Below are 224,447 nucleotides of genomic sequence, written 5' to 3' on the forward strand. Positions count from 1 at the left end.
CGCCCAACAGCGGCTGGGACCACAAGCTGTGGGCGATCGGGGAGCAGGTCTTCGCGGCCTTGCGCCGCTCCGAGCTGTCGCCGGGCGGGCGCGGACCCGACCGGCCGGGGCCCCCCGCCCGGCCGGCCCCCCGGGGGGGCGGGGGGGGGGGGGGGGGGGGGGGGGGGGGGGGGGGGGGGCGGCGCCCCCCCCCCCCCCCCCCCCCCCCCCCCCCCCGGCGGGGGTGCCTCGGCTAGTTGCCGGGGGACGTCAGTTCGGCGTCGGCCCCGGCCCGGCGGCTGCCGGGAACCGGCACCGGCGCGCCGTAGGGCCCGGCCAGGTTACGCCCGCGCGTTTCCCGGGCGACGAGGACGGTCGCGCTCGTGACGAGCGCCGCCGCCGCGAGGTAGATCGAGATCGGCAGTGAGGAGTCGTAGTCGTCGAGCAGGGCCACCGCGATGATCGGGGCGAGGGCGCCGCCGATGATGGAGGCGAGCTGGGATCCCATCGAGGCGCCCGAGTAGCGGACCCTGGTGTCGAACATCTCGGAGATGAAGGCCGCCTGGGGTCCGTACATCGCGCCGTGGAAGAGCAGCCCGATCGTGACGGCGGCGGCGATGGCCGGGAAGGACTTGGAGTCGAGCATCGCGAAGAAGGCGAACGCCCAGCCGGTCATGCCGAGCGAGCCGATGAGCGTGACCGGGCGGCGGCCGATCCGGTCCGACAGCGCGCCCCACGCCGGGATGGTGACGAAGTGGACGGCGGAGCCGATCAGCACGGCGTTCAGGCCGTCGCTCTTGGACAGGCCCAGGTGAGTGGTCACGTAGACGAGCAGGAACGCCGTGATGACGTAGTACGAGATGTTCTCGCCGAGGCGGGTGCCGATCGCGGTGAGGACACCGCGCCAGTTCGTCCGGAACACCTCCACCACGGGCGGCTTCTCGTCGCCGCCGGTGCCCGAGGCGGCCTGTTCGGCAGCCTTGGCCTGCGCTTCGAGGAAGAGCGGGGACTCGGAGACCGACACCCGGATCCACAGGCCGATCACCACGAGCACGCCGGAGAGCAGGAACGGGATGCGCCAGCCCCAGGCGAGGAAGGTCTCGTCGGACTGGACGGCGGCCAGCAGGGCGAGGACGCCGGTGGCCAGCAGGTTGCCGCCGGGGGCGCCGGCCTGGGGCCAGGAGGCCCAGAAGCCGCGGTTCTTGTCGTCACCGTGCTCGGAGACCAGCAGCACCGCGCCGCCCCACTCCCCGCCGAGCGCGAAGCCCTGGATCAGGCGCAGCAGGGTCAGCAGGATCGGCGCGCCGACGCCGATGGTCGCGTGGGTGGGCAGCAGGCCCATGGCGAAGGTGGCGCCGCCCATCATGAGGAGGCTGAGCACGAGGAGCTTCTTGCGGCCGATCTTGTCCCCGTAGTGGCCGAAGACCAGGCCGCCCAGCGGGCGGGCCGCGAACCCGATCGCGTAGGTGAGGAACGCGAGGAGGGTGCCGACGAGCGGCTCACTGCTGGGGAAGAACAGCTTGTTGAAGACGAGCGCGGCGGCGGAGCCGTAGAGGAAGAAGTCGTACCACTCGATGGTGGTGCCGATGAGGCTGGCGCTGATGATTCGCGCGATGCCCGACCGGGCCGGCGCAGCCGTTGCGGGGGAGACCATGTGCACCACTTCCAGGTGGTCGCGGGGACGTTCCGTGTCGGCACAACGTAGAAGTCCGCAGGTCAGCGGCATATGTGGGTGACCATCACAATCAGGCAACCATCTATGTGCCAGGCGACCACACCACGGAGGCGAAGCCCTCCGCAACCTGGCTGGTCACCGCCGGCCTGCGCCCCGCTTCAGTCGGACGAGGAGCTGCTGTCCCGCTTTTCGTATATGGCGCACCACAGGTTTGTGTACGCGCCGTTTTCGCCCGCAGGGTCGTTGGTCTCGCGGAAGAGTTCGACCGCCTTCCGGCAGGCATCGATCGCCTCGTCGAATCTGCGCAATTCGATCAGGGCCCTGCCGATGTGCGCGTACGCCAAGGCCACGCCGTGCGGGTCCCCGACCGCCTCGAAGATCTCCACAGCGTGGCGGCCGGCGGCGACCGCTTCCTCGTACCGCGCCATTCCGATCAGCGCGGCTGCGAGATTGCCCGACGCTCTTCCTTCACCGGGGCGCTCGGCGATCTCCCGGTAGACGTCGGCGGCTCCGGTGTGGGCGGCGACCGCTTCTTCGAACTGGCTCAGCTCTATGCGGGCGGCGCCGATGTTGTTCAGGGCGTCGGCTTCCGACAGCCGGTCGGAAGTCCGGCGGAAGAGCGCGGCGGCCTTGTCGTGGTCTTCGATGGCGGCCGTCAATTGACCGGCTCTCCGGCGGGCGCAGCCCAGGTTGTTCAGTGCGATGCCCTCGCCGTGGGGATCGCCGGTCCGATGGAGGATCTCGGCGGCGCGGATGTGTTTGTCCACGGCTTCGTCGGTGCGGCCGAGCTGGACCAGGACCATGCCGATGTTGGTCAGGGCGACGCCCTCGCCGTGGGTGTCGTAGGAATCGCGAAAGGCTTCGGCGGCTGCCGTGTGCGCTTCGACGGCCTCTTCGAGCCGTCGGGTGCGGAGCAGGCACAGACCGAGACTGTTGCGCGCCGTCGCCTCGCCATGTCGGTCGCCCATCCCGTGCAGGAGTTCGGCGGCCCGGGTGTGGACCGTGATGGCCTCCTCGATACGCCACTCCGCCATCAGGGTGTTGCCGAGGTGGGTCAGTGCGGCTGCCTCACCATGCGGGTCGGCGATCTGCCGCGAGACGTCGACCGCTTGGTTGAAGGCTTCGACGGCGCCCTCGAACTGCCTCATCCCGGCCAGGGCGGCGCCGAATTGCACCCAGGTGCCCCGAAGGCTGTGGGCGTCGCCGGGATCTCCGTGGGTCTGCGCAACCCCCGCGAGGATGGAGAGCGCCTCCTCGAACCGGCGCAGGTCGATCAACACGCCGGCGAGGTGCCGGAGCATGACGGCCTGCCCCCCGCTCTCGCCGAGCTCGCCGAACATGTCCGCTGCCCGCGTGAAGTCGCGGATGGCCTCATCGAACCGGCGCATCTGAAAACGTACGCTGCCGAGGCTTCCGACCGATGCGGCCTGGCCGAGACGGTCGTCGGCCTGCTCTCGAACCTCCAGGGCAAGGGTGTGCGCCCTGAGGGCCTTGTCGAAGCGCCGTGCTGCGGCGAGTGCGTCCCCGTGGTTGGCCAGGGCCAGGGCCATACCGGCGAGGGAGTCCGTCGTCCGCATGAGGACGAGTGCGATCGCGCTGACAGTGATCCAGTCATCGAGGTGGCGCCCGTGGTCGAGGTAACGGGCGAGAGCGAAGGCGAGATTCATGCTGGTGTCCGGGCGGCCCAGAGCAGCGCCGGCCCGAACCGTCGCGATGAGATTGGCGCGTTCGACGTCCAGCCAGGCCAGGGCCGCCTCTAGTTCGGCGCGTCGGTCTGGGTCCCGGTAGCCGGAATCCAGGGCGGTGTCGGCAGCATCGGTGGTCGAGCGGTAGTGGTCCAGGAGACGGTCGAGGGCGTCTTTCCGCCCGTCGGCCTGGGCCTCGGCCTGGCCGTGATCGTCGGCGAACAGCCGGACCAGGTCGTGCATCGACCATCGGTCACCGCTCGACTGCTGCACGAGGTGGGCGCGGACGAGGCCCGCCAGCAGGCGACGGGTGTCGGGCCGGTCGAGCAGGACGGTGGCCGCGGCGGTGGAGATGTCCGTGCCCGGGGCCGCGGCCACCAGGCGGAAGGCCTTCGCCTGCGGGCCGGTCAGGTACCGGTACGACAGCTCGAAGCAGGCCCGGACCGCCAGCGGACGGCCCTGTTCGTCGACACCGTCGTACGCCAGGACGTCGAGGTCCTCCGCCAGGCCGGACAGATCGTCCGCCAGGCCCGCCAGGGCCCGGTGCGGCTCGTCCCGCAGCAGGGCGGCGGTGATCCGCAGGGCGAGGGGCAGATACCCGCACAGCCTGGCCAGGCGCTGGGCGTCGGATTGCTGGGTGCTGACCCGCTCATCGCCCGTGCCGCCGACGCGTAATGCCTTCTCAAGAAGTGCGACGGCCTCGCGGGAGGTGAGGGGATCGAGGTCGACGCGGTGGGCGGGCAGATCGGACAGGGTCTGGCGAGAGGTGATCAGGACCCGGTGCGGGGGCGGCGGTGCCAGCGCGGTGATCTGTTCCGGGCTGCGGATGTTGTCCAGTACCGCCAGCAAGGGCCGTCCCCGCTCGGCCAGGTGCTCCAGCGCCAGGTGCCAGGCGTCCCGCTTCCCGTCCGCGGTGGGCGGCACCTTGATGCCCAGTGCGCGCAGGAAACGGTCGGTGACCGCGGCGGCGTCGAGTTCGGAGTCGGGACTGAAGCCGCGCAGGTCGGCGAAGAGGATCCCCCCGGGGAACCACCCTCGCTGCCGGGCCTGGTGTGCCGCCTGGAGCACGAGCGCGGTCTTGCCGACACCGCCCATGCCGGACACCACCACCGGGGCCCCGCCCCCCTCACGGCCCGGGTCGAGCCAGTCCATCACCTCGTCCACCACCACGTCCCGGCCGGTGAACTCGGACGGCGGCGAGAGCAGTGTCACGGGGCCCGTCGGCGGTGCGGTACGGCCGGTGGCGCGGGGACGCCCTCCGCGAGCCCGGGCCCGCTCGTCCTGCGCCTGCGACAGCACCTGCTGCCACCACGCCTCCGGCCGAGCCGCGTACCCGCTCCCCGCCTCGACCGCCCGCCCCTGGAGGAACAGCGCGACCACCAGGAAGAACCGGGTCTTGCTCGGGCCGGGCACCGCGGCGCCGGTCAGCCATGCGCTGATCGAGGTGTCCGAGGCCGGGGCGACCGGCGGCCTCTGTTCACCTCCCAAGGCCACCAGTCTCGCCAGCTTGGGCGATCCCGCCGCCTCGTGCACCGCTCTCAGCTCGTCCCGGAACCGCTCTGCGTGTTCTCCCACCCCGCCTGCCCCAGCCTTCCGCTTCCGGACAGCGCATCCCCCGGAATGACCGCTATCTGCAGGCTGGCCAGGCTAGTTGCTCCCTGCCGGTGTCGTACCGGTTCGCCGGAAACTCCCCGCGGCCCGCTCCATGGCGCTACCGAGCAGCCGAACCTCTACCCGGGGAGCCGCACCATGACCAGCGTCACGAAGCCCAACGCCGACCGCACCCGCCGCACGGAGATCCTCGCCCTCATCGGCAGCATCGTCGCCGGAGCCGTCAGCGGCGCGGTACGCGCCCTCACCACCTGGCTCCTCGACCGCTGAGCCCCCGCGGGTGAGGCATGCGCGGCCTCGGCGTGGACCGGGCTCCCAGGGGACTGCACGACGTTGCCCGGAACGCTTCAGCGTCCCGGGCAGGAGGTGCGGGCGGCAGCCGCGAAGCCGCTGGGGTGGTTGCGGGTCCCCGCCATCTCAGCCGGAGTCCGACGGAGCGGCCGAGTCGGCGGCCCGGCGGTATTCGGCGTTGATGCGCTGGGCTTCCTCGAGCTGGTCCTCGAGGATGACGATGCGGCAGGCGGCCTCGATCGGGGTCCCGCGGTCGACGAGTTCCCGGGCGCGGGCGGCGATGCGCAGCTGGTAGCGGGAGTAGCGGCGGTGTCCGCCCGCAGAGCGGAGCGGGGTGATGAGGCGGGCTTCGCCGATGGCGCGGAGGAAGCCTTGGGTGGTGCCGAGCATGTCGGCGGCCCGGCCCATGGTGTAGGCGGGGTAGTCGTCGTCGTCGAGACGGCCGAGCGGGTCGTCTGCTGTCATCTGCACCTCTCTGTGGAACACGCTGGAGGGGCCCTGGTGCCATATGGCACCAGGGCCCCGAAGGAACTGCTACACCATCTGCCGGCCCTGGTACTTCGCCGGCGTTCTGTTTCCGCAGACCCGACCGAGACGCTGTCGGGGGTGCGGGGATCGCGGTTGCTCGACCGGAGACCACCTCACTATCGATGTCCTGCGGTACCCGGGCTCAGACTTCCGCCCGGGCGATCCTGATGGCGGGGCTCCTCCGTTCTTCCCTCGGTGATCAACTGCTTGCCAAACGGGGCACTGCGTACTGCTGGTACTGCCTACTGCTGGTACTGCGTCCTGCTCACGGCAGCCCCTGATCACTGCGGGCCACCCGGTCCGGTCGCCAGTCCCGTCGCCGTCCGTCAACCACCATGGCTTCGAAACTCCGCCACCGCACCGTCATGCCAACTGCACTTGCGGATGCTGCCGCCCGGCAGTTCGTCTCTGCCGGGCCCTGCTGTCTCTCTGGGTTACGAGCGAAACCATAACCAGGCCACAGCCCAATGTCTACTCTGGCCACCATAGATTTTCGCATGTTCCACGAGGAGGTAATCGACCCGCCGGCCGCCCTGATGTCAGTGCGGGGCGGGTGGGGGCGTCGAGCGGCCGGTGAGGGTGTCGAGCTGGGCGGCGAGATCGGGGTGGGTGCCGGTCAGGTGGGGGCGCGTGGCGTTGAGGGGAGGGATGAGGTCGGCCGCGTCATCGTGGGCGAGGGCCGTGTGGAGCCGGCTGAGCGAGGGGCCGGCGGCGGTGGGGAGGTCGGTGAGGGCGGTGATCCGGCCGGCGATGCGGCGCAGGTCGGCCGCGTTGCGGCGCGCCCAGGTGGCGGCGGTGCGTTCGGCGGCGCGGCGTTCGCGGGTGGCCTGGACGCGCTGCTCGCCGGTGGTTCCGGCGGCGCCGGGCCTGTTGCGCAGGTAGCGGCGTTCGGCGGCCTGCCGGCTGGCAACGCCGAGGGGATGGGCGAGGTCCGCCCAGCTGGCTCCCGCGTGGCGGGCCGTTTCGATCAGCCCCGTCTCCCATTCGGCCAGGTGCTCGCGAACGTGCCGCAGCAGCAGGAGGGAGGCCAGGGCCTGCTCCGCTCCGGGGCCGGCATCAGCGGCGTCGGAGGTCTCCTGCCGGGCGGTGCGCAGAGCGTCGTCTATGGCCTGCAGGGCTGCCGCGGCGGCAAGGAACGAGGCGGGATTTCGGCCGTCGGCGCTTGACGGCGTCGGCTGTTCGGGCGCTGTCACGGGCACCTCCCTCGACGTGTCATCGATCGGACGACACCACGTTTGTCATCCATTGGATGACATGTTACAACGGTTTCAGTGAAGCGCATTGGCAGCCACTGCCCCAACCTGCCGGAGGTGTTTTCCCTGTGTTGATGCGCACTGACCCCTTCCGCGATCTCGACCGGCTTGCTCAGCAGTTGACAGGCCCTGGCACCTGGTCACGGCCGTCCCCGATGCCGATGGACGCCTACCGTGAGGGCGACGCGTACGTGGTGGCCTTCGACCTCCCCGGCGTCGGCTCTGACGCGATCGACATCGACGTCGAACGGAACATGCTGACCGTCAGGGCCGAGCGTCGGCCCGCGGCGAAGGCCGACGACGTCCAGATGGACCTGTCGGAGCGGCCGCTGGGCGTCTTCTCCCGCCAGATCGTGCTGGCCGACACCCTGGACATCGAGCGCATCCGGGCCGACTACGACGCCGGCGTGCTCACCCTGCGGATTCCGATCGCCGAACGTGCCAAGCCCCGCAAGATCTCCATCGGCGTCGGCTCAGGCCGCAAGGAGGTCCCCGGCTGAGCGGGGCGATCCCAGCCCATCCGACGTGAAGGACCGGTACCCCCATCCCGGCGACAGAAAGGCAACCACCGCAGTGATCTCCGACCCGCGTGCACCGTTGCAGCAGCTGCCCGCGATGACGTACGAGCAGATGCTGGAGAAGGTCCGCTACGAAGGCGCCTACCCCACCCCGGAGCGGGCCGAGGAAGCCGTACGGCTGGTCCTCGCGGGACTGGGACGCCAGCTGACGGGCGACGAACGCGTCGAACTCGCCGCCCGTCTCCCCTTCCAAGCAGCACGCGTCCTCACCGCACAGATCCCGGACACCGAGCCCCTGACCGGCTGGGCCTTCGTCAAGGACCTCGCGGCCCGCACCGGCGCCTCCCCGGCCACCACCCGCTGGGACACCGGCACCGTCTTCTCCGCCGTCGCCGCCCTGGCCGGGCCCGACCTCCTCACCCGCATCCTGCACCAGCTGCCCTCGGGCCACGCGCTGCTGTTCGGCCGCGCCGAACTCACCCCTGCCGCGTAGGCGGGCGGGTCCCTCCGGCGCCCTCCTCGCCGGCCGGGTCGGCACGGGCGCTGCCCCGTACGGCCCGGTCGGTGGGGCAGCGGCGCCGGAAGCGCCGAGGCTTCGGCAACCGGGAGGTGCTCGCCCTGTGCATGCGCCTCATCCGCGCAGGGCGGGCAGCACCTTCTCGCGGTAACCCGCGAAGAACGCCTCGTCATCGGGGCCGATCTGCCCGATGTACACCTCTTCGAAGCCCGCGTCCACGTAGGCCCGTACCGCGGCCACGTGCTCCTCGGCGTCGTCGCCGCAGGGGACGTTCTCGGACACCTGGCGACGGGTGACGAGCTCGCTCGCCTGCTCGAAATGGGCCGGGGTCGGCAGGATCTGGTTGAGTTCACCGGGCAGGTGCTCCGTGGGCCACAGCCGGTGCGCGGTGTCCACGGCCCTCTCCCGGTCCGCGCCCCAGCACACCTTGAGCCCTCCGATCACGGGCTTTCCTTCGCCTCCCGCGGCCTGGAACCGCCCGATGGCCTCCTCGTCGGGGCCCATGAGGACGAACCCGTCCCCGATCCGCCCGGCGAGCTCCGCCGCCTTGGGTCCGAAGCCCGACACATGGATGGGCAGCGGGCCCCGGGGGGCGGTGTACAGGCGGGCGTTCTCCACCGTGTAGTGCCGCCCGCGGTGGCTGACCTGGCGGCCGGTGAAGAGCTCGCGCATCACTTCGACGGCTTCCTCCAGCATCTCGGCGCGCTCCGCGAACGGCGGCCAGCGGTCGCCCAGGATGTGCTCGTTGAGCGCCTCGCCGGTCCCCACGCCCAGTGCGAACCTGCCGTCGAGCAGCCTGCTCGAGGTGGCCGCGGCCTGGGCCGTGACCGCGGGATGCAGGCGCATGGTGGGACAGGTGACCAACGTGGTCACCGGCAGGTCCACGGTCTGTGACAGGGCTCCGATCATGGACCAGACCAGCGGGCTGTTGCCCTGTGCGTCGTTCCAGGGGTGGAAGTGATCGGAGATCGCCAGACGGGTGAACCCTGCGTCAGCGGCTCGACGCGCCTGTTCCAGGAGGCGGCTCGGGGTGAATTCCTCGCACGCCAGGAAGTAGCCGTAGGACGTCATGGTCTCGTGCCTCCGAGGACGGGAAGATCGACCCCCTCGTCGGCGCGTGCCCCTGATCGCATCGGACAAACTTCCCGGTCTGGGCCGTGCCAGCCGGGTGCGACGGCTACCGGGTGGTACGTGTGCGGCGCGGCCGCACCTGCGGAGGCCCCTTCGGGAAGGGGCCTCCGCATGTGCCGACGGTCGCTGAGCCCTACCAGCGGTACCAGCGCCCGCCGGAGCCCCGGGCCACGAATCCGAGCAGCCACAGCACCAGCAGTGCGATGGCGACCCACCACAGGACGTCCAAGGCGAAGCCGGCACCGAAGAGCACCAGGATCAACAGCAGAACCAGAAGAAGGGGAACCATGGGCCACCTCCGATGAAAGGAATCCGCGCCGGGCTCGGCGCCGGCACACCGAGCGGCTGCCCCCGCTTGGCCGGTTCATGCGGGGTGCTGCTCTGACCTGCGCAGGACGCACCGGCGGGGTCGGCCGGTCTGCAGGAGCCGTGTGCAAGGCGTGATCCGCAGCATGCGGGGGTCACGGCCGGACGTGGTGGAGGGTGAACAGGGCACCTTGGGGGTCCCGGAGCGTGATCTGGCCACGGACGGTCTCGGAGGAATCCGACACCGCTGTCGCACCGTGTGCGACGGCGGCGGCCTGGGCCCGTTCCACGTCGTGGACCTTGAAGTGGATCAGCCAGCGGGGCCTTTCGTGGGGCTTCTCCGCCCCCGTCTCCACCGGGCCGCTGTTCAGCCGGGCGACCGCTTCCCCCTCCGCACGCAGAACGACCTGGTCCTCTTCGTAGGAGGCCTCACAGCAGCCGAGACCGCCCTCCGACCAGCCCAGGACCTCACCGTAGAAGAGAGCCGCGTCGAACGCGTCGCGGGTCCGCAGTTCCAGCCAGGCCGGCGCGCGGCCCCCGACGCTCCATCCGGACAGCACGTGCCCCTCCCACAGCCCGAAGCCCGCACCGTCAGGATCTGCGACCAGGGCCGCCCTGCCGCGGGGAGCGTACGAGACCGGGCCGACTCCGACGGTTCCGCCGCGCTCGCGGACCCGGGCCACTGCCTGGTCCGCGTCGTCCACGGAGAAGTACGCCGTCCAGGCCACCGGCACCGCCAGCTCCCCCGCGACCGCACTGATGCCCGCGACCGGTACGCCGTCCAGCTCGGCGACCGAGGAGGCGCTCCCGAACCCGCCCGGCCTGAAGGTCCAGCCGAGGACGTCCCCGTAGAACTCCTCCGCCGCGCGCAGGTCGCCGGTCATCAGGCTCAGCCAGCACGGCGCCCCGCGCACCTCTGCCGCCACCAGCATCACGGCACCTCCTCACCGGGTCACAGGTTCAAGGCAATGGCGTAGGCAAGGAAGAACAGGGCGCAGACCAGGACCAGCAGGCAGATCAGCACGAGGGGCCTCTTGGCCCAGCCGCGCGAGAGCGGCCGGTACGGACCGGCCCCGGAACCGGTGCTCGACTCACCAGGCGGTGTCTCCCCCGGCGGTACGCCACCCTGACGGGATCCCGAAGGGGTGGGCCGGTCTGGGTCTGGGTCTGGGATGGGTGTGGACATGGTGTTCTGCCTCCTCAAGACCACCCGGCACGGCTCGTTCGCCGGGCCTGGCACGAGCCCGACCCGGAAGCCGGGGTGCCCGGCCCCTACCCGCCGCCCGGCAACTCACTCCGTCGTCCGAGGGCCGCGCGGATCAGGTGTGGAGGCGGCTGTTGGGGCCGTCCAGGTCGCCGGCGCTTTCGTCGTTGAACCAGTAGTCCCCGGCGGCCAGGTACCGGAACGAGTGGACGCTCTCGCTGGCCAGCGCGACCGTGACCGCGCGCTTGCCGTCCTTGCGGGCCTCGAGGGTGTGGACGCCGGGCCGCCAGTCGTTGAAGTCGCCGACCACGCTGACCGGGCCGGGCGGGCTGTCGACGGGAAGGACGAAGGTGACCTCGGTGCGGTCCTTCTTCAGCATGCGCTCCAGCATGGGCGTGGCTCCTGTCGGCAGGGGGGCTGGGTACCCGCCCATCGTCGGGCGCGGGCCCGCATCGCGCACGCCGGCCCGGCCAACCGGTCCCCCGCCCCCGCACTGCGCGAGCGGGTCCAGCCTGGGCACCTGGCGCGCATGCGAGCCCGCCGAAGCGTCCCGGACGGGCATATGGTGGGGGTGGGCGTGGGGCTGCCGCCGTAGGGCGTGCACGTCCCATCAGGCGAGGTGAGACGGCATGGAATGCGACTTCGGCATCACGGTGAGGCGCTACGGTCCCACCGTGCACGTGACCGTCGACGGTGAACTCGACCTGTACACCCGAGCCGCTCTCGGCGACGTCTCCGCCGCCTTCGACGACGGTGTCGTCGTTCTGGTGTGCGACATGCGGAACCTGATGTTCATGGACGTCGCAGGCCTGCACCGGCTCATCGACCTCGCACGCCGCGCCGACAGGCGAGGCATCGCGTGCTTCGCGTACAACTGGCAGCGCCAGCCCCGCAGGCTCCTGGTCCTGGTCGACAACCTGCCCGACCGGCCCGGCGAGCCCCGCTCCGAACCCACCCGTCTGCTGCGCCGCACCCTGCGGGACGCGGCGGCATCGCATCGCGTCACCGGGGCGGCGGCGGTCCACGCGGCCCTCAGCGGGCGGACGGCATGACGCTCTCGGGGGGAAGGGTGCGTCGTACGAGTTGTCCGGCGACTTCGGTGGGGCGCTGCCCGCGGGCGGTGGCGTAGCTGATGAGGTGCCGGACGGCCTGGGACGGGGTGATGCCGGCGGTGGCGGCGATCATGCCTGCAGCGGTGTCCAGGACGGCCTTGCCCGAAAGGGCGGCCTGAATGCGGGTGACGACGTCAAAGGAGCGCAGCGGGTCCGCCGTCCAGCCGATCACGGCTGTGGTCGCGGTGTCTGCGAGGCCCTGGAGGAGCCGCACCTCGGGTTCGGTCAGGGGTGTGGGGGTGTGGGCGAGGAGGTTGAGGGCTCCGACCCGTTGGTGGCGGATGCGCAGGGGCAGCGCGTGGGCTGCCCCGTATCCGGCGGCGGTGGCGAGCGGGGTGAAGGCCGGCCAGCGCGCCGTCTGATCGGCGAGGGTGTCGGCGTGGACCGGCTCGCCCGTGGTGTACGCGTCCACGCAGGGCCCTTGCGAGATCTGCCCTTGGAACATCTCGGTGACTTCCACCAGGTCCGACGTCGCGCAGACCGGGCGCAGCCGGCCTCGGGCGTTGGCGAGCATCACGCCGGCCGCGTCCATGCCGGTGAGCCGGACGCTGTGGTCTACCAGGCGGCGGAGGAGGACCAGCGGGTCGACGTCGTCGGCGGTGTTGTCGGTGAGGCTCACGAACGCCTCGGTGAGTTGCAGCTCCCGGTTCATGCCGGTGTCACCCGTTTCCCAGCTCCGGTCCTGCCGTGCGGCGGGCCTAGTCATGGAACCTGATCCTCCCGGCGATGACGTCGCGAGCCGTCTCCGTCACGGTCTGTCCGTGGCTGAAGGCGTGAGCCCTCAGGCGGGCCAGTGCGTCCTCGGGGCCGACCCCGAGATGCACCATGATCATCCCAGTCCCGATGTGCACCTCCTCATGATCCGTCTCCGCCGCGTCCAGCCAGCTGCCGGGCCGCTCGCCGTCAGCTCCCTCCCCGGCCTGCAGCGCGAGCAGCGCGATGGTGATCCCGTCCGCGGCGGCGAAGGCGAAGGACTGGTCCCGGTCCGACAGCGGACCGGGAGCGTCCCGGTAGAGGTCGAGGGTTCCGACGGCGAGCCCGCCTCCGCCCAGGGGCAAGGAGAAGAGGGCCTTCACCCCGAGAGCGACGGCCTGCTGCGCGAAGACGGGCCAGCGCCGTGCGTCCTGACCACGCGACAGATCGGCCGCCAGCACCGGCGCCGCCAGCGCGGCAGCCGTGCGGCACGGGCCGTCGCCCAGCGTGTACTGGGCCTCCGCCAGCTCGCCGGCCCGCGCGTCGGAGGACCACCACAGCGCCCGGGCGTCCCCGCCCCCGGCGAGGGAGACGGAAGCTCCGGTGATGTCCAGCAGGTCCACGCAGGCCTGGCACAGCGCAGCCGGCACGTGCCTGCCGGGAACACCGGACACCGCGCCCGCGAACACGTCGGACAGGTGCCGGCCCTCTGTGCCGGACCAGGGGCGTCCGCCTTCGGGAGGAACAGGCTCCACGACGCTTCACCTCCCGCTGCGGGCCAGTGCCCCCATCCTCTCACCGGCCTGCCTCCGGTCCGAGCCGATCGGCCTCTCACCTCGGCCCGATGCCGGTCCTTCCGTTTCGTCCCGGTTCAGTTCTCCGCGCACGGGTGGACGCCTCGGCGGGCACGCCGGATGCCCAGCGCCCACTGTGCGACCACTCGCTCCCCCATCTCGCGCCGGAGGGCAAGCGATCGGGCGGAGGTCCCGCCGTCGCCTCCCGGCCGCACCGAACGGACAGACGGGGCGGCAGCGCCCGCTGCTGCTCCGCCGAGCACCGTGAGGAAGGCGCCGTGTACGCGAGCCCAGTCGCGCACGGCGATCAGCCCGTCGGCGGCCGTCCCGTCGGCATGGTCGAGATCGAGCACGAGCGAGTCGGTCTGCGCCGGCAGCGCGGCGAGCGCCGCGGCGAGGACCGGGTTTCCACGGCGCGGGTTACGGTCCCGGGCAGCACAGAGCGTGACCACGGCGAGCGTCCCGTAGAGCTGGTAGTGCACGGTGTACGGCTTCATCGGGCTTCCCCATGCCGGGGCGGCAGCCCTGGACTCCCCGGCCGGCGGCCAGGATTTCCGGAACACGGCCGGGAGGCCGTGCACGAGTCCGGCGTTCAAAGCAGCGCAGGCACGATCCGCATGCCCCGGCCCGCCCGGAGAAGGGCGACGGGTCAACGAAGCCTCAAAGCGACGGAACCAGGCTGGTCCATCAGTTCCACGATCCCACACCGGTGGAGGAAAAGAGCCGGCCCGAGCCGGGCCCGCCCGGCGATCCCCACCGGAAACCACCGAGAGGGGAGGGTGCGCCGACCGGAGCGCGGGTAGGCGACCAGCATGAACGAGACAAACCAGTGGAAGCCGGGTGAGATCGTGCCGCAGAGCGGCATATACGCCTGCGACTGCGGCAAGGAACATCTGTGGAGCAAGAGCACCGACGTCCGCGGCCACCGGTTCCCTCCCCTGCCCTACGACTGCTCGGGGCGGGCGTGGTCACTGCGCACGCAAGCCCACCCTGACACGGACTGACGGCTGCCGTGCGGCTGAGGACCAGCGATCCGCACGCGCCGGGGTGGCGCCGGCTGTGCAAGGGGCGCGGCTTCCGCTACCTGGACGCGGACGGCGCGCCGCTGTCCGCGGTGGACCGGGAGCGGGTCCGTGCGCTCGTGATACCCCCGGCCTGGCGGGACGTCTGGATCTGCCCGTGGCCGAACGGCCACATCCAGGCGGTGGGGACCGACGCCGCCGGGCGGCGCCAGTACCTCTACCACCCGGCGTTCCGTGAACAGCAGGACGCCGCCAAGCACGAGCACGTCCGGGCCGTGGCCCGCGCTCTGCCACGACTGCGCGAGCAGGTGACGCGGGACCTCACCGGGCGGGGCCTGACCCGCGTCCGGGTGCTGGCCTGCATGACCCGGCTGCTCGACCTGGGCTTCCTGCGGATCGGCGGCGAACGCTACGCCCGGGACAACGGGAGTTTCGGACTCACCACGCTGCTGCGGGAGCACGCCGCCTGCCGGGGCGGGGAGATCCGCCTGCACTTCCCCGCCAAGTCCGGCAGGACGGTCACCCGCACACTGGTGGACGAACAGGCCCACGCGGTGGTCCGCGCGCTGCTCCGGCGCAAGGACCCCGGGCCGAGACTCTTCGCGTACTGGGAGCAGCGGGCGTGGCACGAGGCCCACGCCGAGGACCTGAACGACTACCTGCGTGAGCTCGCCGGGCAGGACGTGACGGCGAAGGACTTCAGGACCTGGTACGCCACCGTCCTGACCGCGGTCGCCCTGGCCGTCTCCGAAGGCACCTCCGATGCCTCACGCGCCCGGCGCGGCAAGGTCGTCGCACGCGCCGTACGCGAGGTGAGCGGCTACCTGGGCAACACTCCCGCCGTGTGCCGGGCGTCGTACATCGACCCCCGCGTCATCGAGTGCTACGAGGAGGGAAGGACCATCGCCCCGGCCCTCGGCGATCTGGGCGAGGACGCCCTGTTCGGCGAGCCGGCCACCCACGGCGCCGTCGAGCGCGCCGTCCTGGACCTCCTTCGCGCCGGGAGCGGGTCCGCACCCGACAGGAAGGGAACGAGGTCCCGGTCCCGTCAGGCGGCTGTCCAGCCGCCGTCCAGGGGGATCGAGGCGCCGGTGAGGTAACCGGCGTGGGGTCCGCAGAGCCATACCGCGACGGCGGCGACCTCCTCCGGTTCGATCAGCCGCTTGACCGCGGAGCGGCTGAGCATCACCTCGCCGACCACCTGGCCGGCGTCTATGCCGTGCGCGGCGGCCTGCGCCGCGATCTGCCGTTCCACCAGAGGCGTGCGCACGTAGCCGGGGCTGACGCAGTTGCTGGTGATGCCGTGCGGAGCGCCCTCGAGGGCGGCGACCTTGCTCAGTCCCTCCAGGGCGTGCTTCGCGGTCACGTATCCGGCTTTGAACGCGCTGGCCCGCAGGCCGTGGACGCTGGAGATGTTGACGATCCGGCCCCAGCCCCGTTCCCGCATGTGCGGCATCGTCCGGCGGAGCAGCAGGAACGGGGCGTGGACCATCACCTTCTGGATGAGTTCGAACCGGTCCGGGGGGAACTCGGTCAGCGGCGCCACGTGCTGGAGCCCCGCGTTGTTGACGAGGATGTCGACGTCGGCCGGCAGCCCTTCCACGAGGCCGCCCCGGGCCAGGTCCACGACGTGGGGGGCGCCTCCGATCTGCTCGGCGACGGCCGCGGCCGCCCGGGCGTCGATGTCCACGACGTGGACGCGGGCTCCGGCCGCGGCGAGGGCCGCGGCGCAGGCGCGCCCGATACCGCTGCCGGCCCCGGTCACCATGGCGGTGCGGCCCGCCAGGTCGACACCTGCTGTCCCGTCGAACGCGGGAGTGATTCCGCTTGTCATGGCCGGAATCATGCGCGACGTTCCCGCAGCGCTCCCATGTGTGTACCCACCACACTCGCCCGCGCGCCTGTGTCTGTCTTCGCCAGTGGCCGGGGCCGGCGGCCGCCTCCTGGTGGCCGGATCGTGCGCTCGTGGGCCGGGCCGTGCCCGGCGATGATGGGCCGATGGACATACGGGTGGACGCACGAGGGGTGGACGCACGAGGGGTGGACGCGCGGCCCGTGGAACACACCGGGGCGTATGCCGCGTCGGCCGAGTTCTACGACCTGCTGCACGCCCGGTCGTACCACCGGCACGCGCAGGCGCTCGCCGCTCCGGCCTCGGCGGCCCGGGTCGGGATCGTCGAGGTGGGCGCGGGCACCGGTCTGGTCACCCAGGTGCTGATCAACGCGTCGATCGTGCCGGTCCACGCCGTCGAACCGGCGCCCGCGATGCGGGCGTTGCTGCTCTCCCGCCTGCACCCCCCGGTCGGCGGGTCGGCCGCCGACCGGGTGACGGTGCACGCCTGTTCCGCGCTCGAGCTGTCGCTCACCGGGCAGGCGGATCTCGTGGTGTGCCTGCGGATGATCCCCTGCCTGCCGCCCGACGAGCGGCGCGCGCTGTGGCGGACGATGGCCGATCTGCTGGTGCCCGGCGGCCTGCTCCTCCTGGACCGCCCGCCGGCCCGGCTGCCGGCCCGGCCCACCCGGCGCTCGCTGGGCGAGGTGCGCCTGGGCACCGACAGCTACCGCGGGCACGTCACGGCACGCGCCGACGACGAGGGCCGGATCCGGTGCGACTACACCTATCTGGTGTGCCGTCGGGGCCGGGTCCTGCGGCGGGCCGAGGAGACCTTCCTGCTCCGGCCGATGACCGCTCGGCAGCTGGCCGAGGAGCTCGCGCGGGCCGGTCTCGCCCTGGAGGACGACCTGACGGCCGACGTGCTGCGCGTACGGCGGAGGGGCTGACCACAGGTCAGCCGGCGTCCGCCCGCGCGGCCGCCTCCGCCCAGGCCAGAGCGAACAGTTCGTGCGGCGGGACCGGTGGCAGCAGGCGGATGAAGGGGCCGCGGAGCTCCGAGGCGTCGCCGCACACCCCGTGGGCGGAGAGTTTGGCGGTCTCCAGCGGGAGGTGGGGGGCCTTGAACTCGGTCCACCCGCCCGGGGCGAAGGCCGTCCGTCCGGCGCGGGCCCGCTTTCCGGTGTCGATCACGCCCGCCGCCTCGAGCTCCGCCCGGGCCGCCTTGTGACGGCCGGGCGTCCAGCCGTTCCAGCGGCGGACGTTACGGTCCGTGGGGCGGGCCAGGGACAGCAGCTGGAGGTGGAGGGCGGCGGCGTCCTCGCCGACCCCGAGGGCGCGTGCGGCCTCGGCAACCAGCTCCGGGGCGCTCAGCGCCGGGTTCAGCTCGTAGCCGCCCGGCGGCACCGGCGTCGCGGTCGCGCGGGCGACCATCCGGGCGAGTCCCCCGCCGCACACGGCCTGGATCCGCCGGACGGCCTCCAGCACCTCGGGCAGGCCCAGCTCGCCGCAGAGCCGCACCGCCCGGTCCACCCGCTGCGGATCGGCCAGCGCGGCCGGACGCAGGAACACGTTGCGGCCCGGCACGGCGACCACGAACAGCCCGTCGTCGTACGCCGCGGACGGCTCGGTGTCCTCCCGGTAGGGCGGCTCCGGGCAGGGCAGAACAGTGCCCGCGTACGGGACGAAGGCCGGGTCCTCGGCCGCAGCGCGGCCCAGTGCCCCGTTCCAGCACAGCGGGATCAGCGTCGCCGGGTCCTCCAGCCGCGCCCGCAGGGCGCCGTACAGGGCGACGGCGCCCCGCGCCGCCGGATCACCCGCCGGACGTTCCGCCAGCGCCCAGGCCACGACGGACGCGGGCTCGGCGGGGAAGGGCCGGCCGAGGCCCGCCGGGCGGCCGGCGCTGCCGTCCGCTTCGGCGTGGTGCAGGGTGAGCCCGCCGCTCCGGTTGGCCACCAGGACGTACCCGGCGCCGCCCGGGACCAGGGCACGCGCGGCTGCCGGGCCGGCCGTGAGGGCGCGGGCCCAGCCGTCGCCCAGGCCCAGGTCGGCCTCGAGTGCGGCCGCCAGTTCCTCGTCCACGGACGGGGTGGTGCCCAGCAGCTCCGCCCAGACCGCGGCCATCCGTTCGGCCGCGGCCGTCATCGCGCCCCTCTCCCACAGCTCGGCCGGGTCCTCGGGCACGCCCGCCGCGAGCACCGCACGCCGCCCGGCGTCGCCGAGGCGGTGGCAGAGGTCGTCGTACTCCCGGGCCATCGCCTTGTCGGCTCTGTACGGGGCTGCGCGCAGCAGCTTGAGGTGCTCGTCGTGGTGCGCCCGCCCGGGCAGCCCGCCGAGCACCAGGGCGGCGATCGCGCGCCGGACTCCCGTACGCCGCGAGAACAGCTCCAGCGCCTCGGGCGGCGGCGCGAGCGGGCCCCGTTCGGCCACCAGGTGCAGCAGCAGGGGCAGCCGCGCCGCGTCGTCACGGCCGATGGTGACGCACGCGTACGCGGCCGCGTCGCGGTCCCCGGCGCCGGTGCCGTGCCCGGCTCCGGCAGTGGCTGGGGCTGGGGCTTGTGCTTGGGCTTCGGTTTCCGGCGCCGGTTCGGGCTCGGGCTCGGTGCCCTCCAGACGGGGCCCGAACACCGGGTCGCCCGCGAGGGCCTTGAGGTCGCGCCGCGACCGCTCGCCCCAGAAGTGGATCCGGATCCGCTCGCCCGGGTCCTCCACCGCGAGCCGCTCGGCGAGGCAGAGGTCGAGCAGGTCCGCGTCCAGGCCGGGCCAGCGGTAGCGGTCCTCGTGCAGCCGGACGGGCTGACCGGCCGCGCGCAGCCGGGGCGCGAACCGGGCCACCAGGTCGAGCAGTTCCGGTGGCATGGGCTGCCGGGAGACGCCTCCGTACGGCTGCTTGCGGTGGGAGTACGCGCGGGTGTAGCGCCCCAGCCAGGCCGCGAGGCCGCCCTCCGGGGTGATCCGCCCGGCGGCCACCGCGCCGGCCGCGCCCGAGCGCAGCAGGAGCCGCAGCCAGGCCGCCGCGTCGTTCCTCGACTCCGGGAACACCTCCAGCAGCCGGGCGTTCACCCCGTCGTCCTGCGGGTGGTCGGCCAGCAGTGCGGCGACCGCGTCGAGCAGGGTGTCCGGTACGGCCTTCCCGTGCGCCGCGCCGATCAGCGGGGCCAGTACCCGGGCCTCCTCGGCGGCGTCGAGCCCGGCGGCGCGCACCGACGCCCGGACCCGGCGGGCCAGATCGGCGGGAAGCCCTCCGGGCGAGGCCGCCCACGCGGTGAGCACCCGTACGTACTGCGCGTGCGCGTCGGCCGGGTCCAGCTGCGCGGCCAGCCAGGCCTGGTGGCCGCTCAACTCCTTGGCCGGGAGGGCGCCGGCGCGGGCGAGCAGCAGCACGTTCTCCCTGCGCCAGGCGGGGTCGACGGGCAGGGCGTGCTCCCGCTCCGCGGTGCGGGCCTGGGTGTAGGCGCGCCCGGCGGCCTTCGGGTCCCAGGAGATCAGCCGGTGGGCCACCGTGTCCCAGAACCAGGGCAGATGACGCGGCGGCAGCTGCCGGGCGAGGTGCACCATCCCGTCCAGGGCGCGGCCCGCCTTCGGGTTACGCGCGCGACACGCGGTCGCGCACGTCGGCGAGCAGGGCGACCGCGGCGGTTTCCGCACCCGGGTCGTGGGCGCGCACCCAGTCGGCGTACGCCTCCGACCTGTGGGGTTCCGACGGAAGAGGGACGGGAAGGTTCATGCCTCCGATGCTGCCAGGCCCCACTGACAACTCCGCTGCCACGTCTGATGAGAACGGTTTGTGCGTACTCGCGGGTATCGCGACCCGATAGCGCCGGGATTTGATACTTCTGGACCAGTCCGTGTGCACACTGCCCGCGGGAAGGACGTGACCATGCTCGATTTTCTGCGCCCCAGGACCGTTGTCTGCCCGTACTGCCGGGCCACCGACAAGGAGGGGGTCGCACGGACCCTGAGCGCCGTGGCGGGCTCGCTGTCGGTGACCTGGCACACGGCGTCCTGCCCGCACTACGCCGCCGACCTGATCCTCGCCGACAGCGAGAACAGGACCTAGCCGGCGGCGGGAGCCGGGTCTAGCCGGCGGCGGGAGCCGGGTCTAGCCGGCGGCCGGGTCGGGGACGAGGCCGTCGGCCACCAGGCCGGCCAGGACCGCCTGGCCGAGGGCCTGCACGGCCGACTGGGGCCGGACCATCACGGTGAACTCCTTGACCCGGCCCGCCTCGTCGAGCTGGAGCAGGTCGATCCCGTGGATCTGCTTGCCGTTCACGACGGCCCGGAAGGGCAGGATCGCCGACGGTGCCTCCTCGCCGTCCGCGCCGGTCTCGGCCGCGCCCTCCAGGTACCCGACGTAGCGGATGTCCTCGAACACGCGCAGCAGGACCCCGAAGAGTCCCAGCACCATCTGCTTTCCCTCGAACGGGGTGAATTTCACCGGGCTGTACAACCGGATGTCCTCGGTGAACAGGTCGTCCAGCACGGCGAGATCGCGCTTCTCCACGGCGGCGCGGAAGCGTTCGGCAGTCTCCATGACCCCTCCTGATATTCAAGAATGTGACTAGTCACTTTCTTGAGTATGATGCACCGGACGGACGAGGCAAGGGAAGGGGCTGCGGCGATGGCGTTGCGACATGCCGTGCTGGCGGCACTGCTGGACGGCGAGTACAGCGGATACCAGCTGGCCAAGGTGTTCGACATCAGCGTCGCGAACTTTTGGCACGCGCTCCCCCAGCAGCTGTACGCCGAACTGGCCAAGCTGGAGGCGGAGGGCCTGGTGGCGGGCCGGCAGGTGGTGCAGGAGACCCGGCCCAACAAGCGCCTCTTCCACGTCACCGAAGCCGGCCGCGCCGCGCTGGAGGAGTTCGCGGCGGCCGGGGCGAAGCCCTCGGTCATCCGAGACGACCTCCTGGTCAAGGTCCAGACCGCCGACCGCGTCGGCACCGTGCCGGTGATCGAACAGCTGGAGGCGCGGGCGACCGCCGCCGAGGCCAAGATCGAGCTGCTCGACAGCCTGCTGCGGCGGATGCGCGGCGACGCCGACGAGGAGGAGTTCCTCCTGCACGGCGAACGGGTCGGCGGATACCTGACGTGCCTGCGCGGCGTGGCCTTCGAACAGGGCCACCGCGACTGGTGCCTGCGGACCGCGGCCGTCCTGAAGGCAAGACTGACCGGAGAAAAGGGCGACCACTCGTGACGAACGGTGCGTACCTGCGCTACGTCGCCCTGGGCGACAGCCAGACCGAGGGGATCGGCGACGGCGACGACACCGTCGGACTGCGGGGCTTCGCCGACCGGTTCGCCGAACACCTCGCGGCGGTGGACCCCGGGCTGCGGTACGCCAATCTGGCCGTACGCGGACGCCTGGCCGGCCAGGTCCGCGCCGAGCAGCTGGCGCCCGCCCTGGCCCTGCGCCCCGACCTGGTCACCGTCGTCGCCGGGGTCAACGACCTGCTCCGGCCCCGCTTCGACGCCGTGGCGGTGGCCGGGCACCTGGAGGAGATGTTCGCCGCGCTCACGGCGGCCGGGGCCCACGTGGTGACCGTGACCGTCCCCGATCTGGGGGAGATCGCGCCGCTGGCCCGGCCGCTCGGGTCCCGCCTGGCCGGCCTCAACGACCGCGTCCGCGCCGCGGCCGCCCGGCACGGGGTGACGGTCGCCGAGATCGCCGCGCAACCCGTCGCCACCGACCCGCGGCTGTGGACCGCGGACCGCCTCCACGTCAGTCCCGTCGGCCACGCCCGGATCGCCGCCGCCCTCGCCGAGGCCGTCCGCCTCCCCGGCAGCGACGACTCCTGGACCCTCCCCCTGCCGCCCCGGCCGGCGCCCGGCCGCCTGCAGGCCGCCGGAGCCGAACTGCGCTGGGCGGCCGGGTTCCTCGGCCCCTGGATAGGCCGCCGCCTGCGCGGCCGCTCCTCCGGCGACGGCCGCACCGCGAAACGCCCCGACCTCCTGCCGCTGCGCTAGCGGTCACCACCCGTACAGCAGCCGTCGCGGAGCATCTGGTGCAGGACGGTTCGCCAGTCGCCGGCGGCCGGGCCGGGTGCGGCCGGGTGGATGAAGGCCCGTTCCAGGTCGGCGCGTTCACCGAGGGTTCCGCCGCGCACCGTCGCCCGTACCCGGATCAGGTCGGCGAAGTCGGCGAAGGGGTCGCCGTCCACGAGGGTGAGGTCGGCGATCCTGCCGGGCTCGACCGTGCCGAGGTGGTCGGCCACGCCGAAGACCCGGGCCGGGGTGCGGGTGACGGTGGCCAGCGCCTCCGCCGGGGACAGGCCGTACCGGTGCAGGGCGCGCAGGGCCAGGTGGAGGTGCAGGCCGACCGGCGTGAGCGGGGCGTCGGTGCCCAGCACCAGGCGGCCGCCGCCCGCCAGGAGCCGCCGGTAGGTGGTGACTTCCCGCTCCAGGACCTCGCTCTGCGCCGCGGTCGGCGGCTGGGCCGCGGCGGCCCGGACGGCCTCCACGTCCCAGGGCGGCATCAGGGCGGTGACCCGGGCGTCCGCGGCGAGCTCCGGATCGGCGCCGATCAGCGGCAGGGCCGTGAAGGGGGTGGCGACGAGGTCGAATCCGCCGCGGGTGTAGACCTCCAGGGTGTCCTGGTAGGTGTGGCCCATCGGGGTGGCGCCGTGGCCGTACTCGGCGCGCTCGGTCGCCACCAGGTGCGTGGTCAGGTCCTGGCCCGCCTGGACGCCGGGGGCGCACAGGTGGGAGCCGGCCAGTACGCCGAGCCGCTCGTGGGCGAACCGGGCGGCTTCCTCCATGAGCGCGTACGGGGCGCGGACATAGGTCTTGACGACGTCCCAGTCCAGCGCCTCGGCCCGGGCCAGCGACCGGGCGAACCCCGCGCGGGTGCGGTGGGCCCGGCCCATGCTGTAGGCGACCCGGGAGCCGTCGAGGAGCTCGCCGCCGGCCAGCAGCCGGGGTCCGGCGAGCCGGCGGGCCCGGATGTCCTCGCGCAGCCGGGCCTGTTCGTAGGCGGAGCCGCCGAGGGAGACGGCGGTGGTCACCCCGTAGGCGAGGTGCAGCGTGCCCTGCCGGGCTCCGTAGGTGTACGGATACGGGTGGACGTGGGAGTCCCACAGGCCGGGCAGGACCGTGCCGGCGGAGTGGTCGACCAGGCGTGCCGCGCGGCGGCCCGGACGGTGGGGCTCGACGGCGGTGATCCGGCCGCCGCTGATGAGGATGTCGGCGTCGGCGCGGGGCGGTGCGCCGGTGGCGTCCCACAGCAGCCCGGCGTGCACGACGGTGTCGACGGGGGCGGGGCGGCGGTAGGTCAGGGCGAGCGGCACGGTCCGGGGGCCCCCGGCGGGTGCACCCGCGCCGTCGAGGTTGAGCAGGCGCAGGCGGGCGCAGGACTGGTAGAGGAGGGTGCGGGAGTCGGCGGACCACGAGGGGTGGTCGGCGGGCTCGTCGGTGAGGAGGCGGGCCGGGCCGGTGGGAGTGCCGTCGGGGGCGACGGGCAGCAGCCACAGGGCCGACTCGCCGACGCAGGCCAGGAACCGGCCGTCGGGCGACCAGACGGGACCGGAGGCGTAGCGGTCCGAGAGCGAGGCGTGCGGGGCGAGCGCGTGCAGGCGGGCCGCACCGGTGGTGGTGTCGACGATCCGGATGAGGTTGTAGCCCTCGCGGAAGCGGCGGCTGAGGCGGTTGCGGTCGCAGAGGGCGACGTACCGCCCGTCGGGTGACCAGCTGGGCGGGCCGGGCAGGCCCCCGCCGCCGAGGGCGGCGACCAGGGGGGTCTCGGTGCCGGTCGCGAGTTCGCGGACGAGGAGCCGTCCGGCGAGGTCCAGGGCCGCGAGCCGCGTGCCGTCCGGCGAGAGGGCCCCGTACACGCGGCCGCCCGCGGCGAGGACGCTCTCGCGGCCGCCGGTGAGTTCCCTGCGGCGTACGGTGTTCAGCCCGTCGCGGTCGTCGGTGTAGACCAGGGCCCGGCCGTCCGGGGTCCATACCGGCCCCTGCACGTACGCGGTGGCCGGGGCCTGGAGGACCTTGCGCGGTGCGCCCCCGGTGACGGGCGCGACCCACAGGGCGTTGAGCGCGGCGAAGGCCACGCTGCGGCCGTCGGGCGACAGGCACGGCAGGTGGATGCCGCGCACCGGGCGGCTCCGCTCGGCCTCGAGGACGTACTCCTTGAACCTTCGCCGGGGGCGGGTCACTTCGAGGGTGGCGTCGAGGGGAATCGCACGGCCCGCGGTGTCCCCGTCGGGTTCGATCACCCGGAACCGGCCGTCGAGGGTGATCAGCAGGCGGTCGTCGCCGATCCAGCGCGGGGGCGCGGGCGCGAGGTCCCCGTCGAGGCCGAGCCGGCGGCCGTCCACGTACAGGCTGAGGATCTCGGCCTTGCGGGGGCCTGGGGCGGCGGACAGCCACGCGGTGCGCCCGGCCGGGGAGAGCGCCGGCGTGCGCAGGCTGCCGTCGGTGACGGTGTGTTCGGTCCGTACGGGGCCTCGGGCGTCGGCGGGGACGGAGGCGAGGGTCCGGGCGGTCAGTGTCTCGCCGGCGAGCGTGCCGCGGAGGAACAGCACGCGGGAGCCGTCCGGCGACCAGACGGGGTCGAAGTCCTCCCACACGGCGGCGTCCCGGCCCTCCTGCCCGTGGCCGCCCTGCCCGGCCTGGTCGGGGCCGGACTGCCCCGGCAGGCCCGTCAGGCGGCGCAGGCGGCCGTCCGCGACCGCGACGGTCCAGATCCGGTACGGACTGCCCGTCACCGGATCGCCGCCGCGTTCGGAGCAGAAGGCCAGGGTGCGGCCGTCGGGCGACCAGGCCGGAGCGCGGTGGTCGAACGGGCCGTCGGTGAGCCGCCGCAGGCCCGAGCCGTCGGCGCGCATCACCCAGATGTGGAACGCGCCGCCCCGGTAGGCGCTCATCGCCACCTGTCGGCCGTCCGGGGAGAAGACGGGTCGGCCGGGCTCCAGGTCGGGCGGGGTGAGCGGGGACGCGGGCGATCCGTCCGCGGGGAGGGACCAGAGGATGTTCTGGACCTCCGCGATGACCCGGTCCCCCGTGGCGGTGGCGGTCGCGGCGCCGTTGGTGGCGCGGGTGAAGCGCAGCCGGACCAGGTCCCCGGGCGGCGGCTCGGGCCGGGTGCGCGCCGCCGCGGCCGTCGGGGGGCGGCCGGCCAGCGCCGCCAGGGCGCCGGCCGAAGCCGCCTGCAGAACCGTCCTGCGCGCAATCCGCATGCCGACCACTCGCCTCACGTGTCGATCGATGACCGCCCCGGCCACTCTCAGCCACTCGAACGATCACGGTCCCGTCGCGGCAACGGCCCGTCGGCTATCGTCCGTTACGGCAGTACGGCAGTACGGCAGTGGGCGGCACGGAGGACGGCAGGGAACACGGGGGATGTGACAGGTGAGCGACCACGACCTTCTGGCGCAGCGCTTCGAGGGGCACCGCACCCATCTGCGAGCGGTGGCCTACCGCATGCTGGGCTCGCTGAGCGAGGCGGAGGACGCCGTACAGGAGACGTGGCTCAAGCTGAGCCGCTCCGACGCCGACGCGGTGGAGAACCTGGGCGGCTGGCTGACCACGGTGACCGGCCGGGTGTGCCTGGACATGCTGCGCTCGCGGACCACGCGGAGCGAGGATCCCCTGCACGACCGGGACGGGCAGGTGCGCATCCCCGATCCGGTCGTCAGCAGGGCGGACGGACTCGATCCCGAGCAGGAGGTCCTCCTGGCGGACTCGGTCGGCATCGCGCTGATGGTCGTCCTGGAGACCCTCTCCCCCGCCGAGCGGCTGGCGTTCGTGCTGCACGACATGTTCGCCGTGCCCTTCGACGAGATCGCCCCGGTGCTCGGGCGCAGCGCGGCCACCACCCGGCAGCTCGCCAGCCGCGCCCGCCGCCGCGTCCACGGCGCGGAGCCCGCTCCCGACACGGACCGGGCCCGCCTGCGTACGGTCGTCGACGCCTTCCTGGCCGCCGCGCGCGGCGGGGACTTCGAGGCCCTCGTCGCCGTCCTCGACCCCGAGATCGTGGCGCGTTCCGACGGCGGGACGCTGCTCCCCAGCGTGCTCCGGCGCGGCGCGGCCGAGGTCGCCTCCCAGGCGATCGCCTTCGCCCGGTTCGCCGAAGCCGCACACCCGGTGCTGGTCAACGGCATCCCGGGCGTGGTCTCGCTGTCGCAGGGCCGACCGCTCTCGGTCATGGGGTTCACCGTGCGGGACGGCAGGATCACCGCCCTCGACATCCTCACGGACCCCGAGCGCCTCGCACGCCTCGACCTGAGCGTCATCGACGGCTGAACCGCCGGCCGGACACGCAGGAGGACGCGCCCCGTGACGGCGGTCACTCCGGCAGCGGCGCGCCCTGCTGAGGTAGCGGCGGCGCCGGGGCGGGCAGGAACGCGGCTGCCTTCAGCGCGAGTTGCCCGGCGAAGTACGCGGCAGCGTCGGGGCGCATCCGGGCCAGGGCGACCATGCCCGTGATGACGACGTCGCAGATCTCGTCGTGGACGTCCTCCCAGGTGTGGGAGCGGCCCTTGCGCGGGTTGGTGCCCTTGGCTCCGATCACGGCCTGGGCCGCCTCGCCGAACTCCTCACCGATCTTGAGCACCTGAAGCAGGTGGCTCTCCTCCGGCTCCAGCCCCTGCGCGGCGTCGGAGGCGTCGAAGCGGGCGGCCAGCGCGGTGATCGTGGCCCATGCGGCGAGCGGTTCGGTCCCGGGGTTCATCGTCGTACCTCCGTCGAGCGGGGGCAGCACCCTATCCGCCTGCTGGTGCCGACCCGTGGCCGATTGTCCCGTTGTCGGCGGCTAGCAGGGGGATGCGGACGGTTCCTCACGGGTCGTAACGGAGGCAATTCGACAGGTAGTTATTGGATGAATACCTGACTGAATTCCCGTCAATAAGGCTCCGGTTCATATCTCGATTTGATAACGACTCCCCTTTATTGGCCTGGACCAATCCTATGCGACGCGCGTAACTGCCCTTGTTTTATTGAAAATTGATGGTTCGTCAAATCCGATCAACAGGTAACGGAACGATTTCTCGAACCACCCTCCCCTTTGTCCGAATTCTCCGGCGCATTCGTCTGGCAGGCTTCCGCGCACCCAGTGTTCCGCTCACGATTTGAGGTGCCCATGACAGGACGACGCAGACGGCGCGAACACCGCCGCAAACCCCGGCGGTTGATACTCCTCACCGCCGCCATGGCCACGGCGGCGGTGATAGCCACCGGCATCGCCTACTCCGGACTCGGCGACGGGGCCCAGGCCGCGGCCCCCGCCGAGGCCGCCGCCGCGGAAGCCGCGGCCCCGGCGGCCGCGCCCGCACGCGACCAGGAGCCGGAGCCCATCGCGAGCGCGCCCGCCAACGAGAGCGCGCGCGGCATGGTCTACGACGGCCTCCAGGTCGCCCCGAAGGGCGACAAGTGCGTCGGCGTCTACCGCACCGACGTCGGCCACTGCACCCACGGCCCCGACGCCCCGCCCAAGGGCGTCGACATCACCAAGGAGATCGCACCGGTCGTCAAGGCCTCGGCCCCCGCGGCCGACCCGGCCCGGCCGGCGAGCGACGACCCGGCGAGCACGGAAGGCGGCGGGCGTCCTCAGGACGCGCCCGCCGCCGCCGACGCCGCCTCGGTGGCCTCGAAGACGCCCGCTCCCGCGGCCTCGTCCACCGGCGGCCAGACCGTCGCCGCAGGTCCCGCGGGCCAGACCGTCCAGTGCGACGGCGACGGCAGCACCGGCAACCGCGTCCAGGTGGTCTACGTCCACGCTCCCGGCCGCGACCGCTACTCCGAGTACGTCGCCTCGTTCCGCAAGTGGGCGGCCGACGCCGACCTCATCTACGCGGCGAGCGCCCAGGAGACCGGCGGGATCCGGCACATCCGCTACGTGACGGCCGCCGACTGCACGCCCACGGTGCTCAACATCGAGCTCCCGGCCTCGGCGCTGGCCGAGTTCAGCGCGACCAACGCCGCGCTCGCCGCCAAGGGGCTCGACCGCCGCGACCGCAAGTACATGATCTTTGCCGACAGCCAGGTCTACTGCGGCATCGGCACCTTCAACGGGGACGAGCGGCCCGGCCAGGCCAACCAGAGCAACTTCGGCCCGTCGTACGGGCGTACGGACTCGGGCTGCTGGGGCGGACACACCGCCGCGCACGAACTCGGCCACAACCTGGGCGCGGTCAACAACAGCGCTCCCAACACCAGCCGCGGCGCGCACTGCACGGACGAGTTCGACGTCATGTGCTACTCGGACACCCCGTACTACCCGCAGATGCGCAACATCTGCACCAACCAGGCGTCCGAGAACATCCTGGACTGCAACCACGACGACTACTTCCACACCAGCCCGAAGGCGGGCAGCTACCTCGCCACGCACTGGAACATCGCCGACAACCAGTTCCTGATGCGCACCAAGGGCGGCGGCACCGACCCGGGTCCGAACCCGAACCCGAACCCGACCCCCACCAAGAAGCCCACTCCGTCGCCGACCAAGAAGCCCACTGGCGGTCCGGCCGTGACGGCCGCTCAGATCCAGTCCGACTCCGTCGTGGTGAGCTGGCCCAAGGTCGAAGGCGCCGCCTGGTACCAGGTCATGCTGAACGGCAAGCACCTGACCTGGGTGCAGTCGCAGGCGCTGCGCATCTACAACCTCCAGCCCAACACCGCGTACACGGTCACCGTCTCGGTCCGCGACGGCTCCGGCCGTGACAGCGGACCCGGCAAGGCCGCCTCCTTCCGCACGTCGGGCACGGGCGGCGGGGCGACCACCCCGGGCGCCAAGTACCTGCTCGGCAACGGCAGCACCGGCATGAACGCCGAGGTGTGGGGCGGCCGCAGCGCCGACGGCACCGTACTCGTCGGTGCGCGGGCCAACGGATACGCCCAGCAGCAGTGGTACTTCGACGACGCGGGCAGCGGGCAGGTCCGCATCCGGTCCGCGGTCTCCGGCAAGTGCCTGCAGCCGGGCGGTACCCCCGCCGCGGGCATGTGGGTCGCCCAGCAGCCCTGCGGCGCGAACGGTGCACAGGCCTGGAAGCTGACCTCCCGCGGTGGCGCGGTCACCGTCACGGACCCGAGCGGCGGCTTCGCGCTGACCGTGAGCAACCGCCCCTACTACGGGAACTGGCTGCTCGACCTCCAGCGGGCGGACGGCCGCGCCACGCAGGCGTGGACCGTGCAGAAGGCCGGCTGACCTGCCGGTCCACCCACCGCTGACCGGCTGACGGATGGTCACCGACCGCCCCGGCCGGCCCACCCCCGGCGGACGGCCGCACACGCGGCCGTCCGCCGGTCCCCTCATCCCAGCCACCCGGAGCACCGCCACGATGCGCATACGAACCGCTTTCCCGGCCCTGCTGGCCGCAGTCGGCCTCATGTTCCTGGCCCCCACCGCTGCCCACGCCCACGGCGACACCGTGAAGGTGACCGTGACCGGGCAGCGGGACGGCCACGTCACCGCCGACGTCACCTGGGAGAACGACGGGGACCCCGTCGAGGAGGCCGTCGCCGCCACGGTGAACGCCGTCAGCCCCGACGGCTCCCGCTCACTGGGGCCCTGGCGCCTGATCCGCGATGTCGCCGCCGCCCCCGCGGGCTGGACCACCGCCGAGATACTGCCGCCCGGCAACTGGAAGGTCTCCATCGACGTGGGGTTCCCGGACCTCGGGCACGGCGAACTCGAGCTCTCCGTACCCGTGGTGGACCCGGCACCCGCCACCGGTGCTCCGGCCCCGACGACTCCGGTCCCCGCATCGCCGTCGCCATCCGTATCCGTATCCGTAGCCGCACCGGCGTCCGCCCCTGCCCCCGCCGGCACTCCCTCGGCTCCCGCCACACCGCCCGCCGGGACCGCGGACCACACCGTCTGGTGGACCACGGCGGGCGTGGCGGCGGCGGCCCTGGCCGGCGCGGCCGGCGGCCTGCTGCTGCGCCGCCGGCGGGTGCGGCGGATGCGCGCCGCCGGCCAGGGCTCGGAGCGGACGTCCGGGTAGGGACCCCGGACCCCCCGGCGGCGGCTACGGGGTAGGGAGCAAGGGGTACGGAGTACGGGCAGAACCTCGAACCCCCTTGCGAGCGTCCTCGAGGTCATGAACGTGCACGTAGTCACGCCGACGGCCCCGCGCCGCCGCCGGGTCCTCCCCCGGCTCCCCGGTCTCCCCCGCGTCCGCCGCGTCCTGCGCACCCGCCGCGGCCGGGTGATCGCCGTCCTCGCCGTCCTCGTGACGCTGCCGATGCCGCTGCACGGCTGGATTCCGGACCGCGGTCCCCACCTCGGCAGCCTCGTCGAGACGTTCCTGCCCTGGACCGCCGCGGCGGTCGTGGCGCTGCTCGCCGCCGCGCTGCTGCGCCGCTCCCGGGTGGCACTGGTCGCCGTCCTCCTGCCCGCGGTCACCTGGGCCGGCCTCCACGGCGGCACGTTCCTCGACCGGGGAACCGGCGGCCCGGCGGACCTCACCGTCGTCACCCACAACGTGGACGACGTGAACCCCGATCCGGCGGGCACCGCCCGCTCCCTCGCCGCCTCGGGCGCGCAGCTGATCGCCCTGGAAGAACTGACGTGGCCCGCACTGCGCCAGTACGAGCAGACGCTCGCCGGGACCCACCCGTACCACGCGGTGGCGGGCACGGTCGGCCTGTGGAGCACCTATCCACTGCGCGACACGTCCGCCGTGCCGCTGGTGCCGTGGCGCAGTGCCCTGCGGACCACCGCCGACACGCCCGAGGGCCCGCTCACCGTCTACGTCGCCCATCTGCCTTCCGTACGCGTCCGCCTCGGCTCGGGTTTCACCACCGATCGCCGCAACGAGGCCGCGGGCCGGCTGGCCGCGGAGCTGGACTCCGCCCCGGCCGGGCGCACGCTCCTGCTCGGCGACTTCAACGGCACGACCGACGACCGGGCGCTGGCGCCGGTGACGGGCCGATTCCGCTCGGCCCAGGAGGCGGCGGGCGCGGGCTTCGGCTTCAGCTGGCCCGCTCGGTTCCCGGTCGCCCGCATCGACCAGATCCTGGTCCGCGAGCTCACCGTGGTCTCGGCGTGGACCCTTCCGGCCACCGCCAGCGATCACCTGCCGGTGGCGGCGTCGCTGCAACGGTGACGAGGCTTCGCGGCGTCGGCGGCCGATCGCGTCGGGGGCCCAGCCCGGTCGGGGTACGGACGCGAGCAGCAGCCGGCTGGCGCTGCCCGCCGGAGAGCCGGCGCGGCAGGGCGGCCGCCTCCCGTGCGCCCGGGCCCGGGCCGGTCTCAGGCCCCCGGGGTCAGCCGGTCCCACAGGAAGGTGTGCACGAGCGCCTCGTTGAACGCCGTCTGCTCGTGGTCGGTGGCCCCGGAGTGGCCGCCGCCCAGGTGCTCGTGGAACAGGACGGGGTGCCCGAACTCCCGCAGCCGGGCGGCCATCTTGCGGGCGTGGCCGGGGTGCACGCGGTCGTCGCGGGTCGAGGTCAGCAGCAGCAGGGGCGGGTACGCGGGGCCCTCGGTCCGGATCCGGTGGTAGGGGGAGATCCCCTCCAGGTGGGGCCGGTCGGCGGGGTTGTCGGGGTCCCCGTACTCGGCGGTCCAGCTGGCGCCCGCGAGCAGCCGGTGGAAGCGGAGCATGTCCATCAGCGGCACGTGTGCGACGACGGCGCCGAAGAGTTCCGGGTCGCGGGTGAGCATCGCGCCCATCAGGAGGCCGCCGTTGCTGCCTCCCTCGATGCCCAGCTGGGCGGGGGTGGTGATGCCGCGGCCGGTGAGGTCCCGGGCGACGGCGGCGAAGTCCTCGAACGCCCTGACCCGGTTCGCCCCGAGGGCCGCCCGGTGCCAGTCCGGCCCGTACTCGTGCCCGCCGCGGATCCCCGCGACCACGTACGTACCGCCGCGCGCCAGCCAGGCCCGGCCGGTGACCGCGCTGTACTGCGGGACCATGGAGATCTCGAAGCCGCCGTACCCGTACATCAGGGTGGGCCCGGGACCGGGCCGGTCCTCGGGGCCGACGACGAAGTAGGGGACCCGCGTGCCGTCCGCGGAGACCGCGAAGTGCTGGCGCACGGCGAGACCGGCGGTGTCGAACAGCGCCGGTCCCCGCTTCAGGCTCTCGCCCGCGCCCTCGCCCGCCGTGCCCCGGTAGAGGGTGGACGGCTGGAGGTAGCCTGAGACGTTCAGGAAGTACTCGTCGCCGACGTCCGGGTCGGTGCAGGTGACCGAGGCGGTGGACAGCGGCGGAACCCCGGCCAGCGGGGCGCGGCGCCAGCCGTCGGGGCCGGGTCCCGGAGTCAGGATCTCCATCCGGGAGGAGACGTCGGCGCTGGTGGTGAGGATGAGGTGGTTGCGGGTCCAGCTCCACCCGGCGAGCGCGGTGTGCTCGTCCGGGGTGAACAGCACCGCCGCTTCCCGCTCCCCCGCCCGGAAGGCGTCGAAGTCGAAGGCGAGCAGCGTGCCCGCGTCGTGGCCGAGCCACGGCGACTTGGGGGCGACGATCAGCCATTCGCGGTGCACGGAGGCGGCGGCGTCGTCCGGTACGTCGATCTTCTCCGGCTCCGCGTCCGGTCCGTCCTCCGGGCGCAGGAACATCTCCTGGTGCCAGAAGTCGATCTGCCGGTGGAGGAAGTCCCGTTCGAAGCCCGGTGTGTCGTCGTGCCAGCCGGAGGCCGAGATGTCGGAGGCCCGGCCCTCGTAGACGAGTTCGGCGTCGGTCAGGGGCGTGCCGCGCCGCCAGCGGCGTACCTGGAGCGGGTAGCCGGACCCGGACATCGAGCCGGGGCCGAAGTCCGTCCCGATCCAGACCCGGTCGCGGTCGATCCAGCCGATGGTGGTCCTGGCCTCCGCGACCTCGAACCCGCCCTCGGCGAACTCCAGGGTCTCCAGGTCGAACTCGCGCACCACGCAGGCGTCCGCCCCGTCCCGCGACAGCAGGACCAGGGCGTGCCGGTACTCGGGCCCCAGCACCCTGCTGCCCGCCCAGGCCCACTTCTCCCCCTCGGCCTCGGCCAGGGCGTCCAGGTCCAGGACCGGCTCCCAGACGGGCCGGTCCTTGGCGTACTCCTCCAGCGTGGTGCGCCGCCACAGCCCGCGTACGTGGTCGGCGTCCTGCCAGAAGTTGTACAGGTGGCTGCCGCGGCGGACGACGTAGGGGATCCGGCCGTCGTCGTCGAGGACCTCGCGGATCGCGCTCTGGAGCACCTTGAACCCCGGGGTCCCGGTCAGCGCGGCCACCGTCTCGTCGTTGCGCTCGCGGACCCAGCCGAGGGCGGCCTCGCCGGTGATGTCTTCCAGCCAGAGGTACGGGTCTTCATCGCTCATCCGGCGATTGTGCCCGACGCGCGGCGCCGGTCAGGGCGAGACCTCCGCCCTGGACTCGCGCAGGGCGGTGTGCACCGACCAGGTCACCGAGACCAGCGGGACCGCGACGACCGCGCCCACCACACCGGCGGCGATGGCGCCCGCGATCACCGAGATCGCCACCACGAGCGGGTGCAGCCGCACCGCCCAGCTCATCACCAGCGGATGCAGCAGGTGCCCTTCGATCTGGCCGATGACGACGATCAGCGCGACCACCACGCCCGCGACCAGCGGTCCCTTCGCGGCCAGGGCGACGACCGCGGCGATCGCGAGCGCGACCGGGGAGCCGATCAGGGGGACGAAAGCCGCGAGGAACTCCAGCAGCGCCAGCGGGACGGCCAGCGGCACCCCGAGGAAGTACAGCGCCACCCCGACGAGGACGGCGTTGGTAGCCGCGACCAGCACGATCCCGTGGGTGTAGCCGGTGAACGTGCGCCATGCCGCGCGCCCGGCGACGGCCACCCGCGCGCGGGCCGTCTCGGGCAGCTGCGCGCAGAACCAGGACCACTGGCGGTCGCCGCCGTGCAGGAAGAGGACGGCGGAGAAGACGGCGAGGGCGAGGACGGTGAGCACGTGCACCAGGTGACCGGCTCCGCTGAGCGCCCTGCTGAGCAGGGTCGAGCGGTGGCTCGACAGGTACTGCCCGACGCGGGACTGCACGTCCGACAGCGCCCCGGGGTTGAGCCGGAAGGGCGGCTGCTCCAGCCAGCGTTCGATCCTGCCCAGGCCCGCGCGGAACTCCCGTACCAATGTGGTGCTCTCCCCGGCCACCGCCTCGCCCACCAGCGCCAGCACGCCCAGCAGCAGCGCCGCGCTGCCGAGCAGGCAGACGGCGACCGCGAGGGACCGGGGCATGACGCGTGCCAGCCGGCGGGTGGCGCCGGAGAGCAGGGCCGTGACGACGAGGCCGAGGAAGAGCGCCACGCCGATCTCGTGGAAACGGCCCAGGACGGCGAAGACCGCGTAGACGGCGGCGGCGACGACCAGCAGGCGCCAGGCGTACGACGCGGCCGTACGAAGGAACGCTGACACCGGCGGCATGGCCCATGGGTGCCACCGCGAATCCCCGACGGCACGCGCGCGGCCCCGGATTCGCTCGTCCGGGGCGGATAATCCGTTGCCTGGCCGCAGCCGAGCGCCGACGATGACCCCTCGTGAGTACCTCCCGCTGGGCCGCCGTGCTGCCCGACTTCTCGCCGTGGCGTTCCAGCCGCGATTTCCGGCTGCTGTTCTACCAGGGCACGGTCACGTTCTTCGGCTCGTTCATGGCGATGATCGCGCTGCCGCTCCAGATCAAACACCTGACCGACTCGCCGCTGGCCGTCGGTGCGATGGGCGCGGTGGAACTCGTACCGCTGGTGGTCTGCGGGCTGTACGGGGGCGCGCTCGCCGACGCCGTCGACCGGCGTCGGCTGATCCTGCTCACCGAGGCCGGGCTCGGGCTGCTCGCGCTGGTGCTGCTGGTGAACGCGCTGCTGCCGAGCCCGCTGCTGTGGCCGCTGTACGTGGTGGCGGCCGGTGTGTCGGCGCTGACCGGGCTCCAGCGGCCGGCCCTGGACTCGCTGATGGCGCGCATCGTGCCGCACGACCAGCTGACGGCCGCCGCCGCGCTCAACGGGCTGCGCTACCAGTTCGGCGCCATCGCGGGTCCGGCGCTGGCCGGCCTGGTCGTCGCGTACGCCGGGTACGCCTCGGCCTACTCGGTCACCGTCGCCGGATTCCTGGCCTCGGTACTGCTGTGCCTGCGGCTCGCGCCGGCTCCGGCCGCGGGGGACGCCGAGCGCCCCTCGCTGCGCGGGATCGCCGAGGGCGCGCGCTACGCGTGGAGCCGTCCGGTGCTGCTCGGCACGTACGCCGTCGACCTCGCGGCGATGTTCTTCGCGTTCCCGAACGCGATCTACCCGTTCCTCGCGGACGAGCTCGACGCGGAGTGGGCCCTCGGCCTGATGTACGCGGCGGGCGCGGTGGGCTCCCTGGTCCTGGGGATGACGAGCGGCTGGACCTCGCGGGTACGCCGGCACGGGCTCCTGGTGGTGTGCGGAGCCGCGGTGTGGGGGCTGGCGGTCGCGGCCGCGGGCTGGTTCCCGAGCGTCTGGCTGGTGCTGCTGTGCCTCGCGGTGGCGGGCGCCGGCGACATGCTCAGCGGACTGGGGCGGGCCACGATCTGGAACCAGACGATCCCCGAGGGGCTGCGGGGGCGGCTCGCCGGGATCGAGGTGCTCTCGTACAGCGTCGGCCCGCAGCTCGGCCAGGTACGGGCGGGCACGATGGCCGGCTGGACCGGCACCCGGACGGCCTTCTGGAGCGGCGGTCTGGCCTGCGTGGCGTCGGTGGCCGTGCTCGCGGCGCTGCTGCCGAAGCTGATCTCGTACGACGCGGACACCGACGAGGACGCGCTGCGCCGCCGGGCGTCCGGGAAGGCCGAGCCGGAGGCGGAGACCGCGGCCGCGGCGCCGTAGGGCCGTGCGTCAGCGCGGCGGCTGGAGGTTACTCGCGAGGAACCACGGCCTTTGGCTATGGTGAGCGCCCCCGATCGAGTCCCCCTTCGGATCCATTGATCACAGACGGATTCGCTGCATCGATCGAAGGAAGTCCTGCCAATCCAGGATTCATTGCGCAGCACTAGAGCGACGTGGTGTCGGCAACACCGCCCGGCGTCGGCTCGGTACGAGCCGGCCTGCCCTCGTCCTGTCACCCGGGACCCGATGGCGGCGGCCCTCTCATTCACCTACCTCGCGAAGGCAAGGCAGAGATGGCACGAATCTCCCGACAGTCCCCCCGGCAGTCCTCCCGGCACCGGCCTCATCCCGTCGACGAGCTGCTCCCGGCCCCCAAGCTCGCCCTCTACGGCTTCCAGCACGTCCTCGCCTTCTACGCGGCGGCCGTCATCGTCCCGGTCCTGCTGGGCAACGCCCTGGGCCTTTCCCGCGAGGAACTCGTCCACCTCATCAACGCGGACCTGCTGACCTGCGGCGTGGCCTCGATCATCCAGGCCCTCGGCGTCTGGAAGATCGGCGCGAGGCTGCCGCTGGTCCAGGGCGTCACCTTCACCGCGGTCTCGCCCATGATCGCCATCGGTACGGGGGCGGGCGGCGGCACCGCCGGCCTGCTCGTCGTCTACGGGGCGGTGATCACGGCGGGCATGGCCACGTTCGCCTTCGCACCGCTCTTCAGCAAGCTGGTGAAGTACTTCCCGCCGGTCGTCATAGGCACGATCCTCACCATCATCGGCATCACCCTGATCCCGGTGGCCCTCCAGGACGCGGCCGGCGGCGCGCACCTCATCGGCACGCCCGCGTACGGGGATCCGAAGAACCTCGCGTACGCGCTGGGCACCCTGCTGTTCATCCTGGCCATGGTCCGGATCGGCAAGCCGTTCCTCAGCAGCCTCGCCGTCCTGCTCGGGCTCGTCGTCGGTACGGCGGTGGCCTGGCTCTTCGGGGACGCCGACTTCGCCGCGGTGCGGGAGACCGCCTGGTTCGGCGTCACCACCCCGTTCCACTTCGGCACGCCGCGGTTCGAGCTGCTGCCGATCATCGCGATGCTCGTCGTCATCCTGATCACCATGGTGGAGACCACCGGGGACGTGTACGCCATAGGCGAGATCACCGGCAAGCGGGTCGGCGCGGACACCGTGGCCCGGGCGCTGCGCGCCGACGGCGTGGCGACCGTACTCGGCGGCGTCCTCAACTCCTTCCCGTACGTGGCGTTCGCCGAGAACATCGGGCTCGTGCGCATGTCGAAGGTGATGAGCCGGTACGTGGTCGTCGCGGCCGGTGTGTTCATGGTGGTACTGGGACTGCTGCCGAAGGCGGGCAGCCTGGTCGCCTCGGTTCCGCATCCGGTGCTGGGCGGCGCCGCGCTCTCCATGTTCGGCATCGTCGCCGCGGTCGGCATCCAGATCCTGGGGAAGGCCGATCTGCGCGAGGAGCGCAACACCCTGATCCTGGCGGTGAGTCTGGGCGCCGCCCTGCTGCCCACGACGGTCGCGCCGTTCTTCGACCGGATGCCGGACGACGTCAGGGCGGTGCTCAACAGCGGGATCACGCTGGGCGCTCTGACGGCGATCACGCTGAACCTGCTCTTCAACGTGTTCACCAGCCGCTCCACGATGGAGATCGACTGGGAGGAGCACGGGGACGACTACGGCGAGGACTACGGCCAGGACCCCGGCCACGACTTCGGCCAGGACTCCCGCCACGACTTCGGCCGGGGCCGCGATGCCACGGGTCCGCACCTGGGAACGGCCGCCCGCTGAACCGGCCGCGGGCCGGGCGGAAGATCCGCGGCCTCCCGGCCCGCGTCCCGGTACCGCCGCGTCACCGGCCCCCCGCGGGGAAGGGCGCGGCGTCGCCCTCCTCGCCGATCAACTCCCAGAAGTGGTCCACGAGTCGGCGCAGGTACGCGGCGCGCTCCGCCGCGACCTCCTTGAGCCTGGCGTCCGCGTTGCGGGCGACCAGGTGGCCCATGTACCGCTCGGAGAACGCGGAGAACTCCGCGTGCATGGTCTGCAGGGCATCGCCCACGCTGGTCGCGTCCACCACCACGATCTCCGCGACCGGTTCCACGTGCACCTTCCACCGCCCGTCCACGGCCGATCGCAGGTGCTCCGCCAACTCGTCCACCCGGCCCATGATCCCGATGAGCTTGCGCAGCGACAGCCCGAGGGCTTCCACCAGTGCCCTGGTCTGCCAGGCGTCCCCGTCCCACCGCCGCGCCGCCTCGGCCGCGCGGTACTCGGAGGGGTCCATGCCTATGCGGTACGCCAGCCGCTCCACCGTGAGCCGGCCGGCCAGCCGGTGTTCGGCGAGGGTCCGCGGCTCGACGCCCATGAGCGTCACGACATCGCACCACAGCACGTCGGCCAGGGCGAAGAGCTGCCGGTCGGAGGGGATGTGGGAGCCCTGCTCCCAGGCCACCACCAGGTCGGGGTGGACGGGGGTCCCGCAGGTGGCCATCGAGTGGGCCACCTGGGCCGCGGTCAGGCCCATGCGGGCGCGCGCGGACCTGGCCTGCGCGGGGGAGAACGGAGTGCTGTACACGTACGAGACACCTCGCAACACCCTCGGGCGCTCGGCGCCGGAGGGGAGACGGATTGATGGATGAACACCAAGTGCGGGCACAGTAACAGATGTTCAGCGGGGCGTAACCGCCCCGAACCCTTCAATTCCAAGGCTCCACTTCCCGTGTACCAGGCAATCAAGGTCAGTTGGCGCAGTAGGCATCGCCGGCCGGACGCTCACCGGTGGTGAGGAAGGCGGTGACGGTACGGTCGCCGCAGGCGTTGCCGTTGCCGAGGTACACCCCGTGGCCGCCCTGCTCGACCGTGACCAGGCGGGCCCGCCCGCCCAGCGCCTCGCGCATCTTGAGGCCGCCGGAGTACGGGGTCGCCGGATCCCGGCGGCTCTGGACCATGAGGATGTTGGACGGCCCCTCGTCGGTGATCCGGGTCGGCTGCTCGGCCGGGCCGGTCTTCCAGAAGGAGCAGGGCAGCACGTTCACCGGCAGTCCGGCCGTGAGCGGGTGCCGGACGCGGTCCGCGTCGACCGCGCGCCGGTACGCGGCCATGGGCGTACGGGGCCACGCCACGTCGTTGCAGATGACGCCGACCATGATCGCGGCGTCCTGGTCGCGGATGGGCTGCGCGAGCTCCGGCGGGAGCGCGGGGATCCGCGCCGGGTCCTGGGCCGCCTGGACGAGCCGGGCGAAGGGGGCGAAGGAGGAGTCGCTGTAGAGCGCGTTCTGCAGGGCCTGGCGCAGGCCGTTGCCGGTCAGCGGCACCCCCGGGGCCGTGGACGCGCGCGGCGTCCGGTCCAGCGAGGCCGCGAGCGAGAGCACGAGCGGCTCCACCTCCCGCGGGGTCGCGGCCAGCCGCAGTCCGTCCGTGTCCCGGTCGGGGTGGGCCGCCCAGGCCGCGAAGTCGGGGAAGCGGTCCTCCGCGCCCTGCGCCATGTTGGCCAGCCAGCCGCGGGCGACCCGCTGGGGGTCGGGGTCTCCGCTGCTGTCGAGGACCCAGCGGTCGGTGCGCTGCGGGTACTTCTGCGCGTACACGGCCCCCACGTACGTCCCGTACGAGACTCCCCAGGCGGAGAGCTTGCGCTCGCCGAGCGCCTCCCGGAAGCGGTCGATGTCGCGGGCCTGGTTGACGGTGGTGAAACTGCGCAGCACGGGGCCGCCGTTGCGGGCGCATGCCTCCGCGGTGCGGCGGGAGCGCGCGGCGTTCTCGGTGATCTCGCCGTTCGGGCCCGGCCATGACCGCAGGCTGGTCATGTACCGGTCCCCGGGTTCGAGTCCACAGCTCGCCGTGGTGCTGCCGCCCACTCCGCGCGGATCGAGGGCGACGAGGTCGTACGCCCCGGCCAGTTCCTTCTGCAGTGCGGCGCCCTTCTGCGTGAGCCGCTGGACGCCGGATCCGCCCGGGCCGCCGGGGATCACGACGAGGGAGCCGCGCCGGGCGTGCGGCCGGTCGCTGGGGATGCGGGAGACGGCGACGGTGATCTGCGGGCCGCCGGGGTCGGAGTAGTCGAGCGGGACGGGCAGTTCGGCGCACTCCTGCGCGGCGGGACCGCCCGGCTTGGCACAGGGATGCCAGGTGAGTGCCGGGGCGTCCGGCGCGGTGCGGGCGGCCGCGGGGGCGGCGGTGGTCACGGCCAGGCCGGTGGCCGCGGTGGCGGCGGAGAGCGCGAGCAGCAGCGCCTTGCGCGAGTAAGTGGTCATGGGGGCAAGCCTTGTTGATCCCGCCTCGCGCACCCATCCGGCAAGCAGGCCGTCCCCGGGTGGGGCTATCCCCAGGGTGCCCGCCGCATCGGCCGTAAAATCGCTGTCCGGTTGCCGGAGCACACTGATAGACAACCGGAGTGGAAAACACCCTGGACTTCCCCGACCTGCTGCGGCTGATCGACGAACGGTCGACCACCTTCCGCGCCGCGGTCGCCTCCGCGCCCAGCCTCTACGTGCAGGTGCCGACCTGACCCGAGTGGACGCTGTTCGATCTGGCGCAGCATCTGGGCCAGGGGCGCCGGTTCTGGGCCGCCACCGTCTCCGCGGGGCCTGCCGCCGCTCCCCCTGCCGAGGCAGCTGCCGAGCGCGCCGGGGCGGCGCCCCGGGAGCGCGAGGCCCTGCTGGCCTGGTCGGCCGCATCGACACGACTGCTCCTGGACGCACTGCGGAAGGCCGGCCCGGATCGCGGTTGCTGGACGTGGTGGGGTGACTCGCAGTCGCCGCGGACCTGCGGCGCCGTCGCCCGGCACCAGCTCCAGGAGATCGCGGTGCACACCTACGACGCCCAGGTCGCCCTGGGCGCCCCGCAGGCGCTGGCGGACGAGGCGGCACTCGACGGTGTCGACGAGTTCCTGTCCACCTGCGTCGCGACGACCAGCGCCTGGCCGCACAAGCCCGCTGCCTTCGACTTCCACGCCACCGAGGGCCGCTCCTGGCGCCTCACGGTCGACGGCGACGGCGCACGGTCCGCCCGTCTCCCCGCCACCGCTTCCGGCGAGGGCCCGGACGCAGTCGGCGTCTCTGTCCGTGGCACGGCCGGCGAGCTGGTCCTCTTCATCTACGACCGCGTCCCGGCGGACTCCCTGCGGATCGACGGGGACGCAGGGCTGATCGACCTGCTCCGCGCCTGGGAGCCACGGCTTCCGCCGGCTACGCATCCGGTGGAACGACGCGACGACATTCACGAGGCCTTCCTCGGCCTTGCCATCTGCCTCATCACCCACCGCCCCGTCCAACGCCTTTGTTAGCCCTGAGCAAAATGCGTGCACTCGTCCGACCCTGTCGCAGGTATTCCGAGCGATGGAAGCTGTGAATACTTCAGACGCGGCCTGCTGCTGCCAAATGGGTGGAAGGCCGTGGTGTCACCGGCGCTACGTGCTTGCGGCCTGGGTTGGCTCGGCATCCTTTCGGGTGTGATGCGTTCGAGAAAATTCCGGAAGGATGCCAGGGTGAAGCTCACAAAGAGGATCAGCGCGACGAGTTCAGTTGTCGCGGTGGTCATGGCCTGCCTCGGCGCTGGGAGCGCCCACGCGGACGACGGTTCGCTCTTGTCGCTCCTCGGTACCCCGTCGATCACCCTCGCGTGCTTCCCTTCGGGGCAGGTCGGCCAAGGTCACACCTTCACCGGGACCCAGACCGTCAACTGCAGTCAGAGTGCCACGCAGACGAACAGCGGCGTCGGGCCGGCAGGACCGCCCGGACAGGCAGGACCGCCCGGACCGCCCGGACCGGCAGGCTCCGTCAACATCACTCCGGTAGAGGGGAACCAGGTCACCGTTCCTGCAGGGGGGGTAGGGGAATCCGTGGCTACGTGCCCTGCTGGCCAGCAAGCAGTCAGCGGCGGTTGGTCCAGTAACGGACTCACACCGACCGGCTCTCACCAATTCGGGCCCGGAGCGTGGCGCGTGTTGTTGGAAAACTTCACCGGAGCCACCCTCACTGGTCGGGCCACCGCCTATTGCTCTCCCTGACCGGCTGCGCAACGTTGTGCACGGGCCTCCCAGGTATGGCATGACCCTGATGGCGTAGAAGAGCCTCAAGCGAGGCCCCGGCCCCGACCGACGAGCTCAACCGAACTGGACTCTGCCGTCCCCCTCGCCTATGGGCGAGGGGGACCGGCTTGCTTCGGTGTCAGTTGCAGCCCACATGGTCAGCGCCCCCGCCGCGACCTCCACCCGCCCGACACCAGAGCGTCATCGTGCTCAACCAGGAAATACCGCAGCCTGGGAATACTGCGTCTCCACCAGTGCTGGTCGAGGACGGGCCCCAGGGCGGGCACATCGTGCGTTCCTGGACACGGGAGCGCGGCGAGGGGTTTCCCTGCCTAAAGCGGGATCCTGTTCGTACTGCATACCGGGATCCAGTGGGGAGGCGGCGGAGCCCACCAATGGATTCGAACGGCGCGTGAGTTTCCGCGTGTGGGCGAGCGACCGCCGGTCGCCTTCAGTGGTGCTCACTCCTCCCTGCCAGCGTGGACGGGGGCCCGTGCTGGGGACGAGGTATACGCGCTGCACGTCAACCAACGCGAAGTGTTCGTGGTGAGCCAGATGCAAGTAATTGACGCGGAGCGCCGCGACTGCTGCGGCATAGCCCCCGCCGCCTGGGACGACCCTGCGTATCCCGGGCACGACGACTGGTCGATGCTCGGCGCTGGCGGCTGTGGGGCCCAGGCAGTGCACGTGGACGCGACGCCCGTACGCTTCGATGTCCCCATCTCCGGTGAACTGCTTGCGAGGCTTGCCTGGCGGAACCGCCGAGGGCAGACCCGCGGGCTGAAGTACGTGGTGGATGGTCGTCTCGAAAGATCGATCAGCCTCCAGGGGTTCTACCGTCTGACCCCCGAGGCCGCCGGCGAACTGGCGGAAGTCGTCAGCAGTCCCGCCCCTCGACACTGACCAGCGAGCGAGGCATCAGCACTCGGCGCACTCCCAGCGGCAGCAGCTGTGGAAGGTCGAACAGGACCGGGCGGTCGCCGGCCTGGTCGGACGGCCACGCAACCGACCCGACGCCCTGCTCGGTGACCGCGGATACGGTTCACGAGGCCTTCCTCGGCCTTGCCACCTGCCTCATCACCCACCGCCACGTCCAACGCCTTTGCCAGGACCTCTAAGGCAGCGGGACGCCCCTGGCCGTGACCCACAGCTCGTACCACTCCTCGTGCGTGAGGTCGGGCTCTCGGACCGCCGCGTCGCGGCAGGCGCGGATCCGCTCGGGGCTGGCGGTGCCGATGACCGGGGCGATGCCGGCCGGGTGCCGGCTCAGCCACCACAGCAGCACGGATTCGGGTGTCGTGCCCTTGCCCCGGGCGAGCTCGGCGAGGAGCTCGGCGGTGGCCCGTTCGGCTGCCGTCTGCTGGCGGCCGGTGAAGCGTCCCTGTGCCAGCGCTCCCCAGGCCTGGAGGCGGATGCCGTGGTCGCGGCAGTGCTCCAGCGTCCCGAACGGGAACCCGTTGCGCGCGGATTCGGGGGTGTTGAGCAGGACCCCGGCCTCGACCCAGTCCCGGCTGTGCAGGCTCATCTCCAGCTGGTTCGCCACCAGCGGGACGTCGAGCCGGGCCTGGAGCGAGGCGATCTGCGCGGCCCCCATGTTGGACACCCCGAAGTGCCGTACGAGGCCCTGCCGGTGCAGGGACGTCAGCGCCGAGGCGATCTCGTCGGCGTCCGCCAGGGGGTCGGGGCGGTGCAGGAGCAGCACGTCGATCACATCGGTCCGCAGCCGGGCCAGGCTCTCCTCCACGCGCCGCGTGATGCTCGGCCCGCGCAGGTCGTACAGGCCCGGGCCGTCCTTGCCGGCCAGCCGGATCCCGCACTTGGTCTGGAGGGTGATGCGCTCGCGCAGCCCCGGCGTCCGCGCGAGCACCTCGCCGAAGACGGCCTCGGCCTTGCCGCCGCGATAGATGTCGGCGTGGTCGAAGGCGGTGATCCCGCTGTCGAGGGCCGCACCGATCGCCGCCTCGGCGGCGTCGATGTCCGCGGGTCCGTACGGACCGGGCTCCCAGCTCCCGCCCAGTCCCATGCACCCGTACAGCACCCGGTCACCACTCGCGCCCGCACTCTTGTTCGTCACCACACCCCCACTCTATGGGGTGCCTTCCGCTCGGAAACATGGCTCGGGAGCGCCCGGACCGCCCCCGGGAGGGCCCCCGGCGGGCGCCTGAACACGCGAACGCCCCCACGGGAAGGGGGCCGGTGCACGGCCCTGCCCGAAGGCCGCCAGAAGCCCGCCAGAGGGCCGCGCCGCCCGTCCGAAATCGCCTCTGAGCTGGGCTTTCCCTCTTCTCATGCCTACGATTATCCCCTCGGGAAAGGGGACTTGATGAACCAGAACGCGGGCCGGCACATCCGCACGGTGGAAGACGTACTGGACCTCCTGGACGGCCTGTTCGCGCCGGAGGCCGACCGCTGGACGGCCGAGGCGGCCTCCTGGTGGGACGGCTTCTACGCCGACCGCTCGAAGCCCGTGCCCTTCTTCGTGGCGAAGCCCGACGAAAGCCTGGTCTCGTACCTCGACCGCGGACTGATCGCCCCGGGCCGCGCCCTCGACCTGGGCTGCGGGCCGGGCCGCAACGCACTGCGGCTCGCCTCCCTGGGCTTCGAGGTCGACGCCGTCGACCTGTCACCGGCGGCCATCGCCTGGGCCGAGGACCGGGCCCGTGAGGCGGGGGCCGACGTCCGCTTCCACTGCGGCGACGCCTTCGCCCTCGCCGGGTCCGAGTTGAGCGGCCCCTACGACCTGATCTACGACTCCGGCTGCTTCCACCACCTGCCGCCGCACCGCCGCATCAGCTACCTCGGCCTCCTCGAGCGGTGCCTCGCACCCGGCGGCCACCTCGCCCTCACCTGCTTCGCGGCCGGCGGGATGGGCTCGGAGCTGCCCGACGCGGACTTCTACCGGCAGGCCGGCCTGCACGGCGGCCTCGCCTACACGCCGGAGTCGCTGCGCTGGATCTTCGCCGACCTCACGGAGGTCGAGCTGCGCCGCATGCGGGACGAACCGGACGGGTCCCCGCTCTTCGGCGAGCCCTTCCTGTGGACGGCACTGTTCCGCTCACCCCGATGCACCGCCTGACCGGCCCGTACTCAATGATGGCGGGATGCACAGACACACCGAGACCGGGATACGCCGACGATCGCGCCGCTTCGGCAGCGTGGCGGCGGCCCTCGGTCTGCTGACCGCCGCGGCCTGCACGTCCGCGCCCACCGCCTCGGTGCCGTCGGCGCTCGCTCCCCAGGTCACACCGGACACGCTGTCCGTGGCCACATGGAACATGTGCGGTGTCGAGCAGTGGGGCTGCGAGGACAAGGGCAGCCCCGACGACAAGTTCCAGCAGCTGCGCGCCCTGGCCGAGGGGCGCGGGGTACGCGTCATGCTCCTGCAGGAAGTGTGCTCCGAGGACCTGCAGTCGGCCGCCCGGCGTCTGGGCAGGGACTGGCACAGCGAGTTCGATCCCTACGTCAGCGTGGACGAGGCGGGCCGCAGCACTCCCGTCAGCTGCACGGGTGAGGGCAGGGGGCAGGCCGGCTCCGGCCTGCTGGCGGCGTCCCCGCTCACCGGGGTGCAGGCCGTACCGACGCAGCAGCCGACGGCGGGGGTGCACCGGCGGTTCCTCTGCGCCCAGGTCCCGGCCCAGGGGGTCCGGGTGTGCAACGGGCACGTCGCGCTGCGCGGCACCGATACCGTGCACCCCGACTGGGACTTCCGGGACGAGCAGCTCCGCTCGCTCTTCGCGGCCGCGGCCGAGGGCGACCGTACGATCATCGGCGGTGATTTCAACTCGCCGCCGCCGGTCGGCGGGAGCACCACCGCGTGGCTCTGGCCGGCCGAGGCCTACACCACGTGGCGGGAGTGCGACCAGAAGGGCGACTCCCGGGCGGGACGCCGCACCCACCAGGACGGGGCGAAGATCGACTACCTGTTCACGACGCTGCCGCGGACCGGGTGCCAGGTCGTGGAGACCAAGACCTCCGACCACCGGGCCCTGGTGATGCGGGTGAGCCGTCCCGCCCCCCACGTCACGGCCGCCCCGGAGCTCAGTACCTCGTAGCGGTGTAGCCGCCCTGGGCCGGCACGATGTAGGCGTTCATCACGACGAAGGGGACGGCGGCCCAGGCGGAGGCGTTGCCCGCCGCGTCCACCGCCACGGCCTCGACCACGTGGTCGCCCTCGTTCCAGGCCCAGCCCGGATCCCAGGCCCAGGCACCGTCGGCCGTCACCTCGCACGTGCCCAGGCCCGTGCCGCGCTCCTGGAAGTCCACCCGCACCGCGCCCGGAGCGAACCCCGTGAAGCGCACCGCCGGGCCCTGCACCTGCTGCTGGGGAACCGGGGACGTGACGGACAGGACGGGCGGCCGGGCCGGCGCCTGCGCTCCCGCCCCGGCCGGAGCGGGAGCCTGCGACGGCGCGAAGGGCTCGTCGGTGGCGGTGAACACCACCTCGCTGCGTCCGGAGTGGAAGTTGTTCGCGTCCACTCCGAAGAGCCGCACCACGTGCCGCCCCTTGGCCCAGGGCTTCTCCCGCTCCCAGCTCCAGCTGCCGTCGGGGGCGACCGGTGGGGATCCCTGGAACGTGCCGTTCTCCCAGATGCTGACCCGCACCGCACCCGGAGCGGACCCCACGAACCGGACCGCGCGCGCCGGCAGCCGCTCCTCCGCCGCCGGCATCAGCACCACCGGCGCCGGGAAGTCGTCCCCCCGCACTTGGGACGTCGCCTTGAGGTACCCGTCGATCCCGGACGTGTCGCGCTGCGGCTCCTCGCGGCCGTTGCGGACGGCGCCGATCCGGGGGACGATCCCGTGGGTGACGAGGTTCAACAGCCCGACCATGGAAGGGATGTTCCGCGTCGTCACCTTGTCGTGGCCGGAGATCAGCGGAGAGTCGTTGAAGATGAAGTTGAAGTTCTCGTAGCCCTGGAACAGTCCGAGGAACGGCTCGATGTGGATCGCGAACTGCCGGTCCTGGGGCGAAGAGATCACGTAGATGTTGGCCGAGCGATTGGCACTGCCGCGCACCACCTCGGGAAGGACCGAGTCGAGGAAGCGCACCTTGTCCTCCGTCACCTCCCCCATCATCGCCCGGGCGGAATCCGCCATGGCACTGACGACGAACGTGCCGATCCGGAACTGGGGCACGCTGGCGATGATGTTCTTGTAGCCGTACTTCAGGCCGAAGTGCAGCGCCGCGCTGCCGCCCTTGGAACTGCCGAACATCGTGCACTGGTCGGGTGTCAGCGAGAGCGCGTTCGCCACGCGGGCGATGAGCCCGGCCACCGACTGCTCGACGCCGAAATCCATCCCCTTGCACAGGTAGTAGCTGTTCGCCCCGTCGAAGGAGTCGCGGATCCACAGGATGTTCGCGCGGACGTTGTCGAGGATTCCGCCGCCCATCCCGTAGTCACCGGGCGCGTTGAGGTTGGCGAACACGACGACGAGGTGGCGGCTGCCGTTCTTGGCGTGGGAGAACCGGTACTCGACGGGAACCGGCCCGGAGGCGTCCACGCCCGTGATGACGCGGCGCGCGTTCTTGGCTGTGTTGGACATGCTCGCAATCCATTCTTCTCGACGGCCCGGCACGAAACCGCTCCCGCGGGTCAGTGCCTCACGCCGGAGTAGCCGCCAGGGCCGGGTACGGGGTAGGCGCCGACCACCGTGAAGGGCACGGAGATCCAGGCGGAGGCGTTGCCTCCGGCGCCCACCGCGACGGCCTCCACGAAGTGCGGCCCCTCGTTCCAGGCCCAGTTCGACTCCCAGGACCAGTTGCCGTCCGGCAGCACGGGGCAGGCGCCCAGGCTGACCCCGGCCTCCTGGAACTCGACGCGCACGGCACCGGGGGCGAAGCCCGCGAACCGGGCGACGGGGCCCGGCACCTGCTGGTGGGCGCCCGGCGAGGTCACCGTCAGCGCCAGGGGCCGGCCCGGGGCGGCCACGGGATCCGCCGACTCCACCGGATCCACGACCGTGAAGACCACTTCGCTGCGCCCGGAGTGGAAGTTGTTCGCGTCCACCCCGAAGAGCCGCACCACGTGCCGCCCCTTGCCCCACGGCTTGTCCCGCAGCCAGCTCCAGCTGCCGTCGGGGGCGACCGCCGGGGAGCCCTGGAACGTGCCGTTCTCCCAGATGCTGACCCGCACCGCGCGCGGAGCGGACCCCACGAAGCGGACCGCGTGCGCCGGCAGCCGCTGATCCGCCGCGGGCATCAGCACCACCGGCGCCGGGAAGTCGTCCCCCCGGACCTGGGAGGTCGCGGCCAGGTACGCCTCGATCCCGGACGTGTCGCGCTCCGGCTCCTCGTAGCCGTAGCGGACGCCGCCGATCACGGGGCTGACTCCGTCGACGAGGAGGTTCAACAGCCCCATGATGACCGGGACGTTGCGCGGAACCACGTTCGGATGGCCGGTGACCAGGGAGGAGTCGTTGAAGATGAAGTTGAAGCGCTCGTACCCCTGGAACAGGCCGAGGAAGGGTTCCACCTGGCGCGTGTACTGCTCGTCCTGGGGCGAGGAGATCAGGTAGATGTTTGCGGCCGGGTTCGGCCGGGCGCGCACCAGCTCGGGAAGGACCGAGTCGAGGAAGCGCACCTTCTCCTCGGTGACCTCGCCCATCATCAGCTGCGCGGCGCCCGGGATGCCCTCCCTGACGTACGTTCCGATCAGGAACTGGGGCACGCTGGCCACGATGTTCCGGTAGCCGTACTTCAGACCGAAGTAGAGCGCCGCGCTGCCGCCCTTGGAACTGCCGATCATGGTGCAGTCGTCGGGTGTCAGCGACAGCGCGTTCACCACGCGCGCGATGAGCCCGGCCACCGACTGCTCGACGCCGAAATCCATCCCCTTGCACAGGTAGTAGCTGTTCGCCCCGTCGAAGAGGTCGCGGACCCACAGGATGTTCGCCCGCACCTTGTCGAGGACTCCGCCCGACATCCCGTACTCGTCGGGCGCGGCGAAGTTCGCGAACACGACGACCAGGTGCCGGTTCCCGTTCCTGGCGTGGGAGAACCGGTACTCGACGGGAACCGGCCCGGAAGCATCCACGCCCGTGACGATGCGACGCGCGTTCTGGGCTGCCTTAGACATGCTCGGAATCCATCCTTCTCACCGGCTGCCGCGGCATCTGGCCGAGGCCGCCCGCGTTCCAGGGGCCCGGCTGGGCGGGAATCTGGGCGAGGGCCGCACCGACCGCCGGCGCCTGCGCCCGGGCGGGGTCGAGGTCTCCTCCGGCGATCAGGATCCGGTCGGTCAGCCTGGCCGCCGCGTAGCCGTCGTCGAGGTCGCAGAACTCCTGCTGGAACCAGCGGTAGCGGGCCGCGTAGCCCTGCTGGATCCGGTCGATGTTGCGGATCGCCCCGACCAGTTCCGGGGAGCTGTACAGCAGCGGACCGGGGGCGGACTGCTCGAAGTCGAAGTAGAACCCGCGCAGCGTGTCCCGGTAGTGGTCGAGGTCGTACGTGAAGAACAGGATCGGCCGCCCGGTGTTGACGAAGTCGAACATCAGGGAGGAGTAGTCCGTGATCATCACGTCGGTGATGAGGGAGAGGTCCGCCATGTCCGGGTAGTCGGACACGTCGAACACGAACCCGTCGCCGGCGCCGGGGACCGGGTCCACCACGTTGGGGTGGCGGCGCACCAGCAGGACGTGGTCGTGGCCCAGCTGCGCCCGGGCGTCTTCCAGGTCGATGCGGAAGTCGAGCTTGTACTTGCCGGGTGCGTAGAACTGGTCGTCGCGCCAGGTCGGTGCGTACATGACGACCCGCTTGCCGGGCGGGAGCCCGATGCGGCGGCGCACTTCCGCGGCCCGGTGTCCCGAGTCGGCGCGGCGCAGGATGTCGTTGCGGGGGTAGCCGCTCTCGACCATCTCGCCGGGGAACTGGAAGGCGCGCTTGAGGATGGGGGTGCTGAAGCTGTTCGGGGACACCAGCATGTCCCAGTTCTGCACCTCCTTCTCCACGCGCTCCAGGTACCGCTTGTCCGCGAAGTGCACGGCTTCGATGTCGTGCCCGATCTTCTTGAGCGGCGTTCCGTGCCAGGTCTGTACGACGACCTGCCCGTCGCGCTTCTCGAACCAGTCGGGCAGGTGGTTGTTGGCGACGACGTAGCGGGCCCGGGCCATGGCCTCGTACCAGTCGGGGGACCACATGCGGACGGGGCGGGCGGTCGGGGGAACCGCGACCTGGTCGTCGCGCACGACCCACAGGTGCTCGAGGTCGACGCCGCGGCGGACCATCTCCTCGTGCAGGGCGCGCGGGCTGTCGGAGTACTGGGTGCCCTTGAAGGCGTCGAACAGGACCGCCTGCTTCAGCGGCTTGCGCCGGGCGTCCGGGTAGAACTTGGTGCGCAGCAGCTTCTGGCGGTACGGGCCGCGCGCTTCGTCGGGCATCGCCGAGTGGACCAGGAGGGAGAGCCGGTCGTAGGCCTCGGCCTGCATCTCGTAGCGCCGCTCGTCGGCGGTCATCTCGCTGGGGAACGTGGGGATCAGTTCCTGCGCCATCTTGACCATGAGGTCGTTGGACCGGTTCTCCGCGGTGACCGCGGAGGGGTCCTGGCGGCGCAGGAAGAAGTCCCAGCGGCCGGAGGCCAGCGGGATGTCGCCGGCCAGGGTGCGCATGGCGGCGGGCGTCAGGACGAAGCGGAACTCCTGGCCGTACCAGGTGATGGGGACGACGCGTTCGGCGCCGTGGGCCCGGGAGCGGACGACGATGTGGGCCGCGGCGTACTCGGACGCGCTGAGCATGTCCTCCGCCGCGTAGCCGACGACGACTTCCACGGAGCCGTCCTGGCGCCAGGTGACGGACTTGGCGAGCGGCAGGGTGTCCCGCTCGAACATCACCACGTAGCCGGAGCCGTTGCGGTGCACGACGACCTCGCGGTCCGCGTTCGGCGTCTGCAGTCCGGCCGGCAGGCGGTAGTGGCCGTCGGTGGTCTCCTCCGCCATGACCGGGTAGATGGCCGCCTTGCGGCCCTCTACGTGCAGAGTGGTCTTCCAGCCGTTGGCGCCGGTGTTCCAGGTCTGCGGGACCCCGTCGCCGGAGTTGGTGCGGTGGCCGGGCACGAGCGCCTTGACGGGGATGCGGGTCACGAAGGTGTACCAGCCCTCGCCGCCCGGCTTGAACTGGACCCAGGAGTCGTGACGGCCGGCGCCGCCCATGCTGGTCACCCGGAACTTGCCCCACTCGGGAAGCTTGGGCCCCAGGTAGACACCGCCGAGTTCGAGGTTGTCGCCGACGATCCGGTGCCGCGTGATGCGGCAACGGACGATCTCCACGCGGAGCTTGAGCTTGCCCTGGAGGAAGAGCGGTACGACGCGGGTGTTCTTCTCGACGTACTGGTAGGGCGGGTTGGCGGCGGTGCCCGCGCCGCCGCGCGCAATTCCCTTGTAGCGGAACAGGCCTCGGCTCAGCACACCGGCGGCCACGTCCCAAGTCCCCTCGACCCACTGGCCCTTGCGCTTGAGGCGGGAGGTGTCGAAGCTGACCTGGAACCCCGACCAGTCGTAGCAGTAGCGGTTCTGGTTCGAGTGTTCCGTGGCCTGCGGGTAGTACGTGGTCTTCGCCTTCGCGACGACGACCCGGCTCTGCTTCTTGTTGCGCAGCGCGATGGCCTTCATCGACATGTGCCGCTTGTGCACGTTGATGAAGCGGACGTACGCGGATCCTTCGAGGGCCAGGTGTCCGGAGTCGTCCCAGCGGGCGCTGGTCAGCGAACCGTGCAGCGACAGTTCCTTGTCGAGCCGGTAGGCGCTCTTGTCGAGGCCGATCGACCGGTCGCCGAGATAGGGGTAGTTGAGGTACCGGTGCAGGCGCCGCTGAACGGGCAGCGGTCCGCCCTTGCGCTCGAACTCGACGACGTCGAGCAGTTCCTTCAGCCGGCCCTCGCGCACCAGCAGCCATTTGACGCGGGCATCGGCGGGGAGTTCGTCGATGATGTCCTCGTCGGCCTCGTCCAGGAACTCGTTCGCCCAGTGCATGAAGGCGTTCCGGTATTCCTCGTCGGCGTCCGGCAGCACTTTCAGATGCAGCATCAGGTCGGACTTCAGACAGGCGAGATCGTACTTCCGCTTGTGGTCGCTGTAGGACCTGGCGCGGTGTCCGGCGAGGAACCGGCTGACCGACTGAACGGCGGCGACGCGGTCCTGCAGATTGCTGAATTCGGTGTGCCGCTGGGTGATGGAGGGCGCGGCACCTCCCTCGCGCCGGCGCCAGAAGTAGACGATGTCCGTGAGGATGTCCACCTTGCTCGCACGGAAATGGGCGAACATGTTGACCCAGGAGTCCTCATACATGACTCCCTCGGGGAATGCGATGTAGTGGTAGTCCCAGAAGGAACGCCGGAACAGCTTGTTCCAGACGGTCCGGTCGTAGATGAGCTCCGGCACCTTCGTGATGTGCGTACCGCGCTTGCTGCGCTGCATGGGCGCCTTGTGCAGCGGGGACTGCCACTTCTTGGTGGAGTTCATCATCTGCACGTTGCCCGACACGAAGTCGGAGCCGGAGGCGTCGAGGGTCCGCACGAGCAACTCGTAGGCGTACTCGGGTATGACGTCGTCGCCGTCGACGAACGCGAGGAACTCCGCCTCGGGATGAGCGGCGCGAATACCGACATTACGGGCATGTCCCGGTCCCATCGACTCCTGGCGCAGGAGCCTGAACCTGGGGTCGCGGCGGGCGAAGTCGGCGGCGATCGCGGTCGAGGAGTCGGTCGAACCGTCGTCGACCATGACGACCTCGAGGTCGGGGAACGTCTGCCTGGCTATCGACTCCAGGCACTCCTCGAGGTATATCTCGACGTCCTGAAAGGGAACGACAACACTCAGGCGGGGCGTACCGGCCACTCAGAAAACTCCTCGATTGCCACTCTTCTTACGGCGTGTGGCTCCCTGCCGTGACATGAAGCCGGATCCGCCGCCGACCCCGACCACCGCCGCTCCTCGCCTCGCCCGTCCGGTCCCCGCGCCGGGCCGCACACTTATGCGATCCTCACAGGGCGTGTGCAGCCTAGGCCAATTGTTTGACGCCGAGCAAGTATTCGGAAACGCTCCGGCCCCGCAATGTTTCGCATGTGTTAATGAGCAACTGCATCCCCGGCGTTGCGGGCGCGCGAGCTGCCCAGTTGGTCGGGAGAAAGACCGGAATGGGCAATTCACCCCACGGGGCAAGATGACTCGGTGATGAACCTCACCCCACGCAACGCCAAGCGCCGAAGGCCAGCCCCTCTGCCGCGAGATCCTGGCGGGCGATCCTCAGCCCGCCATCCGTGTCGATCATCGCGATCGTGACCGAGCCTTGGGCGTCGAGGGCCATGGCCGGGAGGCCCGCGCACCGGTCCCCCACGGGGGCCCACCAGGCCCCGTACTGCTCACCCTGCGTGGGATAGGCGGCGATTTCCGGGTACCCCTCGGCCCCGCGCTGGAGGAGGACCGTGCAGTCGTATCCGTTGATGGGCGCACGGACGACGCCGACCGGGCCGACGCCGCCCGCGCCGCCCAGGGACATGAAGCCGCCCGTCGTCACCACGCCGATCCCCTGCGGCCGGCAGGCGACGACGGTTCCGTCCGCCGGAGTGCGCCAGAAGTGGGTGGCGACGCCGGGGCTCGTCTCGACGGAGCTGTACGTCCCCTCGACGGCTTCCGCCTCCACCCGGCCCAGCCAGGCGAAGGCCCCCTCCCCCGGCTTCTCCTGGCCCAACTGCACGGCCCCGCCGCGGAAGGGGGCGAGGAAGCCGACCCGGCCCCCGGTCGGGCCCGTGGGCACGACCGCGCCGCGCACCCACGTGAGCTGATGGTCGGCCCATGCGGTCCACGACCCGTCGGAGCGCTGGGTCCGCGCGCGGACACCCACTCCGAAACGGGTGACGACGTAGTGGAGGGAGCCCGATCCGTCGGCGAGGACGACGGGGGCGCCGGGGGCGGGCGCCGACGCGTCGCCCGGCGGGAACGGATTGCCCACCGCACGCCAGTCGCTCAGCGGCCGACTTGTCTGATATTGGGCGGCTATGACGAATTCGCGGCCTTCCGGCGCCCCGTCCCGGTGGCGGGTGGCGGCGAACCAGACGAAGCCGTTGGAGTCCTGGGTCAGCGTGTACTGCCCGGTCCAGCCCTCCACGGGGAACAGGTCGGGTCCGCGCCAGACGTCCGAGCCGGGCGCCGACTCGGTCCAGCGCACCAGCCCCTCGGCGCAGCTCGCGTAGGCGGTCAGCCGGCCGTCGCGCCCCAGGCGCAGCCAGCCCGGGGCGGCGTGCCCGCCGTCGGCCGCCGCGGCGATCTCGGAGCCCGGGACCGCGGGCTCGCCGGCGGCGTCCCCCCGGTCGGTTTCCGCACGTCCGCGTCGCGCCATGTCCTGCCCACTCCTGCCCGCGATCGTCCCTTATGTCCGGCCTGGCCCGGCGGGCCGTGGGCCAATTTACGGCAGGGCGGCAACCCGCTCCACCACCGGCCACCACGGGCGGTCCGGAGGCGGAGGCGGATAGTCCGGATAGCACGGATCGTCAGGAATGACCCTTGTCCAGGCGCGCGAGCAGCAGGTTCGGGTCGGTCTGGGTCGTGTAGGCCGCACTGGGCACGTAGACCTTGTCGCGGCGCACGGCCACGGACGTGGGGTTGGACAGGCCCGCCTCGGAGTTCAGCAGGATGGAGTGCGTACCGTCGGGGCGGACGAGGGCGACCTGGCTGGTCGGGTGGAGGGCCGCGATGGCGGAGCCGCCGGGGCCGGGGAAGGCGAAGTCGTCGATCCCGGCCACTCCGGTGGCCCGGGTCTCGATCGCTCCGGCGGAGCCGTCCTTGTTCACCGGGATGCGCAGCAGGGTGCCGCGGTCGCTGTTGGACACCCACACGGCGCCCCGGTGGACCTTGATGCCGTTGGCGCCGACGGAGCCTGCCGGTTCCAGGGCGGTGCCGGTGGCCCAGGTGGTCACGGTGGCGTCGTCGAGCGAGATCCGCCACACCTTGCCGAGCACGGAGTCGGCGGCGTAGAGCACGCCGTGCTTCTTGTCGAGGGCGAGGCCGTTGGCGAAGCTGCCGGCCGGCAGCGCGGCGAAGAGTTCGACCGCGCCGTCGGGGGCGATCCGGTAGACACCGGTCGGCACGCCCGTCTGCTCCTCGTGCCCGGTGAGGTAGTTGACGTACAGCGACCCGTCGCCGGTCCGCACGATGCCCATGGCGAGCGCGGCGCCGATCAGCGGTGTGGCCGGGTCCGTGACGGCGGGCAGGGTGGCGACGGGCTGCGTGTCCCCGTTCTCGGCGACCCGGACGACCTTCCCCGCGAAGGCGAACGTCAGATTGGCCGAGCCGTCGGGCTCCAGCGCGATGTTCTCCGGCGTCTCGCCCGCCTGGAAGTCGAAGTGCGCCACGATGCGCGGGTCCGAAAGCGTGAGCGACGACGCGGGCGGCTCGACGGCTGTGAAGGCCGGGGAGGCGGTGGCGGTGGCGGTGGAAGCGGTGGCGGTGGAAGCGAGGACGGTGAGGGCGACTGCGGCCACACCGGTGCAGGCGACGCGCGGGAAGCGGACCAGACGGGGCAAGGGGAATCTCCTTCTCGACCCCGGCGGCGGTGCCGGGGGTACCGGACGCGACGAAGGTCCAGAAGAACATGACGGATCGTCAGCCATGGTCATTCGTGCGGGGAGCGGCGCACAGATCGCCCGGCTGGCCGAGGGGACGACGGGCGTGTGCTGCCTGTCCTTCTCGTCTGCGTACTACCTGGGGAGTACGCCGCGAACGCTACGCCGGGGTGACGCGGGTGACGGCGGGCGCGCACTAGCGTTGCCGTATGGAAGAGCAGCGTGAGCGCCCGGGTCCTCCCTGGCGGCGATGGGTGGAGCGGACCGGGCGGGGCCCGGCCTGGCGCTCGGTGCTGCTCGTCGCCGTCTTCGCACAGGTGGCCTCCGGCTGGGCCGCGCGGGAGCAGACCGGGCGGGTGGGGCTCGACGCGTTCGCGCGGCTCCTGCTGCTGCTCGGGCCGGCCCTGCTGCTGGCCCGGCACCGGCATCCGGTGGCCGTGGCGTACGGGGTCAGCGCCGTCACCCTGGTGTACATCGGCGCGGGATATCCGTACGGCCCCGTGTTCGTCAGCCTGGCACTGGCCTGTTTCGCCGCTGTCGTCGCCGGACACCGCAGAGCCGCCTGGGGAGCCGTGGGGCTGCTGTGGGCCGGGCACCTGCTGATCGTCCACTGGCTGTACCGGTGGCTCCCGCCGGCCGGGGACGGCCCGGCGCCCTGGGGGCAGGAGCTGGCCATCACCGCGTGGGTGCTCGCGATGCTGGCCGTGGCCGAGCTGGTCCGAGTGCGGCGGGAGCAGTGGGCCCGCGAGCGGGCCGAGCGGGCCGCCGCCGAGCGGCGCCGGGTGAACGAGGAGCGGCTGCGCATCGCCCGGGAGCTGCACGACGTCCTGGCCCACAGCATTTCGGTGATCAACGTGCAGGCGGGCGTCGGGCTGGCCCTGCTCGACACCGACCCCGAGCAGGCCCGTACGGCGCTGACCACCATCAAGGCCGCCAGCAAGGAGGCTCTGGGCGAGGTCCGGCAGGTCCTGGACACCCTGCGCACCCCCGGTGACGCGCCCCGCACCCCCGCCCCCGGTCTCGACCGCCTTCCCGAGCTCGTCGAGCAGGCCGCGGCGGCCGGGCTGGCCGTGGAGGTGTCGGCCGGGGGGACTGCGCGGGCCTTGCCGCCCGGCGCGGACCTGGCCGCCTTCAGGATCCTGCAGGAGGCGCTGACGAATGTCGTACGGCACTCGGGGGCGCGCACCGCGCGCGTCGGCCTCATATGGCAGCCGAGCGCGCTGGAGCTGCGCGTGGACGACGACGGCCCGGCCGCGGGCGGCGCCGCGGGCGGCAGTGGGAACGGGCTCGTGGGCATGCGGGAGCGGGCTGCCGCCCTGGGTGGCACGATCGAGGCCGGCCCGCGTCCCGACGGGGGGTTCCGGGTGGTCGCGAGGCTGCCGCTGAAGGCCGCCACGCCCCAGGAGGACCCGTGATCCGTGTGCTGCTCGCCGACGACCAGCTGCTCGTCCGGGCAGGGTTCCGGGCGCTGCTCTCGGCGCAGCCCGACATCGAGGTGGCCGGTGAGGCGGCCGACGGGGACGAGGCCGTCCGGATCGTGCGGGAGCTGCGCCCCGACGTCGTTCTCATGGACATCCGGATGCCGGTGCTGGACGGGCTCGCCGCCACCCGGCGGATCACCGAGGACCCGGAGCTGGGCGGCGTCAGGGTGGTCATGCTCACCACCTTCGAGCTCGACGAGTACGTCTTCGAGGCGATCCGGTCGGGTGCCTCGGGCTTCCTCGTCAAGGACACCGAACCGGAGGAACTGCTGCGAGCGGTCCGGGCGGTGGTGGAGGGCGACGCGCTGCTGTCCCCGGGTGTGACCCGCAGGCTGATCGCGGAGTTCGCGGCCCGCTCGAAGCGGCCCGCGGCCGCGGCGGACCTGGGCCGGCTCACGGACCGGGAACGGGAGGTGATGGCGCTGGTGGGCATGGGCCTGTCCAACGAGGAGATCGCCCGCCGGCTGGTCGTCAGCCCCCTCACCGCCAAGACGCACGTCAGCCGGACGATGGTCAAGCTCGGCGCCCGGGACCGCGCCCAGCTGGTGGTCCTGGCCTACGAGTCGGGGCTCGTACGGCCGGGCTGGCTCGGCTGACGGGGGCCCCGTACTCCCCCGGCGGTACGCAGGGTGCAGCCGGCCGTACGACGACCCGGACCCCCTCCCGGAGCGAGTCTCGGAGTGAGACGAAACGTCCGCACTTCCGAGGAGATGAACCGAGATGAACACCCTCACCACCCTCGCGCACGACGGGCCCGGCCCGTGGATCCTGTTCTTCCCGCTCATCTGGGCGGCGGTCGCGATCGGCGCCGTGGCCGTGCTGCGCCGCACCGTGTGGCGCGGCCGCCGCGGGCCGTGGCAGGCCCGGGGAGCGGCCTACGGCGAGCGGTCGCCGATCGGGATCCTGGGGCGGCGCTTCGCGTCCGGCGAGATCGACGAGGACGAGTACTGGCGGCGGCTGTCCGTGCTGGACGAGCAGTTCGGCCCCGCGTCCAAGGGCGGCGCGGCCTGACCCCCGCCGTCGCCCCCTCCGTCGCCCCCGCCCGGGCCCGCCCGCCGCGCCGGAGACGCCGCGTTGAGTGCTGCTGTACCTGGGTACACCCCTGCCCGGTTGCCAGGTGCAATGGCCCGGGCCGCTCCGCCCGGCATCGTCGTCCGTGCAGTACACGGTCAACGAAGCGGAGCGGAGCGGGACATGGAGACGGTCGAGGACGTCGGGGCGGCGCGGACGCAGCGGACGCAGCGGACGCGACGGACACCGCGGACACCGCGGATAGGGGGAACAGCGGGCGCATTCCTCGCGGTGGCGTTCGTGGCGGCGGGTGCGCTGGGGACGGTGCAGCAGGCCGCCGGGGTACCCGCCGAGGTGATCCAGCTGACGCAGTTCGGACCAGCCGCCGGGGTGGCCGCGCTCGCGCTGGTCCAGCGCGACCGGGTCACCCGGCTGATCCGCGGCGCCGGTCAGCGACAGACCGGGCGCGGCGCGGCGCTGCTCGCCACGGCTCCGCTGATCACCGCGCTGGCGGTCCTGGCCCACCTGCTGACCCGAAACGGCTCGGCTGAGGGCTGGTTCACCCGCCCCGGCTCCCTGCAGCACTCCTTCGCGCTGATCGTCGTGGCGCAGCTGGTCGGGGCGTGCGCCGAGGAGATCGGCTGGCGCTGTCTCCTGCAGCCGCTGCTGCGCACCCGCTTCGGTGTGCTCGCTTCCTCGGTCACGGTGGGCGTGCTGTGGGGGCTGTGGCACGTGCCGGTCTTCGCGCGGCGCCCGGAGTACGCGGCGGCCTTCCTCCTCGCGACCGTGGCCATGTCGGTGGTGCTGGGCCTCGCGCTCGAGGGGACGGGCGGGGCGTACCGGCTGCTGCTCGCGGGCGGCTTCCACACACTGGTCAACCTCGGCATGCTGCTCTTCCTGGACGAGGAGTCCGGAGCCGTCCTGCCGATGGTCTGCTTCGGGGCGGCATGCCTGCTCGCGGCCCTGCCGTGGGTCGCGAGGGCACGCTCCGGGACCGGTTCGGCGGCGACTACCCTGCACGGGACATGAGTTCGACATCCCGTTCCCTGACCGCCGCCTGGCGCTGCCAGCTGGCGAGTCTGTCAGCGGTGGCCGCGGCATTCGCCGGGGCGGGCGTGTTCGGGGCCCTGCTGCTCCTGCCCGCGGGCCTCGGCGGGCGGCTGCTTCCGGCCGCGGCCGGCGCGCTGCGCCGCCGGTCCGACCGCTCCCGTGAGCGGGCCGGGACGTGGTCGGGAGTGCGGATCGGCCCGCCGGAGCCCCTCCCCCGCGCGCCCCGGGCCGTCCTCGCCGAGGAGGGCTTCTGGCGTGACCTGAGGTGGGCCTGGCTGGAGCCGTGGGCCGGAGGGCTGCTGGTCGCCGTCCCGCTCGCCCTCATCGAGTACGGGGCGTTCGGCGCGTTCGTCCAGCCCTTCGTCTGGCGCCGCCTCGGCGAAGGCAACTGGTACGCCTTCGTACGCGTGGACAGCGCTCCCGCGATGCTCGCGGCGCTGGCGCTGGGAGTCGCCTTCATGGTTCTCGGAGTGGCCGTCGCACCCCGCGTCCTGCGCCTGCACGCCCGCTGGAGCCGCCTGCTCCTCGCCGCACCCCGCAGCACCGAACTCGCGCACCGCATCGAGCAGCTGACCGACGGGCGGACGGCCGCCCTGGAGTCGCAGGCGGCCGAACTGCGGCGCATCGAGAGGGATCTGCACGACGGCGCCCAGGCCCGGCTCGTCGCCCTGGGCATGCGGCTCGACTCCGCCACCAGGCTGCTGGATCGGGACCCGGCGGCCGCCCGTACCGAACTGCTGGAAGTACGGGCCCTGTCGGCGCGGGCGCTCGAGGACCTGCGCGACCTGGTCCGGGGCATCCAGCCGCCGGTGCTCACCGACCGCGGACTGGGTGACGCGCTGCGCTCGCTGGCGCTCGACAGCTTCCTCGACGTGCGGGTCGAGGCCGGCCTGCCGGGGCGGCCCGCCGCGCCCGTGGAGTCGGCCGCCTACTTCGCGGTCAACGAGCTGCTGGCCAACGCGGCGAAGCACGCCCGCGCCGACCGCGTCGACATCGTCGTCGAGCACCACGGCGGCCGGGACCCGCGGCTGCGCGTGACCGTCACCGACGACGGCCGCGGCGGCGCGGACCCCGCCGAGGGGACCGGGCTGCTCGGCGTCCGGGGGCGGTTGGCTACCTTCGACGGGACCCTCGCCCTGCACAGCCCGCCGGGCGGGCCGACCACCGTGACGTTGGAGATTCCGTGCGCCTTGTCCTCGCCGAAGACCTCTTCCTCCTGAGGGACGGGCTGGAGCGCACCCTCCGGGAGCACGGCTTCGACATAGTGGCCTCCGTGGACAACGGCCCCTCCCTGCTGCGCGCGCTGCTGGAGGAGGCCCCGGACGTCGCGGTCGTCGACGTGCGCCTGCCGCCGACGCTGACCGACGAGGGCCTCCAGGCCGCGCTGGAAGCCCGCCGGCAGCGTCCCGGGCTGCCCGTCCTCGTGCTCTCGCAGTACGTCGACCAGCTCTATGCCAACGAATTGCTGGCCGGCGACGAGGGAGGCGTCGGATACCTCCTCAAGGACCGGGTCACCGACACCGGTCAGTTCGTCGACGCGGTACGCCGGGTGGCCGCAGGCGGCACCGTCCTGGACCAGCAGGTGGTTTCCAGGCTGCTCTCGCGCGGCGACGCCCGGGGAACCATCGCGAGCCTCACCGCGCGGGAGCGGGACGTGCTGGAGCTGATGGCGGAGGGCCGGTCCAACGCCGCGATCGCGCTCGCCCTGCACGTCAGCGAGAGCGCCGTCGCCAAGCACACGGCGGGCATCTTCGCCAAGCTGCGGATCGCCCCGTGCGCCGAGGACAACCGGCGGGTCCTCGCGGTGCTCGCCTACCTGCGCCGCTGAGGCGCGCAGGGCGTCGGGGGCGTCACGGCAGGTCCCCCGTGGGCGTATCCACGGTGTACACGTGGGGATCGTCGGCATCCCACTCGAGCAGCTCCGAGCCGCCGAGGACCACGTCGTCGGGGTCGGGCATCCCGGCCCGCCGGAGGAACTCGATGACGTCCTCGTCCGAGCGGGCCACTCCGAGGGACTCCTCGCCGCCCGCGGTCCGCAGCGTGACCTGCCGGCCTCCCGACGGGAAGATCCGGTGGACGACGACCGGTGCATGATGCATGTCTCCAGCCTCTCCCCCTCGGCCGGGCGCGGCACCCCGGGGGACCCCGCTCAGGGGGTGCGGACCGCGACGGCGCGCGGGACGCGGACGGCCGAGGGCGCGGGGTAGGTCGCCGCCTCGGCCCGCATCACCTCTTCGATCTCCGCCTTGAAGGCGGGCTCGAAGAGGTCGACGTCCAGCAGCAGCCGCAGCCCCGCCACGGTCGGGTCGAGAAGCGGGCGGGCCATCCGGGAGCCGCCGCCGCAGACGCCCCTGAAGCCCGTCCGGACCGTGTCCCTCCGTACGGCCAGCCGGTCTTCGAGGCCCGCCGTCGTGAGACCGGCGAGCACGGCGAGCTCGGTGAGGAACCTGCGGGCCCCGAGGGCCATCTCCTCGGCACCCTGGAGCGTCTGGACGGAGCCGCCCGCCACCTTGAAGTCGTCGCTGGTCCGCTTGAGGCCGCGGGCCTCGTACACGGCGAGCGACTCCTCGAAGAGGCTGCCCGCCTCGTCGACCGCCTTCATCGCCGCCACCAGCTGGTCGATGCCGATCTCGCGCTCCACGCTGCCTCCTGATCCGGAACTGTGCTGCACAGACCGTAGGAGTCAAAGCCTCCGCTACGGAACACCTGTGCCGGAGAGAGATCGGGAAGTCACCGGACCGTCACCACCCGCCGCCGGCTCCCCAAAGCCGGGCGGCGGGCGGCGTGCTCCGCGAACAGCCCCCCGGGCGGCCCCGGGACGGGGATACTCGGACGCGTGGAACTGCACATCGATCACCGCTGGTTGCTGGAGCGGCAGGAGTCACTGTTCAAGGACGTGGCGGTGGCCGACCACTCCGCGCTGGTCGCCGCCGTGGCCCGGCACCGGGTGAACACGCCCAGCCTGGACGTGGACGACCCCGACGCGTACTGGCGCGCGGCCGCCCTCCTGGAGGCGATCGTCCTGCTCCGCCCGCTCCCCGACTCCAACGAGTTCTTCGGCTACGGGGTCGCCGTCGCCTACATCGAGGCGTCCGGCAAGGCGGTGGAGGCCCCGTACGAGCAGTGGCGCGACCTCATCACCGACATCCGCCTGCTCCGCGCGACCGTCTTCGACGTGGCCGCGCGCCTGCGCTCCTGGCAGCCCGCGCCGTAGCCCCCGGGCCGGTCAGCGCCGGCGCTGGGCGGGGGTGCCCACCAGCAGGGCGTCGGAGACGAGGCGCGCGCCGCGGGCCAGGCGCCCCAGCTGGTCGAGCTCGACGGCGTACATCCGGATCGTGTTCTCGATGACCGACTCGGCGACGCCCAGCGTGGGCAGCTCGGCCCGGCTGGTCTGCAGGGCCACCCGTACCGCCCGCATCTCGTGCTGGAGCTGGAGCTGGACGTGCCGGGCCAGCAGGGCGTGGTGGCGGGTCAGGGTGAGGTAGCTGCCGTAGCGGGCGGGGAGCAGGTCCCGCAGCCAGCGCGTGGCCGTGCGCTCCCAGTCGTGGGTTCCGGGGGCCTTGACCTGCAGGGGCCAGTCCGGGCTGCGCGTGATGGTGGCCGTCAGGGGCATTCTCGTCACTTCCGAGGGGTGTCGAACTCTGATCGAGAGGCAAGGGGGGCGGCCTCGGTCCAGGGGTTGACCGAGGCCGCCGGGGGCGCCCTGCGGGATCCGAAGGCCTGAACTCGACGCGCGGTCGCGGCGTGAGGAGGTCGTCGCGACCGCGCGTCCGTTCAGGAGGGGGTCTTCCTCCTCGGCATCTGATGGATCCGGAGCGCCGCCGTCAGTAAACATATATACCGTCGAGTAGGCAAGAGTATGAAAAATTTCATGCACCTCGAAGGCTGAATATCCCCCTGGTCAGGACCGTGCGAATCCGCCCCGATCAGCCCTTAAAGAAAGAACCCGTGCTGGTCGGCCACCTGCTCGTAATCCTCCAGACGCGCCTGGGTGCGCTCGGGGTCCGCGTCGGCCATCGACTGGAGCAGGGCCGCGGAGAGCATGCCGGGGGCCGCGTACGAATCGAACACCAGACGCGAGCCGGTACCCGCCTTCAGGGTCACGTCCGCCTCGTCCACGAGCGGGCCGAGCGTCGGATCAGTGATCAGGACGACGCGCAGCCCCGTGGTGCGGGCGGCCCGGACGGCGGCCAGGGTCTCCTTGGCGTGCCGCGGCATGGCGAAGGCCAGGACCCAGGTCCCGCCGGCCGCCTTGGACTGGAGCAGCGCGTCGTAGGCCACGCTGCCGCCGCGGGTCACCAGGCGCACGTCGGGGTGGATGCGCCGGGCCGCGTAGGCGAAGTACTCGGCCAGGGACACCGAGATGCGCAGGCCGAGGACGGTCAGCGGCACCGAGGCGGCGAGCTCGCGGCCGATGTCCAGGACCTGGTTGGTGTCGGCGAGCAGCCGGCGGACGTTCTCCAGGTTCTCGATCTCGGCGTCGACGGCGGCCTGCAGCTCGTTGCGGCGGATCTGCTCGCGGGTGTCCGGGGCGCCGGCCACGGCGCTCAGGGCGATGGGCTGGAGCACGTCGCGCAGCGCGGGGTAGCCGCTGAATCCCAGGGAGGCGGCGAAGCGGGTCACGGAGGGCTGGCTGACGCCGACCCGCTCGGCGAGTTCGGTGATCGACAGGAAGGCGGCCTCGGTGAGGTGGTCGATCAGGTACTGGGCGATCCGGCGCTGGCCAGGGGAGAGGCGGCGGCCGTCGAAGAGCGCGAGGAGCCGGTCGGCCGGGGGGCGGAATTCCTCCGGCGCACCCGACGCCTGCCCGCTCGGCTTGATCGCAGCCGCCTGAGCCCGTGCCTGCTGCCCCGATGACACCGGAAGGGCCTCCTTGACTCTGTCACTCACGCTCAAACATAGCTCACGCCCCGTGGCCGGCGAAGATCGGTCCGCGATGCGGGAGCCGCACGCGGCGGGACCCGCACACACCGGTGTGCGGGTCCCGTCCGGGCCGCTCGGGTCAGTTCGCGGCGGGGTTTTCCCAACGGTAGAACTCGTGGGCCATCGCGTCCTTCGGACTGCGCCACGTGTCGGGGTTGTGCGGGCTGACGTAGGCGGTGAGCCGGTCGCTGAGCTGCCGGAACTCGGGGTGGTCGGTGACCTGCGCGATGGCGGGCCCCGGTGGCCGGTCCGCCTCGATCAGGTGCATGTACACATCACCGAACTGGAACAGGCTGCGGCGCGTGACGCCGACCAGGTGCGGCAGTTCGCCGGCGTCCGAGTCGGCGAACAGTTCGGCGATGTCGGGGGCCGAGCCCGGCGCCATGCGGGCGACGATGAGAGCACGGTGCGTCTGGTTCATCGGGGGGTACTCGCCCTTCGTTTCAGAGACGGCTGACGGCGGGAGCGCGGTTCTCGCGTTCGCGCTGCTCGATCTTGTCCCGGATGAGCGCCATCTGGATCGGGGAGTTGCGGTTGATGTTGTCGGTCATCCACGCGTCGTCCACCGGCGCGTCCGGCTTCATCGCGAAGTCCTGGGTCCACTTCATCCGGGTGCCGCCCGGCACCTTGAAGTACTGCCAGTGGATGTCCATGTGCGCGAAGGGGCCGGTTTCCACCCGCCGGGCCCGGACCGTGAGGCTGTCGCGGTCCACGGTCCGCTCCGAGACCCAGCTCCACACCTTGCCGTTCTCGTCGGGGTGCATGGTCAGGCGGAACCGCGTGGTGGCCCCCTTCTGCTCCAGGATCTCCAGCGAGGCGTATTCGCTGAACAGCTGCGGCCAGTTGGGGAGGTCGTTGGTCATCTCCCACACGACGTCCACGGGCGCGTTGACGGTGATCTCGTTCTCGGTGTGTCCTGGCATGTCAGGCTCCTGTCATCAGGCTGTTGTTGACGAGGTCGAGGAACTCGCCGGGGGTCTTGCAGCGGTCGGCGTCGGTCGGCAGCGCCCGTCCGCGCCGGTTCTCCAGCTCGCCGACGATGCCGAGCAGGCCGAGCGAGTCCAGGCCGTACTCCTCGAAGGCGGAGTCCGGACGGCTCGCCAGCTCGGCGGGGTCGACGGTGATGCCGGCGGTCTTCATCAGGGCCGCCAGCTCCTCCAGGGTCAGTCGGTCGGACATGGTGCTTCTCTCTTCCTATGGGGGCCTGCGCGGCTCCTGCCGAACGCCGACCCTGGGGGTGGACTACGCGGCCGCCACAGGGCCTTTGCGCAGGACGAGCGCGGAGTTCGAGCCCATCCGGCCGCGGCTCAGCACGAGCGCGGTGCGCAGGTCCGCGGAGCGGGCACTGCCCGTGACGACGTCGAGGTCGTGGCACACGTCGTAGACGTTCGGGGTCGGCGGGACGATGCCGTGCTCCAGTGCCAGCACCGCGGCGGCGGTGTCGAGGGCGGGCGCCGCGCAGTACGCCCTGCCCGTACCGGTCTTCGGCGCCGTGACCGGCACCTCGCGCCCGTGGGCGCCGAGGGCGCTCGCGATCGCCGCCGCCTCGGCCGCGTCGGCCTGCGGCGTGCCGAGGGCGTCGGCGAAGACCACGTCGACCTCCTCCGGGGCGCAGCCGGCTTCGCGCAGCGCCCCGCGGATCGCGTGGGCCAGCCCTTCGCCGGCCTCGTCCGGCCGCCGGGTCCCGCTGAAGGTGGCGGCGTGGCCGGCCAGTACGGCGCGGACGGTGGCGCCCCGGCCGAGGGCCGCGGACTCGTCCTCGACGAGGAACATCGCGCCGCCCTCGGCGGGGACGTACCCGCAGGCCTTGGCGGTGAACGGCCGGTAGGCGCGCTCCGGGTCGTCGCGCGTGCTCAGGCCCTCGTACTCCAGCTGGCAGACGATGGAGTACGGCGCGAGGGGCGCCTCGGTCGCCCCGACGAGCATCGCCCGGCTGCCCTGGCGGATGGCGCGTGCGGCGTGCGCGAAGGCGTCGAGCCCGCCCGCCTCGTCGCTGGCGACGACCCCGCACGGCCCCTTGAGGCCGCGGCGGATGGAGATCTGGCCGGTGCTCGCGGCGTAGAACCAGGCGATCGACTGGTAGGGGCCGACGTAGCGGGGGCCCTGGTCCCAGAGCCGCTGCAGCTCGCGCTGCCCGAACTCGCCGCCGCCGGACCCGGCGGCCGTGACCACACCGACCGAGAAGGGGTCGTCCTCGTAGTCGGCCCGGCCGAGCCGGGCGTCCGCCAGGGCGAGGTCCGCCGCGGCGAGGGCGTGGTGGGTGAAGCGGTCGGTCTGGACGAGGAAGCGCTCCTCGACCATCGCGCCGGGGTCGAAGCCCCGTACCTCGCCCGCGACGCGCAGCGGAAGGTGCTCGCAGCCCGCCCGGGTGACGCGGTCCAGCACGCTGAGACCGGAGTGGGTGGCCTTCCAGAAGTCGTCGGCGCCGATGCCGTTCGGCGCGACGACCCCGATGCCCGTGATGACCGTACGGCGGGTCACGAGACCTCCTCCTTTGGCCGGGTCATGACCACGGCGGACTGGAATCCGCCGAAGCCGCTGCCGACCGAGAGCACGCTGCGCAGCGTGCGGCCGCGGGCGGTGCGGGGTACGTAGTCCAGGTCGCACTCGGGGTCCGGCGTCTCGTAGTTCGCCGTGGGGGGTACCACCTGGTGGGTCATGGCGAGCACGCAGGCCGCCAGTTCGATCGCCCCGATGGCGCCGAGGGAGTGACCGACCATGGACTTGATGGAGGTCATCGGCGTCTTGTAGGCGTGCTCGCCCAGGACCCGCTTGACGGCCGCCGTCTCGTGGCGGTCGTTCTGCTTGGTGCCGGATCCGTGCGCGTTGACGTAGTCGATGTCCTGGGCGTCGATCCCGGCCTCGTCCAGGGCCGTCTGGATGGCCCGTGCCATCTCCAGGCCCTCGGCGGTCAGCCCGGTCATGTGGTGGGCGTTGCCGAAGGTGGCGTAGCCCCCGATCTCGCAGTAGACGGTCGCACCGCGGGCGCGGGCGTGTTCCAGCTCTTCGAGTACGAGGACGGCGCCGCCCTCGCCGAGGACGAACCCGTCCCGGTCGGCGTCGAACGGCCGGGAGGCGTGGGCCGGGTCGTCGTTGTTCGGCGAGGTCGCCTTGATGGCGTCGAAGCAGGCCACGGTGATCGGCGATATGGGCGAGTCCGAGGCCCCGGCGATGCACACGTCCATCCGGCCCTCCGCGATGGAGTGCACGGCGTACCCGATGGCGTCGAGTCCGGAGGTGCAGCCGGTGGACACCGTCTGCACCGGGCCGCGGGCACCCGTCTGCTCCGCGACGGCCGAGGCGAGGGTGGCCGGCGTGAACGCCCGGTGCAGATGGGGCCCGGCGAACTTATGGTCCACGTCCCACCAGGCTCCCGACTGGCTCACGGCGACGTAGTCGTGCTCCAGACGGGTGGTCCCGCCGACGGCGGTACCCAGGGAGACGCCCGTGCGCCAGGCCTCGTCGGAGGTGAGGTCGAGCCCCGCGTCGAGCAGGGCCTCGCGGGCGGCGACCAGCGCGAACTGGATGTACCGGTCCGCCCGGGCCGCCTCGCCCTCGCCCAGGCCGTGCGCGGCGGGGTCGAAGTCGACCTCGGCGGCTATCCGGGAGCGGAACCCGGCCGGGTCGAAGAGGGTGATGCCGCGGGTCGCCGTACGCCCGTTGGCGAGCAGGTCCCAGAAGGCCGAGACGCCGATCCCGCCGGGAGCGACGACGCCGACCCCGGTGACCGCCACCCGGCGGCGGGTCACGAGACCGCTCCCGTGCGGTCCGGGGGCTGCTCCCAGGCGGTGCCCTCCGGGTGCGGGGCCTCTTCGGTGTCGACGTGGCCCAGTTCGGGGCGCGGGGCGAGCGGTCCCAGGTGGAAGACCATGCGGGCCTCGGTGTCGCCGACGTTGCGGAACCGGTGGCGCACGTTGAGCGGGACCAGCAGGCCCTGGTCGGTGCGCAGGGGGTGGGCCTCGCCGTCGAGGTCGACCTCCAGCCGGCCGGCGACCACGTACACGAACTCCTCGGAGTACGGGTGGTAGTGCTCGGCGATGGACTCCCCGGGGGCCATGACAGCCAGGCCCATGAAGCCGCTGGTGGAACCCACCGAGGTCGGGGTGAGCACGGCCCTCAGGTCGCCACCGCGCCGGCGGTTGGGCGGCGTCTCGCTGAGGTCGACGATGCGTGGGCGCTGTCTGGTCATAGCGGGTTCCTCCTGGCGTGTGGGGAGCCTGGACGGGCTGGGGGTGGGGGGACCGGGGGTCAGGACTGCGCGGAGGCCCGGCGGTCGGTGATCAGGTTCATCGTGTGGCGGGCGGCGCTGGTCCGCTCGCCGGGCGTGGCCGTCAGCCGGTCCAGTACGGCCGCCTTGCGCGGGCCGCGCACCCCCAGGATGCTGTCGGGCTCGGCGTCGAGCGGGCCGCGCACGTCGACGAGGCGGACGACGATGTCGTCGCGCTGGAAGATGCTGCTGCTCCGTACGGGGCTCTCCGGGCGGTGCGCGGCCGCCTCGTCCTGGCGGGCGAGGAAGCGGGCCAGCGCCTGGCCGCAGCCGGGCTTGGCCGGGTAGTACAGCGCGTGGCGCGTGACGTCCTCGGCGTCCGCTTCCCCGGCGGCGATGTGGTGGACGGCGGGGAGCGCCGCCCGCATGAAGAACATGCGGGCCGACTCGGGGTCGTTCAGGTTCCTGTCCTGCTCCAGGTAGGGGTTGATGGCCTCTTCGACGGCCCGCACCTCGGGCTGCTCGGAGACGTGCCGCAGCGCTGCCATCAGGTCGCCCTGGACCTCCACCGTCCGTACGACCCGGTTGCCGTGCATGAAGAGGGAGGTCCGGCAGAGCCGGGTGTGGTCGTCCACGCGGGCGGCCGGGGAGGCGTAGCTGGAGAGGATGGCCGCGACCTGCTTCTCGCTGCCCGGTTTGACGGTGAAGGTGAGGGCGTGGCGGACGATGCCGGCGCCGAGGCGGGGCGCGCTCTGGAGCCGGACGGTGGCGGGCCGGGAGGCCTGGTCGTAGCTCCGGCCGGTCTCGCGCAGGACGGTGAACTTGAGCGGGCGCATGACGCGGGCGCAGGCGCCGAGCGGCTTGACCTGCTCGGCGTGGTGCTCGCTGTTGACCCATGCGAGGTACTGCGGCGCGCTCTCCCACTCGCTGGTGATCAGCCACTGGGAGGGGTTCTCGAAGGACTGGCACAGCTGGTCGCTGATGTGGCCCGGGATCGACGCGATGTCGTGGCGGAGCTGTTCGTACGCCTCGAAGAACCGCTGTTGGGCCCCCTCGTGGAGGTCCATCAGCAGGACGACCCGGAGCATGGAGCCGTCGAAGGCTGACTGCGACACCCGTTCGGACAGGGTGGTTGTCATCTACTCACTCCTTCATGAGGGGGTGGAGATCCATCGCGTACGGACCCCTCGTCCGTCACCGTGGCGTCCGCCCGGGCCGGCGGCCGTCTCGGTCGGGAACGGCGGGCCGGCGCATCTCAGGGGGAGCCGCTGTCGCTCATCGTCATCCGGGTGGGGACGTACCGCTACATGTCCGGATCAAGCGGGTGACAACCGGCGAATCAACCGGGCCTAATCGACGATCGGGGGCATAAAGAGTCCACTCCCCCACACAGAAAACAGGAGCCCGCAGCTGATGGAAGACAACGCCGATGTTCGCGTACCGGTTCTCGTCGTGGGCGGCTCCCTCGTGGGCCTGTCCACCTCGCTTTTCCTGAGCCGCCACGGAGTGAGGCACCTGCTGGTCGAGAAGCACTCCGGTACCTCGCCGCACCCGCGCGGCCGTGGCATCAACGCCCGGACCATGGAGCTCTTCCGCACCGCAGGGGCGGAGCACGCGATCCGCCGGGCGGCGTCCGCGCTGGAGGGGATTCAGGGCATTCTGCAAGCCCGGTCACTGACCGGCGGCGACCACAACTGGCTGATCAAGTCCGTCGACCCGTCCGGAGCCCTGCGCAAGTTCAGCCCGACCGGCTGGTGCCTGTGCAGCCAGAACAACATCGAGCCGGTGCTGGCCGCGCAGAGCCGCGCACAGGGGGCCGACATCCGGTTCTCCAGCGAGCTGATGAGCTTCGACCAGGACGAATCGGGGGTGACCGCCCTGGTGAAGAACCGCAAGACGGGCGAGCACACCACCGTGCGGGCCGATTTCCTGATCGCCGCCGACGGGCCGCGCAGCCCCGTGCGGGAGCAGCTGGCCATCCCCCAGACGGGTAACGGCGAGCTGTTCCACAACGTGAGCGTCACCTTCCGCTCGGAACGGCTCATCGACGTGCTGGGCGATCTCCGCTTCATCGTCTGCTACCTGATGCGGCCGGGGGCGGACGGGGCGCTGCTGCCGGTGGACAACGCGACGCAGTGGGTGTTCCACGCCCCCTGGCACCCGGACCGGGGCGAGACCCTGGAGGACTTCACCGACGAGCGGTGCGTGGAGCAGATCCGCAACGCCATCGGCGTGCCCGACCTGGACGTCGAGATCGGCGGCAAGGCTCCCTGGCACGCCGCCGAACGGGTGGCGGAGCGGTACGCGTCCGGCCGGCGGGTGTTCCTGGCCGGGGACGCGGCGCACGAGATGTCCCCGACCGGGGCCTTCGGCTCCAACACCGGCATCCAGGACGCGCACAACCTGGCCTGGAAGATCGCCGCGGTGCTGGACGGCGCGGCGGGCATCGGCCTCCTGGACAGCTACGAGACCGAGCGGCTGCCGGTGGCCAGGGCCACGAGCGAGCGGGCGTCGGCCCGTTCGGCCGAGCACAGCCACCCGGGCTACGCTCCGCCGCCCACCATGGGCGGCGGGCCGGGCAGCGGGATCCTGCCCACGGCGATGGGCTACTGCTACCCGCGGGGCGCGGTCGTCGGCGGCGATCCGGAACGGCCGATCATCCCCGAGGCGATGCGCCTGATGGGTGACACCGGCACCCGGGCCCCGCACATGTGGCTGCTCAGGGCCGGTGAGCGGATCTCCTCCCTGGACCTGTACGAGCGCTCGTTCGTGCTGCTCAGCGGCGTGGGAACGCCGTGGCGGGAGGCGGCCGAACGGGTGGCCCGGCAGCTGCCGGCCGTCCGGCTGGACGCCTACGCCATCGGCTCCGGGCCGGAAGCGGACCTGCTCCAGGAGATGGGCGCCGACTGGGCCGAGGTCCACGGGATGAACCCCGACGGCGCGGTGCTCGTGCGCCCTGACGGGTTCGTGGCATGGCGCTCGGAGGGCGCCGTCGCGGATCCCGGGGCGATGCTGCTCGAGGTCCTCACGACGGTGCTGCAGCGGAGGTGACCACTTCGCCTCCCTGTCCGCCGGCCCTGCGCCCGGTCGGCGGACGGGGTTCAGCGGCAGGCCCAGCAGCCTGCCCAGCAGCCGGCATCCGGGCGCGCCGTGCGCCGTCGGCCCGTTTCCTGCCCGGCGTCCCGCCCGCCGCCGTGCACCGTGGCGCGGGCATGGGCGGTGCGGCCGGCGTAGCAGGCGACCACGACGGCGATCGCCGCCAGTTCCTCGGGGCCGGCCAGGCCCCTCTCGACACGCAGCAGGCTCGATATAGGCACGTCGTTCGGCATCGGCACGGCCTCTCGTACGGGTGCTGTGCGCACGCCCCGCGACGGCGTGGAAGGCGGGCCGTCCCGGCTCCGGCGCGGGCTGCGCTCGGGCGGCTCGGCGCGCCTCGAGGGCGTGATCCGCATCTGCGTACGCCTCGTACTGTGCGTATCGCGCGGTTGCGCACCGGCCGGCGGAATCCTGTCGGGTCACCAGGACTCCTGACGCGACCGACGCTACAAGCGGGCGGCGGACCCGGCACGTTGGGCCGGCGGGGCCGCCGGGGCCTGCCCGCGGCCGCGGCGCCGTCGGGGGTCCGGCCGTGACCGGCCACGACGCCCTGCTCTGCCGGGGCTGCGCCGGACGGCTGTACGCCGTCTGCACCACCGACGCCGGCGGCGGCCGCAAGAGCCGCGGTGCGGCCGTCGGCGAGTGGGAGGTGGACCACGAGATGCCGGTGCTGTGCCCCCTTTCCGGGCTGTTGCCGCTGACCGGAACGGCGGCCGCCGTCCACGACCTCCCCGGTGCGCGCGAGGTCCTCGGCCCGCCGGTCTGAGGGGGCGCGGCGGGTTGGGCCATACGGGTGCGCTCCCGTCGGCCCGCCCGTCGATCCGGCCCGCCGGGCGAACCGACCGCGTTCGACGAATGAAGCCAGGCGGCCCGCAGGCTCCTTGCCGGTTCGATGTCTTGACGCCCGCAGTGGCGGGGAGCACAGTGTCCAGCGGCGCCGCTTGAGAGCGCTCTCAAGCAGACCGTCTCCCGGTACTTCCCCCGCACCGCGCCGCTTCACGGCGTTTCAGAGAGGGCACCCATGCGTCAGACATCCGACAGGAAACCGCCGGCCGGCCGGCGGGCCGTCTTAGCCGCACTCAGCACGATCGCGGTGGTCGCGGCCGCCTCGGTGGCGGTCGTCATGCCCGCCGGCGCCACGGCGCCCCCCACCCCGGCCGGCTGGTCCCGGGTCTTCCTGGACGACTTCAACGGGCCCGCCGGATCCGGCCTGAACACCACCGACTGGCAGTACACCACCGGTACGAGCTACCCCGGCGGGCCCGAGAGATTCGGCACCGGCGAGATAGAGACGATGACCGCCGACCCCGCCAACGTCTCCCTCGACGGGGCGGGCAACCTGCGCATCACCCCGCGGCGGGACGCGGCCGGCAACTGGACCTCCGGGCGCGTGGAGACCCGGCGTTCGGACTTCCAGCCCCCGGCGGGCGGCATCCTGCGCACCGAGGCCCGCATCCAGATGCCGAACGTCACGGGCCCGGCGGCCAAGGGCTATTGGCCGGCGTTCTGGATGCTCGGGGCTCCGTACCGGGGCAACTGGTGGAACTGGCCGGGAATCGGCGAGATCGACATCATGGAGAACGTCCAGGGCCTCAACAACGTCTGGGCGACCCTGCACTGCGGCACGAGCCCGGGCGGCCCCTGCAACGAGACGTCCGGCATCGGCGGCCAGCGGGTCTGCCCGGGCACCAGCTGCCAGGGCGGGTTCCACACGTACGCCGTCGAGTGGGACCGGTCGAAGGCCGTCGAGGAGATGCGCTTCTCGGTCGACGGGCTCCACTTCCACACCGTGCGCGCGGACCAGGTGGACGCGGCCACATGGACCAGCGCCACGAACCACGGCTACTTCATCATCCTCAACGTCGCCATGGGCGGCGGGTTCCCGGACGCCTTCGGCGGCGGCCCCGACGCGGGCACCGAGCCGGGCCACCCCATGGTCGTCGACTACGTGTCCGTGCTCCGGTCGGCGGCCGGGACGCCCACGACGCCGCCGCCCACCACTCCCCCGCCGACGACCCCTCCGGCGGGCAACCGTGACGCGTACGCCACCATCCAGGCCGAGTCGTACGACGGCCAGGCCGGACTGGTCAAGGAGACCACCTCCGACACCGGCGGCGGCCAGAACCTCGGCGCCATCGCCAACGGCGACTGGGCCGTGTACCGGGGCGTCGACTTCGGGTCCACGGCGGCCCGGCAGTTCTACGGCCGGGTCGCCTCCGGTGCCGCCGGCGCGGTCAGCGGACTCGTCGAAGTCCGGCTGGACAGCCGTACCGGCGCGCCGATCGGGAGCTTCTCGGTGGGCAACACCGGCGGCTGGCAGAGCTGGCGGACGGTGCCGGCGAACATCAGCGCGGTCACGGGCACCCACGACGTGTACGTGACCTTCACCAGCGGCCAGGGCGCCGACTTCGTGAACGTCAACTGGTTCGGCTTCGGCCACTGACCGGCATCCCGGGGGCCGGCGGTCCGGGTTACCCTGCTGCCACGGGCCAGCGCCCGCGGACACCAGGAGGAGCGCCCGTGCCGGAACAGCGTCCCGGGGAGCGCCCCACCCTGGAGGCGGTCGCGGCGCGCGCCGGGGTGTCCCGGGCCACCGCGTCCCGCGTCGTGAACGGCGGCGACGGGGTCCGCGCCCACCTGGTGGAGAAGGTGCGCGAGGCCATCCGGCACCTGGGCTACGTGCCCAACCCCGCCGCCCGGGCCCTGGTCACCCGGCGCACCGGCGCCGTCGCGGTGATCATCGCCGAGCCGGAGGTCCGGATCTTCTCCGACCCGTTCTTCTCCCGGCAGGTGCGCGGCATCAGCAAGGAACTGACGGCGCACGACACGCAGTTGGTGCTCCTGCTGGTGGAGGACCGGACGGACTACGACCGGATCGAGCGCTATCTGGCGGGCGGCCACGTCGACGGAGCGCTCGCCTTCTCGCTGCACACCGACGATCCGCTGCCCGCGATCATCCGGCGCATCGGCATGCCCACGGTGTACGGCGGCAGGCCCGGCTGGACCGCCGGGCCCGGGAAGCCGGGCGAGGCCGACGGCGAGGTCGCGTACGTGGACGCGGACAACCGCGGAGGCGCACGCGCGGCCGTACGGTACCTGCTGGCGCGGGGCCGTGAGCGGATCGCGCACATCGCCGGCCCGCTCGACCAGACATCCGCGGCCGACCGGCTGAGCGGCTACCGGGACGTCCTGCCCCGGGCGGATCCCGCGCTGGTCGCCGAGGGGGACTTCACGGTGGCGGGCGGGGCACGTGCGATGGCCGAACTGCTGGACCGCCGGACCGGGATCGACGCCGTGTTCGCGGCGAACGACCTGATGGCGACGGGCGCGCTGCGGGTGCTGCGGGAGCGGGGCCGCACGGTACCCGGCGATGTGGCGGTGATCGGCTTCGACGACGCCGAGCTGGTGGCGGAGAGCGCCGATCCGCCGCTGACGACCGTACGCCAGGACATCGAGGGGATGGGACGCCTGATGGCGCGGCTGCTACTGGACTCGCTGGGAGGCGCGGAATGCCGGGAGCACCCCGCGTCCGGCCCGGTGATCACTTCCACCGAGCTGGTCCGGCGGGTGTCGGCCTGAGGCCTGAGGCCGGGAGCCGGGAGCCGGAACGCCGGCTGGAACCCTGGGTGGAACGCCGGATGCCGGGACCGCCCGTCGGCGTGCCCCGGCACCGGCTTGCTGCCCGTCAGCGTCCCGGGCACTGCTTCCACGAGAAGTGGTAGACGCTGTTGATGCCGCCGTCGGTCGAGTCGAGCGCCATGAAGCTGGTCTCCGCCGGGTCGGAGGTTCCGACCTCGGCGCGCAGCTCCGTGTTGATGTTGAAGTTGCGCTGCTCCCCGCAGGGTGCGAAGACCAGCGCCTCCACGCCCGTGGTGTCGGTGGCCTGCCAGTTGTCCTCGAACGCGCCGTTGAACCTGTGGGTGCGCTGGGCCGTCTGGCTCATGCCCTGGAAGTAGTAGCTCGCCTTCTGCGTGCCGATCGCCCCCGGCTGGAGGCTGCCGAAGCCCCGGTAGTCGACCTGGGCCACGGCGTAGGTGTAGCCCTGGGGGACGTGGACGACGAGGGAGAGTTGACAGTTCTTGCGGCCTTCGACGGCGGGGGCGCCGCCGCCGGCCTGGGCCACGTACTCGCTGTAGGTGACGGTGAAGGCCGTGTTGTCCGGCGCCACGGCGACGGCGGCGCTGCCTGGACGGCAGCCCGATCCGTTGACGGAGGCGACGTCCACGGTCACCTGGTCGGAGGGAGCCTTGGCTGAGGGTGCCGAGGCGGAGGCCCCGGCCGAGGGGCTGAGCGTGACGAGAGCTGCGGTCACGGCGGCTGCGGTGAATCCGGTACGGAGCGACTTGATCACGTCGACATGGATAGCCGCCCGCGGCGGTCGCGTACGGCCGGCGGGTACGGGGTCTCACCTCCATGGCCGCACCGGTTCACCCCGGAAACGATTCATCCGGCCGAATCCATCGGCCGGATGGCTCCACGTCGCGTCGCATCGACCTGATTGACCCGGTTCCTCCTAATATCTGGCGAATCCACCGGAGATCCAGAGGAGTTCCATGTCCCGCGCGCACCGCTCCGCCGCCGCGTCCGCCTGGGTGATCGCCTCCGCCCTGGTGCTCACGGCGGTGTCTCCCGCTCCGCAGCCGGGCCCCGCCGGGCGGGCCGCGCGAGCCGAGGCAGCAGAGGCAGCCGTGATCGGCGAGGACCACGCCCGGGCTCACGCGCGGCTGCGCGAGGCGGCCAAGGGCACCCAGGGCTATCCGCAGACGAAGCGCACGGCGAGCCTGACCGCGCTGCGGGAATCGCAGATGACGACCAACGCACGGTTTCCGGCAGCGGAGTTCGGCCGGTTCACACAGTTCTTCCCCTCCCCCGACTTCGGCGTGCACGCGGCCCAGCTGCCGACGGGCAAAGTGCTGCTGTTCTCCTTCGAGCGCACGGAGGAGGACCCCACCAAGGAGACCGGGCCCACGAACACGGTGGGCCGGACCAATGCGGGCCGCGCCTACCTCTGGGACCCGGCCAGGGGGACCGGTGCGCAGGCCTTCAAGAAGGTGGCGCCGCCCGTGGTCCTGATGCCCGACGGCCGCTACGCCCCGCGCCCGGCGCCGTTCTTCTGCGCCGGGCACGCGTACCTCCCCAACGGGATGGTCGGCGTCTTCGGCGGCAACGTCGGCGGCAAGGGCGGCAGCGGCGCCAGGCTGTCCTTCGTGTTCGACCCGTGGACCGAGACCTGGTACCGCAACCGGGACATGTCCGTGGGCCGCTGGTACCCCTCGGTCGTCACCGGGGCGGACGGGCGCCAGATCATCATGTCCGGCCAGTCCGAACGCGGTACGGGCACCCCCACCCCGGTGGTCGAGCGCTTCCCGGCGCTGCGCCATCCCGTCCCCCGGAGGCCGTTCGACATCCCGCTGGACCTCGCCTCGCAGCGGCTGCGGTCGGACGCCCCGTTCCGCAACGACTACCCGCACCTCTTCTCGCTGCGGGACGGGATGATCTACGGGCTGGGCCGCGACGCCGACCAGCAGTGGCTGTTCGACCCGGTCAAGGAGGTGCGCACCGACCTGCCGCGGCGGCCCGCCGACTTCCGCGGGTACGGCTCCGCCGTGCCGCTCCCGGCCGGATTCCGGGGGCCGGACTCCGTCCTGGTGCTCGGCGGCGACCCGCGCGACCCGCTCACCTACCGGCTGTCCGGCGGCCGGTGGACCATCGAGGAGCCGCGCGCCTTCGGGCGGACGCAGGACGACACCCTGATCCTGCCGGACGGCACGCTGCTGACCGTCAACGGGGCGCTGGACACCCGGGACTACGGAAACGGGCCCTTCAACCCGAAGGCCGACCTGAAGTACCGGCAGATCGAGCTGCGCGACGCGCGCGGCCGCTGGCGGCTCGGTCCGGCCCAGCGGCTGCCCCGCGGCTACCACTCCAACGCCCTGATCATGCCCGACGGCCGCATGATGGTCACCGGGGACGAGCTCCAGCAGATCGCCAACGACCCCGACATGAAGGACGGGATGGACGGCAGCATCGAGCTCTACGAGCCCGCCTACCTGCACCGCGGCCCCCGGCCGGCCCTCGACCGGGTCCCGGCGGGCGAACTCGCCCACGACGCGGCCTTCGAGGTCGCGAGCTCGACGCCGAAGGACGTGGCGCGCGCCGTACTGCTGGCGCCGACGACCATCACCCACTCGGTGAACACCAGCCAGCGCCACCTGGAGCTGCGGCTCACCGGCGTACGGGGCACCGCGGTCGGGCTGCGGACCCCGCCGACCGCCGCCGACGCGCCGCCCGGGTACTACATGCTGTTCCTGCTCAACGCGAAGGGCGTGCCCAGCACGGCGAAGTGGGTGAAGCTGGGGCTGCGCTGAGCGTCATGTCCCGGGCGGCGGCTCGATCTGGCGGGCGCGGGCGTCGGGGTGGCGGGCGTGTGCCTCATGCTGTTCACCGCGAGCGCTTCGCTCGACCTCCTCGGGGTGCTCGCCTCCGTCGCCGCCATGGCCATGTCCTCGCTCGGCTACGTCCTCGCCAAGCGGTGGAGCGGCGGAGCCGACGTCCTCGCCTCCACCTCCTGGCAGCTGCTGGGCGGCGGACTGGTGCTGCTGCCGCTCGCAGTGGCCGTGGAGGGCGCGCCCCGCCCGCGCTCGACGGCCCGGCCCTGCTGGGGTTCGGCTACGTCACCGTGGTGGCGACGGCGCTCGCCTTCGCCGCCTGGTTCGCGGGCCTGCGGCACCTGCCCGCCGGTACGGTCGGCCTGCTCGGCCTGCTCAATCCGGTGACGGAGTCCTGCTGGGCACGGCGGTCGCGGGCGAGACGCTCAGCTACCGGCAGCTGTGCGGGCTGGCGCTCACCCTGGCGGGCGTGCTCCTCGGCCGCCCGGCCGGCCGGAGGAGGGGAAGCCCGGTCCGGCCTGGTGGAATCGCACCACGGCCGCGCGCCCGGAGGTCCGTACGAGGCCGGTGAAGGGGCCCGGGGCCAGGACCGCGTCGTACGGGTCCAGGGCGACGGCCCGGCCCCGGGCCGCGTCGAGCACCGCCGGTCCCTCCAGGGCGACGACCAGCAGGGTCTCGCCCGCCGGAGCGCCGAGGCGGAGGCGGCCCCGTACGACGGCGGTGTCCGCCGCCGCGGCGCCACGGCGGTACATCACGTTGAAGTTGACCACGGGCCCGCCCAGGAGCCGGCACTCCGTCGGCGCGTCCCCGGCGAAGTCCTGCGGGGCGAACCGCTCGTCCACGAGTCGGTGCGCGCCCGCCACGGTGAGGTCCATGCCCGCGCCTTCGGCGAGGGTCAGGGTGCGGTCGACGCCGGGGAACGCCGAGAACGGTCCGTCGGCGGCGACCTCGGCGAGACTCACCCGCCAGGCGAAGTCCCCGGTACCGGCGCCCTCGGGCCATGCGGCGATCTCGCGGGTGACTCCCCCGCCGTTCTTCCAGGCGGTGGCGGTACGGTCGGCCGCCCGCAGGACGCTGAACCCGTCGGCTCCGCTCACGCCGGCGACCCGGCCAGCCGCTCGCGCAGTTCCGCCGCGTCGGCGAGGAACCACGTGTGGGTCCCGCGGTTGCACTCGCGGACGAAGTCGCGCAGCGCCGAACTGGCCTCCGTGTGGCGGGAGATGTCGCCCAGGACGACGAGGCCGACCCGGTACTGGACGAACTTCTGGATGATCGCGCCGGCGACGCGGGTGCTCAGCCGGAAGAACGCGTCGTCGAACCGCTCGGCGGGAATGACGGCCCACCGGGCGCCCTGGTAGCCGGCGTTGCCGATGCAGTCGAGGGCCTCGCGTTCACCGGCGATGACCTCGCCCTCGGCCTCGCACATCAGCACGGACACGTCGTTGATCGTCTGCAGGGTGCTCATGGAGGCCGAGGCTACTTCAGGCGTCCTTCTCCATGGTGGGGCGCAGTCGCTCCAACAGGCCGTAGAGCGTGGCGCTCTCGGCCTCGTCGAGGGTGTCGAGCGCGCCGTGGGTCACCTGCATCTCCTCCCGGACGCGGCGGATGACCTCGCGGCCCGCTTCCGTGGCCACGACGTTCTTGACGCGGCGGTCGGCGGGGTCCGCCTCGCGGCGCACCAGCTCGCGGGCCTCGAGGCGGTCGACGATGCCGGTCACGTTCGACGCGTCGCAGACCAGCAGCCTGGCGAGCCCGCGCATCGGCACGGGGCCGTCGAGCTGGGCGAGGACCCTGGCCTGGGTGGAGGTGAGGCCGTGGTGGGCGGCGGCCGCCGCGAAGTCGCGCCACTGGGCCGTGCCGATGGCGGCGAGCAGCTCCAGCAGCTGCAGCTTGGCGGGGGCTGTGTGCGGGGCGGTGCCGCTCTTACCGGACATGACTCGAGCCTACCCAGAATGGTTGACATTATCAATTGTTTACTTGACCACCTTAACTATCCGCGTCTACCGTCGACGGAGTTACTTGATGACATCAAACATCTGCGTTCTTAAGCTCTGAAGCCCGAAGAGGTCCAGCCAGCCATGAGCACACCCTCCCCCTCCGCCGCGACGGCAGCCGGGCGACGGAACGAGACGGTCATCGTCTTCGCCCTGAGCCTCGCCGCCATGGTCGTGTCGATGATGCAGACCCTGCCGGTCCCGATCCTCGGCCTGATCCGCGACGACCTCGGCACCTCCACCGCCAACGTGAGCTGGGTGACCACCGCCACCCTGCTGTCCGCGGCCGTCTTCACCCCGCTGCTGGGCCGCTTCGGCGACCAGCGCGGCAAGAAGCCGACCCTGGTGGCCGTGCTCGGCGTCATGGTCATCGGCTCCGTGATCGCCGCGCTGGCGACCTCGCTGCCCCTGCTGATCCTGGGCCGGGTGCTCCAGGGCGCCGCCACCGCGATCTTCCCGCTGGCCCTGTCCGTCCTGCGCGAGGAAGTCCGGCCGCAGAAGCTGCCCGGTGCGATGGCGCTGGTCAGCGGCACGCTCGCGTTCGGCAGCGGCCTCGCGCTCGTCGCCACCGGCCTGCTCACCTCGGGCTCGGACGCCGACTACCGCAACGCCTTCTGGATGGCGACCGGCTTCGCGGCCCTCGCCCTGCTCGCCGTGGTCCTCCTGGTCCCCGCGACCCGCCACAAGACCGGCGGCCGCACCGACTTCCTCGGCGCCCTGACCCTCGGCATCGCCCTGCTGCTGCTCCTGCTGCCGATCTCCCAGGGCCACGAGTGGGGCTGGGCCTCCGCCCGCACGCTCGGCAGCTTCGCCGGCGCGGCCGTCATGACCGCCGTCTGGGTCCTGGTCGAGCGCAAGGTCAGCGAGCCGCTCGTCGACATGCGGATGTTCGTCCACCGCCCGGTGCTCATGGCCAACCTGGCCGGCATCCTCGTCGGCTTCGGCATGTTCGCGAACTTCCTGGGCGTCTCCTACCTCGTCCAGATGCCCGAGGCCCTGGCGGGCTACGGCTTCGACGCGTCGATCCTGCGCGCCTCCGTGCAGTTCCTGCTGCCCGGCGCCATCGTCTCGCTGCTGGCCTCGCCCATCGGCGGCCGGCTCGTCCGCCACCGCGGGCCGCGCGCGGCCCTGGGCCTGGCCGCCGTGCTCGGCGCCGTCGGGTTCGCCTGGCTGGCCCTGGACCACCGGCACAGCGCCTCGGTGATCGGCGCCGGTCTGGTCGTCGGTGCGGCCGTCAGCTTCGGCTACGCGGCCATGCCGGCCGTGATCATGGCCAGCGTCCCGCACCACCAGAGCGGCATCGCCAACGGCATCAACTCGATCTCCCGCTCGACGGGCAGCGCGATCGGAAGCGCCATCGTGACCACGATCCTGGCGTCCAAGACCATCGAACACCTGCCGCCGGGCGTCCCCGCGCTGCCCGCCGAGTCCGGTTTCACCCTCACCTTCGGGATCGGCGCCGCCGCGTTCGCGCTGGTCGCCGTGATCAGCCGGTTCGGCCTGCGCGGCGGCCACGGAACCGTGACCGCGGCCGCCGCGGCTCGGCCGGCGGCGGCGCGGAAGACCGGCAGGGCGGAGACGAGCGAGAAGGCCGACGCCGCCGCCTGAGGCGCGTGTCGCTCGCGCCGGGCGGGCGGGCCTGCCTTGCATGGTGGGTGCATGAAGGCTACGGACGTCATCGCCGACGGATTCGGACGCATCCGGGAGATCGTGCACGAGGTCGTAGAGGGGCTCCCCGCGGAGCAGCTCAACGCGCGCGTCGACCCCGCGGCGAACTCGATCACCTGGCTCGTCTGGCACCTCACCCGGATCCAGGACGACCACGTGGCGGACGCCGCGGACCTGGAGCAGGTCTGGCAGGACCAGGGCTGGGCGGCCCGGTTCGCCCTGTCCCTGCCCGCCGGGTCGACCGGGTACGGGCACACCGCCCGGCAGGCCGGATCGGTCAAGGTCGACGCCGGCGAGCTGCTGCTGGGGTACTTCGACGCGGTCCACGAGCAGAGCGTGCGCTTCGTCCGGGGACTCGCCGCCGCGGATCTCGACCGGGTGGTCGACGAGCGCTGGGACCCGCCGGTCACGCTGGGGGTGCGCCTGGTCAGCGTGCTGGCCGACGATCTGCAGCACGCCGGCCAGGCCGCTTTCGTACGGGGCCTGCTGGAGCGGAGCTAGTGCTGTGCAGGAGATCCGCCCGTCACCCCCGACCGCTCACCCGATCGGAATCGCCCTGAAGGGCGGTACCCGGGCGGCCCTGCCCACGGCCCGGCGTCAGCCCCGGAAGGCCGGCTTGCGTTCCGGGGAGGCTGCGGTGAGTGCCTCGGTGACGCCGTCGAGGCCCTCGCGGAGCCCGTAGACGGGGGTGTCGGGCTGCTGGCGCCAGGACTCGTCGAGGCCGCCCGCGTCGACGGTGTCGAAGCCGAGCTGCTCGATCAGGGCGCGGACGGCCTTCTTCGCCGTCTCGTCGTCGCCCGCGACGGGCAGTGCCATCCGCTCCGGGTCGCCCGCCGGGCGGTGCCGGTCGAGGATGTCCTGGGCGTAGGTGCCGTTGAAGGCCTTGACCACGGGGTGGCCGAGCTGCCGCTCGACCCAGCGGCTCTCGGTCAGGCCCTCGTCCTCGACACCGGCGATCCGGCCGTCGCGCTGCTGGGGGTAGTAGTTGCAGGTGTCGATGACCGCGAAGCCCTCGGCAGCTCCGTCGAAGAGGCCGGAGGGCAGGTCCGGCACCTTCCCGAAGGGGACGGTGACCACGACGATCTCCGCCCCGCGGGCCGCTTCGGAGACGGTGACGGGGGTGGCGCCGGTCTCCTCGGCGAGCGCCGTCAGGGTTTCGGGGCCGCGCGAGTTCGCCACGGACACGTCGTGCCCGAGGGCCGTGAGGCGGCGGGTGAGGTTGCCGCCGATGTTTCCCGCGCCGATGATGCCGATCTTCATGAGCTCTCCAGTGCGTGTGGGATCAGGTCTCGCGCTGGTACGAACTCCCGCGGGCGGCACGGCATTCCGCGCGGGATCCCGCTTCCCCCGGACGAGCGGCGCCGCAGTCGCATTCCGGCCATGTCCCGCTGTCCGTGAACGGCCGAGGACCGCCCCGGTCGGGACTGGCGGGCGTCCACGGACGGAGGCCGGGACCCGCGCGGGTCCCGGCCTCCGCCGCGGTTTCCTAGGCCCCGCTGGCCTCGAGCATCTCGTCGCGCTCGACGATCTTCACGCGCTCGCGTCCCTGGGGCTCGCCGAGCGCCTTCTCGGCCGCGTCCAGCCGGTGCCAGCCCTCCCACGTCGTGTAGCGGACGGCGCGCTCGGCGAGGAAGGCCTCGACGGCCTCCGGCGCGGGCGCGGCCGGGGTGAGCAGGCGGCCTTCGGCGTGGTCGGCCAGCAGGTTCGCGACGGTTTCGTTGGCGTCGCCCTTGGTGTGGCCGATCAGGCCGACCGGACCGCGCCGGATCCACCCGGTCACGTACGTCGACGCCAGGTGGCTGCCGGCCTCCATGACGCGGCCGCCCTCGTCCGGGACCGTGCCCGACTCGACGTCCCAGGGGAGCTTGGGCAGCTCGTCGGAGAGGTAGCCGACGGCCCGGTAGACGGACTGGACGTCCCAGTCCGTGAACCGGCCGGTGCCCTTGACGTTGCCGGTGCCGTCGAGCTCCGTGCGCTCGGTGCGCAGTCCGACCACCCGGCCGTCCGCGCCGAGCACCTCGGTGGGCGACTCGAAGAAGTGCAGGAACAGCTTGTGCGGCCGGTCGCCGATGTCGCGGATCGCCCAGTTCTCCAGGGTCTTGGCGACCATGTCGGCCTGCTTGTTGGACCGGCGGGTCGCGATCGAGCCCTCGTCGTAGTCGATGTCCTCGGGGTTGACGATGACCTCGATGGTGGGCGAGTGGTCCAGCTCGCGCAGCTCCATGGGGCTGAACTTGGCCTGGGCCGGACCGCGGCGGCCGAAGACGTGCACCTCGAGGGCCTTGTTGGCCTTCAGGCCTTCGTAGACGTTCGGGGGTATCTCGGTCGGCAGCAGTTCGTCGGCCGTCTTGGCGAGGATCCGCGCGACGTCGAGGGCGACGTTGCCGACGCCGAGCACGGCGACCTTCTCGGCCTCGAGCGGCCAGGTGCGCGGGACGTCGGGGTGGCCGTCGTACCAGGAGACGAAGTCGGCGGCGCCGTAGGAGCCGTCGAGGTCGACACCGGGGATGGCGAGGGCGCGGTCGGCCGTGGCGCCGGTGGAGAAGATCACGGCGTCGTAGAAGGAGTGCAGCTCGTCCAGGCTGATGTCGTTGGGGTAGTCGACGTTCCCGAAGAGCCGGACCTGCGGCTTGTCGAGCACCTGGTGCAGGGCGGTGACGATGCCCTTGATCCGCGGGTGGTCGGGGGCGACGCCGTAGCGGATCAGCCCGAACGGCGCGGGCATCTTCTCGAAGAGGTCTATGGACACACCGGGCTCCGCTGCCGCCTCGGACTTGAGCAGCGCGTCGGCGGCGTAGATCCCGGCGGGGCCGGCACCGACGATTGCTACCCGCAGAGGTCGAGGCATGGCAGAGGTTCCCTTCGAGTGACAGCACAGTGGATCACTGGTGATCAAAAGGAACCTTAAACTAAGGCAATCCTAACCCAGCACCCGGTATCGCCTTATGACCCCATCACCGGAACTTATGGCTACCCCAAGTGATCCTTGGAGAGGGGTGACCGTGTACCGCGCACCGGCCCCACCGAACTCGCTGGTCAGCGGCCACGGCAGCTGACAGACTGAAACGGCTTGACCATCCCAGGAGGACACATGGCAGACGAAGCAGAGACCCCGCAGGACGAGACTCCGGCCGAGGAGGCCAAGCGGAAGTTCCGGGAGGCGCTGGAGCGCAACGCCGCGAATGCCCAGTCCCAGCAGGCGCACCAGTCTCGCGCGAAGGTCCAGGGCGCCAGCAGCGGTCCCGGCGGCAAGAACAAGAAGGTCCGCCGCAAGACCGGCTGACCCGGGCCCGAGGAGCTCAGTCCCGCCGCCACGGCGGCGGGACCGGGCCGCCCCCCTTTTATTGAGCCACTCGGGTGAGTGGGGATAACCAGCAGCGCCGTGAGCAGTTGATCAGCTCGTCCCGCCGAGGGCAGCTATCTCATGCGACAGTGCGACAGAAGGATCCCCCACATGTTCAAGAAGTTCATGGCCACCGCCGCGGTCACCGCCTCCGTACTGGGAGCGGGCGCCGCCGTAGCCACCCCGGCGATGGCGATCGGCAACGACAACGGCGTCAACACCGTCAACGGCAACGGCTCCGCGCAGATCTACGGCAACCAGGAGACCAAGGGCAAGATGAGCCCGCAGGCGAGCCTGGTCCAGGGCACCGCCAACAAGCTCTGCGTCGGCCTGCCGGCCAAGGTGAACGTCCAGTCGATCCTCGCCCTGGTCAACGTCGGCGTCGAGGACATCAACGTCCTGTCGAACCCGATGAACCAGCAGTGCGCCGAGAACTCCACCCAGGGCAAGGGCGACGAGCCGCTCTCGCACATCCTCAGCAACATCCCGGTCCTCTCCGGCAACCTCTCCAACGGCAGCTGACCTCCGGTCCTCCGGTTTCGCGCCGACGCGGCATGCCCGCGTCGGCGCGTTTCATTTGGTCTAGACCTTGACAGGTTCAGACCATTTTCGCTTCAGTGGGCACTGCTGCCGCCCCCACGGCAACTCCCCCCACTGAAGGAGCAGTTACGTGATACGTGCGCTTCGACGCCGCGCCCTCTCGCTGGCCGCCGCCGCGACCGCCGCCGCAGGCCTCGGTCTCGCCCTCCTCCTCCCCTCCTCCCCCGCCGCCGCGGCCGCCCCGTGCGCCGGCGCCTGGGCCGCGTCCGCCGTCTACACGGGCGGCACGAACGCCTCGTACAACGGGCACAACTGGCAGGCGAAGTGGTGGACCCAGGGCGAGACGCCCGGGACCACCGGGGAGTGGGGCGTGTGGTCCGACCAGGGCGCCTGCGGTGACGGCGGGGGCCAGGACCCGGACCCCGACCCCGGCAACCCGTCCGGATTCGTGGTCTCCGAGGCCCAGTTCCACCAGATGTTCCCGAACCGGAACCCCTTCTACACCTACAACGGCCTGGTCGCGGCGCTGTCCGCGTACCCCGGTTTCGCCCAGACCGGCGACGACACGGTGAAGCGGCGCGAGGCCGCGGCCTTCCTCGCGAACGTCTCGCACGAGACGGGCGGACTCGTCCACATCGTCGAGCAGAACACGGCCAACTACCCGCACTACTGCGACGCGGGCCGGCCCTACGGCTGCCCGGCCGGCCAGGCCGCCTACTACGGGCGCGGCCCGATCCAGCTGAGCTGGAACTTCAATTACAAGGCGGCCGGCGACGCGCTCGGCATCAACCTCCTCGCCAATCCCTACCTCGTGGAGCAGGACCCGGCGATCGCCATGAAGACGGCGCTCTGGTACTGGAACACCCAGAACGGCCCGGGCACGATGACCGCCCACGCCGCCATGGTCAACGGCGCGGGCTTCGGCGAGACCATCCGCTCCATCAACGGCTCGCTGGAGTGCAACGGCGGCAACCCCGCGCAGGTCCAGAGCCGGATCTCGAAGTACCAGAGCTTCACCCAGCTGCTGGGCGTGACTCCGGGCGGCAACCTGAGCTGCTGACCGGCTCCGGCCCCGTACTCGGCGCCACCGCGCTGCGGCCCCGGGCTCAGTGCGGGGCGCGCAGTGCGGTGGCGAGCGCGGTGGCGAGCTGGGCCCGCGAGCGTACGTCGAGCTTCTGGTAGATACGGGTCAGCCGTGCCTCCACCGTCTTGACGCTCAGGAACAGCTTCGCCGCGGCCTCCTGGTTGCTGGCCCCCTGGCTGACGAGCAGCGCGAGCCGGGTCTCGGCCTCGGTCAGGGCGGCGGCCGCCGCCTCCGTACGGCCGCCCTCGCCCGCCGCCGGCTCCCGGGCGAGCTCGGTCCACGGCGTGGCCCCGGCCCGCTCGAACACCTCGGCCGCGGCCAGGAGCGCGACGCGGGCGGGTGCGCGCCGGCGCCGGCGGCGTTCCACCCGGGCGAGCGCGAGCAGCGTGCGGCCCCGTTCCAGCGGCAGCCGCAGGGTCTCGAACCGCTGCGCGGTGGCCTCCAGGAGCTGTACGGCGGCGTCCGCCTCCCCTTGCGCCGACAGGCACAGGCCGCGGGCCCGGTCGAGTGCGGCGACGACCCCGGTGCGGCCGAGGCCGCGGGCGACCGTGCGCACGGAGTCGAGCAGCCGGGCGGCCTCCTCGGGCGCGTCGGCCGCGACGAGGGCCTCGGCCAGCTCACCGTGCCAGCGCAGGATCGAGGGGTCCACCACCTTCTGGGCGGCTTCGAGTTCGGCGACCCGGCGCAGGGTGGCGACGGCCTTCGCCGCCTCGCCGGTGGCCAGTTCGACCAGTCCGAGGGCGTGCAGGCTGCGGGAGAGGAAGACCTGGTCGTGCTCCTCGTACGAGGCCTGGATGCCGCGCCGGGCGTACCCGGCGGCGCGGGCGAAGCTGCCGCCGTTGGCCTCGGCCATCGCGGCGACGTACCAGGCGGGCCCGGGCGAGAGGCCCGCCTCGATCGTCAGCTCCAGGGCCTGGCGGGCGCGGGACGAGGCTGCCGTGCACCGGCCGCTGCGGAGTTCCACCTCCGTGAGGCTGCGCAGGACCTCGAAGACGTCCTCCGCGGAGCCGGTGCGCTGGACGGCGGGCAGCAGGACCATCAGCTGCTTGCGGGCGTCGTCCAGACGGTCGTCGAAGAGCGCGTGCCGTACGGCGAGGTACTGGGGCGCGTTGCGCATGCCGAGCGGTACGTCGGGGGCGGGCAGGGCGAGTGCTTCGGCGAGGATCGCCTCGGCGCCGGGGTCCCCCAGGATGCGGCCCATGCGGGCCCGTACGGTCAGGGCCATGGCCTCGGCGACCTGGTCGCCGCCGAGTGCGGCGAGGGCGCCGGCCCGCGCCGCGGCGTCGCGGGACCGGACGGGGTCGCCGTCGCTGAGGTTGTGCTTCCAGGCGATCCGCAGCTGGACGGCGGCCTCGAGCGCGGGGTCCCCGGCGGCGTCGGCCATCGCGTACGCGAAGGTCTCGTCGAGGGCGCCCAGTGCCTGCCCGGCGGCGTCGATCACGGCGAGCCGGGCCCGGACCCGGCTGGCGGGCGAGGCGTCGCGGGCCAGGACGGCCCGGGTGGCGCGGCGCGCCAGGTCTGCGCGGCCCGCCCAGCCGGCGTCCTCGGCGGCGTTGACGAGACGGGCGAGTTCCTCCCCGGCCAGGTGGGAGGGCGTGCGTTCGGCGGCGAGCAGGCCGAGTTCGGCGGCCAGCGCCCGCTGGCCGCGGCGGCGGCAGACCGCGGCGGCCTCGGTGATCTCCGCGGCGAGCCACTGGTCGGGGGTGTCCACGGCCAGTGCGCGGTGGCGTACGGCCTGGACGGGATCGTCGACGGCCTCGGCGAGCGCGGCGTGCCCGGCGGAGCGCTCGGGCCAGCCCGCGTCGGCGGCGAGCGCGGTGGGCAGGGCGCCGGCCGTGAACTCCACGCTGCCGTCCTCCCCCACCCGGACCAGAGCGGCTCGTTCCGCCTGGGCCAACTCCGCCTCGGCGTCGGGCCGTCCGGCCCGGCGCAGCAGGGCGGTGGTGGGGCGGGCGGCCAGGGCGGCGAGCAGCAGGGTGCGGCGGGCCTGGGCCGGGGCCTCGGCCAGCAGCCTGCGGGCCACCTCGCGGGCCTGCCCGGAGACGGGCAGGGTGTCGGCGTGGTGGGCGCTGCCGTCGCGGGCCACGGCGGCTTCGGCGAGGGAGTGGCCGAGGGCGATGGCCAGGCGCGGGTTGCCGCCGCTTGCCTGGTGGATGCGGCCGGCGAGGCGGGCGGGCAGGCCGTGGCGGACGAGGAGTTCGGCGATCTCGTCGGCGCCGAGCGGGGGCACCCGGATCGCGGGGGTGCCGGTGCCGCAGAGGGATTCGCCGACCGGTGCGCCGCCCTGGACGCATTCGGCGACCAGGACGCGGACCCGGGGCGGGGTCAGGCGCAGCACGAAGCGCAGCAGGTCGGTGCTCTCGGCGTCGAGCCACTGGGCGTTGTCGAGGACGAGCAGGACGGGGTGGCCGGCGGCGAGCGTGCGCAGGACCTCGAGGACGGCGAGGCGCAGTGCGACGTGGTCGCGCCCCGCCCGGGGGGTGTCGGTCTCGCGGCACAGCAGGGCGATGGCGGTGCGCTGGGGACCGGAGAGCCGTTCGAGGGCGGCGCCCGGGACGGTGGCCAGCAGGGCCGCGGCCGAGGCCTCGGGTATCCACTGGTCGGCGGCCTCGGGCGCGAGGCGCAGCACCGTCTCGCGGCGGGACTCCGCGGCCGCCGCGACGGCGCGTACCACCTCGGTCTTGCCCGCGCCCGCGGGGCCGGTCAGCAGGGCCCGGCCGTGCGAGTTCAGCGCACGGTCGACCGCTTCGACCAGTCCGTCCTGTCCGACGCTCGTGTCAGCGTTCCCCGTCGCCGCCACCACGCACAGCCACCAGCCTCTCGGTCCCCAGCTCCTGTGCCATTCCTGTGAGACGCGACAATACGAGGTCGGATGCCGGGTGGACACGGATTGTGACGCAGAAATCAGCCAGGTGACGCGAAAAGCCGTCGGACCCGCCGATACACGTGTATCGGCGGGTCCGCGGAGTGGGCTTGGTCCGTACTATCGGCCTGTCAGGCCGAGTTGGCGGCCGAAGCGGAAGCTGATCAGAAGGTCAGGTTCCAGAAGTCGATCTTGCCGGTGTCGCCGCCGGCGTTGTCGTTGACGCGGAGCTTCCAGGTGCCGTTCGCGACCTCGGAGGAGGCGTTGACGGTGTAGGTCTGGTTGATGTTGTCCGTGCTCGAGCCGGTCCGGTTGTGCAGGTTGTACACCGAGCCGTCGGGGGCGATCAGGTCGACCTTCAGGTCACCGATGTAGGTGTGCACGATGTTCACGCCCACCTTGAGGGTGGCCGGGGCGTTGCCGGTCTTCCCGGTGACGGTGATCGGGCTCTCCACGGTGGTGTTGTCACCGATGGTGTAGTCCGTGCCGTTCTCGAGACCGGCAGGCGTGGTGGTGGTCACCGCGTTGACGGTCGCGGCCGCGTCGGCGAGACCGGTGCCGCAGCCGCCGGAGCAGACGCCGGCCAGCGGGCGGGTGTTGTTCTTGATCGCCGACTCGACCTGGGCCGGGGTCAGCGAGGGCTTGGCGGCGACCACGAGCGCGGCGAGGCCCGCGACGTGCGGGGCGGCCATGCTGGTGCCCTGGTAGGGCTTGTAGTTCTCGGCGCCGGGGGTGGTGGTGCCCGCGTTCAGCGTGGAGAGGATGCCGTTCTCGGGGGTGGTGATGGTGCCGGGGGTGTCGGTACCGCGGCGGGTCTCACCGCCCGGGGCGGCGACGTCGATGCTCGCGCCGTAGTTGGAGTAGAAGGAGCGGTCGCCGGTGCGGTTGCTGGCGGCCACGTTAATCACGTTGTTGCAGCTGGCGGGCGAGAAGCCCGCCGCGTCGGCGTTGCTGTTGCCTGCGGCCACGACGACGGTCGTACCCCGGGCGACGGCGGCGTTGATGGCGTTCTGGTACGTGGCGGTGCAGGCACCCGAGCCGCCGAGGCTCATGTTGATGACCTTGGCGGGGGTGGCGTTCGCCGGGACGCCCGCGACGGAGCCGCCGGAGGCCCAGGTGATCGCGTCGGCGATGTCGGAGGTCGTGCCGCCGCACTTGCCGAGCACGCGCACGGGCTGGATCTTCGCGCTGTACGCGATGCCCGCGATGCCCTTGCTGTTGTTCGTCGCCGCGGCGATGGTGCCCGCCACGTGGGTGCCGTGCCAGGAGGAGTTGCCCGCCCTGGAGCCCACTCCGCACTCGCCGTCGGTGGCGTTCCAGTCGCCCTCGTCGGCGGCGTTGCCGTCCCGGCCGCCGCCGTCACGGGCGTAGGTGGCGTTGCTGATGAAGTCGTAGCCGGCGACCATGTTCGCGGCGAGGTCCGAGTGGGCGACGTAGCCGGTGTCGATCACGGCGACGGTGACGCCGGAGCCGGTGGTCTTGTCCCAGGCGGCAGGAACGTTCATGCCGGCGGTGGGCTCGAAGAGGTCCCACTGCTTGGCGTACTCGGTGTCGTTCGGCGTGGCCATCGGGTAGGCGCGGGTGTCGGCCTCGACGTAGGCGACGTCCGGGTCGGCGCGGAACTGGGCCATCAGCTTGGCGGCGTCGGCGGGGGCGGTGGCCGAGCCGAGGCTGACCAGGGCCGCTCCGGTGCCGAGGCGGCGGTCGAACTTCGCCTTCTTGCCGGCCTTCTTGCCCTTGGCGGCGGCGTCGTCGGCGGCGGCGGTGTTGGAACTGGCCTCGGAGGCAGAGGTCTTGTATCCGACGATGAGGTTCTCGACCGGGGCGGTGGCGGCGGTCTCGGCGGCCGGCGCCGGAACGTCGGCCGCGACGGCCACGGAGGCGGTGGCGGAGCCGGCGAGCAGGGTGACGGACATCGCCACCACGGATATGAGCCTGCGTCTCGATGCGTGCACGAAGTTCCCTTTCGCGGGCCGATTCCGGGCAGGCCGGAGCGGCCGGTCGGTGCAGTGTGGGAGGTGACCGGCGGCCGCGGGACCGGGAGCGAGCTGGTCGAACTCGCCCCGGCCGCCGCCGCGCGCCACGTTGCCCCGGCCTCGACGGCGGGGCAGGGCAACGGCGTACCGAAGATTCCCCCTGATGGGACGGCATCATGCCATGTGGGGTTGGCGTGTCGGCCGTCGGGTCAGGGGAAGATCGCCGATGGGCAGACAGTAGGCAACACGGGGATGAACGCGATACGGGGAAAACCCTTGTCCCCTCCCTGCCCTCCCCCGGCCGGTGCCCGGGGAGGACCCTCAGGGAGCGGCCGCGCCGCCCTCGCCCGCGTCCCCGCGGGGCGGGAAGAGCTTGCGGAAGTACGTCCAGCTGGTCTCGTTCGGTTCGGACCATTTGTCCGGGGAACGGGCGAATTCCGGGTGTTGGGCGGCGATGTAGGCGCGGGTGCGCTCGGGGACCTCCGCGTACGAGCCGAGCTTCCGGCCGCGGCAGTGGAAGGTGAGGCCGCCGGGCCGCTGCCCCTGTTCCATCCAGGGCAGCCAGGGCGACATCCGGGTCCAGGACATCGCGGCCGGGACACTGGGCGCGTCGGTGGACAGTGCCGTGGCGGGCGCGAAGAACTGGAAGAGCTCCAGCGCCCGGTAGGTATCGTCGGCCGAGTGGGCCGGATACTGCGCCACGGGCAGCGGCGAGGGGTAGGCCAGCGGGATCTCCAGGCTGAAGCAGACCTGGTCGCCCAGCTCGGTCACGGGGACCGGGAAGGGCCGCCACTTCTGGTTGGCCGGATCGTTCCAGACGTGGACCACCGGCCGGCCCTGCCAGGTGTCCAGGATCTCCCGGGTCAGGGGGTCCAGGTAGAAGGCGGCTTCCCTGGACAGCAGCTGGTAGCCGCCGGTCTCCCCGTCCCTGACCAGACGGGCGACGTTCAGCCCTTCGAAGCCGAAGAGGCGCTGGTGGGGCTCCCCGGGGGCCCAGGTGTGGACGTCGCCCGACCACCAGTAGGTCACCTCTGCCCCGTCGAGCGAGGCACGGGTGCGGGCGAAGGCGTGCAGCAGCTCGGCGGGCGTCATCTCGGGTGTCATACGCCGTACTCTGCGCGGCCGGTGCCCGGACCGGCAAGGAGGCCCCGGTCCGCGGCGCCGGCGCGCGGCACCGTTCGCCATCCGGATGCCAGGTTGACTCGGGTCGCGCCACCGGCGACCGTGACCGCCATGGGGACAGAACGCCGACTGCTCGCTCTCGTCATCTGCCTGGTCCTGGGCGGCGGGCTGCTCGCCGCCGTCCTGGGGGCCTCGCGGGCGGCCGGTCCGCACCCGGAGACGGCCGGCGCCCGCCCGGCCCCCTCCGACTACGTGGACATACGCGATGTTCCGCGCATATCGGAGCCCAACCCGGTCCCGGGAGCCGACGGTTCGGCCGGCTCGGTGGTGGTGGAATGCGGACGCAATGAAGAAGGCCACTACAACGAGGACAACCTGGTGGTCTCGCCCGGCCTGCCGGCCGGCGCCCACCACACACACGCGTACGTCGGGAACCTGTCCACTGACGCCATGTCCACCGATGCCTCCCTGGACGCGGCCTCGACCAGCTGCCGCGGCGGCGACCGGTCGACGTACTACTGGCCCGTCCTGCGCCGGCCGGACCGACCGGGCACCCGCCCGCACGAGACGTCCGCGGCACACGGCAACACCGGGCAGATCCTGCCGGAGGCCTCGGTCCGCGTGGAGTTCCGCGGCAGTCCGGTGAGCAAGGTGGTGGCGATGCCGCGCTTCCTGCGCGGGATGACCGGGGACGCCGTCGCCCGCACGGCGGACAGCGACGCCGACGTGCGGGCCCGCTGGAGCTGCTCCAGCACCCCGGACCGGTCCGCCACCCGCTATCCGCGCTGCCCCGGGGGCGACCTCGTCACGCGCACCCTGGTCTTTCCGCGCTGCTGGAACGGCCTGGACACGGTCGGCGAGGGGCACCGCTCGCACCTGAGGTTCCCCGCCGCCAACGGCGTCTGCCCGCCGCGCACCTTCCCGGTGCCCGAGCTGCGCGTCTCCCTCTCCTACGAGGTCCCCGCGGGCGCGCCCCTCGCGCTGGACTCCTTCCCCGAGCAGCGGCACAGCCCGAAGACGGACCACGGCATGTTCGTGAACGCGATGACCGACCGGCAGATGGCCGCGGTCGTCGACTGCCTCAACGAGGGCCGCGCCTGCCGCCTGTGAGCGCCCCGGGAGGGACACCCAGGAGCCGCCGGAGTGATGCACGTCACGTGAACCGGATCCGTACGGGCGGCGTGTTCCGACCGCACCACGTAAGCGCGGAAGACGGAGAGGGTGAGATGGCCGGACCACTGTGGCCCCGCAGTCGGCGGGGCTCGACCGATGAAGCACTGATCAGGTCGGTGTACGAGGAGCACGGCCACGCCCTGCTCGCGTACGCCACCCGGCTGACCGGTGACCGGGCCGCCGCCGAGGACATCGTCCAGGAGACGCTGATCCGGGCCTGGCGGCACTCCGAGGTCCTGGTGAACGGGAAGGGCTCCGTGCGCGGCTGGCTGCTCACCGTGGCCCGCAACATCATCACCGACCGCTACCGGGCCAAGGCCGCACGGCCGCCGGAGGTCTCCGGGGTCGCGGCCACTCCCCCGGTGGAGGCGGACCACGCCGATTCCGTGGTGGACACGATGACGGTGCTGGGTGCACTCGACCGGCTGTCGCCGGAACACCGGGACGTGCTGCGGGAGTTGTACTACCGCCAGCTCAGCGTCGCCGAGGCGGCCGACAGCCTCGGCATCCCGGCCGGTACGGTCAAATCGCGTTCGCACTACGCGCTCAAGGCCCTGCGCGACGTCTTCCGCGACAACAGCGCCGGGGACGGCGCTTCCAGACAAGGCAAACGATCGGGCAGGCCGCCCCAGCAGCCCGCCGGACTGCGTGAGGTGGTGGCATGAACCGGCAGCGGCACGAGGAGGAAGAACAGCTCGGCCCGTACGTGCTCGGGGTCCTGGACGGCACGGAGGTCCGCCGGGTCGAGGAGCACATGAGCGGGTGCGTGCAGTGCCGGGAGGAGGTGGCGTCGTTGCGCGAGATGGAGGCGGCGCTGGGTGAGGTTCCCGAGGAGGCGTTCCTCGACGGGCCGCCGCAGGGCGGAGACCTGCTGCTCCAGCGCACCCTGCGGCAGATTCGCGCGGAGCGGGCCGGTGAGCGGCGCCGGCGGGCGGGGCTCGCGGGGCTGGCCGCGGCGGCGTCGCTGGCCGCCGTGTTCTGGGCCGGTGCGCAGCTGGGCGCCGGCGATTCGGGGGCGGTGGCCCTCCCCCCGCCCTCCCCGACGGCGTCGACGGCTCCCCCGACGGCCGTGCCCGGGACCAAGGTGGTCTCCGCGACCGATCCGGTCACGGGCAGCCGGATGACCGTGCAGATGACCCCCGCCGCCCAGTGGGTACGGGTGCACGCGGCCGTCACGGGGGTGCCGCCGGGCGAGCGGTGCCGGCTGGTCGTGGTCGCCAAGGACGGTACGCGCACCACCGCGGGCGGCTGGGTCGTCGGCCGGGAGAACGGCGAGGGCAAGGGCGCCTCGCTGGACGGCTCGGCGGCCGTGGATCCGGCGGACGTGAAGGCGGTCCTGGTCGAGAACGAGGCGGGCAGGACGTTCGTGTCCGTACCGGTGTAGGGCGGTCCGCCCCGGCCATCGGGGCGGGGACGTGACAGGGCCCGGGAGCATGTCCAGCTCCCGGGCCCCTGCTTGCCACCCAATTGCGCACACCGGCGGCGTTTAAGAGCCGCGGATCATATTGAGACCGACGTGTTCTGCCTTTGAACTACCGCGCCACGAGGAGAGGCGCAGGAGGGACTTGAACCCCCATCCGTCGGTGATCGTCCACGCTCGGTCGATCCGGTGTTCGGCGGCGAATACTGAGACTGGAGCGAGAATCTGAGATTTACGGGGCCGCCTCTGCCAGGCTTGGGCCACCCCGGCGCGCAAGGCCGGGGGAGGGATTCGAACCCCCAACTGACACCCCTGTTCAGCTTCAACATCAGTTTCAGCTTGCGCTCTCGCGCACCCCCTGCAGACATACAGGGGGAGATTTCGGGGCTACCCGAACAGGTAGCCGAACACCGCGTCCCCGACCCGCTGGTCGGTGACCTCGGTGCCGTTGGCCTCCTCGCGGGCGAACTTGACGGCCTGCTGGAGCTTCTCCACTCGGTCGAGCAGTTCGTTCACGCGCCGGGCCGGCAGTGCGCCGGAGAACTTCACCGTCGTCCAGTAGCCGACCGGGACGTCCTCGTAGTAGACCTCGACCTGCGCCGGGTGCTTCTCGGTGGCCTCGGCCTTGACGTGGTTGCGCGGCACCTTCTTGGTGCGGATCGTGCGCACCGGGTCCGTCTTCCAGGAGTCCGTGGACGGGTCCAGGTTCCAGGACTCGGACGCGTCCAGCACCGGCAGCTTCCGTACGAAGGTGTGCATGTCGGTGAGCTGCTTCTCGAGGAAGAGCAGATAGGGCACGGGCACCTGGGCCAGCAGGACCCTGCCGTCCACGACGACATCGGCGGCCGCGGTGCGGTTCGCCCAGTCCTTGGTCGCCGTCACGTCGAACAGCCGCGTGAGCGTGCCGGCCGTCGCCCGCAGCACGTCCTCCGCCTTGACCTGGACCCGCGTGGACTCGGGCGGCAGCTGCTCGCCCTCCTCGTCCTTGGGCTGGTAGGTCCGGGAGATGCCGGCCAGCAGGGCGGGCTTCTGGACGTCGTGGTGAGCCTGCGAAAGCTCCTGGAGGGACTTGGACTTGACGCCCTTTTCGACTGCGATGATCTGATTCAGCTTCGGCACGGGATGAACCTAACAGCAGCCGGCGGCGTCCGTACATTCGAATATTCCGCTCCTCCCGGCCGCCCGGACCCGCCCAGGTGGACCGATCATCACATTGCGGTCCATGACATCCTGTGACGTCACAACTCGCCGGACGGGATCGGCGGACGTCCGGGGAATATGGGGAAGGTCCATGAGGCTCTGCTTCCTGGTGGAGGAGCACTACCGCCACGACGGCATGCCGAACGAGGTGATCCGCCAGTTGACCGCGTGGGGGCACCGGGTCGACGTGGTGCGGCCGGGGGGCTCGCTGCTGTCCATGACCGAGGCGGTGCGCGCCGGTTCCCACGACGCCTGGGTGCTCAAGACCGTGTCCGGCGGCCCGGGGCTGACCCTGCTCGAGGCCGCCGCGGCGGCCGGGCTGACCACGGTCAACGACGCCCGCTCGATCCGCGGCGTACGGGACAAGGCGCTGGCCGCCGCCATCGGCCGTGCCCGGGGGCTTCCGCTGCCGCCGACCTACGCGGCGGCCCGCCCGCAGCTGCTGCGGGAGATACCGGCGGCCGAGTACCCCCTCGTCGTCAAGCCGGCCGACGGGAGCTCCGGGCGGGCCGTGCACCTGGTGTCCTCGCCGGAGCGGCTGGAGGCGGTGCTGCCCGTCCTGGCGGGCGAGGGCCTGCTCATCGCCCAGCCGTACGTGCCCAACTCGGGCACCGACATCAAGGTGTACGCGGTCGGCGGGGAGCTGTTCGCGACCGAGCGGTGTTCCCCGCTGCACCCCGATCCCGCGGTGCGGGAGCGCCGCGTACCGCTGTCGGCCGAGGTCGCGGCCATCGCCGCGCAGGTGGGGGCGGTCTACGGGCTCGACCTGTACGGGGTGGACGTGCTGCTGGGTCCCGACGGGCCCGTGGTCGTCGACGTGAACGACTTCCCGAGCTTCCGTCAGGTGCCGGACGCGGCCGCGCGGGTGGCCCGGGCGGTGCTGGACCTGGCGCGCACGGGCGGTTCCCCGCCCCCGCCGGTGCCGTCACCGGCGCTGTCGTACGCCCTGCCGCTGTCGATTCCGGCGCAGGTGTCGGTGGCGGTGGACGGCGCGTGAGGATCGGCCTGATCACTCCGGAACCCGGCCATCCGCTGCTGGCGGCCACGGCCGCCCTGCTGGCGCCCGGGCACGTCGTCGAGGCGCTCGACCCGGGCGCGGCGGGCGGCGTTCCCGGCCCGCCGGCCGATGTGTACCTGCTGAAGTCGCGTACCCCGCAGGCCCTGGAACTGGCCCGGCGCCTGGAGCGGCGGGGCGCACCCGTCGTCAACACCGCGGCGGCGACCGCCCTGTGCCAGGACCGTACGGCGATGGCGGAACTGGCCCTGCGGGCCGGACTGCCGTTCGCCGCGACCCGTACCGTGGGGTCCCTCTCCGCGTGGGCGGCGTCCGGCGTGGCGCTGCCCTCCCCCGTGGTGGTCAAGAGCCGGTACAGCCGCCGGGGCGACCTGGTGGCCCGCGTGGACGACACGGCGGAGCTGCGGGAGTTGGCGGCGCGGTGGCCGCGGGAACCGGTGGTGGTGCAGGATTTCGCGCCCAACAGCGGCTGGGACCACAAGCTGTGGGCGATCGGGGAGCAGGTCTTCGCGGCCTTGCGCCGCTCCGAGCTGTCGCCGGGCGGGCGCGGACCCGACCGGCCGGCCCACCCGGCCGGACTTCCCGCCGGGTGGGCCGATCTGGTGCGGGCGACCGGCGCGGCCTTCGCGCTGGACGTCTACGGCGTGGACATCATCGACGCCGGCGGCGGGAGGCCGCTGATCGTGGACGTGAACGCCTTCCCCGGCATCCGCGGCCAGTCGGGCGCCCCCGAGGCCCTGGCGGCGCTGGCCCTGCGCCGGGCCGGGCACGGGTCCGGGAGTGTCGCGGCGCCTTGAGGGCGCGGGATCGGTGAGGATCGTGGGCATGGGCTTCGTCCTGCCGGTCCTCTTCGCACTGTTCGCGGCGTTCAGCAACGCGCTGGCGACCGTGCTCCAGCGGCGGGCCGCGCTCACCGTGCCGCAGAGCGACGGCTTCCGGTTCGGGCTCGTCCTCGACCTGCTGCGGCGGCCGCTGTGGATCGCCGGGATCCTGGCCCTGATCGCGGCCGGGGTGGGGCAGGCCGTCGCGCTCGCCACGGGCGCGCTGGCCCTCGTACAGCCGCTGTTCGTCCTGGAACTGCCGCTCGCGCTGCTCATCGCCTCGCTGCTGACGCGGACCCGGCTGCCGGGGTCGTTGTGGCTGGCCGTGGCGGGGGTGGTCGCGGGGCTCGGGATCGTACTGGTGGCCGCCTCGCCCGAGGGGAACCGCACGGACGTACCGCTCGACCGGTGGGTGCTGGCCCTGGCCGCGTGCGCGGTGGCGGTGGCCCTGTCGGCCGCGGCCGGACTGCGCCGGCCGCCCGGGCGGATGCGGGCCGGATGCCTGGGCGCGGCCACCGCCGTCTGTTACGCGCTCACCGCCGCCCTGATGAAGTCCGCCATGCACGTCCTCGACGAGGGCGGGATCGGCGCGTTCCTGACCACCTGGGAGACGTACGCCTTCGCCGCGAGCGGGGTCTGTGCGCTGCTCCTGCTCGAACACGCCATGCAGGGCGGCCCGCTGGTCGCCTCCCAGCCCGCGCTGACCCTCGGGGACGCGAGCGTCAGCGTGGCGCTGGGCGTGCTGCTGTACGAGGAACACCTGCGGGCGCACTGGTGGCTGCTGCCCCAGGTGCTGGGCCTGGCCCTGATCTGCGCCGGGGTGCTCGCGCTGGCCCGGGCCGCCGTCCCGGACGAGGCCGGGTAGCCCGCGGGGCATCCGACGCCGTGCCCCTGGCGGGCGGTCCTGTGGCTCCGCCCCGGACCCCGCGCCTCACACTCCGGCGCACGCCTAACCGCTGCGGCTGCCGGCTTCGACCAGGCCCGTCTCGTACGCGGCGATCACCGCCTGGGCGCGGTCGCGGACCGCGAGTTTGCCGAAGAGGCTGGTGATGTGGTTCTTCACGGTGGACACGCTGATGTCCATGGCCCGGGCGATCTCCGCGTTGTCGAGCCCGGTGGCCATCAGCCGCCACACCTCCTGCTCGCGCGGCGTGAGGTCGCCCGGGTTCGCCGCGGGCGGTTGCGGAGGGCGCGGGGCCAGCACGTAGGCGGAGATGAGCCGGGTGAGCAGCCGGGGGGCGACCGCGGCCTCTCCGGTGTGCACCACGCGCACCGCCGCGACCAGTTCCTCCGGGGAGATGTCCTTGGGCAGGAAGCCGTAGGCGCCGGCGCGCAGCGCCGCCACCACGTACTCGTCCATGTCGAAGGTGCTCAGCGCCAGCACCCGGCACTCGGGCAGTGTCCGCGCGAGCCGTTCGGTGGCGCCGACCCCGTCCAGCACGGGCATCCGGATGTCCATCACGACGACGTCGGGCCGCAGCCGGTGGGCGAGGGCCACCGCCTCCTCGCCGTCGGCGGCCTCGCCCACCACCTCGAAGCCCGGGTCGGGGGCGAGGATCAGGGCCAGTCCGCGCCGCACCAGCGGCTGGTCGTCGGCGATCAGCACCCTGATCGGCTCCGTCGTCCGTCCGCTCATCGCAGCGCCCCTTCCCCGGTCTTCAGCGGCAGCCGGGCCGCCACCCGGAACCCGCCCCCGGACAGCGGTCCGGCCTCCAGCGTGCCGCCGTGCAGGGCGACCCGTTCGCGCATCCCCACCAGACCGTAGCCGGACCCGGCGGACGCGGCCGCCGCCCCGGCCCCGTCGTCGGACACCTCCACCGCCAGCCCGTGCGGCCCGTACGTCAGCCGTACGGACGCCCGCGCCTGGCCGGCGTACTTGCGCGCGTTCGTCAGCGCCTCCTGCACGATGCGGAACACGGTCAGGCCCACGCTCGGCGGCAGCGGACGCTCCTCGCCCCGCACGTCGAGTTCGACGGGCAGTCCGGCCCGGCACGCCTCGCCGACGATCCCCGCGAGGTCCCCGACCCCGGGCTGCGGGGCGGTGGGTGCCTCCTCCGCTTCGTCTCCTGCCCGCAGTACGTCCAGCAGTTGGCGCATCTCGCGCAGCGCCATCCGCCCGGATCCCTCCAGGGTGACCAGCGCCTCCCGGGCCACCTCCGGGTCGCTCGCCAGGTTGGCCCGGGCGCCTCCGGCCATCAGCTGCATGGTGGTGATGTGGTGGGCGACGATGTCGTGCAGCTCGCGGGCGATGCGGCGCCGTTCGTCGGCCACCGCCCGGTCGGCCAGCAGGCGGCGGTTGGCCTCGTTCTCACGGTGCCAGCGGTTCATCGCGGCCGCGGTGACGAGCACGAGCAGCGCGTTGGCCGCGCTGCCGATCACGTCCACGATCCCCGGCCGCGGTGACTGGCCCACCAGCGGCATCGCCGCGGAGACGAACGCGGCCAGCGCCACCACGGCCGGGCCCCGCGACCGTGCGACCGTGTAGAGCGCGACCACGGCCGTCGCGGTGAAGTGCTGCGGCACCGGCACGGTCAGGTTGAGGCCCAGGCCGAGCAGCAGAACGGCCGCGAGCGTGGACAGCGGGGCACGGCGCCGGGCCAGCAGCGGCAGCGCGGCCACCACCAGCAGTACGCAGCCGGCCGGCGGGACGTACCCGTGGTCGACCTGGCTGCCGAGCGAGAAGCTGAGCAGGTCCACGGCGGCCGCCCCGACGGTGACCAGCGCGTCGTTGCGCGTCCAGGGCAGGGCGTCGCCGCCCGGCCGGGGGCCGTCGGCAGGGGAACTCCCCCGTGCAGCAGGCGTCTTCGGCATGGTGTCGTCCTCCCCCGCGGGCGCCCCCGCCGACTGCCGGTGCGCACGACCGGCCATCGTTTCGTGATCCATTCTGGCACCGTTCCGCGGCCCCGCCCCGGGACCTGGAGCCGATCGCGACCCAGGACCAGGGTCCTGGTCGGCGCTCCGGCCCGGCCCCCGCTCCCGGGCGCCGTCTCGTCCCGTGCCCGGACGCGGCGCGCGCGGCGCGCTGATGAGCTGGACGTCAGCCGGGAGACCCCGGCGGACATCCGACGCCGAAGGACAACAACGTGATCCGCGCCCTGACCGGGTTCTCCACCCGCCACCCGTGGAAGGTCATCGCCGTCTGGGCGGTCCTGGGCATCTTCCTGAGCGTGCTCGGCCAGGTCCTCGTCTACCGGGTGACCGAGACGCAGAGCGGCGAGTTCCTGCCCCCGCAGTACGACTCGGCGGCCGCGCTGAGGGTCGCCGAGGAGAAGTTCGGGGTGAGGCCCGACGGCAACGCGGTGACCGTGCTCGTCGCCCGCGCCGACGGCGAGCCCCTCACCGAGGCCGATCAGCGGCGCATCGGCGCCGTCGCCGGACAGCTGGGCAGCCGGCGCGTCGAGATGCCCGCGCCGAAGGAGGAGGAGCCGCCCGCCTTCCTGAACGAGGACCACTCCCAGACCCCGGGGGTCGCCCCCGCGATGACCGCGCCGGACCGGAGCTTCGAACTGCTCGCGGTCCGGCTGACCGGCAACTCCATGGACCCCGGCCTCCAGCGCGTCTACCGCGTCTTCCACGACCGGGCCGAGGAGGCGTTCGCGGAGAACGGGATGCGCACCGGCTTCACCGGCGGCCTGGCCGACCTCACGGACACCGCCGACGCGGAGAAGACCACCCAGACCGTCGTCGGCATCGTCATGGTCGGCCTGATCGTGCTGATCAACATCCTGGTGTTCCGCAGTGTCCTGGCCGCCTTCGTCCCGCTGCTCGCGGTGGTCGTCATCGGCGGCGCGGCGGCGGGCACGGTGGTCGGCGGCGCGGCGCTCAGCGGCATCAAGCTGGACCCCTCCACCCCGAGCATGATCAGCGTCGTGCTGATCGGCATCGGCGTCGACTACTTCCTCTTCCTCCTGTTCCGCTTCCGGGAACAGCTCCGCTCCCGACCGGAGCAGCCCGCCCGCGAGGCGGCGGCCGAGGTCAGTGCCCGGGTCGGCACGGCCATCACGTCGGCTGCCCTGACCATCGTGGCCGCCTTCGCCACCCTCGCCATCGCGACCTTCGGACAGTTCCGCGTCCTCGGGCCGGCCATCGCCGTATCGGTCCTGGTCATGCTGTTGGCCAGCCTCACCCTGATGCCCGCGCTGCTCGCGGCCACCGGACGCGCGATGTTCTGGCCCTCCCGGGCACTCAAGCGGCAGCCCGCCGAAGGGGCGGCCACCCGCTTCGGCGCCCTGGTCGCCCGCCGCCCGGTGAGCCTCGTACTCGCCTGCGTCGCCCTGCTGGGCGCCCTCGCGGCCGGACTGGCCGGCATCCGGATGGACTTCGGGCAGGGCGGCGGCAGCCTCGAGACCCCGGCCGCCACCACCGCCGCCGAGATCTCCCGCGCCCTGCCCTCCGGGGTGTCCGACCCGGCCACGGTCTACGTCACCGCGACGGACGGCCGCGCGCTCGGCCCCGAGCGGATCGAGGCCCTGCCCCGGGCCCTCGCCGCGGTCGACGGCGTCGGCGGGGTCGGCCCGACCACCCTCAACGAGGGCCGTACGGCCGCGCGTTTCGATCTCTACCTCACCCCTGGGGCCCAGACCCAGCAGGCCCGCGACCTCGTCTCGGGCCCGGTCCGCGACACGATCGCCGGCACCGCACCGGCAGGGACCGAGGCCCACGTCGGCGGCACGGCCGCGATCTTCGCCGACATCTCCACCGCCGTCGACCACGACCTGCGGATCGTCTTCCCCGTCGCCGCGGTGCTGATCGCCCTCATCCTCCTCGTCCTGCTGCGCAGCCTGCTCGCCCCCGCCATCCTCATGATCGCCGTCGGCCTCGGGTTCGCCGCCACCCTCGGCGCCTCCACGCTCTTCTTCCAGCACCTGCTCGACGAGCCGGGCGTCAACTTCGTTCTTCCTCTGGTGCTGTTCCTCTTCGTCGTCGCCCTCGGCACCGACTACAACATCCTGATCAGCGACCGCATTCGCGAGGAGATGGAACGCCCCGGACCGGCCCGCGCGGCCGTCGCCCGCGCCGTACGGCACACCGCGCCCGCGATCGCCACGGCGGGCGTCGTCCTGGCGGCCTCGTTCGGCAGCCTCGCCGTGAACACGAACCCCTCCACCCGGCAGATCGGCTTCGCGACGGCGCTGGGCATCATGCTCTCCGCGTTCGTCCTGTCCATCGTGCTGGTGCCCGCGCTGGCCGCGCTCCTCGGCCGGAGCACCTGGTGGCCGGTCCGCCCGGGCGGCGCACGGCGCGGCCGGCAGGCCGAACCCCCGTCCTCCCGCCCGGCCCAGGACCGGGTCTCCGCCGGCTAGTGCCGCGACCGGAAAGGAACCATGCCGACCGTCAGGTATTTCCGCCGCCTGACAGAGTCGACTGCCTGCCACAAGGGGCCGGACCACCACGACATCCTCTCCGCCCGCGCCCACCTTGCCTGGTGTCGAGGAGAGGCGGGGGATGCAGCGGGCGCCCCGGACGCGTTCGCCGAGCTGTTGGAGCACGCGCTGCAGGTGCTGGGCCACCCCGGCATCCCGAACACCCGGGCCCATCTCGCCCAGTCCGCCCAGTCCGCCCAGGTCAGGCAGTACTGCAACGACTACGCTGGATGTCAAAGGACACCTCCGGCCGTCAGAGAAGGCGGGCCTTCGCCATCCGTTCGGCCACCGCCGGCTTGTCCAGGTAGCGGCGGACGTCGTGGGCGTTGAGCTTGCCGTTGTTCACCTTGATGTCCGTGACGCCGACGGCGAGGTGGCCAAGGCCCCCGCCCTTGTTGACCGGGTCGTTGGGTGCGTAGAGGTTGGTCCACTCCACCCCCGCCGGAACGGACAGCGGGACGCCGGCCGTGTGGACGCCCTTCCTGACGGCCAGCCAGCTCAGCGGAGACCCGCACGTGATCAGGGACACCACCCCCGGCCCGCCACCCGCCGCGGCCGGAACCTCGCCCCGGCTGAGCATGTCGTAGAACACGACACTGCCCAGCGAATGCGCGATGACCATCCGCGCGCCCGTGGCAGCCAGCGCCGCCCCCACCTCGGCGCGCACGGCGGCCCCCGTCTCCTCCTGGCGCAGATAGCCGTGCGCCTCGCGGACCAGCCACAGCAGGCGGTCCGTCACGCCCTTGCCCGCCACCCGGTCCACGGCGTGGGCCCGCCGCAGGATCCGCGGCGTGAGCCGGCCCGCCCCCAGGGTCTGCCCGCCCATCGGCGAATCGTCCTCCAGCGCCACGGCCGACGGCGCGTACGCGGCCAGGGCCTCCAGGATGAAGGCCTCTTCCTCCTCCTCGACGGGGGCGTCGTCGGCCGTGTCCGGGCCCAGGCGCATGTACCGGGTCGCCGTCTTCGGGTACACGCCCTGGTACGAGGGGACGGTGAGCTGGACTGGGCCGACCGTCGCGTCAAGCCCGGAGGTGGCCAAGGCCCTGGCCACCGAGTCCTGCCACGTCCGGCTCAGGCCCTCCGTCGTGGCCGACGCCCCCTGCTTGATGCCGTGCACCCCGACGACCTGCAGCACGTTCATGGTTCCCCCTACTGGCCCGTCCACCGGACTTCGCCCTGAGCCGATCGTAACCACGGGCAGCCCGCCGTCCGCTCCCGATAGGCTGAGGAAGCCGTGCGCCGCACATCGCGCGCGGAGCAGGGGGAGAGCTGTGGGTGCGGAGGAGCTGGACGGGATCGTCCGGCGGCGGCTGGTCGTGGTCGCGGTGGACGGCTACAAGGACAGCCCTCCCGGGTTCGACAAGGCCATCGCCGGCCAGGTCGAACGCATCACGGGCTGGCTCGCGGACCCGGCGCTGGGCGATGCCCGCCGCTTCGAGGTGAGCCAGGCGCCCCCGGTGCGTTCGGTCGACGAGCTGCGCATGTTCCTGTACGAGGAGAACCTGGCCGCGGCCGAGTACCAGGAAGCCGTCGTGGTCTACATCACCGGCCACGGCGTGCGCCGCGTCGCGCCCCGCCACTTCCTCACGCTCGCGCAGACCGACGAGGAGCGGCCGTTCGCGACCGCGTTCCCGACGAGCGAGCTCATCACCGCGGTCCTGGACAGCGAGTCCGAACACGTGCTGGTCCTCGTCGACTCGTGCTTCTCCGGCACCCTGGACACCGAACTGACCAGCCTCCTCGAAGCCCTGGGCAAGGACCGGCGCGGGCACGACGGAGCGGCCGTGGTCACGGCCGGCGACCACGACGAGCAGCCCCTGGTGGGCTCGTTCACCAAACGCGTGGCCCTGGCCTGCGAGCGGATGCGGGACGAGGCCGCCGGGTACACCGCCCCGTACCTCTCCTTCCAGGAGTGGGAGCAGCTCCTGGACGAGGTCGGCTGGGACGAGCACGGCACCGAGAAGAACCTCGTGGACGCCCGGTGGATCGTCCCGCGCTCGCGTCGGCGCGGCCTGAGCGCCTGCCTGCCCAACCCCCGCTACCGGCCGCCCGCCGGCACGGCCGACCCGGCGCTGCGCCAGCTCGCCCTGACCTCGACGGCGGCGGACGCCGACGCCGACCCCGGCGCCCTGGACGAGTTCTGGCTGGAGCGTGCCTCGGGGCGGGCGGCCGCCGACGACCCGGGCTGGTACTTCAGCGGCCGGGCCGAACCGATGAGGCGTATGACCCGCTTCCTGCGCGATGGCGGGGGCGTGCTCGTGGTCACCGGCGCAGCGGGCTCAGGGAAGTCGGCGCTCCTGGCCCGCCTGGTCACCCTCTCCGACCCGGGATTCACGGCGGATCCGCTGCACGCGGCCATGGTGGCGGCGATCCCCGACGACCTGCGGCCCGAGCCCGGGGCGGTCGACGTCGCCGTGCTGGCCCGCAACAAGTCCGCCGGGGTGGTCGTACAGGACCTGGTCACCGGACTCGGTTCCGGGCGCGGGGACTCCCCGTCCGGGCCGGCGGCGGCGCTGCCCCTCCAGGCTCTGCTGCGGCAGGTGCTGGAACGGACCGACGCCGCCGAGGGGCCGGTCACCGTGGTCATCGACGCGCTGGACGAGGCCGACGACCCGCTCGCCGTCTTCAACGACGTCGTCCTGCCGCTCGCGCGCCTGCGCAAGCCGGGCGGGACCCGCCGCGTCCGGCTCCTCCTCGGGATCCGCAGTTCCCCCGACGTGGCCTACCCGGCCGGCGACGACCTCGTCGACGAACGCGCCGACCAGTTGCTGCTGCGGCTGACCGAGGCCCTGAAGGACGAAGGCCTCGTAGCCGGGATGCTGCGCAGCGACGGCCCCGACTGCGCCGACGACATCGCCGCCTACGCCGCCACCCTCCTGCTCGCACCGGCCGACAGCCCGTACCGCGGCGCACCCGAAGCGGCCGCGGAAGCGGCGGACGTCATCGCGGACGCGGTGGCGCCGTCCTTCCTCGATGCCCGGATCGCCGCCAACCAGCTGCGACGAGCCGAGACCCGCCAGGACCTGACCGAGTACGGGTGGCAGGAGCGTCTCGCCGACGGCACCAGCGGGTTGCTCCGCGAGGACGTCCAGGCCGTCTCTCTCAGCACCGGTGTCCGGGCCGACCTGTTGGTCGCCGCCCTGCGGGCCACGGCCTTCGCACCGGGCGCCGGCCTGCCCTGGGCCGAGGTCTGGCCCGCCGTCACCGCCGCGCTCGCCGCGCCCGGCTCCACGCCCGGCTCCACGCCCGGCTCCACGCCCGGCTCCACGCCCGGTGACGTGTCCGACGACCGCGAGGAGGCCGCCGACCAGGCCATCCGGACGCTCCGCAACAGCCGCCTCACCGGGTACCTGGCCACGGCCGAGGAGGACGCCCGTACCGTCTACCGCCCGGTCCACCAGCGGCTGACCGACCTGCTGCTCGCGAACCCCGAGTGGCTGCTGGTGCAGTCGCCGGTCCAGGCCTCGCACTGGTGGCGTCCGCCCACCGCGGCGCAGGCCCTCGCCGCCGCCCACGCCTCCATAACCGGTGCGCTGGCCGGCCTGGTCGAGCGGTCCCGACCGCACCCCGCCCACCCGTACGTCCGCAGGCACTTCCTCCACCACGCCGCGGCCGGAGAGGTACTGGACGATCAGAGCGTGCCGCTGGAACTGCTGGCCCAGGAGACCTCCGGCACGCTGCGCGCCCGCCTCGGCCTGCCCCTGCCGACGGCGGACCCGCAGCGCCGCACGCTGACGGCGGCGGCACTGATCGAGCCGTACGTCGACGACACCGTGGACCAGGCCTCGCGCACGGGCAGCATCGCCTTCCAGCGGGGTGTACGGGGCGAGCCGTGGGTGGCGCCGGACGAGGTGCCGGCCGCGCTCGCCTGGGGCCTGTGGGCGGCGCGCGTGAACGTCCTCGCACCGACCCGAGGGGAAACGGCGGCCCTGTGCGTGCTGCCCACACTCGATGGGCGGGCCCTGATCGCGGTGCTGTCGGAAAGCGGAACCGTGCGGATCTGGGACGCCTCGACCGGCCGCCTGACGGCCGAGCTCGGTGGCAGGCACCACCGGGTGCGCGGCCTGCGCCCCATCCGTGCCACGGGCGGACGGACGTTCCTGGTCACGTGGGGCTTGAGGAGCGTCACCATCCACGACCCGGGCTCGGGGCAGCCCCTCACCGCCCTGGCGCTGCCGCGCGTCTTCGACGTACACGTCCTCGAGGACGGGGCCGCCCGCTGGAAACTGTTCGTCATCACGGCGGACGGCACATTCGTGTGGAGGCCGACTGCTCGCGGCACCGGCACCGGCACGGGCACGGGCAAGGTCATCAGGCTCGAAGGCTTCCCCGACACGCTCCGTTCCTTCCACAGTCGGACAACCGTGGTGCGTCGGGCGAGTGGACACGCGCTCGTGGCCTTTCCCACTCCGAAGGGCATTCGCCTCTGGGACCCCGTCTCGGGACCGACCGGCCACCCTCCGTTCGGGGGGCCCGGAGCCGGTGTGCTCATGGCTGTGTCGCGGCCCGAGAAGGACGACCTGATCGCCGTCCATGGACCGCGGTCAACCTCCCTTACGCCGCTCTGGGATCCCTTCCGAGGTGAACCGATGCGGCACAACCCGCTCAGGGGCCGCCCCCTGGCGGTACTGCCCGACGGCGAGGCGCTGGTCTACTCCCAGAACAGCCGCATCGTCGTCCACGACATCAACGGCCGCTGGGAGAAGTCGTTCGATGCCGACCATCCGCGCGTCGATTGCCTCGCCGTACTGGACGAACCGACCGGTCCACGGCTTGTTTCGGCAGGTCCGGAGGGGATCAGGCTCTGGGACGTCGGCCGCGAAGCGGCTGCGCACGAGGACGGCCCGGCAGAGACGCTGTACGCGGCGCCGTTCGGTCTGGCCGGACTACGGCCCAGGATGTGGTCCCTGTGCAGGTCGGGCTACCCCGGCGTCGACAGCGCCGGGGACGTCCTCGTGGTCGGAACCCGCCTCGGCCTGGACGTCCACGACGCTGTGACGGGACGGCTGGTGAAGCAGCTGGAAACCGGCCCTGCCCTGACGGTCGAGCCGATCCCCTCACTCCCCGGCAGCGCGTGCGTGGTGGTCGAGGGCCGCAACTCCTGGTCGGTCTGGGATCTGGTGTCCGGCGAAGCCCGATCCGTGCGCGGGGACCTTCCCTTCAACTCGAAGGTGTACGTCACCACGACGGCCTCCGGATTGCCGATGGTCGTCAGCATGGAGAGCGGGCGGGAGATCCGCTGCACGGCATGGGATCCGGCCGACGGCGCGGGGGCCACGGCCACCCCCTCGCCCAGGCCGCCCATCGAGCTCGCGCGGTTCCTCGTGCCCCTTCCCCCACGGCCCGGCGGATCCGAGGTGATCGCTGCAGTGGGCAGGCGGGGCATCGAGCTGGTGGAGCTCGACTCCGGCCGCCTCGTCGCCACACTGGGACGACCTGACCGCGACGCCCATTCCATGCTCCGGCGGGCGTGCGTCCTCCAGTTCCACGGCCGGGTGCTCCTGGCCGCCGCGTCCTCCACGGACATCCAGGTCTGGGACACGGCCGACGGTCGCCCGGTCGCACGTTGGGAGACCCCGGGCACCCTCGCCCTGGCCGGCGTCCCCTTGCCGGACGGCCGCACGCTGCTCGCTTCCGGCGACCCGGGCGGCGTCCGCCTCTGGGACCCGCTGACCGGCGAGCTGCGCCACACCCTGCTCACCGGAGCCCCGGTGCACGCCTTGGCCGTCGGCACCGGCCCGGCGGGAACGGTCCTTCACGTCCTCGGCCCGGCCGGCCTTGCGACGCTGACCCTGGACGAGTCGCTGCTGTGAGTCTTCGCGGTCCTACGGGGAGAACGCGTAGGCCCGGACCGGGTCGAGGTGCCGTACATAGGGCCCGAAGCAGTCGGCTGCGACGGTCGCGACAGGAGCGCCGCAGGGACAGCCTCGATTGGTCCCTCCTCGGGGCGCGCTCAGCGGATCTTGTCGCCGTACACGTGGTCGACCGTCATCGTCATCAGCACCCGCCGATCGGCCACCATCGCCGCCCGGTACTCGTCCCAGTCCGGGTGCTCTCCAGCGGCAGCGCGGTAGTACCGCACCAGCGCCTCGACCTCGGGCCCGTGCGGGTCCGTTCCCGGCCCGGTCAGTGTCACGGTGCCTTCGGCAGTGGCCCAGGCCCAGCCGTCGGAGCTGGTCACCTCCAGTGCGGCGCGGGGATCCCGCCGCAGGTTCGCCGTCTTGGCACGTCCCTCGGTCATCGATACGTAGAGGACATCGGCCTCCGGATCGTAGAAGGGCATGACGGGCGAGAGCTGCGGACGGCCGTCCGATTTGATCGTCGCGAGAATGCCCAGGCGGCTTTTCCCGAGCAGCGTGCGCGGGTCGTACGAGGTGGCGTTCATGTACGGGCCAAGTCGCCACCGGCTGCCGGGTATTCCCGGGGTCACCCGGAGGGCGCATCCCATGCCGCTCAGACGGGTGATGCCGCTTCCCGGCCCGCGCTTGGTGCCCCGCGACGACTCGCCCGACTATTGAGAACAGCATCCCGGCCGCGCCCCTCGACGGCGGCAGGCTGCCGGCTGGGACCGATCCCCGGCGGCCGGCCGCGACCACCTACTAACGCGGCAGGTGGTCGTTCCGGGAGGGGTACTGCCGACCTGCAGTCTCCGGGACGGGTCTGGCAGGGACACCTCGTTCATGCCTGGCTCGGCGTCGATCCAGGAACCTCGGGCAGACTGGCCCCATCGCATGGATTTCTCCGCCGGGAAGGCGTCCGGTCCGTAAGCTTGTGGAATGCGGGACGATGCGGTCGTCGGCCTGGTGCCGGCCTGGACTCGGCAGGAGTCGCTGGCATTCCTGGCACCGGTGACCCAAATTCTGGAACTCCGCGACGCGGACGCACTGGCCGCCGAACTCTCAGATTCGCCGCCCGCCCTCAGGCTGGCCCGGGCCTGCCTGGAACGGCACGCGCTTCCCCTAGGCGACTACCTCCGGCGTGTCCGCAAGGGCCCGAAGCGTCCGAACCGCCTGCTGACCGGGATCGTCTACCGCGACCGCGCGACCAGAGCGGTGATGCGTACGGCCGTGCCTGCCCAGGTGAGACCGGTGGCGGCGGCACTGTCGGCCATGAAGGGCGAGCTGCTGGCCCAGCCCGGCGCGTACGGGCTGATGAGCCTGCTGGCATTCCTCGCCCCCGCGCGGATCGACCTGCGGCTGTTGTTCGGCCACGGCGCGGACCTGGGCTTCCTGCCGCCACCGCTCCGCGACCAGGAGGTGCGCGCCACGGCCAGCGCCGCCCTGGCCGAGTACGGTCTGATCAAGATCGCGCCAGACGGGTCCGAGCTCAGAATGCACTCCGTGGTGCAGGCCGCGGCCCGCACCCTGGTGCTGCGCCCTTACTGGGCCAGTGCGGCCCTGCTCCTGTGCGCCGAGGCACTCGACGAGACAAGCCTCCCCGCCGACGCAGACCGGCTCGCGAGCCACGCCGAGCACGCCGTCGCGCACGTGCGCGAGATGAAACGGCTCCAGCCGCTCTGCGCCCGGGTGCTTCGGGACCTGGGCATGACCGCGGGCAGGCGGGGACGGGCCGAGCAGGCGAAACGGCTGCTGAAGGACTCCCTGGAGATCCATCTCCTGATCCGGCGCGGCGCCCGTGCCGACCTGGCCGAGGCGTACTACCAGTACGGCCATGCCCTTTCGGAGAACGGTGATCCGGCCGGGGGACGTGCCGAGATCGACCGGGCGATCGCGCTGGCGACGGCCGTCCGCGGACCAGACCACCCGGAAGTCGCGCGCTACAGGCACGACCTGTCGACGGTCCTCCGTAAGCTCGGCGAGCCCGCGGCCGCCAAGGCGGAGCTGCTGGCCGCCCTGGAGATCGGGGAGAGGCGCCTCGAAGCGGGCAGCCCGGACCTTGCGGTCGGCCGGCAGTCGCTGGGCGTGTTCCTGCACGAGGAGGGAGATCTGCCGGGTGCCCGGCGCGAAATGAAACAGGCCCTGTCCGATCTGCTGGCCTCGGTGGGGGAGAACGACCACAGGGTGACCGCCTGCCGGTCCACGCTTTCCCGGGTGCTGCGCGATCTAGGTGAGCTCCAGGAGGCACGAAGTCAGCTGGCCGCGGCGGTGGCCGCAGGAGAGATCATCGATGGCTCGGTTCATCCCCACGTGCTCGCGGACCGCGCGGACCTGGAACGGGTCGAGCGCGAGCTCGGCGGGAACGCCGAAGAGGAGGAGCCAGCCGCCGTCGAGGAGGCACCTTCCCCTCCGCTGGATCCGTCCCACCTGATCCTCTCGGCGGACGGCATCTCCGACGCTGCCGCCCCGGTCGAATGGACCTGGAAGCTGACACGGGTCGACGGTACCGTGCTCGCCGAGCACGAGGTGCGGCTCGACCCCGCAGACGCGTCCTTCGCCGCCTTCTCGGACCTGCACACCTGGCTGCGCTGGCGGACCTCACCGGACCGGCGCCGCAGCGACGAGCTCAGGCTGATGGACGAGCTCGGCCGGTGGGCCGGCGCGGAGGTACTCGGCCCCGTCGGCACGATCCTCGGCGAGGGCCGCGCCGAACCCGCCGTCGTACGTGTCCAGGTGCCCGACGGCGCCTCCTGGCTCTTGGACAGACCATGGGAGCTGGCCCATCTTGGCGATGGCGTCCGTCTCGCGGAACGACCGGTGAGCTTGGTCTTCGAGACTGCGGCGACGGCCGGGACGGGCAAGCAGATGCCGTCGACGGCCCTGCGGATCCTGGCGGTATTCAGCCTGCCGTCCGACGCCGACGCGCTGGCGCTGCGCCGCGAGCTGATGGCTGTCGAGCGGATCGTCAAAGAGGTCTCGGACGGCGGCCGTGCCATCGAGCTTCACGTCCTGCATTACGGAGTCACGAGAGACCGCCTGCGCGAACGGCTCCCCGACCCCGAAGGCTGGGACATCGTGCACCTGGCCGGGCACGGACGCCCGGGAGAGCTGTTCACCGACGACGGCCGCGGACGGAGCGAGACCGTAACGGCCGACGAGATAGCCGGGATGCTGAGCCCGTCCGCACGGCGACTGAAGCTGATGGTGCTGTCATGGTGCGGTTCCAGCGGGGGCGCCCCGGTCGGCTGGGACGACGAGGAGGACGTCGGGCCGGCGCCGGCGCTGCCGATCCGGCTGGCCTCGGCGATGAGTTGCGCGGTCCTGGCCATGCGCTACCCCCTCGCCGACGAGTTCGCCGTGGAGTTCACCCGGGAGTTCTATCTGCGCCTGCTGTCCGGCGCCGCGACGTCCACTGCCGTCCGTGAGGCAATGACCGGCGTGAAGCGGCGGAGCGACGCGGCAGGACGGGCCTGGCGTCCGCTGTGGTCGGCGACACCGGTACTGCTCAGCGCGGGTACGGCCGACCGGATGCCGATCACACCGCCGCCCAGCCCGAGGCCGTGCCCGCCGGGCGTCTCAGGAGAACTCCCGGAGCGGCCGGAGGTGTTCGTCGGCAGGGCCGCCCTGATCAGCCGTCTGGCGGAAGCCGGCCCGGTGCTGCTGACCGGGATGCCGGGCATAGGCAAGACCACGATCGCCCTGGAATTCGCACACGCCTACGCGGACATCTACGACCGCATCCTCTGGTGCGAAGGAGCGCTCCCCGAAACAACCGACGACCTCGACGAGCGGACCCTGATCGTCCTGGACGGCGTGGACGGCGTGGACGGCGTCTGGCACGACGACTGGTGGCGGGAGCACGCGGAACGCACCAGCGGGCCCAAGGTCGTGCTCACCTCGCGGCTCCTGCCGGCGGCCCCGCCCCGGAACCTGAGGATCGAGCCGGTCCACCCGCTTTCGCCGGGGGATTCCGCGCTGCTCGCCCGCGAAGTCCCAGGAGCCGACACCTCGCTGGTGCACGGCGGTGAGGGACATCCCCTGCTGCTGGCCGGGCAGGCTGGTCACAGCACCCTGATCGCCGCTTGGGCCAAGGACGCGGTCGCCTCCCTGCCGGAGGAGGCCCGGATCCTGTTCCGGTTCCTGTGTTCGCTGGAAGACGCCGACCGTGAGGCAGGGCCTATCGTCGCCTCCATCTGGGAGGACGTGTGGGAGACGTTCGGCGGGCAGGGCGAGGCGCCCGACCTGGACCCCGCGCTCGATGCCCTGACCCGCTCCGGCCTGGCGGAGGTCGTGCGCGATCCGGCGGTCGAGAACGCCGTCCGCTCCGTCCTGATGCATCGGATCACGGTCGAGGTAGGCAGGGCCCTGCTCACCGCCGAGGAGTACGAAGCGGTGACCGGTGTCGTCGCCGAGTTCTGGTGGTTCTGTATCCAGCAGAGCCGCCGCGAGGAGAACAGCCACATGGTCGTCTTCTACGCCGGCCGTGCCGTCCCGTACCTGCTGGCCCTCGAGCGCCCACGCGAGGCGCTCGAAGTGCTCGACATGATCACCGAACGCGACATCTCGGCCGCGACGGTCAACGCCGTACAAACGTGGCTCGCCGAGCTGAACGAGCTCGCCCGGGGCACCGATGTCGAGCAGGACCTACGCAAGTTGCGGACCGACCTGCTGGTCCGGAACCGGAACGTCTCGATCGAAGCCGAGCTGCGCGCGTCCCTCGACAACGCGATCGAGGCCGGGGACTACCAGGCCGCGGCGCTCGCCGGCCACCACCTGGCCAACGTACTGATCTTGACGGGCCGCGCGGAGGAGGCCCTGGACGTCGCCGAACGGGCGGAGCAGCATGTACGTCGCGCGGGGCGGGATCCGTGGCGGCGGCTGACCGCACAGCTGCAGGTGGTTCAGGCCCTGATGGCCGCGGGACGCCACGAGGATTCCCTTCCGCGCGTACGGCGGCTGTCGCGCCGGCTCAGGAAATTGGGCGAGGACGAGTCCGGGCAGCACGACCGGTGGTACATCTCGGAGGTCTTGCTGAACGCGGGCATGCGGGCGGCGATGAAGCTCCGCCGGTGGGAGGAGGCCCTGGAGTTCGGCGACGCCATCCTCATGAGTATGGCGCGGCGCGGCGCACCCGAGCTGGAGATCGCCCAGGCCGAGTACCACAATGCGTTCTTGTTGCGCGAGTTCGGCCAGCCGGTCCGTGCCCGCGAGGTCCTGCGCCGCTGCCAGGCCGTCTTCGAGCGGGAGCGGGCCCTGGCCCAGCTCGCCGGCGTCCGGCAGTCGCTGGCCGAGCTCGAGGCGCGCGAGGGCCGGTACACCGAGGCGGCCGAGCTGCTCAGGGACGCCCTGCGCCTGCTCTACGGCGTCCGGGACGCCCTCGACCCGGCTGCGATCAGGGACGCCCACGCGACCCTGGCGGCGCATCTGACGAACGGCGGCACGATCGACGCCGAGGCATTCCACCAGCTGCTCGCCGTATCGATCATCGACCGGCTGACCGGCTCGCCCCGGCTCGAGGAGACCATCGACCGGCTGCGCTGGGTGGCGACCCGTTACGACGATCTGCCGGCGTCGCTCGACGACCTCGTCGAGGCGGTCGACGCCGTGCCGGGGGTGCGCTTCACGGCGCTGCTCGCCCTGCTGCCCGGCGGAAGCACAGCAGCCGAGCAGGTCCTCACCGAGCTTGACCCGGTGGTGCGCTACGCGACCGAGACCTTGATGTTCGCCCTGTGGGAAGAGGCCGGCTTGAAAGTGAAGACCATCGACCTGAATGCCGTCCCGGAGGAGCGAAGGCTAGGCGCCCCCGTCGTCGGCCGGTTGGGCTCCCTCGTCGACCGGTTCGGCCCCCTCGTCCGGCGGAGGAGGCGGTGACCGGCGGGCCGGGCGCTTTGGCGGCAGCGGTTTGCGCATCGGTGCTGCCTGCCAGCCGCGGTGGGGGTCGTCGTCCCAGTCGGGCTCCCAGTCCCCGGAAGGATCGTCAGGCCGGGTCATCGGGATCCTCCTCGCCGGTCCTGCCGTCGAAGAACTCGATCGACACGATGGAGCTGCCATTCAACCAAACGCCCCTGCTGCCGGGATACGGCTCGGCGAACCACTCGTCCTCGACCGTCCACTGTTGCTGCAGGTACAGGTCCCGGTGCGCGAGGTCGGACGAGGCGAACGACCGGTCGGCGTACAGCCCGTAAACGACCCGGTCCTCGGTGAGCCTGACCCGGACATAGGCAGGGAACCCCCGGCTGAAAACCCAATCCCAGGCCTCGGAGATCGTGGTAACCGAGGACAGACCGATCCGGACCAGCAGCCGGTGCAGCCAGGCGGGGTGTCGGACGTCAGCGAGGAACGACAGCCCGGCTCCCAGGGCGACCGGGACGACAACCAGGACGATCACCGTCCAGGCCGCGATCTGGCCGACGTACCCTCCTGGACCGTGCTTGACGATGTCGGAGGCGAGCGGGGTCGTCCACCACAACATCATGAGGTGCACCACGATGGATCCGACGGCCACATTGGCGATGAACGCCCGTTCGCTGGTGGCCGGGCCCTGCCGGCCGCGGCCCATGGTCGTACCCAGCAGGTAGCCCGGCATGAGGAACAGGACGGTCGAGCCGATCCCGGTCAGCAGGAAGGTGATCACGTTCTTGGCGAGCTCGGTTGTCTCCGCCGCCATGGGCCTCCTCCGCTTGTGCTCCTGCACGGCGATGATCTCAGCATGGCGGCCTCCGTGGATGGATTTCGGCGACTTGACTCAAGCGCCGAGCTCGGTGGACGGCCGCCCTGCCGGTCCCGCCACAGGCGGTGGCCTTGGCCCGCGAGCGTCGGCCTCGGCGGTTGCTGCGTGATCGCCGAGGCCGACCTCTGATTCTGCGGGGAGGTTTACGGCAGCAGTGCGGAACGGAGCGCCCACGGTCGCGCAGTCAAAGGAACAACGGTGGCGGCCAGCGCCCCGGTTGATTTCAGCGCCGGGCCGTGACCGTCGGCCGGTTGGGCGGTAAGGGTCCACTCGTACGTACGGCCGAAAAACGTCCTTCCGTTCCGGTCCTTGCCGTCCCATGCAACGTCGATCAGCCACGAGAAGGACCGCGGCATCCGCCCGGCCCCCGACTGGACGCTTTTTCACGGCCGGCTGAACCCGCTGCCGCGCAGGCCGAGCTCTTCACCGCCGCCGGCCACTAGAAAGCGGCGGTGACGTGGCTGCGCCGCTCCCTGGAGCGGCAGGAGGTCATGTATGCCCGCAACGAGGCACTGCACCGGGGCCATCTCGCCGGCGCCCTCGCCCGCTTCGGCGAGGCCGACGAGGCGGCGCACCACATCGAGCGGCGAGGCGCTGCCTACCGAAGTGTCGTCCGGCCGGGCGCGGGAGGGACTGGCCGTCGCGCGCCGCGAGCTCGACCGGATCCGCCCCACCCGATGAGGAGACCCGTGGACTACACCCTGATCACCGATCCGGCCGACGCCGGCCGCGCGCTGGACGACATCGCCCCCGTGTACGAGTCCGTGTTCGCGGAACCTCCGTACCTCGAAGGGCCTCGCGACCCCGCCATGTTCGTGGAGACCCACCAGCGCGAACACAAGACGCCCGGCTTCCGGCTGGCCCTAGCCCACGCCACCGACGGCGAGCTCGTCGGCTTCGCCTATGGGCTGCCGCTCACGTCCAGCACCGGATGGTGGGACGGCTTCTTGGACACGACACCGGCTCAGGACTTCTCGCGCGAGGACGGTCAGCGCACCTTCTTCGTGAAGGAGATCGCCGTACTCGCCGACCAGCGCGGGCAGGGAGTCGGCCGGAGGTTGCACTCCACTCTGCTGGACGGGATCACCGCGCAGCGGGCCACGCTCACCGTCCGCCCCGAAGCCCCGTCCGCCGCCTGGTACGAACGGCTCGGGTACGAGCTGGTAGGACACACCCAACCGTGGGGTAGCGCACCGGTCTATCGCAGCCTGGTCAAGCCGCTGCGGACCTGAGCCGAGCGCCCCCCGTCCTTCACGGTCACGCCGCGGCGCTCACGCCGGGTCCGCTGAGCCTCGCTTGTCCTCCACGTGGACGACGTGAAGTTCGGTGCCGTCCCGATGGCGCTTGGAACGTCCGAACAAACCGACGGCGATCTGCGACTCATCGTGAGGCTCATCAGGGAAGACATAGGTCAGGACGTCGTTGTGATGCCCGGTGACGACCCATCCCTCGGCGTCCTTGAGGTCGATCACCCCGAAGTCTCCGGCCGAAGACCCGGAACGCGCCGGGCCGAACTCCTTCAGGATTTCGGTGGCCTGTTCGGCAAGCTCTCCATCAGGAGCGGTCAGCACCACACAAGTACCATGCTCGAACAGCACCCACGACTTGCGAGGGTCGGCGAGAAGCCGCTGCCAGACGTCTATCAGTATCTTGATGTCCACGGCGGTCATCATGCCGCAGAGCACCGACCCCAGGGATGACGATCGGCTGGCGCCTACGGCGAGCACCGGCTCCTGAGCATGCGGACCTACCAGTCTCAACGCCATGGTCGGTGCTGTTGCCGGACCTGTCTCCCAGGGCCAGCTCCGGCGGCGGGATCAGTCGCCGCGGAGGAACTCCTCTGCGTGGCGACGGAGGCACGCGGGGGCTGCGGACGACGCCAGGGTGCGCATCAGCTCGCGCAGCTTGACCTCCTGCACCTCCGGGGAAGCCTCCTCGCGCAGGCCGATCCTCGGGCCACACCCGGTCCAGGCCGTTGTCGGGTAGGTCCCAGGGCGCGCCGAAGGCGGATTCGGGCGCGCGGGACGGCTCTGCGGGCGTGACAAGGACCTCGTCCCCTTCTGCCCTGCGGCGGGGCCCACGTCGCCGGGCAGTCCGGCGCCTCTCAGGGGCGCACAGTCGGGGTCATCCCCGCGTGTGCGGGGAGCAGGCTCGACGACCTGCGACTCTATGCTCGTGATCCCCTATTCTGAAGGGCTTTCACAGAAGTCGACATTCGGGACTTAGCGTCATCATCCTCCCCTGGTGAGCATTGGCGCAGCAAGTTTCGGCCGCGAGGGTGGGAGACGAGCGCGTGCGGGAGGGACGTCCGCCGAGCCGCAGGGTGATAGCCAGTCAGGCGAACTTGGGGCATTCGGCGATGAGCTGGGCACGCGTCTCGATCACCCGCAGGTCATCCGGGTGAGTGGCCGGGCGGGCGTCGCCGCCGCCGAACAAGCGCCGCACGTAGGGAACGCCTTCGCGCCGGTCGGTGTAGATCCAGCGGCCTCCGGCCGGGCCGTCCTCGACCATGTCGCCGATGCGGGCGGCGCTCACCGGGCGCCCTCGGGCATGTCCGGGGAGATCGGCCGTACCGGCTGGAGCTGTTTGGGGTCGGCCGTCCACTCGCGGCCGGAGGCGTCCGCCGGTCTCATGTGGGCCACGGTGCGGATGAGGCTGCCGGTGGTCTTGCTCCAGTACTGGAGGACCAGGTCCACCGTGCCGCGTCTCCCGTCCGTGAGGTGGGCGACCTCGCGGCCCAGAAGCCGGTGATCGGTGACCTCGGTGACATGGATGTCGTCTTTGATCACCGACGATACTCCTGGATCCTCGCGGCGGAGACTTCCATCAGGCGGGCGGGGCGCAGGTACTCCGGGGTGGCGATCCACTCGCGGCCGCCGCCGAGGGGGGCGACGTAGCCGGGGAACGGGTCGGTGGGAGTGCCGTATCGGGCGAGGACGCCTATGGCCAGGTGCTCCGGGGCCTCCATCGCGCGGACGATCGTGCCCGGCGCCGGCCAGAGGTGGCGGGGCAGAGCGACAGCGCGGGGGAACTGGTCTGCGTGGTCCTGTAGCTGCGTCGTGATCGTCATCGCCGCCGCCCTGGTCGTCGGAGTCGGGGGTGCGCGGGCGGGCCGTCGCTCGGCTGTGGGCCGGGAAGGGGAAAGGGTCCGGCCCGGAGGGGTGGTGCTGATGACCAGTCAACGACCGCGAGACGGCGTAAGACAGGAAAGGCTGCCCGGGCCGGGGTCGCCTGGGACCGGAAAACTTTACGGCTGGTTGACTCTTCGCCTGGATCGCGCCGTGATCGTGGGCTTACGGTCGGTGGCGTGGCAGAGAACGCCGTACTGCGCGCGCGGATGGCCGATCTAGGTCTGACTCAGGACGAGTTGGCAGGTCGGATGAACGCCGCCCTGCATTCGATCACCGGCAGACCGGGCAATGTGTCCGCGCGCAGCGTGCGGAACTTGGTGAACGGGACCAGCACGCGGCCGATCGGCCCGACTCGGGCGGCGCTTGAGCAGGTGTTCGGATGTCCTGTCGCCGATCTAGGGTTCGCGTCACCAGCACCGCCAGGACCACCAGCACCGCCGGAGGACCCCGTGCTACGCCGCACCTTCTGCTCCCTGACCGCCGGCGCGGCCGCCGCGGCTGCCATGCCCTCCACCCGCCGGTCAGTCGGCACCTCCGACGTGATCCGGCTCCGGGACGGGATGAGCGCCCTGACCGCGATGGACCAGACCCGGGGCGGGCACGGCGCGTTGGAGAGGGCCGCGCTCGCGGGAGCGGCCGAAGCCATCGGATTGCAGCAGCGCGCCGCATCCCAGACCATCAGGCAGCGCCTGTTCTCTCTGGCCGCGCACTACACGGCGTCGGCCGCCTGGTCGTGCATCGACGCGCGCCACCACGACCGCGCCCAAGCCCACCTTGATCAGGCGTTGCGCCTGGCCGGGATGGCACAGGACCCCATGGCGCAGATGCGCGTGTGGAACTCCACGGCGATGCTCGCGCACCAGCGCGGCCAGTTCGAGGAGGGCATCGCCGCCTCCCAAGCCGCGCAGGCCACCACCACCGCGCGTCGCGACCCCCTGTTCGCATCCCTCGCGCACGCCCGGACCGCGATCGGGCACGCCTCGTGCGGCGACCGGAAACCGGCGCTGCGCTCCCTCGGGTACGCGGAGGATGCCCTGGCCCGGTCCGAGATGAGGCCGCGGCCGCCGTGGATCGGGTTCTACGGGCCGGCGGAGCTCGCGGCGCTCACCGCGATCGTCCGGGACCTGCTGGGCCAGCCCGCACACGCCGAAGCCGCCTCCCACCGCGCCTTGGCCGCGCTCCCCGCAGAACTGCGCCGCAACCGGGCCATGACGACGGTGCGCCTGGCCCACGCCCAGCTCCGCCAAGGTGACACCGAGCAGGCGTGCGCGACGACCGGCGAGGCCTTCGCCCTGATGGCTGGTGACCCGATCCCGGGCCGGATGCGGACCCTGATCGGCGATTTCCACCGCGGCCTGTTCACCCTCGCCCCCACCGACCGGGCCGCCCGTGAATGGGCCGACCGCTACCGCACTGAATGGAGCAAGCGTTGAGTGACATGGCCCTGACCCGCCACGCCCACGACGATCTGCCCGCGATACGGCAAACCCTCCTGGACGTCCACGCCGACGCCTACGCGGACCGCGCGGCGGAGGAGTTCGTGCAGCGGTTCCCGTGGTTCGTGGACCACTGGGGCACAAACCCCGGCTTCACCTGCGTGATCGCGTGGGAGGGAGACGTGCCGGTCGGGTTCTCCTACGGGGCGCCCGCCGCCGAGGGCCGCCAGTGGTGGCAAGGGCATCTCGACACCCCGCCGGCCGACCCGGCCACCTTCCACGTCTCCGAGCTGATGGTCCTCCCGAAGTGGCGTAAGACCGGGTTGGGACCGCGCCTGCACGATGCGCTCCTCGGCGGCCGGCGGGAGGCGTCCGCGGTACTGACGGTGGACACCAAGCGGCCCAGGCTGCAGGCCATGTACGAGGGGTGGGGGTACCGGAAGATCGGGGAGAACCAGCCCTTCGCCGATTCCCCGGTATACGCGGTCATGCTCCTGGACCGAGGTGCCGCGTAGGACGGCCAACTGGCACTGCGGCACACGCATCCGAGGGACTTCTTCAGCCGCACCCGCAGGAACCAGCCGCGGATCCCGCAGACCAGCGCCGGAGGAAGTGGTCGCCGACGTCCCCTGCGCCCGGATCAGTGCCCGCTCGGACTCGGGCACGATCGTGCCGACCGCGGCGAGGCGTTCGGCGACCTTCGGGGTGCACACCGCGATCGTCTCGGCGGGATGTGCAGGCCGGCGAGGGCGGCCGCGTAGTCGGCCAGGGTGCCTGGGTCGGTGTGGAGCCGCCCGCGGTTGCGGCACCGCCACGTAGGCCGCAGTACGCGATTCCCTCGCCCGGCGGGTGTTGTCGGGGGTGGAGGCGAGCGCCCGCCGCAGGGTGTCGGCATCGACGCTGTAGCCGTCCGAGGTGGGCATCCAGCCGTCCGGCAGGGGGGTGTAGGCACCGCCGCCCGACAGCGGAGGAACGTCCGTGGCCGGGAAGGGCGCCATCATCGTGCGCCCCCGGCCCGGATCCGCTCCGCCTCCCGCGCGGCGGTGATCCGTACATACGGGATCGCCGCCGACGCCCACGCCGCGGCGGTGATCTCTTCACGAGCCGCCATGGTGCCGTCTGACATGCCGACCGGGACCCCGGCCCAGAACGCCGCCGAGACGGCGGCGACCGCCCCGCCCACGCCGAGCGCCCTTACTGGCTGCTCCCGTCCGGACTTCCTTCTGGGTATGCGGCCTTGAGTACATCCGCGAGCCGCCTGATCTGTGCGGGGTCTTCTGTTCCCGACACACTGATTCCGGTCGCACCCAGCCTGATTTCGACGCTATTCCCGTCGCTACCACGTGACTTGATCCAGTTGGAGACAATCTGAACGAATCCGGGAAGCCCTATTGTGCTGGAAATGATGATGGCGAGTATGTCTAGGCCGTCGCCCAGCTCTCCGGTCTTGGGAGCCGAATTCTCCCATCGGACTCGGCCCAGCCTCCGGGTTTCGGGATCCCGGACGAGAAAAGTTCTCAGCTCCTCAAGACTGTCGGTGCCGTTCGGGTGACTGATCTCAATCTTTCCGGTCACAGATTTCCCCTCCATCTGTTAGGCATGATCTCGACCCGGTCCCCGTCGCCGCCGATTTGACGCCCGGGGAGGGGCAAGGCGCGGGCCTTGGCGGCACGTTCAATATAGCGGTAAAGCGCCTCGGTGTTGATCACCGAAGGCCCCTCGGGAATTCCGTCTGTGAGTGCTCTGATGAGCAGCCCTGTGAACGTGGTGAACTGCTCTCCGGTCGGTGCAAGGGCGGCGGTCGTGGCGTTGGCGGCTGTCAGGACATACGTTCCGTCGATGGCGGCGGCGCTCGCCAGGTCGTCGGGCCCGAGGATGTCGAGGGCGGCCCCGCTGTAGCAGCTGTCCAGGATGACGACACGACTGCCGATCTGGCTGTCCGCGATCTGAATCCGCAGGTGGTTGAAATCGAGCGCAGACCACTGCCGGGACTGCGAGGAGCCCGCCAGCCCCAGCATCAGACGTCCACGGTGCGTCCAGCCGTGCCCGGCGAAGTAGACGAGTAGGGCACCGCTCGCCGGGTCGGCGGCTTCTGAGGCTTTCTCGATTGTTTCGTGTACTTCGGTGCTTGCTGCGGGGTCGCTGACCACGAAGAGGTTGCCGTCAGGGATCCCGAGACCATCGGCCATGACCTCTTTGAGCGATGTGAGATTATTGGCGATTGACGGGACAGCTTCCATTTCCCTATAAGCGGAAACGCCGATGAGGACTGCCGCGCCGTTCTGCCAGCAGGGCAGGGCCGCCGGTGATGCCGGCGGGGTTTCCGGATTGGGGGTGCGGACAGCTAGCAGCATGATGATCTCTTTTATCATCTCTGCCCGCGGTTGTGCGCGTCCTTGTACCCAGGCCGACACTGCGGCCCGGGTAACCCCCAGCTGATCGGCCACCTCACTTATGCTGAGAGCATGGGTGGTCATGTGGCGTTGGAGCCACTCCGAGAACCAGCCGTCCACGTTGATTGGGGTTGGTGAGGGAAAATGTGCGGCTGGGCGCGTGGTCGGCGGGGGTGCCGGCGGCCCCGGCCGGTGTCCGGCCGGCGGTGGGGCCTGGACCGTGCGATGCCTGGCCGGTGGCGGAAGCGGTACAGCAGTCAAGGTGATGTCGCGTGAGGGAACCAGATCATTCATCTCTCTGCCCAGCTGGGTGATTTCCTCCGCCAGTTGAGGGCGTTCAGAGATTTCCTCCGCGATTCTGGCGTTGAGGAGCTGCTCCTTCTCCGCGATTCCGGCGTTCCGGATCTCCTCTTCCTCCGCCGCTGTGGCGTTGAGGAGCTGCTCTTTCGTTGGCCCGGGCAGCTCGCCGCGACCGGGGTCTCGTTCCGTTGCCCCAGCCGGCGAAACGGAAGGCATCTTGTTGCCTTGGGCGGAGGCGAGAGTAGGCGGCAACCTTGGGTTGTCCAGCGCCCGGACCTCTCCCCACGCGTCCAGGCGAAGGCGCAGCAATTCTTCGATGTCGGGTTCGAAGCCCGCCCAGATGGCCCAGACCGTAGCCAGATTCAGCATCGCCAGCAGCTCACCCGAGGCGGGAACGCGGAACCGGTCCGGATCGTGGTGCCACCAGCTGAACGGCTCTCTGAAAGGGTCCAACGCCGGAAGGCCCCAGGATTCCACGGCCATGCTGACGTCTTTGAGGGATTTGCCGGGGTTCGCCGCCTGTGCCAGACGTTCGTACCGCCGCAGCATGTCGTGCAGCTGCCGGACTGCTTCCACCGTTCCCCTGTCCTTCAGGCCGTCACATCATGTGCCGAGGCCTCACGTTGAGTGTTTACCGACTAGGGGACGGTATCGGGAAGGAAGGCCTTGCGCGGGTGGAAGCGCACTCCTTGGCGCACGGCCCCGGTGACCGGCCGTTGGCTCGGAGTGGATCCGCGAGGACGCCGACGCGCTCGACGCCGACCACGTCGCCGCCGACGTCCTGGACAAGACCTACCGCGAGTACCTGGAGGGCGACGGCACCGAGGGGATCCCGCTGTTGCAGGTCCTTATCTGGGACGGCGCCGTCCCCAGGGCGTCCCCGTTGCCACCTCTTCCACCGGAACCGACAGCCAGTGGCAGGCAACCGGCGACCTCCGGGTGATCGGTAGCCGAGCTCGCGGGATCGGCCACCGGGTTTACAGCTTCGCTTCGGGGCGTGCATGGTCGCGGATGCGCGTCCTCGAGTGAGGCGGATGCCAGCAGGAAGGAATGCCAGCCATGATCCTCCCGAAGGTCAGGGACCCTCGCTTCGTAACGATCCGCCGCGGTGGGACCCTTACGGATTCGGATCACCATCTCCTCGCCCTTTGGGCGGCAGCTTGCGCGGAGCACGTCCTTGGCCTCTTCGAGTCGGCTCGACCTGAGGACGCACGGCCGCGCCAGGCGATCGAACATGCCCGCGCCTGGGTGCGTGGCGAGGTCAAGATGATGCAGGCCCGCGCGGCGGGCGGCCATGCAATGGGCGCGGCTCGAGACCTGCGTGGCGCAGCACGGCATGCCGCGTATGCCGCCGGCCAGGCCGGAGTCGTCGCACACGTCGCCGCGCACGAGCTGGGTGCGGCTGCCTATGCGATCAAGGCCGCACGCGCTGCCGCGCCAAAAGGCGAGAGCGAGGCCGCAGGGCGACTCGAGTGCCAGTGGCAGCGCGACCAGCTCCCGGAGGCGATTCGTGAGCTCGTACTGGACGACCAGCGATTGCGGAACGACATCTGCTGGTCGGTGTTCGACTGCTGAGCGCGCGTCGGGCGCCAGCACAGACCGCAGCACGAAGCTGATCGCCGCCAGCGCCTCTCGGTCTCCGAGCCATCGCAGGCGCGGGAGGTTGCTGATCCACCGGCACCTCGCCGAAGAAGACGACACCTCACCGACAACGGCCCCGCCGGAAGACCAACCGGCGGGGCGTCGCCGTCAGAGTTCGTCGGCATCGTGAACGCCGCCTTCGTCCTTTGACCAGTGATCGTGACCGTTTGCCAGGTGAGTGTGACCGCTGATGTCGGCGTACATGTGGTGAACGTGCCCGACAGCAAGAAGGGCCAGGGGCTTCTTGACCTGAAGTGTGATTGAGCTTCTAGTGTGCTCGCTAGTTGATCACTTGACGACGGGAGAACGCGCTCATGATCCTCGTGACCGGAGCCACCGGAAACATAGGCAGTGCGCTGGTGAAGGAGCTGCAAGCATGCGGTGCCGGGCCGCTGAGGGGGCTCACCCGAAATGCCGCAGAGGCCGCCTTCCCCGACGGGGTCGAGGTCGTGGAGGGCGATTTCGGGAAGCCGGCGTCGTTGAAGCACGCCATGGAGGGGGTGCGCTCGCTGTTCCTCGTGTCTCGCCTCGGTTCGGACGCCGACATCCTCGAAGTCGCCCGGAAGGCGGGTGTGGAGCACGTGGTGCTGGTGTCGTCGATCACCGTCCAGACCCATCCGCACCTTGGCCCCGCCGCCGAGAACTTGACGGTCGAGCAGCTGCTCAAGGAAAGCGGCATGGCCTGGACGATCCTGCGGCCGACGCAGTTCGCGTCGAACGCGCGCATGTGGGCAGCCGCCATCCGGCAACACGAAACCGTCCGCGCGCCGTACGCGGACACCGCGCTGCCAACGATCCACCCCGCGGACATGGCGTCGGTGGCACGGGCGGCGCTGACCGAGCCGGGCCACCAGGGGGCGACGTATGCCTTGACCGGTCCGGAGCCGGTAAGTGCCCGGCAGCAGGTCCAGGCCATCGCGGCTGCACTCGGGCGGGAGATTCCCTTCGCCGAGATCAGCCGCCAGGAGGCCCGCGCACAGATGGCCGCGGTCTTCGGGGCCGAGGCCGCGGACGCGGTGCTCGACGTCACGGGTGGAGACGTCAACGACGAGCTCCTGACGGTGCGCGACACGGTTTCACAGGTCACCGGAATGCCGGCCCGGCCGTTCCGGCAGTGGGCTTCGGAGAACGCCACCGCCTTCCGCTGAACCGCTCGGCCTGAGCACGCTTTTGACCCGGTTCAGCTACTCAGGCTCCGGGCCAGGGTGCGAGGATTTGTTCGTGGTGACAGATGTCGAGTGGGCTCGGATTCGGAGGGGCTTGCGCTTCGGGCAGGTTTCCGAGGCACTGTGGTGCGGGTTCCCCGGCCCGGTACGGTTCGGTCGGGATCTTCGTGGAAATAGGCCTGAACGTCGGAGGCTTTGTCGACGCGCAGTGGCTGCCGGGCGAGATCGAGGACTGGCCGGCGGAAGGCCCGGTTGCCGACTTCGAGATCTGCTGGGCTGACAGCCGCCAACAGATCCGGCTGATGCCGTGCGATCCTGGTATCTGCGGAACGACTTCGCATTGCGCGGACGCATCCGCCGCGACATGGGCAAAGCCCCCAGAGCCGTCGCGACCGTGATCGACTCCCAGAGCGTCAAAGCCGCCGAGACCGTCGGCAAAGCCTCACGCGGCTACGACGCGGCGAAGAAGTCAACGGCAGGAAACGGCACATCGCGGTCGACACCCGCGGCCTCCCGCTGCTGGTCATGGCCACTCCTGCCGACATGACCGACCGCGACGCGGCCAAGGAGGTCCTCTTCCGCCTCCGCCTCATGCACCCCTGAGATCACCATCGTCTGGGCCGACTCTGCCTACGCCGGACAGCTCGTCACCTGGGGTCCTGCCACGGCGTTGGTCGTCGAGCGCACCCTGGCGTGGCTCATGCACGCACGTCGCCACGCCAGGGACTACGAACGACTCGTCCAGCACTCCGAAGCCCTGATCACCTGGGCCGCCATCACCCTCATGACCCGACGTATCACCCAGACGAAGAGGCTCAGCCTTCCTCCCTCGTCAAAGCCGCCTGAACGCAGGAGCTCCGGTCCCGCCAGCCAACGCTAGGCGAGGTCAGCGCAGACGGCCCAGCCAACCAGATCGGCGGCTACCGCACCGGTATTCGTCGCTTGCACGACCCACCCATGATTGGGGGCAGCGGGAACACCCGGACGACTTTGGATAAACGCCCAGGTTGTTTCGGTGCCTAGCGTGATACCTCCGCCTGTGGCGGTCTTCCCCGCGGGGCACGCGACCGGAACGAATGCCGTCCCACCTGGGGGAACGTCCTCCTCTGCCGCAACAGCGATGAACACCCCTGACAAGCCGCCAGCGCCGGTAGCGCCCGTCGCGCCGGTCGCGCCCGTCGCGCCGGTCGCGCCCGTCGCGCCGGTCGCGCCGGTCGCGCCCGCGCCATCGATTCCCGGGGGCCCGGTCGGCCCCGTCGGACCTGTGGCGCCCGTCGGACCAGTGGCGCCGGTTGCTCCAGCGCCGGGACCGGTCGGGCCCGTTGCCCCGGTCGGACCCGGCTCACCCTGTTCGCCGGGCTCGCCCTGAGGGCCGGTGGCACCCGTCGGACCCGTGGGCCCGGTCGGGCCGATCGCGCCCGGCCCGTCTTCACAGTTGTGCCCCCACGGCGGACAGCCGTCGGGGCCGGGGTCTGCCTGGCTCACCGCAGCCGTCGACTCGTACGGAGTCGACGCCAGCGCAGCACTGTTCAAGCCCAGCATCACGAGAAACAGCGATGCCATCGCGCCGCAGGCAACCCATTTCCCCTTTCGGGGGAGAGGACCAAGCGTCGTCGACTTATGCCCGTACTCGGGACCCATAGGTGCTCCTTGAGGAGGAACGAGTGACGTTCCGAACGGAATTTCCGTTTCCTCGGCAACATCGGTCCGCAGATTCACCACCTTGAGTGTCCTGTAAAGAGATCAACCTATTGACGCATTACCATCCGGTAGCAGAACGAACGCAAACGCGCCCCCGGCGGTTCCTACGGATGCCGGTTCCCCGCCATAGCTGCGGGAGTCCCGCCCGACTGTCTCGGCAGCCTTCACCGACTGGTAGTCGATGACGGTCGCGACGGCTCGGGGTCCTTTGCCCATCTCGCGGCGGATCCGCTGGGCGAGGGCATCTCGAATCTGGCCGACGATTCCGGCAGCGGCCCGACGGGCCATGAATCCCCAGACGGTGCGCCAGGGCGGGAAGCCCGCTGGCAGCGCCCGTCATTTGCAGCCGGTGTCGACCACGTAGCGGATGGCGTCGACGATCTCGCGTCGGTGGTGCTTCTCCGGTCGGCCGCCAGCGTGGGTCTCGCAGGCCGGGACGGGCAGCAGGGGTTCGATCAGGGCCCATGCGGCGTTGGTGGTGCCTTTGCGCCCGTCGGGGCGCACGTCTTCCATGGGCGAGATCCTGGACCCTCCAGCCACTGGAGACTCGAGCACCCGGGCGCGCGAGCCTGTGGCTCTCTTCAGAGCCCTGCGCCCTGGCCGCCCGGGGCGACGAACGAGGTCAGGACGGGCCGTCTTAGTCCTTCCACGGGTCCTTCAGCGGCAGGACCCCGAAGCCCCGAAACCGGGTGTCCAGGTCCTTCAGTTCCACGAGGCCCTTGCCGACGTTCCCCCACCCCTGGGCCTCCGCCTCGCGCGCTTCGTCCTCGGGGAGCGGCGAGGCGGCCAGGGAGGAGGCGGCCAGCACGCTCGCCATGCCGCTGCGGATGTGCTGGAGGGCGCTCGCCCACACCTCCTGGCTGGGAGCGTCGGGGATCTGCTGGTACGCCTCGGCGTCGCGGAGCGCCGCGGACAGGTACTGGAAGTCGATGACCGCGCGGCCCTGCTCGTGCAGGCTCTGGGAGCTGCGCGCCTGCCTGACCAGTTCGTTGTATCGCTCGGAGCCGCCCTGCCCGTACCAAAGGACGACGAGCGCACTGGCCGGGGTCGGCGCGGGTGCGGCGGTCGCGGTCGGCGTCTGTTTCGGGGAAGCACTGGGGCTGGGGCTGGAGCTGGGGCTCGGCGCGGAGGCTTCGGGTCCACCGGAACAGCCGGAGAGCAGGACGGCACTGCCCATGGCCAGTAAGAGTGCGAAAGCGCGGGCCCGCATGTTTCCCCCTGGATCGACCGGTCGGCCTTCAACAGGCCTCTCCATAAGGTGCCTTACCGCGTCGATACCGCCTAGTACTCCAGTGCGGTTTCGTGATCTATCCGCTGGCTTCGGGGGCTGAGCGTCGTCGGTAATGACTGCGGCGGGCTGTTGCCTGGTGGCGTCTGCGCCAGTTCGACCACTGCAGCAGTCTGGCTGGGGATACAACTGGTGGGTTGAAGACGGCGGTGAACAGGTGGCGGATCTCCGGAACGGTCAGCGAGATCGGGTTGCTGCCCCGGGTGTGGTGATGTGGGTCGGCTGGCCGGTCGGGGGCTGCATCGGCGGCGACGGTGGCGAGGAAGGCCAGCGCGAGCATGGCGAGCGTGACGTGCCGGTGCCATGAGGTCCAGTTCCTCACCTGGTAGTGGTCCAGGCCGACTTGGCCTTTGGCGGCCTGGAAGCACTCTTCGACGCTCCAGCGGCTGCCGGCCACGCGGACGAGTTCGGCCAGCGGCGCTGCGGTGGGTGACCAGCACAGGTAGAAGGCGAGTTCCCTCGTGGTGGGGTTGCGGCGGATCAGCAGGTGGCGGTATTCGCCGGTGCCGATATGGATCCAGGCCCAGTGGTAATAGCGCAGGCCCTTCGCGCCGGTGCCGGCGCTTTGCCGGTGCCAGGCAGCCTCGGGCAGGCGGTCGGCGACCGTGTCGGCGCGAATCGGTGTGCAGCCGGAGTTGATCCGGACCCGGATAGAGCAGGCGACGGCCAGAACGTAGCCGGTCCCGCGGGCCTGCAGGGCGGCACGAAGCTGCGGGTCCTGTCCGTATGCCTCGTCGCCGGTCACCCACGGTGCTTCCACCCCGGCGTCCAGCGCGGCGGCGATCATCTCCCAGGCCAGGCGGGGTTTGGTCGCGAACTGCACCTCGTCGGGTATCCCGGCCGCCTGGCGGCGCTCGGGATCGGTGCACCAGGAATGCTCAGGCAGGTAGAGCCGGCGGTCGATCAGCGCCCGCCCCCGGCCGGTGGTGTAGGCGAGAAAGACACCGACCCGGCTGTTCTCGATGCGTCCGGCGGTGCCGGTGTACTGCCGCTGCACGCCTGCCGAGGCCCGGCCCTTCTTCATGAAGCCGGTCTCGTCGACGATCAGCACGCCACCATCGCTGCCGAGGTGGTCGACGGCGTAAGCGCGGACTTCGTCGCGGACGGAATCAGCGTCCCAGCGGGCGCTTCGCAGCAGACGCTGCATCGGTCCGGGACGTGCGTGACCAGCCTGTTCGGCCAGCCGCCAGCAGTTCTTGCGCTCGACGCCGGACAGCAGCCCGAGCAGGTACGCGCGGGCGGTCGTCCGCGGTTCCACCCGTCGGAACCGGCCCGCGATCCGGGCCATGGCCTGGTCGAACAATGCCCGCCACCGGATCGGGTCTACGCTCTGGCTCGGGGCCACCGCACGATCTTCAGGAGTCCACACAACCCCCGATGATCAGGCGGTGGCTGCTCTCGCTCCGGGCCGGGTCCCGGGGGCAGTTCCGAACTCCTTGCTGCGGTCCGACGGCGGCCCCTGATCGTCACAATGAGCACATGGACAGCGAACCTCTGCGGATCCCGCTTGATCAGCTTCGGACGGCCTTCGAGCTGGCACTGCAACACATCGAAGCGTCAGCCGGCAGCGCCGTGGCGCTCGAACACGATTACTTCTGGTCTGTTCCGGGCGACGAACTCTACGACGTCCCCAACGAACCGAAAACGATCACAATCGGGCAGCTCTCCGAGTCATGGCAGCACCTTGAGGACCTCCTCGCCGACCCGAACCGGGCCGTAGGCCACCACCTGGTCTGGCTCGCCGATGTCCTCCGCGCGATCGGACAGGACACCGCCCAATAGCCACCACACGTGCGACATGACGTGGAACTACGAAGTCACACTGGAGTACTAGGGGGCGGGAAGTTGATGTTGGCGTGCTTCCTGTCCGCGTACGCACAGGCCGCAGCCGAAATCCTGCCCGTGCCCCCCGGAGAACCCCAAGACGCTCCGGCCGCGTTTCTGGCCTGGCTCGAACCCCGAGCCACCGCGACGGCCCGCCGTCGGCTGATCGTCCTGGACGACGTCGCCGCCCCCGCCGACCTCAAGGGCCTGTGGCCGCCGGCCAGCCCGCACGGCGCCACGCTGGTGACGACCCGCCGCCACGAGCCCGCCCGGCCACCCGCACATATGGCCGCCGACCTCGGGCACCTCCCCCTGGCCCTGTCGCGGTGTCCGGTGCGGTGCATCGCAAGGGGAGGGCCGCGGCTCGTACCGGACGTACTTGCGCGGTCCGACAACGCGGCGAGGTGCCGTGCCGGGGGCCGCGACCGTGAACCTTTCCGGTCGCAGCACTAGGGGCTTTCGGTCAGGCCCGTCACGTCCTGGACGTGGCGCAGGCTCGGTTCCAGCAGCACCGTGTGGAGCTGCTGGAACACCTGGCGGGCGGCGACCGCGTTCCAGTCGGCCGGGAGCAGTTCCGTCGGCAGGCCCGGGTCGAGGTACGGGAGGCGGCGCCACTGGGTGAGCAGCGGCACGTAGTGGCGGAACGCCTGCGCGGGGTCCGGGTCGGGCCCCGCGCCCAGCCGGGCCGCCACGGGCGCGTAGGCGTCGGTGAAGGCCGCGTACTGGGTCTGGATCGCCGGGAAGTCCCACCACGAGCTGACCGTGTCGGGCAGGTCGCTGAAGGCGGCGTACTCGGCGGCGAACAGGTGGACGTAGTCGCTGAGTCCCAGCCGCTCCAGCATGCCGCGCGCGTCGTCGAGCAGCCGGCCGGGCGCCAGCCACACGCCGGGGGCGATGTTGCCGAAGCCGAGCCAGGTCAGCCGCGTGCGCAGCTGGTAGCGGTGGTTGCGTTCGGACTCCGGTACGGAGAAGACCGCCATGGCCCAGCCGTCGGCCAGATCGGCGGGTTCGAGGCTGGCGAAGATGCGGCGGTCGCCCTCGTCGAAGACGGGGTGGGCGGCCGGGCTCAGGCGGTACCCGGTCGCGCCCCGGCGCTCCGGTTCGAGGACTCCGCGCTTCTTGAGGCGCGAGATCGCCGAGCGTACGGCCGGGCCGTCGACGTCCAGTTCCCCCATCAGCGTGATCAGGTCCGCGATGGAGATCCAGCCGCCGAGGCGGCGCAGGAACGCCCCGTAGACCGTGTTGATCAACGAGCTGGGCCGAAGGGGGCTGTCCGACATGATCGCCTTCCGTTGTACGCGGTCGCGATCATATCGAGCCCTCCTCCGGCCCCCTCGGGCTACTGCGGCAGAGGCGCCCGCGCGTACGCGCCGGAGAGCAGGTGTCCGGCTCCCGGGGCGACGGCCTCGAGGTCCAGGGCGCGCAGCATCTGGTGGGCGGTGCAGACGGCCGCGGACACGACCGGCTTGCCCAGGAGCTGTTCGGCCTCCTCGATGGCGGTCAGGGAGGGCATCTGCACGCAGGCGGACAGGACAACCGCGTCGGCCTCCGCGTACTCCAGCGCCCGGGCGAGCCCGGGCAGCCGGGCCGGGTCGTGGGCGGCGACGTCGAGGTTGTCGGGGATCTCCAGGGCCGTGTGGTCCAGGACCTCGATGCCCTCGTGGCCGAGGTAGTCGACGACGGTACGGGTGAGCGGGCGCATGTACGGGGCGAGCAGCACGATCTTCCGGGCGCCGAGCGTGTGCAGCCCGTGGACGAGGGCCCCGGCGCTGGTGACCACGGGCGCCGGGCCGCCGTTCTCCGCGGTGCGCAGGTGCAGGCGTTCCTGCGCGGCGCGGTGGTAGCCGAGGCCCATGCTCATGATGGCGACCAGGCAGGCGTAGCCGAGGACGTCGACGCGGGCGTCGGAGAGTTCCACGGCGCAGCGGTCGGAGTCCGCGTCCATGGCCTTGAGCTGCTCCGGGGTCACATGGGTCATGCGCATCCGGCTGGAGTGGAAGGTGAAGCCCTCGTCGGGTACGAGGCTCTGGCGGGACCGCAGGATCGCCGGGACCTCGGTCTCCATGGTGACGTTGGAGCTCGGCACGATCTGCCCGATGCGGAAGGTGCGGAAGGTGCGGTGGGTCGGGGAGGTCATGGGTACTCCTCAGCGGGCGTCGACGACGGGATTGGTCAGGGTGCCGATCAGCTCGACGGTGGCTTCCACGGTGTCCCCGGGGACGAGGAACTCCGGCGGGACCATCCCGGCTCCGACTCCGGAGGGCGATCCCGTGGCGATGACGTCGCCGGGCTCCAGGGTGATGCCGGAGCTGATGTCGGCGATGAGGCGGGCGATGGGGAAGAGCATGTGCCGGGTGTTGGACTTCTGCTTGGTGACGCCGTTGACGCGCAGCGAGAGGTCGAGGTCCATGGGGTCGGGGATCTCGTCGGCCGTCACGACCACCGGGCCGAAGGGGGCGTAGGAGTCCTGGCCCTTGGAGAAGAACCACTGGCCGGAGCGGCGCTGGTCGCGGGCGCTGATGTCGTTGACGATGCCGTAGCCGAAGATGTGGTCGTACGCGTCCTCCTCGCTGACCCGGTAGGCGGTGCGGCCGATGACGACGGCGAGTTCGCACTCCCAGTCGAGCTGGGTGGTCAGGCCGGCGTTGTGCAGGATGGGCTGCCCCGGTCCGGTGACCGCGGTGGAGGGCTTGGAGAACAGGACGGGGCGCGGGGGGCGTTCCTTGTCGGTGTCCAGGCTGCGGCTGGACTCCTCCACGTGTTCCACGTAGTTGAGGCCGACCCCGATGATCTTGCCGGGGCGGTGCGGGGCGCGCAGGGTGACCTCGCCCGGGCGGTGCACGGCCCCTGTCGGCCGGTCGGCCGGGTCCGCGGCGAGCAGGCGCCGGGCGGTTTCCCGCACCGCGGGGCCGGCCTGGATGAAGGAGAGCAGGTCGTGCGGGAGTTGGACTCCGGCCCGGTCGGCGAGGGCGGCCAGGTCGATGACGAGGCCGTCGGCCTCGACGCCCAGGCGCTCGGCGGAATCGGCGGAATCGGCGGAGTCGGCAGTGGTGAAGGTCAGCAGTCGCATGGGGGTTCCTCGGGTCAGGCGGTGGCGGGCTGGTGGCCGCCGTGGTCGGCGTACGCCTCTTCCCGGTGGAAGCCGAGCGAGCGCATGACGGGGAAGTCGTTGAAGGAGAAGAGGCAGGCGTCCTCGGACGGATCCAGGTTGTGGTGCTCGTGCCAGGCCCAGGACGGGACGCAGAAGATGTCGCCCTCGGTCCACTCGAAGCGCCGTCCGGCGATCACCGAGACTCCCCGGCCCTTGGCGGCGGTGTAGATCACCGAACCGGTGTGGCGGTGCGCGCGGGTGGCCTGGCCGGGTCGCAGCAGCTGCATGTGGGCGCCCATGGTGGGCATCACCGGACCGCCGGTGAGCGGGTTGGTGTACTCGGCGATGACTCCGTCGTACGGGGAGCCCTCGCCGGCCTTGGCGAGACCCCGCAGGGCCTCGTACGTCGGCTCCCAGGGGAAGGCGAGCAGCGGCGAGTAGGGCCGGGTCCATTTCTCCACGCCGTACGGCAGCAGGTTCGCCGCGTACGTCAGGACGGAGGAGTTGATGACCTTCCCCGGCGTCTGGTACAGCTCGGGGTGCACCTCGTAGAACCCCGCGTCCAGGGCGTTGACCAGCGGGATGTCGAGTCCGTCCTGCCAGATGACGGGCGCGTCGGCGGATTCGTTGCCGTGCTCGTGCCAGGTGCCGTTGGGTGTGATGGCGAAGTCGCGGGGGCCGACCTTCAGCTTCTGGCCGTCGACGACCGTCCAGGCTCCGGTGCCCTCGTGGACGAAGCGCAGGGCGGCGGCCTGGTGGCGGTGTGCGGTCATGGCCTCGCCGGGGCCCATGATCTGCAGGCCTGTGTAGAGGAGTCCGGCGGCGGCGCTGACGTCCCGGCGGCCGGGGTTGACGAGCATGACCACGCGGCGGCCGGCGTCGTCGGCCCGGACCAGGCCGAGGGCCTTGTGGACCAGGGGGCGCAGGTCGGCGTAACGCCACAGCACGGGAACGGACTCGGGCTGCGGGAACCAGGGCTCGATGTCGTTGGCGACGGTCCACAGCGCGCCCGCGTCGAGGGCGCCGAGTTCCTCGTAGTAGGCGGTGAGTTCGGGGGTGTCGGTGACCCGGGCGCGGCCGAGGGCGGTGTCGTCGTGCTCGGTGGTCATGCGTCCTCCTCGGAGGTGGCGGTCGGGGGGCCCGGGGGTACGGTGAACGACACGGGCAGGCGGGGGCGGTTGTCGACTTCGAGGCGGAAGACGTCGAAGCGGTTGTAGTGGCCGACGATGTCGTGCATCTGCTTGGGCTGGACGCAGCGGGCCAGGTCGATCTCGCCGTAGACGATGCCCTCGTCGTCGACGAGGGGCTCGCTGACCGGGCGGCCGTCGGGGCCGAAGATGCCGGACAGGGCGCTGCGCGGGCGGGTGAACCGCTCGCGGAGCTCCTCGTCGTCCCCGGCTATGGCGTCGACGATCTCCGGGGAGACGGTGGAACAGGCGACGACGGAGAAGACCTTGCCCTCGAAGCTGTGGGCGGCGGTGCGCACGGCGATGGCGTCGGCCATGTCGTAGTCGGCCGGGGCCACCGGCAGGGCGATGTAGCAGGAGGCGTGGACCAGTTCGCCCTGGGCGAGGAGGGTGAACCGGGCGAGGGTGTTGGTGTTCTCGCCGCAGGCCAGGACGCCGAGCGGTCCGACGGGGGTGGTGTGGACCCGCAGCGAGCTGCCGTCGCCGCCGGTCCAGGTGAGCTTCTCGGCCCAGGTGGGCACCAACTTGCGGTGGGCGCCGAGGAGTTCGCCGTCCGGGCCGATGGTCAGCAGGGTGTTGTGCAGGACGCCGAGACTGTACGGGACCCGCTCGTTGACGCCGATGACGAGGGTGATGCCGTGCTGCCGGGCGGCGGCGCGCAGGGCGTCGACGTGCGGGCCGGGTACGTCGACCGAGGCGGCCCGGAGCCGCTCGAACCAGGGCGAGCCCTGGACCGGGTTCATCGTCCAGTTCCAGTACGGGTATCCGGGGACGAACACCTCGGGGAACACGACGAGTTCGGCGCCGTTGCCGGCCGCCTCGGCGATCAGGGCGACGGCCTTGTCGACGGTGGCGGCGGGGTCGAGGTAGACGGGTGCGGCCTGGACGGCCGCGGCCGTGAAGCGGCGCAGGTTGTCCATGGGGGACCTTTGCTATCGGGGTGCGGGGGCCGCGGCGACGCGCGGCAGCCAGCGGCGGTGGACGGGTTCGGCGGGCGGCCGCAGGAGTTCGAGGCGTGGCGGCACCCGGTCGGTGCGGGCGGCCGGGGGCCGGCGGCGGCCCGCCGCCCAGGAGGGCGCCCAGGGCGCCGCGGGGCCCGTGTAGCCCTGGGCGGCCGCGGCGTGCAGGGTCCACAGGGGGTCGTGGAGCTGGGCGCGGCCCACACCACAGAGGTCGGCCCGGCCGGCCAGGATGATCGAGTTCACGTCGTCGTAGGTGGAGATCGCGCCGACCGCGATGGTGGGGACCCCGGTGGCGTTGCGGATCAGGTCGGCGTACGGGGTCTGGTAGCTGCGGCCGTACCGGGGCCGCTCGTGGGCGACGACCTCTCCGGTGGAGACGTCGATGGCGTCGGCGCCCGCCTCGGCGAGGGCGCGGGCGACGGCCACGGCGTCGGTCTCGGTGAGGCCGCCCTCGGCCCAGTCGGCGGCCGAGATGCGGACGAGCAGGGCCTTGTCGAAGGGCCACACCGCCCGTACGGCGCGCAGCACTTCGAGCGGCAGGCGCAGCCGCCCGGCCAGGTCCCCGCCGTAGGCGTCGGTGCGCCGGTTGGTCAGCGGCGAGAGGAAGCCGGAGATCAGGTGGCCGTGCCCGTACTGGAGTTCCAGCACGTCGAAGCCGGCCCGGTCGGCGCGCCGGGCGGCGGCCGCGAAGTCCCGTACGAGCGCGTCCATGTCGGCCCGGTCGGCCTCGCGCGGGAGGCGGCTGTGCTCGTCCCAGGCCAGGCCCGAGGCGGCGACGGGCGGCCCGTCGCCGGTGGCCGCGCGGCGGCCCGCGTGCGTGAGTTGGATGCCGAGGCGGGTGTCGCACTGGCCGTGGACGAACCCGGCGATCCGCCGCCAGGCCGCTTCCTGCTCGTCGCTCCACAGGCCCGGGCAGCCGGGGGTGGCGCGCCCGTCGGCGCTGACGGCGGTCATCCCGGCGAGTACCAGGCCGGAGCCGCCGAGCGCCTGGGTGCTGAGGTGGACGAGGTCGAAGTCGCCCGGGACTCCCTCGCGGGCGGTGTCCAGCGCGGTCGGCGGTACGACGACCCGGTTGCGCAGCAGCAGCCCGCCGAGCCGGAAGGGCCGGAACATGGGCGGCACGGGCGAGGAGCCGTTGACCGCACTGGTGAAGGCCTCGTCGCGCACGCGCAGGTTGTCGTAGGTGACGCGGCGGCTGCGGGTCAGGAGGTTGAAGGCGAACTGGTGGGGGTCCTGGCCGGTGTACCGGTCGATGTGCTCGAACCACTCCAGACTGGCCTGGGCCGCCCGCTGGGTGGACTCCACCACCGGCTTGCGCTCGTCCTCGTACGCGGTGAGCGCGCGCGGCACGTCCGGGTGTTCGTGCAGGCAGGCGGCCAGCGCGAGGGCGTCCTCCATGGCGAGCTTGGTGCCGGAGCCGATGGAGAAGTGCGCGGTGTGGGCGGCGTCGCCGAGCAGGACGATGTTGCCGCGGCGCCAGGTGCGGTTGCGCACGGTGGTGAAGCGCAGCCACTTGGAGTTGTTGGGCAGGAGCCGGTGGCCGTCGAGGTGGGCCGCGAGGAGTTCCTCGCAGCGCCGGATGCTCTCGGTGTCGCTCGCGCCGGGCGGCAGGTCGCGGGCTGCGGACGCCTCGAAGCCCGCGCGCCGCCAGGCGTCCTCGGCCATCTCCACGATGAAGGTGGAGCGGGTGTCGTCGTACGGGTAGGCGTGCACCTGGAGCGTGCCGAAGTCCTGCTCGTCCACGATGAAGGTGAAGGCCTCGAAGACCTTGTCCGTGCCCAGCCACATGTAGCGTCCGGCCCGTTCGTCGAGGTCGGGGCCGAAGGTGTCGGCGAAGGCGGCGCGGGTGGCCGACCGTACGCCGTCGCAGGCCACCACCAGGTCGTGGGTGGCGGCGAGTTCGGCGGCCGGCGGGGCCTCGGTGCGGTAGCGGACGTCCACCGCCAGGGCGGAGCAGCGCTCCTGGAGGATCCGCAGCAGGTGCCGCCTGCCGAGGGCGGCGAAGCCGTGGCCGCCCGAGGTGAGGGTGCGGCCCCGGTAGCGGACGTCGACGTCGGTCCAGCGGGCGAACCGGGCCGACATGGCCTCGTACGTCTCGCGGTCGGCCTGGGCGATGCCGTCGAGGGTCTCGTCGGAGAACACGACGCCGAAGCCGAAGGTGTCGTCGGGGGCGTTGCGCTCCCAGACGGTGATCTCCCAGTGCGGGGAGAGCTGTTTGGCCAGGGCCGCGAAGTACAGCCCGCCGGGTCCCCCTCCTATGACTGCCACGCGCACGGCGTGCCTCCCAGTGGTTCCGAAGCGATGAGGAGCTCGGCCCGTTGCGGGCCCGCGGTGGTGAGTACGGCCCGTACGTCGTCGGGCCAGGGGGTGGCCCCGGTGGCGCGCGCGGCCGAGTGGGCGACGACCATGTGTCCGGCGGCCGCCTCCGCGCCGTGCTCCCCGTGGACCGTGAAGGCGTAGTGGAGGGAGCTGGCGCCGACCTTGGTGACCCGGAGCTCGGTGCGCACCGCGTCCCCGAACCACAGCCGGGCCCGGTAGTCGGCCTCGAAGTGGACCCGGGGCGTGCTGCCGAACAGGTGCGCCAGGCCCAGGCGGCGCAGCAGCACGGCCTCGGCCGCCTCGACCCAGCGGACGACGGTGGAGTGGTGGTAGTGGCCGGCGGCGTCGGTGTCGGGCCATTCGACGCGGCGTTCGACGACGACGCTCGGCAGCCGCGGGGGCTCGGGCGGCTGCGGCGGATCGACCGGCCCGATGCGTGTTCCGGCGTGTTCGGCGGCCTCGGCGGCCGTCCGGGCCGCCAGGCCGCGCAGTTCGGCGCGCCGGAGCTTTCCGGAGCCGGTGCGCGGGAGTTCCGTCACGAACTCCACGGCGCGCGGGTACTTGTAGGGGGCGATGGTCTGCTTGACGTGGTCCTGGAGTGCGCGGACCGTGGCCGGGGCCGCCGGGACGTCCGCGCGCAGGACCACGTACGCCTTGACGATCATGCCGCGCCGTTCGTCGGGGGCCCCGACGACACCGCACTCCTCGACGTACGGGTGGGCGGCGAGGGCCTTTTCGACCTCGGGGCCCGCGATGTTGTAGCCGGAGGAGACGATCATGTCGTCGCTGCGGGCGACGTACCAGAAGTAGCCGTCGGCATCGCGGACATAGGTGTCGCCGGTGATGTTCCAGCCGTTCCTGACGTACGAGGCCTGGCGCGGGTCCGCGAGGTAGCGGCAGCCGGTGGGACCGGTGACGGCGAGGAGGCCGGGCTGCCCGTCGGGCACGGGATCGCCCTGTTCGTCGACGACGGCGGCGCGGTAGCCGGGCACCGGGCGGCCGGTGGAGCCGGGCCGGATGTCCTCGTCGGCCGCCGAGATGAAGACGTGCAGCATCTCGGTGGCGCCGATGCCGTCGATGATCCGCAGGCCGGTGGCCTCGTGGAACTCGTGCCACACGGCGGCGGGCAGCGGCTCACCGGCGGATACGCAGCGGCGCAGTCCGGCCAGCCGGTCCACCGCCCCGGCCGCCATGATCGCTCGGTAGGCCGTGGGAGCGGTGAACAGGACGGTCACTCCGTGGGCGGCGACGAGGTCCGCCAGCTGCTGCGGGGCCGCCTGCTCGATCAGCAGGGTCGCGGCGCCGGCGTACAGCGGGAAGACCACGAGCCCGCCGAGCCCGAAGGTGAAGGCGAGCGGCGGCGTGCCCGTGAACACGTCGTCCGGGCGGGGTTTGAGGATGTGCCGGGAGAAGGTGTCGGCATTGGCGAGGACGTCGCGGTGGAAGTGCAGGGTCGCCTTGGGGCGGCCCGTCGTGCCGGAGGTGAAGGCGATCAGCGCCACGTCGTCGGCGGCCGTGTCGAGGGTGGCGAAGCGGCCGTCCTTGGCCGCGCACCGCGCGGTCAGGTCCTCGGGACCGGGTCCGCCGTAGCTGAGGACCGGCAGGCCGGGAAGGCCGGCTGCGTCGAGTTCCCCGGTGTGGCGGTGGTCGCAGATCGCGGCCGCGGGCCGGCTGATGTCGTGCAGTTCGGCGAGTTCGGCGGCGCGCAGCAGCGGCATGGTGGTCACGGCGACGCAGCCGGCCTTCAGGACGCCGAACCAGGCGGCGACGAGCCAGGGGTTGTTGGGGCCGCGCAGCAGCACGCGGTTGCCGGGGCGCAGGCCGAGGTCCTCGGTGAGCACTTGGGCGACCTGGTTGGCCCGGCGCTGGAGTTCGCCGTACGTCCAGCGGTCGGTCGGGGTGAGCAGGGCGGGGCGGTCGGGGCCGAGGCGTTCGACGGCGTCGTCGAGCAGTCGCCGGGCGCAGTTGAGCCGGTCCGGATAGGACAACTCCGGTAGGTCGAAGTGGAGTTCGGGCCAGAGCGGGAAGGGCGGCAGCCGGTCACGACAGAAGGAGTCGGCGTGCGCGGAAGGGGAGAGCTCCATGGGGCGGCACCTCAATCAGGGAGCAGCGGGGGAGACGGGAGCAAGGTATGTCGAATATTTGGCGTCCGTCAAGATTTCGCGATATCGCTGCGGCTGCAGCCGCCCCCCGCGACCCCGGACCGCGGCTCAGGCCGCCGGGATGCCCACGCGGACGGACGTGCCGAACTCCTCGGCCACCACGGCGAGTTCGCCGCCCAGCCCGGCCACCAGCAGCTGGACCATCAGCAGGCCGCGCCCGTCTTCGGCCTCCGGGTCGACCGCCGCGCGGGGCGCGGGCAGCCGCGGGAGCGACGCGCCCTGGTCGGCGACCTCCAGCCGGAGCCATCCGCCGTCACAGGCCACCGCCACCCGCATCCGGCCGGCGCCCACGTGCCGGACGACGTTGCCGACGAGCTCACTGACGGCCAGCAGCAGGGCGTCCGAGGCGTCGAGCGGGATCCGCCACCCTTCGAGCACGGCCCGAACCCGGGCCCTGACCTGCGGGACGGCCACCGGGGCGGGGTCGGTGACCCAGTGGGTGACGCTGCGGACCGAGCCGCCGAGGGTGGTGGGCATGACGTGCTCCCGGAGGGGGAAGGCGACGTAACCGCTGGAGTGGCTCGCGTAACCGATTCCAAGAACCTGATAGCCACTGGGCTTGTGGGCAGCGGAAACGCATCGCTAGAGTCGTGATTACACGTGTAACACGTTACGTCCCCCCCGGCGGCCCGCGCAAGCATTTCGGACAAACGTCACGAAGCTGCGCCCGCCCCGGCCGCCCCGCCTTGGAAGGGCCGCAATGACGCAGACTCCCCCGGCATCCCGCCCGGCGTCTCCCCCGGTATCGACCCCGGCCGCGTTCGACACCGCCGATATGACCTGGCCGCCTCCGCCGTACCGGCCCCCGGTGGCGCCCGTGACCGGCCCGGACGGGGTGCGCCGCTTCGACGGGGCCACCTACGCGACCACGCCCGGCTACCGTCCCCGGCTGCTCGACGTCCAGGTGCCCGCCGGCGACGGCCCCTTCCCCGCCGTCGTCTGGATCCACGGCGGCGGCTGGCTCGACGGCGACCGCCGCTACCCGCCGCCGACCGTGCCCGCCGACCTGCTGCACGGCGCGGTCCTCGGGGCCGGGCTCGCGCTGGTCTCCGTCGACTACCGGCACAGCCTCGAAGCGCCCTTCCCGGCCCAGCTGCACGACGTGAAGGCCGCGATCCGCTACGTCCGCGCGTTCGCCGGCGTCCTCGGCATCGACCCCGACCGGATCGGCGTCTGGGGCGAGTCGGCCGGCGGCCACCTGGCCGCGCTCGCCGGCCTCGTCGGCCCCGGCACGGAGGGCGGCGCCGCACTCGAGGGCACGGAGGGCATCGGCTCCGGGGAGACCGGGGTGCTGGCCGTCGTCGACTGGTACGGCTGCTCCGACCTGGTCGCCCTGGCCGCGCACCCCATGCCGCCGATGCCCTCCGAGGTCGCGTTCCCCGACCCGTACGAGGCCCTGCTCGGCGCCCCGGTCGCCGACGACCCGGAGCCGGCGCGGGCGGCCAGCCCGGTGACGTACGCCGGGGGCCCTCCCCTGCCGCCGTTCCTGCTGGTGCACGGGACCCACGACGGCCTGGTCCCGTACAGCCAGAGCGAAGCCCTCGCCGAGGCGCTGCACGGCGCCGGGGGCGAGGCCACCCTGCGGCCCGTCGAGGGCGCGGACCACATCTTCCTCGGTTCCGCGGACATTCCCGGGATCGTCGCGGAGAGCGTGGCCTTCCTCGCCGGGCACCTCGCTCCCGCGGCCGCGAGAGCCGGCCGTGACCAGTAGTCCGGCCGCGATCGAAGCCGCCCGCCCCGACGGGTCCGCCGGCGGGGCGCCCCGCGGCGGGGGCCTGCTCCTCCTGGGCCTGCTGCTCCTGGGGGCCGCCGCGCTGGCGGCCCTCGTGGTCCGCGCCGACGTCGCCGATCCGCCCTTCCAGGCGCTGGACGAGCGCTGGCTGACCTGGATGGGCGGCCCGCACGACGGGGCGTACGCGGCCGCCGCCTCGGCCCTGGACTGGTTCGGCGGCCCGTTCGGCGCGGTCGTCCCGCTCGCCCTGCTTGCTCTGCTGCTCGTGCGGGGGCGCCGGGTGTCGGCCGGGTTCCTGCTGCTCGCCTTCCTGGGCGGCAACCTGCTCGTCGTGCAGGGCCTCAAGCACCTGGTGGACCGGCCGCGCCCGGCGCATCCGCTGGTCCGCGTCGACCACGGCTCCTTCCCGTCCGGGCACGCCGCCACGGCGGCGCTCCTGGTGGTCGTCGTCGGGGCGCTGCTGGTCCCGGCCGCCCGGCGGCGGCTGTGGTGGGCGGCGGGGACGGTCTTCACGCTGGCCATGATGTGGAGCCGCACCTGGCTGCACGCGCACTGGCTCAGCGACACCGCGGCCGGCGCCGCGGCGGGCGCGGGGGCGGGGCTGCTGGTGTGGTGGCTGCTGCGGCCTGCGCTCGAGCGCGAGCGTGAACGCGCAGGCGCACGTGTACGCATACGCGGCCGGGTCCGCGACCGTCGGGAGGTCGCCGCGGTCTCGGCCGGGGGCGGTCCCGGTCGGACCGGCTGACCGGCTGACCGGCTGACCGGCTGACCGGCTGACCGGCTGACCGGCATGCTGCGGGCGACGGCTCGGTCCTGCGACGGCGGGCCGGGCCGGCTGCTCGAGCACGACGGCTTCCCCCACCGGGGCCGTCCCCCGGGTACCGGCGGAGTGCGCAGGAGCAGGGCCGGCCGGAACGGGCGTTCGTCCGCCGCCGTCGTGACGGCGGCGGACGGGTGCTCAGGAGGTCTGGCGGTGGACGAGGACGGCCTCGACGGGCGCTACCGGCGGGGCCGTTCCGGTCTCGATCAGCTCGTGCACGGTGTCCGCGATCCGGGCGGCCGAGGGCAGGTCCAGCCGGACCGTGGTCAGCGCGGGCTGCTGGAGCGCGGACAGGACGAGGTCGTCGGAGCCGACCAGGGCGGCCTCGTCCGGTACCGGGATGCCCTCGGCCCGGAACGCGTGCAGGAGCAGGGCCGCGTACTCGTCGTTGTACGCGAAGACGGAATCCAGGTTCAGGCTCCGCCACCGCCGGGCGAGCGCGGTCGCGGATTCGCGGGTGTAGGCCAGCTCCACCGGGGTCACGGTTGCCATGTGGCGGGCGGCGACCGACTCGGCGCCCGCGAGGCGCGGCTGGGCGAGCGTGCCGAGGCCCCGTTCGAGGGGCATGACGACGCCGATCCGGCTCCGGCCCCGGCCGATGAGGTGCGCGGCCGCGGTGGCGCCGATCCGGGCGTGGTCGAAGCCGACGGTGTGCACGCCCTCGACGGGGCGGGCCGCGAACGCGAGCAGGCCCCGCACCCCGGCGCGGCGCAGCAGCTCGGCCGCCTGGCCGGTGAAGCGGTCCCCGTCCATGGCGACCACGGCGGCGGGACGCAGTTCGGCCCAGGCCCGGGCGGCGTCGAGGGGGTCGGCGAAGCGGCCGGCGTGGAGGACGGCCGTGTAGCCGTGGCGGTCGAGCTCGCTGTGCAGGTCGTCCACCCAGTCGCTGACGAGCCGGCCGATCGCGGAGACCGAGGCGGGCATCAGGACGAGGTTGCTGCGGCCGGCCCGCAGGGACCGGGCGGCGGCGTGCGGGACGTAGCCGAGCTGCCGGGCCGCGTCGCGCACCCGGGCGCGGGTGGTCTCGCTGACGCGGTGGCCGGGGGTGTCGTTCAGCACGAAGGATACGGTGGCGCGCGACACCCCGGCGAGCCGGGCCACGTCGGCGCTGGTGATGGACGCGGGGACGCGTGTGTCTTTGGCCATGACGTCCCTCGGAGCTCCTTCTGCCGGACTCTTGCAGCTCTTGCAGCTCCTTTCAGGTTACACGAGTTAGATGAAGACGCCGGGAGGTGCCGGCGAGGTCGTCGAGGGCGCCGACGACCGAGTCGAAGCGCATCGTGGTGCGCGTCCGGGTGTCGTACGGCTGCCACGGCGGCAGGTCGCAGTGGTTCGGGTCGCCGGTGCGGACGAAGGCGATCCAGGCCTGGTGCATGGCATGGGCGAGGCCGTCGCGGACGGCGGGGGCGAGGCCGGCCAGGAAGGGAGCGCGCGACCACTGGCCGAAGTTGTCGAAGGTGAAGGGGAGTTCGAGGCAGTGCGTGGCGCCGAGCCGGCCCTCGTGCGCGGGGGTGGGCAGGTCGAACTGGTAGGTCCGGACGGGCCGGCCGAGCGCGGCCCTGGCCTCGGCGAGCCGTACGGCGGGGACCCGGAAGAGCTCGTCCGTGATCAGGTCCATGAGGACCTCGTGCGGGCGGGCGCCGGGGCGGGTCCGCTCGTACTCGGCGTACACGGCGGGGGCGCTCGCGTCGCCGAAGGCCTCCGCGATGCGGTCGGTGACCTGCTCCCGGGTGGAGGCGGCGTACCCCTCGTCGAGCGCGAAGCCGAAGGTGGCCTCTTCCCGGGTCCAGCCGATCAGTACGTCGATCCCGGCCGCCGCCCCGCTCAGCAGGGCCTCGGCCGGGTGCTGCGGCAGGGTGGCGTCGTCGATCACGGGCAGGAAGGGGGTCGGCCAGTAGCCCCACCGCGCGGTCCGCGCGAACAGTCCGGCGCTCGCCCCGATCAGCGCGGGCCAGGGCAGGGTGCGCAGTTCCGCCTCGTCCTTGACCCCGGCGAGCTCCAGGTAGGCGGCGGTGCGCTGCAGGGCGGCGTCCGGGCCGGGGAGCTCCAGGCCGAGGGGCGGGCTCTGCAGGATCACCCGCTTGATCAGACCCTGTGTCTGCGGATGCCCGGCGAGCGCGGCGGTGGACACCGCGCCGCCCGACTGCCCGGCGACCGTGACCGATTCCGGGTCGCCGCCGAGGGAGGCGATGTTCTCCCGCACCCAGCGCAGGGCGGCGAGCTGGTCGGTGAGCCAGTGGTTGGCTCCTTCGCCGGGGCCGAGGCAGAGGTAGCCAAGCGGTCCGATGCGGTAGTTGATGCTCACGACCACGAGATCGCCGTTGCGCGCGAAGGTCTCGCCCGAGTACCCCGGCAGTGAACCGGAGCCGGAGACGAAGCCGCCGCCGTGGATCCAGACGAGCACCGGACGGCGGCCTCCGTCGGCGGCGGGGGTCCACACGTCGAGGGTCAGGCAGTCCTCGTCGAACGGGGGCGACCCGTGGCCGCCGAGCACCGGGTCGCCGCCGTCGCGGTACAGCTGCGGTGCGCTCGGGCCGTCGGCGGTGGCGTCCCGGATCCCGCTCCAGCCCGGGTGCGGGCGGGCGGGCCTCCAGCGCAGGTCGCCGACCGGCGGTTCGGCGTACGGCACGCCGCGGAAGACGAGGAGACCGCCTTCGGCCGCGCCGCGGAGCCGCCCTGCGGGCAGGTCCACGACCGTCTGGTCCTCGTCCGGGGAGTGAGCCATGAGCCCGTCCTTCCTGGCCGCGCACCGGATGCGCGACGACCACCACGAGACTATTGCGTAATTTTCTCGACCGTCAACACTTCTCGATAGAAGCGCGCTTTCGGGTCGCCCGGGCTCACAGCCACAGACTGTCCGCGGCCATGCGCTCCGCCTCCGTTCGCAGCAGCGGGGCGAAGACCCGCCACAGCACCAGGCACGCGCCGGCGCCGAGCAGGGCGCCGGCGAAGGTGTCGCTGAGCCACTGGGCGTGCAGCCAGGTCCTGCTCGCCATCATGGCGAGGACGTACCCGGCCCCTACCGCCCACCACCAGCGTCGCGCGCGCGGCGGGAACACCACCAGCCCCGCCACGATCACCAGGGTCACCGCGCTGAACACCTGGCCGGACGGGTACGAGCCCTCGTTGACCAGCACCCACGGATGCGGCGGGCGCGGGCGGTCGGCCAGCTGCTTGAGCGGCAGGACCACGAACAGGTTGGCGGCGACGGCCGCGGCCAAGACGAAGAGCGCCGAGCGCCAGCGCCCGTACACGCAGAGGACGCCGATCAGCACCAGCGGCAGGATCAGCCCGAGCGGGCCGCCGAGCCGGTCGAGGACGAGGGCGAACCCTCCGTCCCCGTCGGCGGACGAACTGTTCACCGCGGCCGCCCACCCGTCGTCGAACCCCTGAAAGAAGGGCCGTTCGACCGCGCGGAGCAGCAGGGCGACGAGGAGCGGTACGAGCAGGAGGGCGATCCCGCAGGCGAGTGCGTTGCGCGGCGGAGCGGCCGGCACCGGGTGCGGCGGCGGCACGCGGGAGGGCGAGGACGGCATGGCGGGCCTTTCACGGTCGTCCCGGAGAGCGGACACGGGAGGGCGAGCGGCAAGCACGGTCGGCGGTTCGAAGCGATGAGGCGGCGAGCGGCGGCGGGGGCACGCGGCGGCACGGAGTATGGCCGAGACCCGGCCTCCGCACAAGCTTTGGTTACACGTCATGGCACAAGGGATCGCTAGGCGGTCACGATCCGGGACACGTCCCCGCACGACCCCTGGCGGTGGCCGGGAATGGGTGCTACACAGTGTCCAGCGCGACAGGTGACACGTGTAACAACATCAGGTGAACCGCGCTCGTCCGCCGCTTCCCCGGCGCCTCCGGCTGCTGCCGCCGCGTGCCCCCGCCGCCGCTCCCCGCGTATGCGGCCCCCCACCCCGCCCCTCACCCGCAACCCTCCCCCGCCACCTCCCCGCTCCGTCCCCCGAGGAGTAATCATGGCCCTGCCCGACGTCGTCGATCCCGTCCCCGCCGTCCCCGAACCGCCGCGCCAGCGCGGCCTGCTGCCGCTGTTGCTGTTCGCCAACTCCGCGATGCTCGCGGTCTACATGGGCGTGGGATCGGTGCTGCTGCCCCTCCAGATCGCCGCGATAGACCCGGTCAACAAGGTCGCCGTGCTGGGCCTGATCGGCGGAGTCAGCTCGATCTTCGCCACCGCCTTCAACCCGATCGCGGGCGCCCTCTCCGACCGCAGCGGCCGCCGCGGCCCCTGGATCCTGGGCGGCGCCCTCGCCTCGCTCGCCGCGCTGGCCTTCCTCGGCAGCGTGAGCACCGCGCTCCTCGTCGGCATCGGCTGGTGCCTGGTGCAGGCGACCATGAACGTCTACCAGGCCGCGGTCACCGCGATCGTGCCCGACCGCATCCCGGCCGCCCGCCGCGGCACCGCGTCCGCGCTGGTCGGACTGGGTCTGCCCATCGGCGGCACGGTCGGCGTCCTCATCGCCTCCCAGACCGCGGACCACCTGCGGACGGGCTACCTGGTCTTCGGCGCCCTCGTCGCCGTGGCGGCGCTGCTGCTCACCACCTTCTGCCGGGACGTCCCGCGCACCGCGGCTGCCACCGCGGCGGCAGCCGCCGCGGCCGCCCGGCCCAAGGGCGCCCGGCTCGCCGCCTTCCTCTCCTCGCTGGGCAACCACGACTTCCGGTGGGCGTTCATCGGCCGGGCCCTGATGGTCCTCGGCTACTTCTCGGTCGTCGGCTACCAGCTGTACATCCTCGACGACCACATCGCGCTGCCCGCCGGACTGACCCCGCCCGCCGCGATGGCCGTCCTCACCCCGGTGTCGATGGTCGCGATGGCCCTCTCGACCGTGCTGGGCGGCCTGCTGTCCGACCGGTGGAACCGCCGCAAGGTGTTCGTCGGCGTCTCGGCCGCTCTCGCCGGACTCGTCATGGCGGTCCCCGTGGTGAGCCCGACGTGGACCGGCATGCTCGTCTTCAGCGCGCTCAACGGCCTCGCCTTCGGCTGCTTCATGGCCGTCGACACCGCGCTGGTCACCCTCGTCCTCCCGCGGGCCGAGGACGCCGCCCGCGACATGGGCGTCCTCAACATCGCCAACGCCGGACCGCAGATCATCGCCCCCTTCGTCGCCTCCGCCATCGTCACGGGGCTGGGCGGCTACACCCCGCTCTTCCTGGCCGGCGGGGCCCTGTCGCTGATCGGGGCGCTCGCCATCCTCCCGATCCGCAGCGTGCGCTGATCCCCCCGAACCCCGCGTCCCCGCCCCGCGTCCCCGGACGCCGCGTCCCCGAACCCCGCGTCACCCACCCTTCGAAGGAGCATCCCCGTGAGACGCAAGCGTGTTCTGCCGCTGGCCGCCCTGCTGCTGTGCACCCCGGCCCTGGCCGGCACCGCACCCGCGGCCGCCTCCCCGCAGCCCTCCTCCCCGCAGCCCGCCGACCCGCTGCGGATCCTGCTGACCAACGACGACGGCTACAACGCACCAGGCATCCGGAAGGCGTTCGAGCGGCTGACCGCGGCCGGTCACGACGTCACGATCGTGGCCCCGCTCACCAACCAGAGCGGCACCGGCACGAAGATGATGAGCGGCCCCACCCTCGCGGTGAAGCACCCCGAGCCCAAGGTGTGGGCCGTCGACGGCACGCCGGGCGACTCCGTCGCCTTCGGGCTGGCCGAGGTCTTCGCGGACCGTGCCCCCGACCTCGTGGTCTCCGGCACCAACTTCGGCCCGAACGTCGCCGGGCTCGCCACCCACTCCGGTACGGTCGGCGGCGCCGTCGCCGCGCTGGAGTCCGGCGTGCCGGCCATCGCCCTGAGCACCGGCGGGCTGGCCGCGCCCGACCCGGTCACCACCGTTAACGCGATGGGCCCGACGGTCGACTTCGCCGTCAAGCTGATCGACCGGCTGCGGGCGCGGGCCCGGTCCGGGCGGCTGCTGCCCGAGGGGGTCGGCCTCAACGTCAACCACCCGGTGGTCGGCGCGGACGGTACGGGGACGGCCGCCGGTGTGGCCTCGACCTTCCAGGATCCGCAGAACTTCCTCCAGCCGGACTTCACCGACTCCGGCGACGGCACCTGGAAGGTGACCGTCAAGGTGGCGCTGCGGCCCGCGGCCAAGGGCGGCGACATCGAGGCCGTCGGCGCGGGCCGGATCGCCGTGAGCCCGATGAACGCCGACTGGAACACCGGCCCGGCCGACCACGCCGTGACCTCCGCCCTGATCGCCGGGCTCCGCCCGTGAAACGCCGGACGGGACCCCTCCTCGGCGCCGTCCTCTGCCTTGCGCTGGCCCTGCTCGCCCCGGCCGTACCGGCGGCCGCACGGTCCGGCGGCTCGCCGCAGCCCGTGGTCGCGCTCGCGCAGGGCGCCCTGCGCGGACAGAACCGGGACGGGGCGCAGGAGTTCCTGGGCGTTCCCTACGCCGCTCCCCCGGTCGGGGACGCACGGCTGCGGGCCCCGCAGCCGCCGGCGCGCTGGAGCGGAGTACGGGACGCCGGCCAACAGGCTCCCGCGTGCCTGCAGTTCTCGCCGTTCGGCCTGCGCGATCCGGCGGCCGTCAGCGAGGACTGCCTGTACCTGGACGTGTACCGGCCGCGGACGGCCCGCCCCGGAGCCCGGCTGCCGGTGGTCGTCTGGATGCACGGGGGCGCGTACAGCCAGGGCACCGGAACCCAGTTCGGCGGGCTGACCATGGCCGAGCTCACCCAGACCGTGGTCGTCAGCATCAACTACCGGCTGGGGCAGCTCGGTTATCTGGACCTTCCCGAGCTGAACGGTCCGCGCGAGGTGCGGTCCGGCTCGTTCGGGCTGATGGACCAGATCGCGGCGCTGCGGTGGACCCGCGAGAACATCGGCGCGTTCGGCGGGAATCCGGACAGCGTGACGGTCTCCGGCCAGTCCGCGGGCAGCGGTTCCGTCTGCGGGCTGCTGGCTGCCCCGTCGGCCGCCGGCCTGTTCCACCGGGCGGTGCTGCAGAGCGGCCCGTGCACCTTGCTGCGGACGCCCGACAGCGCCCGCGCCGAGGCTCTGGCGCGGGAGTTCGCCGCGCGGGCCGGGTGCGGCGATCCGGCCGGGGTGGCCGCGTGCCTGCGCGCAGCCCCGGGGGCGGCGCTGGTCGGGGCCGCCCGTACGCTGCCCACCCCGGGCCCGGCGTCGGGCGACGGCCTGCTGCCGGTCGATCCGGAGCGGGCCGTGCGGAGCGGTACGTGGCACAAGGTGCCGGTCCTGATCGGCAGCACCCGTTCCGAGGGCCGCTTCTTCGTCGCGCTGACGCAGCCCCAGCTGACGCGGGAGCAGTACACGCGCAGGTCCTCGCGAAGTACGGGGACGCGGGGCCCGAGGTGCTCGCACGCTATCCGGTCGAGGCCCACGGCTCGCCCTATCTGGCGTACTCGGCCGTCCTGACCGACTCGGCCTTCGCCTGTCACACCGCGCGGACGGCGGAGCTGTTTGCCGCCCAAGTGCCGACGTACGCGTACGAGTTCGACGATCCGCAGTCGCCGACGCTGGCCGGGGCCCAGGTGCCGGGCCTCGACCAGGCGAACGGGCACAGCGCCGAGCTGGCCTATCTGCACGACTTCACCATGGGTGAGCGCCCGCTGACCCCCGTGCAGGTGGCGCTGGCGACCCGGATGAAGCGCTACTGGGGTGCCTTCGCCCGCTTCGGCGTCCCCGTCGTGCCGGGTCAGGCCACCTGGCCGGCGGCCCTCCCCGGCTCCGGGGCCGCCCCGGTGCTCACCCTCGGCCCGGCGGAGTCGGGGGCGGGCTCGTCGTTCGGGGCGGACCACCAGTGCGCGTTCTGGCGGACCCAGCCGGACCGGCCGCTCTGAGTCACGCGGCCGCGCGGCGGCGCCGGCGCCGCAGCACCACGAAGGCCGGCGCCGCCAGCGCGACGAGGGCGGCGGACACCGTCAGGAGCCAGACCGGGATGCCGTCCCCCACCGTGAGCAGCTCGTTGCGGAAGACGATCCTGCGGTACGAGGTGTCCTTGGCGGTGGCCCGCAGTTCGTGGTCGGCGTCGATGCGGCCCGGTTCCGGGAACTGCTGGTCGATCGCCGTCAGGAACACCGGCTCCCCGCCGGTGAGTTCGGCGAGCGGTCCGCTCTCGGGGGTGACCTTCCCCGCAAAGGTCACCTGGGGCGCGGATCCGCCGATCGCCGAGCGCGGCTCCATGCGGTGGTCGGCCAGTACGTACAGGCCGAGGGACTGGGGGGTCTTCGCCATCCGGGAGAGCCGCATCGGGTAGACCAGCGTCGGGCTCTCGAAGCGGATCTTCAGCGGGTCCAGGTCCCCCCGCAGCGGCTTGCCCTGCTGCCGGGGGGCCAGGCGTACCGCCACGTACTCCCACTTCTGGTCGACGTAGGGCTTGACCTCGGCGGCGAGCCGGTCGGGGAGCTCGAAGCCGTTGGACTCCAGCCAGTTCTTCAGGGCGTCCGGGTCGGTGGCGGTCAGGCGCGCGACGTCGAAGTCGCCGAGCTGCTCGCGGCCGACGACGCCGACTCCCGGGTCCCCGCTGCCGGGCAGCGCGGCGCCCGCGCCGTCCCGGATCCCGGAGGAGAAGGGCCAGTCGCCTCCGCGGGGCCAGAAGTAGCTGCGGGTCTTGCGTTCGGGCCGGGTGAGCCAGGCGAGTTCGCCGAACACCTTCCCGTCGCCCAGTTCCACCGTGGCCCGCCCGGGGACGGGCATGATCCAGGCGGCCCGGTGCGCGTCCCCGCCGACGGTGAAGCGCATGACGATCTGTTCCGTACGGCCGTCCCAGCGCACGACGGACGTCTCGCGGTCGACTCCGATCCGCGACTGCCCGTCGGGGACCATCGCCCCGCATCCGCACGCGTAGGCGGGGTTGACCAGGGCGCCCACCTGGGTCGCGAGCAGGGCTATCAGCAGGGCGGCAATTCTTCTTCTCATCCACACGCGGTCTCAGACGACGGCCGGCCCGATGCGGTTCCGCGGTGTCCGGCGGGATTCCGGTTCCGGTGCCCGCGCCGCGGACCCGGGCTCAGCCGCGCGAGCCGGAGCCGGCGGCGGCATTGCGCCAGACCGTCACGTCCAGCGTCATGTACTTGCTGGGCGAGCCCTCGGGGGAGAAGCCCTGCACGGTCACCAGGCCCATGTGCCCGGTGCCGGTGATGACGCAGACCTGCCGGCCCTTCGCGAGCTTGTTCAGATAGATGTTCTTGGCGAAGCGGGTCTCGGCACGGCAGACGTCGAGGGAGCCCTCCTGCCCCGGATCGAGCAGCACCAGGTTCCCGTCGGAGGTCTCCGCATCGAGGTACGCGCCGGTGTCGTAGGAGAGTTCATACCCGCCGTCCTCACCCTGCTGGGGTCGGACGTCGTCGTCCCCGAGGGTCAGGTGGTATCCGGCGGTGAGGTTGATGCCCTTGTGCTCGGTGGGCTTGGGATCGGCCTTGGCGCTCGGCTTGGCACTCGGCTTGGCCGAGCCGCTCTGGCCTCCCCCGGCCTGCTCCGCGCCCTTGTCCTGCGAGGAGCTGCCGCCCTGCGCCTGCCCGCCCTTGTCCTTGTCCTTGTCCTTGAGCAGCGCGTAGGCCGTTGCGCTGCCCGCCACGGCGAAGACCAGCACGGCCGCCAGCGCGATGAGCACGCCCTTCTTGCCCGACTTCTTCGGGGGCTGGACGGGCTGCGGCACGAACCCGCCGGGGTACGGCCGGGGCGGCTGCGGCTGCATGTGCTGCTGCTGGCCCGGGAACTGCGTCGGGGCGTAGGCGTGCGCGTGGTTCTGCGGCGCGGCGGGGCCGGGAGCGGGCGGGGGCGTGGGGTACGACTGCGGGGGCTGCTGATGCTGCTGGGGCTGCTGTTGGGACTGGTGCGGCTGCGTGGGCTGCTGGTGCGGCGCCGGACCGAAGCCCGGGGGCGGGGTGGCCGGAGCCACCGGCGCGGTGGGCGTGTACGCCGGCACGGCCGGGGCGGCCGCCGGGGGCGGCGGGGTCTGCACCGGGGCGGGGGCGGCCGCGCGCACCGTGATGTCGGCGGCGACCGGGGCCGGGAGCCAGTCCTCGGGACGGCGCAGCACCGTCTCCGCGTTGGCGGCCTGGCAGAGCGCGATGATCTCGGCCAGGGACGGCCGGGCCTCGGGGTCCTTGGCGAGGCACCGGGTGACCAGTTCGGTCAGCCGCTCCGGGACCCCGCTGAGGTCGGGCTCCTCGTGGACGATGCGGTAGAGCACGCCGTGCGAGGTGCCCTCGCCGAAGGCGGGGGTTCCGGTGGCGGCGTACGCGGCCACCTGGCCGAGCGCGAAGATGTCGGTGGCCGGGGTCACCTTGCGTCCCGCGGCCTGCTCCGGGGCCATGAAGGAGGGGGTGCCGATGGTCACTCCGCTGCCGGTGAGGGAGGTCGCGTCGGCGGCGTAGGCGATGCCGAAGTCGATGACGCGGGGCCCGTCCGCGGCGAGCAGCACGTTGGACGGCTTGAGGTCGCGGTGGACGATGCCCGCGCCGTGGATGACGTGCAGGGCCTCGGCCATGCCGGCGATGAGCAGCAGCACCGCCTCGACGGGCAGCGCCCCGTGCGCGGTCACCGCGTCGGCGAGCGAGGGCCCCGGCACGTACGCGGTGGCCAGCCAGGGCTGGGCACCGTCGGTGTCGGCGTCGATGACGGGGGCGGTGAACAGCCCCTGCACCCGCTGCGCGGACTGCACTTCCTGGGTGAACCGGCGGCGGAACTCGGCGTCTTCGCCGAACTCCGGCCGGATCACCTTGATCGCCACGGGCCGGCCGCCGGGGGTGTACGAGAGGTACACCTTGCCCATGCCGCCCGCGCCGAGCTTGGCGGCCAGCCGGTATCCGGCGATGGTGGTCGGGTCGTCTCCGGCTAGCGGCTGGAAGACCTGAGGCGAACTGTCCCGGCCCGACTGCTGACCACTCATCAACTCACGTCTCCCACGCAGATCTCTCCCGACGACCGGCACCCTACCCAACCCGCGCGGCCGGGTCTTACACCGGCGGCCCCGCCCGGCCCCGCAGCAGCGCGGGGGTGACCTCCTCCAAGGAGCGCGCGAAGGTCCGCCGCGGTGTCTGCGGGACCGGTAGCAGCGAGGGGACGACGAGGACCCCGCACCCGGCGGCCTCCGCCGAGGCCGCGCCGTCGGGCGAGTCCTCCACCGCCACGCAGGAGCCCGGTTCGAGGCCGAGGCGCCCGGCGGCCGCCCGGTAGGGGTCCGGGTGCGGCTTGGTGCGCTCGGTGTCGTCGGCGGACATCGTGAAGGCGAAGGGGACGTGGGCCAGCGAGCCGCCGACCACCGAGTCCACGACCAGCCGCGGCGAGGCGCTGACCAGGGCGAAGGGCACGCCCTCCGCCTCCAGGGCGGTCAGCAGCCGCTGGGCGCCGGGCCGCATGGGCGCTCCGGCCTCGACCCGGCGGAAGAACCGCTCGGTGAGCGCGGCCGCGATCTCGGCCGGGTCTGCGCCGCCCGCGGCCCGTACGAGGTGCGCCGCGGTGTCCTCGACGGCGCGGCCGACCACCTCCGGCGCGTCCGCGCCGGTGAGCCGGTGGCCGAGGCCGCCGGCGACCTCCTCGGCGGTCTGCCACCACAGCACCTCGGTGTCGACGAGGGTGCCGTCCATGTCGAAGAGGACCGCGCCGAGTGCGCCGGGGCGCTCGCTCACGCGGTCCTGGCCACGACGAGGACGGGCCGCTCGGCCAGTGCGACGGCCGCCCGCGCGCCCGGCACCAGGGCCCCGGCGTCCCGGGAGGGCAGGTCGGCCTTCACCCGTACGCCGCCGGGCAGTTCCAGGTGCAGGCGGGTCACCGAGCCGAAGAAGGAGGCGGAGACCACGGTGGCCCCGCCCTCGGCGTCGGCGGTCGCGGTCACGTTCTCGGGGCGCACCAGGACCTCCACGTCGGGGGTCGGGGGGACGGGCCCGTCCACCGGCAGCCGGACGCCCGCCACCGCCACCAGGCCGGAGTCGGTGAGCCGTCCGGGCAGCCGGTTCATGGTGCCGACGAACTCCGCGACGAACGGCGTCGCGGGCCGGTCGTACAACTCGGCCGGGGCGGCGCACTGTTCCAGCTTGCCGGCGTTCAGGACGGCGACCCGGTCCGCCATCGACAGCGCCTCCTCCTGGTCGTGCGTGACGAACACGGTGGTGATGCCGAGGGACAGCTGGAGCCGCCGGATCTCCTCGCGCAGGTTCGCCCGCACCTTGGCGTCGAGCGCGGAGAGCGGCTCGTCGAGCAGCAGCACGCGCGGGCGCAGGGCGAGGGCGCGGGCCAGCGCCACGCGCTGCTGCTGGCCGCCGGACATCTGGTGCGGGTAGCGGTCGCCGTGATCGGGGAGGCCCACCAGGTCGAGGAGTTCGGCGGCCCGCTCGCGGCGCTGCGCCGCCCCGACCTTGCGCACGCGCAGGCCGAAGGCCACGTTGTCACGCGCGTTGAGGTTGGGGAAGAGGCTGTACGACTGGAAGACCATCCCCGCGTCGCGGCGGTTGGCCGGGACCCGGGTGATGTCCTGTCCGTCGACCAGGACTTCACCGGAGTCGGGCTGCTCGAAACCGGCGACGACGCGCAGGGCGGTGGTCTTGCCGCAGCCCGACGGGCCGAGCAGGGCCAGGAGTTCGCCGGGCTCGACGGTCAGGTCGAGGCCGTCGAGGGCGACGGTGGAGCCGAACGCCCGGCGCAGGCCCCGGAATTCGACGCGCGCGCCCGCGGGCTGCGCGGAGTCGGCCGTCGGCTTCCCGGCGGCGGCCGCGTCGGCGGCCACGTCGGCGGAAAGAGTGGTGGGCGTGGTGGACATCGGGGTCAGGACTCCTTGCGGGAGGTGGTGGCGGGTGCGGCCGCGGCGGTGGAGGGGGCGGTTCCGGCCCGGGAGAGGGCGAGCAGCAGCAGCCAGGTGATCAGGAGGCTGAGGACGGACACGGCCACGGACATCCGGGCCTGGGCTCCGGAGATCGAGACGATCCACACCGCGAAGGGCTGGAATCCGAGGAGGGAGGCGATGGTGAACTCGCCGAGCACCAGGGCCAGCGTGAGGAAGGCGGCGCCGGCGATCGAGGCCCGCAGGTTCGGCAGCAGCACCCGCAGGACCACGTACGGCCAGCTCGCGCCGCAGCTGCGGGCCGCCTCGACCAGGGTCGGCACGTCGACGGCGCGCAGTCCGGCGTCGAGCGAGCGGTAGACGAAGGGCAGGGCCAGCACGGTGTACGCGAGGACCAGGACGAGGGGGAACTTCTCGTTCTGGACGGCGAGGAAGGTCTGGTACAGCGGGGTCCGCGACAGGTGTTCCGGTCCCCAGCGCAGCACGGTGGTGATCCCGGTGACCAGCGCGATCGGCGGTACCACCAGCGGCAGCATGCACATGATCTCGACGACGGGGCGCAGCCGCGGGGAGCCGATGCGTACGGCGACCAGCGCGGGCACGGCGAGCAGCAGCGACAGCGCGATGGTGGCGGCGGCCAGCCCGAGGGAGAGCAGCAGGCTCTCGGTGAACCCGTCGGCGGAGAGCAGCTCGGTGTACGCCTCGAAGGTGACGCCCTGGCCGGGCACGTGCACGGTGAAGACGAAGGAGGCGACGAGCGGGACGAGGAAGTACGCGCCCGCCAGCGCGAGCACGGTTCCGCGCCGGATGCCGGGCCCGCGGCGGCGCGCGCCGGAGCGCGGGCGGGAGGCGGCCGGGCCCGGCGCCGCGGTCCGCTCCGGGGCCCCGGTGTCCGGGGCGGTCGGGGTCATCGCAGCCATCGGGCGCTCCGTCGCTGGAGGGGCAGGTAGACCGCCATGACCAGGCCGGCGATCAGGATCATGTCGAGGCCGAGGGCGAGCGCCACGTTCTCCTGGCCGGTGAGCACGTTGCCGGACAGCGCGTCCGCGATCTTGAGGGTGACCAGCGGGACGGAGCCGCCGACGAGGGCGGCGGCCGTGGCGTGCGCGGCGAAGGCGGTGCCGAAGAGCAGGACGAAGCCGCCGAGCAGGGAGGGCGCGAGGACCGGCAGGCCGACGTGGCGCCAGAACTGCCGCCCGTTGGCCCCGTTGTTCTGGGCGGCCTCGCGCCACTGCGGGCGGATGCCCTCCAGCGCCGGGGCGATCACCAGCACCATCAGCGGGATCAGGAAGTACAGGTAGACCACGGTGAGGCCGGTGAAGGAGTACAGGCTCCAGCCGAGGCCCGTGAGGTCGGCGAGCTGGGTGACGACTCCGGAGATCCCGACGGTGGCGATGAACGCGAACGCGAGCGGGACCCCGCCGAAGTTGGCGAGCACGCCGGAGGCGGTGAGCGCCGCGTTGCGCAGGACGCTGGAGCGGGAGGTGACCACGGCCTGGGCGATCAGGACGCCGAGGACTCCGCCGAGCAGTGCGGTGAGGGCGGAGAGCTGGACGCTGCCGATGAGCGAGCCGAGGTAGGGGCCCTGGAGCGAGCGCGCGAGGTGCTCGCCGGTGAGCCGGGTGGCGCCGTCCGCCGGGTCGGTGCGGGTGACCGCGCCGAAGGCGATGGCGCCGAGCGGCAGGCCGAAGCAGAGCCCGGTGAAGGCCAGCAGCGGGAGGGCGGCGAGCCAGGTGCGGGGGCCGCGCCGCCGCCGGCGGCTGCTGCCGCCGGCGGTTCGGGAGGGGGTGGTGGTGGACATCAGGAGAGGGCCTTGTCCCACTTCTCGGCGAGGGTGGCCTTGGCCTTGTCGAGCTCGGCGGAGGCCGGGAAGGCTGGGGTGCCCTGGACCTGCGGGAGCTTGGTGACGGCGTCCTTGTCGACGGTGCCGTCCTGGGTCATGACGGGCAGCAGGACCGGGCGGGCGTGCCCCTTCAGCCACAGGTTCTGGCCCTCGGCGCTGTAGAGGAACTCCATCCACAGGCGGGCGGCGGCCGGGTTCGGGGCCTCCTTGTTGATGGCCTGCGAGTAGAACTGGGCGTAGACGCCGTCGGTGGGAACGGCGACCTTCCAGTCGACGCCCTTGCCCTTGAACTGCTCGGCGTAGCCGGCGTTGAGGTAGTCCCAGTCGATGGAGATGGGCGTCTCGCCCTTCTCGACGGTGGCCGGGGTGGACTCGACGGGGATGAAGTTGCCGCTCTTCTTCAGCCGGCCGAAGAAGTCGATTCCGGGCTGGATGTCGGCGAAGGAGCCCTTGTTGGCGAGGGCGGCCGCGTAGACGCCGCCGAAGGCCGAACCGGACTTGGTGGGGTTGCCGTTGAGGGCGACCTTGCCCTTGTACTCGGGCTTCAGCAGGTCGGCGAAGGTCTGCGGGCAGGTGGGGATCTTCGCGGCGTCGCAGCCGATGGAGACGTAGCCGCCGTAGTCGTTGTACCAGCGGCCGTCGGCGTCCTTCTGGCCGGCCGGGATCTTGTCCCAGGCGGTGACCTTGTACGGGGCGAAGAGGTTCTCCGCGGCGCCGCTGCGGGCGAAGGCGATGCCGAGGTCGAGCACGTCGGGGGCGCGGTCCTGGCCCTTGCGGGACTTGACGGCGGCGATCTCGTCGGCGCTGGAGGCGTCCGGGTTCTCGCTGTTCACCTTGATCTTGTACTTGGCCTCGAAGGCCTTGATGATCTCGCCGTAGTTCGCCCAGTCCGGCGGCAGCGCGATCACATTGAGCTTGCCCTCCTTCTGCGCGGCGGCGACGAGGGCCTCCATGGAGCCGAAGTCGGCCGCCGAGGCGGCGGCGCCCGGCTGCACCGCGCTCTTCGCGTCACCGGAGGCGCCGGGCTTGGGGTCGGGTGCGGCGCCGCACGCGCTGAGCGTGGTCAGGACGGCGGCGCTGAGCAGTACGGCCGCACCGCGACGGGCGGAGGAACTGAGCACGGTCTCTCCCGGAGACGAAGGGGGCATTCACTTGTCTGAACAAGTTGGCTCCAGTTCGCCCGGGCCCGCTGTACGGACGGTGAACGGCGCCCGTCCCGGAGAGCACGGCTCGACGAAGAGACGAGAAGGTCGGCGGAAATCCGTGGGAGAACTGCTGGAATGATCATGAGAACCGGAAACGGCACACGCGATCAGGGGGCGAAGGGCATGGGCACGGTCCGGCACATGGAGATCGCCGAGGCGCTGCGCGCGGCGATCGTCTCGGGGGAACTCCCGGTGGGTGCGCAGCTGCCCTCGGAGAGCGATCTGGCGGCGCGCTGGTCCGCCTCGCGCGGGACCGTGCGCCAGGCGGTCGCCGCACTCGCCGCGGAGGGGCTGATCAGCTCCCGGCAGGGCGCGCGGCGGACGGTGCTGCGCCAGGAGCGCCGGCACAGCTTCGGCGAGCTGAACAGCTTCGCCCAGTGGGCCGAGGGGGTCGGGCACCGGGCGGACAGCCGCTTCCTGTCCCGGATCCGCCGGCCCGCCACGGCCGAGGAGGCGCAGCGGCTCGCACTGGAGCCGGGTACGGAGATCCTCGCCGTGCTGCGGCTGCGCCGGCTCGACGGGGAGCCCACGATGGTGGAGCGGACCGCGTTCGCGGACTGGGTCGCGGCGGCCGTCGAGGCGCTGCCAGCGGACTGCCGCTCCGTCATGGACAGCCTGGCCCAGGGGTCCGGGATCGTCGCCCACCACGGCGAGCACCTCATCGACGCCCTCGCCGCGGGCAGCGAGGACGCCCGGCTGCTGGAGATCCGGCGCGGCAGCCCGCTGCTGCGCCAGCGGCACGTGTCCGCGACCGCGACGGGCCGCCCGATCGAGTGGTCCGACGACCGCTACCGGGCGGGCAGTGTCACCTTCAGTGTGAACAACTCGGCGGTAGCAACCCCGTTGGAGCGGCGGACCGGAGACGGTTGACGCCCGCCGCCTCGGCGATCGCCGTCGGCAGCCACTCGGCGACCCGGCCGAAGCCGAAACCCAGGGCGGCGGCGCGACCGTTGTCCATGGCGTAGGCGCGGTCGAAGGAGAACGGCGAGGCGGCGGCGCCCTCCTCGACCAGCCGGTACCGCGGCCGCCGCCCGAGCTGCGCGGCGACCAGCTCGCAGAGCGCGGTCACGTCCACGGCCCCGTGGGAGGCCGCGTTCACCGGACCGGTGAAGCTCTGCCCGGCCGCCCAGTACAGCAGGTCCGCGATCTCCCGGTGATGGATGAACGAGGTGGCGTACGGGGCTTGGTGCACGTCGACCGGACTCCCGGCGGCGATCCGCTCCACGTAGTGCGCCAGCCGCCCGGTGAACTCCTCCCGGCCGCCGCCGAGGACGTGGGCGGTCCGTACGGAGACGAAGGGGAAGGCCGGCTCGCGCAGGAAGACGGCCTCGGCCTGCCGCTTCCCCTCGGCGTAGGCGTGGGCGGGGTCCGCGTGCGGCGCCGTGGGCGCGGTCCGCGCCAGGTCGAGGGAATCCTCGGCGACGGGGACGGGGGCCGGGACCGGGCCGGGGAGCGTGGCGGGGTCGTACACCTCCATCGTGGAGGTCATGACGTACCGGCCGGTCCGCCCGGCGAAGGCGCGCCGCGCGACGGCGGCCTGCCCGGGCGTGTAGCAGACCTGGTCGATGACGGTGTCGAAGCTGCGCGAGCCCAGCGCCGCCCGCAGCCCGTCCTCGTCGTCGCGGTCGGCGACGACGTGGCCGACGCCGGCGGGCGGGGCGCTGGAGCCCCGGTTGAGGACGGTGACCTCGTGCCCCGCGTCCCGCGCCCTGGTGACCAGGGACTTCCCGAAGTACCGGCTTCCGCCGATGACAAGAATCGTGTTCATGCGCCCGACTCTGCCCCGGTAGGGTCCCCAGCGGAACTGGTGATCGACTGAATCCGTATGAAGGAATACTGATGATCGATGTGCAGCGGCTGCGCGTCCTGCGGGCCGTGGCCGAGCACGGCAGCTTCAACAGGGCTGCCGGCGCCCTGCTGCTGACCCCGTCGGCCGTCTCCCAGCACATCGCCGCGCTGGAACGCAGCCTGGGCCACCCGGTGGCCGTGCGCAGCACCCGCGGGGTCACCCTGACGGAACCCGGACGGCTGCTGGTGGAGGCGGCGGAGGCGATCTCCGCCGAACTGGACCAGGTCCGCCACGAGATCGACCGGCTCACCGCGCCGCGGCCGCGGCTCACCGTGGCCACGTTCACCAGCGGCGGCCGCCATCTGCTGCCCGCCGCGCTCGCCCGGTTCGTGGCCGCGCACCCCGAGGTGGAGCTGACGGTGCTGGAGAGCGAGCCGGAGGCCGCCGTACCGATGGTGCGCGGCGGCGCGGCCGATCTCGCCCTCAGCTATCACTTCGACGGGCCGCCCCCCGTGCGGCCGGGTGAGCGCCCGGCACTCGACTGGGTCCCGCTGATGGAGGACCCGCTCCGGCTGGTCCTGCCGCGCGCTCACCGGCTCGCGGACCGGTCCTCGCTGGGCCTGGCCGAGCTTTCCGCCGAACGCTGGGTGATCGGCTGCCTCAAGACCGAGGCGTTCCTGCGCCGTTACGCGGAGCTCGCCGGCTTCGACCTCCGGGTGGGGGCGTCCACCACCGACTACTTCTTCGCGCAGACCCTGGTAGCGGCGGGCGTGGGCGTCTCCCTGGTCCCGCACGTCTCCCTGGCCCCGGCTCCGTCCCCGGAGGTGACGGTGATCCGCGTCGAACCCCCGCGCCCCACCCGTCACATCGGCCTCCTGCTCCCCCGCCGTCGCCGCCCCCACCCGTACGCGAAGGCGCTGACCGAGGCCCTGACGGCGACGGCCGCCGGGCAGCGTGCCCGCCCGTGAACCACCTCCTGTGCTGACTGGCCGGTTACGGCGAGCCCGGAGTGACCAGGCCCGTCTCGTAGGCGAGGACCACGGCCTGGGCGCGGTCGCGCAGGGACAGCTTCGCGAAGATCCGGGCGACGTGGGTCTTCACCGTGGCTTCGCTGAGCGTCAGTTCGGCCGCCAGTTCGGCGTTGGAGCGGCCGTGGCCCAGCAGCGTCAGCACCTCGCGTTCGCGCGGGGTCAGGGCGGCGAGCTCCCGGTGCCCGGCAGTCGGTCGGGCGGCCGCGGGGGCGCAGCGCTCCACCAGGCGGCGGGTGATCGACGGGGAGAGCAGCGCGTCGCCGGTGCCGACCAGGCGGACGGCGGCGGCCAGGTGTGCGGGGGTCACGTCCTTGAGCAGGAAGCCGCTGGCGCCGACGGCCAGGGCGGCGTAGACGTAGCTGTCGAGGTCGAAGGTGGTCAGCATGATCACCCGGCAGTCCGGGACCTCGGCGAGGATCCGCCGGGCGGCTTCCAGGCCGTCCATGTTCGGCATGCGGATGTCGAGCAGGACGACGTCCGGGCGCAGCCGGCGCACCGCGGCCACCGCTTCCACCCCGTCGGCGGCCACGCCGACCACGTCTATGCCGCGAGCGGTCAGGATCATCCGGAAGCCGGTGCGGACCAGGTCCTGGTCGTCGGCGATGACCACCCGCGGACCGGGCCCGGCGGGGGCGGTCACGGCCGGTCCAGGGGAAGGCGGGCCCGTACCCGGTAGCCGCCGCCGAGGCGGCGGCGGGCGTCGAGGTCGCCGCCGTACACGGCGACGCGCTCGCGCAGGCCGAGCAGTCCCCGCCCGGTCCCCTCGGCCTTGGGCGCGCTGCCGCTCCCGCCCCGTGCGCCGTCCCTCAGCACGCTGGGCCCGCTCGTGAGCACCTCCACGCGCAGCGCGTGGTCCGCGTACCGCACCGTCACCTCCGTCTTCCCGCCGTTTCCGTGTTTGAGGGCGTTGGTCAGCGCCTCCTGGATGATCCGGTACGCCGTGACGTCGATCCCGGCGGGCAGCGGGCGCGGATCCCCGGACACGCGCACCTCGACCGGCAGCCCGGCGAAGGCGAACCTGTCGATCAGCGGGCTGAGCCGGTCCAGGCTCGGCTGCGGCGACAGCTCGGTGGCCCCCGCGGCGTACGGCTCGTCCCTGCCGTCCTGCGCGGGCGCCAACAGGCCGAGCAGGTGCCGCAGTTCGGTCATCGTGGTCCGTCCGGCCCGCTCCACGGCGGCCATCGCCGCCGCGGCCTCCGCCGGCATGGTGTCGACCACCTCGCGGGCCGCGCCCGCCTGGACCACCATCAGGCTCACGTTGTGGCTGACGATGTCGTGGAGTTCGGCCGCGATCCTGGCCCGTTCGGCGTCGACGGCGGCACGGGCCGCGCTCTCGCGTTCCCGTTCCAGCAGCCAACCGCGCTCCCCCATGGCCGCCCGGTGCCCGCGCCGGGCGCGCAGCAGCGCCGTGCCCAGCCCTGCGGCCACGGCCGCGGCCAGGCACGCGGCGGCCACCGCGATGATCGACTCCACCTTCACATCCCCCGTCCGCCCCGGTGTCATTCTGCCGGACGGGCCGCGTACATCCCCAGGATGACCTGACAGGACCTTTACATCCGGGGGCTGACGCAGCGTCCGGGGGCTCCGTCTTAGGTTCAGGCCATGACAACAGATCGCGGCATTGTGGTGCGGCTGGACGGCGTGCACAAGGAGTACGGCGACGCGAAGGCCCTGGACGGGCTGTCGCTCGAGATCCGGGCGGGTGACGCGGTCGCGGTGATGGGACCCTCCGGCTGCGGCAAGTCCACGCTCCTGAACATGGTGGCGGGCCTGGACCGGCCGACCGCGGGCCGGGTCGAGGTGCACGGCCAGGACCTGGGCCGGCTGAACGAGACGGGGCTGGCGCTGTTCCGGCGCCGCCACATCGGCATGGTCTTCCAGTTCTTCAACCTGAACGACGATCTGCCCGCCCTCGACAACGTGGCGCTCGCCGCCCAGTTGACCGGGACCCCGGCCCGCCAGGCGCGCCGGCGGGCCCTGGAGCTCCTCGACGAGCTGGGGGTGGCCGACCGGCGGAACAACTACCCGGCAACGCTCAGCGGCGGCGAACGCCAACGGGTGGCCGTGGCCCGGGCGTTGATGAACCGCCCGGCGCTGCTGCTGGCGGACGAGCCGACGGGAGCCCTCGACAGCCGCTCGGGCGAGCAGGTGATGGACCTGCTCATCGACCTCAACCAGATCGGCCAGACACTGCTCATCGTCACGCACGACCGGCGGCTGGCCACCCGCTGCGCGAGTCGGCTGGTGGAGGTCGCCGACGGCCGCGTGGCCGGCGAGAGCGCCCTGGAGGCGACCGCGTGAGCGCCGTGTGGAGGGCCTCGCGCGCGGCCGTGAAGCGCCGCCGGGTCCAGACGTTCGTGATCGGGCTGGTCGTCCTGTGCTCCACCACCACCGTCCTGCTCGCCCTGGGGCTGCTCGGCGCCGCCTCGGGCCCCTTCGACAAGGCGTACGCCGCCCAGCGCGGCGCGCACGTGGTGGCGAGCTTCGACACCGCCAAGGCCACACCGGCGCAGCTCGCACACACCGTCGGGCGGCCGGGTGTGGAAGCGGCGGCCGGGCCCTTCGGCCAGGCCGTCGTCGACATCCCCAGGGGCTGGCTCTGGACGGCGGGCGGGAGCCTCACGGTGGTGGGCCGGGCCGATCCGGCGGGCCCCGTGGACCGGATCGAACTGCTGGAGGGCCGCTGGGCCACCGCGCCCGGCGAGATCGTCGTCAACTGGTCCAGCCAGGGCTCCCCCGGCCCCGAGCTGCTGGGCACCAGGCTGGAGGCGCCCTCGACGACGCTGACCGTCGTGGGCTTCGCCACCAGCATGAGCCGGTCGGCCAGCGCCTGGGTCTCACCGGAGCAGATGGCGGCGCTGCAGCCGTCCTCCGCCCAAATGCTCTACCGCTTCACGGACGCCTCGACGCCGGCGCGGCTGAGCACCGCCCTGGCCGGAGCCACCACCGGGCTGGCGGAGGAATCGGTGACCGGTGTGCAGACCTACTTCGCGCTCGAGCAGGCCTTCTCGGCGCTGGTCGACTCCTATCTCCCGTTCATCACGCTCTTCGGCGTCCTGGGGCTCCTGGTCTCGGTCCTGATCGTCGGCAACGTGGTCAGCGGAGCGGTCGTCTCCGGGTACCGGCACATCGGGGTGCTCAAGGCCCTGGGCTTCACCCCGAACCAGGTGGTCGCCGTCTACCTCACCATGCTCTCCGTACCGGCCGTCGTGGGCTGCGTGCTGGGCACGCTGCTCGGCAACGCACTGTCCGGGCCGATCCTGCAGGTCGCGTTCAGCGGCATCGAGACCGGCCGGGCCTCGGTCGGTGAGGTCAGCCCGTGGATGTCCGTGATCTGCCTGGTGGGCGTTCCCGCCCTGGTCCTGCTGACCGCGCTGGTCCCCGCCCTGCGGGCCCACCGGCTGCCCGCCGCCCGGGCGATCAGCGCGGGCGGTGCGCCGCGGACCGGCCGCGGCCTGCGCGTCCAGCGGGCGCTCTCCCTCACCCGGCTGCCGCGCCCGGTCAGCCTGGGCCTGGGCCAGCCGTTCGCCCGCCCCGGCCGCACCCTGCTGACCGTCGCGGCCATCGTCCTCGGCGTCACCACGGTGACCCTGGCGACCGGGCTGACCAGCACGATGGTGGCCTTCGGCAACATCGGCCGCGGGGACGGGGGCGCCCGGATCCAGGTGGAGGCCGGCGGGCCGGGGACCGACCGGACCCCGCCACTGCTCGGCGACCCGCAGATCGAGGAGCGGCTGCGGTCCCTCCCCGGCGCGACGCGGGTACGGGCCCGCGCGTTCTGCCAGGCGAACGTCATCGGGCAGACGCAGCCCGTCTACGCCGACTTCTACCGGGGGGACGACGCCCTGTACGCCGACACGATCGTCAGGGGCCGCGCACCGGCCGCGGAGGGCGAGGTCGTGGCCGGGCCGTCGTTCCTGAAGGAGCGCGGGCTGAAGGTCGGTGACCGGCTCGCTCTGGAACTGAACGGCAGGAAGGTACCCGCGATCGTGGTGGGTGAACTCATCGAGGGCAACGCCCGGGCGCTGGAGGCCACCTGGCAGACCCTCGCCCGGCTGGCACCGGATGTGCACGCCACCGAGTACACCGTACGGCTCGCTCCCGGAGCCGACGCGCGCGCGTACGCCGAGGCGGTCGAGGCGCTCGACCCGGGACTGCGCGCGTCGGTGGCGGACTCGGGGAACGCCGGCACCACCACCGTCGTCGCGTTCTCGACCGTGTTCACGGTGCTGCTGACCCTCGTCGCCTCCCTCGGCGTCTTCAACACCGTGCTCCTGAACACCCGCGAGCGCCGCCGCGACCTCGGCATGCTCAAGTCGATCGGGATGACCCCCCGGCAGGTGGTGGCCATGACGGTGACCTCGGTCGCCGGGCTGGGGGCGGTCGGCGGGCTGCTGGGCGTCCCGCTCGGGGTCCTGGCCCACCGGCTGGTCGTCGACAACATCGGGGTGATCGAGTTCCCCGAGTCCATGAAGGACGTGTGGCACGCACCGCAGCTGGCCGCGACGCTGCTGGCGGGGGTGGCGATCGCCGTCATCGGGGCCCTGGTCCCGGCCCGGTCGGCGGCCCGGACGACCATCGCCTCGGTGCTGCACACCGAGTAGCGGCAGGCAGGCCGGGGCCGGTGCGGGGCGGGGCGCCCGCGCCGGGCCCGCACGTCAGCCGTCCCCCTCCCCTGGCGTCAAGGCGCGCAGGCGGCGGGCGGCGGTCTCCGCCGTGCGGCGGGCCTTCCTGGCCGCCCGGTCGGCCTCGCGGTGGCGTTCCTCGGTCTCGGCGACGGCCGCGTACGCGTGGTCCCGCGCGGCCCGGGCCCGCTCGAGCTCCGCGTCGGCGGCCGCCGCCTGACCGACCGCCCGCTGCCGGGCCTCCTCGGCCTGCCGCAGTTCGTCCTCCCGCGCCACGGCCGCCCACTGCGCTTCCTGGGCCGCGGCGCGGGCTGCGGCCACCCGGGGACCGGGCTGCCGCTCGGGCGCCGGTTCCGGCGGCGGAGCGGCCTGATCCGGCCGGTCGGGCCGGGCCGGTGGTGCGGGCCGGGCGGGTGGTGCGGGCGGTACGGCATCGGGGTCCACGCCGGGGAACTCCGTCGACAGGGCCGGGGCCTTCGCCAGCCGGCCGGAGGCCCAGGCCTCGGCCGCCTCCGGGTCGGCGAGGGCGGCGTACAGGATCTGCTCGACCTCCCGCAGCACCGTCTCCGAGACGGCCGTCCCGGCCTCCTCCGCCAGCCGGAGCGCCTCGCGGGCCAGGGCCCCGATCACCACGTGCTGCTGATGCGACAGGTCCCGCAACTGCTCGCCGTCCAGGGACCGGTGCGCGGCCCGCAGCGCCTGCCCGAGCTGGCGGAACTGCTCGACCTCGTCCGGTTTCGCCCGGACGAGCGTGTTCGAGGTCCAGGCCGCGAGCGTGGGGCGGCGCAGGCCCGCGATCCGCCGGCCCGCCGCCGGGTCCCCGGCCCGTTTCGCGCGGGCCGCGGCCTCGTCCCGCGCCGCGGTGAACCGCGCCGGGGGCAGTGCGTACAGGGTGTCGATGATCTCTTCCACATCCACGCGGCCCACTGTCCGCCATGGCCGCCCGCGGACGGCGGACCACGACCCCTCCGCGCGCCGCCCGGTCCCTCAGAGGCTCTGCGGCCGGTGCTCGTCCACGATGCGGCCGTCGCGCAGTTCCACCACCCGGTCGGCCAGTTCGATGAGGGCCGGGTCGTGGGTGGCGACCAGCGCGGTGACGCCCTCGCTGCGCACCACCGCGCGCAGCAGCCGCATGATCGAGCGCCCGGTCTCCGAGTCGAGCTGGCCGGTCGGCTCGTCCGCGATGATCAGGTCGGGTTCGTTGGCGAGGGCGCGGGCCACCGCCACGCGCTGCTGCTGGCCGCCGGAGAGTTCGCCGGGGCGCTGGCCCGCGTGGTCGGCCAGGCCCACCAGGGCGAGCAGGGTCCGGGCGCGCTCCTCCCGCTGTTGGGCGGGGATCTTGCGCATCCGCATCGGGAGCCCGACGTTCTCGGCGGCGGTGAGGACGGGGATCAGGCCGAAGGACTGGAACACGAAGCCGATCCGGTCGCGGCGCAGCGCCAGCAGCCCCGGCTCGTCGAGGCCGCCCAGCGGGGTGCCGTCGAGCACGACGGCCCCCGTGGTCGGGGTGTCCAGGCCGCCGACCAGGTTCAGCAGGGTGGTCTTGCCGGAGCCGGAGCGGCCCTTGAGCGCGGTGAGTTCGCCGCGGCGCACCTCGAACGAGACGCCGCGCAGGGCGTGCACGGTCCGCGGGCCGCTGCCGAAGCTCCGGTGGACTTCGTCCACCACGACCATGGGTCCGGCCGTGCCGTCCTGATGCTGCGTCATGGTGTCGGTTCCCCCTGGGACTCGGATCGGCCGATGGAGACGCCGCCCGCGACCCCTCCTGTCCGAATTTGCTCATCCGTCACATCCTTCGCGCAAGTCCCTTCCGCTGTGCGTTCACATCTGACAGCATCGTCCGCTATCCGGTGCCAGTGGTCCGGACGGGGGAGGGACAGGCACATGCTCGGCTTCGCCGTGCGCCGGCTGCGCGGGCGACTGCCGCTCGCCGCCGCCGTACTGCTCACCGTGTTGATCACCACGACCGTCCTGACGGCGCTGTTCGCCTTCACCCGCGGCGTGGGCGAGGCGGGGCTGCGCCAGGCGCTCCAGGGACCGGACCGGGACCGGGCCGCCGTGCTGGTCACCGGCGAGCATCCGGTGTCGGCGCGCGCCCAGGACGAAGCGGCCGTACGGGGCTTCGCGGGCGAGCTGTTCGGCCGGCTCCCGGTCACCGTCGAGAGCCTGGCGCGCAGCCGCCCGTACGGCCTGCCGGGCGCCGCCACCCGCGGCAAGGAGGCCGATCTCACGCTGCTCGCCTCCTTCGACCGGGAGCGCGTACGCCTCCTCGCGGGCCAGTGGCCACAGCCGGCGGGCGGTCCGTCGCCGCTCGCGGTGGCCGTGCCCCGGGCCGCGCTGGTACGGCTCGGGCTGACCGAGTCCGCGCTGCCCGCCGAGGTGCGCCTGGCCGACCGGTACGGCGGCGCCGCCCCGCTCACCGTGCTGGTCACCGGGGTCTACCGGGCGGCCGATCCGGCGGCCCCGTACTGGCGGCTCGACCCGCTCGGCGGCCGCGAAATCCAAGTCGGCAGTTTCACCACGTACGGCCCGCTGCTCGTCGACGACACCGCCTTCACCGCGGGCGGCCTTCCGCAGAACAGCCGAGCCTCGCTGCTGACCGCCGATTTCGCCTCCGTGCGTGGCGCCGAGGCCCGGGCGCTGCGCGAACGCGCGGCGGGACTGGCGGACGGCAGCCCCGGGGAAGCGGGCGCAGAGCCCCCGGCCGGATTCCAAGTCAAGACCGAACTCCCCGCTCTGCTCGGTGAGTTGGAGTCGGGGCAGCGCGTCGCCCGGTCCTCCCTGCTGGTCGGCGCGCTCCAGCTGGCCGTCCTCGCCGCGGCCGCACTGCTGCTGGTCGCCCAGCTGTTGACGGACCGCCAGGAGCCCGAGCGGGTGCTGCTCACCGCGCGCGGCGCCTCACGCGGCCGGCTCGGCGCCCTCGGCGCCGCGGGATCGCTGCTCCTGGCCCTGCCCGCCGCCGTCCTGGCACCCCTCCTCACCCCGCCCCTGCTCGACCTCCTCAGCAGCTTCGGCCCGCTGTCGCGGGTCCCCCTGAACACCTCCGGGACCTGGCTGCTGTGGCCCGTCGCGGCCGCCTGCGCCCTCGGGTGCGTGGCGCTGACCGCGCTGCCCGCCGCGCTGCGCGGCGCGGGGGCCGCCGCCCTGCGCCGCAGCGGCCGCCGCCAGGCCCTGGTCGCCGGGGCCGCCCGGTCCGGCGCGGACCTGGCGCTGGTGGCGCTCGCCGTCCTCGCCTACCAGCAGCTCGCCCAGTACAGCGGCGCCGGACACGGGGCCGCCCCGGCCGGGTCGGTCGGCGGGCTCGGCGTCGACCCGGTGCTGGTCGCCGCCCCGACCCTGGCCCTGTGCGCGGGCACCCTGCTGGTGCTGCGGCTGCTGCCGTTCGCCGCGCGCCTCGGCGGCCGGCTGGCGGCGCGCGGCCGCGGGCTCGGCCCGGCGCTGGTCGGCTGGCAGCTCGCCCGCAGGCCGAGGCGGGCCACCGGCCCGGTCCTGCTGCTGGTCCTCGCCGTGTCCAGCGGGGTCCTGGCGCTCGGCCAGCACACCGCCTGGACGGCCTCCCAGCGCGACCAGGCCGCGTTCGCCACGGCCGGGGGCCTGCGGATCTCCGGCAGTGAGCTGGCCCCGCTCGGCCGGGGCGGGCGCTACGCCTCACTGCCCGGCGGCGAACGGGTCGTCCCGGTGATCCGCGTGAAGCAGGAACTGCCCGGCGGGCGGGCCGGGCAGGTGCTCGCGCTGGACGCCGCCGGGGTCGCCGACCGGGTGCCTCTGCGGGCCGACCTGCGGGACGGCCGGGCCATGCACGGGCTGTTCGCGCCGCTCGCCGCCGGGCCCGGCCCGGCGGGCGGCGCAGGCGGCATCGAACTGCCGGGACAGCCCCGGCGGCTCGACCTCGACGTGACCGCCCAGACCCCCCGTGCGGGCGGCCGCCCCGGGCTGGGGCTGCTGCTGCGCGACCGGTTCGGCCTGACCTACCGCACCCCCATGCTCCCGCTCCCCGACAGCGGGGACGCCACGCTCTCGGTGGACCTCGACGCGCTGGCCGGAGCCCCGCTCGGGTCCCCCGCCGCACCGCTGAGCCTGGCCGGGCTCGTGCTCTCGTACGGCCTGGAGGACGGTCTGGGCCGCCGCCTCGAGGGGCCCGGGCCCGGCGGGCCCGATCTCCCCGGGGAGCTGACCGTACGCCGCCTCGCGGTCGCCGGATCCCCCGGCGCGGCCGCGGTACCCGTGCCGCTGCCCGCCGCCCCGCCCGGCTGGACCCTGAAGCCCCCGGCGCTGACCGGCGCCAGCCCCGCCGCCGAACTCCTGCCCGCGCGGGAGGCTCCGGGCGGCCCGGCGCTGCTCCGGGTGCGCTACCGCGGCGGCACGGACACCTCCGGCGGTGTCCGGCTCGGCCTGCTGCCGGGGCCCGCGCCCGCCGCCGAGGTGCCCGGGATCGCCACCCGTGGCTACCTCGCCGCCGTCGGAGCGGCCGTCGGCGACCTGGTCCCCGTACCTCTGGGCGGCGCCACCGTGCCGGTGCGGATCACCGCCGCCGTCGGCTCGCTGCCGGTGGCCGGGGACACCGCCATCGCCGTCGATCTGGCCGCCACGGGGCGGCTGCTGGCGTCCGACACCGGGCAAGAGCTGCCGCCGCCCGCGGAGTGGTGGCTGCCCGCCGCCTCCGCGGCGGACCCCGCCCCGGCTCGGGCCGCGGCCGAGCTGCGTGCCGGGGCCGGCGGCCAACAGACGGAGCTGCGCGAGGAGGTGGCCGCCGCGCTCCTGGAGGACCCGCTGAGCGCCGGTCCGCAGAGCGCGCTCGCCGCCCTCGCGGTGGCCTGCGCGCTGCTGGCGGCGATCGGCTTCGGCGCCTCCGCCGCGGCGGCCGGACGGGAGCGGGCCCGGGAGTTCGCCGTGCTGACGGCGCTGGGCGCGCCCCGCCGCGGGCTGGGCCGCACGGCCGCCGCCGAGAGCGGTGTCCTGGTCGGCATCGGGACCGCGGTCGGGCTGGGGCTCGGCGCGGCCGTCGTCCACCTGGTGGTGCCGCTGGTCGTCCTGACACCGGCCGCGCGGCGGCCCGTACCCGAGGTGCTGGTGGACCTGCCGACCCTCGAAACCCTGCTGATGGCCGCCGCGATCGCCGCGGTGCCCCTGCTGTCGGCCGTGGTCGGCGGCCGCCGCGACCGGACCGCACGGGGCGCCGCCGCACGGCTGCGCCACTTGGAGGAGATGTGACCCGCCGGGCCCCGACCACCGTTGCCGGGCGCGGGAACCGCCCCGCGCCCTGGGTGCGGACCCGGCTGCGCGCGGCGCCGCTGACCGCGCTGCTCGGCGCCGCCCTGGCCTTCGTCGCCGTGCTGCTGGCGGCCGCGCTGCCGCGGGCCGTGGACCGCGGCGCCGACCAGGCCCTGCGCTCGTTCCTGCAGGCGCAGGGCCCCGGGCCGACGAGCCTGTCCGCCACCGCCAACTCCCGTGGCGGGCCGATGACCCCGCAGGACCTGGACTCCGTCCTGGCGGCCCTGCGTGCGCGCACCGGCGGCGCGTTCCGCCTCGACGCGAGCGGGCCCGTGCACGGGGCGCGCGGGGTGAAGGTCCGCGACCTGGCCACGCCGGGGCTGGACCGGCCCGAGGGCGTGGACCCCCGGCTCGCCCTGGTCCACCTCCCCGGGGCCGCCGCCCACGCCTCGCTGGTGGCCGGCCGCTGGCCGGGCGGCAGCGAGCCGGACGCCCCGCTCCAGGTGGCCCTGTCGCGCAGTGCCTCCGAGACCCTCAAGGCACCGCTCGGCACCGTGCTCGAATCGCCGGGCATCCTGGGAACGCTCCGCGCCGAGGTCGTCGGGCTGTACGACGCCGCCGACCCCGCCGACGTGTACTGGACCGACCTGCCGTGCCTGACACAGGCCTGTCGGAATCTCACCCCCAACTCCCCCAAGTCCCTGCCCAAGGTGTACTGGCAGACCGCCGCGCTCATCGGCGCGGACGGCCTCGACCGCATCGGCGCCTGGGGCGAGGGCACCGAGTTCTTCTGGCGGCTCCCGGTCGACACCGGGAGCCTGCGCGCCGACCGGATGCCCCGGATCTCGCGGGAGATCGCCGCCTTCGTCACCGGCCCCACCGCGTCCGAACTGTCCGCCGCCGTCAAACGGCCCGACCTGCGCATCAGCTCCCGCCTTCCGGGCCTGCTCTCCCAGGCCGAGGCCCGGCAGCGGGGCGCCGCGCCGCTCGCCGCGATCGGCCCGGCCGGCGTCGCCGGGGTGGCCGCCGTGGTGTTCTGCCTGGCCGCCGCGCTCACCGGCGACCGGCGCGAGGCCGAGCTGCGGCTGCTGCTGGCCCGCGGCGGCTCGCGCCGCTCCCTGGTGCGCCGCCTGCTCCAGGAGGCGGCTATCACGGTGCTGCCGGCCGCCGCGCTCGCCACCTGGCTCGCCGTGCGGCTGCTGCCGACGCCCCGGCTGACGGCCTCGCTGACCGCCGCGTCCGCCGTGGCGCTGCTCGCCCTGCTGGCCTTCCCCGTACGGGCCTTCGTGCTGCTGTCCCCGCCGCGCGGGCCGAGCCCCCGGCGCCGCCTCGTCGCCGAGCTGCTGGTCCTCGCCGTCACCACCGCGGCGGTGGTGGAAGTGCGCCGCCGCGGCGTCGCCACCGCCGCCGGACTCGATCCGCTGCTGGTGGCCGCCCCGCTGCTGCTCGCCCTGTCCGGGGCGCTGCTGCTCGCCCGGCTCCAGCCCGCTCTCGTCGGGGCGCCGGCCCGGGCGGCCGGCCGGGGCCCCGGCCTGATCGGCTTCCTCGGGCTGGCGCGCGCCGCCCGGGGCGGCGGCGGCCGCGGGCGGCCCTCCGTACTGCCGCTGATCGCCCTGATGCTCGCCGTCACGACGGGCGGCTTCGGGGCCGTGGTGCTGGGTTCGGTGGACACCGCGCGGCTCCAGGTGGCCCGGCAGGCCATCGGCGGCGATGCCCGGATCGCCGCACCCGTGGGCGGCGCCCTGACGCCTGAACTGATCCGGTCCGCGGGCGAGCTGCCCGGGGTACGGACGCTGGTCGCCGCCTGGCTGGAGGAGGACGCGTTCCTCTTCGGCGCCGACCGCGGCTCCCCGCAGGTCACGGTGGTCGTCGTCGACCCGGTGGCGTACGCGGCGCTGGCCCGCACGATCGGACGCGGCCGCTTCGACCCGGCGGTGCTCGCCGGCGGTGCCCCCGGCGCGCCCCTGCCCGCCCTGTTCAGCAGCGACCTGGTCGCGCGGGCCGGGGACCGGGCCTTCCGGCTGCGCATCCGCGGAGAGGAACTCCAGGTCAGGGCCGCCGCCGTGGTCGACGGCACGCCCGCGCTGGCGGGCGGCGGAGCCGCCACGCTCGTACTGCCGGCGCAGCCGATCGCCGCCCTGCTGCTCGGGGTCTCCAGCCCCAACCACTGGTTCGCCACCGGAGCCCTCGACGCGGATCGGCTCGAGGAGCTGGTCCGCGCCAGGACCCCGGCCGGGGCCGCGGAGCACGTCCTGGTGCAGACGAGCGCCGACGGCGTCGCCCTGCTCGGCGCCGACCCGCTCCAGCGCTCGGCCGAGCGGCTGTTCTGGGCGGCCGTCGCGGGAGCTGCCGGATTCGCCCTGCTGGCCGTCCTGCTGACACTGATGCGGGCCGCTCCCGACCGGGCCGCGCTGCTCGCGCGGCTGCGCACCATGGGCCTGCGTCCCCGGCAGGGGGTGGCGCTGATCCTGGCCGAGGCACTGCCGCAGGCACTGGTCGCCGCGTTCGGCGGCGGCCTGGTCGCGGCGGCGGCCGTGGCCCTGCTCGGCCCGGCCGTGGACCTCTCCGCGCTGGTCGGCGCACAAGTGCCGGCCGGGCTGCGGCTCACCGCCCGGCCCGTGCTGACGCAGGCGCTGGGCCTGGCCGCCCTGGTCGCCGCGGCCGTGCTCGCCGAGGCGGCGATATCCGGCAGACGACAGATCTCCACCGAGCTGAGAGCGGGAGACCAGCGGTGAACACCGAGCAGCCGACCTACGAAGAGCTGCGCCGGCAGGCCCTGGCCGCCGCCGCACCCCGTACGGCCGGGGCGGACACGGCCATCCTGTGCGACCGCCTGGTGCGGATCTTCAGCACCGACGGGGTCGAGGTACAGGCCTTGCAGGGGCTCGAACTGACCGTGGCGCAGGGCGATCTGGTGGCCTTGGTCGGCGCCTCCGGCAGCGGCAAGTCCACCCTGCTGAACATCCTGGCCGGCCTGGACGTCCCCACGGCGGGGACCGCCACCGTCGGCGGCTACGACCTGCTGGAGATGTCCGCCAAGGACCGGCTGCGCTACCGCCGGGAGACGGTGGGCTTCGTCTGGCAGCAGACGGCCCGCAACCTGCTGCCCTTCCTGACGGCGGCCCAGAACGTCGCCCTCCCCATGCAGCTGAGGGGCCGGGCCGCACGGGGCGCGGCCGCACGCCGGGCCGCACGGGTCGGCGAGCTCCTCGAAGCCCTGGGGATCTCCGATCTCGCGGGCCGCCGGCCGGCCGAGCTGTCCGGAGGCCAGCAGCAGCGCGTGGCCATCGCCGTGGCCATGGCCAACGACCCCGCGGTGCTCCTCGCCGACGAGCCCACCGGCGAGCTGGACTCCGAGACCGGCGCCGCCATCTTCGAGGCCTTCCGCACGGTCAACCGGGAACTGGGCGCCACCGTGGTCATCGTGACCCATGATCCGCTCGTCGCCGGCGAGGTCCGCCGTACGGTGGCCGTCCGCGACGGCCGGACCAGCAGCGAGGTGCTGCGCCGCACCGTGACCGACGAGCACGGCGCGGAATCGGTGAGCGAACGCGAGTACGTGATGCTGGACCGCACCGGCCGCGTCCAGCTGCCGCAGAAGTTCCTCGAGGCCCTCGGAATGGAGCAGCGCGTGGCCGTCGACCTCGCCTCCGACCACATCGAGGTGCGCCGCGACGACTCCGACGGGGACACGGGCTGAGGCACGCCGAAAGCCGATTTCGTCACCTTCGCGGCATGGGGGTCGTTAGGGCCTCGGGGTTGACTCGGGGGCGAAGGGATGAACGGAATGCGGCAATTTCCTCTGGAGATGCACCACCTGGCACCCGGTCGGGTGGTCGAGTGGCGCCTCAGGTCCGCGGCCGCGGAGGCCTGCGGCCCCGATGACGAGCCGGGCCGGAGGGCGTCCTTCAACCAGGAGAAGCACTTCACCGTCGCCGAGGAGAGCCGGGCCGCCGACGACCCCGTCGCGTCGTGGATCGCCGTCACCTTCGAGGTGGCCGGGCGGCTGGACGAACCGGCCCTGGCCCAGGCCCTGCTCGCCTTCGTCCAGCGGCACGAGGTACTGCGGTGCGCGTTCCGCCGGCTGGCCGGGGAACTGGCCTGCGAACCGTTCGACCCCGCCGAACTCGCGCTCCAGGCCGAGACCGTGGGCTCCTTCGCGACCTCCGGAGCACTGCGGGACTTCCTCGCCGAACGGTTCACGCGCAGCATCGACACGCTGTCCTGGCCGCTGTTCGTCATGGGCGCGGTGCTGCGCGAGGACTCGGCGACGGTCTACCTCGCCTTCGACCACATCGTGTGCGACGGCATGTCGATGCCGATCGTCGTCCACGAGGTGCTGACCGCGTACGAGGCCCTGTGCCGCGGCGAGGAGAGCGGCCTGCCCCCGGTCGCCCCCAGCTACCTCGACTTCGCCGACGAGCAGCGGCGCCGCTACCTCTCCATCGACGCCGGCGACGAACGCCTGGGCTACTGGAAGGAGTTCATCGCGCGCGGCGGCGAGTTCTTCCCCCGCTTCCCGCTCGACCTCGGCGTGGAGCCGGACCGGATGTACCCGATCGTCAACGAGGCCTCCACCCTGCTGGACGCCGCCGAGGCCGAGGTCTTCGAGAAGACCTGCCTGACGGTCGGCGGGAAGCCGTTCATGGGGGTGCTCGCCTCCGTGGCCGTCTGCCTGCGCGAGGCCGGCGGACCGGGCGTCTACCGGGGGTTCATGCCGGTGAGCGAGCGCGGCCGGGAAGGCTGGGGGAACTCGGTGGGCTGGTTCGTGAACACCATGCCCATCGAGTTCGACGCCTCCCCCGGCCGGGACTTCGCCCAGGTGATGGCGGGGGTCCGGGCCGGGTTCGGCGAGATGATCGGCCACATCGACGTGCCGTTCGTGCGGGCCTGGGAACTGCTCGCGCCCGAGGAGTTCGCCGCCCGCTCCTGGCCGTACCCGGTGAACTTCTTCTCGTACATCGACATGCGCAGGTGCCAGGGCGCCGAGCGCCACGACGAGTGGCGGCCCTCGACGCACGTGTGGTCGGCGCGCGCCAACGGTGCCTGCTCGTGGTTCCAGCGGGATGCCGACGGGCTGCACATGAACTCCCTCTACGTCGACACCCCGGCTGCCCGCCGCACGATGGGCGACTTCCAGGAGGAGCTGCGCCTGACGGTGCAGCAGATCGCCCGCTCGGGCGGCTTCCGCCGCCCCGTCGCGCTGACCGCGCCGCGCCGGCCCGAGCGGACGCCGCTCGATGTGGCCGTCCGCTACGGCAGGTAGAGGGGATAGAGGGTGTAGAGGAGCCGGTTAGGCACGACCGGCGGGCTTCCCTGGAGGGCGCCGGTCGTGGCGTTCGCGACGAGGGCCCGTTTGACCTGCGCGGGGGTGTCGCCCGGCCGGAGGGCGAGATGGAGGGCGGCGGCTCCGGACGTGTGGGCGGTGGCCGCGGAGGTGCCGCTGAGGGTGGCCGTGGCGCTGTCGTCGTCCTTCCAGGCCGAGGGGATGGCCACGCCGGGTGCGAACAGGGCCACGCAGTTGCCGTAGTTGGAGGAGGCGGCCCGGCGGTCGAGGCTGTCGCTCGCGCCGACGGTGATGATCTCGGCCAGCCTGGCGGGCGAGTTGGCGCAGGCCCCGTCGGGCCGGGCGCCGCCGCCGGCCGCGGCGGTGTAGGTGATCCCGGCGCGGATGGAGGCGCGGACGGCGTCGTCGAGGGCGGTGTTGGCCGCCCCGCCCAGGCTCATGTTCGCGACGGCGGGTCGGACGGCGTGCGCGGTGACCCAGTCGACGCCCGCGATGACCCCCGAAGTACTGGCGGATCCCTGGCAGTTCAGGACGCGTACGGCGACCAGCCGGGCCTCCTTGGCCACACCGTAGGCAGAGCCGGCGACGATCCCGCCGACGTGGGTGCCGTGGCCGTTGCAGTCGTTGCCGTTCTGGCCGTCGCCGACGGTGTCGGTGCCGACGGAGGCCCGGCCGCCGAACTGCGTGTGCGTGGTGCGCAGTCCGGTGTCGATCACGTACACCCGTACACCGGGGGCGGTGGTCCGGTGGGTGTAGGTGGTGGAGAGCGGGAGCGTGCGCTGGTCGATGCGGTCCAGTCCCCAGGGAGCGTTCGGCTGGACGGCCGCGGGGCCGGCCGGGGCCGTCGCGTCGAGGGTGATCTCGGTGTCCTGCTGGACCCTGGCCACGCGCGGGTCGGCGGCGAGCCGGGCCGCCCTGGCCCGGTCCATCCGGGCGGAGAAGCCGTGGAGCGCGGACGTGTAGACGTGGCCGAGCCGGGCCCCGCCCGCCTTCGCCAGGAGGTCGGGGAGGGTCCGGGGACCGGTGGCGGGCTCCTTCAGGACGACGATCCAGCTGTCCGGGACCGCCGTCTCGGCGGGCCCCGCGAGCTGTAACTTCCCGGCGGGAGCGGGGGGAGTGGCAGGAGCGGCAGCGGCCGAGGCCGCGGAGGCGAGGGGGGCGATCGGCAGGAGGGCGGCAGCGAGCAGGGCGGCGGACGGCAGCAGCCTCGACATGCGTCTGGTGGCGGTCATCTCCGGTGCACCTGGACCTTTCGTCGACCGGGTGTGGGGGCGCCCCAGATTCCCCGGTCCCGCCCGAAGGCACAAGAGTGCGGTCCCGGACAGCCCGTGACGGCCCGGTCCGCGCCGGCTCGGCGCGAACCCAGGAGCGGCCCCCGAGCCCCGGCGGGGCCGTCTTCCCCCGGTGACACCGCGAACCGTGCGCCCTACAGGCGCTCCGCGCGTCGGCGGAGCAGGGTCCGCTCCCGCTCGTTGCGGGTGAGCGAGGCCGCCCGCTCGAACTCGGCGCGGGCCTCCGCCGGGCGGCCGAGCCGCTCCAGCAGGTCTCCCCGTACGCTCGGCAGCAAGTGGTAGGCGCGCAGGGCCGGTTCCAGCCCCAGCGCGTCGACCAGCGGGAGCGCGGCCTCCGGGCCCTGGGCCATCGAGACGGCGACCGCCCGGTTGAGCTCCACCACCGGGGACGGGACCAGCGTGACGAGCCGCCCGTACAGGGCGGCGATCGTCGGCCAGTCGGTGTCCTCGTAGCGGACGGCCGCCGCGTGGCAGCCGGCGATGGCGGCCTGTACCGAGTAGGGGCCGCTGCCGGCGTGCCGCATGGCCTCGATGCCCCGGTGGATGAGCAGGCGGTTCCACCGCGCCCGGTTCTGGTCGGCGAGCAGGACCGGTTCCCCGTCCGGTCCGGTGCGGGCGGCCATCCGCGAGGCCTGGAACTCCAGCAGCGCGGCGAGGCCGTGCACCTCGGGTTCCTCGGGCATCAGGCCCGCCAGGACGCGGGCCAGCCGCAGCGCGTCCTCGCACAGGGCGGGGCGGACCAGGTCCTCGCCCGCGGTGGCCGAGTAACCCTCGTTGAAGACGAGGTAGATGACCTCGAGGACCGACTCGAGCCGTGCCTCGCGGTCGGCCCCGTACGGGACTTCGAAGGGCACTCCCGCCGTGGCCAGGGTCCGCTTCGCCCGGACGATGCGCTGGGCGACGGTGGACTCGGACGCGAGGAAGGCGCGGGCGATCTCCTGGGTCGTCAGGCCGCCCACCAGGCGCAGGGTGAGCGCGATCCGGGCTTCGGTCGCCAGGACCGGGTGGCAGGCGGTGAAGATCAGCCGCAGCAGGTCGTCGTCGATGTCTTCCGGGTCCGCGAGCTCGGCCGGTTCGGCGGGCGGCGGTACGTCCTCCAGGGCCCGGCCGACCTCCGCGAGTTTGCGCGCGTACGTCTCCTTGCGGCGGACCAGGTCGATCGCGCGGTGTTTGGCGGTGGCCGTGAGCCAGGCGCCCGGCCGGTCGGGGACCCCCGACTCGGGCCACTGCTCCAGCGCGGCGACGAGGGCGTCCTGCGCGAGTTCCTCGGCGATGCCGACGTCCCGGACGATACGGGCGACACCGGCGATGATCCGCGCCGACTCGATCCTGAACACCGCTTCGACCGCCTGGGCCGCACTCACTGCCGTCACGGCCACCCATCAGAGCAGCCGTGACGGGGCAGGGCAAACGCGGCGCGGCCCGGATCACATCTCCTGGATCTCCCGGACCTCGGCGCTGACGTTCCACTCCGCCGGGTGGATCTCCAGGAACCGCCTGGTCCACTCGATGGCCTCGGCCTTGTCCTTGCACTGGGTCAGGGAGTAGCCGCCGACGACCTCCTTGGTTTCCGTGAAGGGGCCGTCGGTGTAGCTGATCTTCCCGCCGGACCAGCTGAGCCGGGTCCCTTCGGAGGTGGGCAGGAGCCCGGCGGTGTCCAGCATGACGCCGGCCTTGGTGATCTCCTCCAGCAGGGCGCCCATGCGCTGCTCGAACTCCGGCGGGAAGAAGGTGTCGGGGGTCAGGTCCTGCTCGTTGATGCGGATCATCGTCAGGAAGCGCGGCATGGTGACTCCTCGGTCGGGAGGGCGGGGGCTTTCCCTGCCTCTCACCCCTGCGTCGAACGGGAGGCGCCCGGATCGACAGCTCTGCGGAGAATTCTTCAAAGAATCTTCGGGAGCGGCCACCGGGGCCCGGTCACTCGGCCGTTCAGCCGCTCAGTGGAGCCAGAAGAAGACGGTGTCCTCGGTCCGGCCCGCCTTCTTCGTCGACTCCCACTCCTCGGCCTCGACCCGCAGGGGCTCCAGCAGCACCTGCGCCGTCTCGCGGACCTCCGGGTCGAGCTTGTCGAGGACCGCCTCGTACGCCTCGACCACCTCGGCGGCGCGTGAAGCGGGAAAGGTGCCCATCCACGGGACGGCGTCACCCGGATGCGGGAGTCGCAGCGGCGGGCCGCCGAAGAGGAGCGCCGCGGGCGCGAGGTCGGCGGGGACCCCGTTGCGGGTCATCTCCTCGTCGACGGTGTGGAACCAGGACGGCCGCCGCCAGTAGCCGAGGTCGTAGGTGTCGGAGAAGTTCACCGCCACCAGTGCCTGGAAGGCATAGGTGTAGCCGGGCTCCATGTCCGCGCTGGGGCTGCCGTCCAGCAGTTCCTCCAGCGCCTGCGCGACCGGCACGCCGAGCGTGATGCCCTCGTCCGCGAGGCGGGCGTCCTGCTGCGTGCACCGCTCCCGGGCGATGCCGATGCGGCGCTCCTGATCGGGTGTCCGCTCCACCGCCGTCAGCAGCCGGATCACGGCCCGCATGTCGCCGGTGCTCATCTCCAGGTTCCCCATGGCCCCATTCCTCCGTACGTCGACGTTCCATGATCGCCGACTCCAACGGCAGGTGGTGACCGGCCCGCGCGGTCAGCGGCTGTCCCCCACCCAGTCCCAGCGGCCGGGGTCCGCCGCCCGGCGCCGGTAGTGGGCGCGGCCGCCGGCCCCGTAGCGCCCTATCTCCGTGGGCAGGCGGGCCTCTTCGGCGAGCTGGCGGGCGCTCCAGCCGGTGGTGTCGAGGAGGAGCCCGTCCAGGGGGCCGCCCACGAGTTCGCCGTAGACGTGCCCGGGGCGCGGGCCGGGGTCGGGGTCTTCGTGGTCGGCGCCGTAGACCCGGCGCCGGAGCATCCTGTCGTCCATGCGGTCAAGCTTCACAGGCACCACTGACAATCGGCCGCCGCGCGCAGCGGCGATGATGGTGGCCGCCCCCCTGCTCAGGGGGGCCCGGGAGCGAGGAGCGGCAGGCATGGCACGTCGGGTACACCAGCCACTGGAGGACCAGGAGTTCGACTTCATCCTCTCCATGGCGCAGGGGCCGGTTCTCGCCTACTTCTGCGGGAGCTGGCCGAAGGCCGTCGAGGCGTGCCGGGCGATGGACGCGGTCGTCGCCGAGCTGGCCGACGCGTACGCGACGCGGCTCACCGCCGTCCGTACGGACATGACCCGCTGCCCGGGGACGACCAGGCGCTTCGGCGTCACCGCCGCCCCGACCGCCGTGCTCGTCAAGGACGGCGAAGCGGTCGCGAGCCAGGCCGGGCCCCTGACCGCCGACGAGTTGCGGGTCTTCCTGGACGCCCATCTCTGAGGTCCGGGCCGCCGACTGGGCCCTGTGGGCGAACTCGGGTGATCTGGCCGAAAGTGGCATAGGTGGGATAGGTGCCTCAGGCATGTAATGGAGTCCGGCACAACGGAACCATCGCTCGCGAGGTGCTCATGTCCTTCACGTCAGAGACCGTTGCCTTCCCCCAGGACCGAACCTGCCCCTACCACCCGCCGACCGCCTACGAGCCGCTGCGGAAGAGCCGGCCGCTCTCCCGCGTCACCCTCTTCGACGGCCGCTCCGCATGGGTGGTCACCGGGCTCGCCGAGGCCCGCGCCCTGCTCGCCGACGGACGGCTCTCCACCGACCGCCGCAACGCGGCCTTCCCCACACCCACCAGGCGGTTCAAAGGCCTCCAGAGCCGACGCGCCGCGCTGCTCGGGTTCGACGACCCCGAGCACAACACGCAGCGCCGGATGCTGATCCCGGCCTTCACCCTGAAGCGCACCGCTGCCTTGCGGCCGCGCATCCAGCAGACCGTGGACCGGCTGATCGACGAGATGGCCGCCGCGGGCCCGCGGGCGGAACTGGTGTCCGCCTTCGCCCTGCCGGTGCCGTCGATGGTGATCTGCGCCCTGCTCGGAGTCCCGTACGAGGACCACGAGTTCTTCGAGGGCGAGTCGCGGCGGCTGCTGCGCGGCCCGGAGGCCGCCGATGTGGAGGACGCCCGGCGCCGGCTCGACGCGTACCTCGCCGACCTGATCGGGCGCAAGCGCCGGGAGCCCGGGGACGGCCTGCTCGACGAGCTGATCGCGGAGCGCCTGGAGACCGGCGAGATCGGCGTCGCGGAGCTGGTCGACCTCGCCGCGATCCTGCTCATCGCGGGGCACGAGACCACCGCCAACATGATCTCGCTCGGCACCTTCACCCTGCTGCGCCACCCCGGGCAGCTGGCCGAGCTGCGGGCGGACCCCACGCTGATCTCGTCGGCCGTGGAGGAACTGATGCGGTTCCTGTCGATCGCGGACGGGATGCTGCGGGTGGCGACCGAGGACATCGAGATCGGCGGGGTCACGGTCCGCGCGGACGACGGGGTGGTCTTCTCCACCTCCGTCATCAACCGCGACGACTCCGCCTTCGAGGATCCGGACGCGCTGGACTGGCACCGCCCCACCCGGCACCACCTGGCCTTCGGCTTCGGCATCCACCAGTGCCTCGGGCAGAACCTGGCCCGCGCGGAGATGGAGATCGCGCTGGGGACCTTGTTCGAGCGGCTGCCCGGGCTGCGGCTGGCGGCAGAGCCGGACGGGATCCCCTTCAAGCCAGGCGACACCATCCAGGGCATGGTCGAACTGCCCGTGGCGTGGTGAGGGCGGTGTCCACCGCACGCCTGCGCATCGACATCGACACGGGCGTCTGCATCGGCGCGGGCCAGTGCGCGCTGACCGCCCCCGGGGTGTTCACGCAGGACGACGACGGCTTCGGCCAACTGCTCCCGGGGCGCGCGGACGGCGCCGGGAGCCCGCTGGTCCGGGAAGCCGCCCGGGCCTGCCCCGTCTCGGCGATCTCCGTACGGGAGGACTGAGCACGGGGCGTGGACGAGGGCGTCGACGGGGACCATATTTCCTGTACAGTTGTCCAGGAAATATGGTCCCCGGGATTCCCCGGGCTCCGGATCAGTCCCGAGAAGTGGAGGCGGCCCGTGCACACGGTCGCTCAGATATTGATCGGCCTCGTGGCCGCCCTGCACGTGTACATCCTGGTGCTGGAGATGTTCCTGTGGCAGCGGCCGCCGGGGCGCGCGCTGTCCGGATTCGACGCGGACACCGCCCGTCGCACCGCCCCGCTCGCCGCCAACCAGGGCCTGTACAACGGGTTCCTCGCCGCGGGCCTGGTGTGGGCCCTGGTCATCGACTCGCTGGCCACGCAGGTCTTCTTCCTGGTGTGCGTGATCGTCGCAGGGGTGTACGGGGCCGCGACCGCCAACCGGCGGATCCTCGTCGCCCAGGCCCTGCCCGGCGCACTGGCCCTCGGCGCGGCACTGCTGGCCGCGTGAGCCCGCCGGACCCCCGCGCCCCGGACCCGCGTACGGCCAGGACGAAGGCACGGCTGCGCGAGAGCCTGCTCGCGGAATGCGCCGGCAGCCCGCTCGCCGAGGTCAGCGTCTCGGCGGTGGTCCGCCGGGCGAAGGTCGGCCGCGCCACGTTCTACCTGCACTACGAGGACCTCACCGCGCTCGCCGTGGACGCCTGCGCCGATGTGGTGCACGCCGCGGTCGACGCCCTGCACGCCTGGCAGACCGGCCCGGGGGCGCTGCCCCCCGCTCGCCCCCCGGCCGCACTGGCCGGCTTCCTGACGGGGGCGGCCGAGCGCGCGCCGCTCTACCGCACCCTGCTCCTGCCGGGCGGCGGGGGCCCGCTCGGCGACCGCCTCCACCGGGAACTGCGCGAGCGGGCCCGCGCCGAGCGGGCGGCCGCGGGCGCCCCGCACCCGGATCTCGTCGCCTCGGCGGTCGCCGCCGCCTTCACCGGCGTCCTCGCGGACTGGCTCCACGACACCGTCCCGGCCGGGCCGGCCGACCTGGCGGAGCATCTGTGGCGGCTCCTGCTGGCCCTGCACCGGGCCGTATAGCTGCGCGGAGATGCCGGACGGCATGCAAAGGCCCCGCCGGACGGACCGGCGGGGCTCACCTCACGGGCCGGACCCGTGAAGCGGTACTACGAGAGGGGGACCACCCGCTCGGCCTGAGGGCCCTTGGGGCCCTGGGTGACGTTGTACTCGACCTTCTGGTTCTCTTCCAGCGACTTGAAGCCGGTGGTCTCGATGGCGGAGAAGTGCACGAACACGTCCGGGCCGCCGTCGTCCTGCTGAATGAAGCCGAACCCCTTCTCCGAGTTGAACCACTTCACGGTGCCTGTTGCCATCTGGCTGATCCTTCTCAACGTTCCACTGCGGGCCGCACACGCGGCCGTCTCCGATCCTGCCCAACCCTCCCGCACTGCACACGCTGGACGCGGCCAACCGTGGCGTGCCGCGGATTCGAACTTCTGGCCGCCCCATCCGTGAAACGGGGGAAAGGGCACCTGCCAGGTGCCTGCGAGGTGTCTTCGAGGTGTCTTCGAGGTGTCTTCGAGAGGGGCGGGACATGGGCGGTTTCGCGACATTCCGGGTACCGGACCGAGTGACCGGGACGGCGGCGGACGAGGCGCTCGGCCGGGCGATGACGGCCGCCTGGCGGCGCGACGGGATCTTCCAGGTCGCCGCCGACCCCGGACAGCGGGCGCGGACGCGGGAGGCGATGGCGGCGAGCCGCCGGTTCTTCGCACGGCCCCTGGCGCAGAAGGCGGCGTGCGTCAACGACACGTCGTACAGCGGGTACATCGCCTCGGGCGAGGAGGTCACGGCCGGCGAGCGGGACGCGTCGGAGATCTTCACCATCACCCCGGACCTGGCGGCCGGGGCCGGGCTGCCCTGCCACGGGCCCGTGCCCTGGCCGGACCCCGGCTACCGCGCGGCCATGGAGGCCTACCTCGCGGGGGTGGGCGGTCTCGGGGAGCGGCTGCTGCGCCTGGTGGCGCTCGGGCTCGGGCTCGGCTCGCGCCCCGACCCGGGGCCGGGAGGGCCGACCCCGGAAGCCGACCGCATCGACCGGCTGGCCGCGCTGACCCGCGGCGGCTGGCACCACATGCGCGTGCTGCGCTTCCCGGCGGCCTCCCGGACGGCGGAGCGCGGGATCGGCGCGCACACCGACTACGGACTCCTCGTGATCGCCGCCCAGGACGAGGTGGGCGGACTGTTCGTGCGCCCGCCGGTCCGCGGGGAGCGCCGGCCGCGGAACTGGCTGCCCGGCGAGAGCACGGCGGGCTTCGCCCAGGACTCCCCCGGCTGGACGTACGTGGCCCCGGTGCCCGGGGTGCTCACCGTGTTCCCCGGCGACATCCTGCAGTTCCTGACGGGCGGCACCCTGCTCTCGACCCCGCACAAGGTGCGGCTCGCGGACCGGGAGCGCTACACGCTGGCGTACTTCCACGAGCCGCGCTTCGGCGCCCGGATCCGCCCGTTGCAGCCGGATCCGGACGACGACACCGTGATCCACTACGGGGAGCACTTCACCCGCATGTTCATGCGCTGCTATCCGCAGCGGGCAACGACACGGCGGATCGAGGCCGAGGGGCTGCTGCGGCGGCTCGGCGCGGTCCGCTGACCCGGCAGCCCAGGCAGTCGGCGTGCCCCGCGTGGGCGGCGGTGTCGCGGGTGCGCCAGTCCCAGTGGGCCTCGGGGCGGGGGCCGCTGGGCTTGCCCCACCCGGCGAGGTGCAGCAGCCAGGTGACGATCCCGGCCGCGGCGACGACGCCGAGGCCGATCCATATCCCGGGCGTCCAGGCCGCGCACACGGCGAGGCCCGCTCCGGTGAAGCCGATCAGGGCCAGACCGGTACCGGTCCAGCCGGCCACCGTGTGGCCGAGGTCGACGTGGCCGTGGGCGCTCATGCATTCTCCCAGGTCGTGCGGTCGGCAGTAGGCTCGGAGAAAGGTTCATTTATCTCACGAGCTAAGTAACTTAGAGACTAAGGAGTATGTCCGTGGAGGGCAAGCCCCGCCCCCCGGCCACGGCCGCGGAGGCCATGTCGCGCATGGACCAGTACGTCGCCCTGGGCATCGTCGGCCAGCAGGAGGTGGCGCAGCGGCTGGGCCTCAACGTCACGGACCTGACCTGTTTGGGCCACATCCTGGGCGCCGGGGACACCCCACTGGCCGCCGGCGACCTCGCCGAGCTGGTGGATCTCACCACCGGCGCCGTCACCGGGGTCCTCAACCGCCTCGAGCGGGCCGGGTACGCGCGCCGGCAGCCCGACCCCGCCGACCGGCGGCGCGTACGGGTCGTGGCCGAGCCCGCTGCCGCCGCCCGAGTCGTCGCGGTCTACCAGCCCTTCTACGACCGGCTCGGCGCCCTGTTCGCCGATTACACCCCCGACGAGATCGCCGTGATCGCCGATTGGTTCGAGCGCGCCGCGGTCGAGGTCCGCGCCCACTGCGCGCAGGTGCGGTCGGGGGAACCGGGCACCGGGGAGGCGTAGCCTCCGCTGGTACCATGGGCGGTTGACCATCTTCTTCCGTCTTGCATTCTCTGTCTCGAAAGGTCCTGCATGAGGAACCCGTCAGCTCATGGCCGATTCGGTGTGAAGCCCGGTGCCAAGTCCGGCGGCAAGTCCGCCGCCAAGGCACCCCGCAGCACCGGGCCGCAGGGTGAGTTCACGATGCACGAGCCGAAGGTGCCGGCGCTGCCGCCGGTCACCTCGTTCTCCGAGCTGGAGCTGCCCGCCGAGCTGATGACCACCATGGCCCGGCTGGAGGTGAAGGAGCCCTTCCCCATCCAGGCCGCGACGCTCCCGAACGCGCTGGCCGGCCGGGACGTCCTGGGCCGCGGGCGCACGGGCTCCGGCAAGACCCTCGCCTTCGGCCTGGCGCTGCTGGCGCGCACGGCGGGACAGCAGGCGGACCCGAAGCGCCCGCTGGCGCTGGTCCTCGTACCGACGCGCGAACTGGCGCAGCAGGTGACCGAGGCGCTGACCCCGTACGCCGAGGCCCTCAAGCTGCGGATGGCCACGGTGGTCGGCGGGCTGTCCATCGGCCGGCAGGTGAGCGCGCTGCGCACCGGCGCCGAGGTCGTGGTGGCCACCCCCGGGCGGCTGAGCGACCTGGTCGGACGGCGTGACGTCCACCTGGAGCGCGTGAAGATCACCGTGCTCGACGAGGCCGACCAGATGTGCGACATGGGCTTCATGCCGCAGGTCACCGAGATCCTCGACCAGGTGCACCACGCGGGGCAGCGGATGCTGTTCTCGGCGACCTTGGACCGCAATGTGGACCAGCTGGTGCGCAGGTACCTGAAGGACCCGGTCTCGCACTCCGTCGACCCGCAGGCGGGCGCGGTGACCACGATGGACCACCACGTGCTGCACATCCACGCGGCCGACAAGATCTCGGCGGCCACCGAGATCGCGGCCCGCGACAACCGCGTGCTGATGTTCCTCGACACCAAGCACGGGGTCGACCAGTTCGTGAAGCACCTGCGGGCCATGGGCGTGCGGGCGGAGGGGCTGCACAGCGGCAAGTCGCAGCCGCAGCGCACCCGGACCCTGGCGCAGTTCAAGACCGGCGCCGTGACCGTCCTGGTCGCGACCAACGTCGCGGCGCGCGGCATCCACATCGACGACCTCGACCTCGTGGTCAACGTCGACCCGCCCGCCGACCACAAGGACTACCTGCACCGGGGCGGCCGTACCGCCCGGGCCGGCGAGTCCGGCCGGGTCGTCACCCTGGTCGCCCCGAACCAGCGCCGGGACATGGTCCGGCTGATGGCGGACGCCCGGATCCGGCCGACCACCACGCAGGTGCGGTCCGGCGAGGCGGCCCTGAGCCGGATCACCGGAGCGAAGGCTCCGTCCGGGGTGCCGCTGTCCGGATCCGCGCCGACGGACGCCAAGGGCCGGCCCTCGGGCTCGGAGCTGGGCTTCCGCGGGATCGGCACCCGGCCGGGCCGGCCGGGCCGGGGCAAGGAGTCCCGCAAGACGATGGAGGCCCGGCAGGCCGCCGAGGCCCGCCGCGCGGCCCGGGTGCGCAAGGGCCTCTGACCCGTCAGGCCAGGGTGCGGCGGCGCAGGCGTCCGGCGGCGGCGTTGCGGACCCGGCGGGTGCGGGCGGAGGCGGCGAGCAGGCTCAGGGCCTCGTACGAGGTCAGGGTCTGGGCGGCCGTGCGCTGGCACCAGTCGGAGGCCGCGGTGAGCTCCGCCGCGGCCCAGGGTTCGCCCTGGGTGATGGCCTTGAGCAGGGTCCATTCGCGCAGCCGCCGCTCGGGGAAGGCACGTCCGGCGAGCGCCGCTGTCATCGCCCGGGCCCAGCCGGGGAACCCCTCGTCGTCCAGCAGCCGCGCCGCCCGGCGGTTCACGTGGGTGACCACCGCGCTCTCGGCCATCACCGGATCGGGGTCGCGCAGCACGGCGGCCACGGCCTCCGCCTCGGCGGACTCCCCCCGCGCCACGGCCAGCGACTCCAGGTGGCGTTCGTAACGCCAGTGCTCGGGCGCCGTGGCACCCTCGCGGACCTGCTGGATCTTCTTTCCTCTCCCCATGACGTCCATTCCACACGACCCCCGTGAGCGGCCGGCGGCCAGGGTGCGGTCACGGGGTCAGCGGCGCGCGGGGGCCAGCAGCAGGGCCTCCGCGCCGACCGGCCGGAAGCCGGCGGCCTGGAAGGCGCGGACGCTGCGGGCGTTGCCGGTGGCCTGCTGGGACCAGACCGGCTGCCCGTCGGGGACGAGGTGGCGGGCGGCGCGGGCCAGGTCCCGGCCCAGGCCGCGGTGGCGGACGTCCTCGTCGACCTCGACCGCCGTCTCCCAGCGGCCCGCGACACCGCGGCCGAGGACGAGGACTCCCCCGTCGGCCTTCCAGACCCGTACGTCGTCCCGGCGGCCCAGGGCGCGCCGTACCCGGGGGTGGTCGGGGTCGTCGATCTCGACGAGTTCCAGCGGGGGTTCGCCGGGCAGCGGGCCGGCGACGGTGAGCAGGTCGATGGTGTCGGTGGTGCGCCCCGTACGGTCCAGCAGGGCGGCCAGGAAGCGCGCGTTCATGGTGGCGGCGAGGTCGTCGCACTGCACGGCGGCAAGGGTGGAGCGCACCCAGTGCGGGTCCTCGTCGGTGAACACCACGGAATGGGCGGTGAAGGCGATGACGCCCGCGTCGCGCCGGTTGTGCTGGGGCACCACGGTCGTCCCGCCGTCGGGCGGCGGGAAGCGCCCGTGCGCGGCGTCGTCCAGGATCTCGGCCAGCGTGCGGCCGGCGCGGAGGTCTTCAAGTGCCATGGCGGTGCTCCTGATTCATGTTCGGTACACATGGTCTCAGGCGCGGGGCACGCGTGTTCGGGCGGGCCGGTGGGAGCCGGTGCGGCAAGGGGCGCGGACCGGCTCTCCGGGGCGGTGGTCAGGTGCCGTGGTGTGGTGGCGGTGGTCAGGTGGCGGTGGTCAGGTGGCGTCGGTCTCGCGGGGCTCCTCCTCCGGCTCGGGCAGCGGGGCGCCGGTCTCCAGGAGGGTCTTGAGGCTGGAGGCGAGCATCGGCCAGGCCCGCCCGCACATGCCGATCAGGGTGCCGCCGGGCTCGAAGCCCTCGTGCAGGATCGTCAGCCGGGCGAGGGTGTCGCCGACCGGCTCGATCTCGTACGTCACCTTCGTGCGCCGCTCCGCAGCCAGTTGGGCCCGCAGTTCCTCGTCGATCCCGGCCGAGGCCGCCCACTGCGGGCTGAAGGTGTGCCAGGTGTAGGAAAGCAGGCGGTCCGGGACGCAGTCCAGGACCACCTGCTCGGGGTCGCTGGTGCGGGCCCCGCGCTCGACCCAGTCCATCGGCGAGCCCACCGCCCAGTCGGTCTCGAAGCTCAGGCCCCAGTACCGGCGGGTGAAGGCGGGCTCGGTGAGGGCCTGCCAGACCCGGTCGGGATCGGCCTGGATGTACAGGGTGTAGGTGATCGCACTGTCGCTCATGGCCCCATGCTGCGGGACCGCGGACGCCGGACGCCGGATTTCCCGATCATGGCGGCGGCCGCGGCCGGGCGGGCCCGGCTACCAGCGGGTCGCCGATTCGGGGAGTTCGGTGGGCGGGGTGCGGGTCGGGGCGGGGAGGGAGAGGCGGGTGCGGGCGGCGTGGACCGCCGCGAGTTCACGGGCGCCGGCCGGGCCCCAGTCGCTCAGTTCGCGGACCTGCTCGGGGGTGGCCAGCAGACGGGCGTACGCCGGGTCCGCGGCCGGGGGGAGGCCGGTGAGCCGGGCCGCGGTGCGGGCGTGGGCGCCCTGGTCTGCGCCGTCGCGGCCGTCGCTGCCGCGGCCGTCGCCGTACCGGTAGCCGAGCGGGAAGGCGCCGGCCGTGGGTGCGGCCGTCGGCGGCGGGAGGTGGGCCGCGCCGGTGGCGCGGGCGATCAGGAGCAGCACCCGCCCGTCGGGGGCGAACAGCCAGCCCCGGTGGTCCCGTACGGGCAGCTGCGCGGGGACCGGGCCCGCGTGCCACGCCCCGTGCTGCGCGGTCCGGCGGGTGCGCAGGACGCCGAGCCGGTCGAGGGCGGTGGGCACGGTGGGACGGCCGTCCTCCAGCAGGGCCGTGCCGGAGCCGTTGATGCGGGCCCGCAGCGCGGACAGGGCGCGGCGGGCGTCGCCCGCGTCCATGAGGGCGGGCAGGTCGGCCGGCTCGGCGAAGTGGATGCCGGTGACCTCCTGGGCGGGGAGGCGGACGGACTTGATCCGGTCCGGCGTCCAGGTGCCGCCGTCGTAGACGTGCAGGATCTCGCCGGGGAACCGCATGGCGGCCGGGATGCCGGGGGTGTCGGCCGGGATCCAGTCCACGGCGAGACCGCGCGGGTAGCGGCCGTCGACGCCCAGCTCCTCGCGCACTTCGCGGGCCGCCGCTGCGGACGGCGATTCGCCCGCGTCCACGGCCCCGCCGGGCAGGAGGCGGTCGGACCGGTAGTCGACGCTCTGTACGAGGACCCGGCCGTCCGTGTCGGTGACGAGGACCACGGCTCCGGTCCACAGCGCGGCGCGCGAGGCGCCGTACGCCTCCGGGGTCATCCAGGTCCCGGCCGCCGCCTCGTCGCGGTCCGGCGCGGACCCGTCGGAGACGACCCCGTCGGGCGCGGCCTCGTCGGTCAGCTGCGGCATCGGAACTCCGTTCACCGTGGGTGGACCCGCCGACTGTGCAACAGCGGCCGCGGCCTCCGGGTTACGGCGTCACGGCAGCTCCGGCCCCTCGGCGGAACCGCCTCCGCTTTGCCGCCGCTATACCTCCTTATTACCTGGTTATGCGCTCCTTGCTACGTTCCCGGGGCGGACTGGCGGCGTGAAAACCGCCGGTCCGACCACGTCACCGGACCGGACCGAGGAGACCCCTTCATGCGACGCGCCACCCGGACGGACACCCGTACGGACACCGGCACCCGGTGGAACGTGCCAGGATCCGTCGGCGTTGCGGGCGGCCCCGCGGTCCTCGGCTTCGGCGGGCCGTACGTCGCGGGGCTGCTCCTGGCCGGCGAGGAGATCGCCCCGGGCACGGCGGTCCGCGGGGTCGGCATCGGCGGGATGAGCCGGGCCGAGGCCGGCCGGACACTGGACCGGGAGCTCGGCCCGGCCGCCGCGGCCCCCGTCGGGCTGCGGATCGGCGAGCGCACGGAACAGGCCGGCCCCGCAGCGCTCGGCCTCTCCCTGGAGACGATGAAGACCCGGTACACGCCGTGCGACAGCGTGACGTGCACCGCGTGAGCGGCCCGGGGAAGGCCGGTTCCGTCCGGCTGGCCGGAGTCGACGCCGTCCGCGGCCTCGCCGTCCTCGGCATGTTCGCCGTACACGTCGGCCCCAGCCCCCGGCCCGAAGGCGCCGGCTACGTGATCGTCGCGGCCGACGGACGCGCCCCGGCGCTCTTCACCCTCCTCGCCGGTTTCTCCCTGGTCCTCGCCCAGCGCGGGCTCGACCCGGCGGCGCGGCCCGCCGGTTGGGCCGGGCGCTACCGTCCGCTGCTGATCCGCTGCGCCGTCCTGGCCGTGCTCGGCGTGTTCCTGGCCTCGATGTGGCCCGGGATCCTGGTCATCCTGGCCTTCTTCGCCGTCTACTTCCTCGCGGCCGAACCCTTGAGCCGGCTCTCCACCCCGGTGCTCACGGCCGTCGCGGGCATCTCGGTGGTGGCGGGCCCGCTGCTGTCCTTCCTGCTGGGGCCGGTGTTCGGGTACGAGGCCGCCGGCCGGGGCCGGGTTCCCGAGGCCGCAGACCTCACCAGCTGGGCCGGGCTGGGGACGGCGCTCTGCGAGCTGCTGCTCACCGGCGCGTATCCGCTGGCCACCTACCTCCCGTACGTCCTGGTCGGGATGGCGCTGGCCCGCCTGTGCGACGTGCGGGAACGGACGACGGCACTGCGCATGGCGGTATGGGGCACGGCCGCGGCCGCGGCGGGCTACGGCTGCGCCTGGCTCGCCACCCATGTGTTCGGCGCCCGGGAGCGGCTCCTGGCGGCGATCGCCGTCCACCACCCGGAGGCCCTGTCCGCCGCCGACCCGGTGCGCGAGGTGCTGCGCGGACAGTACGGCGCCGTGCCCAGCACCTCCTGGGACTGGCTCCTCGTGGCCGACCCGTACAGCCAGACGCCGCCCGAGACCCTCGGCAACGCGGGCGTGGGCTGCGCCCTCATCGGCCTGTGCGCCCTCGCCGCCCGGCACCGGCTGGGCGCCCGCCTGCTGCGGCCGTTCACGGTGCTGGGCGCCATGGCACTGAGCGCGTACGTGGTCCACGCCCTGGTCCTGGCCGGGCCGGCCCACGGCGCCGCGTCCTGGTCCGCCTGGCTCGCCTTCAGCGCCGCCGCCCTCACCCTGACCTGGGCCTGGCAACGCGCCTACGCCGACAGCCCCCTCCGCCGAGGCCCCCTGGAACACGCCCTCCGCCTGGCGACCCGGCCCCGCGGCCGGGGACCTGGACTGCCCCCGCCGCACTCCACCCCGTGACCGCGCGCGGGTCGGCAAGATCCCCGGGGGCCTGGACACCGCGCGCTCTGCCGGCGACCCGTGGAGCCAGGCCGCCCGGGCCGCCGCTGAAACGCACCCGTACGGGTGACGGGGGCGGCTTCGGCCGGGGCGGTGCGGCAGGGTGGGCGGATGCAACTGCGCCGTGCCCTGACCCTGCTCCTCGCCTCGCTCACCATGGCCACCGGATGCGTGACGGTACGTCCTGCCGCTCAGCCGGACACTCCGCCTCCGCGCCCTGCGGCGGTCCACCCGGAACCGCGCCAACCGGCCCCGGCCGCCTGGCCGTTAGGCCACCTCCCGGCCACCCCGGAGCCCGCACCACCACCCGCCCCGGCACCGGCGGTGGCACGCCGCGAGCCCCCCGCGCGCCCACCCCGGGCCGCCAAGCCCGCACGCCCCGTACACCCCGCCCGCCCGCACCGCCCCGCCGCACCCGCCAAGCCCCGCAAGCGCCCTGCGGCACAGCCCGCGGCCAGACCCGCCGCACCGCAGCGCACGCTCGACATGGCCCAGCTGTGCGAGGCGGCCCGCGGCACGGTGTCCCCCTCCATCGTGGCCCTGTGCCACTAGGCCGTCTCCCGCGGAACCTGCGCCGCCCGGCACCGCACCTCGCCGCACTGCCGGAGCACCCAAGTACGTCCGGTACGCGGGAGCCCCGGCAGCGCGCCGAGGCACGGCACCGGACGACGCGGGCTTAACCGGGGGCACCTCCCAGCGGTAGCTGGGGGAGCAAGATCCGAAAGAGACGACCTAGGCCCGGCCCGGTTATTCGATGGAGGAGGCCGCGCCGGATACCTAGAGTGACGGGCACCACGTCGTCGAGCAGGAGCGGATCATGCGCACGCACTACCCCCGTACGCCCCATCTGCCCTGGTCGCCCGGCGCGGCCGCGGACGATGTGCGGGTGGGCGGGCCGGGGGCGTTCGCGGGGCTGGCCGGGCGGGAGGTCGTGGTGACCGAGAAGCTCGACGGGGAGAACACCACCCTGTACGCGGACGGCCTGCACGCGCGGTCGCTCGACTCCGCGCACCACCCCTCCCGGGCATGGGTCAAGGGCCTCCAGGGCCGGATCGCCGCGCGCATCCCGGACGGCCGGCGGGTGTGCGGGGAGAACCTGTACGCCCGGCATTCGCTCGCGTACGAGGACCTCGACAGCTGGTTCTACGGATTCTCGGTGTGGGACGGGGAGCGCTGCCTGGACTGGGACGGGACCGTGCGGTTCCTGCGGGGGCTCGGCGTGCCCACGCCGCGCGTGCTGTGGCGGGGCACCTTCGACGAGCGTGCGCTGCGCAGGCTGAAGCTCGACACCACGCGGCAAGAGGGTTACGTCGTGAGGACGGTCGACGGCTTCGGGTACGCGGACTTCGGGCGGCGCGTGGCCAAGTGGGTGCGCGGCGGGCACGTGCAGACGGGTACGCACTGGATGTTCGCCCCGGTGGTGCCCAACGGCCTCGGTCCGGCGGCCCCGTTGTGGGCGGTCCGGTCGGGGGCCGGGGCCGCTGCGGCGGAGCTGCTGGCCGCGGCCGGAGTGGCGGGTGCGTCCTGGGCCGGCGGGACCGACGAGGCCGCCGAAGCCGTCGTACGCGCCGACGCCACCGCCCGGATCGACGAGTTAGGGCGGACCGGCGAGGACCGGCTGGCCGGAGTCCTGGCCGCCGTACTGCACCGTGCGCCGCGGGCCCGGATCGCGGCGCGGCTCGCGGCGGGTCCGCTCGGGATGGGGCTCGCGCGCCGGGTGTCGGACCTGGTCGGGCTGTACCCGTATCTCCAGCGGCCGTTCCCCGACGCGGAGCGGCGGGCCGGGCTGGTGCGGATGGCCGCCGCGGCCGATCCGGGAGTGCTGCACGCACTCGCCGCCGCGACGGCCGGGGACGCCCAGGCCCGCGAATCCGTGGAGTGGTCCGCACTGTGCGCCGAGGAGGCGGGGCTGCTCGGCCCGGACCCGCTCGGCGCCCTGCGCACGGAGCTGCGGGAGCCGCTGGCCTCGCTCGGACCGGACGCGGGCGACCGCTGCTGGGCCGAGGCGCGGCGGGCCTTCGCGCAGGGCCGGATCGCCACGGCGGAGGAGGCGGTGGCGGCGACCTGGCGATGGCGCGAGGGAACGTTTCCTCGACTGGTGCAGCTGTGCGGTCCCTCCGGCAGCGGCAAGAGCACCTTCGGCCGCGCCCTGCCCGGCGTGGACGCGTACATCGGTCTCGACGACCTGCGTACCGCCCGGGGCTCCCGCGCGGACCAGCGGGCGAACGCGGAGGTGCTGAGCGAGGGCCTCGACCGGCTCGAGGCCGCTCTGGCCCGCGGGGGCACGGTCGTGTGGGACGCCACCTCGCTCACCGACCGGCAGCGCGGACTGGCCGGCTCGGTCGCCCGCCGCCACGACGCGCTGGTCACCCATGCCGTCGCGCTGGTCGACGAGGAGGAGCTGAGGCGGCGCAACGGCGTGCGCCCGCATCCGGTGCCGACGCACGTGCTGGAGTCGCAGCTGCACCGGTTCAGCCCGCCGTATCCCGGTCAGGCGCACCGGACGTGGTACATCGGCGCGGGCGGGACCGTCGAGGACACGGCCGGCACCCTGGCCGCGCCGCAGGGCGGGGAGCTGTGATGCGCACCAGTGAGCAGCTCTACCACCAAGTCCGCTGGGACCCGCGGTTCGATCCCGCCCGGTTCGTCCTCGGGCTGCTCCAGCGGGGAGCCGCCCCGAAGCGCGTACCGCTGCCGTCGTTCGTGCCCGGCGGCGACATCCCCTGGCACCGTGTGCTGTTCGTCGAGGCGGACGGCGAGCTGGTGTGGGACCGGGCCACGGGGGTGGACCGGATCGACGCCACCGCCGCCGGGCGGGTGCGCGACCCGCGCCTGCTGCGGGCGCCGTTCTTCACCGCCCGGACCCCGCACGCCTGGGATCCGGCGGACGGCGGCGCCTGGCGGCCGGTGCAGGCTCCTGCCCCGGGCGGCAGCGGGGCCGGGGCCCCCGGCGCGGTGCGGCTGCTGACCTGGAACACCCTCTGGGACCGGTACGACGGCCCGCGGATCGCCACCGCGCGGCGCAGGCCGCTGCTGCTGGCCGACCTGGAGGCCGCCGACGCCGATGTCATCGCGCTTCAGGAGGCCGAACCGGAGCTGCTCCGGATGCTGCTGGCCGCGGACTGGGTACGGGCCGGGTACACGCTCGGCACGGATCCGGGCGGCCGGGACGTCGCCGAGTGCGGACTGCTGGTGCTGAGCCGGCTGCCGGTGCGGGAGGCGGGGCTGCACGCGTTCGGCCCGCACAAGGCGGTCACCGCCGTGACGGTGGACACCGCGGCCGGCCCCCTCGTCGTCGCCGCCACCCACCTGACCAGCGATCACACTGACAACGGGGACGTGCACCGCCAGGCCGAACTGGCCCGGCTGGCCGAGGGGTTGAGCACGGTGGAAGCATCCGTGGCGCTGCTCGGCGATTTCAACGACAGCGGCTCGGGGGCCGAGGGACCGGCCGCCGCGCTGGGCATGCGGGACGCGTGGAGCGACGTACACGGGGCGGCGGACGCGACGCCCACCTTCGATCCGGTGGCCAATCCGCTGGCCGCCGTGGGCTCGCTGTCGGGACGGGCGGGGCGGCTGGACCGGATCCTGCTGCGGGCGGCCGGGCCGGCGCGGGTGACCCGGGCGGCGCTGCGCGGCGCCGTACCCGGCCCGGACGGGCTGTTCATCTCGGACCACTACGGAGTGGAGGCCACGGTGGAGTTCGGGGCCGCCGGGCCCGCGGCGCGGCTCGACGCGAGGGCGACGGCGCGCACGGCGGTGGCCTGGCTGCCGCCCCGCCTTCCGGAGGCGGCGCACGCGGTGCGGCGGGAGCACGACCCGCAGGCCGGCCGCTGGCCCGCGCACGTCAACCTGCTCTTCGGCTTCGTACCCGAGTCCTCGTTCGAGGAGGCCGTGCCGCTGCTGGCCGAAGTGGCGGCGCGGACACCGGCGTTCACCGCGCGGCTGGAAGGGGTGCACAGTTTCGGGCACCGGGAGGACGCGACCCTCTGGCTGGATCCGGCGGCGGCCGGTGAGGCGCCGTGGCAGGAGCTGCGGCAGGCACTGCTACGGCGGTTCCCGGGCTGCCGGGAGCGGGCCGAGGGCTACACCCCGCACCTGGCGCTGGGGCAAAGCAGTGATCCGCAGCGGGCGGTCGCCGAGTTCGCCGCGCGCCTTGGCGCCGGAGTGCCGGCGCGGGTCGGGGAGCTGGCGGTGCTGTCGCGGCGCGGGGACGGGCCGATGCGGACGCGGGCGGTCGTGGAGCTGAGGACGGGCCGGGTCCGGTGGCTGCCGGAGCCCGCGTGCCCGCATCCGGACGGAGCCGAACCGCACGCGGCCGAACCGCATGCCGTCGATCCCCACGGCCCGGCCGCCTCGGTCACCGCCCGGATCGCGGAGGCACTGGGCGACGGGACGGTGTGGGAGGCGGGATCCCGCCGCATGGGCTGCGCCCTGCCGGGAGCGGACCTGGACCTGGTGGCGGCCGTGCCGGGCCGCGCGGACATCGCGGAGGTACGGGAGCGGGTCGCGGCGGCGCTGCCGGAGGCGGTGCGGATGCGCGAGGTGACGGGCGCACGGGTGCCGGGGCTGCGGCTGAGCGCGGCCGGACTGGACGTGGACCTGGCGGTCGTGCCCACCGGCGCGCTGGACCCCGCGCGGGCGGTGGCGCGCCGGGCGGAACTGGGCGAGCGGGCCGCGGTCGCGCTGAGCGCGGTGAGCGACGCCGATGCGGTACGGGGCTTCGCGGGGGCCGACCATGCCGCCTTCGCCCGGCTGGCGCGGCAGGTCAAGGCGTGGGCCCGGGCCCGGGGGCTGGACTCGGCGCCGTTCGGCGGGCTGCCGGGGCTGGCCTGGGCGGTACTGGCGGCGCGCACGGTCCGCACGGCCCCCGGCCTGTCCCCGGACGCCCTGCTGCTGGAGTTCTTCGGGACCTGGGCGGCCTGGGACTGGCGCGACCCGGTGGGCCTCGGCTCCCCTCCGCCGCCCGCACCGCCCGGGCCGGACCCGGTGACCGTCCTCACCCCCTCCCAGCCGGTCCGCAGCTGCACGGTCCAGGTGGGCCCCGGGCTGCGCGACCTGCTCGGGCGGGAGCTGTACCGGGCCTGGGAACTGCTGGACTCGGATCCCGCGGCCTTCGACGCGGTGGCGGCCGCCCCGCCGCTGCACCGGCGGCACGCCGCCTGGGCGGTGGTGACCGTACGGACGTCCGCGGAGCGGGAGTTCGACGCGGCCCTGGGGCGGATGCGCGGCCGGGTGCGGGCGCTGCTGGGCGCGCTGGACGAGGCGGGCTGCGCCGACGCGCACGCCTGGCCGAGGCCGTTCTCGACGGGCCCCGGCCTCGCCCGGTACGCGATCGGGCTGGGCGCGGCCCCGCCGGACGCGGCGCGCCTGGCCGCCGTCACGGCGCCGTGGTCGCGCGGCCTCGCGGGTGTGGAGGTCTCCTGGGCGGCCTGCGGTGAGGTGCCGGATCTGCACCGGGCCGTCGACGAGTAACGAACACATGGCAGCAACCCGCCTCCCCGAGGGGACACTTCCCGAATTCGGACCGGGCTCCGCCCCGCTGTGCAGCGGACGGCGGGTGGAGCGGTCAGACCCTCACGCCCTCTCAGTAGAGCCGCACGGGCTTTTTTTCGTCAATGCTTTTCACAAGGATTGAAGAAACTCCGAGTTCAGGGGCCTGATGCCCCATTGACGTGCCGTCTGGTCTTCAGTTCATGAACGCAGAAACCCTTGACGGCCCTCTCGGCGGGCAGTTCACTCACGCTTCGATCCCCCCGGATCCATGACGTCAGGAGCACCCCGCATGCCCCTCCTCTCCGAACGCCCGCCGCGGATCACGGCCGCGGCGCTCGCCGCCGCTCTGGTCGCGGCCCTCCTCGTCCTGCTGCCGGGCGCCGCCGCGCGGGCGGCGCCCGTCCTGCTCTCGCAGGGCAAGCCCGCCACCGCCTCCAGCGTGGAGGGCGCCGGGACACCGGCCGGCGCGGCCGTCGACGGCGACAACGGCACCCGCTGGTCGAGCCAGTTCGCCGACCCCCAGTGGATCCAGGTCGACCTCGGCGCCCCGGCCCGACTGAGCCAGGTCGTGCTGCGCTGGGAGGCCGCGGCCGCCAAGGCCTACCGGATCGAACTGTCCACGGACGGCACCACCTGGTCCACCGCCCACTCGACCACCACGGGCACCGGCGGCACGGTCACCCACGACATCACCGGCACCGCCCGCCACGTCCGCGTGTACGGGACCCAGCGCACCACCGGATACGGGTATTCGCTCTGGGAGTTCCAGGTCTACGGCACCACCGGCACCGACCCGGTCATCCCCGGCGGCGGTGACCTCGGTCCGAACGTGATCGTCTTCGACCCGTCCACCCCTAACATCCAGTCCACGCTGGACGAGGTCTTCCGCCGCCAGGAGTCGGCGCAGTTCGGCTCCGGCCGCTACCAGTTCCTGTTCAAGCCGGGCACGTACAACGGCCTCAACGCCCAGATCGGCTTCTACACCTCGGTCTCCGGGCTCGGCCTCAGCCCCGACGACACCACCATCAACGGTGACATCACCGTCGACGCCGGCTGGTTCGGCGGCAACGCCACCCAGAACTTCTGGCGTTCGGCCGAGAACCTGGCGCTGAACCCGGTGAGCGGTACCAACCGCTGGGCGGTCTCCCAGGCGGCGCCCTTCCGCCGGATGCACGTCAAGGGCGGCCTGAACCTGGCGCCCAACGGCTACGGCTGGGCCTCCGGCGGCTACATCGCCGACTCCAAGGTCGACGGCCAGGTCGGCAACTACTCGCAGCAGCAGTGGTACACCCGTGACAGCTCGATCGGCGGCTGGTCCAACGCGGTGTGGAACCAGGTGTTCTCCGGGACCCAGGGCGCGCCGGCGCAGTCGTTCCCGAACCCGCCCTACACCACCCTGGACACCACGCCCGTCTCCCGGGAGAAGCCCTTCCTGTACCTGGACGGCAGCGACTACAAGGTGTTCGTCCCGGCCAAGCGCACGAACGCCCGCGGCACCTCGTGGGGCAACGGGGCGCCGCAGGGCAGTTCGATCCCGCTCAGCCGGTTCTACGTGGCCAAGCCGGGCGCGAGCGCGGCGACGATCAACGCGGCACTGGCGCAGGGCCTGCACCTGCTGTTCACCCCCGGCGTCTACCACGTGAACCAGACCATCCAGGTCAACCGCCCGGACACCGTCGTGCTGGGCCTGGGCCTCGCCACGATCGTCCCGGACAACGGGGTGACCGCGATGAAGGTCGCCGACGTGGACGGCGTACGGCTCGCCGGATTCCTGATCGACGCGGGCACCGTCAACTCGCCCAGCCTGCTGGAGGTCGGCCCGGCCGGCGCCTCGGCGGACCACGCGGCGAACCCGACCACCGTGCAGGACGTGTTCATCCGCGTCGGCGGCGCGGGCGCGGGCAAGGCCACGCTCGGCATGGTGGTCAACAACCACGACACGATCGTCGACCACACCTGGATCTGGCGGGCCGACCACGGCGACGGGGTGGGCTGGGAGACCAACCGCTCCGACTACGGGTTCCGGGTGAACGGCGACGACGTCCTGGCCACCGGGCTGTTCGTCGAGCACTTCAACAAGTACGACGTGGAGTGGAACGGGGAGCGCGGGCGCACGATCTTCTTCCAGAACGAGAAGGCGTACGACGCCCCCAACCAGGCCGCCATCCAGAACGGCCCGGTCAAGGGCTACGCGGCCTACAAGGTGGCCGACTCCGTCGGCACCCACGAGGGCTGGGGGTTGGGCAGCTACTGCTACTACAACGTGGATCCGACGATCCGTCAGGACCACGGGTTCCAGGCGCCGGTGAAGCCAGGGGTGAGGTTCCACGGCCTCCTCGTCGTCTCGCTGGGCGGCAACGGCCAGTACGAGCACGTCATCAACGACATCGGCGCCCCCACGTCGGGCACCTCGACCGTCCCCTCCACCGTGGTCTCGTTCCCCTGAACCACCCTGACCCCCGGCTGCGCGGGGCGGCCCGGCGGCCGTCCCGCGTCGTTTGGGCCGAGGCCGCGTACGTACGGGTCGTGCCCGGTCCCGGCGCTCAGACCTCGATGACGATCTTGCCCGCCGTGTGTCCGCCCTGGCTGAGCTCGAAGGCCGCCGCCAGCTCGGCCAGCGGGAAGGTCCGCGCGACGGGCACGGTGAGCTGCCCGGCCTCGGCGAGCCGGCTCAGCTCGGCCAGGTCGCTGCCGACCGGGCGCACCCACATCCACTCGCCGCCCGAGCCGGTCACGGTGGGGTCGGCGATGGAGGCGTGCCGGCCGTCGTCGTGCAGCACCCGGCGGGTGACGTCGAGGACACCGCCGACGAAGTCGGCGATGACGGTCGCGCCGTCGGGGACGAGGTCGAGGACCCGCTCGGCGAGCCCGTCCCCGTACTCGACGGGCTCGGCGCCGAGTTCGCGCACGCGGTCGTGGTTGCGCGGGGAGGCGGTGCCGATGACCCGGGCCCCCAGGGCGCGGGCGATCTGCACGCCGAAGGAGCCGACGCCGCCCGCGGCTCCGTGGATGAGGACGGTGTCGCCCTTGCCGGTGCCGAGCCGGTTCAGCACCTGGTAGGCGGTGAGTCCGGCGAGCGGGAGGGCGGCCGCCTCGGCCCACCCGAGCGAGGCCGGCTTGCGCGCGAGGGCCCGTACGGGCACGGTGACGAACTCGGCGCAGGTCCCGCCGTGCACGTAGTCCTTGCGGGCGTAGGCCATGACCTGGTCGCCCTCGGCGAACTCTGGGGCGTCGATCCCGACCCGCTCGACGGTGCCGGAGACGTCCCAGCAGGGCACCACGGGATAGACGACGTCCATCAGTGCATCGAGCCCGCCGCCCATGATCTTCCAGTCCACCGGGTTGACCGAGGCGTACTTCACCCGGACGAGGATTTCGCCCGGGCCGAACTTCGGTACCGGGAGCCGGGTCTCCCGCAGCACCTCCGTTCCACCGTACGTCTCGTACGCCATCCCTCGCATGGTGTTGTCCTGCGGCATGTACCCGACCTCTCCGTGAGCTGCTGGACCCGCCCCGGTGCCATCCCACCACGCGCGCCGCGCCCGGCCCGAGAAGCGGGGCGGGCGCGGTGCGGCGAGGCCGCGGCGGACGGGCCGTCAGCGGGCGGAGCGGTGCGCGGCGATGATCTCGGCGTAGCGGCGGCCGCTCGTCTTCACCGTGCGGCGCTGGGTGGCGTAGTCGACGTGGACCAGGCCGAAGCGCTTGTCGTAGCCGTAGGCCCATTCGAAGTTGTCCAGCAGCGACCAGGCGTAGTAGCCGGCCACGGGTGCGCCGCGGCGGGCCGCACGGGCGCAGGCGGCCAGGTGGGAGGTCAGGTAGGCGGCCCGTTCGGGGTCGTGGACGCGGCCGTCGGGGGTGACGGTGTCGGGGTACGAGGAGCCGTTCTCGGTGATGTGGATGCGCTGGTCCCCGTACTCCTCGTACAGGCGCATGATCAGTGTTTCCAGGCCGTCGGCGTCGACCTCCCAGTCCATGCCGGTGCGCGGGACGCCGGGCCGGTCGATCTGGCGGGCGAAGGGCGCGGGGCCGGCCGGGTCGGCGGTGACGACCTGCGGGAAGTAGTAGTTGAGGCCGATCCAGTCCAGGGGGGCGGCGATGGCGGCGAGGTCGCCGGGGCGTTCGGGCAGGTCGACGCCGTAGACCTCGCGCATGTCGGCGGGGAAGCCGCGGCCGTGGACGGGGTCGAGCCACCAGCGGTTGACGTGTCCGTCCATGCGCCGGGCGGCGGCCCGGTCGGCGTCGCTGCCGGTGGCGGGCTCGACGGTGGAGAGGTTGTTGACGATGCCGATGCGGGCGGCGGGGCGGGCGGCGCGGACGGCCTGGGCGGCGAGGCCGTGGCCGAGCAGCAGGTGGTAGGAGGCGCGGACGGCGGCGGTGAGATCGGTCCGGCCGGGGGCCATCCGGCCCTCCAGGTGGCCGATCCAGGCCGAGCACAGCGGCTCGTTGAGGGTGGCCCACTGGGTGACGCGGTCGCCGAGGCGTTCGGCCACGAGGCCGGCGTACGCGGCGAAGTGCTCGGCGGTGGCGCGCTCGGGCCAGCCGCCGCGGTCCTGGAGCGCCTGGGGCAGGTCCCAGTGGTAGAGGGTGACGTTGGGCTCGATGCCGGCCGCGAGCAGTCCGTCGGCCAGCCGGTCGTAGAAGTCGAGGCCCTTGTCGTTGACGGGGCCGTCGCCGCCGGGCAGGACACGGGGCCAGGCGACGGAGAGCCGGTAGGCGTTGGTGCCGAGCTGCCGCATCAGGGCGACGTCGTCCGGCCAGCGGTGGTAGTGGTCGCAGGCCGTGTCGCCGGTGTGGCCGCCGTCGACGGCGCCGGGGACGCGGGAGAAGGTGTCCCAGATGGAGGGGCCGCGGCCGTCCTGCCGGGCCGCGCCCTCGATCTGGTAGGCGGAGGTGGCGGTGCCCCAGGCGAAGTCGGCGGGGAGCGCGTCGAGGTCGACGGCGTGCGCGTCGGTCACGGGAGGGCTTTCGGAAAGGGTCATTTGACGGCTCCTGCCGTGAGTCCGGCCACCAGGTACTTCTGCAGCAGCAGGAAACCGGCGACGACGGGGATGCTGACGACGAGCGAGGCGGCCATGATCTGGTTCCAGTACACGTCGTTCTGCGTGGAGTAGCCCTGCAGTCCGACGGCGAGCGTGCGGGTGGTGTCGTTCGTCATGACGGAGGCGAAGAGCACCTCGCCCCAGGCGGTCATGAAGGCGTACACGGCGACCGCGACGATGCCCGGGACGGCTGCCGGGATCACGACCCGGAAGAGCGCGCCGATCGGGCCGCAGCCGTCGACGGTGGCCGCCTCGTCGAGGTCGCGGGGCACCGAGTCGAAGTACCCGATGAGCATCCAGATGGAGAAGGGGAGCGAGAAGGTGAGGTAGGTGAGGATGAGGCCGCCGCGGGATCCGTAGAGCGCGACCCCGGTGCTGTTGCCGATGTTCACGAAGATCAGGAACAGCGGGAGCAGGAACAGGATCCCCGGGAACATCTGGGTGGAGAGCACGGTCACCGTGAACAGGCGCTTGCCGCGGAAGCGGTAGCGGCTGACGGCGTACGCGGCGAAGACGGCGATGCCCACGGAGCAGACGGTGGCGGCGCCCGCCACGATCAGGGAGTTCACGAAGTACTCGGCGAGCGGGACGGTGTGCCAGATGTCGGCGTAGGGCCGGACGGTGAGCCCGGAGGGGATCCACCGGAACCGGCCCGCGACGTCCTGGAGGGGCTTGAGCGAGCTGGTGGCCATCACGTAGACGGGCAGCAGCACGAAGCCGGAGAGCAGGGTCAGGAACACGGCCCGCAGCACCCGGAAGGAGCGCGGCGGGTCGAGTGGGCTGCGGACGCGGGGGCTAGCGGGCATCGGCGTCCCTCCGGCCGCGGGTGGTGAGGAGCAGGTAGCCGGCGGTGACCAGCAGGAGGAAGAGCAGCAGGAGGACGGACATGGCCGATCCGGTGCCGAAGTTCCAGGTGACGAAGCTCGACTGGTAGATGTGGAGGGAGATCAGGTCGGCTGCCTCGGGTGCCGACCTGCCGAACAGCACGAACGGCGTGTTGAAGTCGTTGAAGGTCCACAGGAACAGCACCAGGACCAGCACCTGGTTGACCGCGCCGACCGAGGGCAGGGTGATCCGGCGGATCTGCTGCCAGACCCCGGCCCCGTCCAGCGCGGCCGCCTCGTACAGGTCCTTCGGGATGTTCTGCAGGGCGGCCATCACGATGAGGAAGGCGAACGGCCAGCCCTTCCAGACGGACACGGTCAGCAGCGCCCAGAAGCTGTTGTCGCCCAGCAGCCAGAAGGTGTGCTCGGCGCCGCCGAGACCGAGCTGGTCGTGGAGGACGTGGTTCACCAGGCCGTTGTCCCGCTGGAACATGAACGCCCAGGTGATGACGGCCGCGTAGACGGGCAGGGCGTACGGGACGAGGAACAGGGCGCGCAGGAGGCCGCGGCCGCGGAAGGTCTCCTGCATGAACACGGCGGCGGCGGTGCCGAGCAGCCAGCACAGGCCGACGGAGAGCAGCGTGAACAGGCAGGTGGTGAGGAAGGAGCCGAGGAGGGCCTCGCCGACGGGCCGGTTGACGTCGACGGCGAGTGCGTAGTTGTCGAAGCCCGTCCAGGGGGCGCGGGACCAGTCCCGGATGAAGAACTGGGTGAGCTCGCGGAAGCTCATGAGGATGCCCATCGCCATCGGGACGAGGTGGATGAGCAGTTCGAGGAGCAGGGCGGGCAGCAGCAGGAGGTAGGGCAGGGCGGCGCGCCGCAGGCGGCCGGGGCGGCGGGGCGGGCGGGCCGCGGCCCGGCGTGCCGGTCCTGCCCCGGTGCCGGGTGGGGTGAGGGCGGGGGCGGAGGTCATCGGGCGCGGCTCAGTTCGGCATCTGCTGCTGGGCCTTGGTGAGCTTCGCCTTGACCAACTCGGCGGTCACCGGGCGGCCTGCGGCGGCGTCGGCGAAGAGCTCCTTGATCGCGGTGCCGACGGCGGTCTCGAACTGGGACTCCTCGGGGACCTGCGGGAGCGGGGCGGCGCTGGTGGCGAGGGTGGTGCGGAGCACGGTGAGGTCCTCGGTGGCGAAGGACGGGTCGGTCTGGGCGGCCTTGACCGGCGGGATGGAGCCGTAGGCCTTGTTGAGGAGCTTCTGCTCCTCGTCGCTGGTCATGAACTTCACGAACTTCAGGGCGCCGTCGATGTTGTCGGTGTTCTTGAAGACGGCCAGGTTGATGCCGGCGACCATGGAGTTGGTGTTCCTGCCGGTGCCGGGGGTGCCGCCGGCCGGGACCGGGACGGGTGCGACGCCCCAGTCGCCCTCCTTCATCCCGTGGGCCTTGAAGCTGCCGGCGGCGTTCTGCCACAGGACCATGGCGGTCTTGCCGTTGGCGAAGTCCTGGAGGGACTGGTTCTTGTCGTACTCGGCGTTGCCGGGCGAGATGAGCTTGTCCTCGGCCATCAGGTCGACGTACTGCTTGACGGCCTCGACGTTGGCGGGGGTGTCGAAGGCGGGCTTGCCCGCGGCGTCGAAGAACTCGGCTCCGTGCTGCTTGGAGAGGACGAAGGCCTGGTGGATGTTGTTGGAGGGGTTCGCCCCCTCCGCGCCCAGGGCCCACTTGCCGTCCTTGGAGAGCCGCCGGCCGATGGCGACGAGGTCGTCCCAGGTGGCGGGGGGCTTGTCGATGCCCGCCTCCCGGAACATCTTCTTGTTGTAGTAGAGCGCGTACGACATCGAGTAGAGCGGGACGGCGGCCGGGTCCTTGCCGGCGGCGCCGGCCGAGCCGATGGCGGACTCGACGAAGCGGTCCTTGCCGCCGATCGCCTCGAAGTTCTTCGCGTCCCAGGCGAGCAGGGCTCCGGTGGCCTGGAGCGAGGAGGACCAGGTGTTGCCGATGTTGAGGACGTCGGGGCCCTGTCCGGAGGCGGTGGCGGCGAGGATCCGGTTGAGTAGGTCCGACCAGGGGACGACCTCGAGCTTGACCTTGATGCCGGTCTGCTGCTCGAACTTCTTCAGCTCCGGGCCGAGCGTCGCCTGGTCCGCCGCGATGTCGGGCCCCTGGTTGGAGGCCCAGTAAGTGAGCTCCTTGGGCGCCGTGTTGGTCCCGCCCCCGGTGTCCGCGGATCCGCCGCCGCAGGCGGTGGCGGCGGTGGCGAGGAGGGAGACTGCGACAGCGGCGGAGGCAGCGGCTCTGGTTCTGCGCATGGCGGCTCGGTCCCTTTCGGCGTGGTCGGGGGAAAGGCCGACGCGGGGTGCTTCGCCCAGCCTTAATTCAGGACGTGAGTTAAGCCCCGTGAAAGGGTCGCGTCAAGGGGTCGCGCAAGGGTATGTTGCGAGCGATGTCACTGCGGAAGGGGCCGGATGACCACGGGGCGTAGCGGACGAACGGTGCGGGACCTGCGGCGGGGGAACCGGAGCGCCGTCCTCCAACGGCTGTACTTCGGCGGGCCGATGAGCCGGCAGGAACTCGGGCCGGCCACCGGACTGAGTTCCGGCTCCGTCAGCAACGTCGTCGGCGAACTCGTCGCGGACGGACTGCTGGAGGAGGCCGGGATCGTCGACTCCGACGGCGGACGGCCCCGCACCCTGCTGCGGGTCGCACCCGGCAGCGCCCACATGATCGGCGTCGACGTCGGCGAAACCCGGGTCCGCGTCGAGCTGTTCGACCTGGCGCTGACCGAACTGGCCCGCACCGAGACACCGTTGCTGCCGCGCGGCTGCTACGACGTCGGCCCCATCGTCGACCACATCCGGCACGGGATCGCCACCGTGCTCGCCGAGGCCGGGGTCGGTACGGAGCAGCTGCTGGGGGTGGGCGTCGGGGTGCCGGGCATCGTGGACCGCGACGCGCCGGGCGGGGCGGTGGTGCACGGCCAGACCATCGGCTGGGACGCGGTGCCGCTGGAGCAGCTGCTGCGCGCCACCGGAGCCCTGCCCGAGGAGGTCCCGTACATCATCGACAACGGCGCGCGGACGCTCGGCCAGGCGGAGATGTGGTTCGGGGCTGGGCGCGGGGCCCGGGAGGCGGTCGTCGTGCTCTTCGGCTCGGGGGTCGGCGCGAGCCTGATCACCGACGGCTCGCCGGAGGGCGGGACGACGGAGGGAACCCCGCTGGAGTGGGGCCATCTGACGGTGTCCGTGCGCGGCCGGCGCTGCCGGTGCGGGGCGCTGGGCTGCCTGGAGGCGTACACGGGGGCCGAGGCCCTGCTGGCGTGCTGGGCGGAACGGGGCGGCGTCGCGGGCGGGCGCCCGGTGGACTCCGTGGACGAGGAGGAGGCCCTCTCGGCCCTGCTGGCGGCGGCCGGCTCGGGGGATCCGGTGGCGCGCGGGGTCCTGGAGGAGACCGCGGAGTACCTGGGCGCGGGGCTGTCGGACCTGATCAACCTGTTCCAGCCGGAGCGCATCCTGATCGGCGGCTGGGCGGGCCTGATGCTGGGCCCCCACATCCTCCCGGCGGTGCGCGAGCACGCGACCCGGTACGCCCTGCGCCACCCGGCGGGCCGGGTCACCGTCGGCCTGGGCTCCCTGGGCCCCGACGCGGTCACGGTCGGCGCCGCCACCCTCCCCCTGTCCGCCTTCTTCGCGGCGGGCGGCCGCCGCGCGACCCCCGAACCCCGGACCGAACCCCCGGGCTGGCGCACGGCCCTGGAGGTCCGCAAGGCCGGCCTCTAGACGGGACTCCGGACGGGACTCCGGACGGGACTCCGGACGGGACTCACTGCCGCACGCGGGGTCCTCACCCGAGAGTGGGCCAGGGGACGTCGGTTTCGACGGAGGCGGTGTAGTCGACACCCGGGACGGAGAAGCCGTAGAGGCGGCGGACTTCGTCGCTGAACCAGTCGAGGTCGGCGAGTTCGGTGATGGTCTCGCTGGTGGCGGTGCTCCAGCGTTCGGCGACGGCGTTCTGCACGGCGGGGTCGAGTTCCCAGGTGTCGAGGCGGACCCGGCCCTCGTCGTCGAGGTCGAGGGGGCGGGCGCCGGTCAGCTGGTCCCACAGCTCCACCAGTTGGCCGACCGGGGCCACCATGGCGTCGCCGAGCACGCCGCGCAGCAGCCCTGCGTACAGGGCGATGCCGGGGATGGCGGTGGAGGACTGGGTGACGGCTGCGGCGTTGACCGAGGTCACGGCCCGGCCGCCCAGGGTCTTGCCGAGGCGCTCGTCCAAGGTGCGCGCGGTGGCTTCCAGGTGGGACTTCGCGGCGCCGATGGTGCCCTGCCGGTAGATCGCCGCGGTGAGCGGCGAGCCCATGTAGGACAGGGCGGCGGTGGTGAAGCCGTCGGCGAGCAGGGACCGGTCGGCCAGGAACGTGATCCACCGTTCCCAGTCGGTGCCGCCCATCACCGCCACGGTCTGCTCGATGTCGTCGCCCTCGGCCGGCGCGGTGGTGACCTCCTTCACCTCCGGGGCACCGTACTCGTCGAAGACGAGGGTCTTGGTGGTGTACGGCGAACCGATCGGCTTGAGGACCGAGGCGTACACGCTGCCGGTGTCCGGGTCGGTGCGGCGGGGCGCGGCCACCGAGTAGATCAGGAAGTCGAGCCGTCCCCCGAACCGCTCGGCGAGGAGGTCGGCAACCTGCTCCTTCACCGTGTCGCTGAACGCATCGCCATTGAGGAAGACCATGTCCCGCCCGTGCTGTCGGGCGAGCCGGGCGGTGGCGGCGGTGCGATACCAGCCGGCCGTGCCGGTGCGCCGCGCGGGCGCCTTCTCGAAGCACACGCCGATGCCGCGGATACCGACACGGGCCAGGCCGGCGATCGTAGCGGCCAGGCCGTACCCGGCGGAGGAGCCGATGACCAGGGCCACCGGCCCCTCGCCCCCGGCGGTGACCGGGGCGGGGACGGCCCGCCACATCTCGTCCACCAGCTGTCGGCAGCCGCCGGGGTGGGAGTCGAGGAACAAGAAGCCCCGGCTCTTGGGCGCAATGGCGCGTTCGCTCACGGTGTGGTGCCCCAGGTGTCGTCACGGACAAGGACGCGGCGGCCGCCCGGCCACCCCGTCCTGCCAGTCTGCGGCCGTGCGGACGAACGCGATGATCTTGACCGGCACAACGATGTCCAGCCGGGCTTGGAGGGTTCCCACTACTCCGGCGGGGCAGCCGGCGACACCCGAGTGCCGTCCCGCGGGATCCAGCCGGGGACGCAGGGGCAGGTCGCCGGTGGGGCCCGCGTGGACGGTGAAGCGCCCCGGTTCGGGACAGGTGGACTTGGACGGCGTCGCCCCGGGGCGGGTACCGGTGTTGGGGAGGGCTACGGGTTCTCGGGCCGGCAGCCGAGCCGTGTCCACGCCTCGTCAGCTCACGTAAGCCCACCTGTCGAGGCAGACGACGTAGCTCCCGTAGTCCCTGCACGGCCGGAACCTGTCGATGTACATCCCGGACGGGGTCGTCTGGCTTCCACAACCAGAGGACGAGCCGTTTCCGTCGCCCACGTAGCCCGACGCCCCGTCCGAGCGTACGTACTGGGTCTTGAAGCCCACACCATCGGCGTAGGTGTCACAGGCGGACACCGTCCGGTGATCAGAACTCACCGTTGAGTACCCGCACATCGACACCCCGATGGGGCCGCATCCGGGATTCCACTCATACCTCATCGAGTGGGCCTGAGCTCCAGGTGCCGCCCATATGCCGATAGCCGTGACTGCCGCTGCGGCAACTGCCATGACTCGCTTGCGCATCGTGTTCCCCTCCGTCGGCATGACGCCCGGAAAACTAGGAGCGAGCATCCTGGTGTGCAAGAGAATCCACGCCACCACGAGGTCAACGGCTGAATATGACTGCCGGTGGCCGCCCGTTCCATGCCCCGGCCACCGCCGGGTCTCCCCCAGCCCCGGTAGCCGGGGCTCCGCACCGGGCCCCGCGCCCCCGCACCCCACACGCCGGTGGCCGAGGGATCACTCGTACTCCGTGCCGCCCTTGCGGGTCAGGTACGCCGGGCTGACCGCCTTGGCTATCGCGCGGCCGCCCACGACCGGGCTGTAGCGCTCCGTCGCCGGGCGGATGACGACCCCCTCGCGCAGGTGCAGGCCCCGCCCGGACACCGTCTCCCGTCCACTGGCCACTTCCAGCACCCTGCCGAGCTCGTACGGACCCTCGTACAGCCGCGGCACCACCGGCAGTTCGCCGTCCGCCAGCACCACCGCCGGGTCCAGCCACCGCACCTGCCCGTCGATCTCCGCGGACACGTCGAAGACCGCGTACCCCGGCGGCGTGTCGGCGGTGCGCACGTCGGTCCCGTACGCCAGGTCCTGGACGCCCGCCCCGTACACCTCGCCGAAGATCCCGACCCGCGACGCGCCGAGCCGCGCGGCCAGCCCGGCCGCGACCGCCGGTACGCCGTGGCCGCGTACGGCCCGCCAGTACACGTTGCGCTCGTCCTCCGTCAGCGCGAGCCCCTTCGCGCCGAAGCCCTTCGAGGAGACCAGCACCCGCTCGTCCTGGGCCACGTACGTGAACAGGCAGGCGGTGCCGTGCAGTTTCTCGGTGAGGACGACGGGCTCGCCGGGCTCGAAGATGTGCGGATAGCGCTGGAGGTTCTCGATGTCCACCCACGGCATCAGCTCCGGGGCCGACTCGACGTCGCCGCTCATCGTGGTCGGGACGGGCGGCGCCCATTTGGTGATGCCGAGCAGCTCCGCGAAGTCCGTGCCCTCCTCGGCCGCCTGCACCAGGTCGACGCCGGCGAGCGCACGCGGCCGGCACACCAGCCCCTGCGAGAGTTCCCCGCGCAGCCGGACCGCCTTGACGCGGTCGGCGGAGCTTCCGGCGAGCCGGCCGGTCAGGCCGAGCTCCTCGATCAACCCGGCGGGCAGGACCGCCTGCTCGGGTATGTAGAGGGCGAACTCACCGGTGCGGTAGGCGCCCTTGGCGACCACGGCTCGGTAGAGGCCCACCTGGGCCAGCTCCAACGCGTCGGCGTTGGGATGCTCATGGACGGTCAGCTCTTCGGCGGTGACGCGCAAAGTCGACATGGAAGGTCCCCCTCGGACATGCGGATGTCGTGGTGACCGCTACTCTCGCCGCCACCATTTCCGCTGGTCCAGCGGTTTTCGGGGTGCTAAGGGGGTCTTTCGGCGGCTGGCGTATCCTCGCCCCCGAACGCCCCTTCGGCATCCAGGAGCCCGCCATGTCACCTCGTCCGGTCACCGTCGTCACCGGCGGCAGCAGGGGCATCGGCGCCGCGACCTGCCTGCGGCTGGCGGCCGACGGGCACGACCTGGCCCTGGGCTACGCGCACGACGCGGCGGCCGCGGAGGCCGTCGCCGAGCGGGTCCGGGCCGCCGGTGCCCGCTGTGTGACCGTACGCGCGGACACCTCGCAGGAGTGCGGCGTCGAGCGCCTCTTCGACCTCGCCTGCGCCGGACTCGGCACGGTGACGGGGCTCGTCAACAACGCCGGGGTGACCGGTCCCCTGGGCCGGCTCGCCGATGCCCGCACCGAGGATCTGCGGCGGGTCGTCGAGGTCAACCTCCTCGGGTACCTGCTGTGCTGCCGCCGGGCGGCCCGGGACATGGCACAGGCCGGCGGCGGAGCGATCGTGAACGTCTCCTCGGCGGCCGCCACCCTCGGCAGCCCGGGCGACTACGTGCACTACGCCGCGACCAAGGCCGCCACCGACGCGCTGACCATCGGGCTCTCCAAGGAGCTCGGCCCGGACGGCATCCGGGTCAACGCCGTTGCGCCGGGCATCATCGAGACCGGCATGCACGCGGCGATGGGCGACCCCGACCGCCCGGCCCGGGCCGCGGCCGGGATCCCGCTCGGCCGGCCCGGGCAGCCCGCGGAGGTCGCCGGGGCGATCGCCTGGCTGCTGTCCCCCGAGTCCTCGTACACGACGGGAGCCGTCCTGCGGGTCTCCGGCGGCCGCTGAGGCGGCCGTCAGCCGAGCGCGGCCTGCGTGGCCGGGCCGTAGACGCCCGCCGGGTCGCCCTTGATGTCCCGGTCGCGCTGGAGCTGGCTGACACCGCGCTTGGTCTGGCCGTCGTACACGCCGGTGACCGAGACGTACGTGAACCCCTGCCCGTAGAGCAGTTCCTGCAGGGCCCGCACCTCGGGCCCCCGGTCCCCCATGCGCAGCGTTGCCGCGGGGACCGACAGCCGCGCGGCCGGGGTACTCGGCGCGGGCGGCTTCGTGCTCTGCCCGGCGGCCGGAGCGGACGCTGTCGGCGAGGCGGATCCCGAGGCCTTGGCCGAGGGCGCGCCGGAGCGTGCGGAGGCGTCGGGACCGGGCTCGCCCGCACCCGGGCTGCGCGCCGGGAGCACCGGTACGGACAGCTCGGGCGGCCGCCCGGAGCGGGGCGGCGGGTCCTCGTCGGAGCCGGTCAGCAGGAGGACGACCCCGCCGGCCGCGGCGAGCGCGAGCAGGCTGCCCACGGCCGCCGCCCGGCCGCCGCCGCGCCGGCCCGCCCCGCGGGGAGCGGGGGCCGGAGCAGCCGAGGCGGCGGGGGCGGTGCGGGGGGACGGGCCCGGGAACGGGAACGGACCCGACTGCGGCCAGGCGGGTGTCGCGGTCGACCGGGAGGGCCCGCCCGAGGAGGCGACGTACGGGCGTACGAGCAGATGGTCGTCGGGGCCGCCCGCGCTCTCATCGGAGGCGTGGGCGTGGTGTCTGCCCGGCTGGGACATCTGAGGCCTCTCCGAAGCGCTGCTCGAGCGGTGGTTCACGGTCGGCGCACTCTCGCCCTCCACGACGGGCCAGGTCAAGCCTGGTGTCCGGTCTGCCCTTGTCCATCCGTTCTGCCGGACCGTCTGCGGATCGACGTGGTCCAGACGGTGCCCGCGGCCAGCAGCATCAGGGCGGCTCCGCCGAGCGGGGCGGCGGGGGCGGAGATGCCGTCGACCGCGAGGCCCCCGAGCAACGCGCCCGCCGCTATGGCCAGGTTGAACGTGGCGACCATGAGCGAGGTGGCGGCTTCGGCCGAGGCCGGGGCGGAGGTGAGCATCCAGCGCTGCAGGCTCACCGAGACGCCGCCGTACGCGAGCCCCCAGGCGAGCAGCAGCGCGGTCCCGGCGGCGGCTCCCGGGAGGACGGCGATCAACGCGAGGATCACGGTGAGGCAGGCGCTGACCGTGAGCAGCGTACGGTGCGCTCCGCGGGCCCCGGCCAGGAAGTTGCCGGCCACCCCTGCGACGCCGTACCCGAGGAGGAGGGTGCTCACGTACTGGGCGCCGATGCCGGAGACGTCCTGGAGGACGGGCCGTACGAAGGTGTAGGCGGCGAACTGCCCGGTCACCACGAGGAAGGTGACGACGACCCCGGCGCGGACCCCGCGGTTCGAGCGGAGCAGGTCGGGGAGCCGGGCGAAGGTGACGTGCCCGGTCGGCGGCAGCGGGGGGAGCAGCAGGAGCAGTGCGGCCAGGGTGACGAGGCCGAGGGCGCCGACGGCCGCGAAGGCGGTGCGCCAGCCGCCGAGTTCGCCGAGCAGGGTCCCGGCGGGTACGCCGAGCACGGAGGCGGTGGGCACGCCGCCGAAGACGAGTGCGGTGGCACGGCCGACGTGGCGCCGGGGGACGAGCCGTACGGCGAGCCCGCCCGCGATGGCCCAGAACCCACCGACGCTGACGCCCACGAGCACGCGGGCCGCGAGGACGACGGCGAAGGTCGGTGCGAGGGCGGCGGCGAGGTTGGCGGCGGCCATGAGGGCGATGAGCACGCAGAGGACGAGCCGCCGGTCGAGCCGGCCGGCGCCGACGGTGACGAGGGGCGCGCAGAACCCGGCGACCAGCCCGGGCACGGTGACCATCAGCCCCGCGGTCCCGGCGGAGACGCCGAGGTCGGCGGAGACGCCGAGGTCGGCCCCGACGGGGGTGAGGAGGCCGACGGGCAGCAGCTCGGAGGTGATCAGGCCGAAGATCCCGAGCGCGACGGCGACGACGGCCGCCCAGCCCTTCCAGGCGGGCCCGCCGCCGGGCGGCCGGACGTCAGAGGGCGGGCGGGGCCCCCTCTCGTGATCGGGGTTCGACGCGGGGCTGCCGGGCGCGGCGGCTGAGGTCATGGATCGGTCTCCGTACGGGCTGGTCGGCGGGCAGGACTCGGCGGTGCGGGGCGCCGGAGGTCGCGCCTCCCCCGTCACCCGCACTGCCGTTCCAATTCTCCGGCCGCCCCGCTCATTCCCGGGCGCCGCCGTCACCCGGACGCGTGGGGCGGAGGGCCCGGCCGGCCTGGCCGTACGGCAAGGTGGTCGGATGCAGTTACGCCGGGCCGTGCCCCTCTCCCTCCTCGTGCTCCTGGCGAGCGCCGGCTGTGTCTCCGTCGGCCCGCAGGACTCGGCTCCGGTTCCGTCACGCGGTTCCGTTCCGCCCGCCGACGCGCCCGATGCCCCGCCTCCCGCGTCCGTGCCGCCGCCCGTTCCGCCGCCGCTTGCGCTGCCGCTGGGTGAGCTGCCGGCGGCCGCGGCGGACGCCCCGGGTCCGGACCGCTCGAAAGCGCGGCCTCCGGCCGGGGCCGCCCGGCCGCCCGCCTCCCGGCCCGCGAAACCGGCGGCGCCGCCCCGTCGCCCGCGCTCCGCCAAGCCGGCGCTTCCCCACCCGCTGCGGCGGCCTGCCCCGCCTTCCGGTGTGGACGAGCTGTGCGCGGCCGCCGAGGGAGCCCTTCCGCCGTCCATCGTCGACCTGTGCCTGCGCCGGCAGGGCCGCTGACGGCGCGATGCGAGGCTTGACCCTCCCCCTGTGTCAGGCCCTGCACTGGAGAGCGTCATGTTCACCATCGGAGACTTCGCCAAGCACGGCCGGGTGTCGGTCCGCATGCTCCGTCACTACGACGGACTCGGACTGCTGCGCCCGGCCCGTGTCGACCCCTTTACCGGCTACCGCTACTACGAGGCCGGGCAGCTCGCCCGCCTCAACCGTGTCATCGCGCTCAAGGAGCTCGGCTTCAGCCTCGACCAGGTGAGGGCGATCCTCGACGAGCGGATGGGTGCGCAGGAGCTGCGCGGCATGCTGCGGCTGCGGTAGGCGGAGCTGGAGGCCGCCATGGCCGCCGCGGCGGCCCGGCTGGTCCAGGTCGAGGCGAGGCTCCGGACCATCGAGAGCGAGGGATCCATGCCTGCCGACGACATCGTCGTGAAGAGCCTCCCGCCCGTCCGGCTCGCCGAACTGTCCGCAGTCGCGGAGAGCTACGAGCCCGAGGACGTCGGCCCGGTGATCGGCCCGCTGTACGAGGAGCTGTGCCGCCGCGTCGGGGAGGCCGGGGTGGCTGCGACCGGGCCCGGTGTCGCGTACTACGAGGACGCGGCCGACGGGACGGTCCTCGTGCACGCCGGGCTGCCGGTGGCGGCGTCCGTCCGCGCCGGGGACCTCGGCGGCGCGGTACGCGTCGTCACGCTGCCCGGGGTCGAGCGGGCCGCGACCGTGGTGCACCGGGGCCCGATGGACGGCGTCCTGCCGACCGCCCAGGCGCTGGCGCGGTGGATCGACGCGCACGGCCACCGCTCGGCGGGCTACGCGCGCGAACTGACCCTCGCCTGCCCGCAGGACCGGGAGCAGTGGGTCACCGAGCTCCAGGAGCCCCTCGCCGCGGCGCCGTAAGGTACGCGCGGCTCAGGGGCGGCGGCCGCACGCGGAGGCGCACCGGCGGACCGTGTCACGGCGGGCCGTGCGCAGCCGGTGCACCGTGCTGCGGCCGCGGCGGCGCCATTCGCCGCGGGGCAGCGCGGCCCGCTGTCCGCCGCCCGCGATGAGGGCGTTGACCGGGGTCATCGGATCGGCGGCCATGGCCTTGGCGAGCAGCACGCCGACGACGAGCGGGACCAGGGCGACGGCCAGGGCCGAACCGGCGGTGGTGACGTGCTGCATGCGCGGGCGGGCCGGTGCGCTGCGGGGGGCCTCGGAGATCATGGCCCCATTCGACCAGCGGCGGCGCGGCGGGGAATCGGCGCGGATACTCAGGCCGTTGGGCGCAACGTACTCAGACGGACGACGCGCGGCGATGCGCGCGGCGGGCGGGGAGGTGGTCGGTGATGACGGTACCCGGGCGGGGCTTCGAGCCCGCGACCGGTGACGGCCCGGCCGCGCCGGACACCGGCCGGGCGGCGGAGCTGCGTACGGCGTACGAGGGGCTGCTCCAGATCCGCCGTCTGGTCAACGGGCCGGCGGGCGAGGGGGTTCCCGCGCCGTGGGAGGTACGGCAGCCGGCCCGCGCCGTGGCCCTCGTACTGGAGGCGTCGGGTATCACGCCGTCGGCGGCTGATGCGGAGGGCCGGCCGGCGCGGACGGGCTACCGGGTGGCCGCCGGCCCGGAGCCGGGGCGGGTCGAGGTGACCTGGGCCGGGCCCAAGGGCGGCGGCGCGGCCGAGGAGGAACAGGAGCGGCTGACGGCCTGCGCGGCCGTACTGGAACGCCTGGGTTGGGTCTGCCTCCTCTACCGGGGCCCGCGCCGACGCCGCTTCCTCGAGGTGGAACCCCCGCGCTGACCGCCGCCGACGCCGTGGCCGTTGACGACGACGCGCGGGGCGCGGACCCGGAACGGCCCCGCGCCCCGCGCCGCCTCAGGGCGCGCCGAAGGTCAGCGTCAGCTGCGGGGTGCCCTCGTTGGCCTGCGCCTCCGAGGACCACAGCCACAGGGCGTCGGTACCGCCGCTGCTCAGGGCCAGGCTGTAGCCGCCGCCGAGGGCCGCGGCGACGGCCTGGGTGTTCAGCCCCGCGGTGTGCACGGCCGAGCCGTCGGGGATCCCCGCGAAGCTGCCGAGCGCCGGACCGCCCAGGGCGGGGCGGTTGTTGTACGTGGTCCCGCCCTCGGTCCACGACCCGGTGACCGGGACCACCGAGACGGTGTCCGCCGTACCGGCGCCGCTCATCGTGCTGGTCTTGACGCTGAGGCGCGCCGACTTCAGCACCGTGCCGGCGGGTGCGGCGGGCAGGTGGAAGCGGAGGTAGCTCGCGTAGAACGAGGTGCCCCGTACGGCGAGCGAGCTCGAGGTCCCGTAAGGGGTGTCGGGCGCGCCCGCGTTGGCGTAGGTGTCCTCCGCGGCGGTCACCTGCACCACCGAGTCGGCCGGGGCGGTGGCGAGGGCGTAGTGGTGCTGCACCTGCGCCGCGCTCAGGACGGTCGGGTAGACGGCGGTCTCGTCGAGCCGGCCGGCCCAGTACTCGCTCGTCGGGCGGTCCGGCCAGCCGCCGAGGCTGTCGCCGCCGGCGTGCCAGTAGCCCGAGAAGTTCTCGTGCGCGGTGACGTTCAGCGTGCCCTTCTGCACGCCGTCCACGTAGAGGGTCATCCCGCCGGGCCCCTGGGTGGCGACGGCGTGGTGCCACCGGTCGTCGTTGTAGGCGGCGCCGGTGGCGACGGTGCGGGTGGCTCCGGTGTAGACGCCGAAGACCAGTCGGCCGTCGTTGGTCATGTAGAGGTGCTTGTCGTACTGGCTGCTGCCGCGCGACTGGTTGTTCCCGAAGCCGAAGAGCTTGCCGCCGCGGGTGGTGTTCGTCTTGAACCAGGTCTCGATGGTGTAGGTGCTGCCGACGCTCTGGCGCTTGTCCCCGTACACCTGGGTGTCCGTGCCGTTGAAGCCGATCGCCGTGCTCGCGCCGGAGACGGCGCCGGGCGTCTGGCGCAGGGCGGGGGCGTTCAGGTGCACGCCGCTCTGGTTGCCGCCGTCCGAGGAGTCGGCGGCGTAGGGCAGGGCGGACTCGTCGTAGCGCCAATACTGCTGGGCTCCGTCGGCGCGCACCTGGTTCGGGTACCCGTCCACCGAGGTCGGGACCGTGACGCTCGCGGTGGCCGACGGGGCGCTGGTGTTGCCGGCCGCGTCGGTGGCGGTCACCCGGTACGTGTACGTCTGGCCCGGGGTCACGGTGGTGTCGGTCCAGGAGGCCTGGGGGCGGCGGAAGAACAGCGAGTCGGCGGTGACCGCGGCGATCGGCGCGGCCGCTCCGTTGCGGTAGATCTTGTAGGTCAGCGCGCTGTCGTCGAGGTCGAGGCTGGTGCGCCAGCGCACCTGCGCCTCGCCGGGCTTGAAGCTGACCGCGCCTGCGACGGGCACGCTGGGCGCGCCGGTGTCCCCCGTGGACGCGAAGCGCGTCAGGCTCTGCTGCGCCGCCCCGTTGACGGTGGTGAACTCGCCGCCGACCCACAGGTAGGGGACGCCGCCCTTGGAGCCGACCGTCATCACGCGCGGGCCGATGCCCTCGCCGATGCCGTCGTTGGTGTCGGGGGCCCAGCCCAGTTTGCCGGTTCCGCTGGTGGGCTGGGCGAGCAGGTGGTGGCGCTGGCCGTCGGGGAACTCGCCGACGCTGGAGCAGTCGTGGGCGTGGGACGCGCTGTAGAGCACGCTCTGGTGGGGGAGTACGGCCTGCGTCGCGCCGAGGCAGGTGTCGCGCCAGCGCTGGCCGAAGTCGGAGAGGTTGAGCGCGATCCGGCCGTCGAAGACGCCGCCGCCCGTACCCTCGTTGGCGGTGTAGAACCCGGTCGCGTCGGTCGCGATGTCCTTGACGACCGAGTTGGTCTCGATGAAGCCGGGGTAGGACGTGGTGAGGGCACCGGTCGTCGCGTTCACGACGGCCAGCGCGTGCGTGTTCGTCCCGTTGACGGTGAAGAAGTCGCCGCCGAGGACGACCCTCGTGCCGTCGGGGGTGACCTCGACGGCGCGGCCGGGCTCGTCGGCGTGGGCGGTGAAGGGCCTCAGGGACCCGTCGGCCGCGTCGACCGCGGCGAAGCGTTCGCGCCGCTGGCCGGCGACGCTGAGGAAGTCGCCGCCCGCGTAAACGGTGTCGCCGGTGACGGCGAGGGCCCGCACGGTGGCCGCGAAGGCGGGCCGGAAGGCGGGCTTCACCGTGCAGGTGGCCACGTCGACGGCGGCGAGGCTGGAGACCGGGGTGCCGTTGACGGCCCCGAAGTAGCCGCCCGCGTACAGGGTCTGCTTGTCGGGCGAGAGGGTGAGCGCGCGGACGGTTGCGGTGCCGGAGCCGACGGTGAAGGACAGCGCGCAGGAGGTGGGGGCGCCGGTGGCGGCGTCGAGCGCCGCGAAGTTCACGGCCGGCTGCTCGCTGCCGGAGCCGCCGGCGGGCGGGCGTACGGCGGAGAAGGTGCCGCCGACGAAGACCTTGCCGCCCGCCTCGGCGAGTGCCCAGACCACGCCGTTGGGCTGCCAGGTCGGCAGTGCGTCGGCGGTGAACGCCACGGGCGGGGTGATGGCCGCCGCCTGCGGGACGAGGCCGAGGCCCAGCCCGGCGCCGGTTCCGGCCAGGGACAGGGCGAGAGCGGCCGCCATTCGTCTGGATCTGCGCATGAACCCCCCAGTTCGGTGTGCTGAGCGGCCGTGTCGTGCGCGGCCGCCGGGTCATGGCCGGAAACCGCCGGATTGCGTGTCCGCGGCCATGCGTACGGGCGCACCCTAGGGCGAATCGGCGTTCGGTTCACCCCCCTTGGCGCAGCCGGTCGCTTACCGGCCGGTTCGGAGCCCGGGGCAGTCACCCTGGCGAAACGGCTCCCGCGCGGGGCCGCGCCCCTCTACGGTGCCCTGAAGTGACGGGCACGGCACCGGAGGGTGGAGGGGTGGGGCGGATGGACGAGGAAGAGGACATGCGGCTGGCGAGGCTGACCCCGGAGATCTCGCGCCGCACCCTCGCGATGCTGCGCGGCCTCGCGGGCCTGGAGCCGCCCGAGCAGGTCCCCGAGGACGCCATGGTCGTCACCGACGCGGTCCTGGCCGACTACGGCACCGACGGGCTGCGGGTCCTCGCGATGACGCTGGCGGCCTGGGCGACGGCGCAGATCGAGAACGTCGCCGAGCTGAGCGGGCGCAGCCACGAGGCGGTGCTGGACGCCATGGAGCTGGCCTGCCTGGAGGCGAACGCCGAGGAATAGCGCGCGGCGTACGCGACCGCCGGAAGATGCACCGCCCGATCCGGTCTGGATCGGGCGTGCGTCGGCGACACTGGGTGTAGCAGTGCGCCGTGGGGGGTCGTGATCGGAGGCCGTCGTGAGCACACCTTCCCCCGTCCGGATGGCTGCCGTGCTGTCCACCGAGCATCGTGGCCGGCTGATGTCCCAGGCCCGCGAGGTCAACTTTCCCGAGGGCGCGAGGATCTTCGACGAAGGCACCCGGGCGGAGACCTTCTGGATCGTGCGCTCCGGCACGGTGACCCTGCAGACCCCCGTGCCGGGCCGCCGCCGGCCCGCGCCCGTGGAGAACCTCGGCCCCGGGGAGCTGGTGGGCTGGTCCTGGCTGTTCCCGCCGTACGTGTGGCAGCTGAGCGCCGAGGCGATGACGCCGGTGCGCGCGTACGAGTTCGACGGCCCGGGGGTACGGATGCTCATGGACGCCGATCCCGCCTTCGGGTCCGCGATCGGTCACTGGGTCGGGCGGGTCCTGGCCCTGCGGCTGCACCAGACCCGCACCCGTCTCCTCGACCTGTACGCCCCGCGCGCCACGGCCTAGGACCTAGGCGGCGGTCTGGGCCCTGGCCAGGCGGCGCAGCGATACCGCGGCCGGGACGGCGGCGGAGACCACCGCCAGGGCCGCGCAGGCGCCTGCCGTGGCGCCGAGCGCCTCCCAGGGGACCACGAGGCCGCTGCGGACGTGCAGCAGCCCCAGCGCGGCTCGGATCCCGGCGAGGTTCAGCACGGCCACGAGGGTGCCGAGGACCGCGCCCGCGAGGACGACCGTCAGGGACTCCCCCGCCACCAGGCGCAGCACCTGCCACCGGGTCGCGCCCGCCATCCGCAGTGCAGCGAACTCGCGCGTCCGCTCGGAGGTGGCCATGAGCAGGGTGTTGGCGAGGCCGATGCCCGTGTAGAGCAGGGCGATGCCGAGGACCAGGAAGAAGCCCATCCGGGTGGTGCGCTTGGTCTCGGGGTGCTCGGCCGCCACCCACTGGTCCTTGGTGAGGACCCGGCCCCCGGCGGGGCGGGCGGCCTCGGCCAGGGCCGCGGCGACGGCGGCCGCGTCCGCGCCCGGGGCCAGCCGTACGTCGATCCGGTCCACGGCCGCGCCGGGGGCGTTGGCCGGGGTGACGTAGGCCCCGTTGTTGCCGGTGCCGATGCTCATGACGGCGGCGATCCGCAGCGCCTTGCGGCTGCCGTCGCCGAGCCAGACCTCCACGGTGGATCCGACGGTGTGCCGCTCCCACTCCTCGGTGACGATCACGGAGCCGTCGTCGAGGTCGGTGGCCTTGCCCGCGACGAGGGGCAGGTCCGCGGTCCGGGCGAGGGCCGCCGGGTCGGCGGCGCGGGCGTCGGAGCGGATCAGTGCCACACCCTCCTCCAGGACGTGGACGGCGGTGCCGGCGGTGGCGGAGACCACGGTCCCGGGTACCGCCCGCAACCGCTCGACGGCGTCCCGGTCGAAGCCCCGGGCGCCGCCGGTGATCACGAAGTCGGCGCTCGTGTGCTGCCGGACCTCGGCGGCCTTGGCCTCGTTCAGGGTGGCGGTGGTGCCGAGCAGGGATCCCGCCAGGGCCACGGTGACCAGGACGGGCGCCGCGACGGCGGCCGTACGCCGGATGCCCGCGGTCGCGTTCTCCCTGATCAGCATCCCGCCGGCGCCCGGCAGCCGGGCCGGGAGCCAGGCGGCGAGCCGGATCAGCGGCCGGACCAGCGCCGGCCCCAGCAGCGCGAAGGCGACGATGAGCAGCATGGGGCGGCTGGTGTACGTCTTGCGGTGGAGCAGGTCGGACGGGTCGCCGAGCAGTGCGTACGCCAGGGTGCCGAGGCCCGTCAACAGCAGGCCCGCGCCGAGGATCCAGCGGACCGGTGTCATGGCCCTCGTCTCGACGTCGGCCTCGCGCAGCGCCTCGAGGGGGCCGACCCGGCCGGCCCGCCAGGACGCGGCGAGGACTCCGGCCAGGCAGACGAGCAGCCCCGTCCAGAAGGCCAGGTGGAAGGGCCAGGCGGCGTCGCCGATGGCGAACCAGTGCGGTGCGATGCCGGCATCGACCGTGTACGCGGCGAGCACCGGCGCCCCGTACGCCCCGAGGAGGCAGCCGGCGGCGGAGGCCAGTACGCCCAGGAGCAGTGCCTCGGCGAGGACCATGCGGCGGATCTGCCGCGGTGTGGCCCCGGCGGTGCGCAGCAGGGCGAACTCCTTGCGGCGGTGGGCGACGGCGAAGGCGAAGGTGGAGGCGACGACGAACACGGAGACGAAGGTGGTGATCCCGCCGGCGGTGCCGAGCATGGCGTTCACGGCGAGCAGGGCTTCGCCGTCGCGTTCCGGGTCGGGGTCGGCGTAGCGGCGGTCCCGGTCGGTGAGGACCCGGACCCGGGTGTCCTGTCCGGCCGCGGCCGAAGCGGCGGCCGCTACGGCGGCCCGTACGGCGGCCGGATCGGCGGCGACGACGAGCTGGTCGACGGCGGGCGAGATCCGGGCGGCGCGTGCGTCGGTCCAGAAGACGGCGTCCTCGAAGCCGCGTCCGCCGCCGGGCGGGGTGACGGTGCCGACGACGGTGGCGGGGCCCCGGTCGGTGGTCAGCCGGTCGCCGGGCCGGGCCCAGCCGGTGGTGACGACCTCGCCGTCGGACTGCGGGGCGCGCCCGGCGGCCAGGGTGTAGGGGGCGAAGGCGGCGACCGGCCACGGATGGCCGACCAGCCGTTTCGGTCCGCCGTCCGCGCGGACCGGGAAGGAGCGGTCCTCGGTGGTGGGGCCGAGCCCGGACAGCCGCCGGGCCAGGTCGGGCGGGACGGGCCGGGGGTGTGCCAGCGTGCCGGTGCGGTCGCCGATGGGGGTGGGGACGCGCAGGGTGTCCTCGCCCTTGACGACGACGGGGGCCTGGGCGAAGCGTTCGGGCCCGCGGGGCGGGGCCTCCAGGGTGGCGGCGAGGCCGAGGCCCATGGTGGCGATCAGGCCGACGCCGAGGGACAGGGCGAGGAAGCTGCCGACGAGGGTGGTCCAGCGGGCGCGCAGGGTGCGCAGGGCGATGCTCAGCACGGCGCCGCCTCCAGGTGCGTCATGTGGGCGGCGATCGCCTCGGCGGGGGCGCCGGCCAGTTCGCCGTTCAGGCGGCCGTCGACGAGGAAGACCACGCGGTCGGCGTAGGAGGCGGCCACCGGGTCGTGGGTGACCATGACGACCGTCTGGCGTTCGGTGTCGACCATGGCCCGGAGCAGGGTGAGGACCTCCCGGCCGGTGGTGGAGTCCAGGGCTCCGGTGGGCTCGTCGCCGAAGAGCACCTCGGGACGGGTGATCAGGGCGCGGGCCAGCGCCACGCGCTGCTGCTGGCCGCCGGAGAGTTCGGTGGGCCGGTGCCGGGCCCGGTCGCCGAGGCCCACCCGGGCCAGGACCTCGCGGACCTCGGCCTTGGCGGGGCGGCGGCCGGCCAGGCGCAGCGGCAGGGCGACGTTCTGCTCGGCGGTCAGCGCGGGCAGCAGGTTGAAGGCCTGGAAGACGAAGCCGATCCGGTCGCGTCGCAGCAGGGTCAGCTGGGTCTCGCCGAGCCGGGTGAGGTCGGTGCCGCCGATCGTCACGGTGCCGGAGGTCGGCCGGTCGAGTCCTGCCGCGCAGTGCAGCAGGGTGGACTTGCCGGAGCCGGAGGGGCCCATGACGGCGGTGAAGGTGCCCCGGGGGAAGTCGAGGGAGACCCCGTCGAGGGCGGTGACGGCGTGGTCGCCGGTGCCGTAGACCCTGCGGACGCCGCTGAGTTGGATCGCGTGGTGTGCCATGCCCCAACCCAATCCTGGCGGGCGGCCCGGCACAGCGGGTCCAGACCGTGTCCTCGGGGTGGGGCGGGCCCTACCCCGGCAGGGGTTCCAGACCGTGTCGCGGACGCTTTGCGCAGGGGTTTCGCGGGTGTCTCCGGTCGGTGTTCGGCCGTTTCGGCGGGCCGCTCCCGCACAGGTCAGCCCCTGCCGCACCGCTGCGGTCTGCACTCATCCGTACACGATCGGTGACGAAAAATGGCGGTGCGAACGGGCGTTCATGGTCCGCGTCGGCAAGACTCCGTCCGCTATCCGAAACAACAACCCAAGGGAGTGTTCGAAATGCGGTCCATCACCAGGGGTCTCGGGCTCGGTTCCGCCGCCATGGCGCTCACCGCGCTCACCGCGCTGGCCTGGCCCGGGTCGGCCGGAGCCGCCCCCTCCGGCACGGAAAGCCTGTACGCCCCGTCCGCGATCGTCCTCGGGGTGACCGCCGGGGACGACACCGCGACCGGCACCGTGCTGCGCGCGGTGACGCTGGTGTGTGCGCCGACGCCGGGCGGGACGCACCCGAACCCGGCCGCCGCCTGTGCCGAATTACGGTCG

General features: G+C 73.0%; 197 protein-coding genes and 8 pseudogenes (1 of these 205 running past the window's edge). 92 read left to right on the forward strand and 113 right to left on the reverse strand.

Annotation, left to right across the window (positions count from 1 at the left end; genetic code table 11):
- Positions 1–113: pseudogene (locus tag ACIPUC_RS08450) on the forward strand (ATP-grasp domain-containing protein); the annotation flags it as partial.
- Positions 114–232: 119 nt separating this feature from the next.
- Here the strand turns inward: ACIPUC_RS08450 and ACIPUC_RS08455 are convergent.
- Entirely contained in the window at positions 233–1,633 is a 1,401-nt protein-coding gene (locus tag ACIPUC_RS08455; RefSeq protein WP_446587696.1) for an MFS transporter, read from the reverse strand.
- Positions 1,634–1,812: 179 nt separating this feature from the next.
- Positions 1,813–4,914, reverse strand: coding sequence for a tetratricopeptide repeat protein (locus ACIPUC_RS08460; RefSeq protein ID WP_446587698.1), 3,102 nt, complete (start codon positions 4,912–4,914; stop codon positions 1,813–1,815).
- Between the two features lie 174 nt (positions 4,915–5,088).
- Between ACIPUC_RS08460 and ACIPUC_RS08465 the strand changes: the two genes are divergently transcribed.
- On the forward strand, positions 5,089–5,220 hold the full coding sequence (locus ACIPUC_RS08465) for a hypothetical protein (RefSeq protein WP_446587700.1): 132 nt from the start codon (positions 5,089–5,091) through the stop codon (positions 5,218–5,220).
- Between the two features lie 147 nt (positions 5,221–5,367).
- Here the strand turns inward: ACIPUC_RS08465 and ACIPUC_RS08470 are convergent, their stop codons facing one another.
- Positions 5,368–5,706, reverse strand: a complete 339-nt coding sequence (locus tag ACIPUC_RS08470) for a MerR family transcriptional regulator (RefSeq protein WP_446587702.1) — start codon at positions 5,704–5,706, stop codon at positions 5,368–5,370.
- A 602-nt stretch (positions 5,707–6,308) separates the two neighbouring features.
- Positions 6,309–6,962, reverse strand: coding sequence for a type III effector protein (locus tag ACIPUC_RS08475; RefSeq protein WP_446587704.1), 654 nt, complete (start codon positions 6,960–6,962; stop codon positions 6,309–6,311).
- A gap of 128 nt (positions 6,963–7,090) precedes the next feature.
- Here ACIPUC_RS08475 and ACIPUC_RS08480 point away from each other — a divergent pair, with 128 nt between their 5' ends.
- Positions 7,091–7,522 carry an Hsp20/alpha crystallin family protein gene (locus tag ACIPUC_RS08480; RefSeq protein WP_446587706.1) on the forward strand — a complete coding sequence of 144 codons (432 nt, stop codon included), beginning with the start codon at positions 7,091–7,093 and terminating at the stop codon, positions 7,520–7,522.
- A 73-nt stretch (positions 7,523–7,595) separates the two neighbouring features.
- Complete coding sequence (locus ACIPUC_RS08485; protein ID WP_446587708.1) at positions 7,596–8,033, forward strand: DUF2267 domain-containing protein; 438 nt, start codon at positions 7,596–7,598, stop codon at positions 8,031–8,033.
- A 138-nt stretch (positions 8,034–8,171) separates the two neighbouring features.
- Here ACIPUC_RS08485 and ACIPUC_RS08490 read toward each other — a convergent pair whose 3' ends face one another.
- The 5 genes from ACIPUC_RS08490 to ACIPUC_RS08510 all read right to left on the reverse strand — a co-directional run bounded on the left by ACIPUC_RS08490 (position 8,172) and on the right by ACIPUC_RS08510 (position 11,089).
- Positions 8,172–9,128: a TIGR03557 family F420-dependent LLM class oxidoreductase gene (locus tag ACIPUC_RS08490; RefSeq protein WP_446587710.1), complete on the reverse strand. Its 957-nt coding sequence runs from the start codon at positions 9,126–9,128 to the stop codon at positions 8,172–8,174.
- 193 nt (positions 9,129–9,321) lie between these two features.
- Positions 9,322–9,477: a hydrophobic protein gene (locus ACIPUC_RS08495; protein WP_446587712.1), complete on the reverse strand. Its 156-nt coding sequence runs from the start codon at positions 9,475–9,477 to the stop codon at positions 9,322–9,324.
- A gap of 172 nt (positions 9,478–9,649) precedes the next feature.
- Entirely contained in the window at positions 9,650–10,426 is a 777-nt protein-coding gene (locus ACIPUC_RS08500; protein WP_446587714.1) for a VOC family protein, read from the reverse strand.
- Positions 10,427–10,446: 20 nt separating this feature from the next.
- The gene (locus ACIPUC_RS08505) at positions 10,447–10,680 is read right to left on the reverse strand and encodes a DUF6480 family protein (RefSeq protein WP_446587716.1); all 234 of its coding nucleotides are present in this window, start codon (positions 10,678–10,680) and stop codon (positions 10,447–10,449) included.
- Between the two features lie 133 nt (positions 10,681–10,813).
- Positions 10,814–11,089: an isoamylase early set domain-containing protein gene (locus ACIPUC_RS08510; protein ID WP_446587718.1), complete on the reverse strand. Its 276-nt coding sequence runs from the start codon at positions 11,087–11,089 to the stop codon at positions 10,814–10,816.
- Between the two features lie 238 nt (positions 11,090–11,327).
- Between ACIPUC_RS08510 and ACIPUC_RS08515 the strand changes: the two genes are divergently transcribed.
- Entirely contained in the window at positions 11,328–11,750 is a 423-nt protein-coding gene (locus ACIPUC_RS08515) for an STAS domain-containing protein (RefSeq protein ID WP_446587720.1), read from the forward strand.
- Here the strand turns inward: ACIPUC_RS08515 and ACIPUC_RS08520 are convergent.
- The 3 genes from ACIPUC_RS08520 to ACIPUC_RS08530 all read right to left on the reverse strand — a co-directional run bounded on the left by ACIPUC_RS08520 (position 11,731) and on the right by ACIPUC_RS08530 (position 13,794).
- Positions 11,731–12,516: a GAF and ANTAR domain-containing protein gene (locus ACIPUC_RS08520; RefSeq protein WP_446587722.1), complete on the reverse strand. Its 786-nt coding sequence runs from the start codon at positions 12,514–12,516 to the stop codon at positions 11,731–11,733. The two genes, ACIPUC_RS08515 and ACIPUC_RS08520, sit on opposite strands and share 20 nt — an antisense overlap.
- The gene (locus ACIPUC_RS08525) at positions 12,509–13,258 is read right to left on the reverse strand and encodes a GAF and ANTAR domain-containing protein (RefSeq protein WP_446587724.1); all 750 of its coding nucleotides are present in this window, start codon (positions 13,256–13,258) and stop codon (positions 12,509–12,511) included. The genes ACIPUC_RS08520 and ACIPUC_RS08525 overlap by 8 nt, the downstream gene beginning before the upstream one ends.
- Positions 13,259–13,374: 116 nt before the next feature.
- The gene (locus ACIPUC_RS08530; protein ID WP_446587725.1) at positions 13,375–13,794 is read right to left on the reverse strand and encodes a hypothetical protein; all 420 of its coding nucleotides are present in this window, start codon (positions 13,792–13,794) and stop codon (positions 13,375–13,377) included.
- A 315-nt stretch (positions 13,795–14,109) separates the two neighbouring features.
- On the opposite strand from ACIPUC_RS08530, the gene ACIPUC_RS08535 reads away from it, so the two are divergent.
- Together ACIPUC_RS08535 and ACIPUC_RS08540 are read left to right on the forward strand one after the other, a co-directional pair.
- A complete protein-coding gene (locus tag ACIPUC_RS08535) occupies positions 14,110–14,301 on the forward strand; it encodes a hypothetical protein (RefSeq protein WP_446587726.1) in 192 nt (63 codons plus the stop codon).
- Positions 14,302–14,309: 8 nt separating this feature from the next.
- Positions 14,310–15,419, forward strand: coding sequence for a DNA topoisomerase IB (locus tag ACIPUC_RS08540; RefSeq protein WP_446587728.1), 1,110 nt, complete (start codon positions 14,310–14,312; stop codon positions 15,417–15,419).
- Here the strand turns inward: ACIPUC_RS08540 and ACIPUC_RS08545 are convergent.
- Positions 15,368–16,153, reverse strand: coding sequence for a 3-hydroxybutyrate dehydrogenase (locus tag ACIPUC_RS08545; RefSeq protein ID WP_446587730.1), 786 nt, complete (start codon positions 16,151–16,153; stop codon positions 15,368–15,370). The genes ACIPUC_RS08540 and ACIPUC_RS08545 overlap by 52 nt on opposite strands.
- A gap of 164 nt (positions 16,154–16,317) precedes the next feature.
- Between ACIPUC_RS08545 and ACIPUC_RS08550 the strand changes: the two genes are divergently transcribed.
- Complete coding sequence (locus ACIPUC_RS08550) at positions 16,318–17,100, forward strand: class I SAM-dependent methyltransferase (protein ID WP_446587732.1); 783 nt, start codon at positions 16,318–16,320, stop codon at positions 17,098–17,100.
- Positions 17,101–17,107: 7 nt separating this feature from the next.
- Here ACIPUC_RS08550 and ACIPUC_RS08555 read toward each other — a convergent pair whose 3' ends face one another.
- Positions 17,108–19,708: a hypothetical protein gene (locus tag ACIPUC_RS08555; protein WP_446587734.1), complete on the reverse strand. Its 2,601-nt coding sequence runs from the start codon at positions 19,706–19,708 to the stop codon at positions 17,108–17,110.
- A gap of 28 nt (positions 19,709–19,736) precedes the next feature.
- A complete protein-coding gene (locus ACIPUC_RS08560; protein ID WP_446587736.1) occupies positions 19,737–19,877 on the reverse strand; it encodes a hypothetical protein in 141 nt (46 codons plus the stop codon).
- Between the two features lie 153 nt (positions 19,878–20,030).
- Between ACIPUC_RS08560 and ACIPUC_RS08565 the strand changes: the two genes are divergently transcribed.
- Positions 20,031–20,210 carry a hypothetical protein gene (locus tag ACIPUC_RS08565; protein ID WP_446587738.1) on the forward strand — a complete coding sequence of 60 codons (180 nt, stop codon included), beginning with the start codon at positions 20,031–20,033 and terminating at the stop codon, positions 20,208–20,210.
- Positions 20,211–20,252: 42 nt separating this feature from the next.
- Here ACIPUC_RS08565 and ACIPUC_RS08570 read toward each other — a convergent pair whose 3' ends face one another.
- Positions 20,253–20,684: a nuclear transport factor 2 family protein gene (locus ACIPUC_RS08570; protein ID WP_446587739.1), complete on the reverse strand. Its 432-nt coding sequence runs from the start codon at positions 20,682–20,684 to the stop codon at positions 20,253–20,255.
- 87 nt (positions 20,685–20,771) lie between these two features.
- Between ACIPUC_RS08570 and ACIPUC_RS08575 the strand changes: the two genes are divergently transcribed.
- Together ACIPUC_RS08575 and ACIPUC_RS08580 are read left to right on the forward strand one after the other, a co-directional pair.
- Positions 20,772–21,347 (forward strand): PadR family transcriptional regulator, encoded by a 576-nt coding sequence (locus ACIPUC_RS08575; protein ID WP_446587741.1) that lies wholly within the window; start codon positions 20,772–20,774, stop codon positions 21,345–21,347.
- Positions 21,344–22,117, forward strand: a complete 774-nt coding sequence (locus tag ACIPUC_RS08580) for an SGNH/GDSL hydrolase family protein (RefSeq protein WP_446587743.1) — start codon at positions 21,344–21,346, stop codon at positions 22,115–22,117. The genes ACIPUC_RS08575 and ACIPUC_RS08580 overlap by 4 nt, the downstream gene beginning before the upstream one ends.
- On the opposite strand, the gene ACIPUC_RS08585 is transcribed toward ACIPUC_RS08580, so the two are convergent.
- On the reverse strand, positions 22,114–25,326 hold the full coding sequence (locus ACIPUC_RS08585) for an amidohydrolase family protein (protein ID WP_446587745.1): 3,213 nt from the start codon (positions 25,324–25,326) through the stop codon (positions 22,114–22,116). The genes ACIPUC_RS08580 and ACIPUC_RS08585 overlap by 4 nt on opposite strands.
- Before the next feature lie 172 nt (positions 25,327–25,498).
- On the opposite strand from ACIPUC_RS08585, the gene ACIPUC_RS08590 reads away from it, so the two are divergent.
- On the forward strand, positions 25,499–26,392 hold the full coding sequence (locus ACIPUC_RS08590) for a sigma-70 family RNA polymerase sigma factor (protein ID WP_446587747.1): 894 nt from the start codon (positions 25,499–25,501) through the stop codon (positions 26,390–26,392).
- Positions 26,393–26,435: 43 nt separating this feature from the next.
- On the opposite strand, the gene ACIPUC_RS08595 is transcribed toward ACIPUC_RS08590, so the two are convergent.
- On the reverse strand, positions 26,436–26,819 hold the full coding sequence (locus ACIPUC_RS08595) for a MazG-like family protein (protein WP_446587749.1): 384 nt from the start codon (positions 26,817–26,819) through the stop codon (positions 26,436–26,438).
- Between the two features lie 408 nt (positions 26,820–27,227).
- On the opposite strand from ACIPUC_RS08595, the gene ACIPUC_RS08600 reads away from it, so the two are divergent.
- The 3 genes from ACIPUC_RS08600 (at position 27,228) to ACIPUC_RS08610 (ending at position 31,194) form a co-directional block, all read left to right on the forward strand.
- A complete protein-coding gene (locus ACIPUC_RS08600) occupies positions 27,228–29,291 on the forward strand; it encodes an RICIN domain-containing protein (RefSeq protein ID WP_446587751.1) in 2,064 nt (687 codons plus the stop codon).
- Positions 29,292–29,424: 133 nt separating this feature from the next.
- Positions 29,425–30,090, forward strand: coding sequence for a hypothetical protein (locus ACIPUC_RS08605; RefSeq protein ID WP_446587753.1), 666 nt, complete (start codon positions 29,425–29,427; stop codon positions 30,088–30,090).
- Between the two features lie 96 nt (positions 30,091–30,186).
- Positions 30,187–31,194 carry an endonuclease/exonuclease/phosphatase family protein gene (locus ACIPUC_RS08610; RefSeq protein WP_446587754.1) on the forward strand — a complete coding sequence of 336 codons (1,008 nt, stop codon included), beginning with the start codon at positions 30,187–30,189 and terminating at the stop codon, positions 31,192–31,194.
- 146 nt (positions 31,195–31,340) lie between these two features.
- Here the strand turns inward: ACIPUC_RS08610 and ACIPUC_RS08615 are convergent, their stop codons facing one another.
- Both ACIPUC_RS08615 and ACIPUC_RS08620 read right to left on the reverse strand, forming a co-directional pair.
- The gene (locus ACIPUC_RS08615; RefSeq protein WP_446587756.1) at positions 31,341–33,374 is read right to left on the reverse strand and encodes a prolyl oligopeptidase family serine peptidase; all 2,034 of its coding nucleotides are present in this window, start codon (positions 33,372–33,374) and stop codon (positions 31,341–31,343) included.
- A 30-nt stretch (positions 33,375–33,404) separates the two neighbouring features.
- Complete coding sequence (locus ACIPUC_RS08620) at positions 33,405–34,454, reverse strand: AI-2E family transporter (RefSeq protein ID WP_446587758.1); 1,050 nt, start codon at positions 34,452–34,454, stop codon at positions 33,405–33,407.
- Between the two features lie 113 nt (positions 34,455–34,567).
- Between ACIPUC_RS08620 and ACIPUC_RS08625 the strand changes: the two genes are divergently transcribed.
- Positions 34,568–35,872: an MFS transporter gene (locus ACIPUC_RS08625; protein WP_446587760.1), complete on the forward strand. Its 1,305-nt coding sequence runs from the start codon at positions 34,568–34,570 to the stop codon at positions 35,870–35,872.
- 293 nt (positions 35,873–36,165) lie between these two features.
- Positions 36,166–37,671 carry a nucleobase:cation symporter-2 family protein gene (locus ACIPUC_RS08630; RefSeq protein WP_446587762.1) on the forward strand — a complete coding sequence of 502 codons (1,506 nt, stop codon included), beginning with the start codon at positions 36,166–36,168 and terminating at the stop codon, positions 37,669–37,671.
- A 61-nt stretch (positions 37,672–37,732) separates the two neighbouring features.
- Here ACIPUC_RS08630 and ACIPUC_RS08635 read toward each other — a convergent pair whose 3' ends face one another.
- A complete protein-coding gene (locus ACIPUC_RS08635) occupies positions 37,733–38,455 on the reverse strand; it encodes a helix-turn-helix domain-containing protein (protein WP_446587764.1) in 723 nt (240 codons plus the stop codon).
- Between the two features lie 163 nt (positions 38,456–38,618).
- Positions 38,619–40,130 (reverse strand): alpha/beta hydrolase, encoded by a 1,512-nt coding sequence (locus tag ACIPUC_RS08640; protein WP_446587766.1) that lies wholly within the window; start codon positions 40,128–40,130, stop codon positions 38,619–38,621.
- A gap of 140 nt (positions 40,131–40,270) precedes the next feature.
- Between ACIPUC_RS08640 and ACIPUC_RS08645 the strand changes: the two are divergent.
- A pseudogene (locus ACIPUC_RS08645) lies at positions 40,271–41,050 on the forward strand (maleylpyruvate isomerase family mycothiol-dependent enzyme); the annotation flags it as partial.
- 1,281 nt (positions 41,051–42,331) lie between these two features.
- A complete protein-coding gene (locus ACIPUC_RS08650) occupies positions 42,332–42,808 on the forward strand; it encodes a hypothetical protein (protein WP_446587768.1) in 477 nt (158 codons plus the stop codon).
- Between the two features lie 211 nt (positions 42,809–43,019).
- On the opposite strand, the gene ACIPUC_RS08655 is transcribed toward ACIPUC_RS08650, so the two are convergent.
- The gene (locus ACIPUC_RS08655; protein ID WP_446587770.1) at positions 43,020–43,979 is read right to left on the reverse strand and encodes an aldo/keto reductase; all 960 of its coding nucleotides are present in this window, start codon (positions 43,977–43,979) and stop codon (positions 43,020–43,022) included.
- 249 nt (positions 43,980–44,228) lie between these two features.
- Between ACIPUC_RS08655 and ACIPUC_RS08660 the strand changes: the two genes are divergently transcribed.
- Positions 44,229–44,981 (forward strand): class I SAM-dependent methyltransferase, encoded by a 753-nt coding sequence (locus tag ACIPUC_RS08660; RefSeq protein ID WP_446587772.1) that lies wholly within the window; start codon positions 44,229–44,231, stop codon positions 44,979–44,981.
- Positions 44,982–45,006: 25 nt separating this feature from the next.
- Complete coding sequence (locus tag ACIPUC_RS08665; protein WP_446587774.1) at positions 45,007–45,957, forward strand: endonuclease/exonuclease/phosphatase family protein; 951 nt, start codon at positions 45,007–45,009, stop codon at positions 45,955–45,957.
- Here the strand turns inward: ACIPUC_RS08665 and ACIPUC_RS08670 are convergent.
- The 5 genes from ACIPUC_RS08670 to ACIPUC_RS08690 form a co-directional block, all read right to left on the reverse strand.
- Positions 45,944–47,449, reverse strand: coding sequence for a hypothetical protein (locus ACIPUC_RS08670; RefSeq protein ID WP_446587775.1), 1,506 nt, complete (start codon positions 47,447–47,449; stop codon positions 45,944–45,946). The two genes, ACIPUC_RS08665 and ACIPUC_RS08670, sit on opposite strands and share 14 nt — an antisense overlap.
- A 50-nt stretch (positions 47,450–47,499) precedes the next feature.
- On the reverse strand, positions 47,500–48,981 hold the full coding sequence (locus tag ACIPUC_RS08675) for a hypothetical protein (RefSeq protein ID WP_446587777.1): 1,482 nt from the start codon (positions 48,979–48,981) through the stop codon (positions 47,500–47,502).
- On the reverse strand, positions 48,974–52,732 hold the full coding sequence (locus tag ACIPUC_RS08680; RefSeq protein ID WP_446587779.1) for a bifunctional glycosyltransferase/CDP-glycerol:glycerophosphate glycerophosphotransferase: 3,759 nt from the start codon (positions 52,730–52,732) through the stop codon (positions 48,974–48,976). Before ACIPUC_RS08680 ends, ACIPUC_RS08675 begins: the two co-directional genes overlap by 8 nt.
- A 343-nt stretch (positions 52,733–53,075) precedes the next feature.
- Positions 53,076–54,233, reverse strand: coding sequence for a hypothetical protein (locus tag ACIPUC_RS08685; protein WP_446587780.1), 1,158 nt, complete (start codon positions 54,231–54,233; stop codon positions 53,076–53,078).
- Between the two features lie 151 nt (positions 54,234–54,384).
- Positions 54,385–55,416 (reverse strand): SMP-30/gluconolactonase/LRE family protein, encoded by a 1,032-nt coding sequence (locus ACIPUC_RS08690; RefSeq protein ID WP_446587782.1) that lies wholly within the window; start codon positions 55,414–55,416, stop codon positions 54,385–54,387.
- A gap of 248 nt (positions 55,417–55,664) precedes the next feature.
- On the opposite strand from ACIPUC_RS08690, the gene ACIPUC_RS08695 reads away from it, so the two are divergent.
- The 6 genes from ACIPUC_RS08695 (at position 55,665) to ACIPUC_RS08720 (ending at position 60,825) form a co-directional block, all read left to right on the forward strand.
- Positions 55,665–56,870, forward strand: coding sequence for a sensor histidine kinase (locus tag ACIPUC_RS08695; protein ID WP_446587784.1), 1,206 nt, complete (start codon positions 55,665–55,667; stop codon positions 56,868–56,870).
- Positions 56,867–57,532 carry a response regulator gene (locus ACIPUC_RS08700; RefSeq protein WP_446587786.1) on the forward strand — a complete coding sequence of 222 codons (666 nt, stop codon included), beginning with the start codon at positions 56,867–56,869 and terminating at the stop codon, positions 57,530–57,532. Before ACIPUC_RS08695 ends, ACIPUC_RS08700 begins: the two co-directional genes overlap by 4 nt.
- 124 nt (positions 57,533–57,656) lie before the next feature.
- Positions 57,657–57,947 carry an SHOCT domain-containing protein gene (locus ACIPUC_RS08705; RefSeq protein WP_446587788.1) on the forward strand — a complete coding sequence of 97 codons (291 nt, stop codon included), beginning with the start codon at positions 57,657–57,659 and terminating at the stop codon, positions 57,945–57,947.
- A gap of 183 nt (positions 57,948–58,130) precedes the next feature.
- The gene (locus ACIPUC_RS08710) at positions 58,131–58,976 is read left to right on the forward strand and encodes a CPBP family intramembrane glutamic endopeptidase (RefSeq protein WP_446587790.1); all 846 of its coding nucleotides are present in this window, start codon (positions 58,131–58,133) and stop codon (positions 58,974–58,976) included.
- Complete coding sequence (locus ACIPUC_RS08715) at positions 58,973–60,217, forward strand: sensor histidine kinase (protein WP_446587792.1); 1,245 nt, start codon at positions 58,973–58,975, stop codon at positions 60,215–60,217. The genes ACIPUC_RS08710 and ACIPUC_RS08715 overlap by 4 nt, the downstream gene beginning before the upstream one ends.
- Positions 60,181–60,825, forward strand: a complete 645-nt coding sequence (locus tag ACIPUC_RS08720; RefSeq protein ID WP_446587794.1) for a response regulator transcription factor — start codon at positions 60,181–60,183, stop codon at positions 60,823–60,825. The genes ACIPUC_RS08715 and ACIPUC_RS08720 overlap by 37 nt, the downstream gene beginning before the upstream one ends.
- 22 nt (positions 60,826–60,847) lie before the next feature.
- Here the strand turns inward: ACIPUC_RS08720 and ACIPUC_RS08725 are convergent, their stop codons facing one another.
- Complete coding sequence (locus ACIPUC_RS08725; protein WP_446587796.1) at positions 60,848–61,096, reverse strand: hypothetical protein; 249 nt, start codon at positions 61,094–61,096, stop codon at positions 60,848–60,850.
- Positions 61,097–61,146: 50 nt separating this feature from the next.
- Positions 61,147–61,638 (reverse strand): hypothetical protein, encoded by a 492-nt coding sequence (locus ACIPUC_RS08730; RefSeq protein ID WP_446587798.1) that lies wholly within the window; start codon positions 61,636–61,638, stop codon positions 61,147–61,149.
- Positions 61,639–61,833: 195 nt separating this feature from the next.
- On the opposite strand from ACIPUC_RS08730, the gene ACIPUC_RS08735 reads away from it, so the two are divergent.
- Entirely contained in the window at positions 61,834–62,211 is a 378-nt protein-coding gene (locus tag ACIPUC_RS08735; RefSeq protein WP_446587800.1) for a toxin Doc, read from the forward strand.
- Between the two features lie 12 nt (positions 62,212–62,223).
- Here ACIPUC_RS08735 and ACIPUC_RS08740 read toward each other — a convergent pair whose 3' ends face one another.
- From ACIPUC_RS08740 to ACIPUC_RS08780, 9 genes are all read right to left on the reverse strand, one after another.
- Positions 62,224–62,610: a hypothetical protein gene (locus tag ACIPUC_RS08740; protein WP_446588880.1), complete on the reverse strand. Its 387-nt coding sequence runs from the start codon at positions 62,608–62,610 to the stop codon at positions 62,224–62,226.
- 320 nt (positions 62,611–62,930) lie between these two features.
- Positions 62,931–63,857 (reverse strand): MurR/RpiR family transcriptional regulator, encoded by a 927-nt coding sequence (locus ACIPUC_RS08745; protein ID WP_446588882.1) that lies wholly within the window; start codon positions 63,855–63,857, stop codon positions 62,931–62,933.
- A 142-nt stretch (positions 63,858–63,999) separates the two neighbouring features.
- Positions 64,000–64,341 carry a TcmI family type II polyketide cyclase gene (locus ACIPUC_RS08750; protein WP_446587802.1) on the reverse strand — a complete coding sequence of 114 codons (342 nt, stop codon included), beginning with the start codon at positions 64,339–64,341 and terminating at the stop codon, positions 64,000–64,002.
- A 22-nt stretch (positions 64,342–64,363) separates the two neighbouring features.
- On the reverse strand, positions 64,364–64,843 hold the full coding sequence (locus ACIPUC_RS08755; RefSeq protein WP_446587804.1) for an SRPBCC family protein: 480 nt from the start codon (positions 64,841–64,843) through the stop codon (positions 64,364–64,366).
- Position 64,844: 1 nt separating this feature from the next.
- Positions 64,845–65,099, reverse strand: a complete 255-nt coding sequence (locus ACIPUC_RS08760; protein ID WP_446587806.1) for an acyl carrier protein — start codon at positions 65,097–65,099, stop codon at positions 64,845–64,847.
- Positions 65,100–65,162: 63 nt separating this feature from the next.
- The gene (locus ACIPUC_RS08765; RefSeq protein ID WP_446587808.1) at positions 65,163–66,401 is read right to left on the reverse strand and encodes a beta-ketoacyl synthase N-terminal-like domain-containing protein; all 1,239 of its coding nucleotides are present in this window, start codon (positions 66,399–66,401) and stop codon (positions 65,163–65,165) included.
- Complete coding sequence (locus ACIPUC_RS08770; RefSeq protein WP_446587810.1) at positions 66,398–67,669, reverse strand: beta-ketoacyl-[acyl-carrier-protein] synthase family protein; 1,272 nt, start codon at positions 67,667–67,669, stop codon at positions 66,398–66,400. Before ACIPUC_RS08770 ends, ACIPUC_RS08765 begins: the two co-directional genes overlap by 4 nt.
- On the reverse strand, positions 67,666–68,109 hold the full coding sequence (locus tag ACIPUC_RS08775) for a cupin domain-containing protein (protein WP_362595774.1): 444 nt from the start codon (positions 68,107–68,109) through the stop codon (positions 67,666–67,668). The genes ACIPUC_RS08770 and ACIPUC_RS08775 overlap by 4 nt, the downstream gene beginning before the upstream one ends.
- 59 nt (positions 68,110–68,168) lie before the next feature.
- Positions 68,169–69,266 carry a SchA/CurD-like domain-containing protein gene (locus ACIPUC_RS08780; RefSeq protein ID WP_446587812.1) on the reverse strand — a complete coding sequence of 366 codons (1,098 nt, stop codon included), beginning with the start codon at positions 69,264–69,266 and terminating at the stop codon, positions 68,169–68,171.
- 274 nt (positions 69,267–69,540) lie between these two features.
- Between ACIPUC_RS08780 and ACIPUC_RS08785 the strand changes: the two genes are divergently transcribed.
- Positions 69,541–71,178 (forward strand): FAD-dependent monooxygenase, encoded by a 1,638-nt coding sequence (locus ACIPUC_RS08785; protein WP_446587814.1) that lies wholly within the window; start codon positions 69,541–69,543, stop codon positions 71,176–71,178.
- 50 nt (positions 71,179–71,228) lie between these two features.
- Here the strand turns inward: ACIPUC_RS08785 and ACIPUC_RS08790 are convergent, their stop codons facing one another.
- Complete coding sequence (locus ACIPUC_RS08790) at positions 71,229–71,444, reverse strand: acyl-CoA carboxylase subunit epsilon (protein WP_446587816.1); 216 nt, start codon at positions 71,442–71,444, stop codon at positions 71,229–71,231.
- A gap of 311 nt (positions 71,445–71,755) precedes the next feature.
- Here ACIPUC_RS08790 and ACIPUC_RS08795 point away from each other — a divergent pair, with 311 nt between their 5' ends.
- The 3 genes from ACIPUC_RS08795 to ACIPUC_RS08805 all read left to right on the forward strand — a co-directional run bounded on the left by ACIPUC_RS08795 (position 71,756) and on the right by ACIPUC_RS08805 (position 74,802).
- Positions 71,756–71,989 (forward strand): hypothetical protein, encoded by a 234-nt coding sequence (locus tag ACIPUC_RS08795; RefSeq protein WP_446587818.1) that lies wholly within the window; start codon positions 71,756–71,758, stop codon positions 71,987–71,989.
- A gap of 255 nt (positions 71,990–72,244) precedes the next feature.
- The gene (locus ACIPUC_RS08800; protein ID WP_446587820.1) at positions 72,245–73,666 is read left to right on the forward strand and encodes a glycoside hydrolase family 16 protein; all 1,422 of its coding nucleotides are present in this window, start codon (positions 72,245–72,247) and stop codon (positions 73,664–73,666) included.
- Between the two features lie 77 nt (positions 73,667–73,743).
- Positions 73,744–74,802: a LacI family DNA-binding transcriptional regulator gene (locus ACIPUC_RS08805; RefSeq protein WP_446587822.1), complete on the forward strand. Its 1,059-nt coding sequence runs from the start codon at positions 73,744–73,746 to the stop codon at positions 74,800–74,802.
- Positions 74,803–74,908: 106 nt separating this feature from the next.
- On the opposite strand, the gene ACIPUC_RS08810 is transcribed toward ACIPUC_RS08805, so the two are convergent.
- A complete protein-coding gene (locus ACIPUC_RS08810; protein ID WP_446587824.1) occupies positions 74,909–75,574 on the reverse strand; it encodes a DUF4360 domain-containing protein in 666 nt (221 codons plus the stop codon).
- A 202-nt stretch (positions 75,575–75,776) separates the two neighbouring features.
- Here ACIPUC_RS08810 and ACIPUC_RS08815 point away from each other — a divergent pair, with 202 nt between their 5' ends.
- Entirely contained in the window at positions 75,777–77,591 is a 1,815-nt protein-coding gene (locus tag ACIPUC_RS08815; RefSeq protein WP_446587826.1) for a galactose oxidase-like domain-containing protein, read from the forward strand.
- Between the two features lie 9 nt (positions 77,592–77,600).
- Positions 77,601–78,183, forward strand: a pseudogene (locus ACIPUC_RS08820) (DMT family transporter); the annotation flags it as partial.
- On the opposite strand, the gene ACIPUC_RS08825 reads toward ACIPUC_RS08820, so the two are convergent.
- From ACIPUC_RS08825 to ACIPUC_RS08835, 3 genes are read right to left on the reverse strand one after another with little or no spacing between them, the layout of a single operon-like run.
- Positions 78,068–78,709: a HutD/Ves family protein gene (locus ACIPUC_RS08825; protein WP_446587828.1), complete on the reverse strand. Its 642-nt coding sequence runs from the start codon at positions 78,707–78,709 to the stop codon at positions 78,068–78,070. The pseudogene ACIPUC_RS08820 and the gene ACIPUC_RS08825 overlap by 116 nt on opposite strands.
- Positions 78,706–79,077: a DUF4180 domain-containing protein gene (locus ACIPUC_RS08830; protein ID WP_446587830.1), complete on the reverse strand. Its 372-nt coding sequence runs from the start codon at positions 79,075–79,077 to the stop codon at positions 78,706–78,708. Before ACIPUC_RS08830 ends, ACIPUC_RS08825 begins: the two co-directional genes overlap by 4 nt.
- Positions 79,078–79,093: 16 nt before the next feature.
- Entirely contained in the window at positions 79,094–79,546 is a 453-nt protein-coding gene (locus ACIPUC_RS08835) for a MarR family winged helix-turn-helix transcriptional regulator (RefSeq protein WP_446587832.1), read from the reverse strand.
- Positions 79,547–79,690: 144 nt separating this feature from the next.
- Between ACIPUC_RS08835 and ACIPUC_RS08840 the strand changes: the two genes are divergently transcribed.
- On the forward strand, positions 79,691–81,214 hold the full coding sequence (locus ACIPUC_RS08840; protein WP_446587834.1) for an MFS transporter: 1,524 nt from the start codon (positions 79,691–79,693) through the stop codon (positions 81,212–81,214).
- A 51-nt stretch (positions 81,215–81,265) separates the two neighbouring features.
- Positions 81,266–81,775, forward strand: coding sequence for a mycothiol transferase (locus ACIPUC_RS08845; protein ID WP_446587836.1), 510 nt, complete (start codon positions 81,266–81,268; stop codon positions 81,773–81,775).
- Positions 81,776–81,871: 96 nt separating this feature from the next.
- Here ACIPUC_RS08845 and ACIPUC_RS08850 read toward each other — a convergent pair whose 3' ends face one another.
- Positions 81,872–82,534 carry an NADPH-dependent F420 reductase gene (locus ACIPUC_RS08850; RefSeq protein WP_446587838.1) on the reverse strand — a complete coding sequence of 221 codons (663 nt, stop codon included), beginning with the start codon at positions 82,532–82,534 and terminating at the stop codon, positions 81,872–81,874.
- Positions 82,535–82,760: 226 nt separating this feature from the next.
- Positions 82,761–84,122 carry an FAD-dependent oxidoreductase gene (locus ACIPUC_RS08855; RefSeq protein ID WP_446587840.1) on the reverse strand — a complete coding sequence of 454 codons (1,362 nt, stop codon included), beginning with the start codon at positions 84,120–84,122 and terminating at the stop codon, positions 82,761–82,763.
- A 243-nt stretch (positions 84,123–84,365) separates the two neighbouring features.
- Between ACIPUC_RS08855 and ACIPUC_RS08860 the strand changes: the two genes are divergently transcribed.
- The 3 genes from ACIPUC_RS08860 to ACIPUC_RS08870 all read left to right on the forward strand — a co-directional run bounded on the left by ACIPUC_RS08860 (position 84,366) and on the right by ACIPUC_RS08870 (position 86,217).
- Complete coding sequence (locus tag ACIPUC_RS08860; protein WP_446587842.1) at positions 84,366–84,557, forward strand: DUF5302 domain-containing protein; 192 nt, start codon at positions 84,366–84,368, stop codon at positions 84,555–84,557.
- Positions 84,558–84,728: 171 nt separating this feature from the next.
- Positions 84,729–85,139: a rodlin gene (locus ACIPUC_RS08865; RefSeq protein WP_446587844.1), complete on the forward strand. Its 411-nt coding sequence runs from the start codon at positions 84,729–84,731 to the stop codon at positions 85,137–85,139.
- A 148-nt stretch (positions 85,140–85,287) separates the two neighbouring features.
- Positions 85,288–86,217 carry a glycoside hydrolase family 19 protein gene (locus tag ACIPUC_RS08870; protein ID WP_446587846.1) on the forward strand — a complete coding sequence of 310 codons (930 nt, stop codon included), beginning with the start codon at positions 85,288–85,290 and terminating at the stop codon, positions 86,215–86,217.
- A 46-nt stretch (positions 86,218–86,263) separates the two neighbouring features.
- On the opposite strand, the gene ACIPUC_RS08875 is transcribed toward ACIPUC_RS08870, so the two are convergent.
- From ACIPUC_RS08875 to ACIPUC_RS08885, 3 genes are all read right to left on the reverse strand, one after another.
- On the reverse strand, positions 86,264–89,044 hold the full coding sequence (locus ACIPUC_RS08875; protein ID WP_446587848.1) for an AAA family ATPase: 2,781 nt from the start codon (positions 89,042–89,044) through the stop codon (positions 86,264–86,266).
- A gap of 224 nt (positions 89,045–89,268) precedes the next feature.
- Positions 89,269–91,020 carry a S8 family peptidase gene (locus ACIPUC_RS08880; RefSeq protein ID WP_446588884.1) on the reverse strand — a complete coding sequence of 584 codons (1,752 nt, stop codon included), beginning with the start codon at positions 91,018–91,020 and terminating at the stop codon, positions 89,269–89,271.
- 381 nt (positions 91,021–91,401) lie between these two features.
- The gene (locus ACIPUC_RS08885) at positions 91,402–92,172 is read right to left on the reverse strand and encodes a DUF1838 family protein (RefSeq protein WP_446588886.1); all 771 of its coding nucleotides are present in this window, start codon (positions 92,170–92,172) and stop codon (positions 91,402–91,404) included.
- 141 nt (positions 92,173–92,313) lie between these two features.
- On the opposite strand from ACIPUC_RS08885, the gene ACIPUC_RS08890 reads away from it, so the two are divergent.
- From ACIPUC_RS08890 to ACIPUC_RS08900, 3 genes are all read left to right on the forward strand, one after another.
- The gene (locus tag ACIPUC_RS08890) at positions 92,314–93,312 is read left to right on the forward strand and encodes a DUF1996 domain-containing protein (protein WP_446587850.1); all 999 of its coding nucleotides are present in this window, start codon (positions 92,314–92,316) and stop codon (positions 93,310–93,312) included.
- A gap of 116 nt (positions 93,313–93,428) precedes the next feature.
- Entirely contained in the window at positions 93,429–94,040 is a 612-nt protein-coding gene (locus tag ACIPUC_RS08895) for a sigma-70 family RNA polymerase sigma factor (RefSeq protein WP_446587852.1), read from the forward strand.
- Complete coding sequence (locus tag ACIPUC_RS08900; protein ID WP_446587854.1) at positions 94,037–94,759, forward strand: zf-HC2 domain-containing protein; 723 nt, start codon at positions 94,037–94,039, stop codon at positions 94,757–94,759. The genes ACIPUC_RS08895 and ACIPUC_RS08900 overlap by 4 nt, the downstream gene beginning before the upstream one ends.
- Before the next feature lie 423 nt (positions 94,760–95,182).
- Here the strand turns inward: ACIPUC_RS08900 and ACIPUC_RS08905 are convergent, their stop codons facing one another.
- Entirely contained in the window at positions 95,183–95,914 is a 732-nt protein-coding gene (locus tag ACIPUC_RS08905; RefSeq protein WP_446587856.1) for a DUF7873 family protein, read from the reverse strand.
- A 172-nt stretch (positions 95,915–96,086) separates the two neighbouring features.
- Here ACIPUC_RS08905 and ACIPUC_RS08910 point away from each other — a divergent pair, with 172 nt between their 5' ends.
- Genes ACIPUC_RS08910 through ACIPUC_RS08920 form a run of 3 tightly spaced genes read left to right on the forward strand, consistent with a single transcriptional unit; the run spans position 96,087 to position 98,696 of the window.
- Positions 96,087–96,992 carry an ATP-grasp domain-containing protein gene (locus ACIPUC_RS08910; RefSeq protein ID WP_446587858.1) on the forward strand — a complete coding sequence of 302 codons (906 nt, stop codon included), beginning with the start codon at positions 96,087–96,089 and terminating at the stop codon, positions 96,990–96,992.
- Positions 96,989–97,807, forward strand: a complete 819-nt coding sequence (locus ACIPUC_RS08915) for an ATP-grasp domain-containing protein (RefSeq protein ID WP_446587860.1) — start codon at positions 96,989–96,991, stop codon at positions 97,805–97,807. The genes ACIPUC_RS08910 and ACIPUC_RS08915 overlap by 4 nt, the downstream gene beginning before the upstream one ends.
- Before the next feature lie 28 nt (positions 97,808–97,835).
- Complete coding sequence (locus ACIPUC_RS08920; RefSeq protein ID WP_446587862.1) at positions 97,836–98,696, forward strand: DMT family transporter; 861 nt, start codon at positions 97,836–97,838, stop codon at positions 98,694–98,696.
- An 84-nt stretch (positions 98,697–98,780) separates the two neighbouring features.
- Here the strand turns inward: ACIPUC_RS08920 and ACIPUC_RS08925 are convergent, their stop codons facing one another.
- Together ACIPUC_RS08925 and ACIPUC_RS08930 are read right to left on the reverse strand one after the other, a co-directional pair.
- Positions 98,781–99,467 carry a response regulator gene (locus ACIPUC_RS08925; protein ID WP_446587864.1) on the reverse strand — a complete coding sequence of 229 codons (687 nt, stop codon included), beginning with the start codon at positions 99,465–99,467 and terminating at the stop codon, positions 98,781–98,783.
- Positions 99,464–100,714, reverse strand: coding sequence for a sensor histidine kinase (locus ACIPUC_RS08930; RefSeq protein WP_446587866.1), 1,251 nt, complete (start codon positions 100,712–100,714; stop codon positions 99,464–99,466). The genes ACIPUC_RS08925 and ACIPUC_RS08930 overlap by 4 nt, the downstream gene beginning before the upstream one ends.
- Positions 100,715–100,914: 200 nt before the next feature.
- On the opposite strand from ACIPUC_RS08930, the gene ACIPUC_RS08935 reads away from it, so the two are divergent.
- A complete protein-coding gene (locus ACIPUC_RS08935) occupies positions 100,915–103,134 on the forward strand; it encodes an MMPL family transporter (protein WP_446587868.1) in 2,220 nt (739 codons plus the stop codon).
- Positions 103,135–103,447: 313 nt separating this feature from the next.
- On the opposite strand, the gene ACIPUC_RS08940 is transcribed toward ACIPUC_RS08935, so the two are convergent.
- Entirely contained in the window at positions 103,448–104,335 is an 888-nt protein-coding gene (locus ACIPUC_RS08940; protein ID WP_446587870.1) for a hypothetical protein, read from the reverse strand.
- A 130-nt stretch (positions 104,336–104,465) separates the two neighbouring features.
- Here ACIPUC_RS08940 and ACIPUC_RS08945 point away from each other — a divergent pair, with 130 nt between their 5' ends.
- Positions 104,466–109,007, forward strand: a complete 4,542-nt coding sequence (locus ACIPUC_RS08945; RefSeq protein WP_446587872.1) for an AAA family ATPase — start codon at positions 104,466–104,468, stop codon at positions 109,005–109,007.
- Positions 109,008–109,147: 140 nt separating this feature from the next.
- Here ACIPUC_RS08945 and ACIPUC_RS08950 read toward each other — a convergent pair whose 3' ends face one another.
- Complete coding sequence (locus ACIPUC_RS08950) at positions 109,148–109,579, reverse strand: PPOX class F420-dependent oxidoreductase (RefSeq protein WP_446587874.1); 432 nt, start codon at positions 109,577–109,579, stop codon at positions 109,148–109,150.
- 391 nt (positions 109,580–109,970) lie between these two features.
- Here ACIPUC_RS08950 and ACIPUC_RS08955 point away from each other — a divergent pair, with 391 nt between their 5' ends.
- Complete coding sequence (locus ACIPUC_RS08955; protein ID WP_446587876.1) at positions 109,971–114,902, forward strand: tetratricopeptide repeat protein; 4,932 nt, start codon at positions 109,971–109,973, stop codon at positions 114,900–114,902.
- A 106-nt stretch (positions 114,903–115,008) separates the two neighbouring features.
- Here ACIPUC_RS08955 and ACIPUC_RS08960 read toward each other — a convergent pair whose 3' ends face one another.
- Positions 115,009–115,698: a DUF6338 family protein gene (locus ACIPUC_RS08960; RefSeq protein ID WP_446587878.1), complete on the reverse strand. Its 690-nt coding sequence runs from the start codon at positions 115,696–115,698 to the stop codon at positions 115,009–115,011.
- Between the two features lie 515 nt (positions 115,699–116,213).
- Between ACIPUC_RS08960 and ACIPUC_RS08965 the strand changes: the two genes are divergently transcribed.
- Positions 116,214–116,993, forward strand: a complete 780-nt coding sequence (locus ACIPUC_RS08965) for a GNAT family N-acetyltransferase (RefSeq protein WP_446587880.1) — start codon at positions 116,214–116,216, stop codon at positions 116,991–116,993.
- A 39-nt stretch (positions 116,994–117,032) separates the two neighbouring features.
- Here ACIPUC_RS08965 and ACIPUC_RS08970 read toward each other — a convergent pair whose 3' ends face one another.
- From ACIPUC_RS08970 to ACIPUC_RS08985, 4 genes are all read right to left on the reverse strand, one after another.
- Entirely contained in the window at positions 117,033–117,431 is a 399-nt protein-coding gene (locus ACIPUC_RS08970; protein ID WP_446588888.1) for a hypothetical protein, read from the reverse strand.
- 664 nt (positions 117,432–118,095) lie between these two features.
- Positions 118,096–118,296, reverse strand: coding sequence for a hypothetical protein (locus ACIPUC_RS08975; protein WP_446587882.1), 201 nt, complete (start codon positions 118,294–118,296; stop codon positions 118,096–118,098).
- Positions 118,293–118,550 (reverse strand): hypothetical protein, encoded by a 258-nt coding sequence (locus ACIPUC_RS08980; protein ID WP_446587884.1) that lies wholly within the window; start codon positions 118,548–118,550, stop codon positions 118,293–118,295. The genes ACIPUC_RS08975 and ACIPUC_RS08980 overlap by 4 nt, the downstream gene beginning before the upstream one ends.
- A complete protein-coding gene (locus ACIPUC_RS08985; RefSeq protein ID WP_446587885.1) occupies positions 118,547–118,831 on the reverse strand; it encodes a hypothetical protein in 285 nt (94 codons plus the stop codon). The genes ACIPUC_RS08980 and ACIPUC_RS08985 overlap by 4 nt, the downstream gene beginning before the upstream one ends.
- Before the next feature lie 510 nt (positions 118,832–119,341).
- Here ACIPUC_RS08985 and ACIPUC_RS08990 point away from each other — a divergent pair.
- Positions 119,342–120,325, forward strand: coding sequence for a hypothetical protein (locus tag ACIPUC_RS08990; protein WP_446587887.1), 984 nt, complete (start codon positions 119,342–119,344; stop codon positions 120,323–120,325).
- Positions 120,326–120,330: 5 nt separating this feature from the next.
- Positions 120,331–120,843 (forward strand): N-acetyltransferase family protein, encoded by a 513-nt coding sequence (locus ACIPUC_RS08995; protein WP_446588890.1) that lies wholly within the window; start codon positions 120,331–120,333, stop codon positions 120,841–120,843.
- Between the two features lie 482 nt (positions 120,844–121,325).
- On the opposite strand, the gene ACIPUC_RS09000 is transcribed toward ACIPUC_RS08995, so the two are convergent.
- Genes ACIPUC_RS09000 through ACIPUC_RS09010 form a run of 3 tightly spaced genes read right to left on the reverse strand, consistent with a single transcriptional unit; the run spans position 121,326 to position 123,597 of the window.
- A complete protein-coding gene (locus tag ACIPUC_RS09000; protein WP_446587889.1) occupies positions 121,326–121,511 on the reverse strand; it encodes a hypothetical protein in 186 nt (61 codons plus the stop codon).
- A gap of 11 nt (positions 121,512–121,522) precedes the next feature.
- Positions 121,523–121,903: an effector-associated constant component EACC1 gene (locus ACIPUC_RS09005; protein ID WP_446587891.1), complete on the reverse strand. Its 381-nt coding sequence runs from the start codon at positions 121,901–121,903 to the stop codon at positions 121,523–121,525.
- A complete protein-coding gene (locus tag ACIPUC_RS09010) occupies positions 121,900–123,597 on the reverse strand; it encodes a caspase, EACC1-associated type (protein WP_446587893.1) in 1,698 nt (565 codons plus the stop codon). The genes ACIPUC_RS09005 and ACIPUC_RS09010 overlap by 4 nt, the downstream gene beginning before the upstream one ends.
- Before the next feature lie 483 nt (positions 123,598–124,080).
- Between ACIPUC_RS09010 and ACIPUC_RS09015 the strand changes: the two genes are divergently transcribed.
- The 4 genes and pseudogenes from ACIPUC_RS09015 to ACIPUC_RS09030 all read left to right on the forward strand — a co-directional run.
- Positions 124,081–124,596, forward strand: a complete 516-nt coding sequence (locus ACIPUC_RS09015) for a putative immunity protein (protein WP_446587895.1) — start codon at positions 124,081–124,083, stop codon at positions 124,594–124,596.
- 380 nt (positions 124,597–124,976) lie between these two features.
- Entirely contained in the window at positions 124,977–125,810 is an 834-nt protein-coding gene (locus tag ACIPUC_RS09020) for an NAD(P)H-binding protein (RefSeq protein ID WP_446587897.1), read from the forward strand.
- A gap of 355 nt (positions 125,811–126,165) precedes the next feature.
- A pseudogene (locus ACIPUC_RS09025) lies at positions 126,166–126,483 on the forward strand (transposase); the annotation flags it as partial.
- Positions 126,484–126,498: 15 nt separating this feature from the next.
- A pseudogene (locus ACIPUC_RS09030) lies at positions 126,499–126,693 on the forward strand (IS5-like element IS4811 family transposase); the annotation flags it as partial.
- 962 nt (positions 126,694–127,655) lie between these two features.
- On the opposite strand, the pseudogene ACIPUC_RS09035 reads toward ACIPUC_RS09030, so the two are convergent.
- From ACIPUC_RS09035 to ACIPUC_RS09045, 3 genes and pseudogenes are all read right to left on the reverse strand, one after another.
- Positions 127,656–128,042, reverse strand: a pseudogene (locus ACIPUC_RS09035) (transposase); the annotation flags it as partial.
- 124 nt (positions 128,043–128,166) lie between these two features.
- Entirely contained in the window at positions 128,167–128,739 is a 573-nt protein-coding gene (locus tag ACIPUC_RS09040; RefSeq protein WP_446587899.1) for a hypothetical protein, read from the reverse strand.
- A gap of 97 nt (positions 128,740–128,836) precedes the next feature.
- Entirely contained in the window at positions 128,837–130,105 is a 1,269-nt protein-coding gene (locus ACIPUC_RS09045; protein ID WP_446588892.1) for an IS701 family transposase, read from the reverse strand.
- Positions 130,106–130,296: 191 nt separating this feature from the next.
- Between ACIPUC_RS09045 and ACIPUC_RS09050 the strand changes: the two genes are divergently transcribed.
- Complete coding sequence (locus ACIPUC_RS09050) at positions 130,297–130,599, forward strand: hypothetical protein (RefSeq protein WP_391022347.1); 303 nt, start codon at positions 130,297–130,299, stop codon at positions 130,597–130,599.
- A gap of 491 nt (positions 130,600–131,090) precedes the next feature.
- Here the strand turns inward: ACIPUC_RS09050 and ACIPUC_RS09055 are convergent, their stop codons facing one another.
- The 9 genes and pseudogenes from ACIPUC_RS09055 to ACIPUC_RS09095 all read right to left on the reverse strand — a co-directional run bounded on the left by ACIPUC_RS09055 (position 131,091) and on the right by ACIPUC_RS09095 (position 140,839).
- Positions 131,091–131,921: a PaaX family transcriptional regulator gene (locus ACIPUC_RS09055; RefSeq protein WP_446587901.1), complete on the reverse strand. Its 831-nt coding sequence runs from the start codon at positions 131,919–131,921 to the stop codon at positions 131,091–131,093.
- Positions 131,922–131,980: 59 nt separating this feature from the next.
- The gene (locus tag ACIPUC_RS09060; RefSeq protein ID WP_446587903.1) at positions 131,981–132,778 is read right to left on the reverse strand and encodes a maleate cis-trans isomerase family protein; all 798 of its coding nucleotides are present in this window, start codon (positions 132,776–132,778) and stop codon (positions 131,981–131,983) included.
- Positions 132,779–132,787: 9 nt separating this feature from the next.
- Entirely contained in the window at positions 132,788–133,711 is a 924-nt protein-coding gene (locus tag ACIPUC_RS09065; RefSeq protein WP_446587905.1) for a fumarylacetoacetate hydrolase family protein, read from the reverse strand.
- A gap of 14 nt (positions 133,712–133,725) precedes the next feature.
- Positions 133,726–134,841, reverse strand: a complete 1,116-nt coding sequence (locus ACIPUC_RS09070) for a cupin domain-containing protein (protein WP_446587907.1) — start codon at positions 134,839–134,841, stop codon at positions 133,726–133,728.
- Positions 134,838–135,839, reverse strand: a complete 1,002-nt coding sequence (locus tag ACIPUC_RS09075) for a carbon-nitrogen hydrolase family protein (RefSeq protein ID WP_446587909.1) — start codon at positions 135,837–135,839, stop codon at positions 134,838–134,840. Before ACIPUC_RS09075 ends, ACIPUC_RS09070 begins: the two co-directional genes overlap by 4 nt.
- 12 nt (positions 135,840–135,851) lie before the next feature.
- Positions 135,852–138,155, reverse strand: coding sequence for an oxidoreductase (locus ACIPUC_RS09080; protein WP_446587911.1), 2,304 nt, complete (start codon positions 138,153–138,155; stop codon positions 135,852–135,854).
- Positions 138,137–138,691: an acyl-CoA thioesterase gene (locus ACIPUC_RS09085; protein ID WP_446588894.1), complete on the reverse strand. Its 555-nt coding sequence runs from the start codon at positions 138,689–138,691 to the stop codon at positions 138,137–138,139. The genes ACIPUC_RS09080 and ACIPUC_RS09085 overlap by 19 nt, the downstream gene beginning before the upstream one ends.
- Positions 138,677–140,284 (reverse strand): annotated as a pseudogene (locus ACIPUC_RS09090) (AMP-binding protein); the annotation flags it as partial. The pseudogene ACIPUC_RS09090 and the gene ACIPUC_RS09085, both read right to left, overlap by 15 nt.
- A gap of 126 nt (positions 140,285–140,410) precedes the next feature.
- Positions 140,411–140,839, reverse strand: a complete 429-nt coding sequence (locus tag ACIPUC_RS09095; protein ID WP_446587913.1) for an ATP-binding protein — start codon at positions 140,837–140,839, stop codon at positions 140,411–140,413.
- A 223-nt stretch (positions 140,840–141,062) separates the two neighbouring features.
- Between ACIPUC_RS09095 and ACIPUC_RS09100 the strand changes: the two genes are divergently transcribed.
- Positions 141,063–142,073, forward strand: a complete 1,011-nt coding sequence (locus tag ACIPUC_RS09100; protein ID WP_446587915.1) for an alpha/beta hydrolase fold domain-containing protein — start codon at positions 141,063–141,065, stop codon at positions 142,071–142,073.
- Positions 142,063–142,839, forward strand: a complete 777-nt coding sequence (locus ACIPUC_RS09105) for a phosphatase PAP2 family protein (RefSeq protein WP_446587917.1) — start codon at positions 142,063–142,065, stop codon at positions 142,837–142,839. The genes ACIPUC_RS09100 and ACIPUC_RS09105 overlap by 11 nt, the downstream gene beginning before the upstream one ends.
- A 213-nt stretch (positions 142,840–143,052) precedes the next feature.
- On the opposite strand, the gene ACIPUC_RS09110 is transcribed toward ACIPUC_RS09105, so the two are convergent.
- The 3 genes from ACIPUC_RS09110 to ACIPUC_RS09120 form a co-directional block, all read right to left on the reverse strand.
- A complete protein-coding gene (locus tag ACIPUC_RS09110; RefSeq protein WP_446587919.1) occupies positions 143,053–144,060 on the reverse strand; it encodes a LacI family DNA-binding transcriptional regulator in 1,008 nt (335 codons plus the stop codon).
- A 52-nt stretch (positions 144,061–144,112) separates the two neighbouring features.
- Positions 144,113–145,639, reverse strand: a complete 1,527-nt coding sequence (locus ACIPUC_RS09115) for a carboxylesterase/lipase family protein (protein WP_446587921.1) — start codon at positions 145,637–145,639, stop codon at positions 144,113–144,115.
- A 115-nt stretch (positions 145,640–145,754) separates the two neighbouring features.
- Entirely contained in the window at positions 145,755–146,450 is a 696-nt protein-coding gene (locus tag ACIPUC_RS09120) for a phosphatase PAP2 family protein (RefSeq protein ID WP_446587923.1), read from the reverse strand.
- Between the two features lie 435 nt (positions 146,451–146,885).
- On the opposite strand from ACIPUC_RS09120, the gene ACIPUC_RS09125 reads away from it, so the two are divergent.
- The 4 genes from ACIPUC_RS09125 to ACIPUC_RS09140 all read left to right on the forward strand — a co-directional run bounded on the left by ACIPUC_RS09125 (position 146,886) and on the right by ACIPUC_RS09140 (position 150,738).
- Positions 146,886–148,148: an MFS transporter gene (locus ACIPUC_RS09125; protein ID WP_446587925.1), complete on the forward strand. Its 1,263-nt coding sequence runs from the start codon at positions 146,886–146,888 to the stop codon at positions 148,146–148,148.
- An 87-nt stretch (positions 148,149–148,235) separates the two neighbouring features.
- Complete coding sequence (gene surE / locus ACIPUC_RS09130) at positions 148,236–149,150, forward strand: 5'/3'-nucleotidase SurE (RefSeq protein WP_446587927.1); 915 nt, start codon at positions 148,236–148,238, stop codon at positions 149,148–149,150.
- On the forward strand, positions 149,147–150,313 hold the full coding sequence (locus ACIPUC_RS09135; protein WP_446587929.1) for a carboxylesterase/lipase family protein: 1,167 nt from the start codon (positions 149,147–149,149) through the stop codon (positions 150,311–150,313). The genes surE and ACIPUC_RS09135 overlap by 4 nt, the downstream gene beginning before the upstream one ends.
- Positions 150,250–150,738 (forward strand): carboxylesterase family protein, encoded by a 489-nt coding sequence (locus tag ACIPUC_RS09140; protein WP_446587931.1) that lies wholly within the window; start codon positions 150,250–150,252, stop codon positions 150,736–150,738. The genes ACIPUC_RS09135 and ACIPUC_RS09140 overlap by 64 nt, the downstream gene beginning before the upstream one ends.
- Position 150,739: 1 nt before the next feature.
- Here the strand turns inward: ACIPUC_RS09140 and ACIPUC_RS09145 are convergent, their stop codons facing one another.
- From ACIPUC_RS09145 to ACIPUC_RS09175, 7 genes are all read right to left on the reverse strand, one after another.
- On the reverse strand, positions 150,740–151,816 hold the full coding sequence (locus ACIPUC_RS09145; RefSeq protein ID WP_446587933.1) for a DUF2330 domain-containing protein: 1,077 nt from the start codon (positions 151,814–151,816) through the stop codon (positions 150,740–150,742).
- A 91-nt stretch (positions 151,817–151,907) separates the two neighbouring features.
- On the reverse strand, positions 151,908–153,791 hold the full coding sequence (locus ACIPUC_RS09150; RefSeq protein ID WP_446587935.1) for a serine/threonine-protein kinase: 1,884 nt from the start codon (positions 153,789–153,791) through the stop codon (positions 151,908–151,910).
- A gap of 67 nt (positions 153,792–153,858) precedes the next feature.
- Positions 153,859–154,530 (reverse strand): HAD family hydrolase, encoded by a 672-nt coding sequence (locus tag ACIPUC_RS09155; protein WP_446587937.1) that lies wholly within the window; start codon positions 154,528–154,530, stop codon positions 153,859–153,861.
- Positions 154,527–155,657, reverse strand: a complete 1,131-nt coding sequence (locus ACIPUC_RS09160; RefSeq protein WP_446587939.1) for an ABC transporter ATP-binding protein — start codon at positions 155,655–155,657, stop codon at positions 154,527–154,529. The genes ACIPUC_RS09155 and ACIPUC_RS09160 overlap by 4 nt, the downstream gene beginning before the upstream one ends.
- 5 nt (positions 155,658–155,662) lie before the next feature.
- Positions 155,663–156,598 carry an ABC transporter permease gene (locus ACIPUC_RS09165; protein ID WP_446587941.1) on the reverse strand — a complete coding sequence of 312 codons (936 nt, stop codon included), beginning with the start codon at positions 156,596–156,598 and terminating at the stop codon, positions 155,663–155,665.
- The gene (locus tag ACIPUC_RS09170) at positions 156,586–157,479 is read right to left on the reverse strand and encodes an ABC transporter permease (protein WP_446587943.1); all 894 of its coding nucleotides are present in this window, start codon (positions 157,477–157,479) and stop codon (positions 156,586–156,588) included. Before ACIPUC_RS09170 ends, ACIPUC_RS09165 begins: the two co-directional genes overlap by 13 nt.
- Complete coding sequence (locus ACIPUC_RS09175; protein WP_446587945.1) at positions 157,479–158,669, reverse strand: ABC transporter substrate-binding protein; 1,191 nt, start codon at positions 158,667–158,669, stop codon at positions 157,479–157,481. The genes ACIPUC_RS09170 and ACIPUC_RS09175 overlap by 1 nt, the downstream gene beginning before the upstream one ends.
- Positions 158,670–158,849: 180 nt before the next feature.
- Here ACIPUC_RS09175 and ACIPUC_RS09180 point away from each other — a divergent pair, with 180 nt between their 5' ends.
- Entirely contained in the window at positions 158,850–159,596 is a 747-nt protein-coding gene (locus ACIPUC_RS09180; protein ID WP_446588896.1) for a GntR family transcriptional regulator, read from the forward strand.
- Here ACIPUC_RS09180 and ACIPUC_RS09185 read toward each other — a convergent pair.
- A complete protein-coding gene (locus ACIPUC_RS09185; RefSeq protein WP_446587947.1) occupies positions 159,538–160,494 on the reverse strand; it encodes an NAD-dependent epimerase/dehydratase family protein in 957 nt (318 codons plus the stop codon). The two genes, ACIPUC_RS09180 and ACIPUC_RS09185, sit on opposite strands and share 59 nt — an antisense overlap.
- 71 nt (positions 160,495–160,565) lie before the next feature.
- Here ACIPUC_RS09185 and ACIPUC_RS09190 point away from each other — a divergent pair, with 71 nt between their 5' ends.
- Positions 160,566–161,483: a LysR family transcriptional regulator gene (locus ACIPUC_RS09190; protein WP_446587949.1), complete on the forward strand. Its 918-nt coding sequence runs from the start codon at positions 160,566–160,568 to the stop codon at positions 161,481–161,483.
- A 25-nt stretch (positions 161,484–161,508) separates the two neighbouring features.
- Here the strand turns inward: ACIPUC_RS09190 and ACIPUC_RS09195 are convergent, their stop codons facing one another.
- The gene (locus ACIPUC_RS09195; RefSeq protein WP_446587951.1) at positions 161,509–162,186 is read right to left on the reverse strand and encodes a response regulator; all 678 of its coding nucleotides are present in this window, start codon (positions 162,184–162,186) and stop codon (positions 161,509–161,511) included.
- Positions 162,183–163,019: a sensor histidine kinase gene (locus ACIPUC_RS09200; protein WP_446587953.1), complete on the reverse strand. Its 837-nt coding sequence runs from the start codon at positions 163,017–163,019 to the stop codon at positions 162,183–162,185. The genes ACIPUC_RS09195 and ACIPUC_RS09200 overlap by 4 nt, the downstream gene beginning before the upstream one ends.
- Positions 163,020–163,148: 129 nt before the next feature.
- On the opposite strand from ACIPUC_RS09200, the gene ACIPUC_RS09205 reads away from it, so the two are divergent.
- Both ACIPUC_RS09205 and ACIPUC_RS09210 read left to right on the forward strand, forming a co-directional pair.
- Positions 163,149–163,847 carry an ABC transporter ATP-binding protein gene (locus ACIPUC_RS09205; protein ID WP_446587955.1) on the forward strand — a complete coding sequence of 233 codons (699 nt, stop codon included), beginning with the start codon at positions 163,149–163,151 and terminating at the stop codon, positions 163,845–163,847.
- Positions 163,844–166,150 carry an ABC transporter permease gene (locus tag ACIPUC_RS09210; protein WP_446587957.1) on the forward strand — a complete coding sequence of 769 codons (2,307 nt, stop codon included), beginning with the start codon at positions 163,844–163,846 and terminating at the stop codon, positions 166,148–166,150. The genes ACIPUC_RS09205 and ACIPUC_RS09210 overlap by 4 nt, the downstream gene beginning before the upstream one ends.
- Positions 166,151–166,204: 54 nt before the next feature.
- On the opposite strand, the gene ACIPUC_RS09215 is transcribed toward ACIPUC_RS09210, so the two are convergent.
- Entirely contained in the window at positions 166,205–167,089 is an 885-nt protein-coding gene (locus ACIPUC_RS09215) for a hypothetical protein (protein WP_446587959.1), read from the reverse strand.
- Positions 167,090–167,158: 69 nt separating this feature from the next.
- Positions 167,159–167,878 (reverse strand): ABC transporter ATP-binding protein, encoded by a 720-nt coding sequence (locus ACIPUC_RS09220; RefSeq protein ID WP_446587961.1) that lies wholly within the window; start codon positions 167,876–167,878, stop codon positions 167,159–167,161.
- Positions 167,879–168,055: 177 nt separating this feature from the next.
- On the opposite strand from ACIPUC_RS09220, the gene ACIPUC_RS09225 reads away from it, so the two are divergent.
- The 4 genes from ACIPUC_RS09225 (at position 168,056) to ACIPUC_RS09240 (ending at position 176,648) form a co-directional block, all read left to right on the forward strand.
- Complete coding sequence (locus tag ACIPUC_RS09225; protein WP_446587963.1) at positions 168,056–171,382, forward strand: FtsX-like permease family protein; 3,327 nt, start codon at positions 168,056–168,058, stop codon at positions 171,380–171,382.
- Positions 171,379–174,117 (forward strand): hypothetical protein, encoded by a 2,739-nt coding sequence (locus ACIPUC_RS09230; protein ID WP_446587965.1) that lies wholly within the window; start codon positions 171,379–171,381, stop codon positions 174,115–174,117. Before ACIPUC_RS09225 ends, ACIPUC_RS09230 begins: the two co-directional genes overlap by 4 nt.
- Positions 174,114–175,082: an ABC transporter ATP-binding protein gene (locus ACIPUC_RS09235; protein ID WP_446587967.1), complete on the forward strand. Its 969-nt coding sequence runs from the start codon at positions 174,114–174,116 to the stop codon at positions 175,080–175,082. The genes ACIPUC_RS09230 and ACIPUC_RS09235 overlap by 4 nt, the downstream gene beginning before the upstream one ends.
- Before the next feature lie 87 nt (positions 175,083–175,169).
- Positions 175,170–176,648: a condensation domain-containing protein gene (locus ACIPUC_RS09240; protein ID WP_446587969.1), complete on the forward strand. Its 1,479-nt coding sequence runs from the start codon at positions 175,170–175,172 to the stop codon at positions 176,646–176,648.
- On the opposite strand, the gene ACIPUC_RS09245 is transcribed toward ACIPUC_RS09240, so the two are convergent.
- The 5 genes from ACIPUC_RS09245 to ACIPUC_RS09265 form a co-directional block, all read right to left on the reverse strand.
- Positions 176,636–177,901 carry a S8 family peptidase gene (locus ACIPUC_RS09245; RefSeq protein WP_446587971.1) on the reverse strand — a complete coding sequence of 422 codons (1,266 nt, stop codon included), beginning with the start codon at positions 177,899–177,901 and terminating at the stop codon, positions 176,636–176,638. The two genes, ACIPUC_RS09240 and ACIPUC_RS09245, sit on opposite strands and share 13 nt — an antisense overlap.
- 194 nt (positions 177,902–178,095) lie before the next feature.
- Positions 178,096–179,325: an RNA polymerase sigma factor gene (locus ACIPUC_RS09250; protein ID WP_446588898.1), complete on the reverse strand. Its 1,230-nt coding sequence runs from the start codon at positions 179,323–179,325 to the stop codon at positions 178,096–178,098.
- Positions 179,326–179,388: 63 nt separating this feature from the next.
- A complete protein-coding gene (locus ACIPUC_RS09255) occupies positions 179,389–179,748 on the reverse strand; it encodes a YciI family protein (RefSeq protein ID WP_446587973.1) in 360 nt (119 codons plus the stop codon).
- 150 nt (positions 179,749–179,898) lie between these two features.
- On the reverse strand, positions 179,899–180,516 hold the full coding sequence (locus tag ACIPUC_RS09260; protein WP_446587975.1) for a DUF7691 family protein: 618 nt from the start codon (positions 180,514–180,516) through the stop codon (positions 179,899–179,901).
- A gap of 72 nt (positions 180,517–180,588) precedes the next feature.
- The gene (locus ACIPUC_RS09265; RefSeq protein ID WP_446587977.1) at positions 180,589–180,858 is read right to left on the reverse strand and encodes a hypothetical protein; all 270 of its coding nucleotides are present in this window, start codon (positions 180,856–180,858) and stop codon (positions 180,589–180,591) included.
- 106 nt (positions 180,859–180,964) lie between these two features.
- On the opposite strand from ACIPUC_RS09265, the gene ACIPUC_RS09270 reads away from it, so the two are divergent.
- The 5 genes from ACIPUC_RS09270 (at position 180,965) to ACIPUC_RS09290 (ending at position 183,889) form a co-directional block, all read left to right on the forward strand.
- Positions 180,965–181,303 carry a thioredoxin family protein gene (locus ACIPUC_RS09270; RefSeq protein WP_446587979.1) on the forward strand — a complete coding sequence of 113 codons (339 nt, stop codon included), beginning with the start codon at positions 180,965–180,967 and terminating at the stop codon, positions 181,301–181,303.
- Between the two features lie 128 nt (positions 181,304–181,431).
- Complete coding sequence (locus ACIPUC_RS09275) at positions 181,432–182,628, forward strand: cytochrome P450 (protein ID WP_446587981.1); 1,197 nt, start codon at positions 181,432–181,434, stop codon at positions 182,626–182,628.
- Positions 182,629–182,648: 20 nt separating this feature from the next.
- A complete protein-coding gene (locus tag ACIPUC_RS09280) occupies positions 182,649–182,843 on the forward strand; it encodes a ferredoxin (protein ID WP_446588900.1) in 195 nt (64 codons plus the stop codon).
- A 117-nt stretch (positions 182,844–182,960) separates the two neighbouring features.
- Positions 182,961–183,314: a DUF1304 domain-containing protein gene (locus ACIPUC_RS09285; RefSeq protein WP_446587983.1), complete on the forward strand. Its 354-nt coding sequence runs from the start codon at positions 182,961–182,963 to the stop codon at positions 183,312–183,314.
- Positions 183,311–183,889 (forward strand): TetR/AcrR family transcriptional regulator, encoded by a 579-nt coding sequence (locus ACIPUC_RS09290; protein ID WP_446587985.1) that lies wholly within the window; start codon positions 183,311–183,313, stop codon positions 183,887–183,889. Before ACIPUC_RS09285 ends, ACIPUC_RS09290 begins: the two co-directional genes overlap by 4 nt.
- An 86-nt stretch (positions 183,890–183,975) precedes the next feature.
- Here ACIPUC_RS09290 and ACIPUC_RS09295 read toward each other — a convergent pair whose 3' ends face one another.
- Positions 183,976–184,182, reverse strand: coding sequence for a cold-shock protein (locus tag ACIPUC_RS09295; RefSeq protein WP_446587987.1), 207 nt, complete (start codon positions 184,180–184,182; stop codon positions 183,976–183,978).
- 221 nt (positions 184,183–184,403) lie between these two features.
- Between ACIPUC_RS09295 and ACIPUC_RS09300 the strand changes: the two genes are divergently transcribed.
- The gene (locus ACIPUC_RS09300) at positions 184,404–185,462 is read left to right on the forward strand and encodes a 2-oxoglutarate and iron-dependent oxygenase domain-containing protein (protein ID WP_446587989.1); all 1,059 of its coding nucleotides are present in this window, start codon (positions 184,404–184,406) and stop codon (positions 185,460–185,462) included.
- On the opposite strand, the gene ACIPUC_RS09305 is transcribed toward ACIPUC_RS09300, so the two are convergent.
- Positions 185,380–185,748, reverse strand: a complete 369-nt coding sequence (locus ACIPUC_RS09305; RefSeq protein WP_446587991.1) for an HGxxPAAW family protein — start codon at positions 185,746–185,748, stop codon at positions 185,380–185,382. The two genes, ACIPUC_RS09300 and ACIPUC_RS09305, sit on opposite strands and share 83 nt — an antisense overlap.
- Positions 185,749–185,840: 92 nt before the next feature.
- On the opposite strand from ACIPUC_RS09305, the gene ACIPUC_RS09310 reads away from it, so the two are divergent.
- Together ACIPUC_RS09310 and ACIPUC_RS09315 are read left to right on the forward strand one after the other, a co-directional pair.
- On the forward strand, positions 185,841–186,335 hold the full coding sequence (locus ACIPUC_RS09310) for a MarR family winged helix-turn-helix transcriptional regulator (protein WP_446587993.1): 495 nt from the start codon (positions 185,841–185,843) through the stop codon (positions 186,333–186,335).
- Positions 186,336–186,404: 69 nt separating this feature from the next.
- Positions 186,405–187,892, forward strand: coding sequence for a DEAD/DEAH box helicase (locus ACIPUC_RS09315; RefSeq protein ID WP_446587995.1), 1,488 nt, complete (start codon positions 186,405–186,407; stop codon positions 187,890–187,892).
- 4 nt (positions 187,893–187,896) lie between these two features.
- Here ACIPUC_RS09315 and ACIPUC_RS09320 read toward each other — a convergent pair whose 3' ends face one another.
- From ACIPUC_RS09320 to ACIPUC_RS09335, 4 genes are all read right to left on the reverse strand, one after another.
- On the reverse strand, positions 187,897–188,388 hold the full coding sequence (locus ACIPUC_RS09320) for a hypothetical protein (RefSeq protein WP_446587997.1): 492 nt from the start codon (positions 188,386–188,388) through the stop codon (positions 187,897–187,899).
- Between the two features lie 57 nt (positions 188,389–188,445).
- On the reverse strand, positions 188,446–189,117 hold the full coding sequence (locus ACIPUC_RS09325) for a GNAT family N-acetyltransferase (RefSeq protein WP_446587999.1): 672 nt from the start codon (positions 189,115–189,117) through the stop codon (positions 188,446–188,448).
- A 159-nt stretch (positions 189,118–189,276) separates the two neighbouring features.
- Positions 189,277–189,789: an SRPBCC family protein gene (locus ACIPUC_RS09330; protein WP_446588001.1), complete on the reverse strand. Its 513-nt coding sequence runs from the start codon at positions 189,787–189,789 to the stop codon at positions 189,277–189,279.
- Between the two features lie 78 nt (positions 189,790–189,867).
- Entirely contained in the window at positions 189,868–190,956 is a 1,089-nt protein-coding gene (locus ACIPUC_RS09335) for an NUDIX domain-containing protein (RefSeq protein ID WP_446588003.1), read from the reverse strand.
- A gap of 231 nt (positions 190,957–191,187) precedes the next feature.
- On the opposite strand from ACIPUC_RS09335, the gene ACIPUC_RS09340 reads away from it, so the two are divergent.
- From ACIPUC_RS09340 to ACIPUC_RS09365, 6 genes are all read left to right on the forward strand, one after another.
- The gene (locus ACIPUC_RS09340) at positions 191,188–191,553 is read left to right on the forward strand and encodes a hypothetical protein (protein ID WP_446588005.1); all 366 of its coding nucleotides are present in this window, start codon (positions 191,188–191,190) and stop codon (positions 191,551–191,553) included.
- Positions 191,550–192,782, forward strand: coding sequence for a DUF418 domain-containing protein (locus ACIPUC_RS09345; RefSeq protein ID WP_446588006.1), 1,233 nt, complete (start codon positions 191,550–191,552; stop codon positions 192,780–192,782). Before ACIPUC_RS09340 ends, ACIPUC_RS09345 begins: the two co-directional genes overlap by 4 nt.
- Positions 192,783–192,932: 150 nt before the next feature.
- On the forward strand, positions 192,933–193,373 hold the full coding sequence (locus ACIPUC_RS09350) for a hypothetical protein (RefSeq protein ID WP_446588008.1): 441 nt from the start codon (positions 192,933–192,935) through the stop codon (positions 193,371–193,373).
- A 265-nt stretch (positions 193,374–193,638) separates the two neighbouring features.
- Positions 193,639–195,402, forward strand: coding sequence for an RNA ligase family protein (locus ACIPUC_RS09355; protein WP_446588010.1), 1,764 nt, complete (start codon positions 193,639–193,641; stop codon positions 195,400–195,402).
- Positions 195,402–198,296 (forward strand): poly(A) polymerase, encoded by a 2,895-nt coding sequence (locus ACIPUC_RS09360; protein ID WP_446588012.1) that lies wholly within the window; start codon positions 195,402–195,404, stop codon positions 198,294–198,296. Before ACIPUC_RS09355 ends, ACIPUC_RS09360 begins: the two co-directional genes overlap by 1 nt.
- Positions 198,297–198,606: 310 nt before the next feature.
- A complete protein-coding gene (locus tag ACIPUC_RS09365; protein ID WP_446588013.1) occupies positions 198,607–200,763 on the forward strand; it encodes a discoidin domain-containing protein in 2,157 nt (718 codons plus the stop codon).
- Positions 200,764–200,860: 97 nt separating this feature from the next.
- Here ACIPUC_RS09365 and ACIPUC_RS09370 read toward each other — a convergent pair whose 3' ends face one another.
- From ACIPUC_RS09370 to ACIPUC_RS09390, 5 genes are all read right to left on the reverse strand, one after another.
- On the reverse strand, positions 200,861–201,778 hold the full coding sequence (locus tag ACIPUC_RS09370; RefSeq protein WP_446588902.1) for an NADP-dependent oxidoreductase: 918 nt from the start codon (positions 201,776–201,778) through the stop codon (positions 200,861–200,863).
- Between the two features lie 135 nt (positions 201,779–201,913).
- Positions 201,914–203,296 carry a GH1 family beta-glucosidase gene (locus tag ACIPUC_RS09375; RefSeq protein ID WP_446588015.1) on the reverse strand — a complete coding sequence of 461 codons (1,383 nt, stop codon included), beginning with the start codon at positions 203,294–203,296 and terminating at the stop codon, positions 201,914–201,916.
- Entirely contained in the window at positions 203,293–204,162 is an 870-nt protein-coding gene (locus tag ACIPUC_RS09380) for a carbohydrate ABC transporter permease (protein WP_446588017.1), read from the reverse strand. Before ACIPUC_RS09380 ends, ACIPUC_RS09375 begins: the two co-directional genes overlap by 4 nt.
- On the reverse strand, positions 204,152–205,153 hold the full coding sequence (locus ACIPUC_RS09385; protein ID WP_446588019.1) for a carbohydrate ABC transporter permease: 1,002 nt from the start codon (positions 205,151–205,153) through the stop codon (positions 204,152–204,154). The genes ACIPUC_RS09380 and ACIPUC_RS09385 overlap by 11 nt, the downstream gene beginning before the upstream one ends.
- 10 nt (positions 205,154–205,163) lie before the next feature.
- The gene (locus ACIPUC_RS09390; RefSeq protein ID WP_446588021.1) at positions 205,164–206,486 is read right to left on the reverse strand and encodes an ABC transporter substrate-binding protein; all 1,323 of its coding nucleotides are present in this window, start codon (positions 206,484–206,486) and stop codon (positions 205,164–205,166) included.
- 156 nt (positions 206,487–206,642) lie between these two features.
- Here ACIPUC_RS09390 and ACIPUC_RS09395 point away from each other — a divergent pair, with 156 nt between their 5' ends.
- Complete coding sequence (locus tag ACIPUC_RS09395; RefSeq protein WP_446588023.1) at positions 206,643–207,953, forward strand: ROK family transcriptional regulator; 1,311 nt, start codon at positions 206,643–206,645, stop codon at positions 207,951–207,953.
- Positions 207,954–208,017: 64 nt separating this feature from the next.
- Here ACIPUC_RS09395 and fabV read toward each other — a convergent pair whose 3' ends face one another.
- Positions 208,018–209,223 (reverse strand): enoyl-[acyl-carrier-protein] reductase FabV, encoded by a 1,206-nt coding sequence (gene fabV, locus ACIPUC_RS09400; RefSeq protein ID WP_446588025.1) that lies wholly within the window; start codon positions 209,221–209,223, stop codon positions 208,018–208,020.
- A 951-nt stretch (positions 209,224–210,174) separates the two neighbouring features.
- Positions 210,175–211,251: an RNA ligase (ATP) gene (locus tag ACIPUC_RS09405; protein ID WP_446588027.1), complete on the reverse strand. Its 1,077-nt coding sequence runs from the start codon at positions 211,249–211,251 to the stop codon at positions 210,175–210,177.
- A 155-nt stretch (positions 211,252–211,406) separates the two neighbouring features.
- Between ACIPUC_RS09405 and ACIPUC_RS09410 the strand changes: the two genes are divergently transcribed.
- The gene (locus ACIPUC_RS09410) at positions 211,407–212,150 is read left to right on the forward strand and encodes an SDR family NAD(P)-dependent oxidoreductase (protein WP_446588029.1); all 744 of its coding nucleotides are present in this window, start codon (positions 211,407–211,409) and stop codon (positions 212,148–212,150) included.
- An 8-nt stretch (positions 212,151–212,158) separates the two neighbouring features.
- On the opposite strand, the gene ACIPUC_RS09415 is transcribed toward ACIPUC_RS09410, so the two are convergent.
- Complete coding sequence (locus tag ACIPUC_RS09415) at positions 212,159–212,905, reverse strand: peptidoglycan-binding domain-containing protein (protein ID WP_446588031.1); 747 nt, start codon at positions 212,903–212,905, stop codon at positions 212,159–212,161.
- Between the two features lie 74 nt (positions 212,906–212,979).
- Positions 212,980–214,275 carry an MFS transporter gene (locus ACIPUC_RS09420; RefSeq protein ID WP_446588033.1) on the reverse strand — a complete coding sequence of 432 codons (1,296 nt, stop codon included), beginning with the start codon at positions 214,273–214,275 and terminating at the stop codon, positions 212,980–212,982.
- A gap of 190 nt (positions 214,276–214,465) precedes the next feature.
- Between ACIPUC_RS09420 and ACIPUC_RS09425 the strand changes: the two genes are divergently transcribed.
- Entirely contained in the window at positions 214,466–214,918 is a 453-nt protein-coding gene (locus ACIPUC_RS09425; RefSeq protein WP_446588035.1) for a hypothetical protein, read from the forward strand.
- Positions 214,919–214,975: 57 nt separating this feature from the next.
- Positions 214,976–215,806 (forward strand): annotated as a pseudogene (locus ACIPUC_RS09430) (MerR family transcriptional regulator).
- A gap of 12 nt (positions 215,807–215,818) precedes the next feature.
- Here ACIPUC_RS09430 and ACIPUC_RS09435 read toward each other — a convergent pair.
- The gene (locus tag ACIPUC_RS09435) at positions 215,819–216,115 is read right to left on the reverse strand and encodes a hypothetical protein (RefSeq protein ID WP_446588037.1); all 297 of its coding nucleotides are present in this window, start codon (positions 216,113–216,115) and stop codon (positions 215,819–215,821) included.
- A 122-nt stretch (positions 216,116–216,237) separates the two neighbouring features.
- Here ACIPUC_RS09435 and ACIPUC_RS09440 point away from each other — a divergent pair, with 122 nt between their 5' ends.
- Positions 216,238–216,690 carry a hypothetical protein gene (locus ACIPUC_RS09440; protein WP_446588038.1) on the forward strand — a complete coding sequence of 151 codons (453 nt, stop codon included), beginning with the start codon at positions 216,238–216,240 and terminating at the stop codon, positions 216,688–216,690.
- Positions 216,691–216,765: 75 nt separating this feature from the next.
- Here the strand turns inward: ACIPUC_RS09440 and ACIPUC_RS09445 are convergent, their stop codons facing one another.
- Positions 216,766–219,480, reverse strand: a complete 2,715-nt coding sequence (locus ACIPUC_RS09445) for a DNRLRE domain-containing protein (RefSeq protein ID WP_446588040.1) — start codon at positions 219,478–219,480, stop codon at positions 216,766–216,768.
- 293 nt (positions 219,481–219,773) lie between these two features.
- On the opposite strand from ACIPUC_RS09445, the gene ACIPUC_RS09450 reads away from it, so the two are divergent.
- Together ACIPUC_RS09450 and ACIPUC_RS09455 are read left to right on the forward strand one after the other, a co-directional pair.
- Complete coding sequence (locus tag ACIPUC_RS09450; RefSeq protein WP_446588042.1) at positions 219,774–220,076, forward strand: hypothetical protein; 303 nt, start codon at positions 219,774–219,776, stop codon at positions 220,074–220,076.
- A 115-nt stretch (positions 220,077–220,191) separates the two neighbouring features.
- Positions 220,192–220,650 carry a Crp/Fnr family transcriptional regulator gene (locus ACIPUC_RS09455; protein ID WP_446588044.1) on the forward strand — a complete coding sequence of 153 codons (459 nt, stop codon included), beginning with the start codon at positions 220,192–220,194 and terminating at the stop codon, positions 220,648–220,650.
- A gap of 3 nt (positions 220,651–220,653) precedes the next feature.
- Here ACIPUC_RS09455 and ACIPUC_RS09460 read toward each other — a convergent pair whose 3' ends face one another.
- Together ACIPUC_RS09460 and ACIPUC_RS09465 are read right to left on the reverse strand one after the other, a co-directional pair.
- Positions 220,654–223,134, reverse strand: a complete 2,481-nt coding sequence (locus tag ACIPUC_RS09460) for an FtsX-like permease family protein (protein ID WP_446588046.1) — start codon at positions 223,132–223,134, stop codon at positions 220,654–220,656.
- A complete protein-coding gene (locus tag ACIPUC_RS09465) occupies positions 223,128–223,865 on the reverse strand; it encodes an ABC transporter ATP-binding protein (protein ID WP_446588048.1) in 738 nt (245 codons plus the stop codon). The genes ACIPUC_RS09460 and ACIPUC_RS09465 overlap by 7 nt, the downstream gene beginning before the upstream one ends.
- Positions 223,866–224,183: 318 nt before the next feature.
- Here ACIPUC_RS09465 and ACIPUC_RS09470 point away from each other — a divergent pair, with 318 nt between their 5' ends.
- Positions 224,184–224,447, forward strand: the 5' portion of a protein-coding gene (locus ACIPUC_RS09470) for an SSI family serine proteinase inhibitor (RefSeq protein WP_446588050.1). Its footprint extends 180 nt past the window's final position; only the first 264 of its 444 coding nucleotides appear in the window; its start codon is at positions 224,184–224,186; the stop codon falls past the right edge of the window.

The sequence above is a fragment of the Streptomyces sp. LARHCF249 genome (assembly GCF_052871255.1).

What these genes read in the sequence shown, in the direction of transcription:
- ACIPUC_RS08555 (WP_446587734.1), bottom strand. Translation starts at nt 19,708, where the DNA reads ATGGTGCACCTCGCCCGGCAGCTGCCGCCGCGTCATCTGCCCTGGTTC.
- ACIPUC_RS08660 (WP_446587772.1), top strand. Translation starts at nt 44,229, where the DNA reads ATGAACCAGAACGCGGGCCGGCACATCCGCACGGTGGAAGACGTACTG.
- ACIPUC_RS08985 (WP_446587885.1), bottom strand. Translation starts at nt 118,831, where the DNA reads ATGACGATCACGACGCAGCTACAGGACCACGCAGACCAGTTCCCCCGC.
- ACIPUC_RS09150 (WP_446587935.1), bottom strand. Translation starts at nt 153,791, where the DNA reads ATGAGTGGTCAGCAGTCGGGCCGGGACAGTTCGCCTCAGGTCTTCCAG.
- ACIPUC_RS09170 (WP_446587943.1), bottom strand. Translation starts at nt 157,479, where the DNA reads ATGTCCACCACCACCCCCTCCCGAACCGCCGGCGGCAGCAGCCGCCGG.
- ACIPUC_RS08850 (WP_446587838.1), bottom strand. Translation starts at nt 82,534, where the DNA reads ATGAAGATCGGCATCATCGGCGCGGGAAACATCGGCGGCAACCTCACC.
- ACIPUC_RS08600 (WP_446587751.1), top strand. Translation starts at nt 27,228, where the DNA reads ATGACAGGACGACGCAGACGGCGCGAACACCGCCGCAAACCCCGGCGG.
- ACIPUC_RS09465 (WP_446588048.1), bottom strand. Translation starts at nt 223,865, where the DNA reads ATGGCACACCACGCGATCCAACTCAGCGGCGTCCGCAGGGTCTACGGC.
- ACIPUC_RS09115 (WP_446587921.1), bottom strand. Translation starts at nt 145,639, where the DNA reads ATGGCTCACTCCCCGGACGAGGACCAGACGGTCGTGGACCTGCCCGCA.
- ACIPUC_RS08860 (WP_446587842.1), top strand. Translation starts at nt 84,366, where the DNA reads ATGGCAGACGAAGCAGAGACCCCGCAGGACGAGACTCCGGCCGAGGAG.
- ACIPUC_RS09335 (WP_446588003.1), bottom strand. Translation starts at nt 190,956, where the DNA reads ATGCCGCAGCTGACCGACGAGGCCGCGCCCGACGGGGTCGTCTCCGAC.
- ACIPUC_RS09175 (WP_446587945.1), bottom strand. Translation starts at nt 158,669, where the DNA reads ATGCCCCCTTCGTCTCCGGGAGAGACCGTGCTCAGTTCCTCCGCCCGT.
- ACIPUC_RS09095 (WP_446587913.1), bottom strand. Translation starts at nt 140,839, where the DNA reads ATGCCCACCACCCTCGGCGGCTCGGTCCGCAGCGTCACCCACTGGGTC.
- ACIPUC_RS09330 (WP_446588001.1), bottom strand. Translation starts at nt 189,789, where the DNA reads ATGAGCGACAGTGCGATCACCTACACCCTGTACATCCAGGCCGATCCC.
- ACIPUC_RS08885 (WP_446588886.1), bottom strand. Translation starts at nt 92,172, where the DNA reads ATGACGCCCGCCGAGCTGCTGCACGCCTTCGCCCGCACCCGTGCCTCG.
- ACIPUC_RS09160 (WP_446587939.1), bottom strand. Translation starts at nt 155,657, where the DNA reads ATGTCCACCACGCCCACCACTCTTTCCGCCGACGTGGCCGCCGACGCG.
- ACIPUC_RS08760 (WP_446587806.1), bottom strand. Translation starts at nt 65,099, where the DNA reads ATGTCCGACCGACTGACCCTGGAGGAGCTGGCGGCCCTGATGAAGACC.
- ACIPUC_RS09240 (WP_446587969.1), top strand. Translation starts at nt 175,170, where the DNA reads ATGCGGCAATTTCCTCTGGAGATGCACCACCTGGCACCCGGTCGGGTG.
- ACIPUC_RS09180 (WP_446588896.1), top strand. Translation starts at nt 158,850, where the DNA reads ATGGGCACGGTCCGGCACATGGAGATCGCCGAGGCGCTGCGCGCGGCG.
- ACIPUC_RS08830 (WP_446587830.1), bottom strand. Translation starts at nt 79,077, where the DNA reads ATGAGCACCCTGCAGACGATCAACGACGTGTCCGTGCTGATGTGCGAG.
- ACIPUC_RS09425 (WP_446588035.1), top strand. Translation starts at nt 214,466, where the DNA reads ATGCAGTTACGCCGGGCCGTGCCCCTCTCCCTCCTCGTGCTCCTGGCG.
- ACIPUC_RS09410 (WP_446588029.1), top strand. Translation starts at nt 211,407, where the DNA reads ATGTCACCTCGTCCGGTCACCGTCGTCACCGGCGGCAGCAGGGGCATC.
- ACIPUC_RS09270 (WP_446587979.1), top strand. Translation starts at nt 180,965, where the DNA reads ATGGCACGTCGGGTACACCAGCCACTGGAGGACCAGGAGTTCGACTTC.
- ACIPUC_RS09325 (WP_446587999.1), bottom strand. Translation starts at nt 189,117, where the DNA reads ATGGCACTTGAAGACCTCCGCGCCGGCCGCACGCTGGCCGAGATCCTG.
- ACIPUC_RS09275 (WP_446587981.1), top strand. Translation starts at nt 181,432, where the DNA reads ATGTCCTTCACGTCAGAGACCGTTGCCTTCCCCCAGGACCGAACCTGC.
- ACIPUC_RS09365 (WP_446588013.1), top strand. Translation starts at nt 198,607, where the DNA reads ATGCCCCTCCTCTCCGAACGCCCGCCGCGGATCACGGCCGCGGCGCTC.
- ACIPUC_RS08560 (WP_446587736.1), bottom strand. Translation starts at nt 19,877, where the DNA reads ATGAACCTTCCCGTCCCTCTTCCGTCGGAACCCCACAGGTCGGAGGCG.
- ACIPUC_RS08995 (WP_446588890.1), top strand. Translation starts at nt 120,331, where the DNA reads ATGGCCCTGACCCGCCACGCCCACGACGATCTGCCCGCGATACGGCAA.
- ACIPUC_RS08510 (WP_446587718.1), bottom strand. Translation starts at nt 11,089, where the DNA reads ATGCTGGAGCGCATGCTGAAGAAGGACCGCACCGAGGTCACCTTCGTC.
- ACIPUC_RS09020 (WP_446587897.1), top strand. Translation starts at nt 124,977, where the DNA reads ATGATCCTCGTGACCGGAGCCACCGGAAACATAGGCAGTGCGCTGGTG.
- ACIPUC_RS08495 (WP_446587712.1), bottom strand. Translation starts at nt 9,477, where the DNA reads ATGGTTCCCCTTCTTCTGGTTCTGCTGTTGATCCTGGTGCTCTTCGGT.
- ACIPUC_RS09225 (WP_446587963.1), top strand. Translation starts at nt 168,056, where the DNA reads ATGCTCGGCTTCGCCGTGCGCCGGCTGCGCGGGCGACTGCCGCTCGCC.
- ACIPUC_RS08895 (WP_446587852.1), top strand. Translation starts at nt 93,429, where the DNA reads ATGGCCGGACCACTGTGGCCCCGCAGTCGGCGGGGCTCGACCGATGAA.
- ACIPUC_RS09350 (WP_446588008.1), top strand. Translation starts at nt 192,933, where the DNA reads ATGCAACTGCGCCGTGCCCTGACCCTGCTCCTCGCCTCGCTCACCATG.
- ACIPUC_RS08615 (WP_446587756.1), bottom strand. Translation starts at nt 33,374, where the DNA reads ATGAGCGATGAAGACCCGTACCTCTGGCTGGAAGACATCACCGGCGAG.
- ACIPUC_RS09065 (WP_446587905.1), bottom strand. Translation starts at nt 133,711, where the DNA reads ATGCGACTGCTGACCTTCACCACTGCCGACTCCGCCGATTCCGCCGAT.
- ACIPUC_RS08890 (WP_446587850.1), top strand. Translation starts at nt 92,314, where the DNA reads ATGGGGACAGAACGCCGACTGCTCGCTCTCGTCATCTGCCTGGTCCTG.
- ACIPUC_RS08630 (WP_446587762.1), top strand. Translation starts at nt 36,166, where the DNA reads ATGGCACGAATCTCCCGACAGTCCCCCCGGCAGTCCTCCCGGCACCGG.
- ACIPUC_RS09435 (WP_446588037.1), bottom strand. Translation starts at nt 216,115, where the DNA reads ATGATCTCCGAGGCCCCCCGCAGCGCACCGGCCCGCCCGCGCATGCAG.
- ACIPUC_RS09415 (WP_446588031.1), bottom strand. Translation starts at nt 212,905, where the DNA reads ATGTCCCAGCCGGGCAGACACCACGCCCACGCCTCCGATGAGAGCGCG.
- ACIPUC_RS09185 (WP_446587947.1), bottom strand. Translation starts at nt 160,494, where the DNA reads ATGAACACGATTCTTGTCATCGGCGGAAGCCGGTACTTCGGGAAGTCC.
- ACIPUC_RS08840 (WP_446587834.1), top strand. Translation starts at nt 79,691, where the DNA reads ATGAGCACACCCTCCCCCTCCGCCGCGACGGCAGCCGGGCGACGGAAC.
- ACIPUC_RS08620 (WP_446587758.1), bottom strand. Translation starts at nt 34,454, where the DNA reads ATGCCGCCGGTGTCAGCGTTCCTTCGTACGGCCGCGTCGTACGCCTGG.
- ACIPUC_RS08470 (WP_446587702.1), bottom strand. Translation starts at nt 5,706, where the DNA reads ATGACAGCAGACGACCCGCTCGGCCGTCTCGACGACGACGACTACCCC.
- ACIPUC_RS09385 (WP_446588019.1), bottom strand. Translation starts at nt 205,153, where the DNA reads ATGACCTCCGCCCCCGCCCTCACCCCACCCGGCACCGGGGCAGGACCG.
- ACIPUC_RS08910 (WP_446587858.1), top strand. Translation starts at nt 96,087, where the DNA reads ATGAGGCTCTGCTTCCTGGTGGAGGAGCACTACCGCCACGACGGCATG.
- ACIPUC_RS09395 (WP_446588023.1), top strand. Translation starts at nt 206,643, where the DNA reads ATGACCACGGGGCGTAGCGGACGAACGGTGCGGGACCTGCGGCGGGGG.
- ACIPUC_RS09190 (WP_446587949.1), top strand. Translation starts at nt 160,566, where the DNA reads ATGATCGATGTGCAGCGGCTGCGCGTCCTGCGGGCCGTGGCCGAGCAC.
- ACIPUC_RS08505 (WP_446587716.1), bottom strand. Translation starts at nt 10,680, where the DNA reads ATGTCCACACCCATCCCAGACCCAGACCCAGACCGGCCCACCCCTTCG.
- ACIPUC_RS08880 (WP_446588884.1), bottom strand. Translation starts at nt 91,020, where the DNA reads ATGTCCGTCACCCTGCTCGCCGGCTCCGCCACCGCCTCCGTGGCCGTC.
- ACIPUC_RS08665 (WP_446587774.1), top strand. Translation starts at nt 45,007, where the DNA reads ATGCACAGACACACCGAGACCGGGATACGCCGACGATCGCGCCGCTTC.
- ACIPUC_RS08970 (WP_446588888.1), bottom strand. Translation starts at nt 117,431, where the DNA reads ATGACCGCCGTGGACATCAAGATACTGATAGACGTCTGGCAGCGGCTT.
- ACIPUC_RS08950 (WP_446587874.1), bottom strand. Translation starts at nt 109,579, where the DNA reads ATGAACGCCACCTCGTACGACCCGCGCACGCTGCTCGGGAAAAGCCGC.
- ACIPUC_RS09055 (WP_446587901.1), bottom strand. Translation starts at nt 131,921, where the DNA reads ATGTCGGACAGCCCCCTTCGGCCCAGCTCGTTGATCAACACGGTCTAC.
- ACIPUC_RS08605 (WP_446587753.1), top strand. Translation starts at nt 29,425, where the DNA reads ATGCGCATACGAACCGCTTTCCCGGCCCTGCTGGCCGCAGTCGGCCTC.
- ACIPUC_RS08755 (WP_446587804.1), bottom strand. Translation starts at nt 64,843, where the DNA reads ATGCCAGGACACACCGAGAACGAGATCACCGTCAACGCGCCCGTGGAC.
- ACIPUC_RS09370 (WP_446588902.1), bottom strand. Translation starts at nt 201,778, where the DNA reads ATGCGAGGGATGGCGTACGAGACGTACGGTGGAACGGAGGTGCTGCGG.
- ACIPUC_RS09125 (WP_446587925.1), top strand. Translation starts at nt 146,886, where the DNA reads ATGGCCCTGCCCGACGTCGTCGATCCCGTCCCCGCCGTCCCCGAACCG.
- ACIPUC_RS09110 (WP_446587919.1), bottom strand. Translation starts at nt 144,060, where the DNA reads ATGGCCAAAGACACACGCGTCCCCGCGTCCATCACCAGCGCCGACGTG.
- ACIPUC_RS09260 (WP_446587975.1), bottom strand. Translation starts at nt 180,516, where the DNA reads ATGGGGAACCTGGAGATGAGCACCGGCGACATGCGGGCCGTGATCCGG.
- ACIPUC_RS09205 (WP_446587955.1), top strand. Translation starts at nt 163,149, where the DNA reads ATGACAACAGATCGCGGCATTGTGGTGCGGCTGGACGGCGTGCACAAG.
- ACIPUC_RS08670 (WP_446587775.1), bottom strand. Translation starts at nt 47,449, where the DNA reads ATGTCCAACACAGCCAAGAACGCGCGCCGCGTCATCACGGGCGTGGAC.
- ACIPUC_RS08500 (WP_446587714.1), bottom strand. Translation starts at nt 10,426, where the DNA reads ATGCTGGTGGCGGCAGAGGTGCGCGGGGCGCCGTGCTGGCTGAGCCTG.
- ACIPUC_RS09165 (WP_446587941.1), bottom strand. Translation starts at nt 156,598, where the DNA reads ATGGCTGCGATGACCCCGACCGCCCCGGACACCGGGGCCCCGGAGCGG.
- ACIPUC_RS09320 (WP_446587997.1), bottom strand. Translation starts at nt 188,388, where the DNA reads ATGGGGAGAGGAAAGAAGATCCAGCAGGTCCGCGAGGGTGCCACGGCG.
- ACIPUC_RS08775 (WP_362595774.1), bottom strand. Translation starts at nt 68,109, where the DNA reads ATGACCAGACAGCGCCCACGCATCGTCGACCTCAGCGAGACGCCGCCC.
- ACIPUC_RS08940 (WP_446587870.1), bottom strand. Translation starts at nt 104,335, where the DNA reads ATGAACGTGCTGCAGGTCGTCGGGGTGCACGGCATCAAGCAGGGGGCG.
- ACIPUC_RS08490 (WP_446587710.1), bottom strand. Translation starts at nt 9,128, where the DNA reads ATGACGTCCTACGGCTACTTCCTGGCGTGCGAGGAATTCACCCCGAGC.
- ACIPUC_RS08725 (WP_446587796.1), bottom strand. Translation starts at nt 61,096, where the DNA reads ATGCATCATGCACCGGTCGTCGTCCACCGGATCTTCCCGTCGGGAGGC.
- ACIPUC_RS09375 (WP_446588015.1), bottom strand. Translation starts at nt 203,296, where the DNA reads ATGACCCTTTCCGAAAGCCCTCCCGTGACCGACGCGCACGCCGTCGAC.
- ACIPUC_RS08740 (WP_446588880.1), bottom strand. Translation starts at nt 62,610, where the DNA reads ATGCCCCTGACGGCCACCATCACGCGCAGCCCGGACTGGCCCCTGCAG.
- ACIPUC_RS09315 (WP_446587995.1), top strand. Translation starts at nt 186,405, where the DNA reads ATGAGGAACCCGTCAGCTCATGGCCGATTCGGTGTGAAGCCCGGTGCC.
- ACIPUC_RS09070 (WP_446587907.1), bottom strand. Translation starts at nt 134,841, where the DNA reads ATGACCACCGAGCACGACGACACCGCCCTCGGCCGCGCCCGGGTCACC.
- ACIPUC_RS08955 (WP_446587876.1), top strand. Translation starts at nt 109,971, where the DNA reads ATGCGGGACGATGCGGTCGTCGGCCTGGTGCCGGCCTGGACTCGGCAG.
- ACIPUC_RS08710 (WP_446587790.1), top strand. Translation starts at nt 58,131, where the DNA reads ATGGAGACGGTCGAGGACGTCGGGGCGGCGCGGACGCAGCGGACGCAG.
- ACIPUC_RS08545 (WP_446587730.1), bottom strand. Translation starts at nt 16,153, where the DNA reads ATGACAAGCGGAATCACTCCCGCGTTCGACGGGACAGCAGGTGTCGAC.
- ACIPUC_RS09145 (WP_446587933.1), bottom strand. Translation starts at nt 151,816, where the DNA reads ATGAGAAGAAGAATTGCCGCCCTGCTGATAGCCCTGCTCGCGACCCAG.
- ACIPUC_RS09040 (WP_446587899.1), bottom strand. Translation starts at nt 128,739, where the DNA reads ATGCGGGCCCGCGCTTTCGCACTCTTACTGGCCATGGGCAGTGCCGTC.
- ACIPUC_RS08960 (WP_446587878.1), bottom strand. Translation starts at nt 115,698, where the DNA reads ATGGCGGCGGAGACAACCGAGCTCGCCAAGAACGTGATCACCTTCCTG.
- ACIPUC_RS09295 (WP_446587987.1), bottom strand. Translation starts at nt 184,182, where the DNA reads ATGGCAACAGGCACCGTGAAGTGGTTCAACTCGGAGAAGGGGTTCGGC.
- ACIPUC_RS09340 (WP_446588005.1), top strand. Translation starts at nt 191,188, where the DNA reads ATGCGACGCGCCACCCGGACGGACACCCGTACGGACACCGGCACCCGG.
- ACIPUC_RS09120 (WP_446587923.1), bottom strand. Translation starts at nt 146,450, where the DNA reads ATGCCGTCCTCGCCCTCCCGCGTGCCGCCGCCGCACCCGGTGCCGGCC.
- ACIPUC_RS08930 (WP_446587866.1), bottom strand. Translation starts at nt 100,714, where the DNA reads ATGGATCACGAAACGATGGCCGGTCGTGCGCACCGGCAGTCGGCGGGG.
- ACIPUC_RS09355 (WP_446588010.1), top strand. Translation starts at nt 193,639, where the DNA reads ATGCGCACGCACTACCCCCGTACGCCCCATCTGCCCTGGTCGCCCGGC.
- ACIPUC_RS08610 (WP_446587754.1), top strand. Translation starts at nt 30,187, where the DNA reads ATGAACGTGCACGTAGTCACGCCGACGGCCCCGCGCCGCCGCCGGGTC.
- ACIPUC_RS08640 (WP_446587766.1), bottom strand. Translation starts at nt 40,130, where the DNA reads ATGACCACTTACTCGCGCAAGGCGCTGCTGCTCGCGCTCTCCGCCGCC.
- ACIPUC_RS09050 (WP_391022347.1), top strand. Translation starts at nt 130,297, where the DNA reads ATGGACAGCGAACCTCTGCGGATCCCGCTTGATCAGCTTCGGACGGCC.
- ACIPUC_RS09255 (WP_446587973.1), bottom strand. Translation starts at nt 179,748, where the DNA reads ATGCCGCGCTTCCTGACGATGATCCGCATCAACGAGCAGGACCTGACC.
- ACIPUC_RS08550 (WP_446587732.1), top strand. Translation starts at nt 16,318, where the DNA reads ATGGACATACGGGTGGACGCACGAGGGGTGGACGCACGAGGGGTGGAC.
- ACIPUC_RS08785 (WP_446587814.1), top strand. Translation starts at nt 69,541, where the DNA reads ATGGAAGACAACGCCGATGTTCGCGTACCGGTTCTCGTCGTGGGCGGC.
- ACIPUC_RS09405 (WP_446588027.1), bottom strand. Translation starts at nt 211,251, where the DNA reads ATGTCGACTTTGCGCGTCACCGCCGAAGAGCTGACCGTCCATGAGCAT.
- ACIPUC_RS08750 (WP_446587802.1), bottom strand. Translation starts at nt 64,341, where the DNA reads ATGAACCAGACGCACCGTGCTCTCATCGTCGCCCGCATGGCGCCGGGC.
- ACIPUC_RS08535 (WP_446587726.1), top strand. Translation starts at nt 14,110, where the DNA reads ATGAACGAGACAAACCAGTGGAAGCCGGGTGAGATCGTGCCGCAGAGC.
- ACIPUC_RS08925 (WP_446587864.1), bottom strand. Translation starts at nt 99,467, where the DNA reads ATGAGCGGACGGACGACGGAGCCGATCAGGGTGCTGATCGCCGACGAC.
- ACIPUC_RS08900 (WP_446587854.1), top strand. Translation starts at nt 94,037, where the DNA reads ATGAACCGGCAGCGGCACGAGGAGGAAGAACAGCTCGGCCCGTACGTG.
- ACIPUC_RS08595 (WP_446587749.1), bottom strand. Translation starts at nt 26,819, where the DNA reads ATGAACCCCGGGACCGAACCGCTCGCCGCATGGGCCACGATCACCGCG.
- ACIPUC_RS09445 (WP_446588040.1), bottom strand. Translation starts at nt 219,480, where the DNA reads ATGGCGGCCGCTCTCGCCCTGTCCCTGGCCGGAACCGGCGCCGGGCTG.
- ACIPUC_RS09440 (WP_446588038.1), top strand. Translation starts at nt 216,238, where the DNA reads ATGACGGTACCCGGGCGGGGCTTCGAGCCCGCGACCGGTGACGGCCCG.
- ACIPUC_RS09300 (WP_446587989.1), top strand. Translation starts at nt 184,404, where the DNA reads ATGGGCGGTTTCGCGACATTCCGGGTACCGGACCGAGTGACCGGGACG.
- ACIPUC_RS08705 (WP_446587788.1), top strand. Translation starts at nt 57,657, where the DNA reads ATGAACACCCTCACCACCCTCGCGCACGACGGGCCCGGCCCGTGGATC.
- ACIPUC_RS08845 (WP_446587836.1), top strand. Translation starts at nt 81,266, where the DNA reads ATGAAGGCTACGGACGTCATCGCCGACGGATTCGGACGCATCCGGGAG.
- ACIPUC_RS08675 (WP_446587777.1), bottom strand. Translation starts at nt 48,981, where the DNA reads ATGTCTAAGGCAGCCCAGAACGCGCGTCGCATCGTCACGGGCGTGGAT.
- ACIPUC_RS08865 (WP_446587844.1), top strand. Translation starts at nt 84,729, where the DNA reads ATGTTCAAGAAGTTCATGGCCACCGCCGCGGTCACCGCCTCCGTACTG.
- ACIPUC_RS09075 (WP_446587909.1), bottom strand. Translation starts at nt 135,839, where the DNA reads ATGGACAACCTGCGCCGCTTCACGGCCGCGGCCGTCCAGGCCGCACCC.
- ACIPUC_RS09360 (WP_446588012.1), top strand. Translation starts at nt 195,402, where the DNA reads ATGCGCACCAGTGAGCAGCTCTACCACCAAGTCCGCTGGGACCCGCGG.
- ACIPUC_RS08455 (WP_446587696.1), bottom strand. Translation starts at nt 1,633, where the DNA reads ATGGTCTCCCCCGCAACGGCTGCGCCGGCCCGGTCGGGCATCGCGCGA.
- ACIPUC_RS09245 (WP_446587971.1), bottom strand. Translation starts at nt 177,901, where the DNA reads ATGACCGCCACCAGACGCATGTCGAGGCTGCTGCCGTCCGCCGCCCTG.
- ACIPUC_RS09420 (WP_446588033.1), bottom strand. Translation starts at nt 214,275, where the DNA reads ATGACCTCAGCCGCCGCGCCCGGCAGCCCCGCGTCGAACCCCGATCAC.
- ACIPUC_RS08570 (WP_446587739.1), bottom strand. Translation starts at nt 20,684, where the DNA reads ATGGAGACTGCCGAACGCTTCCGCGCCGCCGTGGAGAAGCGCGATCTC.
- ACIPUC_RS08855 (WP_446587840.1), bottom strand. Translation starts at nt 84,122, where the DNA reads ATGCCTCGACCTCTGCGGGTAGCAATCGTCGGTGCCGGCCCCGCCGGG.
- ACIPUC_RS08515 (WP_446587720.1), top strand. Translation starts at nt 11,328, where the DNA reads ATGGAATGCGACTTCGGCATCACGGTGAGGCGCTACGGTCCCACCGTG.
- ACIPUC_RS08835 (WP_446587832.1), bottom strand. Translation starts at nt 79,546, where the DNA reads ATGTCCGGTAAGAGCGGCACCGCCCCGCACACAGCCCCCGCCAAGCTG.
- ACIPUC_RS08575 (WP_446587741.1), top strand. Translation starts at nt 20,772, where the DNA reads ATGGCGTTGCGACATGCCGTGCTGGCGGCACTGCTGGACGGCGAGTAC.
- ACIPUC_RS09015 (WP_446587895.1), top strand. Translation starts at nt 124,081, where the DNA reads ATGATCCTCCCGAAGGTCAGGGACCCTCGCTTCGTAACGATCCGCCGC.
- ACIPUC_RS09045 (WP_446588892.1), bottom strand. Translation starts at nt 130,105, where the DNA reads ATGGCCCGGATCGCGGGCCGGTTCCGACGGGTGGAACCGCGGACGACC.
- ACIPUC_RS08920 (WP_446587862.1), top strand. Translation starts at nt 97,836, where the DNA reads ATGGGCTTCGTCCTGCCGGTCCTCTTCGCACTGTTCGCGGCGTTCAGC.
- ACIPUC_RS08520 (WP_446587722.1), bottom strand. Translation starts at nt 12,516, where the DNA reads ATGACTAGGCCCGCCGCACGGCAGGACCGGAGCTGGGAAACGGGTGAC.
- ACIPUC_RS09305 (WP_446587991.1), bottom strand. Translation starts at nt 185,748, where the DNA reads ATGAGCGCCCACGGCCACGTCGACCTCGGCCACACGGTGGCCGGCTGG.
- ACIPUC_RS09100 (WP_446587915.1), top strand. Translation starts at nt 141,063, where the DNA reads ATGACGCAGACTCCCCCGGCATCCCGCCCGGCGTCTCCCCCGGTATCG.
- ACIPUC_RS09390 (WP_446588021.1), bottom strand. Translation starts at nt 206,486, where the DNA reads ATGCGCAGAACCAGAGCCGCTGCCTCCGCCGCTGTCGCAGTCTCCCTC.
- ACIPUC_RS08800 (WP_446587820.1), top strand. Translation starts at nt 72,245, where the DNA reads ATGCGTCAGACATCCGACAGGAAACCGCCGGCCGGCCGGCGGGCCGTC.
- ACIPUC_RS08780 (WP_446587812.1), bottom strand. Translation starts at nt 69,266, where the DNA reads ATGACAACCACCCTGTCCGAACGGGTGTCGCAGTCAGCCTTCGACGGC.
- ACIPUC_RS09450 (WP_446588042.1), top strand. Translation starts at nt 219,774, where the DNA reads ATGGACGAGGAAGAGGACATGCGGCTGGCGAGGCTGACCCCGGAGATC.
- ACIPUC_RS08715 (WP_446587792.1), top strand. Translation starts at nt 58,973, where the DNA reads ATGAGTTCGACATCCCGTTCCCTGACCGCCGCCTGGCGCTGCCAGCTG.
- ACIPUC_RS08465 (WP_446587700.1), top strand. Translation starts at nt 5,089, where the DNA reads ATGACCAGCGTCACGAAGCCCAACGCCGACCGCACCCGCCGCACGGAG.
- ACIPUC_RS08685 (WP_446587780.1), bottom strand. Translation starts at nt 54,233, where the DNA reads ATGGCGCGACGCGGACGTGCGGAAACCGACCGGGGGGACGCCGCCGGC.
- ACIPUC_RS09060 (WP_446587903.1), bottom strand. Translation starts at nt 132,778, where the DNA reads ATGACCTCCCCGACCCACCGCACCTTCCGCACCTTCCGCATCGGGCAG.
- ACIPUC_RS08585 (WP_446587745.1), bottom strand. Translation starts at nt 25,326, where the DNA reads ATGCGGATTGCGCGCAGGACGGTTCTGCAGGCGGCTTCGGCCGGCGCC.
- ACIPUC_RS09380 (WP_446588017.1), bottom strand. Translation starts at nt 204,162, where the DNA reads ATGCCCGCTAGCCCCCGCGTCCGCAGCCCACTCGACCCGCCGCGCTCC.
- ACIPUC_RS09265 (WP_446587977.1), bottom strand. Translation starts at nt 180,858, where the DNA reads ATGGACGACAGGATGCTCCGGCGCCGGGTCTACGGCGCCGACCACGAA.
- ACIPUC_RS09220 (WP_446587961.1), bottom strand. Translation starts at nt 167,878, where the DNA reads ATGACGCAGCATCAGGACGGCACGGCCGGACCCATGGTCGTGGTGGAC.
- ACIPUC_RS08530 (WP_446587725.1), bottom strand. Translation starts at nt 13,794, where the DNA reads ATGAAGCCGTACACCGTGCACTACCAGCTCTACGGGACGCTCGCCGTG.
- ACIPUC_RS08695 (WP_446587784.1), top strand. Translation starts at nt 55,665, where the DNA reads ATGGAAGAGCAGCGTGAGCGCCCGGGTCCTCCCTGGCGGCGATGGGTG.
- ACIPUC_RS08815 (WP_446587826.1), top strand. Translation starts at nt 75,777, where the DNA reads ATGTCCCGCGCGCACCGCTCCGCCGCCGCGTCCGCCTGGGTGATCGCC.
- ACIPUC_RS08565 (WP_446587738.1), top strand. Translation starts at nt 20,031, where the DNA reads ATGCTCGATTTTCTGCGCCCCAGGACCGTTGTCTGCCCGTACTGCCGG.